The organism is Citrobacter sp. RHB35-C21, from assembly GCF_013816515.1.
Taxonomy (GTDB): Bacteria; Pseudomonadota; Gammaproteobacteria; order Enterobacterales; family Enterobacteriaceae; genus Citrobacter; species Citrobacter braakii.
This window is the reverse complement of record NZ_CP057147.1, coordinates 3159543-3388942: the sequence shown is the minus strand read 5'-3', so window position 1 is coordinate 3388942 and position 229400 is coordinate 3159543. Positions and strand designations below refer to the sequence as shown.

233 protein-coding genes, 2 tRNA genes, 8 pseudogenes and 1 riboswitch (2 of these 244 cut by a window edge) are annotated in these 229400 nt (G+C 50.8%); of the genes and pseudogenes, 146 read left to right on the top strand and 97 right to left on the bottom strand.

The features are described 5' to 3' along the window. The 5 genes in view from HVZ39_RS16590 to HVZ39_RS16570 are tightly spaced (at most 53 nt apart) and all read right to left on the bottom strand, a layout consistent with a single transcriptional unit that may run on beyond the window. Positions 1-116, bottom strand: partial view of a PTS sugar transporter subunit IIA gene (locus HVZ39_RS16590; RefSeq protein WP_047359387.1) — the 5' end (the start) only. Its footprint begins 361 nt before the window's first position; only the first 116 of its 477 coding nucleotides appear in the window; its start codon is at positions 114-116; its stop codon lies off the left edge, out of view. Positions 117-169: 53 nt separating this feature from the next. Beyond that, the gene (locus HVZ39_RS16585; RefSeq protein WP_181628883.1) at positions 170-1081 is read right to left on the bottom strand and encodes a transketolase C-terminal domain-containing protein; all 912 of its coding nucleotides are present in this window, start codon (positions 1079-1081) and stop codon (positions 170-172) included. Continuing rightward, the gene (locus HVZ39_RS16580) at positions 1081-1878 is read right to left on the bottom strand and encodes a transketolase (RefSeq protein ID WP_016156111.1); all 798 of its coding nucleotides are present in this window, start codon (positions 1876-1878) and stop codon (positions 1081-1083) included. The genes HVZ39_RS16585 and HVZ39_RS16580 overlap by 1 nt, the downstream gene beginning before the upstream one ends. Positions 1879-1890: 12 nt before the next feature. Continuing rightward, on the bottom strand, positions 1891-3156 hold the full coding sequence (locus HVZ39_RS16575; protein ID WP_016156112.1) for a PTS ascorbate transporter subunit IIC: 1266 nt from the start codon (positions 3154-3156) through the stop codon (positions 1891-1893). A gap of 16 nt (positions 3157-3172) precedes the next feature. Then, entirely contained in the window at positions 3173-3448 is a 276-nt protein-coding gene (locus HVZ39_RS16570) for a PTS sugar transporter subunit IIB (protein ID WP_016152439.1), read from the bottom strand. A gap of 121 nt (positions 3449-3569) precedes the next feature. Here HVZ39_RS16570 and HVZ39_RS16565 point away from each other — a divergent pair, with 121 nt between their 5' ends. Continuing rightward, positions 3570-4418, top strand: a complete 849-nt coding sequence (locus HVZ39_RS16565; RefSeq protein WP_016156113.1) for a MurR/RpiR family transcriptional regulator — start codon at positions 3570-3572, stop codon at positions 4416-4418. 61 nt (positions 4419-4479) lie between these two features. Here the strand turns inward: HVZ39_RS16565 and pflA are convergent, their stop codons facing one another. From pflA to ycaO, 4 genes are all read right to left on the bottom strand, one after another. Continuing rightward, positions 4480-5220, bottom strand: a complete 741-nt coding sequence (pflA, locus tag HVZ39_RS16560) for a pyruvate formate lyase 1-activating protein (protein ID WP_003035751.1) — start codon at positions 5218-5220, stop codon at positions 4480-4482. 185 nt (positions 5221-5405) lie between these two features. After that, on the bottom strand, positions 5406-7688 hold the full coding sequence (gene pflB, locus HVZ39_RS16555) for a formate C-acetyltransferase (protein ID WP_016152441.1): 2283 nt from the start codon (positions 7686-7688) through the stop codon (positions 5406-5408). 59 nt (positions 7689-7747) lie between these two features. After that, entirely contained in the window at positions 7748-8605 is an 858-nt protein-coding gene (gene focA, locus HVZ39_RS16550) for a formate transporter FocA (RefSeq protein WP_003831909.1), read from the bottom strand. Positions 8606-9009: 404 nt separating this feature from the next. Next, positions 9010-10770 (bottom strand): 30S ribosomal protein S12 methylthiotransferase accessory factor YcaO, encoded by a 1761-nt coding sequence (gene ycaO, locus HVZ39_RS16545; protein WP_047414124.1) that lies wholly within the window; start codon positions 10768-10770, stop codon positions 9010-9012. Between the two features lie 136 nt (positions 10771-10906). Between ycaO and HVZ39_RS16540 the strand changes: the two genes are divergently transcribed. From HVZ39_RS16540 to HVZ39_RS16480, 13 genes are all read left to right on the top strand, one after another. Then, on the top strand, positions 10907-11599 hold the full coding sequence (locus HVZ39_RS16540) for a DUF421 domain-containing protein (RefSeq protein WP_016156114.1): 693 nt from the start codon (positions 10907-10909) through the stop codon (positions 11597-11599). A 212-nt stretch (positions 11600-11811) separates the two neighbouring features. Further along, positions 11812-12900 (top strand): 3-phosphoserine/phosphohydroxythreonine transaminase, encoded by a 1089-nt coding sequence (serC, locus tag HVZ39_RS16535; RefSeq protein WP_181632707.1) that lies wholly within the window; start codon positions 11812-11814, stop codon positions 12898-12900. A gap of 68 nt (positions 12901-12968) precedes the next feature. After that, the gene (gene aroA / locus HVZ39_RS16530; RefSeq protein ID WP_131348218.1) at positions 12969-14252 is read left to right on the top strand and encodes a 3-phosphoshikimate 1-carboxyvinyltransferase; all 1284 of its coding nucleotides are present in this window, start codon (positions 12969-12971) and stop codon (positions 14250-14252) included. Positions 14253-14485: 233 nt separating this feature from the next. Next, positions 14486-15169: a (d)CMP kinase gene (gene cmk, locus HVZ39_RS16525; protein WP_016152447.1), complete on the top strand. Its 684-nt coding sequence runs from the start codon at positions 14486-14488 to the stop codon at positions 15167-15169. 113 nt (positions 15170-15282) lie between these two features. Continuing rightward, entirely contained in the window at positions 15283-16956 is a 1674-nt protein-coding gene (gene rpsA / locus HVZ39_RS16520; protein WP_003035776.1) for a 30S ribosomal protein S1, read from the top strand. 160 nt (positions 16957-17116) lie between these two features. Then, a complete protein-coding gene (gene ihfB, locus HVZ39_RS16515; protein ID WP_003035780.1) occupies positions 17117-17401 on the top strand; it encodes an integration host factor subunit beta in 285 nt (94 codons plus the stop codon). Positions 17402-17607: 206 nt separating this feature from the next. Further along, positions 17608-19872, top strand: coding sequence for a ComEC family protein (locus HVZ39_RS16510; RefSeq protein WP_181632706.1), 2265 nt, complete (start codon positions 17608-17610; stop codon positions 19870-19872). A 36-nt stretch (positions 19873-19908) separates the two neighbouring features. Then, a complete protein-coding gene (gene msbA, locus HVZ39_RS16505; RefSeq protein WP_049042995.1) occupies positions 19909-21657 on the top strand; it encodes a lipid A ABC transporter ATP-binding protein/permease MsbA in 1749 nt (582 codons plus the stop codon). After that, positions 21654-22631 carry a tetraacyldisaccharide 4'-kinase gene (lpxK, locus tag HVZ39_RS16500; RefSeq protein ID WP_016152450.1) on the top strand — a complete coding sequence of 326 codons (978 nt, stop codon included), beginning with the start codon at positions 21654-21656 and terminating at the stop codon, positions 22629-22631. Before msbA ends, lpxK begins: the two co-directional genes overlap by 4 nt. 41 nt (positions 22632-22672) lie before the next feature. Continuing rightward, positions 22673-23902: a winged helix-turn-helix domain-containing protein gene (locus tag HVZ39_RS16495; protein ID WP_181632705.1), complete on the top strand. Its 1230-nt coding sequence runs from the start codon at positions 22673-22675 to the stop codon at positions 23900-23902. A 51-nt stretch (positions 23903-23953) separates the two neighbouring features. Then, positions 23954-24136, top strand: a complete 183-nt coding sequence (ycaR, locus tag HVZ39_RS16490; RefSeq protein WP_003035793.1) for a protein YcaR — start codon at positions 23954-23956, stop codon at positions 24134-24136. Next, positions 24133-24879, top strand: a complete 747-nt coding sequence (kdsB, locus tag HVZ39_RS16485) for a 3-deoxy-manno-octulosonate cytidylyltransferase (protein WP_181632704.1) — start codon at positions 24133-24135, stop codon at positions 24877-24879. Before ycaR ends, kdsB begins: the two co-directional genes overlap by 4 nt. 163 nt (positions 24880-25042) lie before the next feature. Then, complete coding sequence (locus HVZ39_RS16480) at positions 25043-25936, top strand: YcbJ family phosphotransferase (protein ID WP_049042123.1); 894 nt, start codon at positions 25043-25045, stop codon at positions 25934-25936. A 35-nt stretch (positions 25937-25971) separates the two neighbouring features. Here the strand turns inward: HVZ39_RS16480 and elyC are convergent, their stop codons facing one another. After that, on the bottom strand, positions 25972-26736 hold the full coding sequence (gene elyC, locus HVZ39_RS16475; protein ID WP_019076401.1) for an envelope biogenesis factor ElyC: 765 nt from the start codon (positions 26734-26736) through the stop codon (positions 25972-25974). Positions 26737-26871: 135 nt separating this feature from the next. Between elyC and cmoM the strand changes: the two genes are divergently transcribed. From cmoM to HVZ39_RS16440, 7 genes are all read left to right on the top strand, one after another. After that, entirely contained in the window at positions 26872-27675 is an 804-nt protein-coding gene (cmoM, locus tag HVZ39_RS16470; protein WP_049042122.1) for a tRNA uridine 5-oxyacetic acid(34) methyltransferase CmoM, read from the top strand. Next, positions 27668-28990, top strand: coding sequence for a chromosome partition protein MukF (gene mukF / locus HVZ39_RS16465; RefSeq protein ID WP_016156123.1), 1323 nt, complete (start codon positions 27668-27670; stop codon positions 28988-28990). Before cmoM ends, mukF begins: the two co-directional genes overlap by 8 nt. Further along, on the top strand, positions 28971-29675 hold the full coding sequence (mukE, locus tag HVZ39_RS16460; RefSeq protein ID WP_016152457.1) for a chromosome partition protein MukE: 705 nt from the start codon (positions 28971-28973) through the stop codon (positions 29673-29675). Before mukF ends, mukE begins: the two co-directional genes overlap by 20 nt. Continuing rightward, complete coding sequence (gene mukB / locus HVZ39_RS16455) at positions 29675-34135, top strand: chromosome partition protein MukB (RefSeq protein WP_016152458.1); 4461 nt, start codon at positions 29675-29677, stop codon at positions 34133-34135. Before mukE ends, mukB begins: the two co-directional genes overlap by 1 nt. A gap of 256 nt (positions 34136-34391) precedes the next feature. Continuing rightward, positions 34392-36143, top strand: a complete 1752-nt coding sequence (ldtD, locus tag HVZ39_RS16450) for a L,D-transpeptidase (protein WP_016156125.1) — start codon at positions 34392-34394, stop codon at positions 36141-36143. 177 nt (positions 36144-36320) lie between these two features. Continuing rightward, complete coding sequence (locus HVZ39_RS16445; RefSeq protein WP_016152461.1) at positions 36321-36869, top strand: YcbK family protein; 549 nt, start codon at positions 36321-36323, stop codon at positions 36867-36869. 28 nt (positions 36870-36897) lie between these two features. After that, entirely contained in the window at positions 36898-37545 is a 648-nt protein-coding gene (locus HVZ39_RS16440) for an MBL fold metallo-hydrolase (protein ID WP_003035823.1), read from the top strand. A 54-nt stretch (positions 37546-37599) separates the two neighbouring features. Here HVZ39_RS16440 and aspC read toward each other — a convergent pair whose 3' ends face one another. The 4 genes from aspC to pncB form a co-directional block, all read right to left on the bottom strand. After that, the gene (gene aspC / locus HVZ39_RS16435; protein WP_016152462.1) at positions 37600-38790 is read right to left on the bottom strand and encodes an aspartate transaminase; all 1191 of its coding nucleotides are present in this window, start codon (positions 38788-38790) and stop codon (positions 37600-37602) included. Between the two features lie 183 nt (positions 38791-38973). Beyond that, positions 38974-40050 carry a porin OmpF gene (ompF, locus tag HVZ39_RS16430; RefSeq protein ID WP_016156126.1) on the bottom strand — a complete coding sequence of 359 codons (1077 nt, stop codon included), beginning with the start codon at positions 40048-40050 and terminating at the stop codon, positions 38974-38976. 600 nt (positions 40051-40650) lie between these two features. Continuing rightward, positions 40651-42051 carry an asparagine--tRNA ligase gene (gene asnS / locus HVZ39_RS16425; protein WP_016152464.1) on the bottom strand — a complete coding sequence of 467 codons (1401 nt, stop codon included), beginning with the start codon at positions 42049-42051 and terminating at the stop codon, positions 40651-40653. Positions 42052-42216: 165 nt separating this feature from the next. Next, on the bottom strand, positions 42217-43419 hold the full coding sequence (gene pncB / locus HVZ39_RS16420) for a nicotinate phosphoribosyltransferase (RefSeq protein WP_047414144.1): 1203 nt from the start codon (positions 43417-43419) through the stop codon (positions 42217-42219). Between the two features lie 265 nt (positions 43420-43684). On the opposite strand from pncB, the gene pepN reads away from it, so the two are divergent. Then, complete coding sequence (gene pepN / locus HVZ39_RS16415; protein WP_019076406.1) at positions 43685-46297, top strand: aminopeptidase N; 2613 nt, start codon at positions 43685-43687, stop codon at positions 46295-46297. A 103-nt stretch (positions 46298-46400) separates the two neighbouring features. Here the strand turns inward: pepN and ssuB are convergent, their stop codons facing one another. The 5 genes from ssuB to ssuE are packed head-to-tail and all read right to left on the bottom strand — an operon-like array spanning position 46401 to position 50652. Continuing rightward, positions 46401-47168, bottom strand: a complete 768-nt coding sequence (gene ssuB / locus HVZ39_RS16410; RefSeq protein ID WP_016152467.1) for an aliphatic sulfonates ABC transporter ATP-binding protein — start codon at positions 47166-47168, stop codon at positions 46401-46403. Continuing rightward, positions 47165-47956 carry an aliphatic sulfonate ABC transporter permease SsuC gene (gene ssuC / locus HVZ39_RS16405; protein WP_016156130.1) on the bottom strand — a complete coding sequence of 264 codons (792 nt, stop codon included), beginning with the start codon at positions 47954-47956 and terminating at the stop codon, positions 47165-47167. Before ssuC ends, ssuB begins: the two co-directional genes overlap by 4 nt. An 11-nt stretch (positions 47957-47967) precedes the next feature. Then, the gene (gene ssuD, locus HVZ39_RS16400; protein WP_016156131.1) at positions 47968-49113 is read right to left on the bottom strand and encodes an FMNH2-dependent alkanesulfonate monooxygenase; all 1146 of its coding nucleotides are present in this window, start codon (positions 49111-49113) and stop codon (positions 47968-47970) included. Next, positions 49110-50084: a sulfonate ABC transporter substrate-binding protein gene (locus HVZ39_RS16395; protein ID WP_016156132.1), complete on the bottom strand. Its 975-nt coding sequence runs from the start codon at positions 50082-50084 to the stop codon at positions 49110-49112. Before HVZ39_RS16395 ends, ssuD begins: the two co-directional genes overlap by 4 nt. After that, entirely contained in the window at positions 50077-50652 is a 576-nt protein-coding gene (ssuE, locus tag HVZ39_RS16390; RefSeq protein WP_016152471.1) for an NADPH-dependent FMN reductase, read from the bottom strand. Before ssuE ends, HVZ39_RS16395 begins: the two co-directional genes overlap by 8 nt. Positions 50653-50894: 242 nt before the next feature. On the opposite strand from ssuE, the gene pyrD reads away from it, so the two are divergent. Both pyrD and zapC read left to right on the top strand, forming a co-directional pair. Beyond that, positions 50895-51905 carry a quinone-dependent dihydroorotate dehydrogenase gene (gene pyrD / locus HVZ39_RS16385; RefSeq protein WP_181632703.1) on the top strand — a complete coding sequence of 337 codons (1011 nt, stop codon included), beginning with the start codon at positions 50895-50897 and terminating at the stop codon, positions 51903-51905. A gap of 165 nt (positions 51906-52070) precedes the next feature. After that, the gene (zapC, locus tag HVZ39_RS16380; protein WP_016156134.1) at positions 52071-52613 is read left to right on the top strand and encodes a cell division protein ZapC; all 543 of its coding nucleotides are present in this window, start codon (positions 52071-52073) and stop codon (positions 52611-52613) included. On the opposite strand, the gene HVZ39_RS16375 is transcribed toward zapC, so the two are convergent. After that, on the bottom strand, positions 52610-53716 hold the full coding sequence (locus tag HVZ39_RS16375; protein ID WP_181632702.1) for a YcbX family protein: 1107 nt from the start codon (positions 53714-53716) through the stop codon (positions 52610-52612). The genes zapC and HVZ39_RS16375 overlap by 4 nt on opposite strands. Positions 53717-53814: 98 nt before the next feature. Between HVZ39_RS16375 and rlmKL the strand changes: the two genes are divergently transcribed. From rlmKL to rmf, 6 genes are all read left to right on the top strand, one after another. After that, positions 53815-55923: a bifunctional 23S rRNA (guanine(2069)-N(7))-methyltransferase RlmK/23S rRNA (guanine(2445)-N(2))-methyltransferase RlmL gene (rlmKL, locus tag HVZ39_RS16370; RefSeq protein WP_016152475.1), complete on the top strand. Its 2109-nt coding sequence runs from the start codon at positions 53815-53817 to the stop codon at positions 55921-55923. Positions 55924-55935: 12 nt separating this feature from the next. Further along, positions 55936-57843 (top strand): ABC transporter ATP-binding protein, encoded by a 1908-nt coding sequence (locus tag HVZ39_RS16365; protein WP_016152476.1) that lies wholly within the window; start codon positions 55936-55938, stop codon positions 57841-57843. Between the two features lie 15 nt (positions 57844-57858). Further along, the gene (gene pqiA, locus HVZ39_RS16360; RefSeq protein WP_016152477.1) at positions 57859-59106 is read left to right on the top strand and encodes a membrane integrity-associated transporter subunit PqiA; all 1248 of its coding nucleotides are present in this window, start codon (positions 57859-57861) and stop codon (positions 59104-59106) included. A gap of 4 nt (positions 59107-59110) precedes the next feature. Continuing rightward, entirely contained in the window at positions 59111-60751 is a 1641-nt protein-coding gene (pqiB, locus tag HVZ39_RS16355; RefSeq protein ID WP_003836843.1) for an intermembrane transport protein PqiB, read from the top strand. Continuing rightward, on the top strand, positions 60748-61311 hold the full coding sequence (pqiC, locus tag HVZ39_RS16350; protein ID WP_049271477.1) for a membrane integrity-associated transporter subunit PqiC: 564 nt from the start codon (positions 60748-60750) through the stop codon (positions 61309-61311). Before pqiB ends, pqiC begins: the two co-directional genes overlap by 4 nt. Positions 61312-61569: 258 nt before the next feature. Further along, positions 61570-61737 carry a ribosome modulation factor gene (gene rmf / locus HVZ39_RS16345; protein ID WP_003035871.1) on the top strand — a complete coding sequence of 56 codons (168 nt, stop codon included), beginning with the start codon at positions 61570-61572 and terminating at the stop codon, positions 61735-61737. A 107-nt stretch (positions 61738-61844) separates the two neighbouring features. On the opposite strand, the gene fabA is transcribed toward rmf, so the two are convergent. Both fabA and HVZ39_RS16335 read right to left on the bottom strand, forming a co-directional pair. Next, the gene (gene fabA / locus HVZ39_RS16340) at positions 61845-62363 is read right to left on the bottom strand and encodes a bifunctional 3-hydroxydecanoyl-ACP dehydratase/trans-2-decenoyl-ACP isomerase (protein WP_003035875.1); all 519 of its coding nucleotides are present in this window, start codon (positions 62361-62363) and stop codon (positions 61845-61847) included. A 68-nt stretch (positions 62364-62431) separates the two neighbouring features. Continuing rightward, positions 62432-64192 (bottom strand): Lon protease family protein, encoded by a 1761-nt coding sequence (locus tag HVZ39_RS16335; RefSeq protein ID WP_016152479.1) that lies wholly within the window; start codon positions 64190-64192, stop codon positions 62432-62434. Between the two features lie 185 nt (positions 64193-64377). Here HVZ39_RS16335 and matP point away from each other — a divergent pair, with 185 nt between their 5' ends. Beyond that, positions 64378-64830, top strand: coding sequence for a macrodomain Ter protein MatP (matP, locus tag HVZ39_RS16330; RefSeq protein WP_016152480.1), 453 nt, complete (start codon positions 64378-64380; stop codon positions 64828-64830). A gap of 98 nt (positions 64831-64928) precedes the next feature. Here the strand turns inward: matP and ompA are convergent, their stop codons facing one another. Together ompA and sulA are read right to left on the bottom strand one after the other, a co-directional pair. Next, positions 64929-65987, bottom strand: coding sequence for a porin OmpA (ompA, locus tag HVZ39_RS16325; protein ID WP_016156137.1), 1059 nt, complete (start codon positions 65985-65987; stop codon positions 64929-64931). Positions 65988-66344: 357 nt separating this feature from the next. Next, positions 66345-66854 (bottom strand): SOS-induced cell division inhibitor SulA, encoded by a 510-nt coding sequence (gene sulA, locus HVZ39_RS16320; RefSeq protein WP_049271473.1) that lies wholly within the window; start codon positions 66852-66854, stop codon positions 66345-66347. Between the two features lie 216 nt (positions 66855-67070). Between sulA and HVZ39_RS16315 the strand changes: the two genes are divergently transcribed. Next, entirely contained in the window at positions 67071-67685 is a 615-nt protein-coding gene (locus HVZ39_RS16315; RefSeq protein ID WP_016152483.1) for a TfoX/Sxy family DNA transformation protein, read from the top strand. On the opposite strand, the gene yccS is transcribed toward HVZ39_RS16315, so the two are convergent. Beyond that, positions 67663-69816 (bottom strand): YccS family putative transporter, encoded by a 2154-nt coding sequence (gene yccS / locus HVZ39_RS16310; RefSeq protein ID WP_029139472.1) that lies wholly within the window; start codon positions 69814-69816, stop codon positions 67663-67665. The two genes, HVZ39_RS16315 and yccS, sit on opposite strands and share 23 nt — an antisense overlap. Positions 69817-69834: 18 nt before the next feature. Continuing rightward, entirely contained in the window at positions 69835-70281 is a 447-nt protein-coding gene (locus HVZ39_RS16305) for a YccF domain-containing protein (protein WP_016152485.1), read from the bottom strand. A gap of 125 nt (positions 70282-70406) precedes the next feature. Here HVZ39_RS16305 and helD point away from each other — a divergent pair, with 125 nt between their 5' ends. Next, the gene (gene helD, locus HVZ39_RS16300) at positions 70407-72461 is read left to right on the top strand and encodes a DNA helicase IV (RefSeq protein ID WP_019076416.1); all 2055 of its coding nucleotides are present in this window, start codon (positions 70407-70409) and stop codon (positions 72459-72461) included. 32 nt (positions 72462-72493) lie between these two features. Here the strand turns inward: helD and mgsA are convergent, their stop codons facing one another. Both mgsA and HVZ39_RS16290 read right to left on the bottom strand, forming a co-directional pair. After that, positions 72494-72952: a methylglyoxal synthase gene (gene mgsA, locus HVZ39_RS16295; protein WP_016152487.1), complete on the bottom strand. Its 459-nt coding sequence runs from the start codon at positions 72950-72952 to the stop codon at positions 72494-72496. Positions 72953-73045: 93 nt separating this feature from the next. Next, positions 73046-73708, bottom strand: a complete 663-nt coding sequence (locus tag HVZ39_RS16290) for a DUF2057 family protein (protein ID WP_019076417.1) — start codon at positions 73706-73708, stop codon at positions 73046-73048. Positions 73709-73879: 171 nt separating this feature from the next. On the opposite strand from HVZ39_RS16290, the gene HVZ39_RS16285 reads away from it, so the two are divergent. Continuing rightward, positions 73880-74293, top strand: coding sequence for a CoA-binding protein (locus tag HVZ39_RS16285; RefSeq protein WP_016152489.1), 414 nt, complete (start codon positions 73880-73882; stop codon positions 74291-74293). A 67-nt stretch (positions 74294-74360) separates the two neighbouring features. Here the strand turns inward: HVZ39_RS16285 and hspQ are convergent, their stop codons facing one another. Next, entirely contained in the window at positions 74361-74678 is a 318-nt protein-coding gene (gene hspQ / locus HVZ39_RS16280; protein WP_016152490.1) for a heat shock protein HspQ, read from the bottom strand. 57 nt (positions 74679-74735) lie between these two features. Continuing rightward, a complete protein-coding gene (rlmI, locus tag HVZ39_RS16275) occupies positions 74736-75947 on the bottom strand; it encodes a 23S rRNA (cytosine(1962)-C(5))-methyltransferase RlmI (RefSeq protein WP_181632701.1) in 1212 nt (403 codons plus the stop codon). Positions 75948-76060: 113 nt separating this feature from the next. Between rlmI and HVZ39_RS26690 the strand changes: the two are divergent. Both HVZ39_RS26690 and yccX read left to right on the top strand, forming a co-directional pair. Continuing rightward, a pseudogene (locus tag HVZ39_RS26690) lies at positions 76061-76243 on the top strand (hypothetical protein); the annotation flags it as partial. Beyond that, positions 76242-76523, top strand: coding sequence for an acylphosphatase (gene yccX / locus HVZ39_RS16270; protein ID WP_016152492.1), 282 nt, complete (start codon positions 76242-76244; stop codon positions 76521-76523). The pseudogene HVZ39_RS26690 and the gene yccX, both read left to right, overlap by 2 nt. Here yccX and tusE read toward each other — a convergent pair. The 6 genes from tusE to HVZ39_RS16240 form a co-directional block, all read right to left on the bottom strand. Further along, positions 76520-76849, bottom strand: a complete 330-nt coding sequence (gene tusE / locus HVZ39_RS16265) for a sulfurtransferase TusE (protein ID WP_016152493.1) — start codon at positions 76847-76849, stop codon at positions 76520-76522. The two genes, yccX and tusE, sit on opposite strands and share 4 nt — an antisense overlap. Positions 76850-76918: 69 nt before the next feature. Then, on the bottom strand, positions 76919-77470 hold the full coding sequence (locus tag HVZ39_RS16260) for a LuxR C-terminal-related transcriptional regulator (RefSeq protein WP_016152494.1): 552 nt from the start codon (positions 77468-77470) through the stop codon (positions 76919-76921). A 10-nt stretch (positions 77471-77480) separates the two neighbouring features. Further along, positions 77481-78638 (bottom strand): CfaE/CblD family pilus tip adhesin, encoded by a 1158-nt coding sequence (locus HVZ39_RS16255; protein WP_181632700.1) that lies wholly within the window; start codon positions 78636-78638, stop codon positions 77481-77483. A 1-nt stretch (position 78639) separates the two neighbouring features. Further along, positions 78640-81357, bottom strand: a complete 2718-nt coding sequence (locus HVZ39_RS16250) for a TcfC E-set like domain-containing protein (protein ID WP_181632699.1) — start codon at positions 81355-81357, stop codon at positions 78640-78642. 72 nt (positions 81358-81429) lie between these two features. Continuing rightward, positions 81430-81936, bottom strand: a complete 507-nt coding sequence (locus HVZ39_RS16245; RefSeq protein ID WP_016152497.1) for a CS1 type fimbrial major subunit — start codon at positions 81934-81936, stop codon at positions 81430-81432. 74 nt (positions 81937-82010) lie between these two features. After that, positions 82011-82754 (bottom strand): fimbrial protein, encoded by a 744-nt coding sequence (locus HVZ39_RS16240; protein ID WP_047359363.1) that lies wholly within the window; start codon positions 82752-82754, stop codon positions 82011-82013. Positions 82755-83062: 308 nt separating this feature from the next. On the opposite strand from HVZ39_RS16240, the gene HVZ39_RS16235 reads away from it, so the two are divergent. Continuing rightward, positions 83063-83818 carry a winged helix-turn-helix domain-containing protein gene (locus HVZ39_RS16235; RefSeq protein ID WP_181632698.1) on the top strand — a complete coding sequence of 252 codons (756 nt, stop codon included), beginning with the start codon at positions 83063-83065 and terminating at the stop codon, positions 83816-83818. Then, entirely contained in the window at positions 83815-84291 is a 477-nt protein-coding gene (locus HVZ39_RS16230) for a hypothetical protein (RefSeq protein WP_019076424.1), read from the top strand. The genes HVZ39_RS16235 and HVZ39_RS16230 overlap by 4 nt, the downstream gene beginning before the upstream one ends. A 56-nt stretch (positions 84292-84347) precedes the next feature. Here the strand turns inward: HVZ39_RS16230 and yccA are convergent, their stop codons facing one another. Then, on the bottom strand, positions 84348-85007 hold the full coding sequence (yccA, locus tag HVZ39_RS16225) for an FtsH protease modulator YccA (protein ID WP_016152501.1): 660 nt from the start codon (positions 85005-85007) through the stop codon (positions 84348-84350). A gap of 270 nt (positions 85008-85277) precedes the next feature. Between yccA and HVZ39_RS16220 the strand changes: the two genes are divergently transcribed. The 4 genes from HVZ39_RS16220 to HVZ39_RS16205 all read left to right on the top strand — a co-directional run bounded on the left by HVZ39_RS16220 (position 85278) and on the right by HVZ39_RS16205 (position 89632). Continuing rightward, positions 85278-86906: an ABC transporter substrate-binding protein gene (locus HVZ39_RS16220; RefSeq protein ID WP_053389928.1), complete on the top strand. Its 1629-nt coding sequence runs from the start codon at positions 85278-85280 to the stop codon at positions 86904-86906. A 142-nt stretch (positions 86907-87048) separates the two neighbouring features. Then, positions 87049-87136 (top strand) — tRNA-Ser (locus tag HVZ39_RS16215). A gap of 247 nt (positions 87137-87383) precedes the next feature. Continuing rightward, complete coding sequence (locus HVZ39_RS16210) at positions 87384-88406, top strand: nucleoid-associated protein (RefSeq protein ID WP_181632697.1); 1023 nt, start codon at positions 87384-87386, stop codon at positions 88404-88406. Between the two features lie 14 nt (positions 88407-88420). Beyond that, the gene (locus tag HVZ39_RS16205) at positions 88421-89632 is read left to right on the top strand and encodes a hypothetical protein (RefSeq protein ID WP_181632696.1); all 1212 of its coding nucleotides are present in this window, start codon (positions 88421-88423) and stop codon (positions 89630-89632) included. A gap of 27 nt (positions 89633-89659) precedes the next feature. On the opposite strand, the gene HVZ39_RS16200 is transcribed toward HVZ39_RS16205, so the two are convergent. The 7 genes from HVZ39_RS16200 to HVZ39_RS16170 all read right to left on the bottom strand — a co-directional run bounded on the left by HVZ39_RS16200 (position 89660) and on the right by HVZ39_RS16170 (position 95809). Beyond that, positions 89660-90670: a tyrosine-type recombinase/integrase gene (locus HVZ39_RS16200; RefSeq protein ID WP_181632695.1), complete on the bottom strand. Its 1011-nt coding sequence runs from the start codon at positions 90668-90670 to the stop codon at positions 89660-89662. Then, complete coding sequence (locus HVZ39_RS16195; protein ID WP_181632694.1) at positions 90671-90895, bottom strand: DUF4224 domain-containing protein; 225 nt, start codon at positions 90893-90895, stop codon at positions 90671-90673. A 212-nt stretch (positions 90896-91107) separates the two neighbouring features. After that, entirely contained in the window at positions 91108-91290 is a 183-nt protein-coding gene (locus tag HVZ39_RS16190) for a hypothetical protein (RefSeq protein ID WP_016152506.1), read from the bottom strand. Positions 91291-91292: 2 nt separating this feature from the next. Beyond that, positions 91293-91847 carry a siphovirus Gp157 family protein gene (locus HVZ39_RS16185; protein WP_001648803.1) on the bottom strand — a complete coding sequence of 185 codons (555 nt, stop codon included), beginning with the start codon at positions 91845-91847 and terminating at the stop codon, positions 91293-91295. Next, positions 91847-94120, bottom strand: a complete 2274-nt coding sequence (locus HVZ39_RS16180; RefSeq protein WP_181632693.1) for a hypothetical protein — start codon at positions 94118-94120, stop codon at positions 91847-91849. Before HVZ39_RS16180 ends, HVZ39_RS16185 begins: the two co-directional genes overlap by 1 nt. Before the next feature lie 45 nt (positions 94121-94165). Then, entirely contained in the window at positions 94166-94489 is a 324-nt protein-coding gene (locus tag HVZ39_RS16175) for a hypothetical protein (protein ID WP_181632692.1), read from the bottom strand. Positions 94490-95407: 918 nt separating this feature from the next. Then, positions 95408-95809: a helix-turn-helix domain-containing protein gene (locus HVZ39_RS16170; protein WP_149911971.1), complete on the bottom strand. Its 402-nt coding sequence runs from the start codon at positions 95807-95809 to the stop codon at positions 95408-95410. 31 nt (positions 95810-95840) lie between these two features. On the opposite strand from HVZ39_RS16170, the gene HVZ39_RS16165 reads away from it, so the two are divergent. The 18 genes from HVZ39_RS16165 (at position 95841) to HVZ39_RS16085 (ending at position 107976) form a co-directional block, all read left to right on the top strand. Then, entirely contained in the window at positions 95841-96092 is a 252-nt protein-coding gene (locus HVZ39_RS16165) for a Cro/CI family transcriptional regulator (protein WP_217444170.1), read from the top strand. 64 nt (positions 96093-96156) lie between these two features. Then, positions 96157-96603, top strand: coding sequence for a toxin YdaT family protein (locus HVZ39_RS16160; RefSeq protein ID WP_016152513.1), 447 nt, complete (start codon positions 96157-96159; stop codon positions 96601-96603). A gap of 22 nt (positions 96604-96625) precedes the next feature. Further along, a complete protein-coding gene (locus tag HVZ39_RS16155; protein WP_001648809.1) occupies positions 96626-96850 on the top strand; it encodes a hypothetical protein in 225 nt (74 codons plus the stop codon). Between the two features lie 2 nt (positions 96851-96852). Continuing rightward, entirely contained in the window at positions 96853-97836 is a 984-nt protein-coding gene (locus HVZ39_RS16150; RefSeq protein ID WP_137364461.1) for a helix-turn-helix domain-containing protein, read from the top strand. Continuing rightward, on the top strand, positions 97833-99221 hold the full coding sequence (locus HVZ39_RS16145; protein WP_137364460.1) for a replicative DNA helicase: 1389 nt from the start codon (positions 97833-97835) through the stop codon (positions 99219-99221). The genes HVZ39_RS16150 and HVZ39_RS16145 overlap by 4 nt, the downstream gene beginning before the upstream one ends. 38 nt (positions 99222-99259) lie before the next feature. Continuing rightward, positions 99260-99940 carry a hypothetical protein gene (locus HVZ39_RS16140; RefSeq protein ID WP_137364459.1) on the top strand — a complete coding sequence of 227 codons (681 nt, stop codon included), beginning with the start codon at positions 99260-99262 and terminating at the stop codon, positions 99938-99940. Positions 99941-99943: 3 nt separating this feature from the next. After that, positions 99944-100192: a hypothetical protein gene (locus HVZ39_RS26680; protein WP_048241297.1), complete on the top strand. Its 249-nt coding sequence runs from the start codon at positions 99944-99946 to the stop codon at positions 100190-100192. Positions 100193-100217: 25 nt separating this feature from the next. Further along, positions 100218-100469, top strand: coding sequence for a hypothetical protein (locus HVZ39_RS16135; RefSeq protein WP_032947062.1), 252 nt, complete (start codon positions 100218-100220; stop codon positions 100467-100469). Next, positions 100466-101599 (top strand): site-specific DNA-methyltransferase, encoded by a 1134-nt coding sequence (locus tag HVZ39_RS16130; RefSeq protein ID WP_181632691.1) that lies wholly within the window; start codon positions 100466-100468, stop codon positions 101597-101599. Before HVZ39_RS16135 ends, HVZ39_RS16130 begins: the two co-directional genes overlap by 4 nt. Continuing rightward, positions 101596-101868 carry a hypothetical protein gene (locus tag HVZ39_RS16125; RefSeq protein ID WP_181632690.1) on the top strand — a complete coding sequence of 91 codons (273 nt, stop codon included), beginning with the start codon at positions 101596-101598 and terminating at the stop codon, positions 101866-101868. The genes HVZ39_RS16130 and HVZ39_RS16125 overlap by 4 nt, the downstream gene beginning before the upstream one ends. After that, positions 101865-103841: a DNA cytosine methyltransferase gene (locus HVZ39_RS16120; RefSeq protein WP_181632689.1), complete on the top strand. Its 1977-nt coding sequence runs from the start codon at positions 101865-101867 to the stop codon at positions 103839-103841. The genes HVZ39_RS16125 and HVZ39_RS16120 overlap by 4 nt, the downstream gene beginning before the upstream one ends. After that, complete coding sequence (locus tag HVZ39_RS16115) at positions 103841-104179, top strand: hypothetical protein (RefSeq protein ID WP_181626059.1); 339 nt, start codon at positions 103841-103843, stop codon at positions 104177-104179. Before HVZ39_RS16120 ends, HVZ39_RS16115 begins: the two co-directional genes overlap by 1 nt. 447 nt (positions 104180-104626) lie before the next feature. Beyond that, positions 104627-105223 carry a DUF1367 family protein gene (locus tag HVZ39_RS16110; RefSeq protein WP_045441382.1) on the top strand — a complete coding sequence of 199 codons (597 nt, stop codon included), beginning with the start codon at positions 104627-104629 and terminating at the stop codon, positions 105221-105223. Continuing rightward, the gene (locus HVZ39_RS16105) at positions 105220-105513 is read left to right on the top strand and encodes a DUF1364 domain-containing protein (protein ID WP_181632688.1); all 294 of its coding nucleotides are present in this window, start codon (positions 105220-105222) and stop codon (positions 105511-105513) included. Before HVZ39_RS16110 ends, HVZ39_RS16105 begins: the two co-directional genes overlap by 4 nt. Beyond that, positions 105510-106088 (top strand): DUF1133 family protein, encoded by a 579-nt coding sequence (locus HVZ39_RS16100; protein ID WP_181632687.1) that lies wholly within the window; start codon positions 105510-105512, stop codon positions 106086-106088. The genes HVZ39_RS16105 and HVZ39_RS16100 overlap by 4 nt, the downstream gene beginning before the upstream one ends. A gap of 498 nt (positions 106089-106586) precedes the next feature. Next, positions 106587-106901: a hypothetical protein gene (locus HVZ39_RS16095; RefSeq protein ID WP_001189445.1), complete on the top strand. Its 315-nt coding sequence runs from the start codon at positions 106587-106589 to the stop codon at positions 106899-106901. Positions 106902-106903: 2 nt separating this feature from the next. Then, positions 106904-107443 carry a lysozyme gene (locus HVZ39_RS16090; protein WP_181632686.1) on the top strand — a complete coding sequence of 180 codons (540 nt, stop codon included), beginning with the start codon at positions 106904-106906 and terminating at the stop codon, positions 107441-107443. Next, positions 107422-107976 (top strand): DUF2514 domain-containing protein, encoded by a 555-nt coding sequence (locus HVZ39_RS16085; RefSeq protein ID WP_181632685.1) that lies wholly within the window; start codon positions 107422-107424, stop codon positions 107974-107976. The genes HVZ39_RS16090 and HVZ39_RS16085 overlap by 22 nt, the downstream gene beginning before the upstream one ends. Here HVZ39_RS16085 and HVZ39_RS16080 read toward each other — a convergent pair whose 3' ends face one another. Together HVZ39_RS16080 and HVZ39_RS16075 are read right to left on the bottom strand one after the other, a co-directional pair. Continuing rightward, positions 107977-108189 (bottom strand): KTSC domain-containing protein, encoded by a 213-nt coding sequence (locus tag HVZ39_RS16080; protein ID WP_071684699.1) that lies wholly within the window; start codon positions 108187-108189, stop codon positions 107977-107979. A 205-nt stretch (positions 108190-108394) separates the two neighbouring features. Further along, positions 108395-108568, bottom strand: coding sequence for a DUF2158 domain-containing protein (locus HVZ39_RS16075; protein ID WP_181549045.1), 174 nt, complete (start codon positions 108566-108568; stop codon positions 108395-108397). A gap of 126 nt (positions 108569-108694) precedes the next feature. On the opposite strand from HVZ39_RS16075, the gene HVZ39_RS16070 reads away from it, so the two are divergent. The 27 genes from HVZ39_RS16070 (at position 108695) to HVZ39_RS15940 (ending at position 129214) form a co-directional block, all read left to right on the top strand. After that, positions 108695-109345 carry a putative metallopeptidase gene (locus tag HVZ39_RS16070; protein ID WP_181632684.1) on the top strand — a complete coding sequence of 217 codons (651 nt, stop codon included), beginning with the start codon at positions 108695-108697 and terminating at the stop codon, positions 109343-109345. Between the two features lie 30 nt (positions 109346-109375). Further along, positions 109376-109855 (top strand): DUF2280 domain-containing protein, encoded by a 480-nt coding sequence (locus tag HVZ39_RS16065; protein ID WP_069721560.1) that lies wholly within the window; start codon positions 109376-109378, stop codon positions 109853-109855. Then, the gene (gene terL, locus HVZ39_RS16060; RefSeq protein WP_181632683.1) at positions 109821-111239 is read left to right on the top strand and encodes a phage terminase large subunit; all 1419 of its coding nucleotides are present in this window, start codon (positions 109821-109823) and stop codon (positions 111237-111239) included. Before HVZ39_RS16065 ends, terL begins: the two co-directional genes overlap by 35 nt. Then, entirely contained in the window at positions 111239-112528 is a 1290-nt protein-coding gene (locus HVZ39_RS16055) for a DUF1073 domain-containing protein (RefSeq protein ID WP_181632682.1), read from the top strand. The genes terL and HVZ39_RS16055 overlap by 1 nt, the downstream gene beginning before the upstream one ends. Continuing rightward, positions 112519-113370, top strand: coding sequence for a phage minor head protein (locus HVZ39_RS16050; RefSeq protein WP_181632681.1), 852 nt, complete (start codon positions 112519-112521; stop codon positions 113368-113370). Before HVZ39_RS16055 ends, HVZ39_RS16050 begins: the two co-directional genes overlap by 10 nt. A gap of 3 nt (positions 113371-113373) precedes the next feature. After that, positions 113374-114519 carry a DUF2213 domain-containing protein gene (locus HVZ39_RS16045; protein WP_181632680.1) on the top strand — a complete coding sequence of 382 codons (1146 nt, stop codon included), beginning with the start codon at positions 113374-113376 and terminating at the stop codon, positions 114517-114519. 2 nt (positions 114520-114521) lie between these two features. Beyond that, entirely contained in the window at positions 114522-115013 is a 492-nt protein-coding gene (locus HVZ39_RS16040) for a hypothetical protein (protein ID WP_181632679.1), read from the top strand. Positions 115014-115016: 3 nt separating this feature from the next. After that, positions 115017-115985, top strand: a complete 969-nt coding sequence (locus HVZ39_RS16035; RefSeq protein ID WP_181632678.1) for a major capsid family protein — start codon at positions 115017-115019, stop codon at positions 115983-115985. A gap of 14 nt (positions 115986-115999) precedes the next feature. Next, positions 116000-116362 (top strand): DUF4054 domain-containing protein, encoded by a 363-nt coding sequence (locus HVZ39_RS16030; RefSeq protein ID WP_019076905.1) that lies wholly within the window; start codon positions 116000-116002, stop codon positions 116360-116362. Positions 116363-116381: 19 nt separating this feature from the next. After that, a complete protein-coding gene (locus HVZ39_RS16025; protein WP_090050855.1) occupies positions 116382-116954 on the top strand; it encodes a hypothetical protein in 573 nt (190 codons plus the stop codon). 20 nt (positions 116955-116974) lie between these two features. Beyond that, complete coding sequence (locus HVZ39_RS16020) at positions 116975-117307, top strand: hypothetical protein (RefSeq protein ID WP_249419235.1); 333 nt, start codon at positions 116975-116977, stop codon at positions 117305-117307. Next, a complete protein-coding gene (locus HVZ39_RS16015) occupies positions 117304-117792 on the top strand; it encodes a hypothetical protein (protein ID WP_181632677.1) in 489 nt (162 codons plus the stop codon). Before HVZ39_RS16020 ends, HVZ39_RS16015 begins: the two co-directional genes overlap by 4 nt. Next, positions 117793-119295, top strand: coding sequence for a DUF3383 family protein (locus HVZ39_RS16010; RefSeq protein WP_181632676.1), 1503 nt, complete (start codon positions 117793-117795; stop codon positions 119293-119295). Positions 119296-119305: 10 nt separating this feature from the next. Next, complete coding sequence (locus HVZ39_RS16005; protein ID WP_019076901.1) at positions 119306-119737, top strand: hypothetical protein; 432 nt, start codon at positions 119306-119308, stop codon at positions 119735-119737. Between the two features lie 8 nt (positions 119738-119745). After that, the gene (locus HVZ39_RS16000; RefSeq protein ID WP_000032481.1) at positions 119746-120159 is read left to right on the top strand and encodes a hypothetical protein; all 414 of its coding nucleotides are present in this window, start codon (positions 119746-119748) and stop codon (positions 120157-120159) included. A gap of 8 nt (positions 120160-120167) precedes the next feature. Beyond that, positions 120168-120326 (top strand): hypothetical protein, encoded by a 159-nt coding sequence (locus HVZ39_RS15995; protein ID WP_019076900.1) that lies wholly within the window; start codon positions 120168-120170, stop codon positions 120324-120326. Then, positions 120313-122109, top strand: a complete 1797-nt coding sequence (locus HVZ39_RS15990) for a hypothetical protein (RefSeq protein ID WP_181632675.1) — start codon at positions 120313-120315, stop codon at positions 122107-122109. Before HVZ39_RS15995 ends, HVZ39_RS15990 begins: the two co-directional genes overlap by 14 nt. Next, a complete protein-coding gene (locus HVZ39_RS15985) occupies positions 122109-122915 on the top strand; it encodes a phage baseplate protein (RefSeq protein ID WP_181632674.1) in 807 nt (268 codons plus the stop codon). The genes HVZ39_RS15990 and HVZ39_RS15985 overlap by 1 nt, the downstream gene beginning before the upstream one ends. 12 nt (positions 122916-122927) lie before the next feature. Beyond that, complete coding sequence (locus HVZ39_RS15980; RefSeq protein WP_000371268.1) at positions 122928-123263, top strand: hypothetical protein; 336 nt, start codon at positions 122928-122930, stop codon at positions 123261-123263. After that, positions 123263-124213: a hypothetical protein gene (locus tag HVZ39_RS15975; RefSeq protein ID WP_149692084.1), complete on the top strand. Its 951-nt coding sequence runs from the start codon at positions 123263-123265 to the stop codon at positions 124211-124213. The genes HVZ39_RS15980 and HVZ39_RS15975 overlap by 1 nt, the downstream gene beginning before the upstream one ends. A gap of 80 nt (positions 124214-124293) precedes the next feature. Then, positions 124294-124974: a hypothetical protein gene (locus HVZ39_RS15970; protein WP_149691979.1), complete on the top strand. Its 681-nt coding sequence runs from the start codon at positions 124294-124296 to the stop codon at positions 124972-124974. A 113-nt stretch (positions 124975-125087) separates the two neighbouring features. Further along, complete coding sequence (locus HVZ39_RS15965) at positions 125088-125705, top strand: Gp138 family membrane-puncturing spike protein (protein WP_019076894.1); 618 nt, start codon at positions 125088-125090, stop codon at positions 125703-125705. Next, positions 125702-126082 carry a hypothetical protein gene (locus tag HVZ39_RS15960; protein WP_000637185.1) on the top strand — a complete coding sequence of 127 codons (381 nt, stop codon included), beginning with the start codon at positions 125702-125704 and terminating at the stop codon, positions 126080-126082. Before HVZ39_RS15965 ends, HVZ39_RS15960 begins: the two co-directional genes overlap by 4 nt. Then, positions 126066-127247: a baseplate J/gp47 family protein gene (locus HVZ39_RS15955; RefSeq protein ID WP_181632673.1), complete on the top strand. Its 1182-nt coding sequence runs from the start codon at positions 126066-126068 to the stop codon at positions 127245-127247. The genes HVZ39_RS15960 and HVZ39_RS15955 overlap by 17 nt, the downstream gene beginning before the upstream one ends. Continuing rightward, the gene (locus tag HVZ39_RS15950) at positions 127244-127966 is read left to right on the top strand and encodes a DUF2612 domain-containing protein (protein ID WP_181632672.1); all 723 of its coding nucleotides are present in this window, start codon (positions 127244-127246) and stop codon (positions 127964-127966) included. Before HVZ39_RS15955 ends, HVZ39_RS15950 begins: the two co-directional genes overlap by 4 nt. Continuing rightward, positions 127959-128759 (top strand): hypothetical protein, encoded by an 801-nt coding sequence (locus tag HVZ39_RS26675; protein WP_249419234.1) that lies wholly within the window; start codon positions 127959-127961, stop codon positions 128757-128759. The genes HVZ39_RS15950 and HVZ39_RS26675 overlap by 8 nt, the downstream gene beginning before the upstream one ends. A gap of 2 nt (positions 128760-128761) precedes the next feature. After that, positions 128762-129214 carry a tail fiber assembly protein gene (locus HVZ39_RS15940; RefSeq protein ID WP_181632671.1) on the top strand — a complete coding sequence of 151 codons (453 nt, stop codon included), beginning with the start codon at positions 128762-128764 and terminating at the stop codon, positions 129212-129214. On the opposite strand, the gene HVZ39_RS15935 is transcribed toward HVZ39_RS15940, so the two are convergent. Beyond that, positions 129189-129614 carry a tail fiber assembly protein gene (locus HVZ39_RS15935; RefSeq protein WP_181632670.1) on the bottom strand — a complete coding sequence of 142 codons (426 nt, stop codon included), beginning with the start codon at positions 129612-129614 and terminating at the stop codon, positions 129189-129191. The two genes, HVZ39_RS15940 and HVZ39_RS15935, sit on opposite strands and share 26 nt — an antisense overlap. 243 nt (positions 129615-129857) lie before the next feature. After that, positions 129858-129989, bottom strand: a pseudogene (locus tag HVZ39_RS26845) (phage tail protein); the annotation flags it as partial. 113 nt (positions 129990-130102) lie between these two features. On the opposite strand from HVZ39_RS26845, the gene HVZ39_RS15925 reads away from it, so the two are divergent. After that, positions 130103-130669: a recombinase family protein gene (locus HVZ39_RS15925; RefSeq protein ID WP_181632669.1), complete on the top strand. Its 567-nt coding sequence runs from the start codon at positions 130103-130105 to the stop codon at positions 130667-130669. Here HVZ39_RS15925 and HVZ39_RS15920 read toward each other — a convergent pair. The 4 genes and pseudogenes from HVZ39_RS15920 to HVZ39_RS26665 form a co-directional block, all read right to left on the bottom strand. After that, positions 130666-130929: a hypothetical protein gene (locus tag HVZ39_RS15920; RefSeq protein ID WP_181632668.1), complete on the bottom strand. Its 264-nt coding sequence runs from the start codon at positions 130927-130929 to the stop codon at positions 130666-130668. The genes HVZ39_RS15925 and HVZ39_RS15920 overlap by 4 nt on opposite strands. A 373-nt stretch (positions 130930-131302) precedes the next feature. Then, positions 131303-131632 carry a type II toxin-antitoxin system RelE/ParE family toxin gene (locus HVZ39_RS15915; protein WP_049040818.1) on the bottom strand — a complete coding sequence of 110 codons (330 nt, stop codon included), beginning with the start codon at positions 131630-131632 and terminating at the stop codon, positions 131303-131305. A gap of 26 nt (positions 131633-131658) precedes the next feature. After that, positions 131659-131889 (bottom strand): type II toxin-antitoxin system Phd/YefM family antitoxin, encoded by a 231-nt coding sequence (locus HVZ39_RS15910; RefSeq protein ID WP_049040815.1) that lies wholly within the window; start codon positions 131887-131889, stop codon positions 131659-131661. A gap of 50 nt (positions 131890-131939) precedes the next feature. Further along, positions 131940-132225: pseudogene (locus HVZ39_RS26665) on the bottom strand (integrase); the annotation flags it as partial. 252 nt (positions 132226-132477) lie between these two features. On the opposite strand from HVZ39_RS26665, the gene HVZ39_RS15905 reads away from it, so the two are divergent. Both HVZ39_RS15905 and HVZ39_RS15900 read left to right on the top strand, forming a co-directional pair. Further along, the gene (locus HVZ39_RS15905) at positions 132478-132834 is read left to right on the top strand and encodes a hypothetical protein (protein WP_101699898.1); all 357 of its coding nucleotides are present in this window, start codon (positions 132478-132480) and stop codon (positions 132832-132834) included. Between the two features lie 62 nt (positions 132835-132896). Continuing rightward, complete coding sequence (locus HVZ39_RS15900) at positions 132897-133493, top strand: hypothetical protein (protein WP_181632667.1); 597 nt, start codon at positions 132897-132899, stop codon at positions 133491-133493. A gap of 423 nt (positions 133494-133916) precedes the next feature. Here the strand turns inward: HVZ39_RS15900 and HVZ39_RS15895 are convergent, their stop codons facing one another. From HVZ39_RS15895 to HVZ39_RS15860, 8 genes are all read right to left on the bottom strand, one after another. Beyond that, entirely contained in the window at positions 133917-134720 is an 804-nt protein-coding gene (locus tag HVZ39_RS15895) for a cytochrome c1 (protein WP_181633706.1), read from the bottom strand. Positions 134721-134722: 2 nt separating this feature from the next. Then, on the bottom strand, positions 134723-135883 hold the full coding sequence (locus HVZ39_RS15890) for a cytochrome b N-terminal domain-containing protein (protein WP_181632666.1): 1161 nt from the start codon (positions 135881-135883) through the stop codon (positions 134723-134725). A gap of 1 nt (position 135884) precedes the next feature. After that, positions 135885-136436, bottom strand: a complete 552-nt coding sequence (petA, locus tag HVZ39_RS15885) for a ubiquinol-cytochrome c reductase iron-sulfur subunit (protein ID WP_101700007.1) — start codon at positions 136434-136436, stop codon at positions 135885-135887. 27 nt (positions 136437-136463) lie between these two features. Further along, positions 136464-136904 (bottom strand): pseudoazurin, encoded by a 441-nt coding sequence (locus HVZ39_RS15880; RefSeq protein WP_016152560.1) that lies wholly within the window; start codon positions 136902-136904, stop codon positions 136464-136466. Positions 136905-136914: 10 nt separating this feature from the next. After that, positions 136915-137730, bottom strand: a complete 816-nt coding sequence (locus HVZ39_RS15875; RefSeq protein WP_181632665.1) for an ABC transporter ATP-binding protein — start codon at positions 137728-137730, stop codon at positions 136915-136917. Continuing rightward, on the bottom strand, positions 137727-138794 hold the full coding sequence (locus tag HVZ39_RS15870; RefSeq protein WP_016156150.1) for an iron ABC transporter permease: 1068 nt from the start codon (positions 138792-138794) through the stop codon (positions 137727-137729). The genes HVZ39_RS15875 and HVZ39_RS15870 overlap by 4 nt, the downstream gene beginning before the upstream one ends. Positions 138795-138860: 66 nt before the next feature. Beyond that, the gene (locus HVZ39_RS15865) at positions 138861-139916 is read right to left on the bottom strand and encodes an ABC transporter substrate-binding protein (RefSeq protein ID WP_016152563.1); all 1056 of its coding nucleotides are present in this window, start codon (positions 139914-139916) and stop codon (positions 138861-138863) included. 220 nt (positions 139917-140136) lie between these two features. After that, positions 140137-140361, bottom strand: a riboswitch (cobalamin riboswitch). Positions 140362-140587: 226 nt separating this feature from the next. Beyond that, the gene (locus tag HVZ39_RS15860) at positions 140588-141109 is read right to left on the bottom strand and encodes a GNAT family N-acetyltransferase (protein WP_181633705.1); all 522 of its coding nucleotides are present in this window, start codon (positions 141107-141109) and stop codon (positions 140588-140590) included. A 552-nt stretch (positions 141110-141661) separates the two neighbouring features. Between HVZ39_RS15860 and HVZ39_RS15855 the strand changes: the two genes are divergently transcribed. The 5 genes and pseudogenes from HVZ39_RS15855 (at position 141662) to HVZ39_RS15840 (ending at position 145743) form a co-directional block, all read left to right on the top strand. After that, on the top strand, positions 141662-142471 hold the full coding sequence (locus tag HVZ39_RS15855) for a CatB-related O-acetyltransferase (protein ID WP_101699901.1): 810 nt from the start codon (positions 141662-141664) through the stop codon (positions 142469-142471). A 147-nt stretch (positions 142472-142618) separates the two neighbouring features. Next, a pseudogene (locus tag HVZ39_RS26660) lies at positions 142619-142726 on the top strand (hypothetical protein); the annotation flags it as partial. Positions 142727-142910: 184 nt separating this feature from the next. Next, a complete protein-coding gene (gene deoD / locus HVZ39_RS15850; RefSeq protein WP_016152566.1) occupies positions 142911-143618 on the top strand; it encodes a purine-nucleoside phosphorylase in 708 nt (235 codons plus the stop codon). Positions 143619-143656: 38 nt separating this feature from the next. Then, positions 143657-144811 carry an MFS transporter TsgA gene (gene tsgA / locus HVZ39_RS15845; RefSeq protein ID WP_016156155.1) on the top strand — a complete coding sequence of 385 codons (1155 nt, stop codon included), beginning with the start codon at positions 143657-143659 and terminating at the stop codon, positions 144809-144811. A 95-nt stretch (positions 144812-144906) separates the two neighbouring features. Then, complete coding sequence (locus tag HVZ39_RS15840) at positions 144907-145743, top strand: outer membrane protein OmpK (RefSeq protein ID WP_016152568.1); 837 nt, start codon at positions 144907-144909, stop codon at positions 145741-145743. A 47-nt stretch (positions 145744-145790) separates the two neighbouring features. Here the strand turns inward: HVZ39_RS15840 and HVZ39_RS15835 are convergent, their stop codons facing one another. The 4 genes from HVZ39_RS15835 to dsbA form a co-directional block, all read right to left on the bottom strand. After that, entirely contained in the window at positions 145791-146477 is a 687-nt protein-coding gene (locus HVZ39_RS15835) for a Crp/Fnr family transcriptional regulator (protein ID WP_131348276.1), read from the bottom strand. Positions 146478-146598: 121 nt separating this feature from the next. Beyond that, positions 146599-146892, bottom strand: a complete 294-nt coding sequence (cbpM, locus tag HVZ39_RS15830) for a chaperone modulator CbpM (protein ID WP_016152570.1) — start codon at positions 146890-146892, stop codon at positions 146599-146601. Beyond that, complete coding sequence (gene cbpA, locus HVZ39_RS15825; RefSeq protein ID WP_181632664.1) at positions 146892-147812, bottom strand: curved DNA-binding protein; 921 nt, start codon at positions 147810-147812, stop codon at positions 146892-146894. The genes cbpM and cbpA overlap by 1 nt, the downstream gene beginning before the upstream one ends. A gap of 206 nt (positions 147813-148018) precedes the next feature. Then, positions 148019-148642, bottom strand: coding sequence for a thiol:disulfide interchange protein DsbA (gene dsbA, locus HVZ39_RS15820; RefSeq protein ID WP_131348280.1), 624 nt, complete (start codon positions 148640-148642; stop codon positions 148019-148021). A 396-nt stretch (positions 148643-149038) separates the two neighbouring features. On the opposite strand from dsbA, the gene HVZ39_RS15815 reads away from it, so the two are divergent. The 8 genes from HVZ39_RS15815 to agp all read left to right on the top strand — a co-directional run bounded on the left by HVZ39_RS15815 (position 149039) and on the right by agp (position 155916). Next, on the top strand, positions 149039-149443 hold the full coding sequence (locus HVZ39_RS15815) for a VOC family protein (protein ID WP_016156158.1): 405 nt from the start codon (positions 149039-149041) through the stop codon (positions 149441-149443). A gap of 70 nt (positions 149444-149513) precedes the next feature. Next, positions 149514-149876: a hypothetical protein gene (locus tag HVZ39_RS15810; protein ID WP_016152574.1), complete on the top strand. Its 363-nt coding sequence runs from the start codon at positions 149514-149516 to the stop codon at positions 149874-149876. A 48-nt stretch (positions 149877-149924) separates the two neighbouring features. Then, entirely contained in the window at positions 149925-151805 is a 1881-nt protein-coding gene (locus HVZ39_RS15805; RefSeq protein ID WP_131348282.1) for a protein-disulfide reductase DsbD domain-containing protein, read from the top strand. Then, the gene (locus tag HVZ39_RS15800; protein ID WP_181632663.1) at positions 151802-152425 is read left to right on the top strand and encodes a DsbA family protein; all 624 of its coding nucleotides are present in this window, start codon (positions 151802-151804) and stop codon (positions 152423-152425) included. The genes HVZ39_RS15805 and HVZ39_RS15800 overlap by 4 nt, the downstream gene beginning before the upstream one ends. Then, the gene (locus tag HVZ39_RS15795; protein WP_016152577.1) at positions 152415-152921 is read left to right on the top strand and encodes a protein disulfide oxidoreductase; all 507 of its coding nucleotides are present in this window, start codon (positions 152415-152417) and stop codon (positions 152919-152921) included. Before HVZ39_RS15800 ends, HVZ39_RS15795 begins: the two co-directional genes overlap by 11 nt. A gap of 133 nt (positions 152922-153054) precedes the next feature. Beyond that, positions 153055-153810 carry a sulfite exporter TauE/SafE family protein gene (locus tag HVZ39_RS15790; protein ID WP_019076436.1) on the top strand — a complete coding sequence of 252 codons (756 nt, stop codon included), beginning with the start codon at positions 153055-153057 and terminating at the stop codon, positions 153808-153810. Positions 153811-153879: 69 nt separating this feature from the next. Beyond that, the gene (locus HVZ39_RS15785; protein ID WP_016152579.1) at positions 153880-154587 is read left to right on the top strand and encodes a winged helix-turn-helix domain-containing protein; all 708 of its coding nucleotides are present in this window, start codon (positions 153880-153882) and stop codon (positions 154585-154587) included. Positions 154588-154674: 87 nt separating this feature from the next. Then, on the top strand, positions 154675-155916 hold the full coding sequence (agp, locus tag HVZ39_RS15780; RefSeq protein WP_131405788.1) for a bifunctional glucose-1-phosphatase/inositol phosphatase: 1242 nt from the start codon (positions 154675-154677) through the stop codon (positions 155914-155916). A gap of 38 nt (positions 155917-155954) precedes the next feature. On the opposite strand, the gene HVZ39_RS15775 is transcribed toward agp, so the two are convergent. Both HVZ39_RS15775 and wrbA read right to left on the bottom strand, forming a co-directional pair. Then, positions 155955-156182, bottom strand: a complete 228-nt coding sequence (locus HVZ39_RS15775; RefSeq protein WP_016152581.1) for a YccJ family protein — start codon at positions 156180-156182, stop codon at positions 155955-155957. 20 nt (positions 156183-156202) lie between these two features. Further along, the gene (gene wrbA / locus HVZ39_RS15770) at positions 156203-156799 is read right to left on the bottom strand and encodes an NAD(P)H:quinone oxidoreductase (RefSeq protein WP_003832057.1); all 597 of its coding nucleotides are present in this window, start codon (positions 156797-156799) and stop codon (positions 156203-156205) included. Between the two features lie 386 nt (positions 156800-157185). On the opposite strand from wrbA, the gene HVZ39_RS15765 reads away from it, so the two are divergent. The 3 genes from HVZ39_RS15765 to rutR all read left to right on the top strand — a co-directional run bounded on the left by HVZ39_RS15765 (position 157186) and on the right by rutR (position 159135). After that, entirely contained in the window at positions 157186-157359 is a 174-nt protein-coding gene (locus HVZ39_RS15765) for a general stress protein (RefSeq protein ID WP_003036022.1), read from the top strand. A gap of 164 nt (positions 157360-157523) precedes the next feature. Beyond that, on the top strand, positions 157524-158438 hold the full coding sequence (locus tag HVZ39_RS15760; RefSeq protein ID WP_181632662.1) for a DMT family transporter: 915 nt from the start codon (positions 157524-157526) through the stop codon (positions 158436-158438). Positions 158439-158496: 58 nt separating this feature from the next. Further along, positions 158497-159135, top strand: coding sequence for an HTH-type transcriptional regulator RutR (rutR, locus tag HVZ39_RS15755; RefSeq protein ID WP_016152583.1), 639 nt, complete (start codon positions 158497-158499; stop codon positions 159133-159135). On the opposite strand, the gene HVZ39_RS15750 is transcribed toward rutR, so the two are convergent. Together HVZ39_RS15750 and putA are read right to left on the bottom strand one after the other, a co-directional pair. Continuing rightward, complete coding sequence (locus tag HVZ39_RS15750; RefSeq protein ID WP_016152584.1) at positions 159132-159527, bottom strand: lysozyme inhibitor LprI family protein; 396 nt, start codon at positions 159525-159527, stop codon at positions 159132-159134. The genes rutR and HVZ39_RS15750 overlap by 4 nt on opposite strands. 59 nt (positions 159528-159586) lie before the next feature. Beyond that, on the bottom strand, positions 159587-163549 hold the full coding sequence (putA, locus tag HVZ39_RS15745) for a trifunctional transcriptional regulator/proline dehydrogenase/L-glutamate gamma-semialdehyde dehydrogenase (protein ID WP_181632661.1): 3963 nt from the start codon (positions 163547-163549) through the stop codon (positions 159587-159589). Between the two features lie 422 nt (positions 163550-163971). Here putA and putP point away from each other — a divergent pair, with 422 nt between their 5' ends. From putP to phoH, 5 genes are all read left to right on the top strand, one after another. After that, positions 163972-165480: a sodium/proline symporter PutP gene (putP, locus tag HVZ39_RS15740; protein ID WP_016152586.1), complete on the top strand. Its 1509-nt coding sequence runs from the start codon at positions 163972-163974 to the stop codon at positions 165478-165480. Positions 165481-165694: 214 nt separating this feature from the next. Then, entirely contained in the window at positions 165695-166528 is an 834-nt protein-coding gene (efeU, locus tag HVZ39_RS15735; RefSeq protein WP_019076441.1) for an iron uptake transporter permease EfeU, read from the top strand. A 58-nt stretch (positions 166529-166586) separates the two neighbouring features. Beyond that, on the top strand, positions 166587-167714 hold the full coding sequence (gene efeO, locus HVZ39_RS15730; RefSeq protein WP_181632660.1) for an iron uptake system protein EfeO: 1128 nt from the start codon (positions 166587-166589) through the stop codon (positions 167712-167714). A 5-nt stretch (positions 167715-167719) separates the two neighbouring features. Further along, positions 167720-169003 (top strand): iron uptake transporter deferrochelatase/peroxidase subunit, encoded by a 1284-nt coding sequence (gene efeB / locus HVZ39_RS15725; protein ID WP_181632659.1) that lies wholly within the window; start codon positions 167720-167722, stop codon positions 169001-169003. Between the two features lie 521 nt (positions 169004-169524). Next, positions 169525-170313, top strand: coding sequence for a phosphate starvation-inducible protein PhoH (gene phoH / locus HVZ39_RS15720; protein WP_016152592.1), 789 nt, complete (start codon positions 169525-169527; stop codon positions 170311-170313). 57 nt (positions 170314-170370) lie between these two features. On the opposite strand, the gene HVZ39_RS15715 is transcribed toward phoH, so the two are convergent. Then, positions 170371-170739 carry a hypothetical protein gene (locus HVZ39_RS15715; protein WP_181632658.1) on the bottom strand — a complete coding sequence of 123 codons (369 nt, stop codon included), beginning with the start codon at positions 170737-170739 and terminating at the stop codon, positions 170371-170373. A gap of 765 nt (positions 170740-171504) precedes the next feature. On the opposite strand from HVZ39_RS15715, the gene HVZ39_RS15710 reads away from it, so the two are divergent. The 3 genes from HVZ39_RS15710 (at position 171505) to HVZ39_RS15700 (ending at position 175745) form a co-directional block, all read left to right on the top strand. Further along, positions 171505-173028, top strand: a complete 1524-nt coding sequence (locus HVZ39_RS15710; RefSeq protein WP_220137858.1) for an S-type pyocin domain-containing protein — start codon at positions 171505-171507, stop codon at positions 173026-173028. A 4-nt stretch (positions 173029-173032) separates the two neighbouring features. Then, positions 173033-173479, top strand: coding sequence for a hypothetical protein (locus HVZ39_RS15705; RefSeq protein WP_181632657.1), 447 nt, complete (start codon positions 173033-173035; stop codon positions 173477-173479). 676 nt (positions 173480-174155) lie between these two features. Beyond that, positions 174156-175745 carry an S-type pyocin domain-containing protein gene (locus HVZ39_RS15700; protein WP_249419357.1) on the top strand — a complete coding sequence of 530 codons (1590 nt, stop codon included), beginning with the start codon at positions 174156-174158 and terminating at the stop codon, positions 175743-175745. Between the two features lie 530 nt (positions 175746-176275). Here the strand turns inward: HVZ39_RS15700 and HVZ39_RS26655 are convergent. From HVZ39_RS26655 to HVZ39_RS15660, 7 genes and pseudogenes are all read right to left on the bottom strand, one after another. After that, the gene (locus HVZ39_RS26655; protein WP_200084564.1) at positions 176276-176452 is read right to left on the bottom strand and encodes a transposase domain-containing protein; all 177 of its coding nucleotides are present in this window, start codon (positions 176450-176452) and stop codon (positions 176276-176278) included. A gap of 55 nt (positions 176453-176507) precedes the next feature. Further along, positions 176508-177245: pseudogene (locus HVZ39_RS15680) on the bottom strand (IS66 family transposase); the annotation flags it as partial. A 33-nt stretch (positions 177246-177278) separates the two neighbouring features. Further along, positions 177279-177590, bottom strand: a complete 312-nt coding sequence (locus HVZ39_RS15675) for a hypothetical protein (protein WP_181632656.1) — start codon at positions 177588-177590, stop codon at positions 177279-177281. A 359-nt stretch (positions 177591-177949) separates the two neighbouring features. Further along, a complete protein-coding gene (locus HVZ39_RS15670; protein WP_103929129.1) occupies positions 177950-178825 on the bottom strand; it encodes a toll/interleukin-1 receptor domain-containing protein in 876 nt (291 codons plus the stop codon). A 100-nt stretch (positions 178826-178925) separates the two neighbouring features. After that, positions 178926-179201 (bottom strand): annotated as a pseudogene (locus tag HVZ39_RS15665) (recombinase); the annotation flags it as partial. 11 nt (positions 179202-179212) lie between these two features. Continuing rightward, a pseudogene (locus HVZ39_RS26650) lies at positions 179213-179564 on the bottom strand (integrase); the annotation flags it as partial. A 460-nt stretch (positions 179565-180024) separates the two neighbouring features. Further along, positions 180025-180112, bottom strand: a tRNA-Ser gene (locus tag HVZ39_RS15660). Positions 180113-180347: 235 nt separating this feature from the next. Between HVZ39_RS15660 and ghrA the strand changes: the two genes are divergently transcribed. The 4 genes from ghrA (at position 180348) to HVZ39_RS15640 (ending at position 183272) form a co-directional block, all read left to right on the top strand. After that, positions 180348-181286: a glyoxylate/hydroxypyruvate reductase GhrA gene (ghrA, locus tag HVZ39_RS15655; protein ID WP_181632655.1), complete on the top strand. Its 939-nt coding sequence runs from the start codon at positions 180348-180350 to the stop codon at positions 181284-181286. A gap of 86 nt (positions 181287-181372) precedes the next feature. Beyond that, positions 181373-182110, top strand: a complete 738-nt coding sequence (locus HVZ39_RS15650) for a phosphatase (protein ID WP_016156173.1) — start codon at positions 181373-181375, stop codon at positions 182108-182110. 23 nt (positions 182111-182133) lie between these two features. Further along, positions 182134-182688 (top strand): molecular chaperone, encoded by a 555-nt coding sequence (locus tag HVZ39_RS15645; RefSeq protein WP_181632654.1) that lies wholly within the window; start codon positions 182134-182136, stop codon positions 182686-182688. A gap of 101 nt (positions 182689-182789) precedes the next feature. Continuing rightward, positions 182790-183272 carry a DUF1097 domain-containing protein gene (locus HVZ39_RS15640; protein ID WP_141195425.1) on the top strand — a complete coding sequence of 161 codons (483 nt, stop codon included), beginning with the start codon at positions 182790-182792 and terminating at the stop codon, positions 183270-183272. A gap of 48 nt (positions 183273-183320) precedes the next feature. Here HVZ39_RS15640 and csgG read toward each other — a convergent pair whose 3' ends face one another. Genes csgG through csgD form a run of 4 tightly spaced genes read right to left on the bottom strand, consistent with a single transcriptional unit; the run spans position 183321 to position 185666 of the window. After that, complete coding sequence (gene csgG, locus HVZ39_RS15635; RefSeq protein WP_016152598.1) at positions 183321-184154, bottom strand: curli production assembly/transport protein CsgG; 834 nt, start codon at positions 184152-184154, stop codon at positions 183321-183323. A 25-nt stretch (positions 184155-184179) separates the two neighbouring features. After that, a complete protein-coding gene (csgF, locus tag HVZ39_RS15630; RefSeq protein WP_016152599.1) occupies positions 184180-184593 on the bottom strand; it encodes a curli production assembly/transport protein CsgF in 414 nt (137 codons plus the stop codon). Between the two features lie 25 nt (positions 184594-184618). Beyond that, entirely contained in the window at positions 184619-185011 is a 393-nt protein-coding gene (csgE, locus tag HVZ39_RS15625; RefSeq protein WP_016152600.1) for a curli production assembly/transport protein CsgE, read from the bottom strand. A gap of 4 nt (positions 185012-185015) precedes the next feature. Further along, positions 185016-185666 carry a biofilm master transcriptional regulator CsgD gene (csgD, locus tag HVZ39_RS15620; RefSeq protein WP_003036091.1) on the bottom strand — a complete coding sequence of 217 codons (651 nt, stop codon included), beginning with the start codon at positions 185664-185666 and terminating at the stop codon, positions 185016-185018. A 758-nt stretch (positions 185667-186424) separates the two neighbouring features. Between csgD and csgB the strand changes: the two genes are divergently transcribed. The 7 genes from csgB to HVZ39_RS15585 all read left to right on the top strand — a co-directional run bounded on the left by csgB (position 186425) and on the right by HVZ39_RS15585 (position 191079). Next, positions 186425-186880, top strand: coding sequence for a curli minor subunit CsgB (csgB, locus tag HVZ39_RS15615; RefSeq protein WP_181632653.1), 456 nt, complete (start codon positions 186425-186427; stop codon positions 186878-186880). 40 nt (positions 186881-186920) lie between these two features. Next, a complete protein-coding gene (csgA, locus tag HVZ39_RS15610; RefSeq protein WP_016156176.1) occupies positions 186921-187370 on the top strand; it encodes a curli major subunit CsgA in 450 nt (149 codons plus the stop codon). Between the two features lie 61 nt (positions 187371-187431). After that, the gene (gene csgC, locus HVZ39_RS15605) at positions 187432-187764 is read left to right on the top strand and encodes a curli assembly chaperone CsgC (protein WP_016152602.1); all 333 of its coding nucleotides are present in this window, start codon (positions 187432-187434) and stop codon (positions 187762-187764) included. Between the two features lie 151 nt (positions 187765-187915). Then, complete coding sequence (locus HVZ39_RS15600) at positions 187916-188224, top strand: type 1 fimbrial protein (RefSeq protein WP_181632652.1); 309 nt, start codon at positions 187916-187918, stop codon at positions 188222-188224. Positions 188225-188252: 28 nt separating this feature from the next. Beyond that, positions 188253-188950 (top strand): IS1 family transposase gene (locus HVZ39_RS15595; RefSeq protein WP_223335778.1). Its coding sequence is split into 2 segments (ribosomal slippage): positions 188253-188502 and positions 188502-188950, totalling 699 coding nucleotides; the frame shifts between segments, so codons are not numbered across the junction. A gap of 163 nt (positions 188951-189113) precedes the next feature. Then, on the top strand, positions 189114-189656 hold the full coding sequence (ymdB, locus tag HVZ39_RS15590; protein WP_016156177.1) for an O-acetyl-ADP-ribose deacetylase: 543 nt from the start codon (positions 189114-189116) through the stop codon (positions 189654-189656). Further along, complete coding sequence (locus tag HVZ39_RS15585) at positions 189640-191079, top strand: phospholipase D family protein (protein ID WP_275370809.1); 1440 nt, start codon at positions 189640-189642, stop codon at positions 191077-191079. The genes ymdB and HVZ39_RS15585 overlap by 17 nt, the downstream gene beginning before the upstream one ends. Positions 191080-191103: 24 nt before the next feature. Here HVZ39_RS15585 and mdoC read toward each other — a convergent pair whose 3' ends face one another. Then, a complete protein-coding gene (gene mdoC / locus HVZ39_RS15580; RefSeq protein WP_094169054.1) occupies positions 191104-192264 on the bottom strand; it encodes a glucans biosynthesis protein MdoC in 1161 nt (386 codons plus the stop codon). A 271-nt stretch (positions 192265-192535) separates the two neighbouring features. On the opposite strand from mdoC, the gene mdoG reads away from it, so the two are divergent. From mdoG to HVZ39_RS15565, 3 genes are all read left to right on the top strand, one after another. After that, complete coding sequence (gene mdoG, locus HVZ39_RS15575; RefSeq protein ID WP_085951042.1) at positions 192536-194071, top strand: glucans biosynthesis protein MdoG; 1536 nt, start codon at positions 192536-192538, stop codon at positions 194069-194071. Continuing rightward, a complete protein-coding gene (mdoH, locus tag HVZ39_RS15570; protein WP_019076449.1) occupies positions 194064-196592 on the top strand; it encodes a glucans biosynthesis glucosyltransferase MdoH in 2529 nt (842 codons plus the stop codon). Before mdoG ends, mdoH begins: the two co-directional genes overlap by 8 nt. Positions 196593-196667: 75 nt before the next feature. Beyond that, positions 196668-196895, top strand: a complete 228-nt coding sequence (locus tag HVZ39_RS15565) for a YceK/YidQ family lipoprotein (RefSeq protein WP_016152609.1) — start codon at positions 196668-196670, stop codon at positions 196893-196895. Position 196896: 1 nt separating this feature from the next. Here the strand turns inward: HVZ39_RS15565 and HVZ39_RS15560 are convergent, their stop codons facing one another. From HVZ39_RS15560 to HVZ39_RS15550, 3 genes are all read right to left on the bottom strand, one after another. Continuing rightward, positions 196897-197274, bottom strand: a complete 378-nt coding sequence (locus HVZ39_RS15560; protein ID WP_016152610.1) for a MysB family protein — start codon at positions 197272-197274, stop codon at positions 196897-196899. A gap of 81 nt (positions 197275-197355) precedes the next feature. Next, positions 197356-198576: a multidrug efflux MFS transporter MdtG gene (gene mdtG / locus HVZ39_RS15555; protein WP_019076457.1), complete on the bottom strand. Its 1221-nt coding sequence runs from the start codon at positions 198574-198576 to the stop codon at positions 197356-197358. Positions 198577-198731: 155 nt separating this feature from the next. Continuing rightward, complete coding sequence (locus tag HVZ39_RS15550) at positions 198732-199652, bottom strand: Kdo(2)-lipid IV(A) acyltransferase (RefSeq protein WP_049282344.1); 921 nt, start codon at positions 199650-199652, stop codon at positions 198732-198734. A gap of 220 nt (positions 199653-199872) precedes the next feature. Here HVZ39_RS15550 and HVZ39_RS15545 point away from each other — a divergent pair, with 220 nt between their 5' ends. Continuing rightward, positions 199873-200925 carry a rhodanese-related sulfurtransferase gene (locus HVZ39_RS15545; RefSeq protein WP_181632651.1) on the top strand — a complete coding sequence of 351 codons (1053 nt, stop codon included), beginning with the start codon at positions 199873-199875 and terminating at the stop codon, positions 200923-200925. Between the two features lie 46 nt (positions 200926-200971). Here HVZ39_RS15545 and HVZ39_RS15540 read toward each other — a convergent pair whose 3' ends face one another. The 9 genes from HVZ39_RS15540 to mdtH all read right to left on the bottom strand — a co-directional run bounded on the left by HVZ39_RS15540 (position 200972) and on the right by mdtH (position 207717). After that, positions 200972-201547: a YceI family protein gene (locus HVZ39_RS15540; protein ID WP_101699918.1), complete on the bottom strand. Its 576-nt coding sequence runs from the start codon at positions 201545-201547 to the stop codon at positions 200972-200974. 1 nt (position 201548) lies between these two features. Further along, entirely contained in the window at positions 201549-202115 is a 567-nt protein-coding gene (locus HVZ39_RS15535; RefSeq protein WP_181632650.1) for a cytochrome b, read from the bottom strand. Between the two features lie 262 nt (positions 202116-202377). After that, complete coding sequence (locus tag HVZ39_RS15530) at positions 202378-202491, bottom strand: YceO family protein (RefSeq protein ID WP_003036148.1); 114 nt, start codon at positions 202489-202491, stop codon at positions 202378-202380. 52 nt (positions 202492-202543) lie between these two features. Further along, a complete protein-coding gene (gene solA, locus HVZ39_RS15525) occupies positions 202544-203662 on the bottom strand; it encodes an N-methyl-L-tryptophan oxidase (RefSeq protein WP_016156182.1) in 1119 nt (372 codons plus the stop codon). 114 nt (positions 203663-203776) lie between these two features. Continuing rightward, a complete protein-coding gene (bssS, locus tag HVZ39_RS15520; RefSeq protein WP_003036154.1) occupies positions 203777-204031 on the bottom strand; it encodes a biofilm formation regulator BssS in 255 nt (84 codons plus the stop codon). Between the two features lie 339 nt (positions 204032-204370). Then, positions 204371-204616, bottom strand: a complete 246-nt coding sequence (gene dinI, locus HVZ39_RS15515; protein ID WP_003036157.1) for a DNA damage-inducible protein I — start codon at positions 204614-204616, stop codon at positions 204371-204373. 65 nt (positions 204617-204681) lie between these two features. Further along, positions 204682-205728, bottom strand: a complete 1047-nt coding sequence (pyrC, locus tag HVZ39_RS15510; RefSeq protein WP_181632649.1) for a dihydroorotase — start codon at positions 205726-205728, stop codon at positions 204682-204684. A gap of 105 nt (positions 205729-205833) precedes the next feature. Continuing rightward, positions 205834-206394, bottom strand: a complete 561-nt coding sequence (locus tag HVZ39_RS15505) for a lipoprotein (protein WP_016152618.1) — start codon at positions 206392-206394, stop codon at positions 205834-205836. A 114-nt stretch (positions 206395-206508) separates the two neighbouring features. Continuing rightward, on the bottom strand, positions 206509-207717 hold the full coding sequence (gene mdtH / locus HVZ39_RS15500) for a multidrug efflux MFS transporter MdtH (protein WP_016156184.1): 1209 nt from the start codon (positions 207715-207717) through the stop codon (positions 206509-206511). Positions 207718-207976: 259 nt separating this feature from the next. Here mdtH and rimJ point away from each other — a divergent pair. The 4 genes and pseudogenes from rimJ (at position 207977) to murJ (ending at position 211927) form a co-directional block, all read left to right on the top strand. Next, a pseudogene (gene rimJ / locus HVZ39_RS15495) lies at positions 207977-208561 on the top strand (ribosomal protein S5-alanine N-acetyltransferase). A gap of 34 nt (positions 208562-208595) precedes the next feature. After that, positions 208596-209243, top strand: coding sequence for a YceH family protein (locus tag HVZ39_RS15490; RefSeq protein ID WP_049040969.1), 648 nt, complete (start codon positions 208596-208598; stop codon positions 209241-209243). Between the two features lies 1 nt (position 209244). Then, positions 209245-210168 (top strand): Gfo/Idh/MocA family oxidoreductase, encoded by a 924-nt coding sequence (locus HVZ39_RS15485; RefSeq protein ID WP_181632648.1) that lies wholly within the window; start codon positions 209245-209247, stop codon positions 210166-210168. Positions 210169-210391: 223 nt separating this feature from the next. Then, complete coding sequence (murJ, locus tag HVZ39_RS15480; RefSeq protein WP_016152622.1) at positions 210392-211927, top strand: murein biosynthesis integral membrane protein MurJ; 1536 nt, start codon at positions 210392-210394, stop codon at positions 211925-211927. 85 nt (positions 211928-212012) lie between these two features. Here the strand turns inward: murJ and flgN are convergent, their stop codons facing one another. The 3 genes from flgN to flgA form a co-directional block, all read right to left on the bottom strand. Beyond that, the gene (gene flgN / locus HVZ39_RS15475) at positions 212013-212435 is read right to left on the bottom strand and encodes a flagella biosynthesis chaperone FlgN (RefSeq protein ID WP_016152623.1); all 423 of its coding nucleotides are present in this window, start codon (positions 212433-212435) and stop codon (positions 212013-212015) included. Positions 212436-212438: 3 nt separating this feature from the next. Continuing rightward, a complete protein-coding gene (gene flgM, locus HVZ39_RS15470; RefSeq protein WP_016152624.1) occupies positions 212439-212732 on the bottom strand; it encodes a flagellar biosynthesis anti-sigma factor FlgM in 294 nt (97 codons plus the stop codon). A 93-nt stretch (positions 212733-212825) separates the two neighbouring features. Next, positions 212826-213485 (bottom strand): flagellar basal body P-ring formation chaperone FlgA, encoded by a 660-nt coding sequence (gene flgA / locus HVZ39_RS15465; protein WP_016156187.1) that lies wholly within the window; start codon positions 213483-213485, stop codon positions 212826-212828. A gap of 157 nt (positions 213486-213642) precedes the next feature. On the opposite strand from flgA, the gene flgB reads away from it, so the two are divergent. The 11 genes from flgB (at position 213643) to flgL (ending at position 223537) form a co-directional block, all read left to right on the top strand. After that, entirely contained in the window at positions 213643-214059 is a 417-nt protein-coding gene (gene flgB, locus HVZ39_RS15460; protein WP_016152626.1) for a flagellar basal body rod protein FlgB, read from the top strand. A gap of 3 nt (positions 214060-214062) precedes the next feature. After that, positions 214063-214467, top strand: a complete 405-nt coding sequence (gene flgC / locus HVZ39_RS15455) for a flagellar basal body rod protein FlgC (protein WP_006685091.1) — start codon at positions 214063-214065, stop codon at positions 214465-214467. A 12-nt stretch (positions 214468-214479) separates the two neighbouring features. Continuing rightward, entirely contained in the window at positions 214480-215178 is a 699-nt protein-coding gene (gene flgD / locus HVZ39_RS15450; RefSeq protein ID WP_016152627.1) for a flagellar hook assembly protein FlgD, read from the top strand. Between the two features lie 26 nt (positions 215179-215204). After that, entirely contained in the window at positions 215205-216458 is a 1254-nt protein-coding gene (gene flgE, locus HVZ39_RS15445) for a flagellar hook protein FlgE (RefSeq protein WP_016152628.1), read from the top strand. Positions 216459-216478: 20 nt separating this feature from the next. Next, positions 216479-217234: a flagellar basal body rod protein FlgF gene (locus HVZ39_RS15440; RefSeq protein WP_016156188.1), complete on the top strand. Its 756-nt coding sequence runs from the start codon at positions 216479-216481 to the stop codon at positions 217232-217234. A gap of 13 nt (positions 217235-217247) precedes the next feature. Then, the gene (gene flgG, locus HVZ39_RS15435) at positions 217248-218030 is read left to right on the top strand and encodes a flagellar basal-body rod protein FlgG (RefSeq protein ID WP_003036202.1); all 783 of its coding nucleotides are present in this window, start codon (positions 217248-217250) and stop codon (positions 218028-218030) included. A 57-nt stretch (positions 218031-218087) separates the two neighbouring features. After that, positions 218088-218786: a flagellar basal body L-ring protein FlgH gene (locus HVZ39_RS15430; RefSeq protein WP_046274759.1), complete on the top strand. Its 699-nt coding sequence runs from the start codon at positions 218088-218090 to the stop codon at positions 218784-218786. A gap of 33 nt (positions 218787-218819) precedes the next feature. Continuing rightward, the gene (locus HVZ39_RS15425; protein WP_181633703.1) at positions 218820-219896 is read left to right on the top strand and encodes a flagellar basal body P-ring protein FlgI; all 1077 of its coding nucleotides are present in this window, start codon (positions 218820-218822) and stop codon (positions 219894-219896) included. Further along, complete coding sequence (gene flgJ / locus HVZ39_RS15420; protein ID WP_181632647.1) at positions 219896-220846, top strand: flagellar assembly peptidoglycan hydrolase FlgJ; 951 nt, start codon at positions 219896-219898, stop codon at positions 220844-220846. The genes HVZ39_RS15425 and flgJ overlap by 1 nt, the downstream gene beginning before the upstream one ends. 64 nt (positions 220847-220910) lie before the next feature. After that, entirely contained in the window at positions 220911-222569 is a 1659-nt protein-coding gene (flgK, locus tag HVZ39_RS15415; protein ID WP_181632646.1) for a flagellar hook-associated protein FlgK, read from the top strand. Positions 222570-222583: 14 nt separating this feature from the next. Next, positions 222584-223537, top strand: coding sequence for a flagellar hook-associated protein FlgL (gene flgL, locus HVZ39_RS15410; RefSeq protein WP_094761485.1), 954 nt, complete (start codon positions 222584-222586; stop codon positions 223535-223537). Between the two features lie 242 nt (positions 223538-223779). Here flgL and rne read toward each other — a convergent pair whose 3' ends face one another. Beyond that, a complete protein-coding gene (gene rne, locus HVZ39_RS15405; RefSeq protein ID WP_181632645.1) occupies positions 223780-227028 on the bottom strand; it encodes a ribonuclease E in 3249 nt (1082 codons plus the stop codon). 698 nt (positions 227029-227726) lie between these two features. Here rne and rluC point away from each other — a divergent pair. Beyond that, a complete protein-coding gene (gene rluC, locus HVZ39_RS15400; RefSeq protein ID WP_029139484.1) occupies positions 227727-228680 on the top strand; it encodes a 23S rRNA pseudouridine(955/2504/2580) synthase RluC in 954 nt (317 codons plus the stop codon). A gap of 375 nt (positions 228681-229055) precedes the next feature. After that, positions 229056-229400, top strand: the 5' end (the start) of a protein-coding gene (locus tag HVZ39_RS15395) for an SLC13 family permease (protein ID WP_181632644.1). The gene runs 1086 nt beyond the window's last position; 345 of the gene's 1431 nt are visible here — the first part of the coding sequence; its start codon is at positions 229056-229058; its stop codon lies beyond the right edge, outside the window.

Sequence of the window (229400 nt, the reverse complement as noted above, 5' to 3'; positions counted from 1 at the left end):
TAGGCGGACGTAATCGCGCCCAGTTCTTCCAGAGGCTGGCAAGCCAGCGTCACGGCCTCCTGCCAGGAGTAGCATTGTTTACGAAACTGACAGGCAGAAAATAGCGCAGATGTCATTGTGTTCTCCTTATTTCAGAGCAGCAGACCGCATTGCGGTCTGCCAACCCGAACTATCTGAGGGCTTCAAAGAGTGCGGTCGCCGAAATACCGTATTTCTCTTTCAACTGGCGGCTATTGCCTGATTCCGTAAACGTATCTTGTGTCCCCAGTCGGATTAATCTCGTGGTTAATCCTTCCTCCGCCAATACTTCAGCAACCTGTCCGCCAAGCCCACCGGTGATCGTGTGATTTTCAATCGTTGCGATCTGCGGGCAACTGGCAATCAGTTGCAGAAAGCGCTGGCGGTTAAACGGTTTTAGCATGGCGACGTGAATCAGCTTGCCACGTTTTCCCTGGGCGCACAGTTGCACATAACCTGCGCTTGCCTGCTCCAGAACGGTCCCTTCATAGAGAATGGCGAAATCATTGCCTGAGTCCTCCACGGTGGCGATATCGGTCACTCGCGGAACGGCAGATTTATCGCGCACGGGCATCGGTTCTCGGGCTACGCGAATATAGACCGGACCGGGAATGTTTACTGCCTGTTCAAATGCGGCCTCAACTTCTTCAGCGTCGGCAGGCGTCAGAATTGTGAGCCCCGGCAGTACGCGCGTCAGGGCCAGATCTTCCAGCGCATGATGCGATGCGCCGTCAGGTCCATCATCCATTCCTGGGTGGCTACCAACTAATTTAATGTTAGCTTTGGCGTAGCATGCCTGGCGCAGTTGAGTCCAGGCGGTGCCTGTCACAAACATCGCAAAGTTAACGTAGAACGGAATATTTCCTTCCAACGCCTGGCCAGTGGCAAAGCTCATTGCCGATCCTTCCGCAATACCCATTTCAAAGAAAGCGTCTGGATAGACGGCCTGGAACTGGTCAGTGCGGGTGGAGCTGGCTAAATCACTATCAATGGCGACAATGGGATAGCCCTTTTTTTTCAGGGCAATGAGTGCGTTACCAATTTCATCACGTGGGGCTTTCATCACTGCAACTCCTCCATAGCCTGCTGATATTGTTCGGTGGTTGGGGTTTTTGAATGCCAGTCACCGTTATTTTCCATATAGCTAACGCCACTGCCTTTGGTGGTATGCGCAATAATGGCGACAGGTTTTCCTTTCAGATGGCGTGAAAGCATCAGCGTGTCGGCAACCTGATGCATATCGTTACCGTTATGGAGTTCGAGTACGTGCCAGCCGAAAAGACGCACTTTGTCGGCCAGAGGTTCCAGATTCACCACCTGATTAACGGGGTCGTGGGAGGAAAAACCGTTGTAGTCGATAATCGCCACCAGGTTATCCATCTTCATATGGCCTGCCTGTTGTAGCGTTTCCCAGATTTGCCCTTCGTGCATTTCGCCATCGCCAATGATGGCGAAAACGCGCTGTGATTCCCCCCGCTGTTTTTTGGCCGCCGCCATACCAAAGGCAATGGATAATCCCTGGCCCAGCAGGCCGGTTGTTGCATCGACTTCGGGCAGAGATTTGATGCTAGGGTGCCCCTGTAAACGTGAGTTAATTTGTCGAAAAGTATTAAATTCGCTGCGCTCAATTTTGCCTTTTTGATGCAGCATGGCGTACTGAGCAGCAACCGCATGACCTTTGCTCATGACCACGCGAGCGCGAGGGGCGCAGGAGAAGTCCACCTCTTGATCGTAAATCCAGGTCAGAATGTCGATGATGGACAATGCACCGCCAGGATGGCCAATGCCTGATTCATAAATCATGGTGACAATATCCCGGCGAGCAGCTAGCGCATGGGATTTCAATTCATCAATATTCATGTTCATTCCTTATCAGGGCAACATTTTGCCGATGTAATAAACCACTAAGCCGAGGGCGACAAAATCTGTCTCCGGGAAGCTAGTACCGGACAATCCCACCGATTCCATGATGGGATAGATGAGTGCCGGGCCAATACCAATTAATATGCCAGTGACAAAGCTACCGGCGATGGCCCCTTTCCAGCCTCCTGACGCGTTACCGAAGACGGCGGCGGTAGCACCAATGAAGAAGTAGGGGATGGCGACGGGGATAATGACCGTTTGCCCAATTGATGCGAGTACCCCCATAACCACCAATCCACCCACAAAGGAAGAGATGAAACCTAAAACGGTGGCGGTTGGGGCATACGGAAAGACGACTGGGCAATCCAGCGCGGGTTTGGCATTCGGGATAAATTTTTCAGAGATGCCCAGAAATGCCGGGACTATTTCTGACAACAGCAAGCGAACGCCAGTGATGATGATATAAAGCGATGCGGTAAACGTGAGTGACTGGAATAGCGGATAAACCAGCCAATGCATTCCACCGGCGGCGGCCGTTACCGCTTCTTCGCCTGCGGCAAGCGCCGCGATGTAATAGAAAATACTGACAGAGATGGACACGGAGACGATGTAGTCTTTAAAAATCCCCAACCATCCGGGAAGATTTAGCTTTTCTGTTGACTGCTTAGGATCACCCACTTTCGAACCGATCCATCCCGATAGCGCGTAGGCCAGAGTAACGTAATGACCCATCGCGATTTCATCATTACCGGTAATCTTACGCATCCACGGCTGAGCGATAGCTGGATAGACACAGGCCGCAAGCCCCAGCAGTATGGAGCCGACGATAATTGTTGTTACATCGCTGTAGCCAAGCGCCTTAAGCGTAACGGTTAAGAGGGCAGACAGATACAGATTATGTTGGCCCGTCAGGAAGATGTATTTGAACGGCGTTACGCGGGCAAAAAACAAGTTCCAGCCGAAACCAACGACCATGATGAGTGAAACGCACATGGCAAACTTGGTTTGTGCCAGCCCAGTTAACGCTTCGGCTAACGGCATCACACCTTTCAGACCGAATCCATCGCTGAATAAGGTCTGAAAATTACCTAAGGATGTCACCGCAATCCCTGCTCCGCCGGCAAATACCAGAAATCCGACGATGGTTTTAAAGGTACCTGAAAGCACTTTTTCGATGGGTTTACGCTGGATAAGCAAACCAATTAGCGCAATAAAGCCAACTAAAAGTGGGGTTACACCCAAAATGTCGAATACAATGAACTTTAGGAGATCCATATTTCCCCCGGAGAGGTTAGTTGTTTTGAACAACGCTGGTGAGCGCAGATTCCATTTCTTCGCTGTTCATCAGATCGGTGATACCGATTGCTCTGAACCCGGCGGCTTCTACCTCATCGGTCAGGTCGCTCATGGTGATCACGAAGTCGATGTTTTGCCAGGTTCGTAGCCCTGACAGGACATCGTGTTCAAGATCGATATCCCAGCCATGTTTATCGATGACTTTTTGGGCTTTGATTTTCAGCATTAGTGAACTGCCCATACCGGTACGACAGACGATCAGACCTTTCATTAGACGTTCTCCTGTTTGTAAAAATAATTATTTTTAATTATCATTGGTGCGATAAAAATTATTATCGCAAAGCCGGGCAAAGTATGTGACAGCATTTGCATTTTGTGCAAAAAGGCGAAAAATGAGTCAAATAGATACTAATTTATTGATTAACATAAGAAATGGGGCTTCAGAGCTGAGTCCGATCCTGGAAAAGGTAGGGCGTTTTATCACTGAAAATCCTGATTTTGTGATGCGGCATACGATAACCGAGCTGGCCGATTCTATTGATACCAGTGAGGGGAGTATCACTCGTTTTTGCCGTGCCTTTGGTTTTAAGGGGTTTTCTGATTTCAGAACGGCTCTTGCACTGGAGCAAGGAGCTGCACGGCCGAATGATGGAGGAAGTGAGGAGACGGCGGCGGTACTGGCAAGCGTTTGTGACAGCAATGCCATCATTGACAGCAAAGAGTTGCAGGCGGTTGCGACTTGGTTAAATCAGCTCAGTAATATTGCAATTTATGCGGTAGGTACTGCGGTGCCGGTGGCGTTATTCCTGCAAATCAATCTGGTGCAGATGGGGAAAATAGCCAGTTATATCGACCGGTTTTATCCGGCGGCTATCTCTCCGTTGGCGGACAGCCAAAAAACAGGGATTATCGTTATTCATACAGAACAAGTCTCTACCGATATGATGCAGTCGCTGACGCTAGCGAAGGAACAAGGCATAAAAATTCTCTCGTTAACTCGCGGATCGTTTGCGCCATTAAATCGGCTTTCTGACTGGAATTTGCAGGCGGCGGTTGCATTACAGGGGGAAGGTGAGTCTGGTTTTGCTGAAATTGCTGGTGCGATGATGGTGGCAGATCGCATACTCAGTGCTCTGGAAGAGCAGGATGAGCGTTACGTGCAGTGTCGTAAAGCACACCAGAAACGTATTTTCTCTATTGAAAGCGTGACCAATAAACTTTCAGAATATTTTATGTCGTAGGCATCGAACGTTGGCGTCGCGCTACTCAAGCAGAGCGCTGCGACGCCGTGGTCGTCATACCTTAGTACATTACTTTATGACCATACTGCTCAAGAATGCCTTTCACGCGCTCCATGGTCTCTTTCTTCGGTGGCTTAACACCGTCAAGTTTGTACTCTTCACCCATTGCCACCCATTTGTGTTTGCCCAGCTCATGGTATGGCAGCAGTTCGATTTTCTCTACGTTGCCCATATCGCGGGTAAACTCGCCCAGGCGGTGCGCGGAGTCGTCATCGTCAGACCAGCCAGGCACAACGACGTAGCGGATCCACACCTTGATGTCTTTATTGGACAGGTAACGTGCGAACTCAAGCGTACGATGGTTAGATACGCCCACCAGATTCTGATGGATTTCATCGTTCATCTGTTTGAGATCGAGCATCACCAGGTCGGTGACTTCCAGCAATTCATCGATCACCGGATCGTAGCGGCGAACAAAACCGTTGGTATCCAGACAGGTATGAATACCTTCTTTTTTACAGGCACGAAACCAGTCGCGTACAAATTCAGCTTGCAGGATAGCTTCGCCACCGGACGCTGTTACACCGCCACCGGAGGCGTTCATAAAGTGGCGGTAGGTCACGACCTCTTTCATTAACTCGTCGACGGTGACTTCTTTGCCGCCGTGCGTATCCCATGTGTCACGGTTATGACAATACAGGCAGCGCATCAGGCAGCCCTGGAAGAAGGTAATAAAACGGATGCCCGGGCCATCAACAGTGCCACAGGATTCAAAGGAGTGAATGCGACCAATAACTGACATTGCGGTGTTTCTCCAGGTGTGGCCCATCCGGGGCCAGTGTTAGTGCACAGTTATTAACTGTGTCGAGTCTGTTTTGGCTGCTATCCATAAGTATAGATAGCTGACAAAGCAGGCTATTAAAAAGGCCCCACTTACGTGGAGCCTTTATTGTACGCTTTTTAAAGTACGATTTCAGTCAAAACCAATTACATGGTCTGAGTGAAGGTACGAGTAATAACGTCCTGCTGCTGTTCTTTAGTCAGGGAGTTAAAACGTACTGCGTAGCCAGAAACACGGATGGTCAGCTGCGGATATTTTTCCGGATGTTCCATCGCATCCAGCAGCATTTCACGGTTCATGACGTTCACGTTCAGGTGCTGACCACCTTCGATGGACGCTTCGTGGTGGAAGTAACCATCCATCAGACCAGCCAGGTTGGTCTTACGAACTTCGTCATCTTTACCCAGTGCGTTCGGAACGATAGAGAAGGTGTAAGAGATACCATCTTTAGCGTAAGCAAACGGCAGTTTAGCAACGGAGGTCAGAGAGGCAACAGCACCTTTCTGGTCACGACCGTGCATTGGGTTAGCACCCGGTCCGAACGGCGCGCCAGCACGACGACCATCTGGGGTGTTACCGGTTTTCTTACCATAAACCACGTTAGAGGTGATGGTCAGAACAGACTGAGTCGGGATAGCGTTACGATAAGTAGTCAGTTTCTGAATTTTCTTCATGAAACGTTCTACCAGGTCAACCGCCATGTCATCAACGCGAGAGTCGTTGTTACCAAACTGCGGGTATTCGCCTTCGATTTCGAAGTCGACAGCCAGACCGTCTTCGTCACGAATCGGTTTAACTTTCGCATATTTGATTGCAGACAGGGAGTCAGCAGCAACGGACAGACCAGCGATACCACACGCCATGGTGCGGATAACGTCACGGTCGTGCAGCGCCATCAGAGAGGCTTCGTAGCTGTACTTGTCGTGCATGTAGTGGATAACGTTCAGTGCAGTGACGTACTGTTTAGCCAGCCAGTCCATGAAGTGATCCATGCGCTCCATAACTTCGTCGAAGTTCAGAACGTCGCCTTTGATCGGTTCAGATTTAGGACCAACCTGCATTTTCAGTTTTTCATCAACGCCGCCGTTGATTGCGTACAGCATGGTTTTCGCCAGGTTTGCACGCGCACCGAAGAACTGCATTTGTTTACCAACAACCATCGGGCTTACGCAGCAAGCGATAGCGTAGTCGTCGTTGTTGAAGTCCGGACGCATCAGGTCATCGTTCTCGTACTGCAGAGAAGAGGTGTCGATGGACACTTTAGCGGCGAATTTCTTGAAGTTCAGAGGCAGTTTTTCAGACCACAGAACGGTGATGTTCGGCTCCGGAGAAGGACCCATGGTGTACAGGGTATTCAGGAAGCGGAAGCTGTTTTTGGTAACCAGAGTACGGCCATCAACGCCCATACCACCGATAGATTCAGTTGCCCAAATCGGGTCACCGGAGAACAGTTCATCATATTCAGGGGTACGCAGGAAACGAACCATACGCAGTTTCATGACCAGGTGGTCAATCATTTCCTGAGCGTCTTGCTCGGTGATTTTGCCTGCTTTGATATCACGTTCGATGTAGGCATCCAGGAAGGTGGATACGCGACCGAAGGACATTGCTGCGCCGTTCTGAGATTTAACCGCGGCCAGGTAGCCGAAGTAAGTCCACTGGATAGCTTCCTGAGCGTTGGTTGCCGGACCAGAGATATCGCAGCCATATTTAGCAGCCATTTCTTTGATCTGACCCAGTGCGCGGTGCTGTTCAGCAATTTCTTCACGCAGACGGATAGTGGCTTCCAGGTTTACGCCGTTTTCCAGATCGGACTGCAGAGAGACGAACTGAGCGTATTTGTCTTTCATCAGGTAGTCGATACCGTACAGCGCAACGCGACGGTAGTCACCGATGATACGGCCACGGCCATAGGCATCTGGCAGACCAGTCAGAACACCGGATTTACGGCAGTTCAGAATGTCTTTGGTGTAAACATCGAATACGCCCTGGTTGTGGGTTTTGCGGTATTCGGTGAAGATTTTTTTCAGCATCGGGTCCAGTTCGCGATTGTACGCTTTGCAGGAACCTTCAACCATTTTGATGCCGCCAAACGGAATGATCGCACGTTTCAGCGGAGCTTCAGTCTGCAGACCAACAATTTTCTCGAGCGCTTTGTTGATGTAGCCAGCGTCGTGAGAAGTGATGGTAGAAGCAACGGAGGTGTCAAAGTCAACAGGCGCGTGAGTGCGGTTTTCCTGTTTAACGCCTTCCATCACGCTGTCCCACAGTGCAGTGGTCGCATCAGTTGCGCCAGCCAGGAAGGACTCGTCACCCTCATACGGAGTGTAGTTTTTCTGAATGAAGTCACGGACGTTTACTTCATTCTGCCAATCACCTTTGGTAAAACCTTCCCAGGCTGTGGCTAACTTTTCATTAAGCTCGGACATGTAACACCTACCTTCTTAAGTGGATTTTTTATTTACTGCGTGTAATGGGCATCATCAGATTAATGATGATCGTTACCACGCAGATAAATGACCCAGTATGTCAACCCGACCAACAAACCGCCGCCGATAATGTTGCCGATCGTAACCGGAATCAGGTTATCGGTGATGAAATTCATCACGGTCAGGTGAGAAAAATTCTCCGGAGAAGACCCAACAGCGGTCCAGAATTCCGGGGTGGCGAAATCGCGAATTACAATACCCATAGGGATCATAAACATGTTTGCGATACTGTGCTCAAAACCGCTGGCAACAAACATTGCGACCGGTAATACCATGATAAACGCTTTGTCCATCAGGCTGCGACCCGAATAGCTCATCCATACTGCCAGACACACCATCAGGTTCGCCAGGATGCCAAGACTTACCGCCTCAACAAAAGTATGGTGCACTTTGTGGTCGGCTGTTTGCAGGACGTTGAGACCCCACGCGCCGTTAGCGGTCATATACTCGCCAGAAAGCCACATGAGTAACACGAAGATCAGGGCGCCAATCAGGTTGCCGACATAAACGTTAAGCCAGTTTTTAGCCAATTGGCCCCAGGTGATGCGACCACTGGCTTTCGCTACGACAATCAGTACGGTTGAGGTGAAGAGGTCTGCACCGCAGACAACGCAGAGAATCAGCCCCAGGGAAAAGCAGATACCACCTACTAGCTTCGCCATGCCGAAAGGCATTGTGCCGGTACCGGTTGTGGCGGTGATATAGAAAACAAAGGCAATTGAAATGAATACACCGGCAGTAATTGCCAGATAGAACGTCTTAAGCGGATGTTTCGTTGCTTTATAGACGCCTGCTTCTTCGGCAACTTTGGCCATTGCAGCAGGAAGAATAAGATCAAAAGGGTTGTCAGCTTTCACACTAACTCTCTCTTTATTAAGTCGGCGACGAGATACTAACAAAGCATTATAGATGAGAATTTGATATAGATCATATCTCGCCTGGCTTATAGGCCCGTAAGGCGCATGGTTTTTATGCGATTACGGTGTAACTTGTTGATTATCCAAATAAAAATAAATTTTAAAAATTATAAAGTGAGTTGAATTTTTTCTTTCTGTCTCCTCTGGAGCGGTTAATTAAAATGGAGTAATTGAGATAAAAAACCACATTAATAAGCTAATTTTCTTAATATCAACTACTAATATTTAACCTTGTTTTTACATTTATTTTTTGATTTGACCAAAATAAAAAACAGGGCGCATTAAGCGCCCCGTAATATAGCCCAGACAATACCTTTAGCCTACTCAGCGCAGGCTGATTGTCACTATTTTGACCAATGTGCTGCTTTCGCGCGCTGCAGTTTTTCGTAAGCTTTCAGCAGAGACTGATGCGCCGGGAAAGCCTGCAGATCGCTATCAACGGTTTGAAGCCCGTAGAACGGCGCTTCGCCACTTAATGCTGCACTTGCGGCTTCAACCGCCTCGGCACCGTACATGCGAACAAACGCGTTCAGATATTGTAGCGGCTGACGATCTTCTTCCTGAGATAGCAGCAGCAGCGTTTGCAGACAGCGGTAGTAGTTGGCACGTTCAGCGCTAAAGACAGAGGCGTTGAATTCCATCGTCCATTCTGTCCAGACCAGCGCCTGCTCCAGGTCGCCGCCGGCCAGCGCCAGCATCACTTTAAGCTCGCCAATGCGCAGGGTGTACCAACCGTTATCCGCACCGGTTGCCAGACCGAGCAGCTCGCGTACGCGGGTGAAGTCGTCAAAGCCTTCTTCATCCAGTTGTTCGATCAGATTGAGATAGTCTTCTTTATCCCATTCACTTCCCGGGAGCGAGAGAATAGTGTCACGCAGATGGGCGCCCATGGCGTTGTTGGCTAACCACAGATCTTCAGCCGGATAGATGTCAGACATTCCCGGAACAATAATGCGGCACGCATAAACGCTCAGGTGCTCGTAGTCGGCGATATACACTTCTTTATCTTCAGCATTGAAGATGGCCATCAGGGTGGCGAACTCTTCTTCGGTGGTACCGGAGAAATTCCAGTCAACGAACGGATAGTCAGCATCCTGCTTGAACAGATCCCAGGAGATCAGGCCGCTGGAATCGATGAAGTGGGTTTCAAGGTTAGTGTGTTCAGCCACTTCTTCGTCGTCAAAGGTTGGTGGGGTGAAGACATCAAGATCTTTCAGACCACGGCCCTGCAGCAGTTCAGTGACAGTACGCTCCAGCGCAACGCCGAAATCCGGGTGCGCACCGAAGGAGGCAAAGCAGGTACCATTGGCCGGGTTGAACAGGACAACGCAAATCACCGGATACTTGCCGCCCAGCGAGCCATCGTAGGCGAAAATTGGGAAACCTTCCGCTTCCAGTTTGGCGATGGACTCCACCACTGCCGGGTAGCGCGCCATGACTTCGGCCGGGATTTCCGGCAGGCTGATGCTTTCCGCAATAATACGGTTCTTCACATGGCGCTCAAAGACTTCAGACAGGCCCTGAACGCGCGCTTCGTTTCGGGTGTTACCCGCAGACATGCCGTTAGAAACGTACAGGTTGCCAATAATGTTCATGGGAATATAGACGGTCTGGTTATCCGACTGACGGGTAAACGGTAGGCCGCAGACCCCACGTTCTTCATTACCGGATTGCAGATCGATAAGCATGCTGCCAGTCAGTTCGTTGTCTGGATCGTAAAACGCACGCAGACGAGCATCCAGTAGACCTTCTGGTACGTCGTCTTCTTCAGTCAACGGGAACCATTTTTCGTTCGGATAATGCACGAATGGGCCGTTGGCGATGGTTTCACCCAGCCAGAAATCCGCAAAGAAATAGTTAGTCGACAGACGCTCAAAATATTCGCCCAGCGCGGAAGCCAGCGCCGCTTTTTTCGTCGCGCCTTTACCGTTGGTGAAGCACAGCGCGCATTCTTTGTCGCGAATATGTACAGACCAGACGTTAGGGACGGGATTCAACCACGAGGCTTCTTCAATTTGAAAACCAAGGTCGAGCAATTTTTGCTGGAAGCGAGCGATGGAGTCTTCCAGAGCGGCATCTTTGCCGGGGATAAATGTTTGCGTCATGAAAATCACTTTTGTCGTACGGAAAGCGCGCAATGATACGGGTTTTAAATGAATGGCGCTATCGTCGCCGGAGTTCAGACGTAAATAAAAGTATTAGCTATGCTTTCCTACAGCCAACCACGTTTAGAGCATAATAATGAAAGCTTTCGATTTACACCGAATGGTACTGGATAAGGTGCCCATGGATTTTCTGGGAGAAGTTGCTCTGCGCAGCCTCTATACCTTTATATTGGTTTTTCTGTTTTTAAAAATCACCGGACGTCGCGGCGTACGCCAGATGTCGCTTTTTGAAGTGCTGATTATCCTTACGCTGGGGTCCGCGGCGGGAGATGTGGCATTTTATGATGATGTCCCGATGCTGCCGGTGCTGGTGGTCTTTATTACGCTTGCCGTGCTGTATCGGCTGGTTATGTGGCTGATGGCGCATAGCGAGAAAATGGAGGATTTGCTGGAGGGCAAGCCCGTTGTGATCATTGAGGACGGCGAGCTGGCATGGTCGAAGCTCAATAGTGCCAATATGACGGAATTCGAATTCTTTATGGAATTGCGTTTGAACGGTGTGGAGCAATTGGGACAGGTGAGACTGGCCATCCTGGAAACAAATGGGCAAATCAGCGTCTATTTCTTTGCCGATGAAGACGTAAAGCCGGGGCTCAGTATTTTGCCTAAACGCTGTACACAGCGATTTAAAGTGATACCTGAAGCTGGGGACTATGCCTGTATACGGTGTAGTGAAGTGGTGCAAATGAACGCCGGAGATCATCAATTATGTCCACGCTGTGCAAATCCAGAATGGTCGAAGGCCAGTCGGGCAAAACGGGTCACCTGACAGCGAAAATCTCGGTTTTTACCCGTCAATCCGATAGATTCTGTTGTGTGACCAATGACACATTTTTACCCTGGTCAGTTTTACCCATTGCGGCGCGTGTCACTGAATGATAAAACCGATATCCACAGGAATAACTTATACCAATGTCTGTCACCGGATTATCGCCAATGACAGGATGTTGATTGGACAACAACACAACGTGGTGAGGGGAAATGGCTCAGGTCTTCAATTTTAGTTCAGGTCCGGCAATGTTACCGGCAGAAGTACTTAAACTGGCTCAACAGGATCTTCGCGACTGGAACGGTCTTGGCACGTCGGTGATGGAAATTAGCCACCGTGGCAAAGAATTCATCCAGGTCGCAGAGGAAGCGGAGCAGGATTTTCGCGATCTTCTCAGCATCCCCTCCAACTATAAAGTGTTGTTCTGCCATGGCGGTGGGCGCGGGCAGTTTGCGGGTATCCCGTTAAATATTCTGGGTGACAAAACCACGGCGGATTACGTTGATGCCGGTTATTGGGCAGCCAGCGCAATTAAAGAAGCGAAAAAATACTGTACGCCGAACGTTATCGACGCCAAAGTCACCGTTGACGGACTGCGTGCTGTTAAGCCAATGAGCGAATGGCAGCTTTCTGACAACGCGGCGTATTTGCACTATTGCCCGAATGAAACCATTGATGGCATTGCGATCGATGAAACGCCGAATTTTGCCAGCAATGTGGTGGTTACGGCGGATCTGTCCTCTACCATTCTTTCTGCACCGCTTGACGTGAGCCGTTATGGCGTAATTTATGCCGGGGCGCAGAAAAACATCGGCCCGGCCGGGCTGACCATTGTCATCGTACGTGAAGATTTGCTGGGTAAGGCTCATGTGTCATGCCCGTCAATCCTCGACTATACCGTGCTGAATGACAACGACTCCATGTTCAACACGCCGCCAACCTTTGCCTGGTATCTGTCTGGCCTGGTCTTTAAATGGCTGAAAGAGCAGGGCGGTGTTAACGCGATGGATAAAATTAACCAGCAAAAAGCGGAACTGCTGTACGGCGTAATCGATAACAGCGATTTCTACCGTAACGACGTGGCAAAATCGAACCGTTCACGCATGAACGTACCGTTCCAGCTTGCTGACAGCGCACTGGATAAACTCTTCCTGGAAGAGTCTTTCGCTGCGGGTCTGCACGCGTTGAAAGGGCACCGTGTGGTCGGTGGTATGCGCGCGTCCATCTACAATGCAATGCCGCTAGAAGGTGTAAAAGTGCTGACCGATTTCATGGTCGATTTCGAGCGCCGCCGCGGTTAATCTGCTGTATTTTCATCCCCACAGCCAGTCTGTGGGGTTTTTATGTCTGTTTTTGAGAGTCGAGTTTCATGGAATCCCTGACGTTACAACCCATTGCGCGGGTGGATGGCACCATCAATCTGCCTGGATCCAAAAGTGTTTCTAACCGCGCTTTGCTGCTGGCTGCATTAGCAAATGGCACCACTGTCCTGACCAACCTGCTGGACAGCGATGATGTCCGCCATATGCTTAATGCTCTGAATGCGTTAGGAATTAGCTATACCCTTTCTGCCGACCGTACGCGTTGCGAGATTATCGGCAATGGCGGCGCGCTGCATGCCGAAGGCGCAGTGGAACTGTTCCTTGGCAATGCCGGAACCGCAATGCGCCCGCTGGCCGCTGCGCTGTGTCTGGGCAGTAATGACATCGTGTTGACGGGCGAGCCACGCATGAAAGAGCGCCCGATTGGCCATCTGGTTGATGCGTTACGCCAGGGCGGAGCCAACATTGAATACCTGGAGCAAGAAAACTATCCGCCTTTACGTCTGCGCGGTGGCTTTACCGGGGGACAGGTTGAGGTAGACGGCAGCGTATCCAGTCAGTTCCTGACTGCGCTGCTGATGACTGCGCCACTGGCGCCGCAGGATACGACGATCGCCATTAAAGGCGAGCTGGTATCCAAGCCTTACATTGATATCACACTGAACCTGATGAAAACGTTTGGTGTTGAAATTGAGAATCAGAACTACCAGCGCTTTATTGTGCAGGGTCAGCAGCAGTATCAGTCACCGGGTGCATATCTGGTTGAAGGCGATGCTTCTTCCGCTTCCTATTTTCTCGCAGCGGGAGCCATTAAAGGCGGTACGGTAAAAGTCACCGGGATTGGCCGCAACAGTATGCAGGGTGATATCCGCTTCGCTGATGTGCTGGAAAAAATGGGCGCGACCATTACCTGGGGCGATGACTTTATTGCCTGTACTCACGGTGAGTTGAACGCGGTAGACATGGATATGAACCATATTCCCGATGCGGCGATGACCATCGCCACGGCAGCGCTGTTCGCTAAAGGCACCACGGCCTTACGTAACATCTATAACTGGCGCGTCAAAGAGACCGACCGCCTGTTCGCGATGGCGACCGAGTTGCGTAAAGTGGGCGCGATCGTTGAAGAGGGCGAAGACTATATTCGCGTTACACCACCGGCGACGTTACAGTTTGCGGAGATCGCGACCTACAACGATCACCGCATGGCGATGTGTTTCTCGCTGGTGGCGTTGTCTGACACGCCGGTGACCATTCTGGACCCTAAATGTACCGCCAAAACCTTCCCGGATTATTTCGAACAGTTGGCGCGTATTAGTACACCAGCCTGATCCTCACATCTGACGATCGCGCTCAGCATATTCGTGAGCGCATCGCTGCAGATAAACAGTAAATCAGTGTCATCTTCCGGGCTGGTTTCTCGCCAGCCCGCTATAATTGCGCAATTCTTCCTCACATCGTTACAGACTAATCGGGTTTTTACACTCTGTGTTAACGATTATTAGCGTTGGCGCGTATAATGCGCGGCGTTCACGTTAACGTATGCCCGTTTAAGGAGAAAAAGATGACGGCAATTGCCCCGGTTATTACCATTGATGGCCCAAGTGGTGCAGGAAAAGGCACCTTGTGCAAGGCAATGGCGGAAGCATTGCAATGGCATCTGTTAGATTCAGGCGCGATCTACCGCGTACTGGCGCTCGCAGCGTTGCATCACCATGTTGATGTCACATCTGAAGATGCTCTGGTACCGCTTGCCTCACACCTGGATGTGCGTTTTATCTCAACGGACGGCAACCTGGAAGTCATTCTGGAAGGTGAAGATGTCAGCGGCGAAATCCGCACCCAGGAAGTAGCGAATGCCGCATCTCAGGTCGCTGCGTTTCCTCGCGTACGCGAAGCGCTGTTACGCCGCCAACGCGCGTTTCGTGAAGCGCCCGGCCTGATTGCCGACGGACGAGACATGGGGACCGTGGTGTTCCCGGATGCACCAGTGAAAATTTTCCTGGACGCCTCCTCGCAAGAACGTGCGCATAGACGTATGCTACAGTTGCAGGAAAAGGGCTTTAGTGTTAACTTTGAACGCCTTTTGGCCGAGATCGAAGAACGCGATTTCCGCGATCGTAACCGTGCTGTAGCGCCGCTGGTTCCCGCTGCTGATGCTTTAGTTTTGGATTCAACCCGATTAAGCATTGAGCAAGTGATTGAAAAAGCGTTACAATACGCGCGCCAAAAACTGGCACTCGCTTAAGTGCGACCGAATTTGCAGTACCCCCGTTGCAATGGATTGACAGCGGGTATGTTAAACAACCCCATCCGGCATGGAGCCAGGTGGACGTTAAATATGAAACCTGAAGATTAAACATGACTGAATCTTTTGCTCAACTGTTTGAAGAATCCTTAAAAGAAATCGAAACCCGTCCGGGTTCCATCGTTCGTGGTGTTGTTGTTGCTATCGACAAAGACGTAGTACTGGTTGACGCTGGTCTGAAATCTGAGTCCGCCATTCCGGCAGAGCAGTTCAAAAACGCCCAGGGCGAGTTGGAAATCCAGGTTGGTGACGAAGTTGACGTTGCTCTGGATGCAGTAGAAGACGGCTTCGGTGAAACCCTGCTGTCCCGTGAAAAAGCTAAACGTCACGAAGCTTGGATCACGCTGGAAAAAGCTTACGAAGAAGCTGCAACCGTTACTGGTGTTATCAATGGCAAAGTCAAGGGTGGCTTCACTGTTGAGCTGAATGGTATTCGCGCGTTCCTGCCGGGTTCCCTGGTAGACGTTCGTCCGGTCCGCGACACGCTGCACCTGGAAGGCAAAGAGCTTGAATTCAAAGTAATCAAGCTGGATCAGAAGCGTAACAACGTTGTTGTTTCCCGTCGTGCCGTTATCGAATCCGAAAACAGCGCAGAACGCGATCAGCTGCTGGAAAACCTGCAGGAAGGCATGGAAGTTAAAGGTATCGTTAAGAACCTCACTGACTACGGTGCATTCGTTGATCTGGGTGGCGTTGACGGCCTGCTGCACATCACCGACATGGCATGGAAACGCGTTAAGCATCCGAGCGAAATCGTAAACGTTGGCGACGAAATCACTGTTAAAGTGCTGAAGTTCGACCGCGAGCGTACTCGTGTATCTCTGGGCCTGAAACAGCTGGGCGAAGATCCATGGGTAGCTATCGCTAAGCGTTATCCGGAAGGTACCAAACTGACTGGTCGCGTGACCAACCTGACCGACTACGGCTGCTTCGTTGAAATCGAAGAAGGCGTTGAAGGCCTGGTTCACGTTTCCGAAATGGATTGGACCAACAAAAACATCCACCCGTCCAAAGTTGTTAACGTTGGCGATGTAGTGGAAGTTATGGTTCTGGATATCGACGAAGAACGTCGTCGTATCTCCCTGGGTCTGAAGCAGTGCAAAAACAACCCATGGCAGCAGTTCGCGGAAACCCACAACAAGGGCGACCGTGTTGAAGGTAAAATCAAGTCTATCACTGACTTCGGTATCTTCATCGGCCTGGACGGCGGCATCGACGGCCTGGTTCACCTGTCTGACATCTCCTGGAACGTTGCAGGCGAAGAAGCAGTTCGTGAATACAAAAAAGGCGACGAAATCGCAGCTGTTGTTCTGCAGGTTGACGCAGAGCGTGAGCGTATCTCTCTGGGCGTTAAACAGCTCGCAGAAGATCCGTTCAACAACTGGGTTGCACTGAACAAGAAAGGCGCAATCGTAAACGGTAAAGTCACTGCAGTTGATGCTAAAGGCGCAACCGTAGAACTGGCTGACGGCGTTGAAGGTTACCTGCGCGCTTCTGAAGCTTCCCGCGACCGCGTTGAAGATGCAACTCTGGTTCTGAGCGTAGGCGACGACGTTGAAGCTAAATTCACCGGCGTTGATCGTAAGAACCGCGCAATCAGCCTGTCTGTTCGTGCTAAAGACGAAGCTGATGAGAAAGATGCAATCGCAACTGTTAACAAACAGGAAGATGCTAACTTCTCTAACAACGCAATGGCTGAAGCTTTCAAAGCAGCTAAAGGCGAGTAATATCGAGTGCTCCCAAATCCTTTGTGCTGTTAACAGCACAAAGAGTGACGAGTAGCTTGACAGATTACAGGATTCGTCCTGTAATCAATGACAAAGGGCGGCTAAGGCCGCCCTTAATCAATGCAGCAGCTAATTATGCCTTTAAGGAACCGGAGGAATCATGACCAAGTCAGAATTGATTGAAAGACTTGCAACCCAGCAACCTCATATTCCCGCGAAAGCGGTTGAAGATGCAGTTAAAGAGATGCTGGAACATATGGCCTCGACTCTTGCGCAAGGCGAGCGTATTGAAATCCGCGGTTTCGGCAGTTTCTCTTTGCATTACCGCGCACCGCGCACCGGACGTAATCCGAAGACCGGCGATAAAGTGGACCTGGAAGGAAAATACGTTCCGCACTTTAAACCAGGTAAAGAACTGCGCGATCGCGCCAATATTTACGGTTAAGTTTTTAGCGAGACTTAACGCCGAGAAAAGCACCCGCATGGGTGCTTTTTTCATTTCTGCCAACCCATCCTGGAATCTCCATCCCAGTTAATTTGCACGTTACAAGCGCCGCTAAATGTTAGCGGAATGCATACCGTATAACGCTAAATTGGCACCAGACAACCGTCGAACATTACTGCACACTTCCTGCTACAGGGAGGTGACTGATGAAAATAACAACGGTTAGTACGAGTGCCTTATTCGGCATTCTCCCGCTTATGCTATTACCTGCGTTACCTGACATGCTGTGCATCGGCGTTATATTTGGTCTGGCAATTCTGCTCTGTCTTATTTCTCACAGCCCTGTACGTTTCGCCGGATTAACCCTGCTATTTTTTCTTTGGGGAGTTCTGGCTGCGAAAGATGCGCTGTGGGCCGGTAATACGCTGCCTGCAAAAAGCCAGCAGGCCATCGTGCGGATAACCGGAACCGATAATATGACAACGCACTACGGCCAGATCACGCATCTGCAGGGGAAGCGGGTATTTCCTGCTATCGGAATTACTCTGTATGGGCAGTACCTACCCGGCAACGTTTGTGCGGGCCAGACATGGGCGATGACGTTGAAGGTTCGTGCTATACACGGTCAATTGAACGAGGGCGGGTTTGATAGCCAGCGTTACGCATTGGCGCAGCACCAGCTGCTGACGGGAAGATTTTTGCAGGCTTCGGTTATCACACAACAATGCAGTTTGCGTTCGCGGTATCTCTCCTCGTTGAAAAGCGCGCTCGCTGACTATCCCTGGCAGCAGGTTATACTGGGCCTGGGAATGGGGGAGCGCTTGTCCGTGTCACAAGCGGTGAAAACCATTATGCGTGATACCGGTACGGCCCATTTGATGGCTATCTCCGGACTGCATATTGCATTTGCCGCACTTCTGGCAGCAGGATTAATTCGCGCGGGGCAATTTTTTATGCCAACCAGATGGATTTGCTGGCAGGTTCCGTTAGTTGGCGGGATCGTCTGCGCAACATTCTATGCCTGGTTAACGGGGCTACAGCCCCCGGCATTACGTACGGTTGTTGCGCTACTGGTCTGGGGAGGGCTAAAACTCAGCGGCAGGCAGTGGAGTGGATGGTCGGTGTGGATCTGCTGTCTGGCAGCCATTCTGGTGGTGGATCCTGTCGCCATTCTTTCACAAAGTCTGTGGTTGTCTGCTTTTGCCGTTGCGGCGCTGCTGTTCTGGTATCAATGGGTTCCGATGCCGGATTGGCCGCTGTCGCGCGTTGGACGCCAATTTCTGGCGCTTGCTCATTTGCAATTGGGAATTACGCTCCTGCTTCTGCCTGTGCAAATCGCGATGTTTCACGGTTTTAGCCTGACCTCATTTTTGGCGAATTTGTTTGCTGTACCGCTGGTTACGTTTATTTCCGTACCATTGATATTAGCAGGCATGATCGTGCATTTAACCGGGCTGGCGATGGTTGAGTCGAACCTATGGTATTTAGCGGATCGCTCCCTCGCGCTATTATTTTGGGGGCTCAGGAGCCTGCCTGAAGGGTGGATCAATATTGATGCACGTTGGCAATGGCTTGCATTTGTACCCGGACTCCTGCTCATCGCATATCGGCTGAACGCGTGGCGAACTATACCGGTAGTTTGTGTCACTGTGCTCCTTTTACTGAGCGCCCCGTTCTGGCGAACGCCACGTACTGATGTCTGGCAAGTGCATATGCTGGACGTCGGGCAGGGGCTGGCGATGGTCATTGCGCGAAATGGGAAAGCGATTCTTTACGATACCGGTCTGGCATGGCCTGAAGGCGATAGCGCGCAACAGCTGATAATTCCCTGGCTACGTTGGCACAACCTGGAGCCAGAAGGCGTTATTTTAAGCCATGAGCATATGGATCACCGGGGCGGGTTGCGTTCGCTGCAGCAAGCCTGGCCGTCGCTATGGATAAGAAGCCCATTAGGTTGGGAAGGGCATCTCCCGTGTTTACGCGGGGAGCGCTGGCAATGGCAAGGGTTAACCTTTAGTGCGCATTGGCCCGTGCGTGGAAATAAAGATCTGGGGAATAACCACTCCTGCGTGGTTAAGGTCGATGGCGGGCATCAGAGTATTCTGCTGACCGGAGATATAGAGTCTCCCGCTGAACAAAAAATGCTCAGTCACTACTGGCAGCATCTGCAGTCTACGGTGATACAGGTTCCACATCATGGTAGCAATACCTCATCATCGCAGGCGCTGATTCAGCGGGTCGGCGGGCAGGCCGCGTTAGCCTCCGCATCCCGTTACAATGCCTGGCGTCTCCCGTCCAGGAAAGTGAAGCAACGTTATCGGCAACAAAATTATCAATGGCTGGATACACCCCACCAGGGGCAGATTACGCTGGATTTTTATCAAAAAAACTGGCGAATAAACAGCTTGCGGGATCAGATTTTACCTCGTTGGTATCATCAGTGGTTTGGCGTGTCGGAGGATAACGGGTAGAATATGCGGCTATTCTAACAAATGCTGGTTTTTTGAATGCATAACGATAAAGATCTCTCTACGTGGCAGACGTTTCGCCGACTATGGCCAACCATAGCGCCTTTTAAATCGGGTCTGATCGTGGCGGGTATAGCGTTAATCCTGAACGCGGCCAGCGATACCTTCATGCTATCGCTCCTTAAGCCATTACTGGATGATGGTTTTGGTAAAACGGATCGCTCGGTGCTGCAGTGGATGCCGCTGGTGGTCATTGGACTAATGGTTCTTCGCGGATTCACCAGCTATGTCTCCAGCTACTGCATCTCATGGGTATCAGGCAAAGTGGTCATGACCATGCGTCGCCGCCTGTTTGGCCATATGATGGGCATGCCGGTCTCCTATTTTGATAAGCAGTCTACAGGTACGCTGTTGTCACGTATTACCTATGATTCAGAGCAGGTCGCGTCATCGTCCTCCGGTGCGCTGATCACCGTGGTACGTGAAGGGGCTTCAATTATTGGCCTGTTTATCATGATGTTCTATTACAGCTGGCAGCTGTCATTGATCCTGATTGTACTGGCGCCAATTGTGTCAGTGGCGATTCGTATAGTTTCCAAGCGCTTTCGTAGCATCAGTAAAAATATGCAAAACACCATGGGTCAGGTTACGACCAGTGCCGAGCAGATGCTGAAAGGCCACAAAGAAGTTCTGATTTTTGGTGGTCAGGAAGTCGAAACTAAGCGCTTTGATAAAGTCAGCAATAAGATGCGTTTGCAGGGCATGAAGATGGTTTCCGCCTCTTCTATCTCCGATCCTATCATCCAGCTGATTGCGTCTCTGGCTCTGGCCTTCGTGTTGTATGCAGCCAGTTTCCCAAGCGTAATGGAAAACCTGACTGCAGGGACAATTACGGTTGTCTTCTCGTCAATGATCGCGTTGATGCGTCCGTTGAAATCGCTGACCAACGTCAACGCACAGTTCCAGCGCGGTATGGCGGCCTGCCAGACCTTATTTACGATTCTGGATAGCGAGCAGGAAAAAGATGAAGGTACACGCGAAATCGAACGCGCTACCGGCAATCTCGAGTTCCGCAACGTGACATTCACCTATCCGGGACGTGAAGTACCTGCGCTGCGCAACATCAACATGAATATTCCAGCGGGGAAAACCGTTGCCCTGGTTGGCCGTTCGGGTTCAGGGAAATCCACCATCGCCAGCTTGATCACGCGCTTCTATGATATTGATGAAGGGCAGATTCTAATGGACGGACACGATCTACGTGAATATACCCTGGCATCCTTGCGCGATCAGGTCGCGTTGGTTTCGCAGAATGTGCACCTGTTTAACGATACGGTTGCCAACAACATCGCCTACGCGCGTACCGATTTGTACAGCCGTGAGCAGATCGAAAAAGCGGCGAAAATGGCTTACGCCATGGATTTCATCAATAAGATGGACAATGGCCTGGATACGGTGATTGGCGAAAACGGCGTCCTGCTATCTGGTGGTCAGCGCCAGCGTATCGCTATTGCCCGCGCCTTGTTGCGTGACAGTCCGATTCTGATCCTTGATGAAGCAACGTCGGCACTCGATACCGAGTCTGAACGCGCGATTCAGGCTGCTCTGGATGAGCTTCAGAAAAACCGTACCTCCCTGGTGATTGCTCACCGCCTTTCTACCATTGAACAGGCGGATGAAATCATCGTGGTGGAAGACGGTATTATTGTTGAGCGTGGAACCCATAGCGAGCTGATTGAGCAGCGTGGGGTGTATGCACAATTACATAAAATGCAATTCGGTCAATGATCGCTCGAATCTGGTCTGGTGAGTCGCCGCTGTGGCGACTGTTACTCCCGCTCTCCTGGCTGTATGGCCTCGTGAGCGGGGGGATCCGCTTATGTTACAAGCTTGGGATTAAACGCGCGTGGCGTGCACCAGTCCCGGTTGTGGTGGTCGGAAACCTGACCGCGGGCGGCAATGGCAAAACGCCAGTGGTTATTTGGCTGGTTGAACAACTGCGTCAACGTGGGATTCGCGTGGGCGTGGTGTCGCGTGGTTATGGCGGGAAAGCGGCTGCTTACCCGCTGTTACTGACCGCAGATACCACTACGGCAGAAGCGGGTGATGAACCTGTGCTGATCGCCCAACGTACCGGCGTGCCCGTAGCGGTATCCCCGGTAAGATCGGATGCGGTCAAAGCCATTTTGGCCCAACACGATGTGCAGATGATTGTGACGGACGATGGGCTACAGCACTACCGTCTGGCGCGAGATGTTGAAATCGTGGTTATTGACGGAGAACGTCGGTTTGGCAATGGCTGGTGGCTTCCCGCGGGTCCCATGCGGGAACGCGCAGGCCGGCTTAAATCGGTGGATGCGACTATCGTTAACGGTGGCGTTGCGCAGCCAGGGGAAATCCCTATGCGACTTGAACCGGGGCTGGCCGTTAATTTACGTACGGGTGAACGCCGCGATGTGTCGCAGCTGTCCAATATTGTCGCCATGGCGGGCATTGGCCATCCACCGCGTTTTTTTGCCACGCTGGAAGCATGCGGTGCCAGCGTGCAAAAAAGTATTGCGCTGGCAGACCATCAGTCTCTGACCTACAGTGACGTCAGTGCGTTTGCAGACGCCGGGCAAACGCTGGTGATGACGGAAAAAGATGCGGTTAAGTGCCGTGCATTTGCCGATGAAAACTGGTGGTATTTACCTGTTGACGCTCATTTGTCAGGCGATCGGCCTGATATGTTGCTGGATAGCTTAATCTCGCTGACTCGCTAACTGATTCACGCTGCGGCAGCGAATCATTTATGAGGCCATAAATGTCGTTGCCGCGTCTTTCTTTGACGGATGCCCGTCATCTTCACCTTGCCGCTCAAGGGCTGCTGAAAAAAACACGCCGTCGGGCAACCCCAGCAGATATTCTTGCTACCATTTCGCGCATGTCGTTATTGCAAATCGATACCATCAATATTGTGTCGCGCAGCCCCTACCTGGTACTGTTTAGTCGTTTGGGTGATTATTCGCCCCAGTGGCTGGATGACGCGTTGCAGCGGGGCGAACTGATGGAATACTGGGCGCACGAGGCCTGCTTTTTGCCGCGTAGCGACTTTATGCTGATACGTCACCGCATGCTGGCCCCGGAGAAAATGGGCTGGAAATATAAAGCGGAGTGGATGAAAGAACATGCGCATGAGATTGAGCAACTGCTCCAGCACATCCAGCATAACGGACCAGTACGCTCTGCCGATTTTGAGCATCTGCGCAAGGGGGCCAGCGGCTGGTGGGCATGGAAACCGCATAAGCGTCATCTTGAAGGCCTGTTCACCGCCGGGAAAGTGATGGTGGTGGAACGGCGTAATTTCCAGCGAGTGTATGATTTAACCCATCGCGTCATGCCGCACTGGGATGATGAACGCGACCGGCTTTCACAGGAAGAAGCAGAAAGCCTCATGCTGGATAACAGTGCCCGCAGTCTGGGGATTTTTCGCGAACAATGGCTGGCAGACTACTATCGCCTGAAGCGTCCGGCGCTAAAAAACTGGTGCAACGTACGTGCACAGCAGCAACAGATTATTCCTGTCGATGTCGAAGGGTTAGGAACCCTGTGGCTGCATAGCCACCTTCAGCCGCTGCTGGAGCAGGCATTGACGGGTAAATTAACGGCGACGCATAGCGCAGTATTATCACCCTTTGATCCGGTGGTCTGGGATCGTAAACGGGCAGAGCAGCTATTCGATTTTAGTTATCGTCTCGAATGTTACACGCCAGCACCGAAACGTCAGTATGGTTATTTCGTCTTGCCGCTGCTGCATCGCGGACAGTTAGTTGGGCGGATGGATGCCAAAATGCACCGCAAAACGGGCGTACTGGAAGTGATTTCGCTCTGGTTACAGGATGGCGTCAAACCTGGGGTTACTCTGCAAAAAGGATTGTTTCAGGCGATTGATGATTTTGCCCGCTGGCAGCAGGCAACACGTGTGACGCTGGGACGCTATCCTGAAGGTTTATTTGATGCACGCCATGGTTGGGAAATAGACCCAGCAAGGTAAGCGATTATGTTAATATTTACGGATTCACAATCCGGTCCATCTGGAGGAACTATGGATCATCGTCTGCTTGAAATCATTGCCTGCCCGGTATGCAATGGCAAACTCTGGTTTAACCAGGAAAAACAGGAACTGATTTGTAAACTGGATAACCTTGCTTTCCCACTGCGTGATGGCATTCCCGTGTTACTGGAAACCGAAGCTCGCGTTCTGACTGCTGATGAGAGTAAATCATGAGTTTTGTGGTCATTATTCCTGCGCGTTATGCGTCCACACGTTTGCCGGGCAAGCCGCTGCTGGATATCAATGGCAAGCCGATGATTGTGCATGTGCTGGAGCGTGCGCGTGAATCTGGCGCTAAACGTATTATTGTTGCGACCGATCACGAAGATGTCGCTCGCGCGGTAGAAGCGGTGGGTGGTGAAGTATGCATGACCCGCGCCGATCACCAGTCCGGTACGGAGCGTCTGGCGGAAGTCGTCGAGAAATGTGGCTTTAGCGATGATACCGTTATTGTGAACGTACAGGGTGATGAGCCGATGATCCCGGCGGTCATTATTCGCCAGGTCGCTGAGAATCTGGCACAGCGCCAGGTCGGTATGGCGACCCTTGCTGCCCCGATTCACAGTGCGGAAGAGGCATTTAATCCGAATGCGGTGAAAGTCGTTCTGGACGCCGAAGGTTATGCGCTCTATTTTTCACGCGCGACCATTCCGTGGGATCGCGACCGTTTCGCTAAAAGCCTGGAAACGGTGGGTGACACCTTCCTGCGACATCTGGGTATTTACGGCTATCGCGCCGGTTTTATCCGCCGTTATGTTAACTGGCAGCCCAGCCCGCTTGAGCATATTGAAATGCTGGAGCAGCTACGTGTGCTGTGGTACGGCGAAAAAATTCATGTTGCCGTCGCCAAAGAAGTACCCGGTACCGGCGTAGACACTGCCGAAGATCTTGAGCGCGTTCGCGCCGAAATGCGTTAGTTTTTCTCACGACACTCCCCCTGATGACGCGAATTTTTGGGAGGAGTGTCATATCGTTACGCTTTCCCGCCACTTTTCTTTTCATCAATTGATCTCATCCGGGTGACATCTGTCTGCACGACGCTCATTATGAAAGCAGTAGCATTTATGAGGGCAATCCGAAATGGAACAGTTGCGTGCCGAACTCAGTCATCTGTTGGGTGAAAAACTCAGTCGTATAGAATGCGTGAATGAAAAAGTGGATACGGCCCTGTGGTCACTGTACGACAGCCAGGGAAATCCGATGCCACTGATGGCGAGAAGTTTCACCACGCCGGGTATGGCGCAGCAGTTGGCATGGAAAACCTCCATGCTGGCGCGCAGTGGTACGGTGCGTATGCCCGTCATTTATGGGGTCTTAACCCATGAGGAACATCCCGGTCCTGATGTGCTACTGCTTGAGCGTTTACGTGGAGTGCCGGTGGAAGCGCCTGCCCGAACGCCCGAACGTTGGGAACATTTAAAAGATCAGATCGTAGAAGGTCTGCTGTCATGGCATCGGCAGGATAGTGCTGGCTGCGTGGGAATGGTGGATAACACGCAAGAGAATATCTGGCCATCCTGGTATCGTCAGCGGGTTGAGGTGCTGTGGACCACGTTAAATCAGTTCAACAATACCGGGCTAACGATGCAGGACAAGCGGATCCTGTTTCGCACGCGTGAGTGTTTGCCTGCCTTATTTGAAGGATTCAATGATAACTGCGTGCTGATCCACGGTAATTTCAGTTTACGTAGCATGCTCAAAGACGCCCGTAGCGATCAGCTTCTGGCTATGGTGGGACCGGGGTTGATGCTGTGGGCGCCAAGGGAATATGAACTGTTCCGCTTGATGGATAATGCGCTGGCGGAAAGCCTGCTTTGGCAATACCTACAGCGCGCGCCAGTGGCGGAGTCATTCATCTGGCGGCGCTGGTTGTACGTGTTATGGGATGAAGTGGCGCAACTGGTCAACACCGGACGCTTTAATCGTTCCAACTTTGACCTGGCAACGAAATCATTGCTGCCGTGGCTCGCATGATAAACATGTGAACACCTTATCAGGCAACATTCCTGTCAATGTTCCGATCCCTTCAGCCACTGCCAGATGCGTCCCAGGGTTTCGTAACCAACGCGATCGCTGTGCATCAACCAGACGGGTGAAGGTATAGCGCGCTCCCACGGATTAAGCGGTGAATCAATTGCTAACTGATTGGCTGGCGCTGGCAGCGGATGCAAGCCGGCCTGCTGGAAGAAGATCATCGCCCGCGGTAAGTGGGAGGCAGAGGTTACCAGCAGGAACGGCGCATTGCCGATGGCCTTCTTTACCGCTGCGGCTTCTTCTTCGGTATCTTTGGGGTGATCCAGGGTGATGATTTCATTGGCTGGCACCCCCAGCGACTGCGCTACTCGGGCGCCAGCTTCTGCGGTACTGACGTTATTCGTCTTTGCGGCAGCGCCGGTAAAGATGAGCTTCGATCCCGGGTTTGCGCGCCATAGGCGAATACCTTCATTCAGACGTGGAAGGCTGTTGCTGATCAGATTTGAACTCGGCGCCCACTGCGGATTCCAGGTATACCCTCCGCCCAGCACCACAATATATTCCACTTTTTGCGAACCTTGCCACGTTGGATAACTGTCCTCAATCGGTTTCAACAGGCTGTCGGCGACGGGCTGTAAACTAAGGAGTAACAGTGCCAGCCAACTCAGACTAATACACACTTTCCCTGTTTTTTGAAAGCGACTGAACCAGACCAGCGCCAGGCCAATACCCATCATAATTAGCATCAGTGGCAGCGGCAGCATCATACCGCCAATCACTTTCTTCAGCGTAAAAAGCATCCTTTTTGGTTCCTTTTTTAACCATACAGCAGGGGATCTGAAGGGATATTACACCAGGAAGGTTCATTCTCGGCGTGGGTGTGACAAAATAGCGGTTTTACTTAGTCACCCTAAAGCCAGTATGTGGAGAGCCCGATGCGGGACCGCAATTTTGATGACATTGCAGAGAAGTTTTCCCGTAACATTTACGGCACCACCAAAGGTCAATTAAGACAGGCTATCCTTTGGCAGGATCTGGATCGATTACTGGAAACATTCGATGAGCAAAAACTGCACATTCTGGATGCCGGTGGTGGTGAAGGGCAAACGGCCATCAAAATGGCGGAACGAGGACATTTCGTCACATTATGCGATCTGTCTGGCGAGATGATCGCCCGAGCGCAACAGGCGGCAGAGGCAAAAGGTGTGAGCGGGAACATGCATTTTATACAATGCGCCGCTCAGGATGTTGCTTCGCATTTGGAAAGCCCGGTTGATCTGATATTGTTTCATGCTGTGCTGGAGTGGGTGACAGATCCGGTCAGCGTGTTGCAGACTCTGTGGTCAGTATTGCGTTCAGGCGGCGCGCTGTCGTTAATGTTCTACAATGCTAACGGTCTGTTGATGCATAACATGGTCGCAGGGAACTTTGACTATGTGCAGGTGGGGATGCCGAAACGTAAAAAGCGCACGCTTTCACCGGACTACCCGCGCGATCCGGGGCAGGTCTACCAGTGGCTGGACGAGATCGGTTGGCAGATAACCGGTAAAACGGGCGTCCGCGTGTTTCATGATTATCTGCGAGATAAACATAAACAACATGACGACTTTGAAATGTTACTTGAGTTAGAAACGCGCTATTGCCGCCAGGAACCGTATATCAGCCTTGGGCGCTATATTCATGTCACCGCGATTAAAAGTTCGGCCCGAGCCGCAGATGCAAGGATAATTTATGAGTGAATTTTCCCAGACAGTCCCCGAACTGGTTGCCTGGGCCAGAAAAAATGACTTCTCCATCTCTCTGCCGGTAGACAGACTTTCGTTCCTGCTGGCGGTCGCGACCCTGAACGGTGAGCGACTTGACGGCGAGATGAGTGAAGGTGAGCTGGTGGATGCGTTCCGCCATGTGAGTGATGCGTTTGAGCAAACCAGCGAAACCATCGGCGTACGCGCCAACAACGCGATCAACGATATGGTGCGTCAACGTCTGCTGAACCGCTTTACCAGCGAGCAGGCGGAAGGCAACGCTATATATCGTTTAACGCCATTGGGAATTGGCATCACGGATTACTACATTCGTCAGCGCGAATTCTCTACGCTGCGTCTTTCAATGCAGCTGTCGATTGTTGCAGGTGAACTAAAGCGCGCGGCGGATGCGGCAGCGGAAGGTGGCGATGAGTTCCACTGGCATCGTAACGTCTACGCGCCATTGAAATACTCGGTGGCGGAGATTTTCGACAGTATCGATCTGACTCAGCGCATCATGGATGAGCAGCAACAGCAGGTAAAAGACGACATCGCACAGTTGCTTAATAAAGACTGGCGGGCGGCGATCTCCAGCTGTGAACTGCTGCTCTCTGAAACGTCTGGTACGCTGCGTGAACTGCAGGATACGCTGGAAGCGGCGGGGGATAAGCTACAGGCTCACCTGTTACACATCCAGGACGCCACGATGACGCATGACGATTTGCATTTCGTCGATCGGCTGGTGTTTGACTTACAAAGTAAGCTCGACCGCATTATCAGTTGGGGTCAGCAGTCCATTGATTTATGGATCGGCTACGATCGTCACGTGCATAAGTTTATCCGTACCGCGATCGATATGGATAAAAACCGCGTCTTTGCCCAGCGTCTGCGCCAGTCCGTGCAGACATACTTTGACGATCCGTGGGCGCTAACCTATGCCAACGCCGATCGTCTGCTGGATATGCGTGACGAAGAGATGGTGTTGCGTGACGAAGAGGTCACCGGCGAGCTTCCGGAAGATCTGGAATATGAAGAATTTAACGAGATCCGTGAACAGTTGGCGGCGATCATCGAAGAACAGCTGGCTATCTACAAATCCAGACAAACACCACTGGATCTCGGTTTGGTCGTGCGCGAGTATCTGGCGCAATACCCACGTGCGCGTCATTTCGACGTCGCGCGCATAGTTATCGATCAGGCGGTACGCCTTGGCGTAGCGCAAGCAGATTTCACCGGACTGCCAGCCAAATGGCAGCCGATTAATGATTACGGAGCCAAGGTACAGGCGCATGTCATTGACAAATATTGAACAAGTGATGCCGGTAAAGCTGGCGCAGGCGCTGGCGAATCCGTTATTTCCGGCGCTGGACAGCGCCTTACGTTCGGGCCGCCATATCGGTCTGGATGAACTGGATAATCATGCCTTTCTGATGGATTTTCAGGAATATTTTGAAGAGTTTTACAGCCGCTATAACGTGGAATTGATCCGTGCGCCGGAAGGGTTCTTCTACCTTCGCCCGCGTTCAACGACGCTCATTCCCCGTTCGGTCCTGTCTGAACTGGACATGATGGTCGGTAAAATTCTTTGCTATCTCTATCTCAGCCCGGAACGCCTGGCGAACGAAGGGATTTTTACCCAGCAAGAGTTGTACGACGAGCTGCTAACGCTGGCTGATGAAGCGAAGCTGCTGAAACTGGTGAACAACCGTTCAACCGGTTCGGATGTTGATCGCCAGAAGCTACAGGAAAAAGTTCGTTCTTCGCTAAACCGTCTGCGCCGTTTAGGCATGGTGTGGTTTATGGGTCACGACAGCAGCAAATTCCGTATTACGGAATCAGTCTTCCGCTTTGGCGCGGACGTGCGCAGCGGTGACGATCCGCGCGAAGCGCAGCGTCGCTTAATTCGTGATGGCGAAGCGATGCCGGTCGAGAACCGCCTGCAGCTCAACGATGAGCCCGAAGAGAATCAGCCGGACAGTGGAGAAGAAGAATAATGATTGAACGCGGTAAATTTCGCTCACTTACGCTGATTAACTGGAATGGTTTTTTTGCCCGTACGTTCGACCTTGATGAACTGGTTACCACGCTGTCCGGCGGTAACGGTGCGGGTAAGTCCACCACCATGGCGGCATTTGTGACAGCGCTCATCCCGGACTTAACCCTGCTGCATTTCCGTAACACCACCGAAGCCGGTGCAACCAGTGGTTCACGTGATAAGGGCCTGCATGGTAAGTTGAAAGCGGGCGTCTGTTACTCAATGCTCGACGTCCTCAACTCGCGCCATCAGCGCGTGGTCGTGGGGGTGCGTCTGCAACAGGTTGCCGGTCGCGATCGTAAAGTGGATATCAAACCGTTTGCCATTCAGGGGCTGCCGATGTCGGTGCAGCCAACCCAACTGGTGACGGAAACGCTGAATGAACGCCAGGCGCGCGTGCTGTCCCTCTCTGAGCTGAAAGAGAAGCTTGATGAGATGGAAGGTGTGCAGTTTAAACAGTTCAACTCAATCACCGATTATCACTCACTGATGTTCGATCTGGGCATCATCGCCCGTCGTCTGCGTTCCGCGTCTGACCGTAGTAAATTCTATCGTCTGATTGAAGCCTCGCTGTACGGCGGGATCTCCAGTGCCATTACCCGTTCACTGCGTGACTACCTGCTGCCGGAAAACAGCGGCGTACGTAAAGCCTTCCAGGATATGGAAGCTGCGCTGCGTGAAAACCGCATGACGCTGGAAGCGATTCGCGTAACTCAGTCTGACCGCGATCTGTTTAAGCATTTGATCAGCGAAGCGACCAACTATGTGGCCGCGGATTATATGCGTCACGCCAACGAACGTCGTATCCATCTTGATAAAGCGCTGGAATATCGTCGTGAGCTGCATACTTCACGCAAGCAGCTGGCCGCGGAGCAGTATAAGCACGTGGATATGGCGCGCGAACTGGGCGAGCATAACGGCGCGGAAGGCGATCTGGAAGCTGATTACCAGGCCGCGAGCGATCACCTGAATCTGGTGCAAACCGCGCTGCGTCAGCAGGAAAAAATTGAACGCTACGAAGCGGATCTCGAAGAACTGCAGGTCCGTCTCGAAGAACAAAATGAGGTGGTCGCGGAAGCCGTTGACCGCCAGGATGAAAACGAAGCCCGCGCAGAAGCCGCGGAACTGGAAGTGGATGAGCTGAAAAGCCAGCTTGCCGATTATCAGCAAGCGCTGGACGTCCAGCAAACGCGAGCCATCCAATATACCCAGGCGATCCAGGCGCTGAATCGGGCGAAAGAGCTCTGCCACTTACCGGATCTGACCGCCGACAGCGCTGCTGAATGGCTGGAAACTTTCCAGGCTAAAGAGCAGGAAGCCACTGAAAAACTGCTGACGCTGGAACAAAAAATGAGCGTGGCGCAAACTGCGCACAGCCAGTTCGAACAGGCTTATCAGCTGGTGGCGGCTATCAATGGCCCGCTGGCGCGTGGTGAAGCCTGGAGCGTGGCGCGTGAACTGCTGCGGGAAGGCGTTGAACAGCGCCACCTGGCGGAACAGGTTCAGCCGTTGCGTATGCGACTCAGCGAACTGGAGCAGCGTCTGCGCGAACAGCAAGATGCCGAGCGTCTGCTGGCTGAATTCTGCAAGCGTCAGGGTAAACAGTTCGATATCGATGAGCTGGAAGCGCTGCACCAGGAGCTGGAAGCACGCATCGCCGCCTTGTCGGATAGCGTCTCTTCTGCCAGCGAACAGCGTATGACGTTGCGTCAGGAGCAGGAACAGCTGCAGTCTCGTATCCAGCACCTGATGAAACGTGCGCCTGTCTGGCTGGCCGCGCAGAATAGCCTGAATCAGCTTAGCGAGCAGTGTGGCGAAGAGTTTACCTCAAGCCAGGACGTGACCGAGTATCTGCAACAACTGCTGGAGCGCGAGCGTGAAGCCATTGTTGAGCGTGATGAAGTCGGTGCGCGCAAAAATGCAGTTGATGAAGAAATTGAACGTTTAAGTCAGCCGGGCGGGGCGGAAGATCAGCGTCTGAACGCGCTGGCGGAGCGTTTCGGTGGCGTCCTGCTGTCAGAAATCTATGACGACGTTAGCCTTGAAGATGCGCCGTACTTCTCTGCGCTGTACGGTCCTTCGCGTCATGCCATCGTGGTGCCGGATCTGTCGCTGATTACCGAGCAGCTTGAAGGGCTGACGGATTGTCCGGAAGATCTCTATTTCATCGAAGGGGATCCGCAGTCGTTTGATGACAGCGTTTTCAGCGTTGATGAGCTGGAAAAAGCGGTAGTGGTGAAAACCGCCGAGCGTCAGTGGCGTTATTCCCGCTTCCCGACGGTGCCGATTTTTGGCCGTGCAGCGCGCGAAAGCCGTATCGAAACCCTGCATGCTGAGCGTGAAGGGCTGTCTGAACGTTTCGCAACGCTCTCCTTTGACGTCCAGAAAACCCAGCGTCTGCATCAGGCGTTCAGTCGTTTCATTGGCAGTCATTTGTCGGTGGCGTTTGAAGCCGATCCGGAAGCGGAAATTCGCCAACTGAATGGCCGTCGCGTTGAACTGGAACGTGCGCTGAGCAATCATGAAAATGATAATCAGCAAAGCCGTATGCAGTTTGAGCAGGCGAAAGAGGGGGTCTCCGCTCTTAACCGCCTTCTCCCGCGTTTGAATCTGCTGGCGGATGACACGCTGGCCGATCGCGTGGACGAAATTCGTGAGCGCCTGGATGAAGCCCAGGAAGCGGCGCGTTTTGTGCAGCAACATGGCAACCAGTTAGCCAAACTGGAACCGATTGTTTCGGTCCTGCAAAATGACCCTGAGCAGTTTGAACAACTGAAGGAAGACTACGCGTATTCCCAGCAGATGCAGCGCGATGCGCGTCAGCAAGCTTTTGCTCTGACCGAAGTGGTGCAGCGCCGGGCGCACTTTAGCTATTCCGACTCTGCTGAAATGCTTAGCGGCAACAGCGATCTGAACGAAAAACTGCGTGAGCGCCTGGAACAGGCGGAAGCTGAACGTACCCGCGCCCGTGAAGCGCTACGCAGTCACGCTGCACAGTTAAGCCAGTACAACCAGGTCATGGCGTCGCTGAAAAGCTCCTATGACACCAAAAAAGAGCTGCTTAACGATTTACAACGTGAACTGCAGGATATTGGCGTTCGTGCGGACAGCGGTGCCGAAGAGCGCGCGCGTATTCGTCGTGATGAACTGCATGCACAGCTCAGCAATAACCGTGCCCGCCGTAACCAACTGGAAAAAGCGTTGACCTTCTGCGAAGCGGAGATGGAAAACCTGACCCGCAGGCTGCGCAAGCTGGAACGTGATTATTTTGAGATGCGCGAGCAGGTGGTTACCGCGAAAGCCGGATGGTGTGCGGTGATGCGGATGGTGAAAGATAACGGCGTTGAACGCCGCCTGCACCGTCGTGAGCTGGCGTATCTTTCCGGTGATGAACTGCGCTCGATGTCGGATAAGGCGCTTGGTGCGCTGCGCCTGGCGGTTGCGGATAACGAACACCTGCGCGATGTACTGCGCATGTCTGAAGATCCAAAACGCCCAGAGCGTAAAATTCAGTTCTTTGTCGCGGTTTATCAGCATCTGCGTGAACGTATTCGCCAGGATATCATCCGTACCGACGATCCGGTTGAAGCGATCGAACAGATGGAGATTGAGCTGAGCCGTCTGACGGAAGAATTAACGTCCCGCGAACAGAAACTGGCGATCAGCTCTCGCAGCGTGGCGAATATCATTCGTAAGACCATTCAGCGCGAACAGAACCGTATTCGCATGCTGAACCAGGGGCTGCAAAGCGTGTCGTTTGGCCAGGTAAACAGCGTTCGTCTGAACGTCAACGTACGCGAGACGCATGCTACCTTGCTGGACGTACTTTCCGAACAGCATGAGCAGCACCAGGATCTGTTTAACAGCAATCGTCTGACCTTCTCTGAAGCGCTGGCGAAGTTGTATCAGCGTCTGAATCCGCAGATTGATATGGGGCAACGTACGCCGCAAACCATCGGTGAAGAACTGCTGGATTACCGTAACTATCTGGAAATGGAAGTTGAAGTTAACCGTGGCTCTGACGGCTGGCTGCGTGCTGAATCTGGCGCGCTGTCAACCGGTGAAGCGATCGGGACCGGGATGTCTATTCTGGTGATGGTTGTGCAAAGCTGGGAAGACGAAGGGCGTAGACTGCGCGGGAAAGATATTTCTCCTTGCCGTCTGCTGTTCCTGGATGAAGCTGCGCGACTTGATGCACGCTCTATCGCGACTCTGTTTGAACTGTGCGAGCGTCTGCAAATGCAACTGATTATCGCAGCCCCAGAAAACATTAGCCCGGAGAAAGGCACCACCTACAAACTGGTGCGTAAAGTCTTCCAGAACACCGAACACGTTCACGTGGTCGGTCTGCGCGGGTTTGCGCCTCAGTTACCTGAGCCGCTGCCTGGCACCGAAGATGCCTCCTCGCAGGCAAGCTAAATAAAAGGCGGCTAAATGGCCGCCTTCTTTTCTTCCGAAAATTCTCAATAACTGGTGTAATTTCTTTAAACTTCTTTACATTAGGTTAGGCAAAAATTTTTTCATGTTTATATACTAAAGGTAAGCCTAACGCGTCACAGGCTTGCTCGTCATACTTCAGCTTGTATTGGCGTTTTACAGGTTCGGCCCCGCCAAAATAAGGGGAAGACATACGGCCTGGCTACTCAAAGTATGATAAAAAAACAGGGGGCAAGGGATGTTGCTTAATAAAATGTGTGGTCGTCGGCTGTCGGCAATTAGTTTGTGCCTGGCCGTAACATTCGCTCCACTGTTCAATGCGCAGGCCGATGAGCCTGAAATGATCCCTGGCGATAGCTCAGCGACCGTCAGTGAACAGCCAACAGCGTTATCGCAGCCGCAGGCTCAATCTTCCGCGACGGCTATCATGGCAGGTATTCAACCACTGCCCGAGGGCGTGTCAGTTGATAAAGCCCGCGCCGAATTACAATCTCAACTTCCAGCGGGCTTCACACCGGTTTATATGAGCCAACTGGAACTGCTGTATGCCGCACGCGAAATGAAACCGATGTGGGAAAATCGTGATGCGGTAAAAGCCTTTCAGCAACAGTTAGCTGAAGTGGCGATTGCCGGCTTTCAGCCGCAGTTCACCACCTGGGTTGCTCTACTGACTGACCCGGCAGTAACCGGTCAGGCGCGAGATATCGTGCTCTCAGATGCGATGATGGGGTATCTGCACTTTATTGCCAACATCCCCGTCAAAGGTAATCGCTGGCTCTATAGCGATAAGCCCTATGCGCTGACGACGCCGCCGATTTCCGTGATCAACCAATGGCAAGTCGCGCTGGATAACGGTCAACTGACTTCGTTTGTCGCCAGCCTGGCACCGCAACATCCGCAGTACGCAGCCATGCATGAATCGCTGCTCAAGCTGGTGGGCGATACGCGGCCCTGGCCGCAACTGACCAGTACCGCGACGCTGCGTCCGGGGGAGTGGAGTAACGACATCCCTGCGCTGCGTGAAATTTTGCGCCGTACCGGGATGCTGGAGTCTGTTGTCAGTACGGCTGCCAAAGAAGGCCGTAGCGCTTACGATCGTGAACTTGTTGACGCAGTTAAGCGGTTTCAGACGTGGCAGGGGCTTGGGGCCGATGGCGCGATTGGCCCTGCCACGCGTGACTGGCTGAACGTGACGCCCGCTCAACGTGCGGGCGTGCTGGCGTTAAATATTCAGCGCTTGCGCCTGCTGCCGGGTACGCTGTCTACCGGTATTATGGTGAATATTCCTGCCTACTCGCTGGTGTATTATCAGAACGGCAATCAGGTGCTGGCCTCGCGCGTTATCGTCGGACGTCCCGATCGTAAAACGCCGATGATGAGCAGTGCGCTGAATAACGTGGTCGTTAACCCGCCGTGGAACGTGCCGCCGACGCTGGCCCGGAAGGATATTCTGCCTAAGGTTTGGAATGACCCGGGGTATCTTGAGCGTCACGGCTATACCGTAATGCGCGGCTGGAACAGCAAAGAGACGATAGATCCGTGGCAGGTTGACTGGGCCACCATCACCGCCTCCAATCTGCCGTTCCGCTTCCAGCAGGCTCCGGGAGCGCGTAACTCGCTCGGACGCTATAAATTCAATATGCCGAGTTCGGATGCTATTTATCTGCACGATACGCCGAACCACACTCTGTTCCAGAAGGATTCGCGGGCGTTAAGCTCCGGCTGCGTGCGCGTGAACAAGGCATCTGAGCTGGCGAATATGCTGCTACAGGATGCGGGGTGGAATGATACGCGCATCTCGGATGCCCTGAAGCAAGGGGACACAAGGTACGTGAATATTCGCCAGAATATCCCCGTCAACCTCTACTATCTGACCGCATTTGTTGGCCCGGATGGTCGCACGCAATATCGTACAGATATTTACAATTACGATCAGACAGCGCGATCCAGTGCACAAATTGTGTCAAAAGCTGAACAATTAATCAGATAAATGAAGCAGTTCGAGGAAAATAATTGTCGTAAGTTATGCTGGAAACGGGGCGAAATGGCTGCAAGCCCCGTATTTCCTGGGGTTGGGAGCCTTGACGTGGACTACTTAGCCAGATAAGGTTTCCCGCGTGCGCTAGAGCATACATACGATAACATTGACCTTGTAGACCTTAAAACCATGGACAAATTTGACGCTAATCGCCGCAAACTGCTGGCGCTTGGTGGCATTGCCCTCGGCGCTGCCATCCTGCCTACGCCTGCGTTTGCTACACTCTCCACCCCACGTCCGCGCATTTTGACTCTGAATAACCTGCATACCGGTGAGTCAATAAAAGCAGAGTTTTTTGATGGCAGGGGCTATATTCAGGACGAATTAGCTAAACTTAATCACTTTTTCCGTGATTTTCGTGCGAATAAAGTGAAATCCATCGATCCGGGATTGTTCGATCAACTCTTCCGTCTGCAGGGCCTGCTGGGCACGCGTAAACCCGTACAGCTTATTTCTGGTTACCGCTCTATTGATACCAATAATGAATTACGTGCGCACAGCCGCGGTGTGGCAAAGAAAAGCTACCACACGAAAGGGCAGGCCATGGATTTCCATATTGAAGGCATCGCATTAAGTAATATTCGCAAAGCTGCGTTATCTATGCGCGCAGGTGGTGTAGGATACTACCCACGCAGTAACTTTGTGCATATTGACACCGGACCGGCGCGTCATTGGTGATCCATAAGCTTAATGAAACAGGAGCCGTATGAACTATCGTATTATTCCGGTCACTGCATTCGCCCAGAACTGCTCGTTAATCTGGTGTGAGCAAACCCGTCTGGCTGCGCTGGTCGATCCCGGCGGCGATGCTGAGAAAATCAAACAGGAAGTCGATGCCAGTGGCCTGACGCTAATGCAGATCCTGCTCACCCATGGTCATCTTGATCACGTAGGTGCGGCGGCTGAACTGGCACAGCATTATGGTGTACCGGTTATTGGTCCGGAAAAAGAAGATGAGTTCTGGTTACAAGGACTTCCTGCTCAGAGTCGCATGTTTGGCCTGGGCGATTGTGAGCCGCTGACGCCCGATCGCTGGTTGAATGAAGGCGACCGGGTAAGCGTGGGTAACGTGACGTTGCAGGTACTGCATTGCCCGGGTCACACGCCGGGACATGTGGTCTTCTTTGATGAACAATCAAAGCTACTGATTTCTGGTGACGTGATTTTCAAAGGCGGCGTAGGGCGCAGCGATTTTCCTCGCGGAGATCATAGTCAATTGATTGATTCGATTAAACGTAAACTGTTGCCGTTGGGCGATGACGTGACGTTTATTCCGGGTCACGGCCCACTTTCGACGTTGGGCAACGAACGGCTACATAATCCGTTCCTGCAGGATGAAATGCCAGTCTGGTAACACCGCAGATAAATGAAAAAGGCCGCTATTGCGGCCTTTTTAGTACGCGATAGATTACAGTACTGCGACAATCGCTTCGCACAGCGGCGCCATGTTATCTGGCGTCATTCCTGCTACGTTCACACGTCCGGAAGCGACGGCATAGACACCAAACTCTTCACGCAGACGCAGAACCTGCTCTTTGGTCAGGCCGCTGAATGAGAACATGCCGTTCTGTTTGATGATAAAGCTGAAGTCTCGGTTCGCACCTTTCTCCTGCAGCGTATTCACAAACAGCAAACGCATGCGTTGGATGCGTTGACGCATATCAGTCAGTTCCTGCTCCCAGATAGCGCGCAGGGCATCGTTGCTCAGGATGGTTGCCACAACCGACGCACCGTGTGCTGGTGGGTTGGAATAGTTGGCACGAATGACGGATTTCATCTGGCTAAACGCGCGGTCGACGGTTTCAGCATCGGCTGCAACCAGCGTACAGGCGCCTACGCGCTCATTGTACAGACCAAAGTTCTTGGAGTAGGAGCTGGCGACGATCAGCTCTTTGTGCAGCGCAGCGAATGCGCGCAGACCTTCTGCATCTTCTTCCAGACCGCGGGCAAAGCCCTGGTATGCGAAGTCAAACAGCGGCAACCAACCTTTTTCGACAGAAAGCTGAGCCAGCGTTTGCCACTGCTCCAGCGTAGGATCGATACCGGTTGGGTTATGGCAGCAGCCGTGGAATAACACCACGTCGCCAGCCTGCGCTTCGCTGAGGCTTGCCAGCAGCGCATCAAAGTCTAATGAGTGGTTCGCGGCATCGTAATAGTTGTATTCACGAACTTCCAGACCGGCAGAGTTAAAGACGCTCTTATGGTTTGGCCAGCTTGGATTGCTCACCCATACGCGTTTAGCTGAGGTGTTTTTTGCCAGAAAATCAGCGGCCACACGCAGTGCGCCAGTGCCGCCAGGGGTCTGTGCTGTACGCGCACGTTTGTCGTTGATAAGCGAACTTTCTTTACCAAACAGTAATTCCTGAGTGCAGCGACCAAACTCTGGAATACCGTCGATGCCAAGGTAATTTTTGGTGGTTTCATTTTCCAGAATATATTGCTCGGCTTTTTTAACGCTGGTCAGTACCGGCGTTTTGCCTGTCTCATCTTTATATACACCGATCCCAAGGTTTATTTTTCCTGGGCGGTCATCGGCACGAAACAAATCAGCCAGACCCAAAATGGGGTCGGCAGGAGCGGCAGTAATGTTCTCAAACATGACGAGGTTCCATAGTGATTACAGAAGGGAAGTCCGCTATCAGGTTAACGGTAGATTTACAAAATGCCAACCGTTACTGACGAAAAGCCGAGGTGTTTTTTTAAGACGCAAGAATCCGCTAGCAGAGATAAAAAAACAGGACCGAAGTCCTGTTTTTTAGGCATTTAACAAAGAGGTCTGCTATTAGAACTGGTAAACGATACCCACTGCAACGGTGTCGTCAGAGCCTACGCCCAGTTTGTTGTCAGAATCGATCTGGTTGATGATGTAATCAACATAGGTGGACATGTTTTTGTTGAAGTAGTAAGTCGCACCCACTTCAAAGTAGTTCACCAGGTCTACGTCGCCGATTCCTTCGATGTCCTTACCTTTAGATTTGGTATAGGCGAGGGACGGACGCAGGCCGAAGTCGAACTGGTACTGAGCAACCAACAGGACGTCTTCAGTTTTGTTAGCATAACCGTTAGCGATACGGGTTGCGTTACGGGTTTCGCTGTAGTTCGCCGCCAGGTAGATGTTGTTAGCATCGTATTTTAAGCCGGTCGCCCACTGCTCAGCTTTGTCGCCGTGGCCGCGCAGAAGTGGGTTTTGCTGGGCATCGGTACGATCAGCTGCACCATACGCACCTACGATACCAAAACCTTCGAATTCGTAGCTAACAGAGCCGCCAACGCCATCACCGTTAGAGCGACGAACGTCATCACGCTCGTTTTTGCCCAGGTACTGAACAGCGAAGTTCAGGCCTTCAACCAAACCGAAGAAGTTAGAGTTACGGTAAGTTGCGAGACCGCCGTTACGCTGGGAGAAGAACTGGTCGGAAGCAGCAGTGTCACCACCGAATTCTGGCAGCATATCGGTGTAACCCAGTGCATCGTAAACGACGCCGTAGTTACGACCGTAATCGAAGGAGCCTGCATCACCGAATTTCAGACCGGCAAACGCCAGACGGGTTTTGTTGCCATTCTGAGCATCATCACCGCCTTCAGAGTTATTGCCGCTGAACTGGTATTCCCACTGGCCGTAACCGGTCAGTTGGTCGTTAATCTGAGTTTCCCCTTTGAAACCAAGACGGGCGTATGTCTGATCGCCATTAGGTGCGTAGGCATTGTCACCGTTGTGCTTGGAAAAATAGTGCAGACCTACTGCTTTACCGTACAGGTCTACTTTGTTGCCATCTTTGTTATAGATTTCTGCAGCGTTAGCTGCCCCGGCTACCAGCAGAGCAGGGATAACCACTGCCAGAATATTGCGCTTCATCATTATTTATTACCCTCATCGGTTTTTATATGACACCTGCCACTGCCGCCAATAATTTCCGTCAATAAAAATTTACGGAACTATTGATGAGAGTTTGGTGTCTTTATGTGTCTGACAGGCATCTTTCCATTCAAACTATCGTTTCGCTACCGTCAAAGTGCTACAAATATAAAGATTTGGTTTCAAAAAGAAAAAGTGTGTAACAAAATGTTATTTTTGTGCAACTTTGTGAACAACTTCAAATTTCAGATGTCCGTGCGCTAAAAATCACCACTTCTATTTCTATTTATATGATTTTCTTATATTTAATTTAGATAAACTCCTTTTTTCTCTGTTCTGCCATAAAGTTCATGGTTTACAGATGGCTATTTCTGGACGTCTGGAATGCCGTGCAAATGGTCGGAAAATGTACTATTTAATCAGAAAATACTAATCCACAATAAAAGTGCTGATTATTTTTTGTTCAAATATGTTGCAGTGAAATATTACGTAACAGGAAGGGGGAAGGCGAAGGGTTGTGTTAAACGCGGGAGGGGGATCCCAAAACGTGAAGCGGTGACAAAAAAAGCCAGCAATGCTGGCTTTTGTATCAAAAATGCAGGGTTAGAACGTGGCGTTACGCGGGGTACGCGGGAACGGAATAACGTCACGGACGTTCTGCACGCCGGTAACGTAAGCGATCAAACGCTCAAAGCCCAAACCGAAGCCGGAATGTGGAACGGTACCGTAGCGACGCAGGTCGCGATACCACCAGTAATCTTCTTTGTTCAGACCCATTTCCAGCATACGGGCATCCAGGACGTCCAGACGCTCTTCACGCTGAGAACCACCGATGATTTCACCGATTCCTGGAGCCAGGACGTCCATTGCTGCAACGGTTTTACCGTCTTCGTTAAGGCGCATATAAAACGCTTTGATATCTTTCGGGTAGTTTTTAACGACGACCGGCGCTTTAAAGTGCTCTTCAGCAAGGTATCGTTCGTGCTCAGAAGACAGATCCACACCCCAGTAAACCGGGTTTTCGAACTGTTTGCCGCATTTTTCCAGAATGCTTACCGCGTCGGTGTAATCCACCTGCGCGAAGTCAGCCTCAATGAAACGTTCCAGGCGTGAAATCGCGTCTTTGTCGACACGTTCGGCGAAGAATTTCATATCATCCGCACGCTCAGCCAGTACGGCTTTGAACGCGTACTTCAGCATCGCTTCAGCCAGGCCTGCAACATCGTTCAGGTCGGCGAAAGCCACTTCCGGTTCCAGCATCCAGAACTCTGCCAGGTGACGACTGGTATTAGAGTTTTCTGCACGGAACGTCGGGCCAAAGGTATAAATTTTGGACAGAGCACAGGCGTAGGTTTCGCCGTTCAGCTGACCGGAAACGGTCAGGAAGGCTTCTTTACCAAAGAAGTCTTTGTCGAAATCGACTTTGCCCTGATCGTTACGCGGCAGGTTTTCCAGATCCAGCGTAGACACGCGGAACATTTCACCAGCACCCTCGGTGTCGGAGGCAGTGATCAGCGGCGTGGAGACCCAAAAGAAACCCTGCTCGTGGAAGAAACGATGCAGCGCTTGCGCCAGCGTATGACGTACACGCGCGACGGCACCAATCATGTTGGTACGTGGACGCATGTGCGCCACTTCACGCAGATACTCAATGCTGTGACGCTTAGCCGCCATTGGATAGGTATCAGGATCTTCAACCCAGCCGGCTACTTCAACCTCAGTGGCCTGAATTTCAAAGCTCTGTCCTTGTCCAGGAGATGCAACGACTTTACCCGTTACGATAACTGAACAACCCGTCGTCAGGCGCAGTACGTCCTGATTGTAATTGGGCAGAGAATTATTGATGACGGCCTGTACAGGATCAAAGCAGGAACCGTCATAAACGGCGAGGAAGGAGATGCCAGCTTTTGAATCTCGGCGGGTACGCACCCATCCGCGCACGGTGACTTCGCTGTCAACGGCTACGCGGCCCTGGAGTACGTCGGCTACAGGCACAACGCTCATAATATTCTCTCTGTTAATAGTCGGATATATAAACACATGTCCACCCGTAATGGGGGGATACCTATGTTACCTGGCATCTGCAATCAGACAAGCAGAATTCGTAGCTGGAGTGAAAGATTTCGGAAATTAGCGTGAAAAGGGAGCCAAACTGGCTCCCTGGAAGGTTTAACTGGCTTTTTTAATATGCGGCAAATCGAAGGCTTTGCGTAGCGCGCGCACGAACGCTTTATCGTGGCAGATGGTTTTACCCGGGCTATCAGATAACTTCGCCACAGGTTTGCCGTTACATTCCACCAGCTTGATTACAATATTGAGCGGCTTAACCTGGGGAATATCACAGGTTAAACGTGTGCCAATACCAAAACTCAACTGCACACGAGAAGAGAAGTGACGGTAGAGCTCAATCGCTTTTTTCAAATCGAGGTTATCTGAAAACACCAGCGTTTTGCTCAGCGGATCAATGCCCAGTTTTTGATAATGGGCGATGGCTTTTTCACCCCATTCCACTGGGTCGCCTGAGTCATGGCGTAAACCCTGATAGCGGGTCGCAAACTCGACGCCAAAGTCGCGTAAAAACGCATCCATGGTGATGCAATCGGTCAGCGCAATGCCGAGTTGGTCAGGGTATTCATTTAACCAGGCGGCCAGGGCAACGCGCTGGCTGGTGGCAAGCTCAGGGCTGATTTGCTGATGAGCCTGGAACCACTCATGCGCCTGCGTGCCCATTGGGGTTAATGACAGGCGGCGGGCCAGATCGTAGTTACTGGTGCCGACGAACCAGGGCTCTCGCTGCAGGCGTTTAACAATAGCCTGCTGTACTTCACGTGAAAAACGACGACGCGTACCGAAATCCATCAGATGGAAGCGGGACATATCGACATCTTTCGTTAAAGCAGAGAATTCTACTAGTTTGCTTTCCAGCTCATCGAGTGCCTGCGGGACGCCTGATTCGGGCGAACGGTAGCGGTGTACCATCTCGCTGATAACCGCTAGCAGCGGGACTTCCCACATGATCACTTCACGCCACGGCCCGGTTAAGCGGATGTTCAGCTTACCGTTATCATTGGTGACGCAAACCTGTTCCGGGTTATAGCGGAAATCACGTAACCAGGTGAGGTAATCAGCTTTAAAGAAAGGCAGGCCGGAGAGCCACTGGTACTCGTCCTCCTGCAGTCGCAGGTGTTGCATAGCATTCACCTGCTCACGAATAGAATCGGCATAAATACCGAGCAGGTCATCGCCACGGCAACGAAATTCAGCCGCTACTTGTACATCATAGTAGTGGTGAAAAACGGCTTGCTGCATATGCAACTTATAAGCGTCTGTATCCAGCAGCGAGTGCAGAACAGGAGAAGCGAATTGTGTCATAGGTGCGCAGTAGCATCCTCTCACGGGAGCGTTTAGTACAATAAACAACTAAGAAAACCGCTGGAGTATACCTTGTTTAGCGATTTATTGAACCCCGATCACACCATAAGCTGTCTTTCTGGTCGAGGGCAATTCGTGCCGCGTGTTATAAAAATGTAGCAAAAAGGGTGTTTGTGCCTGAAAAGATGAACATTCTGCGTAGCGCGATTTACGCAACAGGAATAGACTGAAGCCGAGACTCTACCAAAGATGCTAAAGGTTTTTTATGACACAACAGCCACAAGCCAAATACCGTCACGACTATCGTGCGCCGGATTACCAGATTACTGATATTGACTTGACCTTTGACCTGGATGCTGAAAAAACCGTGGTCACCGCCGTGAGCCAGGCTGTCCGTCATGGCGCGTCCGATGCGCCCCTGCGCCTGAATGGCGAAGATCTGACCCTGGTGTCGATCCACGTGAACGACGAGCCGTGGGCAGAGTATAAAGAAGAAGAGGGCGCTCTGGTCATCAGTCAACTGCCAGAACGTTTCACGTTGCGTATCGTGAATGAAATTAGCCCGGCGGCCAATACCGCGCTGGAAGGACTGTACAAGTCCGGCGACGCGCTGTGCACCCAGTGTGAAGCGGAAGGGTTTCGCCATATTACCTGGTATCTCGACAGGCCGGATGTCCTGGCGCGTTTTACCACCAAAATTATCGCCGATAAAACCCAATATCCGTTCCTGCTCTCCAACGGTAACCGCGTGGCGCAGGGGGAACTGGAAAATGGTCGTCACTGGGTACAGTGGCAGGATCCGTTCCCGAAACCGTGTTATCTGTTTGCGCTGGTAGCCGGTGATTTCGACGTCCTGCGCGACACCTTTACCACCCGTTCCGGGCGTGAAGTGGCGCTGGAACTGTATGTCGATCGCGGCAACCTGGACCGCGCGCCGTGGGCGATGACCTCGCTGAAAAACTCCATGAAATGGGATGAAGAGCGCTTTGGCCTCGAATATGACCTCGACATTTATATGATTGTCGCGGTCGATTTCTTCAACATGGGGGCGATGGAGAATAAAGGTCTGAACATCTTTAACTCCAAATATGTGCTGGCACGTACCGATACCGCCACCGACAAAGACTACCTCGATATTGAGCGCGTCATCGGTCACGAATATTTCCACAACTGGACCGGCAACCGCGTGACCTGTCGCGACTGGTTCCAGTTGAGCCTGAAAGAGGGGCTAACCGTGTTTCGCGATCAGGAGTTCAGTTCCGATCTCGGCTCACGCGCGGTAAACCGGATCAGCAATGTACGCACCATGCGCGGCCTGCAGTTTGCCGAAGATGCCAGCCCAATGGCGCATCCTATCCGTCCGGATATGGTCATTGAAATGAACAACTTCTATACCCTGACCGTGTACGAAAAGGGCGCTGAAGTTATTCGTATGATCCACACCCTGCTCGGTGAGGCTAACTTCCAGAAAGGGATGCAGTTGTACTTTGAGCGTCATGACGGCAGCGCTGCAACCTGTGATGATTTCGTGCAGGCGATGGAAGATGCGTCCAACGTCGATCTATCGCATTTCCGCCGCTGGTACAGTCAGTCCGGTACGCCGATTCTGACCGTGCGTGATGACTACAATCCATCCACTGAGCAGTACACGCTGACTATCAGCCAGCGCACGCCGGCCACGCCGGATCAGGCCGAAAAACAGCCGCTGCATATTCCTTTCGCCCTCGAGTTGTATGACAACCAAGGGAAAGTGATCCCGCTGCAAAAAGGCGGGCACCCGGTGAATTCCGTACTCAATGTCACCCAGGCTGAGCAGACGTTTGTCTTTGATAATGTCTACTTCCAGCCGGTTCCGGCACTGCTGTGCGAATTTTCCGCACCGGTAAAACTGGAATACAAATGGAGCGATCAGCAACTGACTTTCCTGATGCGTCATGCGCGTAACGATTTCTCTCGTTGGGACGCGGCGCAAAGCTTGCTGGCGACCTATATTAAGCTCAACGTAGCCCGCCATCAGCAGGGGCAGCCGCTGTCGCTGCCGGTACACGTGGCCGATGCATTCAGGGCGATTTTGCTGGATGAGAAAATCGATCCGGCGCTGGCGGCAGAGATTCTGACGCTGCCTTCGGTGAATGAAATTGCTGAACTGTTCGACATCATCGATCCGGTGGCGATAACGGAAGTACGTGAAGCGTTAACTCGCACGCTGGCGGCCGAACTGGCGGATGAATTCCTCGCCATCTATAACGCTAATCATCTTGATGAGTACCGCGTTGAGCATGCCGATATTGGCAAGCGTACGCTACGTAATGCCTGCCTGCGTTTCCTGGCCTTTGGCGAAACCCATCTGGCCGACACGCTGGTCAGCAAGCAGTACCGTGAAGCAAACAATATGACCGATGCGCTGGCGGCGCTGTCCGCGGCAGTCGCGGCGCAACTGCCTTGCCGCGACACGCTAATGCAGGAGTATGACGATAAGTGGCATCATGACGGTCTGGTGATGGACAAATGGTTTATCCTGCAATCCACCAGCCCGGCGAGAAACGTGCTGGAAACGGTACGTGGCTTACTGAAGCACCGTTCCTTCAGTATGAGTAACCCGAACCGAATCCGATCTCTGATTGGCGCCTTTGCGGGCAGCAACCCGGCGGCATTCCATGCGGAAGATGGCAGCGGCTATCAGTTCCTGGTCGACATGCTGACTGAACTCAATAGCCGTAACCCGCAGGTGGCGTCACGTCTGATTGAGCCGCTGATTCGCTTAAAACGGTATGATGCAAAACGTCAGACGCAGATGCGCGCGGCGCTGGAACAGCTGAAAGGTCTGGAGAATCTCTCCGGCGATCTGTTCGAGAAGGTAACCAAAGCGTTAGCCTGAAACGTTGACCTGTCGTTTTGTAAGCCGGATTAGGCGGTAACGCCGCTATCCGGCAAAAGGCCCGGTGGCGCTTGCGCTTACTGGGCCTGATTTTTCTGAATGCTTATCCATGCCGGCGGATCGGCTGTTCCGTTTCGCTACGCTGCATTACCCGGTTTAACACTTCTGCTTCCAGCTCTGCCAGACGCACCGAACCAATCCGGCGTGGTCGCGCAATATCCACCGTTAAATCCAGTCCGATTTTTCCATCTTCAATAAGCAACACGCGATCGGCCATTGCCACCGCTTCACTGACGTCATGGGTGACCAGCAGTACGGTAAAGCCGTGCTCTTGCCATAAAGAGACAATCAGCTCCTGCATTTCAAGGCGGGTTAAGGCATCCAGCGCACCGAGCGGTTCATCCAGCAGCAGCAGACCGGGACGATGAATTAATGCCCGCGCCAGGGCCACGCGCTGTTTTTGTCCACCGGACAGGGCAGCAGGCCATTCCTGAGCACGATTCTCCAGCCCAACTGCGGCCAGCGCGTCCCGGGCCGCATCGCGCCAGTGACCTTTCAGACCCAGACCCACATTATCGATAACCGTCTTCCAGGGTAGCAGACGCGCATCCTGAAACATCATTCGCGTATCCTCCTGAATTTCTGCCAGCGGGGTGGTTCCGGCAAGTAATGCACCTGAGGTGGGAGACTCCAGCCCAGCCAGCAGACGCAGCAACGTGCTTTTACCTCCTCCGCTGCGGCCAACCACGGCAACAAACTGTCCGGCCTGAATATGCAAATCTAACTGATTGAGCACCGTATTGGCGGCGTATTGTTTCGTCACGGCACTCAGTAAAAGCGGCGTGCCTTGGTTCAGGCGAGCGGTATTCATACGGTAGCCTCCTTCACATGGTAAGCCGGGTTCCAGCGCAGCCAGATCCGCTCCAGCCATTGGGCGCTGACGTCGGCAAGTTTGCCGAGCAGGGCGTAGAGAATAATGGCCACCACGACCACATCGGTTTGCAGAAATTCGCGGGCGTTCATTGCCAGGTAACCAATGCCGGCATTGGCTGAAATGGTTTCCGCGACAATAAGCGTCAACCACATCAGCCCGAGAGCAAAACGCACGCCAACCATAATCGAGGGCAGGGCGCCGGGGAGGATCACATGAATAAATAGTGAAAAACCAGACAGCCCATAGCTGCGAGCCATCTCTACCAGACCGCGATCGATATTGCGGATCCCATGCCAGGTGTTGATGTAAATCGGAAAAAGCGTGCCCAGCGCGACGAGAAAGATCTTGGCGGATTCATCAATGCCGAACCACAAAATCACCAGTGGGATCAGCGCCAGATGCGGCACGTTACGCAGCATCTGCACCGAAGTATCCAGCAGGCGTTCTCCCCACCGCGAAAGACCGCTAATCAGTCCCAGCGTCAGGCCAATCGATCCGCCGATGGAGAAGCCTACCAGCGCGCGCCAGGAGCTGATCGCCAGATGCTGCCAAAGCTCGCCGCTGGCGGAAAGCGTCCAGAAGGCTTCGACAACGCCCTCCGGAGAGGGCAGGATGCGGGTGGACAACCAGCCCATTGATGATGCGAGCTGCCAGAGCGCGACCAACCCAACCGGTAAAAACCAGGGTGCGAGGCGCAGTAACCACCTGTTTTTCGGCGTTGCCATCAGCAGGCTCCTTAGCTTTGCGCGATTTTGCGTGGGATAAATTCGTTTGCCACCGCTTCGCCTTGTTGATGCTGGCGCTGCGGCTGCGGAATTTCTGGTATAGCGACATCCAGATGTGGGAACAGCAGCTCGCCAACCTTGTATGCCTCTTCCAGATGTGGATACCCGGACAACACAAAACTGTCGATTCCCAGTGCGGCATACTCGTTGATACGCGCCGCGACCGTCGGACCATCTCCGACCAGCGCGGTACCCGCGCCACCGCGCACCAGTCCTACTCCTGCCCACAGGTTCGGGCTGATTTCCAGTTTGTCGCGTTTACCGTTGTGTAGTGCAGCCATTCGCTGCTGACCAACCGAATCCGTTCTTGAGAAGGCGGCCTGGGCTTTGGCAATGGTGTCGTCATCCAGATGGGCTATCAGACGATCCGCTGCCTGCCACGCCTCTTGCGTTGTCTCCCGGACGATCACATGCAGACGAATACCAAAGCGGATCTTGCGCCCGAGCGCCGCCGCTTTGGCCCGCACCTGTTCAATCTTCTCTTTCACCTGTTCAGGCGGCTCGCCCCAGGTCAGATAGAGATCAACCTGCTCGGCAGCAAGATCTTGGGCGACATCAGACGAACCGCCGAAATAAAGCGGTGGCCGGGGTTGTTGTACAGGAGGGAAAAACAGTTTCGCGCCGCGGACATGAATGTGTTTGCCGTTGAAATCCACGGTTTCACCTTGCAGCAAACGCCGCCAGACCTGAGTGAATTCAGCAGAGGCTTCATAGCGCTCGGTGTGATCAAGGAACACGCCGTCACCCGCCAGCTCTTGTGGATCGCTGCCGGTTACCAGGTTGAACAATGCCCGGCCGTTAGAGAGTCTGTCGAGCGTCGCGGCCTGGCGGGCGGCGACCGTCGGCGAGGTTACGCTTGGACGAAGCGCGACCAGAAACTTTAATCGCTGGGTGACTGGGATCATCGACGCTGCGACCAGCCAGGCATCTTCACAGGAGCGACCGGTTGGGATCAGAACGCCAGTAAATCCCAGACGATCGGCTGTTTGCGCAATTTGTTGCAAATAACCGTGATCGACCGGGCGCGAACCTTCTTCCGTTCCCAGATAATGACCGTCACCGTGGGTGGGTAAAAACCAGAACATGTTCAGACTCATAATTTTTCTCCTGCCTGCTGAGTGGGTTGCCAGATACGCTGGCGAATATCGATTTTTTTCGGCACCAGACGGTTGTCATAAAACAGATCGGCGGTTTGTTGTTGTAGGGCGGCAACAGAGGCGCTGACGGGCGTAATGGTGGTTGGCGGACGGTGATCCAGATAAGACGCAATTACCGGCTCGGGCAGGCCCATGGTTTTAGCCAGCAGAGTAATGCTTTGCTGGCGTTGGCTGAGAGTTAACGCATCCGCCTGGCTAAAGGTATCCAGTACGCCAAGAACAAAAGCGCTATTTTTTTCGGCATAAGGACGTGCAGCGAGATAAAACGAACCGGTCTGCTTGAGGTCTGAGCCGTCTTTCAGCACGCGCACATCACCTTGCAGTAATGCGGCCGAATAGTAGGGATCCCAGATAGCCCACGCATCGACGTTTCCTTGCTGGAAGGCCGCTCGCGCATCGGCGGGGGTCAGATAAGTCGGTTGAATATCGGTAAATTTCAACCCTGCCTGTTGCAGCGCCCGGAGCAGTAAATTGTGGGCGCTGGAACCTTTCTGGAAGGCGACTTTATGCCCTTTGAGCTGCGCAACGCTCTGGATCGGGCTATTTTTCGGCACCAGAATCACTTCGGCTTTCGGTTTGGGCGGTTCGACGCCCACATAAACCAGATCGGCTCCGGCGGCCTGGGCGAAAATTGGCGGAATGTCACCGGTACTGCCGAGATCTATACTGCCGATATTGAGTGCTTCCAACATTTGCGGTCCAGCCGGGAACTCAATCCACGAGATTTTGGTCTGTGGGTAACGTTTCTCCAGTAGCTGATGACTTTTTGCCAGCACCATGCTGACGCTTCCTTTCTGGTAGCCAATGCGCAGGGCATCCGGAGCCGATTCTGCGGCATGCGCCAAGGATGACAGGGACAGCAGCCCGGTTAATGCCAGCCATGGGGTGTGACGCTTGAGCAGATTAAGCATGGGCGGCACCTCGCAGGGCATTCAGTTGCGGGAGTTGGAGATCGCGACGATGCAACGCCAGCCAGAAAGTGTCGAGCGCACTGTCCAGGCGCTGCTGCAGGTTGGGCGTAAACTGCGGTTTATGCTGATAATCGATGACCTGTGAATCATCGGCAAACACGCCGTGCAGGATCTCCTGAGCCTTTAACGCGCTCAGCACCGGTTTCAGCGCGTAATCGACGGCCAGTAAATGCGCCACACTGCCGCCAGTCGCCAGCGGCAAAACCACTTTTCCTTCCAGCGCCCGCTCGGGGAGCAGATCGAGCAGCGTTTTCAGTGCGCCAGAGTAAGCGGCTTTGTAGACCGGCGTTGCGACAATCAGCCCGTCAGCATCCTGCAGTTGTTCGATAAATGTTTTCAGCGCCGGACTGTCAAAACGGGCATAGATCAGGTCTTCCGGGGCAAAGTTGTGCAGGTTCCAGTGAAAGACTTCGACATCCTGGCCGTTCAATTTTTCTCGGGCATATTCCAGCAACGCGCTGGAGCGAGAGGGAAAGCGTGGGCTTCCCGCCAGAGTGATGACGCGCATAATTTTATTCTCCCCTTATAACCAATTGTTTGCTTTTGATTAACATTGATAACAATTTGTGCAGTCTGGCAGAGAGACTTTCTTTATCGAAATGATTTATACGGGATAGAAAAGTTGAAAAATGAATAAAAAGGAGGAAGCAGGAAAACGATTGCTATTTATTGCCGCAGGTCAATTCCCTTTTTGCTCGCGATCGCACATAATACGCCCCCGGTTTGCACACCGGGAATCCAGGAGAGTTCATGTACTACCCCTTCGTTCGTAAAGCCCTTTTCCAGCTCGATCCAGAGCGCGCTCATGAATTGACATTCCAGCAATTACGTCGCATTACCGGCACGCCGCTCGAAGCGCTTGTTCGCCAGAAAGTACCCGCAAAACCGGTTACCTGTATGGGGCTGACGTTTAAAAATCCACTCGGGCTTGCTGCCGGACTGGATAAAGACGGGGAGTGCATTGATGCGCTCGGCGCGATGGGATTTGGTTCCATTGAGATTGGTACCGTGACGCCGCGTCCTCAGCCGGGTAATGATAAACCACGTCTGTTTCGTCTGGTCGATGCTGAAGGTTTGATCAACCGCATGGGGTTTAATAACCTGGGGGTTGATAACCTGGTTGAGAACGTTAAAAAATCGCATTTTGACGGTATTCTGGGGATTAATATTGGTAAGAATAAAGATACTCCGGTAGAGAACGGCAAAGATGACTATCTGATTTGTATGGAAAAAGTCTATGCTTATGCTGGTTATATCGCGATTAATATCTCTTCACCGAATACGCCGGGATTACGTACGTTGCAATATGGTGAGGCGTTGGATGATCTTCTGACGGCAATTAAAAATAAGCAAAATGATCTGCAAGCGATCCACCATAAATATGTTCCAGTGGCGGTTAAGATCGCACCGGATCTTTCTGTGGAAGAACTGATCCAGGTTGCTGACAGTTTAGTTCGTCATAATATTGATGGCGTAATTGCGACTAACACCACTCTCGAGCGTTCTCTCGTTCAGGGAATGAAAAATTGCGATCAAATGGGTGGCCTGAGCGGTCGACCGTTACAATTAAAAAGTACAGAAATTATTCGCCAGTTGTCTCAGGAATTAAAAGGTCAGCTGCCGATTATTGGGGTTGGTGGTATCGACTCAGTAATCGCCGCGCGTGAGAAAATAGCTGCCGGTGCTTCTCTGGTACAGATTTATTCGGGCTTTATTTTTAAAGGCCCACCGTTGATTAAAGAAATCGTCACCAATATCTGAATGCTACCTTAATCACAATCCAGGGCTTTATTTCTGGCCCTGGTTGTTTTATATTCCTTTACTGTTGCTTATTTAAACATTCTGAGCTTTTATTATTAAGGCAATAAACGAAGCGGCAAAAGGATACTGTCGTAATGGTGATGATTAAGGAAAGGAGAGAAACTGATGCGAATTAAACCCGACGATAACTGGCGCTGGTATTATGATGAAGAGCACGATCGTATGATGCTCGATTTAGCCAATGGCATGTTATTCCGTTCGCGTTTTGCTCGTAAAATGCTCACTCCGGATGCATTTTCTCCGTCGGGTTTTTGTGTTGATGACGCCGCGCTTTATTTTTCCTTTGAAGAAAAATGTCGCTACCTGGATTTAGGCAAAGAGCAAAAGGCGGAACTGGTGCTTAATGCGCTGGTGGCGATTCGTTACCTTAAACCGCAAATGCCAAAAAGTTGGCACTTTGTCGCACACGGCATTAACTGGTCGCCAGTCGTGGGGGATGCTGCTTGTGTGGATTTAAGCGATACGGATGAACAGGTAAACCTGTTAGTGGTTGAACCGGGTGAAAATGCCGCGCTTTGTCTGCTTGCACAACCTGGTGTGGTTATTGCCGGGCGCACAATGCAGCTTGGGGACGCGATTAAAATAATGAATGACAGACTGAAACCGCAGGTTATTGCCGACAGTTTCAGCCTTGAACAGGCGGTTTAACTCTCCAGCCTGATTGTCGTTTTGGGAACGCAACTGCAGCACAGAATCGTCCCGTCATCCCCAATCGCTGATTTTTTCAGCGGACTAACTTCGCCTTCCAACAGTCGAATTCGACAGCATCCGCAAATTCCTGCCCGGCATGAATAGGGCACCCTGATACCCTGGTTTTCCAGCTGTTCAAGCAATACCTGCTGATTATTTCCGCGAAAGGTCTGTCCCTGCCAGTCAATAAGTACCGTGGCATCGGGTTGTTGTTCCAGTGCGGTATCATCTGGCTCCGCCGCACCATAAGCTCTGGCGGGACCGGTTGCCAAAATCTCTACCTCATCGCCGACGCGAATAACGCCACTGTTGCGTGCGATAAGATTCTGGCCGAAATCAACGTCGCCGTTATCCACCGCTGTCCGGAAGGTTTGCAGCGTGGCGAGCGGCTCGCCAGACGGATGTTTCTGGCCTTTTTCTGGGCTAACGGTAGTGAAAATGCAGCGGCTACAGGGTTTTGCCACATCAAAAATGACGTCGCCAATGCGAATCACTTTCCAGGTGTCTTCTGCCCAGGCGTCAGCCCCCGAAACCACCAGATTGGGGCGAAACTGTTCTATTTTGACGCTTGCTGGACAGCGCTGTTGCACATCGCGCAGAGATGCTTCGTTGGCCAGCAGGTAGGGATAACCATCGGCGAAGGACAAAGGAACATCAGCGTGGCGCTTCACCCGGCGTGTCAGTTGCGGACCCACCCAGCGCAACTGCACGTCACGGGAGAAAAAGCTGCTCAGCCACAGGTTGATAGCCGCTGGCGCAATACGCGCGGTAAAATGGTTTCCCCACACCTCTGTCGGCGCATCCTGGGTGGCGAAGTCTGCGAATCGCACGAGCGCGCTGCTGCCGTCTGGAGCCGTAAGATGAAGTCCATCGTGGAAAGGGGAAGGGGTAAAGCGGACCATTTGCGGGAACTGTCGGGCGGTAATGAACGTCCCGTCGGGTTCGGTAATCATAAATATACGATCCAGGGCGAGACCGCTCACGTCTGCCAGGGCGTGCGTGAGTCCAATTCCACGCATTGATTTAACCGGATGAATAAAAAGTCGGGTCAACGTTACCACTGCACAGCCCCTTGAACGAAAATAAGCCTTCAACTTTATGACATACAGCCCATATTAGCTATAATGCGCAGCAATTTTCTAGGAGTAAAAGTGACATTATGAATTCTCTGTTTGCCAGTACGGCCCGCGGGCTGGAAGAGCTGTTAAAAACTGAACTGGAAAACCTCGGCGCGCTGGAGTGTCAGGTCGTTCAGGGTGGGGTCCATTTTAAGGGCGACACGCGGCTTGTTTACCAGAGCCTGATGTGGAGCCGCCTGGCCTCGCGCATTATCCTGCCGATGGGAGAGTGCAAGGTCTACAGCGATCTTGATCTGTACCTCGGCGTTCAGGCAATCGACTGGACAGAGATATTTAATCCTGGAGCTACGTTTGCCGTCCATTTTAGCGGCCTGAACGAGACCATTCGTAACAGCCAGTACGGCGCGCTGAAGGTCAAGGATGCGATTGTCGATGCATTTACCCGCAAAAATCTGCCGCGTCCGAATGTGGATCGTGAATCTCCGGATCTGCGTATCAATGTCTGGTTGAACAAAGATACCGCCAGCATTGCACTTGATCTGAGCGGTGACGGTTTGCATCAGCGCGGTTATCGCGATCGCGCGGGTCAGGCGCCGATTAAAGAGACGCTGGCCGCCGCTATTGTTATGCGTTCTGGCTGGCAGCCGGGCACACCGTTACTCGATCCGATGTGCGGCTCCGGCACGCTGCTGATTGAAGCGGCGATGTGGGCAACCGATCGCGCGCCGGGCCTGCATCGCGGGTACTGGGGCTTTAGCGGTTGGGCACAGCACGATGAAGCCGTCTGGCAAGAGGTTAAAGCCGAAGCTCAGGTGCGTGCGCGTAAGGGGCTTGCTGACTATACTTCGCACTTCTATGGCTCCGACAGCGATGCGCGCGTGATTGAAAAAGCGCGTAGTAACGCCCGCCGCGCAGGTATTGCCGATCTGATGACATTTGACGTTAAAGATGTCGCCAAACTGAGTAATCCACTGCCGAAGGGACCGTATGGTACGGTGATCAGTAACCCGCCCTACGGCGAACGTCTGGATAGCGAACCGGCGCTGATTGCCCTGCATAGCTTGCTGGGCCGTACGATGAAAAACCAGTTTGGCGGCTGGAATTTGTCGCTGTTCAGCGCCTCTCCGGATTTGCTCAGCAGCCTGCAATTACGTGCTGACAAGCAGTTCAAAGCGAAAAACGGTCCGCTGGATTGCGTACAGAAAAACTATCACGTTGCAGAGACTACTGCGGACAGCAAGCCAGCCACGGTCGCGGAAGATTATGCCAACCGCCTGCGCAAGAATATCAAGAAGCTGGAAAAATGGGCGCGTCAGGAAGGAATTGAATGCTATCGCCTGTATGATGCTGACTTGCCGGAATACAACGTTGCAGTGGACCGTTACGGTGAGTGGGTCGTGGTTCAGGAATACGCTCCGCCGAAGACGGTCGATGCGCAAAAAGCACGTCAACGTCTGTTCGATATCATTGCCGCAACGTTGTCGGTCCTGGAAATCGCGCCAAATAAACTGGTGCTGAAAACCCGTGAGCGCCAGAAAGGGAAGAACCAGTATCAGAAGATGAATGAGAAGGGTGAATTCATTGAGGTAAGCGAGTACAACGCGCGCCTGTGGGTCAACCTGACAGACTATCTTGATACCGGTTTGTTCCTCGATCACCGTATTGCGCGCCGCATGCTGGGCCAGATGAGTAAAGGTAAGGATTTCCTTAACCTGTTCTCCTACACTGGCAGTGCCAGCGTTCATGCCGGACTGGGCGGTGCGCGTAGCACCACGACGGTTGATATGTCGCGTACCTATCTGGAGTGGGCTGAGCGTAACCTGCGGCTGAACGGCCTGAGTGGTCGCGCTCACCGTTTAATTCAGGCAGATTGCCTGGGCTGGCTGCGCGATGCCAATGAACAGTTTGATCTGATTTTCATCGATCCGCCGACGTTCTCTAACTCAAAACGTATGGAAGACTCGTTTGATGTACAGCGCGATCATCTGGCGCTGATGAAAGATCTGAAACGTCTGCTGCGTAAAGACGGCACGATCATGTTCTCCAACAACAAGCGTGGGTTCCGTATGGATCTCGACGGTCTGGCTGAACTGGGATTAAAAGCACAAGAAATCACCCAAAAAACGCTTTCCCAGGACTTTGCCCGTAACCGTCAGATCCACAATTGCTGGCTGATTACCGCAGCCTGAAAGGATAAATAAATGTCATTGATCAGTATGCATGGTGCATGGCTGTCGTTCAGCGATGCGCCGCTTCTTGATAATGCAGAACTGCATATCGAAGATAACGAACGCGTCTGTCTGGTTGGCCGTAATGGCGCAGGTAAGTCGACGCTGATGAAGATCCTCAACCGTGAACAGGGTCTTGACGACGGGCGTATTATTTATGAGCAGGACCTGGTTGTGGCGCGTCTGCAGCAGGATCCGCCGCGTAATGTTGAGGGCAGCGTCTATGACTTCGTTGCTGAAGGTATTGAGGAACAGGCTGAATATCTGAAGCGTTATCACGATATTTCGCGCCTGGTGATGACCGATCCCAGCGACAGAAACCTGAATGAAATGGCGCGGGTTCAGGAAATGCTCGATCACCATAATCTGTGGCAGCTCGAAAGCCGCATTAATGAAGTGCTGGCGCAACTGGGACTGGATCCTAACGCCGCGCTTTCTTCGCTTTCGGGCGGCTGGCTGCGTAAGGCGGCGCTGGGCCGCGCGTTAGTGAGCAACCCGCGCGTACTGCTGCTGGATGAACCAACTAACCACCTGGATATTGAAACTATCGACTGGCTGGAAGGGTTCCTGAAATCCTTCAATGGGACAATTATTTTCATTTCCCACGACCGTTCATTTATTCGCAATATGGCGACGCGTATTGTCGATCTCGACCGCGGCAAGCTGGTGACCTATCCGGGGAACTACGATCAGTATCTGCTGGATAAAGAAGAAGCGCTGCGGGTGGAAGATCTCCAAAATGCGGAATTTGATCGCAAGCTGGCGCAGGAAGAAGTCTGGATCCGTCAGGGCATCAAAGCGCGTCGTACCCGTAATGAAGGCCGCGTGCGGGCACTGAAAGCCATGCGTCGCGAGCGTGGCGAACGTCGCGAAGTGATGGGCACGGCGAAGATGCAGGTCGAAGAGGCGAGCCGTTCTGGCAAGATTGTCTTCGAAATGGAGAATGTTGATTACCAGGTTGATGGAAAGCAACTGGTAAAAGATTTCTCCGCGCAGGTGCAACGTAGCGACAAGATTGCGCTAATTGGACCTAACGGCTGCGGTAAAACAACGCTGCTGAAGCTGATGTTAGGTCAGCTTCAGGCTGACAGCGGACGCATTCACGTCGGCACGAAGCTGGAAGTGGCGTATTTCGATCAGCACCGCGCCGAACTGGATCCGGATAAAACCGTGATGGACAACCTTGCTGAGGGTAAGCAAGAGGTGCTGGTTAACGGTAAACCTCGCCATGTGCTGGGCTATCTCCAGGATTTCCTGTTCCATCCGAAACGGGCGATGACGCCAGTACGTGCGCTCTCTGGTGGGGAACGCAATCGCCTACTGCTGGCGCGTCTTTTTCTCAAACCCAGTAATCTTTTAATTCTCGATGAACCAACGAACGATCTGGACGTCGAAACGCTGGAACTGCTTGAAGAGCTGATTGATAGCTACCAGGGCACCGTGCTGCTGGTGAGCCACGACCGTCAGTTTGTGGATAATACCGTAACCGAATGCTGGATCTTCGAAGGCGGCGGTAAAATTGGTCGTTATGTCGGCGGTTATCATGATGCCCGCAGCCAGCAATCGCAGTATGTGGCGTTTAAACAGCCAGTTGCGAAAAAAACAGAGGAAACCGTTGCTCCTAAAGCAGAAATTGTCAAACGCAGCACGAGCAAACTAAGCTATAAACTGCAGCGCGAACTGGAGCTGCTCCCCGCGCTGCTTGAAGAACTGGAAGCTAAACTGGAAGCATTACAAGCTCAGGTAGCTGACGCCGCTTTTTTCAGTCAGCCGCATGAGCAAACGCAACAGGTATTAGCTAATCTGAACGAAGCTGAACAAGAACTTGAGCAAGCCTTTGAGCGCTGGGAGTATCTTGAGTCTTTGAAGAACGGCGCATAATTTAAAGGAGCACATATGTGCGAACATCACCATGCCGCGAAGCATATTCTGTGCTCGCAGTGTGACATGCTGGTGGCGTTACCTCGCCTTGAGCATGGTCAGAAAGCGGCATGTCCACGATGTGGCACTACGTTAACGGTTGAGTGGGACGCGCCACGGCAGCGTCCTACCGCCTATGTGTTAGCAGCATTATTTATGCTGCTTTTGTCAAACCTCTTTCCCTTTGTGAATATGAATGTTGCGGGGGTGAGCAGCGAAGTGACGCTGCTGCAAATTCCCAGCGTTCTCTTTTCGGAAGATTACGCCAGCCTCGGTACCTTCTTTATCTTATTCGTTCAGTTGGTTCCCGCTTTTTGCTTGTTGACCATTTTGCTGTTGGTGAATCGGGTTCATATGCCTGAGCGGCTTAAAACATGGCTGGCGCGTATTTTGTTTCAGTTAAAAAGCTGGGGAATGGCAGAAATTTTCCTCGCGGGTGTGCTGGTGAGCTTTGTTAAGCTGATGGCCTACGGCGATATCGGCGTGGGCAGCAGCTTCATCCCGTGGTGCATGTTTTGTATGCTCCAGTTGCGGGCTTTCCAGTGTGTGGATCGCCGTTGGCTGTGGGATGATATTGCCCCTATGCCAGCCATTAAGCAGGAATTAAAGCCTGGTGTGCCCGGCATCCGACAAGGATTGCGTTCCTGTTCCTGCTGCACCGCTATTCTTCCGGCAGACGAGCTGGTATGCCCACGCTGTCAGACGAAAGGTTATGTGCGACGTAAAAACAGTCTGCAATGGACATTGGCATTACTGTTTACGTCGATCATGCTTTATCTTCCTGCCAATATTCTGCCGATCATGATCACCGATCTGCTCGGGTCAAAGCTGCCTTCAACGATACTCGAGGGCGTGGTTTTAATCTGGAGCGAAGGCTCTTACCCGGTGGCTGCGGTTATCTTTATCGCCAGTATTATGGTGCCGACGTTGAAAATGATCGCCATTGCCTGGCTGTGTTGGGATGCCAAAGGGCACGGCAAACGCGACAGTGAACGAATGCATTTAATTTACGAGGTTGTAGAATTTGTCGGTCGCTGGTCAATGATCGACGTTTTTGTAATTGCCGTACTCTCTGCGCTGGTGCGCATGGGAGGGTTAATGAACATTTATCCTGCAATGGGTGCTTTGATGTTTGCTTTAGTCGTCATTATGACAATGTTTTCTGCGATGACATTTGATCCCCGTCTGTCGTGGGACCGTGAACCAGATCATGAGGAGTCCTGACAGCATGGAATCTAAAAGTGGGGAAGCCAAAGTGCAAAAGGTAAAAAACTGGTCGCCCGTGTGGATATTCCCTATAGTCACTGCCCTCATTGGCGCGTGGGTCCTGTTTTATCACTACAGTCATCAGGGGCCACAAGTCACGCTGATTACTACCAATGCCGAAGGTATTGAAGGGGGTAAAACGACGATTAAGAGCCGCAGCGTGGATGTCGGTATCGTCGAGAGCGCAACCCTGACTGATGATTTGACCCATGTGGAAATTAAAGCTCGTCTTAACTCCGGAATGGAAAAGCTGCTGCATAAAGATTCTGTCTTTTGGGTGGTGAAGCCGCAGGTTGGACGTGAAGGTATCAGTGGGCTCGGCACGCTATTGTCCGGGGCTTATATTGAACTGCAGCCTGGCAATAAAGGCAGCAAGCTGGAAAATTACCAACTGCTGGATTCACCGCCGCTGGCGCCGCCAGATGCGAAAGGGATCCGTGTGATTCTGGACAGCAAAAAAGCCGGTCAGTTGAGCCCGGGCGACCCGGTTCTGTTCCGTGGTTATCGTGTAGGTTCGGTTGAAACCAGCACATTTGATGCGCAAAAGCGTACGATTAGCTACCAGCTATTTATCAATGCGCCTAACGATCGTCTGGTGACCAGCAATGTGCGTTTCTGGAAGGACAGTGGGATCGCCGTGGATCTTACTTCGGCAGGTATGCGAGTGGAAATGGGCTCTCTCTCCACGCTGTTTGGCGGTGGCGTAAGTTTTGATGTGCCAGAAGGGCTGGAACAAGGCGAACCGGTCGCACAGCAGTCTGCGTTTAATCTTTATGACGACCAAAAAAGTATTCAGGATTCACTGTATACCGATCATATTGATTACCTGATGTTCTTTAAAGATTCAATTCGTGGCCTGCAGCCCGGCGCGCCACTGGAATTCCGTGGCATCCGTTTGGGTACGGTAAGTAAAGTACCTTTCTTCTCACCGAATATGCGTCAGGTCTTCAACAATGATTACCGCATTCCGGTGCTGGTACGTATCGAACCAGAACGTCTGAAGGCACAGCTGGGAGAAGATACTGATGTTGGCGCTCATCTGGCAGAATTGCTTAAACGCGGCTTACGGGCATCGCTGAAAACCGGGAACCTGGTGACTGGCGCTCTGTATGTCGATCTCGACTTCTACCCGAAAGAACCGCCGATTACCGGTGTGCGCGAATTTAACGGTTATCAAATTATTCCGACCGTGAGCGGTGGTCTGGCGCAGATCCAGCAGCGACTGATGGAAGCGCTGGATAAGATTAACAATCTGCCGTTGAACCCGATGATTGAGCAGGCGACCAATACGTTGTCGGAAAGCCAGCGTACGATGAAGCATCTGCAAACCACGCTGGACAACATGAATAAGATCACGTCCAGTCAGTCGATGCAGGATCTTCCGGCGGATATGCAGAACACGCTGCGCGAACTGAACCGTAGTATGCAGGGCTTCCAGCCGGGTTCCGCCGCCTACAACAAGATGGTGGCGGATATGCAGCGTCTTGATCAGGTGCTGCGAGAACTGCAACCGGTACTGAAAACGTTGAACGATAAGAGCAATGCGCTGGTATTTGAAGCGAAGGACAAAAAAGATCCAGAGCCGAAGAGGGCGAAACAATGAAAAAGTGGCTAGTGGCGATGATGGCGGTCTGGCTGACGTCATGCAGCACCAGCGGAGAAAATAAAAGCTATTACCAGCTTCCTATCGCGCAAGGGGGCGTACAGAGCTCCGCTAACCAGGGTAACCGTCTGCTGTGGGTTGAACAGATTGCGGTCCCGGACTATCTGGCGGGTAATGGGGTGGTTTACCAGACCAGCGATGTGCAATATGTGATAGCGAATAATAATCTCTGGGCCAGCCCCTTAGATCAGCAATTGCGCAATACCCTGGTTACGAACCTCAGTATGCAGTTGCCTGGTTGGGTTGTCGCTTCGCAGCCGCTGGGAAGCACTCAGGACACGTTGAACGTTACCGTGACCGGCTTCCACGGTCGGTACGATGGTAAGGTCATCGTGAGCGGTGAATGGCTGCTGAATCACCAGGGGCAGTTGATCAAGCGTCCATTCCACATCGAAGCTGTACAGACTAAAGACGGCTACGATGAGATGGTGAAGGTTCTGGCCAACGCCTGGAGCCAGGAAGCGACGGCAATGGCTCAGGAGCTGAAACGCATCCCTTAAGCTTAAATAATTGTAAATTATGCCGCCCCTGGTTCAATGCCCGGGGCGGTTTTTTTTATTTTTTTAGCCGTGGAGATAGCTGTTCTGACAGACTATTTTTGTACAAATGATTTTGCGGGTAGCTCACAAATATGACACTGGCGTGAATTTTGCGCATTGACGAGCCTGATGTTTAGGGGTATTCGTTTTAGTGTGATTGCACACTTAGTAATCACTGTTTTCTTTTCCACCAGACCCAAAAGATGAGGGAAACGAGGCATGAAGAGACAAAAACGAGATCGCCTGGAACGGGCACATCAACGTGGATATCAGGCCGGCATTGCCGGACGCTCAAAAGAAATGTGTCCCTATCAGACGCTGAATCAGAGGTCATACTGGCTGGGAGGCTGGCGAGAAGCCATGGGGGATAGGGTTTTAATGGCCTGATTCTGTCTCTTTAGATAAAAGAAACCTCCGCAGAGCGGAGGTTTCGCCTTTTTGCCCACCAGACAAGACGAATAAACGTTAATGTCTGGCGGCTACGCTGACCTGGATTAGAACGCGGAAGTGTCCTGGAACAGACCCACTTTCAGATCGTTTGCGGTATAGATTAGACGACCATCAACCAGCACTTCACCATCAGCCAGGCCCATGATCAGGCGACGATTAACGATGCGTTTGAAGTGAATGCGGTAAGTCACTTTCTTCGCAGTCGGCAGAACCTGGCCGGTGAATTTAACTTCGCCTACGCCCAGCGCGCGGCCTTTACCTTCGCCGCCCAGCCAGCCGAGATAGAATCCAACCAGCTGCCACATGGCATCCAGACCCAAACAGCCCGGCATCACCGGATCGCCGATAAAGTGGCATCCGAAGAACCACAGGTCCGGGTTGATATCCAGTTCAGCTTCAACATAACCTTTGTCAAAGTTGCCGCCGGTTTCGGTCATCTTGATGACACGGTCCATCATCAGCATGCTTGGTGCAGGCAGTTGTGGCCCTTTTGCGCCAAACAGCTCACCGCGACCAGAGGCAAGAAGGTCTTCTTTTGTATAGGATTCGCGTTTATCTACCATGTTCTCTGTAAGCCTTATTTTATTGAAGCACGCAGGATAGCTAACACGTGTACGCTGAACAAGTCCGATCAGTTCGGAATAATCCAGTTCAGCCAACGTAGCGGCCAGGGAAAACGGTGACGACCTTCCTGCTGCGTTGCCGTAGCAATACGCTCCTGGATAGTTTGCATCAGCGTTGTCTGGCCTTCACCATCCCACACCAGATTTAATAACAGTGGCAGCGCATCGGTCACGTCGTCCACCGCCCAGATAGTGAATTTTTCTTCTTCTACGGCCTGTAGCAGAGCGGGCTGCAGGCTCAGGTGTCTGACATTCGCTGAAGGAATGATAACGCCCTGTGTGCCTGTCAGCTCACGCTGCTGACAGATGGCGAAGAAGCCTTCAATTTTCTCGTTCAGACCACCAACAGGTTGTGCCCGACCAAACTGATCGACAGAACCGGTAATGGCGATGCTTTGATTAACAGGAACGTCGGCGAGGGCGCTAATCAATGCGCAAAGTTCTGCCATGGACGCGCTGTCGCCGTCCACTTCGCTGTAGGATTGCTCAAAGGTCAGCGAGGCAGAGAAGGGGATTTGCTGTTCAAGCTGGAGTTCCGACATCAGGAACGCCTGCATAATCATCATACCCTTCGCATGAATATTTCCGCCAAGCTCGGCTTTGCGCTCAATATCCGTAAATTCGCCGTCGCCAATATGAACCACACAGCTGATACGAGAAGGCTCACCAAACGCGCGGGGGTGACCAGGAAATTCAATCACCGACAGGGCGTTGATTTGACCAATACGCTCGCCTTCCGTCTCGATCAGGATCTGTTCCTGCAGGATCTCATCCTGCATTCGTTCGGCGAGGAAACCTTCCCGCCATTCACGCTGGGTCAGCATCAGGCTGAACTGCTCAGCGTTGCAGGTTTCGCCCTCGCATAACGGGGCCACTTCTTTGAACTGTCGGGTGATCCACAGCGGGTTAAGCGGCAATGTATCCTGTTCGCCGGTATAACGAACGGCTTCACGGATCAGCACTTGCCAGGCATCAGGGGCCGGGTAGGGCAAATTGTTGCGCGTAGCGGTATGTGTTACCCACTGACACCACTGCGTCATGGTTTCGGCATCCACTATCTGCAGATTATCTTCAAACTCGCTATAAATAGCCTGCTCAGCCAGCTCCGGCTCCATGTCCTGGAAGTCTGCCAGTGATTCACGTTCACCGACTAATACCACTTTGAGTTTAAGCGGCATAGGTGGAACGGAGACGGGCAGCGGGCGAGACTCATCAAAAGCTACCCAGTCAAAACGCTCGTGGCTGACAATGGCTTTCAGGCGCATCCACAGCAGCGGTTGGGCCAGTAGCGTGCGCAACGAAATAACCAGCACACCACCGTTGGCCTGATGCACAAGGCCTGGCTGTAGGGTAATTTCGCCGTTGAACTGACGCAGACAGCCAAACAGTTGTTCGGCTTCAACCCAGTCAGCGCAGACTACCTGGGTTAATGTCGCAAAATTGTCTTCTGCTGTCTCAGCTGCACGATAGCGGATAGTGTGACCGGAGATATCATAATGACCTCCGGTGAGACTTCCGGCATCCGAGTGCAGAGGCCGCGCGGCCTCTGCAATAAGGTTGATGTACTCAAGCTCTTCCGGCGCTTTTACCAGCATGAACGAAGACGTCGTCCAGTGCTGAAGAAGCTGCTCTAGCGCAAATTGTAAACGTGGCTGAGTATCACTAAGTAAGGTATCGGTGTCGTCAGTGACGTGCGGCTGTGCAAATACTTCCTGATAACTATCGGTGTCAGGAACCAGATCACGCCATGCAAGTTTCGTAATGGTCAAAGTTGATGTTTTTTAGTCTGTTGTAAAAAACGAGATTATACCGTAACCATCATCACTGCACACGTGGAAAGCGCTGTGAAACGAATGCGATGACGCGCGACAGTTCACAGGCTGGATATTCTTTTCTTCAGATGCCGAAAAAGCTGATATTCTGATAAGAGTTACACGGTAACATTGAGATCGCAATGAAATATCAACAACTTGAAAACCTTGAAAGCGGCTGGAAATGGAAGTATCTGGTGAAGAAGCATCGTGAGGGGGAATTAATCACCCGTTACGTAGAGGCCAGCGCTGCCGAAGAAGCCGTTGATTTGTTGCTAACCCTCGAAAATGAACCGGTTCGGGTCAATACCTGGATTGAAGAACACATGAACTCTGCGCTGCTAAATCGTATGAAACAAACCATACGGGCGAGGCGTAAGCGGCACTTTAACGCGGAGCATCAGCATACGCGAAAGAAATCTATCGATCTGGAATTTATGGTCTGGCAGCGCTTAGCGGGGCTTGCGCAGCGGCGCGGCAAAACGCTTTCTGAAACCATTGTGCAACTGATTGAAGACGCAGAGCATAAAGAGAAGTACGCGAATAAAATGTCGACATTGAAGCAGGATTTACAGGCGCTGCTGGGAAAAGAATAACCACAGAATGGCTAAATGTGTTGTGTACAGGCGTGCTTTGATTGATAAAAAGTGAAAAAAAAACCCCGCAAAGCGGGGTTTTTTCATAAGACGATAACTTAAGCCTGAGGCTGAGTTACAACGTCTTTGATACCTTTAACTTCGATCTCAACACGACGATCCGGAGCCAGGCAGTCGATCAGTGCAGCGCGAGCTTTCACGTTGTCACAGGTGTTGCCAGTAACTGGGTTGGATTCGCCCATGCCACGTGCAGAGATTTTGTCAGAAGGAATACCTTTAGAGATCAGGTAATCAACAACGGACTGAGCACGTTTCTCGGACAGACCCTGGTTGTAAGCGTCAGAACCGATGCGGTCAGTGAAGCCCAGAACCACTACGGAACCGTCTTTCGGATCCAGGTTGCTCAGCTGGCTGTACATCTGATCCAGAGCCTGCTGGCCTTCTGGTTTCAGAGTTGCTTTGTTGAAGTTGAACAGAACGTCAGACTTCAGAGTGAAGTGTTTGGTCTGTACTTCCGGAGCCGGAGCCGGTGCAACAACTACTGGAGCTGCTTCTTCCTGCTGACCGAAACGGTAGGAAACACCAACGCTCAACAGACCGTTATCCGGACGACCGCCAACGGTGTTCGCGTCACCGATGTTGTTGGTCCACTGGTATTCCAGACGGGTAGCGATTTCAGGAGTAATTGCATACTCTACGCCACCTGCGAATACTGGGGAAACACCAGTGTCGTGGTCTTTGAAGCCTTCGTTGTTTTTAGCGTCTGCACGCCAAACCATACCACCCAGACGGGTATAAACGTCCAGATCGTCAGTGATTGGGTAACCCAGTTTAGCGGTCAGCTGAACGCCCTGAGCTTTGAAAGCGCCATTATTGTGGGTAGCATCGGTGGCGCCTTTGTACGGCATACGACCTAACCAGTCGTAACCCATTTCGAAACCAACGTACGGGTTAACCTGGTAACCACCGAATGCACCAGCACCCAGTTGGCTTTCGTGGGTAGGACCGGAGTTGTTGATCTGGTTGTTGCCAATATCATGGTACTGAGACCAGCCCAGTTTAGCACCAGTGTACCAGGTGTTATCTTTCGGAGCGGCCTGCGCCACGGTAGCGAAACCAGCCAGTGCCACTGCAATTGCGATAGCTGTCTTTTTCATTTTTTGCGCCTCGTTATCATCCAAAATTCGCCATGAATATCTCCGAAGAGAGATAACACGGTTAAATCCTTCACCCGGGGACCAGTTCAATAGTTACTCTACCGATATCTGCGGCTTATGCCGAGCACCCCTGGCGATGTAAAGTCTACAACGTAGTTGAAAACTTACAAGTGTGAAGTCCGTCAGGCATATGAAAAAAAAAGGCTTGTGTACACAATATTTAACATTTATAGATGAATAAATGTACTGAAGATTTCCTGAAAACCGCTTCAGACAGGCCTTCAGCCGGAAAACGCGTTACAGCTCAATGGCAAATTAAAACATGAAAAAAAATTCCAGGATAAATCCTAATTTTACTCAATGATACAAATTCGAGTGAATTTTTAGCCCGGAATGCTGTCTCCCCGCAAGTGACTGAGCGCGAACAGGACGCATGATAAACCCCATCGCATTACCTTCATCTGCCGCTTTTACCAGTTCGGCATGTTCATCTTCGGTTAATTCTTCCGTCAACCAGCCGATGACGACGCTGTAATTACCTGTGCGCAGCGCACGAACCATCGATTCCAGCGTATTGCAGGGGGAGAGCTGGCTGATTTGCATGACTTTGGTCAATGGAAGCCCGGCCGACTGCACCCACTCACGGCTTAATTTTTGCTGAGGCGTCAGCCACAACTGCCAGCGTGATTGTTGCCCTAACTGTTGCAGCAGGGGAAGCAGCAGGAGCTGCGTCATCATGGGCTGGTCCTCGCGATAGACCACTTCACTGATAAGCCCAGCGGTAGCGTTCTCTGCTGAAACGCGCGCAATGCTGCTCGATGCGGAAGAGAACGACAAAGAACGATTTGCATAACCTGAAGTGTACATAATCAATCCAGCCCTGTGAGTTACTGTATGGATATACAGTAACCCCGCCATCAATAAAGATCAACCTTATTTTCGGAAACAGGTTCGCAATTTTTAGTCATCATCACGGGAAAAATAAAATTCATCTTGCCCCATACGCATAAGTTGCCTATTTTCGTCATTAACGGATCTGCTACTGCAAATTATTTGCTTACGTTATGATTTAAAAGGATTTTTATGAAAGAAAAGTCTTATGCAAGAATCTATAAATCACAAGAATATCTGGCTTCTCTGGGAACAATTCACTACCGCTCACTGTTTGGCGGCTATAGTCTGACGGTTGGTGATACGGTCTTTGCCATGGTTGCCAGCGGTGAGTTATATCTTCGCGCCTGTGAGCAGAGCGCCCAGTACTGTGTAAAAAATTCTCCTGTCTGGCTAACATTTATCAAGCGCGGGCGTCCGGTTGTACTCAATTATTACCAGGTGAACGATACCCTGTGGCAAAACCAGCAGCAGTTAGTATCGCTATCACAATTTTCACTCGATGCAGCCGTTAAGGAAAAACAGAGTCGCTTTGCACAACATCGCCTGCGGGAATTACCGAATATGACGTTTCATCTGGAGACCTTGCTAAATGAAGCAGGAATTAAGGATGAGGGGACATTGCGATCGCTGGGAGCTCAGATGTGCTGGTTGAAACTTCGGCAAAATAACCCTGCCTTAACGGTAAAAATACTCTATGCCCTTGAAGGGGCGGTTGACGGGGTGCATGAAGCCGCGCTCCCGGCGACGCGTCGCCAGGAGCTGGTGGAGTGGGTAAGTTCTCTTACGCCGGAACCGGGGTATTAGATGGCAGCACGGCAATTTGTTGCTGTAATCGCCGAATCTCCGGGAGCAGGGCAATCAGTAACCCAACTTGCTGTACGACCAGCGGCTCTTTACTGTCCGGACGTGGCTCGAGATGCTGAATTCGCTGCTTCAGATCTTCCAGCGCCTGGTATACGCGCTGCTCATCAGCAGGTTGATAGTGAAGCGCATCATCTACATAGCAGACGGCATCATCCAGCAATGCCAGGACGTCAGGATTGGTTAACTGCTCGCGATGTGCGCCGAGGGCGGAAATATAGCTGGTAAACGTATGGTTAAGACACAGCAAGCGGAACGCCGTTTCGCGTGTTTGGGCCGTGACATCCGGTTCACTCGACATGTTCGACACCACCGAAGCAAGTTCCGCATCACGATTGTGCGCGTCACGGCGGGCGATACGGTATGCCAGACGATTATCACGCCCCTGATGATATTGTTCGAGAATAGCATCAAGATAACGACAGTTAGCGTCAGTGGCCCGTTCAATCACTCGCGGCAGATTCCGAAAACGCCAGTCTGGCCAGATAAAGCTGACAGCAGCCCAGGCGATGGCACAGCCGATCAACGTATCGATGACGCGCGGAAGTGCAACTTCAAAACCTTCACCGAGCAGGTTAAAGCACAGCAGCACCAGCAGCGTGATAAACATGGTGGCATGCGCGTACTGGACGTTACGAAAGGCAAAAAACAACACGCCGGTGATCACAAGAAGGATCAATTGCCCTTCGAGAGAAGGTACAAACCACAGGATCGGTAACCCAATGGCGATACCGACTAATGTGCCGATAATCCTTAGTGCCAGACGATGTCGGGTGGCGTTGTAGTTTGGCTGGCAGACAAACAGACTGGTCAACAGGATCCAGTACCCGTGGTTCATTCCGGTTATCTGGATAATGGCATAGCCGACGCAGAGCACCAGCGACATGCGAACAGCATGACGAAACAGGGCGGACTCAGGCGTGAAATTACGGCTCAGACGCAACCAGATATCACTGAACCCATGCGGGCTGTCATCGGCAAGCTGATTTTCAGACTCATTGCGCGAAAGTACCTGAGCCTGTTCGGACTCAATGGTAGCCAACTGGGCATCAATGGCCCGCAGGTTTGACAGCAAAAATCCCAACGTGTTGAGCAGGTCGGCAGGCTCACCACTCGCGCGCATGCGCTCAAGTGCAGCATCAATATGAGTGAAGACGCGCTCAAAGTGCGGATCGTGCTGATAAGGCGTGCGTAATAAAATACAGCGAGACAGTTGCGAACACGCTTGCCCCTGCATCGACATCAGGCGCTGGAAGCGGAACATCACGTCGCTGTGGCGGAAATGGTCGCGAAGCGTTTGGTACTGAATATGCGAGGAGCTTGCGCGTTCGTGAATATCCTGCGCCACAAAATAGTAATGTAGCGTGCGACGTGTTCCTCGCTGTCCGCGGTCGCCGCGCAGGCGGGTCAGCAGTGACACCTTTGTCTGGTTTAGAGTCGCCATCAGTTGCCCATTCGCAAGAGCTAGATCATACAACGGCGCCTGGCTTTCATCTTCTATGTCGGGATCAAAAAGACGCGATTTCAGTTCCAGATAGTGCGCTAACTGTTCATAGCTACGCGCCAGATTGTCCTGCAACGGGCGAATAGGGAACAGAAGATGTCCGGTCAGGGTTAACAGGTTGTACCAAATGGCGCCCGCGAGCAGCAGGATTGGCTGCTGATACCACTGATCGTAAAGCGAGGTGCCGAGCATCGTGTAAATGGCGATCAGCAACGCGCCAAAGGCGATGGTTGCATAGCGCTGCCCTAATCCCCCCAGCAGTATAAAGCCGCTGGTGGAAAGCGTTAACCCAAGGGCAAACAGCCATGGCCATGGGAAGAGCAGTTCGACCGAGGCCGAGGCAATGAAAAAGCACACGAGCGTGATGATCAAATTGCGCAGGCGACCTGCAAGACGATCGTCCAGGTCAGTAAGCGCGGCTGCGACCATACCCAGCGTGAGCGGGATGGTCAGCTTAACGTCACCCAGCCACCAGGGCAGCGCTGTTGTGCCGCAAAGCGCGATAAAAATCCGCACGTAGTACAGCCAGGTGCTGTTCCAGGTATAGCGTTTGAGCAGAGGACTTAACATAAAGGCCATCGGTCCTGATTATTCGAAGCGACGACGCGCGTTGGCTTCACGCGCTGCGCGAGCAACTTCAACTGACACTACCCGGCGACCCACCGGCCACAGTGCAATCGCCGCGATTTTGAAATTCGCAATGCCAACCGGGATACCAATAATCGTAATGCACTGGGCAATACCGGAGACAATGTGCATCAGGCACAACCACCAGCCGAAGAAAATCAGCCAGAAAATATTGAGCACGGTGCCTCCGGTATTCAACAGGACGTTTTTGCCCGCTGGATTAAGCTCATCGACATGAATCGCTTCGTTACCGTAGGGAAACAGCGAGAGTCGGGTTATTTCCCAGCATGAGCGGGTCAGGGGGAGAGTAAAAATCAGCACAATACTGACCAGCGTAGCCAGTAACCAGGCTAAGGTGGTGGCGAATCCCCCGAGCACAAAATTTAAAATATTCAGAACAGTACGCATAAACCCTCGGTTAACTCTGGTTTTCTGTGAATTCGGCAATTGTAACGTTTTTTTGGGCTGGAGCACGTTTTCTCTGGCGGTTACACTGATAAGCAAACCTCTTCGTGTGGATCCGCTTGAGTCTTATGGAACTGAAAGCAACTTCTCTTGGAAAACGTCTGGCACAACACCCTTACGATCGGGCCGTTATTCTCAATGCCGGGATTAAGGTTTCCGGCGATCGTCACGAGTATCTTATTCCCTTCAATCAGTTACTGGCTATTCATTGTAAACGCGGCCTGGTATGGGGAGAGCTGGAGTTTGTGCTCCCGGATGATAAGGTGGTTCGTCTTCACGGTACTGAATGGGCTGAAACCCAGCGCTTCCATCACCATTTGAATTCGCTCTGGCAGCAGTGGAGTCAGGAAATGAGCGACGTCGCTGCGGGAGTTTTACAGCAGCAGTTGGAGGCGATCGCCACCCGCACCAGTGAGAATAAATGGCTGACGCGCGAACAGACGTCAGGACTACAGCAGCAGATCCGCCGCGCCTTTGCCGCATTGCCGCTCCCGATCAACCGGCTGGAAGAATTTGAAAATTGCCGTGAGGCGTTACGTCAATGCCAGGCATGGTTGAAGGACATTGAAGCTTGTCGCTTGCAGCACAACCAGGCGTATACCGATGCCATGCTGGAAGAACATGCCGATTTTTTCCAGCAAATTGAGTCCTCGCCGCTGAATCCGGCCCAGGCGCGGGCGGTGGTGAACGGCGAACAATCATTACTGGTTCTTGCGGGGGCCGGAAGCGGCAAAACATCCGTATTGGTCGCCCGTGCGGGCTGGCTACTTGCGCGAGGGGAAGCGGCGGCCGAACAAATCCTGCTGCTGGCGTTTGGACGCAAAGCGGCCCAGGAGATGGACGATCGCATCCGTGAACGTCTGCATACGGAAGAGATCACCGCGAGGACGTTTCATTCACTGGCGTTGCACATTATTTCTCAGGGGAGCAAAAAAGTCCCGACGGTTAGCAAGCTGGAAAATGATGTTGCCGCGCGCAGCAAACTTTTTATCACGACCTGGCGTCAGCAGTGCAGTGAGAAAAAAGCACAGGCCAAAGGCTGGCGGCAATGGTTAGAAGAAGAGATGCAGTGGTCTGTACCCGAAGGTAACTTCTGGGATGACGAAAAATTACAGCGCCGGCTGGCTTCCCGGCTGGATCGTTGGGTTAGCCTGATGCGTATGCATGGCGGAGCGCAGGCGGAGATGATCGCCAATGCTCCGGAGGAGATTCGCGATCTTTTCAGTAAACGCATTAAGCTGATGTCTCCCCTGCTCAAAGCCTGGAAGGGCGCCCTGAAGGATGAGAATGCCGTCGATTTTTCCGGGTTGATTCATCAGGCCATTGTCATTCTGGAAAAAGGGCGGTTTATCAGTCCGTGGAAACACATTCTGGTCGACGAATTTCAGGACATTTCTCCTCAGCGAGCCGCCCTGTTAGCCGCACTGCGCAAGCAAAACTCACACACTACGCTGTTCGCCGTAGGGGATGACTGGCAGGCAATTTACCGGTTCAGCGGAGCACAGCTTTCGTTGACCACCGCATTCCAGCAAAACTTCGGCGAGGGCGACCGTTGTAATCTGGATACGACTTACCGTTTTAATAGCCGCATTGGTGAAGTCGCAAACCAGTTTATCCAGCAAAACCCTCATCAGCTTACGAAACCGCTCAACAGTTTGATGGCAGGCGATAAAAAAGCCGTCACGTTGCTCGATGAAAGCCAGCTGGATCTGCTACTGGATAAGCTGTCGGGATTTGTGAAGGCAGAAGAGAGAATTCTGGTGCTGGCGCGATACCATCACCTGAAACCTGCCAGTCTGGAGAAAGCTGCCACCCGTTGGCCTAAGCTACAGCTGGATTTCATGACTATCCATGCCAGTAAGGGACAGCAGGCAGATTACGTTATTGTTGTGGGGCTTCATGATGGGAATGACGGTTTTCCCGCCCCGGCCCGCGAGTCGATTATGGAAGAGGCGTTGCTTCCGGCGGTGGAGGATTTCCCGGATGCTGAAGAGAGACGCTTGCTGTATGTGGCGCTAACGCGGGCACGGCATCGGGTATGGCTGCTGTTTAATAAAGAAACACCGTCGTGCTTTGTTGATGAGCTTAAACAACTGGATGTTCCGGTAGCAAGAAAACCCTGAATAGCAGGCGGCAATTGCCGCCTGCCCGGCGTTTATTTGAGGCGCTCTGCCAGATAGCGGGCGTAATCTGGGATCAAAATGTCCGTTGCATCGTTGAAGTTTGGCGACTGGATAATAAAATCGGCGGTCGACACGTTGGTGGCAACCGGAATGTTCCATACCGTCGCCAGACGCAGTAGCGCTTTGACATCAGGATCGTGAGGTACGGCGTTCAGCGGGTCCCAGAAGAAAATCAGCACATCAATTTTCCCTTCTGAAATCAGCGCGCCCACCTGCTGGTCGCCCCCCATCGGACCGCTCAGCATGGCGTTGACGTCCATTCCCGTTGCGCGTTGGATTAAGTTTCCCGTCGTTCCTGTGGCGTACAGAACGTGCTTTTCCAGCAACGGCTGGTGGCGTTCCACCCAGCTCATCAACATCTTTTTACAGTGATCGTGTGCAACCAGCGCAATATGCTTACGCGCTGGCAATGTGCGAGTTGTTAATTCCATAGTACAGCTCCCAAGTTAACCTGGTTACAGAGTACTGGAAGCTCTTGACGCTGCAAGAGAAAGACAAAAAAAATGCGTATGCGAACATAAATGTCATGAAGGAGGCTGTTTCTGAGCCCATTGCAAAAAGTTACTTCGCGTTTGTGCGTCTGCCTGTTGGTACCAATATTTTAAGCGCTGTTCGGTTAGCGTTTGCGACTGAGGCGGCACGCGATCCAGTTCAGATACCCCGGAAAGCAGCGAGCTGTCATCGGCCATCATCGTAGCAAACTGCGGTAATGACGCATGTTTAGCCGCTTTGTTATAGCGTTCAGTTTCCATTTCATAATTCACTATTTTCGCTGTGGATGTGATTGACAGAATATCCAGCTTGACGGGGATAGGCATGGAGTCCCCATCCAGCAATTCCACACGTGGAACGTCATCAAAATGCGCTGTATCCCGCTCATTGTTCAGACGCGGGAGGTGGAAATTAACCTGGCTGACGAGTTGCGTATCAAAGCTGATGACCAGCGGAGGCGAAATATACAGACGTTCTTCGTGGCTGGACAAGCGAATGGTTTTTTCTACGCGAAATACGAGCTGGTGGCGACCATTTTCCAGCTCGATACTGTCGGCGCCACGCAGTAATGAGCTGGAGACTTTTTTTCCGTCCAGCACCAAAAGGTCAATATCATTAGACAGGCGTAATGAGGTAGCAAAAACGGTTACCGGCAAACACAGGGCAATTAAGGCTGTCACAATGCCGGCTTTCATAGGTTTCTCCTGTCCAGAAAATAGCTGCAAACATGTATCTAAATTTTTCGATAATCACGTTTACTAACATATAGACATATTTTTGAGTTTAGCTCTCATACGCCAGTATGGGATGAATGGTTGCGGGGGCAGGTTTGTCGTACACTTTGTTAAACAGCCTGGAGGAAAACGATGAAAGAGACCGATATTGCTGGCATTTTGACATCTACCCGCACGATTGCACTGGTTGGCGCAAGCGATAAACCCGATCGCCCAAGCTATCGCGTGATGAAGTATTTACTCGACCAGGGCTATCACGTTATTCCCGTTTCACCGAAGGTTGCCGGGAAAATGCTGCTGGGGCAGCAGGGCTATGCAACGCTGGCGGATGTGCCAGAGAAAGTGGATATGGTCGATGTCTTCCGTAATTCTGAAGCGGCGTGGGGCGTCGCTCAGGAGGCTATCGCCATTGGCGCGAAGACGCTATGGATGCAGCTTGGCGTAATTAACGAGCAGGCGGCCGTGCTGGCGCGTGATGCGGGGCTGACGGTGGTGATGGATCGTTGCCCGGCGATTGAGATCCCGCGACTGGGACTGGCGAAGTAAAGTTTGACTGTCGCCGGATGAAACGCACAGGCCCGATAAGCGAAGCGCCATCGGGCCTGTGTTAGTATCAATTACGCAGGCGCGGAGCCTGAAGCTGTTTACGGATTGTGCGCGCCAGTTCATCCATTGACGGTTGCTCCGGATGTTCTTCCTGTAGCTCGCTACTCAGTTGCGCTTCGGCCAGATACGTATGCACTGGCAGACCATTATCGTCTTCCATCACCACGTGATACCAGGGAGCGGCGCGAAGTTCGCTGTTAACCGCCAACTCATCGGCTGACGGCTCATCAAGCGAATATTCCGGGTCGATATCCACGACCACTCCGAGGTAACCTAACAGGGAATGGCGGACCTGCTGGCCGATACCGAATTTGCTGGCAATCATAGTCACCTCCCGGGAAATAGATACCCTCTATGTAAGGGTAATATTCCACTTTTCAAGTTACATGATGCGACAGGCAAACCCTTTCAGATACAGCCCTTCCGGGTAGGTAGCGATCACCGGATGATCGGCGGCCTGACGGAACTGCTCTATAAATTGTACATCACGACCAGCATCTATTGCGGCATCAGCGATGATTTTCTGAAATAAATCGGTCGTCATCAGCCCGGAGCAGGAAAATGTCAGCAGTACGCCGCCTGGGTTCAGCAACTGAATAGCCAGCATATTGATGTCCTTATAACCGCGGCAGGCGCCCATCAACTGGCTTTTATTTTCGACAAATTTCGGCGGATCCATCACGATGACATCAAATTTCTCACCGCGATCGCGATAGGCGCGCAGCAGTTTGAACACATCATCTCGCACGAACTCGGCTTTACTCAGATCCAGCTTGTTCAGTTCCACGTTCTGGCGGGCAATATCGAGTGCTTCCTGAGAGGTGTCGACGCTGACCACCTGACGGCATCCGCCCATTAATGCTGAGACCGCAAAGCCGCCGGTATAGGAGAAACAGTTCAGGACACGCTGGTTTTCCACATAACGACGCGTCGCCAGGCGGCTATCGCGTTGATCGAGGTAATAGCCGGTTTTGTGACCGTGCTGAATATCAACCAGCAGCTTCATACCGTGCTCTTCGATAGGCAGCAGAGCAGGCGGCAATTCGCCCGTGACGGGCCCTTGGGTCAGCGCCATACCTTCTTTTTTACGCACGGCTACATCGCTACGGTCATAAATAGCGCAGTCCGGGAAAACAATTTGCAGAGCATTAATCAGCGCGGCGCGTTGGTATTCAGCCCCCGCGCTGAGCAACTGCAATACGAGGAAGTTGCCGAAGCGGTCAATAGTGACACCTGGCAGGCCGTCGGATTCTCCGGCGATCAGACGGTAGCTGTCCAGACCGTCCTTTTTCGCCAGCCAGTCACGCCATGTCTGCGCCTTCTGCAGACGACGGGTAAAGAAATCAATGTCGATGGATTCAGACTTATCGAAGCTCCAGACGCGCGCACGGATCTGCGACGCCGGAGAGAACGCACCGCGCGCTATCCATTTCCCCTGGTGGTCAACGATATCAACGGTTTCACCGAGGTTGGCTTTACCTTCCATACGTGCGACAGCACCGGAAAATACCCACGGATGGCGGCGAAGTAATGATTTTTCGCGCCCCTTGGCTAACACTAAACGAGGATAATGTGGAATTGTAGATTCAGTCATGCGGAGCAACCTCTCACAAACAGTGACGCGGGTTGGATGAAAGTACCAACCTGAAACCATTAAAATAAAATGGCGCGTAGAGTAGCACAGATGATGAGGTCAATCATCAGCGTCTGGCGCTACTGCATGATGGTATGGCGGGGCCTCTGCTTATCGAGCGACGGTTTAATCTCACTGAACAGGTGCGACAACTTATTCTGTTATCCCCTGCTAATCTATGGACAGATCAGGAGATTGCCGGTCATCTGTCCATCGGTACCTGTTCTTTCATTTATGTTGATAAGGAGAACCGCAATGTCGAAAGTCTGCATCATCGCCTGGGTCTATGGCCGGGTTCAGGGGGTAGGATTTCGCTACACCACCCAGCATGAAGCGCAACGGCTGGGGTTGACCGGCTATGCGAAGAATATGGATGACGGCAGCGTAGAAGTTGTCGCCTGTGGTGAAAGCGAGCGGGTGGAACAACTGATGAAGTGGTTGAAAGCCGGGGGACCACGCAGCGCCAGGGTTGATCGGGTTCTCAGCGAACCGCACCGCCCTGGCGACGAGCTAAAGGGATTTAGTATCCGCTATTAAATACATTTCACCGGTTTCGGCAGGCCGGCAATTTTAGTTGCCTGCTTAGCTGGGCCTTTCGGAAACAGGCGATAGAGATAACGGCTGTTGCCTTTTTCTTCGCCAAACTTGTTGGCCATCGCTTTTACCAGCATGCGGATAGCGGGGGAGGTATTAAACTCCAGATAAAACTCGCGAACGAAACGCACCACTTCCCAGTGTTCGGGGGAGAGAACGATACCTTCGTTTTCGGCGATTTTCTCCGCCAGCGGCTCGCTCCATTGCGTGGTGTCTTTCAGATAGCCTTCGCTATCGGTCTCAATTTCATGGCCTGCAAAAATGAACATAGTGCTCTGTCGATAAAGTAAAAACCGCCCTTAGTTTAGCAAATAAGGGGCGGCGTGAGAAACCTCGACCTACAGAAGAAGCTGTAGCAGATTGTTGGCATTAAGCTTCTTCAGCGCGTTGCATTTATACGTCGAAACCTGTTTTTCGCTAATCTGCGTCATATGCGCAACATGTTTTACCGATTGACCGTTAACCAGCCTGTCGAGAACATTGAACTCCATGCCAGTCAGGCAGCAATTCAGACTGCGTACCCGACGGGGCTCTTTAGCAAGCAGATACGCCGCATCCACGACGGCAATTCTGTCATCAATGATATGTAAGGTCAGCGTGGCAAAACGCTTTCGTAAATGCGTGGCCAGTGCCCAGCCTTTTTCATTGCACACCAGATAAACCGTTCCCTCCCAGCGCCTGGCCTCCAGTTGAAGCAGAATGTCGACCAGCGCCAGATGCGTCCTCGCGACGGAAAAGCGGCAACGCACAACGAGGGTGTCGCAGGCCAACAGCGAACGGTGCCACTGTAACGCGCCGCTCTCAACTTGAGTGTGAGCGTTACGGCGCAGAAGGGCGTAGCGCAACCCTTCGGCATAAAAACGATTATTATCAAGAATGACGTAATTCACGGCGGCCTCTTTATAACGTACTGGGTGTGTAGATGATGCGTAGCGTGCCGGTGTAATCCCCGGCGTTTTTACTGCTGGCTGCAAACGCAGGGGTTTTCAAAACAATAGGGGCTGGTACGCACAGTACGCTCTCACGTCCGCCGGGCAGGACGACCTGACGCAGATGCTGCGGATCGTTGGTGCCTTGCCAGACTAGGGTTTTACCGTTGGCGACGGTTTCGGTTGCGCCCGTGACGGGATTAGTGACGAAAACCTGATAGTCGAGACGATCCCGCGCATCGGTCTGACTTCCGCCGCGTCGCCGGATTGAAAATGCCTCTTCCGCACGGTCCGTTGAGGGGAGACCGTCGTCCTCAAACCGAAGATAAGTGCGGGTGCTGGTACTGTTTTTGCCGTCGTACAGGCACATATCCAGCGTGTTTTCACCCTGGATTTCACTGCCACCCGGCCGCCCCGGGAAGTTGGTCAGGTTGAGGTTAACGATAGGCGTTGAGTGCGGAAATGCCGGCAGATAAATCTGCTGATTACCCGGATCGACAACCTCAATGCGCATTGTGGCCTGCCAGCTAGCAATGGCGCGATAGCCTGGACATCCGGTATTGGGGTCAGCGAAGTTCCCGCCGCAGTTGCCACTATCCCATTGACGCAGGTTCTGCCTCAGCGTTGCGGTCCAGATACCCGGCAGAGCGAGCTTTTCCAGTTCGCTTTTCACGATATAGAAATCGAAGTAGGGTTCTCTGGACCAGTTTGCAACAATCTCTGTCCCTCCCGTGATAAAACTGGGATAGGTAAAGACTTTATTATTGAAAAACATGTAGTGATCGCCATAGACCTTAAGATCTACCGTTTTGCTGGTAAGGGCATGCGTAAAACGTAAATTGATGGCATAAGGTGTCCCCGGGTTCGCTGTGAACCAGGCCGGGGCGGTCATGCAGGCGCCAACTGCGGAGTCGGTACGGGACAGACACGTCAGAGTATTACGTCCCCACTTTTGCGGATCGGCGACATCATAGCCGCTCGGTTCATGAACCCAGATATCAAAGCGCGCGGGGGCGGCCATGCGATCGAAGCTGATACCGACGCTGGTGTTTCTTCCGGCAGGGGCCGCTGCCTGGGTTTGGCCCGCCCACAGGCTTAAAAAAAGTAAAATAATTAAGTGCTTGTTCACATCATTTCCCTTTTGTGACGTTGTCTGCATTCATGGCAGTTGGACCCGTTGGTACCGATCGTCCGGCGAGCATCAGCTGTGCCTGTTGCTGGACAGTATCCGGCAGGGCAGAGAAGGTTAATTCCCGGCAAGGGATCGACCCGACGTAACGCACGACGTCGCGCATACTCTTTACGTTCAGCTCGCACTGATAAAACTGCTGCTGACGCACCAGGTAGAGGTTATGCAGCAGAGCGTCGCTTTGAGCGCTAAACCCGCCGTTGCCAAGGTCGCTCCAGCCGTTAACGTTCAGTGGCACGCCGCCGATAAACGGCGAATGTTGCTCGTCAGTTAACTGGCCGAGCCAGGTGTAGCTTGCCGTGGTTTGCACGTCCCGGCGGAGCAGTTTGCCTGGCACCATAAACAACGTTCTGCTGCCTGAACCTTGTGTGATTTCACTGCTGGCACCCCGCGAGACATCCAGCGATTCGTTAATCGTCAACGTAGTCTGCTGATAGCCCGGCACGGCGAAGAGGGCGCGGCTATTGCCTGGAATGTCTGCACTGCCGCCGTTATCCAGCGACACGGCAATGCTCGGATCCTGGGAATCTTCCGGTGTGGCAACGTTAACCGCGATGGCTGAAGCAGGACGTCCGTCGCTCCAGCGGCCCAGCCACAGACCAGAGCGCGACAGCGCAAGCGTGGAGTTGTAATTGCCGCTGCTGCTCAGGGTATGGCGCCGATCCTGACGATCCCAGGCATCGCTGACTGTCAGGCTCCCGTTGCCATATCGTCCGCCCTGGCGCGTGTAGGCAGAGGTATTGAGTGAATCGCTGTTAATACCTGATGCGCTCAGTCCATACTCATTTTCACCACGTGCGTCGGCATACCAGTTGTGCGCCACGTTATAGCTCAGCTGGTTTTTATCATGCTGCTGGTGCTGCCATGTCGCGCCCAGAGAGGTATAGCTTGTCGCATTGCCCTGACGGTTATGCGCCATTGACAGGCTCACGCTCAGGTAGCCGCCTTTATCCCTGCCTTCGCGCGAGTCATCGTTACGCATGAAAAGGTTAATGCTGCTGTTGATGTTCAGACCGCGTGTGCTGAAAGCCGTACTCAAGCCACCCTGCCAGGCCCGCGTGCGTGAGCGGGTCATATAAACCGACTCCCAGGGCAAGCCTGCATCGTGGCGATCGTCACTGTCCGGGAGTTCCCGACGAGAAACGTACCGTCCTTCGTTGCGGTTATCCGAATATCCCAGGCTGGCGTACCAGGTGCCGACAGGGACGGAGAACATCACCGACAGGCTTCGGTAACAGCCATTTACGGCGTCATATCCCGCGCTTCGGGTATTGCAGTTTTCCGCTGATAACGCGTTGCGATAGAAGCTCAGTGAAAAGCCGTCGTTATAGCTGATTTGCTGAATATTGCCGCGTTGTCCTTCGCTGCCGTAAAGGTAGCTAAACCGGGTCGAGAGTACGCCATCGATCGGACCCGCATTGAAACCACGACTCCAGTCGAGTGCATTTTCCAGAAAACGTTGGTTTTTCTTTATCGCTGCGCCACTGGTGAGTGCCAGCGTTGGAGTGACAGGCAGGCGGACACCCGCCTGAGCGACCGCGCTACGTTCATCGTTTTGATTGTTATTGTCTGTTTCGCCCGCCTGCAGGAACCACTCGACGCGGTCAAACGGCGTAATACCGGTACGGGTAAACGGTATCTGCTCGGTACGTGTCAGCCGGTTATTTTCATAGACGGACAGCGTCACGGTATAGCTCCCGTCTGGGAACGATCGCGTGTCCAGGGTCTGAGCCCCGGCATTGAGATAAAAACTGGCCAGCAGTTGATTGCCCCGGCGGGCGTCAATACGCGCATCATGGGAAAGCAGCACGGTGATGGGGGTACCCTTTGACTGCTGAACCGGATTGATCCATGCCCTTGTCGAGCCTGTGCGCAGGCCGCGAATTTTGCCCAGCGGCAGTTGGCTGAGGTTGATATTCCCACCAGCATTACTGAACAGATCGCGGGTATCCATCTCGCCTAACTGAATATAGTACTGACGCCAGATATCCTGGCGAAACCAGGCATTGTTGACGGTTATTTCTTGTTGCTGCTGGTGCCTTGAACGCTGCCCCAGCCAGGTCCAGTCGAGATTAAAGTAGCCGTCCTGCGTCATGGCCAGCGCGCCATTGCCCTGAACGGTGGCTGACTGGTAATCCCTGTCGGCAACAAAATTGATATTCTGTTGATGGATCAACGCATTCTCAGTGCCCTGCGTAGGCTGATACCACTGGTTTTCTGTGGTCTGTTTAGGCAGAAATTTCTTGTTCAAAAACAGGCTAATGCGCGCGTTATTCTCATCATAGATAATGGCCGCGCGATGGGTATCAATGTAATCACATCCCGTTGCGGAGCCATTGCTGCTGCACGCCAGGTTGCCGTTACGGGCAAGTGGAACGGCGAGAGCTGCAGACACGGTGGCAACGAGGGCAGGAGCGTCATTAAACTGACGTTTGATAGCCGCGACCACGGTTTCGGGTGCGACAAAACTGACCGATTCAAGTGTGATATCCGTTTCAAAAAGGCCAAGCGATTCGCCATAGAGGTTAACCTCTATCCACAGGCGCTGCGTTTTCGCCAGATCTTCGAAACCTGCCGGGACGGCCATCTCGGCGCAGGCGAGTTGGATGGATGCGGGTAATAAAGCAACTAAGAGGAGAGTATTTCTGTGAAACGCCATGACCAAGCCTCGACATCATCCTGACGTCAGAGGGTGGGCACCCTCTGACGTTATCCCTTATGTACTGTGGTGTTACGCACCGCCTTCCGTGGTCGTCGCCTGCGTCAGCATCAGGCTGACAACGCCGCTGTACTGACCGGTTTTCAGAATGCCTTTGGTGGTCTGAGAAATGGTCAGTGGCAGTACCGCTGAACCGTTTTCAATGCTGCCTGGGAACAGTTCAGTTCCGGTAAATTCGGCATCGGTGGTAGACAGTGTTTTATCACCCAGAATCACCGTCATCGGTACAGTCTCGTCGCCATCCATATTGGTGAGCTTAGCTGCGCTAACGAGGCGCACTTTGACATTGCTGGTGGCGGAGTTAGACCACACCTTGGTGTTCAGGCGGTAGCTTTCCAGCCCACGACCTGGCAGGTACTGCATGTCGATGCTGGCCGGCAGTGGCGTGTTATCGGCCTGAGTCATATCCAACTGTGAGTCAACGCTGGCGTTGACGGTAATATCTTTTTGAATCGCCAGCGCGCTAAAGGACGAGGCCATCGCGGCAACAATCATCAGAGGTTTAATATAGTTACGCATTGATATCTCCATATTTACAAATGAGCACCTTGGCTCTTTAAACAAACTACGTGGGTTTTTACTGTGCCGTCGTGTTATTGCACGACGGGTAAATCAGCTTCTTCAGCGGTTTTATTCACCCAGTTGAAGTAGCGGAACTTATATTTCTGACCCTGTTTCATAGTGAGCGTTTTTAATTTCCGTTCAGTGTCCGGATAAATCGTCGCGTCTTCTTTTATCCATTTACACGATGAAACAGCATCACAAATACCAATCTCTCTGAGCGGCACACGCAATGTGCCGTTGTTTTTTAACGTTCCCCGGCGAGGGTCAATCGACAGTGAAATTACGTTTTCTTCTGGAGCAATGTGGACCAGTGCGCCCCAGATCACATTGACACCTAATGTCGCCATTGCTGCAGGGGTTTCTGCCTTGCCCGGAATAATGCTGTCAGGTTGTTTTACCCCTTCAAAATAGACACGCCAGGTGGTCTCTTTTTTCGGCGGTATAAGCGATACCAGACGAACAACGCGCATCGCGCCTGCAGCTAGAGCAAATTTCTCGGGCGTAACCACCACGCCACCTTCTTTCCACGAAGCGACGTCAATTTCTTTTTCCTGGGCCGTTCCGGGATTAAGAATTTTCTTTTGCCTCACCCGAATGAACTGAATATCATCCGTTTTTGAAGCCACCTTTATTTGCGCCGCACCGGATCTGTCTACATTCAGCTCCATGGGATACACGCTCATATTGGCCATTGTCATTTCTGAGAAAAATGGCAATGACAGCGCGGCGACATAAAAGGCGGTTGTCATGCTCACTCTTTTTTTCTGTTTCACAATCAGTCTGCCTGCTCTGAGTTTAAAGGCGGCGCGTTAACACCAGGACACCTTCTGCTTTCGTATCGCTTCAGGGCAGGGAAACTTTAACCAGAACAGCGGTTTGTGAAAATTTGTATTAGTTAACTCGTTATATACAGTTTTTTATCCTGCTTTTCTGGCTTTAAGGTTGTATAGTTAAGCGAAAATACCGCGGCCAAGGATGGGAGGAAAATTCCTTCTGATGAAAAAATAAGCAGGTCAGGGGGCGGTTTTCATATCGACGTACCAGGGAATAAAAAGCATGCGGTAACAGCCGAGAATAAAAGATGTTTTTTATATGCAATAATTCGTTGTTATTTGATCCTGAAGCACATGCAATAAGTCTTGTTGGACAACCCGAGTCTGTATTAACACTTTCGGCGCCAGCCGTTCGTCTTTTACAGGAATTCATTAAACACCGAGGACGCGACTTAAGCCGGGAGGAATTGATCGCTCGCGTGTGGGAAGAATTTGGCTTTACGCCATCAGGAAATAATCTCAATAAAGCGGTAAGCGAACTGCGTAAAAGCTTCCAGTCTCTGGGAGAGGGGCACGAATTGATCGTCACTGTCCCGCGCTATGGTTTCCGTTTTGATGCTGATGTGATTTTTCAGCCTGGAGAGAAAATTCAAGCCGTTGATCCCCAACCCCCCTCAGCGCAACAAGATGTACAGCCCCGGCGAGTATCCCTGAAAAAGTGGTTCAGAATAGGGGCATTGATTGCCGTGCCGTTGGGAGCGATCTTTTACGTTAGCCGCCCGCAGGAGATAACTGTTCCGGCGAAATTAAAGCCGGTCCAGGAAAAAATCGCGCGTTGTAGTATCTGGGTTATCGAAGATCATGGACGGCCGTTAGTGCTATCAAAATTAGCTGAGCGACTGGAGGCCAATGACGTGGCTTGCGAGCGCGAGGAGTATGCTATTTATTTTTTCAGCGCCCGTTTTTCGCTTGCAACTGCTGATGAACTGTTTATCGGGGCCTGCCCGGTCAATAAAACACGTCTGTGCAAGACCATTCGCTATAAAAACGGGGCTGGAAAATGAAAATAAGGCTTCTTTTTGGACTGGGCGGAGCCCTGGTCGGCGGCGCGCTGGCGCTGTTTTACTATTGCGGCGCGACGGGAAAAAGCGATGTGCTGGCCTGCAGCACTGAATTTAACTTTACGCGCAATGAGGGGAAAGCAAGTGAAGTGAAGGTAAATGCCCTTGCTCAGTTCTATTTTCATCGGGACGGTACAGGGTTGACCACTTATAAAGGTGCGGCAAGAGCTGGCGGGCAAAATTTTATCGTTGACAGGGATGTAGACTTTACGTGGGAGCAGCGGGACGATGACAACGTCATTGTATTGACCTACACCAAAACCTGGCTTCGCCACAATGACAATACGCCGAATGCCCAATGGGGGAGCTTCGCCTATCCGACTTCACGCTACTACCTGACGATCTCTGAACTTTCACCTGCTGTGTGGCTTATTCAGGACCGGCGCTATCCTACCTATATCTGCCGGGGTCAATAAGGTATAAAAAAAGAGAATGCCATTGGCATTCTCTTTTTTCGTATCAGTGATGCTGATTAATCGCGGCTGGCGAAGCCCAAAATGCTCAGCAGGCTGACGAAGATGTTGTACAGCGAAACGTACAGGCTGACGGTGGCACGGATGTAGTTGGTCTCACCGCCACGGATGATATTACTGGTTTCAAACAGGATTGCCCCTGAAGAAATCAGAATAAACACCGCGCTGATCGCCAGATGTAAAGCCGGCAACTGCAGGAAGATATTCGCAACCATACCAATCAGCACCACCACGATCCCTGCCATCAGCATACCGCCGAGGAAGGACATGTCTTTCCGCGTGGTCAGCACGTAGGCTGAGCAACTGAAGAAGACCAGCGCCGTACCGCCCAAAGCCATGGCGATAACATCACCCATGCCCGCAGACAGGTATGTGTTCAGGATCGGTCCCAGAATGTAGCCCAGGAAGCCGGTGAAAGCGAAAGCTGACAGAATACCAACCGGTTTATCCGCCGTTTTATAGGTCAAGAACATCAGACCATACATACCCACCAGCGTCAGAATAAGCCCCGGAGAAGGCAGCATCAGTACGGTACTGGCAGTCGCAGTGAGCGCCGAAAACGCCAGCGTCAGGCTGAGCAGGAAATAGGTATTGCGCAGCACCTTATGCGTGCTGAGTAGCGATGTACGATCGCGTGAAGAACTAATAATACGATCCATGAGTCACTCTCTTATGACAGATGTAATTAATGATGGAGGATAATGAAATCAAGGGGAATGACACAGCGGTTTTACCCATCTTTACGCATTTTAACCCGCCAGGCTTAAGCATATTATTTCAACAAAAGCTCCCGAATCAGATGTTAGCACTATATGTGTAAAAATGCCTGTTAGATATCTGCCAGGTAACTGAAAAATATTGCGTTATTCCTGTTTCTCTCTGACAGTGGCAGCGGTGTCTACATAAAACAGAGCAATAAGGTAAAGGGAATGATTCAACATAAATCGAAGATATTGACGTTTACGCTGTTGACTGTCTGTTTGATGTCTATCAACGGCGCGGCGATGGCGGCAAATGTTCCCGCAGGAACAATTCTTGCAGAAAAACAGGAACTGGTCAGAAACAATGGCAGTGAGCCAGCGTCGCTGGATCCGCATAAAGTCGAAAGCAACGTTGAGTTTAATTTAATCAGCGATATGTTCGACGGACTGGTGGCGGTTAAGTCGGATGGGTCTATCGAACCCCGGCTGGCCGCGTCCTGGGAGAACAAAGACAACACCGTCTGGACCTTTCATTTACGTCCGGGCATAACCTGGTCAGATGGGTCTGCCATTACCGCACAGGATGTCGTCTGGAGCTGGCAGCGTCTGGTCTCACCGCAAACAGCTTCACCTTATTCCTCGTATCTGGGCAATATGCACGTAGCAAACGCCCTCGATATTGCCCAAGGGAAAAAAGATCCTGCCGATATCGGGGTCAAAGCCCTGGATGATAGCACGCTGGAAATTACCCTGACGCAGCCAACGGCGGCGTTTCTGGCGATGCTGGCGCACCCGTCACTGGTTCCGCTGGATAAAGTGCTGATCGGCCGCTTTGGTGATAAGTGGACCCGGCCAGAACATTTTGTCTGCAGCGGGGCGTACAAGTTATCGCAGTGGGTAGTCAATGAGCGCATCGTTGCCGTGCGTAACCCGCATTATTGGGACGATCGGCACACCGTCATTGATAAGGTCACTTATTTGCCCATCAGTTCAGAGTCCGCAGACGTTAACCGCTATAAGGCCGGCGAAATCGACATTGTGTATAGCGTCCCGGTCAATCAGTTCGCGCAGTTGAAAAAGACGATGGGCGATGAACTCCATGTCTCACCTCAGCTTTCAACCTATTACTATCAGTTCAATACGACTCGAGCGCCGTTTAATGACCCGCGCGTGCGCCGGGCGCTGAATATGGCGTTAGATAAAGACATCATCGCACAAAAGGTGATGGGGCAGGGACAACGCGCGGCGTGGGTTATCAGCCAGCCGGAAATAGGGGGAGTGCAACTGCATGCGCCGGAATATGCGGCGTGGCCGCTCGAAAAACGCATTACCGAGGCTAAGAAACTGCTGGCTGAAGCCGGTTATGGCCCTGAGCATCCGCTTAGCCTAAATCTGCTCTATAACACCTTCGAAACGCACCAGCGTATTGCCATTGCCGCATCGTCAATGTGGAAGAAAAACCTCGGCGTAGAGGCGAAGCTGCAAAATCAGGAATGGAAAACCATGCTGGATACCATGCACACCGGTAATTTTGACGTCGTGCGCTACGCATGGATCGCCGATTATGATGATGCCTCAAGTTTCCTCAATATTTTCCGTACCGGCGATAGCGAGAATACCACCAGGTACAGCAATCCCGCTTTTGATGACGCGATGCGCAATGCGGCGAAAGCAACTTCGCTGGAGGAGCGAGGCAAATACTACCAGCAGGCTGAAGACCTTTTAGGAGAGGATGTGCCAGCGATTCCGGTTTACCACTATGTCCGCACGCATCTTGTGAAGCCGTGGGTGGGAGGATTTGCGCCAGATAACCGGGGAAATTACTACACCAAAGATATGTTCATCAAAAAACATTAAGCGCTGTAGCCAGTATTTGTGCTGAATAAACGGTCAATCTGTTGTTATTTCAGTCGATTAACAATATTTTGGCTGTTTTTCAGGCAAACGAACGCATTGGTGCTTTACAGGTCCGTTCGGGATGTTTATAGTGCGCCTCATTGGAAGCGTGGCCGAGCGGTTGAAGGCACCGGTCTTGAAAACCGGCGACCCGAAAGGGTTCTAGAGTTCGAATCTCTACGCTTCCGCCAAATTTAACAAGGGGTTAGCTAAACGCTAACCCCTTTGTTTTTTGAGCAGAAGAATAAAGAAAGAATATTCGGAAAGAATATAATAATACTGAAATGCATAACTATGCATAAAAATACATATTTATGTTTTTTTTGATGACGAATTTTGATCTGACATCAATATAATAACCTTGTTTTTCATATTTTCTTGATTTTTCAGCAAAAATGTGGATAGTTGACCCTGAATTAGTCATGAAGAGGGAACATCGTGTCTGCAACTATCCATAATTTTATTGTTCATCAAATTAAGCGTGACAGCTCTAGAGCAGCAATGTTAATAGAGCGCTTTCAAGAGAATGATATAGATGAGCTCACTACTGATGTTGTTAGTAGTCTTTTAAGCTTATTTAATAAGACCGGATTACAGACAGGAACTTTTAGCCAAGTTAGCGGAAAACCTAGATTTGAACAGGTTTTAGAAAGATATTCTTCCATCAATGATGATGTTTTTTCTTTCCCTGACTTCACTCAAATGTCAATTGATTTGGCTAGAATTCTTGAGGGTGAAATGAATAAAGGCGCTGGTAAAATAGCGAAGCCAACATATATTGTGTTTTTTCATCACTCATTCGGTTCTAAACACTATTTATCGGTTATTACTCTTCTCGAAACAAAAGGTTTTACTCTAGAGGAACTATCGTTCAAGCTTATTGATAGACTTGATCTTGATAAATTGCATCTTGCAGCAAGAATAAGACTTAATGATTGGAACGATGAAATAGATGAAAGATATATATCTTTTAGAGTAGGGCGTGCAAGCGAAATTCGTGATTACTTTAAAGATTTCATAGGTTGCGAAGAATTCACTCAGGCTAAAATTGAAACTAAAGGATTAGTTGATGCTATCAAACATTGCCTGCAATTAGTTCATGAAAGTGAACCACAAATAATAAATGAAAAGCTAGAATTGGCAGAGGATTTTTGTAAAAAGCATAAGGATGATGATGGGAAAATCAGTCTCGAAGTTTTAGGCAGACATTTGTTTCCTGAACATGAGCATCTTCTACTTAATGTGGCACAAAATGAACCGTACAATTTAAGTGAACGTGTTAGCATTGATAACACCGGTTTGAAAGCGTTAGTTCGTTATCGCGGCAGTGATAAAAGGATGAGCATAAGTTTTGATGCTGATTTATTGACATCTAAAACGGTTGAATTTGACTCAACAACTGGAAAATTAACATTCAATCAGATACCAACGGTTTTACGAAAAGCATTAGAAAAGGGATAATGTAGGGGGCTGAAATGGCTAGATTTGAAAGTATAAAACAATTACTCGCGTTGTCCAGTGAGGATATTGTTTATGCTGATGATATTGTCCATGTTCATCTGCCAATGGTTCAGATAGTATATGATTTTGCATCAATATGTGCTGAACAAAATTTAATATCACAGACGTTTTCATTTGTTTTTAAAGGGCAGTCTCGTGATAGAGTATTCAGTCTATGGGATGAACTCCCATCATCTATTACTAATGGAAATATCACTACCTTTGAGGTTTCACTAAATCTCAAATCTTTGCGCATGAGTGGTATTCATATTTATTACGATGAAAATGAGTTAATCGAAATATGCCCTTTGTCGCCAGAGCGATTTCTAATAATAAAGTTAGGGATAAATAATGGTGATTGTACTATCTGTCCTGACGAATATTCAAAAAACGAAATAGCTAGGTATCGACAAGTTAAAAAAATATGGGATCTGCTTTCATCTTGCTCTGATCACCAAGATGGACATGAATTAATATTTTTATATAAGCAAAAGATCAGTGTTACATTAAATTATAACATTAAAGATCTTGAGCATGAATTTGATGGATTTGCAAAGCTTGATAAAATTTTTTCTGATGAATTACATATGGATGCCAAATGTAATATCATGCGTAGTACTTTGCACTCTTTTCTTTGGCGTGAAAAACGCTCTGATTCATTCAGAAAGTTACTAGCAGAATTCACTCTCTTTTGTCTTGTTTTTGAAGAAAACTATCGAACTTTTTCAGTTGGATTTAGTTTTGATAAAATACGTAAAGAGTATTCAGAACGATTTAGAGATTATTTATCAAAACTAAATGGAATAATGTACGATACTTTGACAAGAGCATTGTCAATTCCTATTTCTAGCTTAATAAGTTTCGTAGCAATGAAAGGAGATTTTTCTGGTAGCTCTGCAATTATTAACGTTGGGGCGTTATTACTTGTTCTCTTTGCATCAATAAATATATGGTATTTGGTTAAGTTTCAGTCGTCTATGATCAGGATTTCACAGTCTGAATATAAAGATTTGTTTGATAATATTAGAACAGAATTAAAGGATCTTGAATTAATTGAGCTGAGTCAGAAGGAACAGGAACTCAATGATCAATCACAAAAAGTAATATCAACATTGAATTTTGTGCAATCAATTTCTATCTGTAACCTTATTCTTAATGCGGCATTATTTATCATAACTGTTTTTTAAAGGCTGTTGAATCACAGCCTTGGTCAATTATATGGGAGGGAGATCTAGAGTCGGGCTGATTTGTACTTTTCTGTCATAAATAAGTACCTGACTTTCCGTCTTGTGACCGCTGAATATCTGCTTATCCCTACTACTCCCTTCAAAATCTGAAATAGCTTTTGCCTTAATGTCGTGAAACGTGTAATCCAGTTGTCGATTAAGTTCACTCTGTGCTGCCCGCACGGCCTTTAGCCAGCGATTATTGAATGTCTTGCGGATGAACTGGCCGCGATCGCTGTTATAGAGAACCAATGCGTCAGGTGAAAGCTTCGGACATGCTACCTGTGCCGTTTCCAGCGCTTCCTGCAGGCGAGGTGTCCAGACCTTTATCTGTTTTTTACCGGTTTTACCCTGTTGGATAAAAATCCCTTTATCAGATATTTGCATCCAACGTAGTTCGAGTACGTCAGCTTGTCGCGCGGCGCATAAGTAAGATATTTCCATTGCGGCTCTGACTACGTGATCCGCATGTTTATAAATTGCCAGGTAATCTTCGTCAGTGATGTATTGTTCACGAGCCTTGAGAGAAAATTTGCTGACGCCGGAACAGGGGTTTCCCTTCACATATCCGCGCTCATATCCCCAGCGGTAAACGCGAGACATGCTGCTCATTTCCTGGTTGGCCTGGTTCTTACTTTGCAGACCACGACGATCCATAAACTGGCGCACGTCTTCTGGTTTGATTATGTCAGCTTTAACCTTGCCGAATACAGCTAGTAGTTTTTTCTGATGTTGCAGATAGTCACGCTGGGTTCGTATTGCCAGCTCTGTGTAGTAGGCGCTTTTGAGAAACATTCCCCAGAGCTTTTCGAACGTCATTACATCTGAGTAATTCCGTCGTTCTTCCTCATACCGTTTCCATAACGCTGACATAGTGAGAGTGATTGGCCCCAGTGTCACGGTCTCCCGTGACGTGGGTTTGTAGTAGTAACGCGTTTTTGTTTTGGATACGCGCGGCGGCAGTTTGTTATCTCCAGGATCCTTTCTTCTGCGCCCCATTTAAATAGCTCCGAAATCGGGTTTTTCTTCTGCGCTGGTCTGATCGGTGATCTGTCCGTTCAATACAGCGTTAATGTGTGTCCAGGTAACCATCGGGCGACCTTCCCGGTCGGGTATGTACGAGACGCCGCCGCGGTCGAGGATTTCCCTTTGTTTTGATGCTTTCTGATAACCGGTAAACTCAATCAGTTCTGCGTCTGTTAGCAGGTCGTTTTCTCTGGCCATGTTGGTCTTTCCTCATCATCCGGTACACGGCATCATCAGCATCACTGCATGCGCGTTCGATGTCTGACTGGGTCAGAGTCTTCTTTCGTACGCTTGCCGATAACCGGCCAATCTTTATATCGAAATCTGTGAGCAGAGTAGCTCCGGGTTGCCATCGCAGCATTGCAGCCTCCTGTGTTGGGTGAGGCCACAATGCTAGCGATAGTGTGGTTTTATTTCTGATTACGCTTAATCAGGTTTTCGGGTAGGAATGCTCCTTTCTCACGAGTTACTTTAACGCTTTTCGGCAGGTGCATTCCCAACTCGCAACGGCTACGAGCTTCAATAATGCCGTTACTGCCATCTGAAAATACTACGTGTACCGCATCGCCACGTTTGAGGGATAGTTTCAGCATAGTTATCGTACCTGTAGTGAGCGTTCGCCGATCTCAAGGTGGGCACCCGGTACCGGATTTAACAGTTCTGCTGGCACTTCACCACCATCGGCAGTGATTTGTGCTGCGGCAGCTTCCGCAGCCTCGATCGCTTCTTTGATGGCTTTTTTGTCCGGAGCGACAATCGTCTGAACAGTAACCAACTCATCCGGTAATAGCTTTTCGTTGTCGATAACAACGCTGACGCTACCTTTACGGGCAGTAAAGCTATTCTTAGGGGTCTTGAGCTTGTCCAGATTAGCAGCAAGCAGGCAAGACAGAATATATTTACGAAGCGTTTTATCTTTATTTTCGAAAGACTTTTTACGCTCAGCTAGGCGCTTTATTTCTTCATCGCATGTTTTCGCATGGCCGAGGTTATTACGCGCGATGACCATGATGGCATCCAGCTTATCCGCCAGTTCACCTTCAATTCCTTCCAGTGTATCGGTGATCATTTCCGGAGTTAGTTCATCAGAGCTTTCCAGCAATTGCAGAAGATTGGTGTAGTCAGCAGCTAACGCGATTGCAGTAGTCATTATGCATTCTCCTGGGATTTATTCAGTTCAGCGATACGTTCATCTTTGATGGATGTCAGGCGACGCAGACGCCCACTTAAATAGCGCGCATGTTGCGTGTCACCCTTCGCTTCTGCGTCCTTGCGATGCACCTCTGCTTCACGGGCAATCGAAGAATAAACCTTATTGATCTCGTTCTCAGACACAGCTGATGCAAGAGTATTTGCTACTCGGGTCAGTTTATCGTCCAGTTCCTGACGTACGCGGGCTGCATCCTCTGCGTTTTCGCTGGCGTTTTTGAGTGCAAATTCAGCTTTATTTCTCTGGCGATATTCCGGGTTATCGTACAGGCCCATGAAAATATCCGCGCAGAAACCGAGTGCAGACAATGCTTTCTTGGTTGCGTCAGTCAGTGATTTTTTTGTCGCTTCACCATCGCAAATTGGGCCGTATTTGCTGCCGTAAATATACGGGGTACACCCGAATGAAATCTCTTCACCGCGCGCACCATTCCGGATGTACCAAAGACTGATTTTGATAACGTGGTGTTTTTCTGTAAGGACGCCACCGATACCGTCCGGGATGAGTTCCCATGTGTTATTACCGTCAACCCCTTTGACTGTGCGAGTAATTGGCGCGCCATCGTCAAAGCGTTCTTCAAGAATATCCACACCCCAGCCGATACCTTTCGGACCAAATTCGCGGGTAGCGATCATGGTCATGTAGGTGCCATTGATTGAGGTTCCGCCGCCATTCACAGAGAATGCGGAGGTAAAGCGCTCATCTGTTTTGAAAACTTCTTTCCACAACTCCAGGTTGTCGTTTTCGCCAGCCTGCATTTCATTAATACTCTTAACCAGTTCAGACGCCTGAGGAAGCGATTCTTCACGCTTAACACGCTCGACGAGCTGATCCACATCCTGAACGAGAGCTTTCACTTTATCGCCCAGATTTTCATTCGGTTGGTCAGCAGTCTCCTGGCTGGTCGCATATACTCCGTAACCCATATTGTTTAGCGTTTCACGATCTTGTTCCGCTTGGTCTTCTGTAACTTTTTCCTGTTCTGTCACTTCCGGTTTTTCACCTTCATTTGAGGCTGTTTCAGGCATAGTTCCATCACGCGAAAGTGTTCCGTCATCGTGGGTTGAATCCTGTGGTTGGGTATCGGTTTTAACCCATTTAGGATCATTAGGGTCGCTGATACCTTCCACATATTCGCCGCGTTCTGCCGCAAGCTGCTTGCTGGTTCTTTCTGCATCCGTTTCGGCACATTCGAGTTGACCATGTTCAGCGAGCCATGAATCAATATGGCGTCGCAGTGACTCAGGGAAATGGTATGTATCTTTAGATGGGACATTCTGAATAACCCCAAAGATACTTGGACGGTCATATTTGAGAATCTGCTCGGTAGTACGCAATGCCGCTGACCAACGTTTGAAATCCTCACGGTCATCAGAAATCATTTTTTCCGCATCACGGAGATTTCCTGATAACACAGGCGCATCAGGAGCGATGGGAAGTAGGGCAACGGCAATTTCCTGATCCAGTGTTGCGTAGGTGTGTTTATAACCACGTTGTGGTGCCACAACGACATTGTCATTTTTAACGCAGGTACTAAGTGATGATGTTTTGTTTGGCACCATCTCATCACGCTTACTTGGGTTTTCCAGCCAGCGTTTAATAAATTGTGAAATCGCAGCCTTACCCGGTGTTTGATCTTCAAAGTTTGCGTAAATGGCCTGAATGAGATTATTCAGCCCTTCAACATGCATATGTTGCACGGGTTCGTTATTGTGCAGCGCGTGGAGAATATTGAGATTAACCCGATCATCCTCATCAAAGGATTCATCGTTATTTTCAAGATTATCGAGATAATCCAGCACCTGAGAGTAAAGAACTCCATCGATGGGAGAATCGCTGAACATAAGGACGGCCGCGAAGCGTTCCCGGGATGGTAGCTTTGCCAGATCGATAATCTCGTTACTGGCTGGCAGGTTTGAAACGTTGGTCTCCTGTTCGTTGATGACCCATTTTTCCCCGTCGAATGTGTGTGCCAGGGCAAATTGTTCATCGAACTTACCAACAGCCGGCAACGGCAGACCTTCAGCATGTTCCCATAACTTGGGTTTGAAATAGTTGTCACCGTTGGCTGGGTAGGCTTCCCAGAGTTTGCCGGTCATAATGCTTTCTGCCACTTTTTTGTTTGGCGCATCAATTGCGATCGCCATCTGAACGGCCCCGCAATCTTTAACCGCTGATTTTTTTGGCTCAAATAAGCCGTTGTAGATGGTCATTGGTCTTTCCTCTTTGGTTACTGGCGCTGGTCTGGCGCCGGCTGATCAAAATGGGATATCGCTTTCCTGAACAGGGGTGTGATCAATGCAAAGCAGTTGCTGAATTTTGTCGTCGACACAGTCAATTTGACGTTGTGCTTCCGCCGCAATCGTCTCTTTCTGGCCGCGCAGCTGGTCGACCTGCAGAGCAATGATGTCGAATGGCTCAGGCTGGTTTATATCAAGGGTAATTTCACGGGTTTCCAACAAAACGTAGGTGTCCGGAAAGTTGCGTGACATGTCACAGGTGGCGACGATGTATTTATCCGAAGAAAACGTTTGGGTATGGTAGTGAATGTACAGCTTTACTGGTATGGCAAGCGCTTCCATAGCGGCTCCTTAGTGATGTATACTCAGAGCCGATCAGTGTTGGCTCTGTCCTGCATTGGTCTTTCCTCGCTACAGGGTTGGTCCCCTGTGGCACCTTCCTGGCGGATTGGTCTCCGCTGGGGTAAATCAGCCCACTCAGGTGGGCTTTTTTACGTCTAAAGTTTGCCGGTCTTTCCCGGCAGTCAGGGCTGGTCATGCCCATTGGTCTTTCCTCCCGGTCTTTCCCGGGGTCAGAGCAGGTCAGGCTCTTTGGTCTTTCCTCGCCGCTTCCCTCTCTTCGAGGGCTTCGGTTTTCACCGAAGGGTCACAAAATAGTTACTGTGTAAAAAAGGAGCCCATCGTAGGGACTGGGCAAAGACTACACACAGCAATGGCTATATATGAATGTGGCGCCAGATGCTTATCTTCTGGTTGCCGTCGAAGCGGCTGCAATTCACCACAATCAAAAAGAGCGAGCCGCGCCCAGTTACACGTCGGGATTGGGATTCCCTAAATACAGACGTTGGCCACTATGGTTTTTAAAGCCCGCGCTCTTTGATTGTGGTGCTCCGTTAACGGGGAGCAGGCGGCTCTTTAAGCCTCACGGGGCGTTCTATGCGCGGGATACTGAGCGAAACCGCGTTCACTGCCGTGACAGGGGGCTTGTGTGGTGTTACGCGCCCATTGCTCTCTACTTCCACCACTGCAACGAATCGAATTCTGTGCGGTCTTTCCCGCATGTCAGCGTACTGGCGGCGCCCCGCAGAATTCTTTGCCTGTCTTTCCAGACTGTCAGAACGTTTTTCTGAACAACTGCCGCGTGGTTAGTGCGTCGTTGATGAGATAAAGCTTAATTAAAGGTAAGTTGTTGGTCAATAGTTTTTACTTAAAAAAAGTTAAGTTTCTATGTGGTTTCTTATAACCTACTGAAAGTTTTATTTATTTTTTTTGTGATTTTTTTCTGGCGGCTAATAGTTCTTCGAAGAGAGCGTTGAAGTCATCAACCTTTTGCTCTAATTCGGTCAAATGCCGGTCTTTTTCTGACTCAGGAAGGGAATCGAAAAGCTCAAGCAGCTTTTGCTGGCGCTCATCTAACTCTGTGGGAATTTCAGAAGGGGGTAATGGAGTTTGATCATCATCTCCATAAAGTAGCCACGTAGGGGAACACTTCAGGACTTTACTTAATGCGAATAGATTCTTGCCACGGGGCTGCGTTTCACCACTTTCCCATTTAAAGATAGTGACGTGCGAAACCTTCACAGCATCTGCGAGTTTTTGCTGTGACATATCTAATTGTGTTCTTCTGCTGCGGATACGGTCGTTCAGTTCGATGTTCTTCATAGGGTTAATGTAAATTAATTTGACTTACCTTATGTTAAGTTGTAGTTTCCAAACAAACGTTAATACCTTGGAGGTGTATGTGCTTACTAAAGATGCAATAAATTATTTTGGCAGTAAGGCCAAATTGGCAAAGGCATTGGGCGTATCTCAACCCGCAGTTTCTCGCTGGGGAGTACACATCCCCGAAAAGAGGGCTGCTCGTCTAGCCCTTATGACCTCTGGTGAGCTCGTCTACGATCCATGCGAGTACCAAGACATTTCAAAGACTGATAACGCAGCTTAACAAAGGGCGTATTTGAAATCTGATTACGCTTAATCAGGTTTTCAGCGACAGGAGACGCGACGAAGTGGAAAACCTCGACGAACTGAAAAGAGAAATCTTCAACTGGGCTGCTGAGCGTGGGCAGGAACATGTTGCTATTGAGATCACTCGCATGTGGTTTCGAATGGGCGGCAATACCAGCTGCGTAAAACTGCACCCGATGGAGGATTCAAAAGGTAATGCTGACTGGCGGGCAATCAACAACAACCGGCAGCAGATTTTTCGCTGGCTACGTGGTGAGACGAAAGCGGCAAGAATCAAAACTAAAGCGCTGGCCATGGCGATGGAGGCTGCATTGCCTGCGGAACGATATGCACAGCTGGGGATGACCACTCAGCAGTTAATTTGCATCGCGATTCGTGATTTTGCCGCGGCGATTATTGCCTTGCTGCTTGATGCCAGAGATCGACCACAGCGGATAGCACAGGCACTACAAGCCATACAGGAAACACAGCGCCTGACCAGCGTTTAACTTGTATCGAGGAAAGACCAATATGCAGACATCAACTGACCGCATCACCTGGCGGAACGGCTGGCGTTTAAATGGCGAGCCATCCTGTGCGCATGACGTACGGGGAATATTTGAAGAACGCCTGTCCGCTAAAAAATGGGAAATTTATGAGAAACGCAAAGCTGAGATGATCGAGACGTGCGTTTTTCTCACACCAAAAGACTACGAAATAGCCTGTCGTGAACTGGCTGAACTGCTGGGGATCTGACTATGAGCATGACCCTAATGGCCCGGGCTATGGCAATAAAAACCGGAAACCCAATCCGTAAACTGGTGCTGATTAAACTTGCTGATAACGCCAATGATAATGGTGAATGCTGGCCATCTTATCAGCACATTGCTGATCATTGCGAATGCAGCAGGAGTGCTGTTCGTACGCATATTGACGCGCTTATTGGCATGGGCGTTTTAACAAAAGAAAATCGTATGGGTATTAACAATGGTAAGGGAAATACATCGAATGTGTATTACCTGAATCTTGATAACCCTGTGCCACCAAAAAGCACAGCCCCTGTGCCATCAAAAATCACAGGTATGCCGTTAGAAAACACACCCCCTATGCCATGTGGTGGCACCAGAACCAGTCACTCTTTTGAACCAGTCAATGAACCTAATGATCCCCCTAACCCCCAGAAGGGGGAGGGCGACGAATGGATCCTTGCTGACGCTAAAAAAGCCCTGGAATTCTATAACGAACAAACCGGTACCCGTTGCCGTGATGTTAAGCCGTTCGTTCTCATGCTTACGCCGACACAAACGCGGGAAGCATACACACTGGCTGAGCTGCAATTAGTTATTCGTTGGGTTCTGGCGACATGGCGTCGCCGTGGTTCTGGCTTACCTAAACCAGCCAATATCTGCCGTGTAAATCGCTTTGATGGTTATCTCGCAGATGCCGAAGCATGGGCCACTACGGAGGCTGATATTGATCCGGATGCTGTCATGAACGGCTACAACGAGATATTCGCTGACACACTGCCTGCTGCTGAACTGGATACAGATCGCCGCAGGATGATTATTCGCCTGGCGGCCCATATGAAAAATAAAACTACGGGAGCATTCCTGGGTTACTTCGAAAAATTCCGCGCTGATGCCCCTGATTTTTATTTCGGATCTAACGGTGGATGGCGCGCCAGCTTTGATTATTTGATGAAACCAGAAACTTTACGTAATACCCGGGAAGGTTCGCTATGACCCCGCAGGAACTGGAAGCGTGTGTGCTGGCAGGGTTGTTGAATGGCGGCGCTACACCTGACGCATTTGACGTGATCGCATCCACGCCAGAGGAATCATTCAGCATTGGTTTTTATCGCCGCGCATTCAGCGAAATAAAAAAACAGGCACTGACTAACGGCATGATCGACATGCTTTTCATCAGTGAGGCGTTGGGCGGTTCAAGCCTGGCTGATTTGTCGGAAATTTCCCGCATACCAGCAACGATTCCGAATCTCAAAGGGTATGCAGGGAAGATGGTTAAAGCATGGCGTAGCCGTGCGCTGGCGAAACTTTTGCAGGATGGCGCCGACGGCATCCGCAATGCTGCCAACCAGGAACAACGTGATCAGGTTGTGGAAAAGGCTGTGGCGCAGCTGCTGGATATGACTGCTGAAAGCGGCGACGTCCAACCGGTACACATTAACGAGCTGTTGCCCGCCTACATGGACACCGTACAGAAACGCATGGAAGGCGATGAATCCACGCGTAACCTTCTGACCGGGATTGTAGATCTCGATAATGCTACAGGAGGTATTAACCCGCAGGATCTGATTGTCGTTGCTGGTCGACCAGGTATGGGTAAAACCGAATTTGCTCTTACTGTTGTGGAAGGCGTAACCGCTAAAGGCGGAGGCGCGCTAATTTTCAGCATGGAAATGGCCGCTGCTCAGATTGTTGAACGCTCACTGGCTGGTGCCGGGAATCTGTCTGTTTCCCGTCTGCGTAATCCACAGGATATGTACGATGAGGACTGGGCACGATTAACCGCTGCGATAGGTGAGCTTACGGATCGCGATATCTGGATCGTGGATGCAACCGACCTTACGGTTGAACAAATTCGCGCCATTGCCGAAACACACAAACGGCGTCATCCGCATCTGGCGATGATTATGGTCGACTATCTCGGACTGATTAAAAAACCAAAAGCAGAGCGTAACGATCTCGCTGTAGCGCATATTTCCCGAAATCTTAAAACCATGGCTATGCGCCTGCACACGCCAACCTTTGCACTGAGTCAGCTCTCCCGCGCCGTCGATGCGCGCCCGGCGGCGCAGCGCCGTCCGGTAATGTCAGACCTGCGTGATTCAGGCTCTATTGAGCAGGATGCTGACAGTATTCTGTTTCTGTACAGAGATGAAGTTTATAACCCTGAAAGCCCGGCTGCTGGTGTGGCTGAGGTCATCCTCGGCAAATGCCGCTTTGCAGCTGCTGGTACCGTAGTTTACCAGGAGTTTAAAAACGGTCACTTTCTGCCGATCGACCAGCACATTGGCAAAGAAAAAACACGGATTCAACTGGAGGCAGCAAAACCCAGAAAAACGCACCGTAAGTATGCAGAGAAGTACAACACCGACGCATTTTAAAACGCCTGACCAGCGTGAAATACAATGAGGAAAGACCAATGACCGATTTAATTTATCCTAAAGTAGCGACAGTTGACGATGCCTGTGACTGGACGAACGTAATCATCTGGCGGATGAACGCAGGTGCCAGGGCTCGCAGCCGTTCGGTTTATGTACCTTGCCCGCGTCCGGTTCCTGTTCCGGGATTAACTGCTCGCGCGGCCCCAAAAAATAAAAAATCAAAACCTGTTGAAACCAACCCACGGTGTTTCAGTAAGACGCATACCGGAACCGTTATTTATTCAGGTGGAGAGAAGACCGTAAAACTCCGCGAAACGGCAACTGTATGGACTTCCGGAAGCAAAGAGAATTACGACAAAAAAACGGGCTATAGGGTAGGTATTACCAGCCGCTGTCGTTTGCTGCTGGATACCATAAAACCCATTGAGAATCCTACTGAATCCCAATTACCCCAAAAATCCAGCGAACTGCCGGCGGAATACCTCGTGGCGATTATGAAGGGTAAAACGCTCTCATATCAGGGGATTATGTCATCGATTAAAAAATATTACCCGGACATCAAAATTACCCTGGATCAGCTCCAGAAACGCGTCTTTGCGCTTTGCATGTCGAACTTTGTTGGCATCGAACGGCATGACGATATGCCCGTTACACACTTCACGCTGAAAAGCGTTGATCCACGTTTCTACGTTCACTCAGAGAAAAACATGAGGGCTTAAGGCATGGCCGGGCAATCGGATTACCTCCCGCCCGGTCTCCCGCTCAATCGTGCGAAGTGGCCACAAGAGTGCCAACTCAAAGAGCATTACGACATGCGCGCCGCTGCGCTCGTTCGTCAGCTCTATGAGCGTAAAGTTACTCGCCAGACTGTTATTCAGCACATTGACGCGACGCCGGAGAGTTATCGGGAGTTTTTCAGACAACGTTTAAATTATTGGCGGCAGCAGCACGAAGGGGGATCAGGTGGATAAACAACTGGAAGATGCGGGGGATCTCATGACTGAGTTCACCAAAAAATATACAAATAAAGCCATTGTAATTATTGCTGATTACATCCAGCGAGCCAGCAAAAATGAGCAATTGCAGGAAGCAAAAACACGCCTCGATAAAAAAATAATCCTATTCGTTGATGATGAAAACTGTGACCAGTCAAGGCTAATGAGCGCGTTTGTACCGGCAATGACTAGCCATACCCGGGAAAGATTTTTTGAAGAAATTGCAGTGACGCTTGAGGGGGCGAGACCATGACGTACCAGTTGCATGTGGGGCGTTGTGAGGTGGTGCTTAAGTCAATACCTGACAATTCAGTCGATTCGATTGTTACTGATCCACCTTATGGGCTCTCATTTCAAAATCATAAATGGGATTACGACGTTCCATCCGTAGAGCAGTGGCAGGAATGTTTGCGTGTATTGAAGCCCGGCGGTCATCTTCTGGCGTTTGGTGGGTCTCGAACCTATCACCGCCTGGTTGTAAATGCCGAGGATGCTGGTTTCGAAATTCGTGACCAAATTCTTTGGATTTACGGTAGTGGTTTCCCTAAGTCACATAATCTAGATGGCCAATGGGACGGCTGGGGGACTGCACTTAAACCAGCACATGAACCAATCTTAATGGCTCGCAAGCCATTTAAAACGACGGTTGCAGAAAACATGGTAGCGCATGGTACCGGCGCACTTAATATCAACGCCTGCCGCATTCCAACCGGAGAGCAATTATCTGGTGGTTCTGGTTGTTTGCTTTCTCATCAACGCGACGGAACAGATCCAGCCGCAGACTATGAACAATCTGCGGGAGGCCGTTGGCCAGCGAACATTATCCATGATGGCAGTGATGATGTGATTGCCTGTTTCCCTGCTAATGCTGGTGCTGCTGCGCCGGTAACAGGTAATGAACCCTCTGCGGCCTCTACGGGGCAAGTTCTTGGTATGCGTCAGCGTGTCGCTACTGTTCACCACGGCGACAAAGGGAGTGCCGCCAGATTCTTTTACTGTGCCAAAGTAAAACCGAGCGAACGTGATGAGGGGCTTGAGCGTTTTATAGCGACATCTGCCAGTGATATGACCGGAGGGCGTAAAGAGGGAAGCGCGGGTATTAATGATCCGCGCGCCGGTGCTGGCCGTACGAAGGGCGCGAAAAATAATCACCCGACAGTTAAACCAATAGCTCTGATGAAATATCTCTGCAGGCTCATCACTCAGCCTGGCGGTACTGTGTTGGATCCGTGGATGGGTAGCGGAAGCACCGGACGTGCTGCGATTGAAGAGGGGTTCAATTTTGTAGGCATCGACCTTGATCCCGACTATGTAACCATTGCATCTGCGAGGTTGGCTTTCTCGTTAAAAAAATATGCAAATGAAAAAGCGGAGGCACTATGAACGCTGAGCTACAGGGCGCTTTATTGGGTTATGCATATCGTCGGATTGTTGAGTTGGAAACCTTACTTCTTCCTAATATTTCTGAAACGGTTTGGCCAGTGGAAGTGAAAATGGTTTTTTCTCAGGTTAAAAACGCCGGGGATCTCCCGGCACATCACCAGCGCCGACTGAAACATCACATCAACCGTATGTGGCTGGAGAAAATGCCGGTTCCGGCCATCATCATCGCAGCATGTTCGCTGGCTACCGCTATGGAGAAATACGCGTGAGAGAAATCATCGTTGATAATTTTGCCGGTGGTGGCGGTGCGTCAACCGGTATTGAAATGGCGATCGGTCGCAGCGTTGATATTGCTATTAACCACGACGAGAACGCCGTGGCGATGCATACAACGAACCACCCTGATACGTTGCACTACTGCGAGTCTGTGTATGAGGTTCGACCAAAGGTAGCTACCGCAGGACGTCCGGTGGCGCTGGCGTGGTTTTCTCCAGATTGCCGCCACTTTTCTAAAGCTAAAGGCGCTAAACCCGTTGAGAAAGCGATCCGCGGACTGGCCTGGGTAGTATTACGCTGGGGGCTGGATGTTGAGCCGCGGGTAATGAAACTGGAGAACGTCGAAGAGTTTAAAACGTGGGGGCCGTTACTGGCTGGAGAAATGCGACCTGACCCAGCCCGCGCGGGCGAAACTTTTGAAGCGTTTATTGGCATGCTGACAACCGGCATCCCGGCGAACCATCCGGCGCTGGAGGAATGCTGCGAGTTTTTGAATATTTCGCTTGATAGCGAAGACGCCGCGCGGCTGGTAAAAGGCCTGGGCTATGTAGTCGAGTATCGCGAACTGCGCGCCTGTGACTACGGCGCACCGACAATCAGAAAGCGTTTCTTCATGGTTATGCGCCGTGATGGGAAGCCTATTGTATGGCCGGAACCAACGCATGGGGATCCTAAATCTGCGGCGGTTCAGTCGGGCAGACTGGCGCCGTGGCGCACGGCTGCTGAGTGTATAGACTGGACAATTCCGGCGCCGTCGATATTCGACCGCAAAAAACAGCTGGCAGAAAATACCCTGAAGCGGATCGCGCGCGGCATACAGCGCTTTGTTATCGACAGTGCGTCGCCGTTCATCGTGAAATGCAATCACACCAGCACCAAAACGAGCTACGACTGTTTCCGTGGTCAGGCGTTGGGCGAGCCTTTGCAAACCATTACCAAAACCCACGGCTACGCGTTAGCCGTTCCTCACCTGACAAAGTTTCGCACTGGTGCAACCGGCCAGCCCGTTACCGAACCGGTACCGACGGTAACCGCTGGCACGTCAAAACACCCAGGCGGGAATGGGCATGCGCTCGGGATTGTTGAGGCCGCGCTGACACCATTTCTGGCGGGTAATGGTGGTAGTGAATACCAGGCTAAACCACGCCCGCTGGATAAACCTGCACACACAATTCTGAAACAATCCCGCGCATGTCTTGTTGCGCCAGTGATAGCCCGCCAGTTCGGGGCCAGCGTCGGCCACCGGGCCGACGAGCCAAGCGCGACTATCACCGCGGGCGGTGGCGGCAAATCGCAACTGGTAACGCCGACGTTGATTCAGATGGGATATGGCGAACGCCCCGGGCAGGAACCGCGCGTGCTGCAATTGGACAATCCGCTGGGTACCGTTACTGCTGGCGGCAATAAGTTCGCGACGGTGAGCGCATTCCTGGCGAAGCATTACGGCGGGAATTACTCCGGGCCGGGCGTCGGGTTGGACGAACCAGCACACTCGGTCACCACCGTTGATCACCATGCAGTTGTTGCCTCACACCTGGTGAAGTTGCGCGGTACATGCCGGGACGGGCAGCGCACAGACGAACCCATGCCAACGATCACCGCTGGTGGTCAGCACGTAGGGGAGGTAAAAACCACATTGGCAGCTGACGGGTATGACGAGTACCGCGCACAGCAGACGCTGGCATTCCTGCAGGAATACTGTGGCGAGGATTGCGACGGACTGGTGACAGTTGATGGCATAACTTACCGCATCGTTGATATTGGCATGCGCATGCTGCAACCGCATGAACTTTACCGCGCGCAGGGCTTCCCTGAGTGGTACATCATCGACCAGGACTATCGGGGTAAGAAGTACGCGAAGGACAAGCAGGTAGCTCGTTGTGGCAACGCTGTTCCGCCACCGTTTGCAGAGGCACTGGTGAGGGCTAATTTGCCTGAATTATGTGTAAGCAGGGAGGCCGCGTAATGGCAAAATCAGCAGCAGAGCGTAAAGCAGCACAGCGTGCCAGACAGTCTGCCGCTGGTGAGCGGAAACTTGAACTGGTGCTGGATGCGCAGGAAATGGAAATGCTTGTCCGAAACTGCGCAGATCGTCGACCGGGCCGCGCACCCTATGAAATGGGTGAATACATCGCGCTTCTCATTCGCCAGGATGATGCGCGTGTAAAGTGGCATATCAAATCAATCAGCGCGAACCGCTGCGGTAAATGCGGGGATGCGCTCCCGGTTAAATCATGCCCGTGCGCAGGTGATTCTCAGTGCTGGGTTACACACGGATGGCATGCGGTGAAACTGACAATGTGACATGTCACGAGAACCAAAAGCCAGAAAGAGAACCGCCAGATAATGGCGGTTTTTCTTTATTAAACAGATGGGTACAAATTAACCAGCCTTGATTTTTTAACGTTTTGTGCCTTTAAACGTTTGCACTTACTGCCACTTGGGAGTATATATACTGTATGTTTATACAGTATACTTGTGAGGGAGGGAACGTGTTCAAAAAGACGGAGGTAGGGGAACATCTCCCCGATAACGGTCGCGTTCTCATAACCTGCAAGAATGGTAAGGTGACAGCACTCAGAAACATCTACGATGATGAGCATGTAGCATCGCTTAAGTCTTTGTTAGAACTGGCAGAACAAGCAGGTTGTGTCGTTGTTCAAAGAGGCAAAACTAAGATATAATTATGGTACCGGACTGAACACCCGGCACCAGTATTTCTGAGCAATTGCTGCGCTAAAGGGGAAACCAATGGCGCAGTATTCATTTGTAAAATCAGCAGGCGGGGTATTAATACCGGCGACGCCTGACGCACGGGAATTTATCGAGAAAAAATTCCGTCTTGGTGCTGTTTTATATGCTGACTTTAAACAGGCACGTAATGCGGCATTTCACCGAAAATTTTTTGCACTCCTGAATCTGGGATTCGATTACTGGCAACCGTCGGGTGGTGCAATATCCCCGGCAGATAAAAAACTGGTTCGTGGGTATGTGCAGCTGGTGGCCCATTATGCTGGTCATGAAGAAACACTCCAGGAGCTGGCTGATCAGTATCTGCGTGAAGAGGCAGAAAAACGCGCCGGTAATATCAGCGCTGTAAAATCCTTTGAAGCCTTTCGCGCCTGGGTAACTATTGAGGCGGGTTTTTATACTCAATACGAAATGCCTGACGGTACGACCCGCAACGAACCCAAATCCATATCGTTTGCCAAAATGGACGATCTCGAGTTTTCCCAACTCTATAAATCCGTACTTGATGTGCTATGGAATTATATTTTGTTCCGCACATTTCCCACCCAGCAGGCTGCAGAAAACGCCGCCTCACAATTATTCAGTTACGCCGCATGAAGAAAGTCGATCTTACCAAACAGGCGCGCGGTCGCATGTGTACTGTGCGCATTCCAGGTATCTGCAATTTTAATCCAGAAACCAGCGTTCTTGCCCATTATCGCATGAGTGACACCTGCGGGATGGGAATCAAACCACATGACATGCAAGGCGCAATTGCCTGCAACTGTTGCCATGACGTAATTGATGGCCGTGTGAAAACCGATATTGATCAGGACACTCTGAGGCTATATCACGCCGAAGGTGTTTTCCGTACCCAACAAATCTGGAGAGAGGAGGCGTTTATATGATTAACCCATCAACGACAGGAAAGGGTGGTGAAATGCTGCGATTAAACACCCTCGAGTCAGTCTGGATTCAGGGAAAACTTCGTATGTGGGGCCGATGGTCATATATTGGATCCTGGTCTGGCGGACATATGTTTAATAACCTTCTCGCGTCAAAAAAAGTCAGTAAAACTGCTATTCAACAGGTATTGAAGCATCTCAAATCATCGGGTCTGGATCACAGTGAACTGATGTCATATTTTCTGGACATGCTTTCCGGAAAAGAAAAAAGCAACCTGGCATTCTGTACAGATGAAGAAGGCCTGTTAATGGATGCTGTGATCGGTGAAATATTGGTCCGGACAGGTCATCAGCGTCTTTTTAAATTGGTAGTCGATCGGTACAAGGATCGTATGAGTAAGAAGGCCATGGCAAGAGAACTGAATACCCGTCACCCGGAATGGTGCCTACGTACCTGCGAAAGCCGAATTGATGTCTGGTTGCAGATGGCAGAAGCAATGCTGTACTTACCAATGTGTGATGTATTCGATAAAAAAGCTGATCGATTCCGGTTGCAAAGTTGCGCGGGGATTGCTTGAATTCAGCTATGCTCGCGAAGCTACACCCGCAGCGATAGATAAAAATTAATAACCCGCCATCAAGCGGGTTTTGTCGTTTCTGGAGGATGGAAAAATGAAATAGCTAAACGGAAAGACCGCATTGGATGCCATATTTTGGCAACGTGACGACAGCGTTAATCTGGTCGGGCTCCCATGGCGACGTAGTGAGGGAGAGGAAGCTTAAAGCATCACTTAGTTACGGCTGGCGCCCGGTTTAACGCATCAGTAGCCCGACAAAGAGACAGTGCGCCGCGACACTCACCGCGGCAACGATTAACGAGCCTCGGTATTTACCGGGGCTTCATCATATTTAGGGCTCGCTGACGGACGGCTTATAACCCAATCCGACAGGCGCTTGCGCAGAGCCCGCCTCTATATCAGGCTCCGGGTTCCATCTTCGACATTGCCCCGTAGCATATACAGCCCGATAGCCTGATCCCTTACAACACACAGCGCCCCGATTACGGAGGTGCGGATATGCAACGTATGAACCCAACCGATGGACATAACATGCCGTACTGGTGGTCAGGGCTGCTTGGTTTTTTTTCTGTTCTGAGTTTGCAAGATTATGTATTTATCCTTGGCGCTCTGATCTCGGCTTATTTCACCATTAAGACCTACTACGCGAAGCGGAAAGAAGAACGTGAACGGCTTGATGAAGAGAAAAAAAGAACGCAGTTATTAGCTAAGTACCTTGCTGATGTGGCCGTTAAACCAGGTCGAGATCGCCCTGCGGCGGCTGAGGTCGTTACAGAGGCAATGAAACGCATCTCTGGTGAGGTAGCAAAATAACTATGGCCTCGACAAAAACAAAATTAAGCGCTGCCGTTCTTGGGCTAGTGCTTGCCGGCGCGCCTGCGTCAGTAATTCTCGACCAGTTTCTTGATGAAAAAGAGGGTAACAGCCTGACGGCGTATCGTGACGGTGGCGGAGTGTGGACCATTTGCCGTGGCGCCACGATGGTTGATGGTAAGCCGGTAGTACAGGGCATGAAGCTGTCAGCTGAGAAATGCGCCCAGGTAAACGCCATTGAACGCGATAAAGCGCTGGCGTGGGTTGACCGAAATATCAAGGTACCACTGACCGAACCACAGAAAGCGGGTATCGCGTCTTTCTGCCCATATAACATCGGCCCCGGAAAATGTTTCCCGTCTACGTTCTATAAGCGCATCAATGCTGGCGACCGTAAAGGAGCCTGTGAAGCTATTCGCTGGTGGATTAAAGACGGCGGCCGCGACTGTCGTCTGACCAAAGGCCAGAAAAATGGCTGCTATGGACAGGTAGAAAGGCGAGACCAGGAAAGCGCGCTGGCGTGCTGGGGGATAGACCAGTGAGCCTGCGCTATCAGTTTATTGCCATTTTGCTGCTGGTGGCCGTCGCATTCATCGGCGGAAATGCCTGGAGTAACCGCGGCTGGGAAAAGAAGTGGGCGGAACGTGACAGCGCTGAATCATCGCAGACTGCGAACGCACAGACCGCTGCCCGCATGATTGAACAAGGGCGCATTATTGCCCGTGATGAGGCTGTAAAAGATGCACAAGCACAAGCCGCTAAATCTGCTGCCACTGCTGCTGGTCTGTCTGCCACTGTTAGCCAGTTGCAGCAGCAAGCCAAAAAACTTGCCACCCGTCTGGACGCCGCAAAGCACACCGCAGATCTTGCCGCTACCGTCAGAAGCAAAACAACCGACGCCGACGCCAGAATGCTCGCCAACATGCTCGGAGATATTGCAGCAGAAGCTCAGCGATATGCTGGAATCGCTGACGAACGCTACCGCGCCGGGATGACGTGTGAGCGGATTTACGACTCGGTGAGAGAGTCAAATTACTTAAGCTGGCAAAAAGCGGGGACGAATCCCCGCAGATGATTAGCCTACCTTGCGATAGCCGTAAACATTTTTGATGTGTTGATGAAAGTAAACGCCTTTTGACCCTGCTGAAAGCAGGCCCAGGTGGACTGTCGATGGAACACCTGAGTACTGATAAATGCCGCCACCATGAAAGGCAATTTCAAGAACGTTTGTAGCGGGATCATATCCTACTGACTGGAGATTAGAAGATGAAACAGGTTGACGAATCAAAGCAGTTTCCTCGTTTGAATGGGAAAAGTCCCGAGGAAATCGTAGAGCTATTCAAAGGGTATAACTTTGTCGACGATCATGGTCATCGACTGGATATGTGCCAGGACTTCAAAGATTTGGTTGAGCTTGCAAGTGAGACCTGATGGCATTACAGAAGCCATTCCGAGGAGTGGCTTCGATAATGTGACGTTAATATTGCTGATTCTCAGTGGTCCGACTTAGCGAGAGAGGTCCCGCTGAAAAATCCTGATTTCCGTTCATCTTTAACGAACCATTCGCAATAGTACTGATCACGTTCGTCATCAAAGTAGCTTACGGTCATCAGGGGGCCACCGGACTTCAATTGGACAACGGTTCCATCTTCCAATTTTTCAGACATTTAATCCTCCATATCAAAAAAGAAATTGATCGCCTTAACTTGTAGATAGGGATGCCATGACGCTAGCGCCCCATTGATTTGCATAACCAATATGTACTGACAACTTTATAAAAGCTAGAGATCTTTATGGCAAAACCGTCCTCGAGTGAGCTTCCGCAACGCCCACTTCCACCAGTTAATTTCATTGGCCCCGATAACTGGCAGCCCTACACCAGATTGATCCCCGCCAATGAAGTGCATGAGTGGATAAGCCGACAAATCCTCAGCGATAGCGGAAGCATCCATAATCCTGACCACGCCCATTTAATTGAAGCTGATTTGTGCTTTATGTGGGCTTCAGAATCGTTCGCGAAAAAAGGGCGATATGTTCTCGGTCAGGCCGAACAGGTAATGCTTCGTGCCGGTGGGTGGCAGAAAGCCAGAATGGAACAGCAAATGTATGAATGGTTCGGGCGCATCCCGAAATTCATCATCACGCTTGCAGCCGACTACTGCTCACAATGCAGCGACCTCGAATTCTGCGCACTGGTAGAGCATGAGCTTTACCACATCGCCCAGGCCACCGATGACTATGGCGCGCCAAAGTTCAATAAAGAGACCGGGCAGCCAGTGCTTACACTGCGTGGCCACGATGTCGAAGAGTTCGTTGGTGTTGTGCGTAGATACGGAGCGAGCACCGATGTGCAAGAACTGGTGGACGCAGCCAATCAACCTGCAGAGGTGGCAAAACTTAACATCGCCAGAGCGTGCGGGACGTGCATGTTGAAACTGGCATAAATTTGGAATGCTTTGGAAGGATGGTGATTTATGGCTGCGCTAAAACCAGAGGTGAAGGCCGCCATTGTTCAAATGCTTGCGTGCTATGACACCCTGTCGATTGTTGTTGACGCTATCCAAAAAGATTTCGGGATAAAAGTAACCCCACAGCAAGTCGAATCGCACGATCCGACGAAGGTGAGTGGAAAAGGGTTAGCAAAAAAATGGGTTGATCTGTTCAACGCAACTCGCGAACGCTTCCAGAATGAAATTTCCGATATCCCGATCGCCAATAAAGCCTACCGGCTGCGTGTCCTGCAAAGGATGTCGATGACCGCTGAGAATATGAAAAATATCGGTATGACGGCCCAACTCCTCGAACAGGCCGCGAAAGAAGTTGGCGAGGCATATAGCAACAAGCAGAAGCTTGAGCATTCAGGCCCGAATGGTGAGCCCATACAGCATAATCACACAGTAAGCGCGGAGGATCTGACTGATGAGCAGCTCGCCGCAATTATCGCTGGTAAGTAAGCAGGAAGCAGCGGCTGAGTTACTCAAACGACGTAATGCGCGGGCAAGTCTCCACGACTTCATTCAGTACATTAACCCCGAATACATCACCAGCAAGTTCTCTCAGACGGTTTGCGACGCTCTGGATCAGTTCCTGCTGGATATGATGAATGGAGTGCGCCCGATACTGATTCTCGGTGCGCCGCCGCAGCATGGTAAATCGGATATCGTTTCGCGTTACCTGCCAGCGTATTTCTTCGGAAAATATCCTGAAATGCGCGTAGGTGCGCTGTCCTACTCTGCTGACCTTGCCGGGGATATGAACGCCGACGTTCAGCGCATTATGTCCACGCCGGAATACCGCAACATTTTTCCGGACGTCTGGTTGGGCAATAAGCCGGCTGATGGTGTGGCCGTAAAGCGTAACACTGATGAATTCGGCATAGCCAACCATAAGGGGACGTATGTTTGTGCGGGTGTAGGCGGCCCGTTAACGGGGAAGAAAATCGATCTCGGTATCATCGATGACCCGATAAAAAACGCCAAAGAAGCACTTAGCCCGACAACTAAGAAATCTATCTGGAACTGGTACGTTTCCACGTTTAAAACGCGTCTGTCGAAAAACAGCGGCGAAATCATCATGGCGACCCGCTGGGCGACAGATGATTTATCCGGGCGTGTGGTGGAAATCACGCCGCGCGCTAAGGTGCTGGCGTTCCCTGCAATCAACGAACAGGGCGAAGCGCTGGTTCCAGAGTTGCACCCAAAAGAGAAACTGCTCGAAACCAAAACCATTCTCGGGGATTACTTCTGGTCTGCGATGTATCAGCAGTCACCAAAACAGGCTGGTGGCTCCATCTTCAAAGACGAATGGATCAATTATTACCTCCCGAAAGACTTGCCGACCAACTTCGACATAGTCATCCACAGCTGGGATATGACGTTTAAAGACAGCGAAGGCACTGACTACGTTGTCGGTCAGGTGTGGGGTAAAAAGGGCGCCAATGCTTATCTGCTTCATCAGGTTCGAGCCCGCATGAGTTTCACCGCAACGCTTAAAGCCGTTAAACGCATGGCCGACGAATACCCCAAAGGCCTGCGCAAGCTGGTGGAGGACAAAGCCAACGGACCGGCGGTTATTGATTCGCTGAAAAGCACCGTTGCGGGGCTTGTTCCTGTTGAACCGGACGGCAGCAAAGTTGCGAGGGCGCATGCGATCACCGCTGTATGGGAAGCGGGAAACGTTTTCCTTCCCCATAAAGACATCGCTCCGTGGATCACCGAGACAGTTGAGGAAATTACCACGTTCCCTGTCGGCGCGAACGATGACGTTGTCGATGCAATGACGCAGGGATTACGCGATTTGTATCAGAGAAAAACACTCAGCCCACTGGACATCATGTAATGACGAGAAAAAATATCGTTGGTCGTCTGAATGATGGCCTGGTTAGCTTAATGACCTCGCTCGGCGAGAAGATTGGCGCAGTACGGTATAGCAGCCGTAAGCCTGACGTACCTGATAAAGAGCTGCTCGCGATGTATAAAAAATCGTGGGTGGTGAAAAAGTACATCAACAAAACCGCCGACGACATGCTGAAGTTGCCCCGTAAATTTTCTGGCGATGTCGATAGCTCCATAACCAAGCGCATCGCTGATGCTGAAAAAGAACTGAAATTAAATGCAGTCTTTCACAGCGCGCTGGGATGGGCCTCTCTGCTGGGTGACTCGCTAATCGTGGCTATCACGGATTGTGCTGATGACCAGATCGCCTTGCCGCTCAATTTGCAACGCGAAGATATCGTTAAATTCCTGGTGTTCCGTAAAGGTGAGTACACGCCGGACAGTAATGTCATCACCGATATCCGCTCAGATTGCTTTGGTGAACCGCTAACGTATCAACTTGACGTCGGGACGAAGCAACTCAGGTTTCATCATTCCCGCTGCTGCCGGACAAAGCTGGGCAATCACAGCATTAAGGATCGCGCAAAGTTTGGTACGTCAGACCTTCAGGCGCCCTATGAGCACATCAAAACCTTCGACACAGCAATCCTCAGCACCGGAGACACCATACAGGAGGCAAACGTCGATGTGCTGTTTATCCCCGGCATGAATAACCAGATCGCAGCGGGTCAGGAAGGGCAGGTTCGCGAGTATGCCAGGGTGATGAAGGACACCAAATCTTCAACCGGGATGTTATTGATTGATGCTGGTGATACACAGGCACAGGGGCGCTATGAGCAGAAAAACGCGCAATTTACCGGGCTGTCGGATGTGATTAGCAAAATGGCGATTGTGCTGGCCGGGGCGCTGGACAGGCCCATAACGGTTCTGTTTGGTGAGTCTGCCAGCGGGTTCAGCAGCGGCGAGGAAGACAATAAATCCTATTACGAGACGATTAACGGACTGCAGGAGTCCCGGCTTCGTCCAATGCAAGATTTCGCCGACCAGTTCACGCTGGATAAACTCGCCATAACGGAAAGCCTTACCTACGAATATCCGACAATCGACAGCATTAACGAGGCTGACGAAGCTAACCGGTTTAGCCAGTATGCCACCGGATTTAATACGCTGGTAACGGGTTCAATCCTGACGGAAGAAGTCGCTATCAGGGAAATGATAAACCGGGGCGTACTGAAGACGGTCACCGAAGCAGAAATTAAGGCGATTGTCGCAGGGAGTGGCACATGGACCTGAAACAGCTGCTGGAGCGCAAACAGGGGCGTCTTAAACCACGACGTCGACGGATGCGGCCACCAACCGCCAGCAAGCGCGCAGAGGTCTGGTATCGAGACAGGCTGACGGATTTTATCGACAGCATGGTCCAGACGTTTGTTGACGAGCTGGGCAAACCTGCGCTCACCGATGCTCCCGATAGCACACCTCTCTCAATTACGACGCGTCTTGCTGCTGTCATGCAGCGTCTGGCGAGCATTTCAATTCAGGAGGTCGCCGCCCGACTCTCTGCCGGATTCGTTGCGCGGGCAAACCTGCAGAACAAAGAGCAGACGCAGCGTACTTTCTCTCAGGCTTTTGGGATTGATCTGACCGGAATGCTCGGCGATGGCGCGATAAAGCCAGAAATGGAAAAGGCGGTTAATGACAACGTTGACCTGATCACCTCCATCCATACCGACTTTATCCACGATATCGGCGCGGCGGTTTTCGAGAACATGAAAGACGGTGGCCGACATGAAAACCTCATTGACCTGATTAAGGAGCGTGGGGAGGTCACCCGCAATCGTGCAAGGTTCATCGCTCGTGACCAGACCTCAAAACTGAACGCAGACCTGACTGAAGCGCGAAATGTTGCTCTTGGTCTTGACCTGTATGAGTGGGGAGGTACTGGCGACGAACGGGAGCGTGACAGTCATTCCGCGTTAAACGGCATGCTCTGTAAATACTCCGATCCGACGGTCTACTCAGACGACGGCGGCAAAACGTGGAAGAAACGCTCAACCATCGGGGCATTCATCGGTAAACCCGGCGAGGATTACCAATGCCGATGCCTGGCCCTCCCTTACGTCTCATGGGATTAATCAATGAAGTGGAAACGAACACCGCAGGGGTACGTGATTACCACTGCGACGATCACCCGCGCCGGGCCGATTGAGTATTACGGCCACGAGCTGGGACTCACTGGCAGCGATGCCAACAAAAAAATCACCGTAGTTCGCACCCTCGACGAACTATCAAAACCCGAAACTCTCGCTTCATTCAATGGCCTCCCGTTCACCATAACGCACCCCGACGACGGGGAGGTCACCGCAGCAGACCACAAAGACAAAGCATCCGGACACATCGCCAACACTCGCATTGAGGGCGGTGAAGTGGTCTGTGACGTTTTTCTGACGGATGCCGCGGGAATCGAGACGCTGGAAGAGACGGGGATCCGAGAAGTGTCCGTTGGGTATGAGCCTGCCGAACTCGAGGAAAGGGACGGGAAGTTTTACCACATCAACATCCGCGGCAACCACGTCGCGGGCGTGGCAGCGGGGCGCTACGGGCCTCAGTGCAAGTTAAACGACAAAAAAGGTAAGCCAATGTTTGAAAAATTAGCTGATGCCCTGGCGTTTCTGAAGGGCAAAAAACTGAAGGATGCGGAAGGCGTAGCGCTGACGGCCGACGAACTGGTCGGCATGATCGCCGCGCTGGAAAAGGCGCTGGAAGAACTCCAGGGGCAAGGGACTGACGAGGCGACGGCAAAGGCTCAGGAAGTGCTGGCGCAACTCACTGACCTTAAAACTCAACTGGAAGGCATGACGGGGGCACCATCGCCGAACGATGAAGATCCTGCCGCTGGTGGTGACGACAAGGACGCGAAAATCACTGCGCTGGAAACCGAAAACGCCGATCTGAAAGCGAAGGTTAAAGCACTGGAAGAAGAACTGGAGCAGTTGAAATCCGGCAATGAAACCAGCACCACACTGGCAGACGCGAAATCCCGTTTCCCTAAAGTCAGCTTCAATGATGCCAAATCAGCGCGTGACGTGCGCGCCGCCGTACTGGTGAGCACTAAAGCATTTAACGATGCTGAGGTCAAAGCAATGACTGACAGCGAAGTCCGTGCGGCTTATGCAGCCATTCAGGCCACCTCGAAACCACGCAGTGAAATCGGTGCTCATCTGTTTAACGACTCCGCCAATAAAAGCACTAAAACCGCAACTCAACGCCTTGGGGGTAAATAACTATGGCTTTCGGATTCACTGACTGGGATGGTGCCGACGGCACTATTAAACCAGGTTCAATCAAACGCGCCTCCAGCTCTAACGATAAAGTCTGGGGGGAAGAGAACCTGACCGAAACGAAGTTGCCCTATGGCACGTTCGTAGCTGTCAACCCGGACGGCGGCGTGATGCCTCTCGCAGCTGGCAAACGCATTCACGGGATTGTGGTGCGTGACATTTACGGTGATGGTGCACCGCACACCAAGCAGGTCAACGTAGGGCATTTCTCTCACGGCGACTGCGTCGGCGCGCTGACAGTCGATGACGCTGATTTTACTCGTGGCGCGGCGGCATACATCGTGGCGACGGGGGCCGATGCCGGGAAGGTCACGACCGAAGCAACCGGCAATATTGATTTGGGCTACTGGGTGGAAGATGTGAGCGCGGGCAACAACTGCGTGGCTATCACCCTGGGTTACGTACAGCAGGCAGCACAGCCAGCGGAAGGAGCATAACAAATGCCTATGGTATCAGCAGATTTTGAAGAAGTATTGCAGGAAGCGCTGACCGAACGTGACATGGAGTTACAGGAAAAAGAGCTGCCGGAGATTAATATCGGCGAGGCTCTCCCGGTCAAAGAAGGCCTCGATTTCTCCCTGGAATATGTGGATTTCGGCGTGTCCGAAGTGGTCGGCTCGGTGAAAGACGGCATCATTGGTAACAAAACCAACAGCCTGAAAACCATTGATAGTGATATCGAATGGCTGAAAGCGCCTGTTGGCCAGTGGGCTAAAGCCGCAACCTGGACTCAGCAGGAACTGGAGAAGATCGCACGTCTGAACATCAACCTGCAGACCAAAAAGCAGGATGATTTGTATGCCAACGCCCTCGCAACAATCCAGTACGCGGGATACGTAGGCCATCGCGGAGTTAAAGGGCAGGAAGGGTTGCTGACAGGCGCGAAGGTTCAGGTTGTCATCGATGCTTCAGGAAAAACCATCGCCGAAATGACCTCTGATGAATTCGTGAAGCTGGTGCTGGATGCTTACAACGTGGCCTGGCGTAAATCCAGCTATCGCATCCAGCCAACACATATTGCGATGGACGCCAGCGACTTTATGCTCGCCATGCAGAAATTCGACCCGAACCCGATCGTTGTGGGTACTGACCTGCTTCCGATTGCGGCGATGGATCGCATTATGGCGGCGCTGCGTAAGGCTTCTGGTAATGAGTCCTTCAACATTACTTTCGTGAAAGTCCCGAGCAATTACGCGGTAGGTATCAAATCGGGTAAAACCCGCCTGGCCATATACACCTACGAAGCCGATTACGTCGAAATGGAAGTGCATATGCCGGAGCTTCTGGCGGTACGACAGCGTGATCTGCTGACCTATGAGTGTGGCTATCGTTCTGCCTTCGGTGGCGCGATGTGGAAACAGCCGCAGTCCGCGGTGTATGTGGATTACAAATCCTCTCCGGCAGAGTAATCACAGGGGGTAGCATGGAATTCACCGTTCGTTACCCCGAGTTCGCCAGTGTTGCCCCTGCACGCATAGAGGGGGCGCTACAGGATGCAGCTAACCAGATGAGCCGCAAGGTGTGGAACAAGCTCTACGAGCAAGGGCTTCATGCTTTAGCGGCGCATCTGCTGTATGCGGCTGGCGCGCTCACTCCCTCCGGAAGTAGTAACGGGAAACCCCTACAGACAATCACCAGCCGATCCGTTGCAGGCGTGTCTCTGGGATACTCTGCGCCCGATGCCGGGTTTGGGGCCAGCCATGATGGATACGGCTCAAGCTCATTCGGTCAGGAGTACCTGAGGCTTCGTAAGCTGGTAGGTGTGCATGTGCTGGCGATACGGTAGTTAACAGGGAGTGTTTTTTATGACTCCGGAAGAAACGCTAAAGCTTACCACCGAATACCTGAATAACCTGCAGGCGATGAAAACGCATTACGTTGCAGTAGGTTTGCCAGCGGGCAAGGTGGGAAATAAAACCCACGATGACGGAACATCGATAATTGAGATCGGGGCGGTTCACGAGTTCGGTGCTGAAATCGATCACCCTGGCGGGACGGGGTATATGGCAACCGGTGGAAAAGCTACTTTTACCCGCAAGACCTTCATGGGACCGGTTAGCGGCTTTACGGCGGCCCACAAGATAACCATTCCCGAACGCTCCTTTCTTCGCGCTCCTTTCACCCTCAAAAAGTCGGAAATTAACCGGGCAATCGAAAAGGCCTGTGAAGCCGTAGGTTCCGGGCGTATGGATGCTGACACCGCTTTAAATTTGATAGGCGCGACAGCACGAAATATCAGCGTGAAAGCCTTTGAGACTGCCGGGTATGGCACGTGGCCGGATATCACTGCTGCAACTAAAAAGGCTAAAGGATCGTCTGCGCCGTTAATTGATACAGGCGCCCTGCGTGGTGCCATAACGTGGGAGGTTCGTAAGTGAGCGACTTATCAGACCTTGATATGAGCGACGCATTAATCGGCTGGGAACAGCCTGTAAAACTCAAAACCCGCACTGAAACCACTATCGATTTTGAACCGTCCGTGACTGTTAGCTGCCAGGACATTCTGGCGGTGGTGCAAAGCGCGAACAAAGAGAATCTGACGCTGGATAGTCTGGACTGGTCGAAAGAGTATCTGCTGATTCATGCTCGGCTGAAAATTGAAACCGGTCAGTTTATCGAGAAGGGAGGCAAGGACTACAAAGTCGTGTCCCCGGCCGATTTTATGGATTACGGATTCTGCGCTGTCATCGCCGAGGAAACCCGGCTCCCGCTACTGGTGCCAACGCCATGACACAACCCCACCTGAAAGCGGTCGCGCGTTTCGTGCGTGACCTTCTGGACTACGACGAGCAGCTGATCAAGTTCGACCGTCGGAACGTGCAGGCGTCCGACTTTTCCACCAGTTATATCGTGGTAAACGGCTCACTACCGCAATCAGTGCTGGCCCGGGGACAGCGCTTTAATGGTGACGCTGAAGTGATGACTTATAGCGCCTCAGTGAGCCACGCGATTGTCCTGGAGTTTTACGGGGATAAGGCTTACGTCAACGCTGAAAACTTCCTGATGCTGAGTGAAAGCCAGCACGCGAACGAACTGCGCCGAATACATTCACTCACCATCATGGCCGTCTCAAACATCATCGATGTGGGGCAACTCCTGGGGCAGTCCCACGGCAACCGTGTTCACCTGAGTTTCAATGTTCAGTATGCCCCTGCGCGGAACGTGCAGACACTGCGCATCGATACGCCGCAGTTTCAATTTTTAGAGGACAAATAAATGTCGGCATCAATTAATAACGTCATTAATGTGACGCTTCTCGAAGAGGGGCGGGCGGCGGCGCGCGATAACATGAACGTCTGCGCGATTCTGACCAGCCAGCCGGGGGTATTGAGCACCGCTGAACGCTGGCGTTCATACAAAAGCGCACCTGCTGTCGAACAGGACTGGGGGGCTTCTTCGGTCACCGCAGCTTTTGCGAATGTGTTTTTCGGGACCAGCCCTAACCCGGTATCCGCGGGTGGCACGCTGATCGTCGGTTACTGGAACGCTGCCGGGGAAACGCTGCCTGCGACCAGCGGTTTACTGCGTGGTGGTGAGATTTCTCAGGCAGTCGTACTGCCAGCGTTACGCGAGAAGTCTGACTGGTCATTCAGTATTGAGATTGACGGCACGAAGCACGATGTGACCGAAATTAATGGCATGACGGCGACGACACTGGCAGATGTTATCGCCCAAATCCAGGCGAAAATTACGCCAGATGTTGCATCGGTTGTTTTTGATGGCAGCCGTATAGCGATTACCAGCAAATCGACAGGGACTAACTCTGTTGTTGGTTATCCGACAGTGCTGGATGGTGGCTCTTTTATTGGCGATCTGCTGGCGGTTGCGGAGGGTTCCGGCGCTTCGCTGGTAAACGGTAGCGCATCAACTGAGATTTCACCGGAAACACAACTGGAATCTCTCAGCAAACTCAAAGCGCAGGTCAACGTAAAAGGCGCGGCCTTCATCGACAAAATTCTGGATGCGCAGGTGCCGTTGATCGCTTCATGGGCTAAAGCGAACGCGGTAATCGTGTATGAGACATTTACCGGTTCGGCAGCTCTGGAAGTTGATCCGACTAACCCGGCATGGGAGGTAACACTCGCCAGCCAGAGTAATTTCCGCATGCTCTACAGCAAAGCAGGCAACCGGAAATTTGGTGTCAGCTATATGGCGCGCACGCATACCGTTAATTTCAACGGAGAACGTACCGCAATCACTTTGCACCTCAAAACGATGAACGTGCCGGCCGAAAGTTATGAGCAGACGGAGATCGACAAAGCGAAGCGCGTAGGTCTCGACATCTACACCACGATTAAAGACGTTCCCTGCGTGCTGTCGAGCGGTGCTAATGATTTTGTCGACAACGTCTATAACCTGATGGCCTACGTTGACGCAGTGCAGACGGATTCCTTCAACCTCCTTAAAACCACGCCGACTAAAGTCCCACAAACCTATTATGGCGTTGATCAGTTAGAGGACTGTGTAGAGAAAACCACGCATGGGTTTGTGAAGGCCGGGGTGTTCAATCCGGGTACCTGGACGCTGCCTGACTTCTTCGGGGATCGGGATATGTTTCTGCGAAATATCGAGCAAAACGGGTATTACGTGCTGGCCGGTGACCTGAAAGACCAGTCAACCGCAGACAGGCAGGAACGCAAATCCCCGGTTGTTCAGGTAGCAGTGAAGAATGCTGGTGCTGTTCACAGTGCCGATATCATCATCAATTTCAATAAATAAGGAGCGGTAAATGTCTCAGATTGTTATCAGTGCAGATACCGCGACCATCGTTCTTAATGGGCGAATCATCACGGATATCGCAGCGGGGGACTACGTCACGCTGACGCCATCCAATCCGCTTACAAGCCGCGCCAATAGTGCGAATAACGGCGTCACAATCTCCGGGCGTGTTGATGCCGGGGTACATGTGATGGTGATACGCGTCCAGAAGTTTTCTAACGATGATATCTGGCTCAACCAGCAGCGTAACGCTGCGATCCCCGTTGTCTTTAATGGCTCAGTTAAAGAGTCGTTCGTGCGCGACGGCGCGGCACTGAAGGAAACCTACGATCTACAGGCCGGTTCTATCACCACACAACCGACGCAAACCAAAAACAACCAGGACGTTAACGCACTGATGGAATACACCATTGAGTACCGCAATGTCGTGCGTAACGTATAAGGCGAGATATGTCTAAAGAACAGCAGAAAAAAGCACTCGAGATGATCAAGGCGGTCTACGATGACGGTTTTGCTGAGATTAACGGCAACCGCTACGACTTTGCAGCGATGACACACAAAAAACGCCGCAAGGTTTTTGCTTTCTTCACAGGCATTGCCTCTGAGTTATCGCGGCAGTCCCTGGAGTTTCTGGACTCAGAGCGATTCGAGGAAATTGAACGCCTGATGTTCGATTACGTTCTGTTTGACGGTGTGCAACTGTCCAAGCAGCCGGAACACTTCGAATCCTACCCTGGTGATTACGTCATGCTAATCACAACAGCGCTTCAGGTTATCAGCCTGCCTTTTATGGGCGGGAGCAATATGAACTCACGTTCAGAAGCTCCAGACGTTCAGAAATTTACGTTAAATCCTCGAACATAAGCGACGACATGAGCATGTATCTGGCGCTGTCAAAGGCCGGATACGGCCCCTATCACGAACTTGTTAAATTAGACACACCAGAGCTGTTTGACATGCTTGAGTTCGAGAATATCAGCGCAGACATTCAACACTACGAGATGGAGAAGGCGCGGAATGGCGATAGTTAACGAGCTTATTACCAAATTCGGCTTTATCGGTGATCTGGCGCCGCAGGAAACCTTCAATGCGAATCTGAAAGCGTCTATTGGTCTGCTTGCCGGTCTTGGGGCTGCTATCGCCGGTTCGGCTGCAGGAGTTGCTGGCTGGGTGACGTCTGTCAGTCAGTCTATTGATCCGCTGGTCCAGTTCTCCCGGGAAACGGGCGTGGCGATCGAGACCGTTCAGACACTGGGTTACGCGGCGTCCGTAAATGGTTCAAGTGTTGATGCGTTGCAGGCTTCGCTCGGTGAGATGACAAAAAGAGTGGGGGAGTTCGTTTCCACCGGAGAGGGGGAAGCAAAAGACGTTGCTGAAAGGCTGGGCCTTCAGTTCAAGGATATGAACGGGCAGGTAAAAAACTCCGATGTGATTTTTCGTGAACTGGCCGACAAACTGCACGGCATGAGCCAGGCAGAGAAGTTTTCTGTTCTGGATAAGATGGGTATAGACCGTTCCATGGTGCAGTTGCTATCCATGACGGGCGAAGAAATATCATCGTTGCAGAACAAGGCTGAGGCGCTTGGTGTTGTGACGCAAGACCAGGCCGATCAGTTTGCGGCCTACAACGATTCTCTGACTACGCTGGGGAAAGGTTTTGATGGTATCAAATTTCAGGTTGCCGTCGGATTTGTGCCAGTGCTGAAAGACCTGGTGGATGGGTTTACGGACTTTCTCATTGCTAATAAAGACATCATCAAAAACGGGCTGGCCCATCTTGGTGAAATTATTTTCTCCGTCATGGGTATGATCCGCCGATTCCTGCCGATTATTGGTCTTATTACTACCGGATTTGTAGCCTGGAAAATTGCAGCTATAGGACTTAGAACGGTGCTGGCAACCATATTCTCTCCTGTCGTACTGATCACTGCCGCCATTATCGCTGTCGTTCTTGTTATCGATGATTTGCTGACGGCTATGGAAGGTGGCCAAAGCGTTATTGCTGATTTCTTCAAAGATAACTGGGGAATAGATATTGTTCCCGCACTGAAAGAGGCGAAAGCGTCGCTCATGGCCTTCATAAACTACGCCATTGGCGTGTTTAAACCGCTTGCGGATGCGATTGCCTCCATGTTCAGGATGGTGTGGCATCTCATCACAGGTGCGTTTACGGGTGATTTTCAGGATGCGATGAAGGATGCGCAGAATGTCTTTGATTCTCTTATAGCGTTTATCACTGGTGCATTTGGTGTCGTTGGTGATGCGATTAAATACGTGTTTGGCGATGCCGGCGCGTTTGTCGTTGATGTATTCACTACTGCCATCGAAAACACGAAGCTGATGTTCTCAGCACTATGGAAGTTAGTCACGGGCGATTTTGAAGGTGCATGGGGGGATGTGGTTAAAATCTTCGATAACGGCGTTGAACTGATGAAAAAACCGTTCACGGCCTTTATTGACTGGGCGAAAAACATCTTTGCTGGGCTGGGGGAATACATCAGCAATATTATCAGCAACGCTGCTTCAAATGCCTGGAATGCGACAAAGTCATTCTTCGGGTTCGGTGAGGATGAACAGCAGCAGGGAGTAACCGGTGGCGGTAACGGCGGCATGAGTCCAGATGGCATCCCCTATGGCATGAATGCTGCGGTGGGGATCGCTGGTGGTGGCGTGACAAGCAATTCAAGCGTCAGCCAGCAGAACACGATTCACATCAACACATCCGATCCGGTTGTCGCCGGGAATACTGCGGCAGATAGCCTGCAACAAAACATGAAGGATGCCAACCGGTTGAGTGGCAGAGGAGGTCGTTAATGGGGATTATAGACGGCCTCATGCAGGCGCAATCTTCTGGCAAAGATACTGTTAAAAAGGTAGGGATCGGCGGGTTCTCAATGTTTGCCCGAGTGAGCGACGCTACTGAATACCCATCTCAGGTTCCGGTAGACATGCTGGAGGACGGTAGTAACGCGTCTGACGATATTATCAACGGCCCTCTGACGATAAAAATCAGCGGTGTTGTTGCCGATATCTATGTCGATGCGAAACCAAACTCTTCTTTTAGCCTGATGCCAGATTATTCGAAGTATGGCGAGGTGCTGGAGTACATCCCCACAAAGACGCAGCAGCAGTTGCAAAAAATGAATGAGATTGCCGACCGCGCAGAGCAGGCCATCTTAAAGGCAAAACGCCTGGCTGATAAAGGTGCCGACCTGTTTGGGCTGGTGGGCAACCCGTCAACTGGTGGCGCAAAAGGTATACGTGAGCAATTTCTCGACTTCCTTGAGGGGGTCTACTACGGCAAGCAGCTTATTTCCGTGGAGGTAGATTATCGCACTCATGAAAATATGGCATTAAGCGGCCTGCTCATCAGCACTGACAATCAGACGATGGAAACTAAGTTTGAGGCCAGTTTTACAAAAATTACCTTCACGCAACTGACTACTGCACCGATAGAGCAGCACTTCAAATCCCCCTCGGTAGCTGCTAAATCAAAAACAGCAGGCGTTGCTAATAAGGGCGCGCAGACGCCCGCTGGTAATTCTAAAAAAAGTAACGGGGCTAGCCAGTCAAAATCAGTCATGACCTCGTTAAAAGGTGCGGCGAAATCTTTATTCTAATGAGAGCAACGTATGGACCCGATAACCAACATCACTGACGAACCTATCCAGCGGCATGTTCTGATTTTTGACCGTGGTGAGGCTGTGGTCACTATTCGTTATCTGCCTACGGTTGAAATGTGGAAAATGCGCGTGGAGTACAACGGTGATTACATCGATGGCGTGAAGCTGTCCCTCGGGACGCTACATTTTCGGCACAAGAACTGGCCTTTCGACGTTGTGTTACTTTGCGCTGACAATTCCGGCATTGACCCGTATCGGGCTGATGACTTCGCCAGTGGGCGCATCGAAATGTATTTGGTCACGCCGGAAGAGATGATTGATATTCGCGGGGGAGACGTGCCGTGATGGATACTTTTTACCGTGACTATCGGCTGACGGTAGGGCTCGGCAATCAAGCAGTGATTATCGAGCCACCGATCACCATGTCATTCAAGGCGCTGGAAACCGTGGACAAGAAGTCACTCGGCAAGTTGAGTGTGTCCATCAACGGTTTAAAGCCCTCCACGCGCCTGCAATTGCTCAAGTCCGAAGATGAAGAGAAGTATATCCCCGTTCGCCTCGAGGTGGGTTACGACGGCAAGCTGCGCCAGGTATTTCAGGGTTCGGTTAAAAGCGGGGCGGTAAAACGTGAAGGTGCGATCCACATCGTCAGCCTTGAATGCGAAGACGGCGGTCACGACTATATCAATTCCTTCACATCGCGCACGGTGCGCGGTAAGGATCAGGTCGTCGATTCCGTTTTGCAGGACATGCCAAACACGAAAAAAGGCTCTGTGACGAAGCAACAGGCGCTTATCAGGCCGAAGGTTCTGGTAGGTAGCTCCAGTAAAATTCTTACCGATACCCTTGCGCCTGACGAGTCATTTTTCATCAAAGATGAGCGCGTCCACATCCTAAAGGCTAATGAGGTTACATCGGGTAACATTCCAGTCGTGAATGCGCGTAGCGGTCTGCTAAATACGCCTCAGGCAACGAAGATTAGCGCACAAGATGCCGGCGGTCAGAAGGGGCAAAAGCCCACTAACGACCCGGAAACCGATCCAGGGGGCGGTAGCAAAGATAAGGTTGACTCAAGCACGCTACCCCCTCAATCAAAAGGGCAAATAGTATTCGACACGAAACTGAATCCTACGCTGGTGATCGGTGGGCTTTGCGCTGTTGAAAGTGTAACGAACCCCGCGCTAAACGGGGTTTATAAGATATACCAGATTGAAACCAGTGGGCAGAACAACGGGGCCGCATGGTATCAGAAGATCGTGTGCCAGCCTGCGGGGAATTATCGCGTTGTTAGATAAAGGAATTCATTACCCAAACAATTGGAATTATTTATTTAGGCAGTGCTAACATCATAGTCCCTTTGCAAAGGAGTGGTGATATGAGAAAGGTAGTGATGTTGGGGGCGGTAGTGGTCTCGGCGCTGGCACTGAATGGCTGCAAAATTGACATGGGGGCATCGATACCCCTGTCAGGATTGTTGGGCAGCGAACTAAAAACAGGTTCTGCAGATTTATATGTTGAAGTCCCCGCTTGCAATAGTTACGAGGATTCCCGCCAACCATCGAAAGGATTAGTTGATGCTAAGAATGAAATAGCAAAAATAATTCCTGAAAGTGAGTTTAAAGAATGTTTTCAGAAGAAATTTAATAGTTTTGCATCATTTTCAGTCCCTATTGCATATGGCCCAGCCAACAAGGTGGCAGACTCGACAAGTCAAATTAGGGTATTGCGTGACACTGAGAAAAATTTTGCTTATGTCGCATTCGGTCAAAAGCTAAAGCAAAGTCTTGATCAGGCGAGAAAGAAACCAAGCATTGCGGGAGGTTTCTCTCCTTCAGATGTATCTTTATCTCTTAATTTGACGAATGACACCGATAAAACAATTACAGCGAATTTTGTTGGGGTATATATAGGGAAAGACCCTGTGATTGTGGAAAACGATATAGAAATTGGCGCGGGGAAAGTGGTTCCTTTGACACTATCTAATGTCACAACATCAATGCTTTTTTCCGACATTAAAAATCGATCTGCATGGTTTATGGATGGCATGAAGCAATAATAGACGAAGCCCACTCAGGTTGGCTTTTTATCATTCATGGATATCTACTTGGCGTCATAGATAACTAGTTTCTCAAACCCGCATAATCGCGGGTTTTTTTATGGGCGAAATTTATGGTTGAAGAACTTCACGACACTATCAGCCTGGGTGTTGAATTCGCTCTGGCCGATGTTCACACCATTGTTGTCGCAAAAATAACGTCTGTAAATGACAAAACAATCAGTTGCGTCCCCGTTATCAATCGGGTTGTGAAAGGAAGCAGCAAGCAACTCCCAGAGTTCATTGAAGTCCCCCCGGTAATTTTGCAAGGCGGTGATAGTTATATCGCTGAACCAATTGCGGCTGGTGACTATTGCCTCGTCCTTATCTCTGAGCGTTGTTATGACGCCTGGTATGCGGGTAGCGACTTTGTTTCACCACTTGAAATGCGTATGCACGATTATTCAGATGGCTTCGCTCTGTGTGGGGTTAACCCACAGGCTACCGCGATCACTATCCCTAAGAAGAACAGGATGATGAAAGGGGATACTGACCATGAGGGTGATTTAAACCTCACAGGGAATATTACCCAGAAAGAGGGTAAGACGACTCTGGAAGAATGCGATGTTCTAAATGTACTCCAATATTCACAGGTAAAGACAGGCGGTAAGTCTGGGGTGTCTGGTTCATTTCGAAGCGATGACGGGAAAACAATCACAGTTACCAACGGTATTGTCACGGAGATCTCATGATTGTTTCAGCACTTGATAAGAATGACGACTGGGGATTTGGGCGCGGGAAGGCAAACTATATAACCGGCGGCGCTGCTATCGCGCAGAAAGCCAAATGCCGGATCCGCTCGTTCAAAAACGATAATCCTCTCAACATGGATGACAACATCGACTGGCTTTACCTGTTATCAGAGAAAAACACCGAGCAGGAGATTTTGCGGGAGATAGAGCGCGTGACGCTGGCGACGGATGGGGTTATGCGCATTACCGCTCTGGCGATGGAGGTCAATAAGGCCACCCGGTCACAAAAAATCGAACTCAGCATTGAGACCGTCTATGACCAGCAGACGATCACCTTCCCGGTCAACGGAGCGTTGAAGAATGGCACTACAGTTTAGCGACAACGGCCTTGAGACAAACACTCTCCGGGAGTTATTTCAGGAACTGAGCGACGGATATAAGGGAATTTATGGTCAGGATATCGATTTAGACCAGGAATCTCCCGACGGTCAACGCGTGGCAATCGAAGCTCAGGCTCGGGCAGATATTGAAGCTGCGCTGCAATGGCTTTATTCCCAAATGGACCCCGATTTTAATACTGGTGATATGCAGCAGATTATCGCCAAACTTCACGGGCTTTTCCTTCGCCCTGGCTCCCGGTCTCAGCGTGACCTTAAAGTCACAACAGACAGGCCGGTGCTTCTCTATAGCGGGTACAAGATACGGGATCAGGCAAATCAGGTCTGGGCTATCCGACAGGACGTGACCGTTCCGGCGGGCGTCACAACAGCCACCTTTTTTGCTCAAAACTTTGGGAAAGTTACTGGGCTTGTGAACGACACCTTCATTCAACTCACACCAGAACCAGGGATTGTGAGCATTATCTCTGATTCCGCGGTTGTGGTCGGTAGGGATGAGGAAACGCCTGAAGAATTCAGGCAACGCCGGAACCGGTCGCTTGAGAACCCGGCAACAGGTAGCACTGGTGCGGTTTTCGCCAAAGTTGCTCAACTGACAGGTGTAATTGATCTGAATATCGGCGAGAACGACACAAAAATTGATAATCCAACGACGGGGATCCCGGCCAATTCAATATGGCTGGTCGTTGAGGGGGGAGCAATTTCAGAAATTGTAGAGGTGATGGTTAAACAGAAAGGCGGTGGAACGGGAACGAAAGGCAGCATAACCGGGCGCTACACCGAAACCCTGATTCGGCCTGACGGCACCTCATTTCTTATAGCCCATGAACTTCAGTTTGATCGACCCATCTATAAGCCGCTTCATATCAGGCTTAATGCCCGTCGGAAGATCCAAAGCGAACCGATAGATATCGATGCTCTCAAAAAATCTCTAGCATCACGCACCATGCATATTGGTGAGTCTGTGGATGCCAATGAATTTTATGAGAATGGGTATGGGGTAGGACGGGTAAATTTTGTACTGACCAATCTGCAAATTAGTAGTAATGGGGCAGATTACACCGATGCTGAGTTATCGCCAGGATTTCAGGGAAAGTTCACGTTGAGTGTGGAAAATATAGACGTTAACGAGGTGGTCCAGTGAATGACGACATCATTAACCGCTACACGCTAATGCTCATCAAGCAATATTGGGAAAAGAAAAATGCAAGGTCAGAGATACAGGCCATGCTCAGGCACTGGCAAATCATCGCCGATTTTATTCGTAACCCAGATAACTTTGATCTCGACCGGGTTACCGGATACCGGCTTGATGTTATTGGCCGGATAGTCGGCCTTCCCCGCAGTGTGCCGGCTGTTATTGCCCGTGTATTTTTCGGGTTTGACGGACATCTGAATACCGCAGGCTTCGACAGTAAATCTAATGCCGCGTATGTCGGAGCACCTTTCTACAGCAAGTTTTCCCCGGCATATGGTGATTACCAACTGGCTGACAATGAGTATCGCAGGTTCCTCCGGGTCAAAATTGCGCGAAACGCCGCTGGTGCAACGATAGCGTCAGACGATCGAGTCAGCCTGCAGGATGTAATACAGACGGCATTCAACGGTGAAGCTTACGTGACCGACAGAAAAGACATGACGCTTGCGCTGAACGTTTCGCCGCAGGTATCAGTTGAAGAGTTACGCCTGATTGTGAAGCTTGGCCTGCTGCCGAAACCTGCGGGCGTTCGATACGATTATTTTTATCAGGTGACTCCTGGTCTGACATTCGGTTTCTCGCGAAACCCTTCGGCCAGAGGATTCGCCAGCAAGTTTAATACCGCCTACCAGGGCGGTTTTTTATCGAGGAAAATCCATGTCTAAGATTGCACGATATCAGGGAAATGTTCGGGCTTTTGCCTCTGATGCACAGGGAATGGAAAGAACTGTGTTTGGGGGAACAAATCAGGCAGACGACCTGACCTCGCAAATTACGGCATCATTCCTTCGCGGATGGGGCATTGTTGGCGCTTCCGAACACCCCTCGCTTGAGGACTTCAATGCGGCAATGTATGCAATGAGTCAGTTCATTGCGTATCAGCACCAAATGGGGGTTCCAGAGTGGCATGCAGAACAGGAATATCATCTCGGTTCGAACTGCACACATAACGGTGAATCTTATCAGTCCTTACAAAATGCAAATGTTGGTAGCCAGCCACCATCAGCAAAATGGACTCCTGTATTAACGTCAAAAAACGGTCTCGCAAACCTTGGTTTGGGAAGTCTGGCAAAACAGAACGCGAATAATGTCAATATTACCGGAGGAAGCATTACCGCCTCTTCTGGTCTGTATGACGGCCCCAGCCGTGTTTACAGTGCGGGGAATCCCGGTGCGACGTTTTCATCAGACGGTTTTGGGATGTGGTTTAATGTATTACCAGCAATGCTACAAATTCGTGTCGGGGACTGGTCTATAGGGGCGGCGGCTGGCGCAAGCGTAACAGTGACATTTGTCCAGGCATTTTCAAGAAAATGCCTGATGGTAATCCCTGTTCCTGAAATTTCAGCTAATGACCAGATTGGTGTACTGGGGCTTAGTCCTGCTCAGGCAACGATAAATAAGGGTAATGCTGATGTTTCTCCGCGTCAGGGTAAATATATTGCATTCGGATACTAATCATGGCTGAGAAATATTTTTATAGTGCAAACAATAAAGGCTTTTATTTGGAATCAGGCCGGGATTTATTTGAGGGTTCACCACTGGGCTGGCCTGAAGATGCAGTTGAAATAACAGCTTCTGAGTATAGTGATTTATTTATTGGTCAGGCTAACGGGAAAATTATTGTTCCCGATGAAAATGGCTACCCGGTACTGACAAATCCACCATCGCTGCCGCCTCCGTCGCAGGAGCAACGGGTTGCCATCGCAGAACAACAACGACAGGCTTTAAGATCTGAAGCAGATGCGGAAATAGCCTGGCGACAGGACGCGGTTGAAGCAGGCATCGCAACTGCTGATGAAGCCAGTGAACTTACAGACTGGAAAAAATATCGGGTGCTCCTGATGCGAATCGATACAACAAAAGCCCCCAATATTGACTGGCCTCCTAAGCCAGGCGCTCAGGCCAACTGACATCTGGCGCGGTGGAGGTATCTGCGGCCTCCACCTCATTGATGTAATCAAGTGCTTGGTTCAGCCTGAGGGTTTCTTCACCCGTTAGTTTACGACCTGCGTGTAGTTTCAACTGAATCACGGCGATTGATTGCATGGCATCATCAATCAGGCGTGTCCTTTGCTGCTCAGCAATTTCAATCAGTTCATCATAATTTGGCTCAGGAAGGTCAACCCATGCTGGGCGACCATTAACAGCGCCCAACGTTTTTCCATTTGGTGGGTTTTGCTTCCAGAACTCTAAAGCCTCACTATCTGAGAGCAAAACCGCATCGTCAGGCCATTCTTTATCTGAATATGTACCGTCAGATTTCCAGCTTTCAGGAATAAAGCCCAGATTGCCGGGAATAAAATAAACCATCTCGTTTTCTCCTTAGTTCCCAACTGCAATCCACCACAAAGAAGCACTTTGTGCCGGTGTATTAGTGTCAGCAAACGTAGCAAATAGCTGGAGTTCTGTTGCTGTCAGGCTTGCAACCTGCGCAATCAGGCTTTTTCTGTTTGGTGAAAAATAGATAGCTTGCGCGTTTTGATATGCTCCAGGGAAAGTTGTTGGCAGATTAATTTTAATCAGACCTGCTGCATCAGCACCTCCACTTTTCCCCCACTGAACAATCAGCCCACCAGGAACATCAGGAATGCGGATAAAATCGTTTTGTCCAAACGAGCGCTTGCTGAACAGCCCCATAACGGCAGCTACGGTTGGCAGTAAATTTGTTGCCGTCCCAACCTGCATCTGCTGAATTGTTGCCACGCCCTGTTTAGCCGCATCTCCCAAACCAACGTTTGCGAAAATGAATATTTCAGGTACAGATGGCATGATCCCAGCTTTTAGCGAAGGGATTTATCATGCTTATTGGCTATGTACGCGTGTCAACAAATGACCAGAACACTGCACTACAACGAAATGCGCTCGAGTGTGCAGGATGTGAGCTGATTTTCGAAGACAAGATCAGCGGTAAGGTGTCCGACAGACCCGGATTAAAAAAGGTGCTCAGGACGCTATCAGAAGGGGATACGCTGGTGGTGTGGAAACTGGATCGCCTCGGCCGCAGCATGCGACATCTTGTTGTATTAGTGGAGGAACTGCGGGAGAAAGGGGTTAACTTCCGGAGCCTGACGGATAGCATCGATACGAGTACGCCTATGGGGAGATTCTTCTTTCATGTAATGGGCGCGCTGGCTGAAATGGAAAGAGAGCTTATTGTCGAACGCACCCGGGCCGGTTTAGCAGCCGCACGCGCAGAAGGACGTATTGGTGGAAGGCGCCCAAAATTTAGTAGTGAAGAATGGGCGCAAATGGGACGTTTGATAAAAAATGGAATGGATCGAAAGCAGGTTTCAATTATTTACGATGTTGGAGTATCTACACTGTACAAAAAATTCCCTGTGTCTATATGTGAGGTCGGAAACTAGTTGAACTTACCATGGGGGTTATCAATGCCTGCATCCATGTAGTGTATTGCTTTCTGTAACTCCTTTATCAATTCTTCTGCACGAGTACGTGAGATACACATAAACTGGTCTGGGAACTCCTTTACTGGCCAATGTGGGATGCAGGCCATGTTATCGATGAATGATGCGGACAGATAGATTTCATTTGTGAGCAAGGAATAGCCGATGTCAAAATTGGCTAATTCTTGTAGGCTGCTGACATTGGACTCTCTGTTTTTCATGATAGCCTCATCACTGTGTTTTTATACAGTCACTATCATCAATAGCAGATAATCAGTCAAGACATAGTGCATAATTTCGAAGAATATCGCTGTTTGCGTTGTGCCTAATGTATTGTTTTTGATGTGCTTTGTACATTGATGTTATTCTTTTTTATTGTGTTATAGGTTTGATTTTTAAGTATTATTTTTCGGTCTTGAAAACCGGCGACCCGAAAGGGTTCTAGAGTTCGAATCTCTACGCTTCCGCCAAATTAAACAAGGGGTTACCGAAAGGTAGCCCCTTGTTATTTTCGGCTATTGGAATATCTTGTTGGAATATTTTCCTCATCTGTCAGAACTTAGACGAAAAAAATCCCGCCGAAGCGGGAGATTTTTAGGCTTGGATTAGTCGTTTAAACAGCAACTGTTTGACGTCTTGGCGGTGTGATAAAATTGCATGTGCCGTAATCGTTGAACCATCTACCGAATACAAAACTCTATAACCACCTGCAGTGTTACACTCACGATACTTTGCAACCCCAATCTTGATCAACTCCGGGCAAACTTGGCAACCGAGGGGAAACTGGCTGACCTGTTTCTCAAACTGCTCAAGAATGTCGGTAATCACGGGCTTCACTTCCACGTCAACGTGATGCAGATAGTTGGCAATGTCATCAATGCAGGTTTTGACTGTATGCGTGTATTCGATTTTGACGCTTTCCATTACAGGATCCTTATATCAGTATTCTCTCATATAAGCCCATCCAGTAACTGCTCCTTCGAAAGTACCTTACCGTCAGATTTATCTTTCTCAGACAGTGTGAGAAGCTTCAGAAGAGCAATAGCATTTTCCCGCTCCTGCACTTGTTCATAAGACTCGATAACGTACGCGGGAGTGCCATTTTGTGTTACTAGGATCGGCTCAGATAAATTGAGAGAAGCTGCATTTTTCTTAACGAAGCTAATAGTCTCAATTCGCATCGCACTTTCCTTTATCAGTTATGGGAGTCTTAATTTAGTCTAAATTTGATCTAAATACAACGGTGTTGTTTTTCAATGAATGGAGCGTCCAACGTCGGCGTCACCTTCGCTTTGCGGTCGTAAACCAGCACATGATTTCCGTTTTATGACCAGAAAATAGTTGCTTGTCTCGGCTGGAACCTGCGTAGTCCGAAATCTCCTTTGCTCTAATGTCGTGGAAATTGCGATCGAACGGAACGCTGGCTTTCTGCTCTGCAGTTCGTTTCGCATCGTCCAACAGTTATTTAACTTTTTCGGGATCACACGACTGCCTTTGTTTGTCGTCACAACAAACTCACCGCCGGTACCGAATGTATTCCGCGCCAACAGCACTTTTAAACGAAGAGACTAATAGATTAGTATCCGTAAATAACTCATCGTGATAAAAATCACTGTTATTAAGATCATCTATTGCAGTGAATGTTTACTTCTAATGAATAATTTCAGTTAATTTTTATAAATTCCTAAAGTTGTTAAAATCACGGATTCGCTCTGGCACTGTTCGCGCGTAGTGATACGGTGCGATTTTTCCAGGCATGGAGTTGTAAAATGAAACGAGTGGCGATGTGTATTTTGGGAGTGTTATTTTTATCGGGGTGCAGTCAGCGCGTTGCTGATCTAACGGTGGCAAGCACTAAAAATTACAATATGAACGGAGGACAATTTGTCACCGGTAATCGTGTTACCGGGGAGGATAGTTCCGCGATAGTTATTTTCCCTCTCGGTATGCCAAATGTTAAGGAAGCAGCGGACAAGGCTATTGAGAAAGATCGTTGCGCTGTGGGATTAACTAATGTTGTTGTCGAACACTATATGTACGCATTTTTATTTGGTGTTCAGGGGTTTACGGTTGAAGGCAACCTGATACTGGATAAAACCCTGCCAGGGTGTTTTAACGCTAAATAGATAATAATTTTAAATAACTAAAACCTCGCTCCGGCGGGGTTTTTTATTGCCCGGAGGAAATCATGTCAGAAGACCTGGGAGGCATTTATTACACAGTAAATGCCCAGACAGCCCCTTTATTGATCGCACAAAAAGAGGTTGATAGCGCGAACAAAAAAATGCAGTCGGGTTTTGACAAAACTGATAATTCCGTAAAAAAAGTCAGTGCCTCATTTGGCAAATTAAGCGCCGTTGCATCAGCGGTAGCGACCGCATTATCAGCAAACGTTGTTGTTGAATACGAAAACGCATGGACTGAATTAAGCAACAAACTGGTTAATGCCGTCAAAGCAAATGAAACGCTGGATGAAGTAACCAACCGTGTTTTTAAGGCCTCACAGGATATGGGGCGAAAAGCCATGCAGTCTCAGAAAAACGATCATTTTGTGCAGAGTATCCGAACTGAAGTCGACAGGTACATTCAGGAGCGCCAACCAGAGGCGCCGCAACCCATGCAGGCAATTATTGCCGTTCTTGAAGAATCTCTGCCCGGCGATGATTTAAAATTTGTGGCTGAAAATATTACTGTGCAGCCGGATTTATTACGCAGTCAGGATGGAAAAGATTTACTGGGAATGCTGGTGAGGGGATTAAGAAAAAGGGGGGGGCAGTGGCACTAATACATCCCCGGCCGCCAATGCCGGGAACACCACCTGATGATGGTGATTATGATGAACCGGAATTGATAGCCATGGAAGGCAGATTTCTTTGAAAGTGTTGGTATACTATCTTCAAGGTTGTGCCTAACATGTTGTTTTTTCTGGGTGCAAAGTTCGTACAATTTACCAAGAAAAATATCATGTCATTGATTTTATTGAAATTGTCATCGGTCTTGAAAACCGGCGACCCGAAAGGGTTCTAGAGTTCGAATCTCTACGCTTCCGCCAAACATAAACCCCAAGCTATTTAATAGCTTGGGGTTTTTTCGTTTTGTGCAGTTTATGTCATGCCATCTTTCACCAGCCCTAGTCGCGCAAGGGCAACTCAGCGCTGCTGCCCGGCGGAAAGCTGACGAACTGAATTATCTTCATATCTGGCAATGCCTACATGAGCGAACGTCTTTTCATTCGTCGTAATATCCATAGCAGCCCCAGCATAAAGGTCAGGTAGCCCATAACGTAATATCCCTGCTGTCTTCGTTCTGCGAGCGTTGGGTCGGCCGCCCATGCCAGAAAGGCGGTAACATCCCTGGCATATTGCTCCTCCGTTTCAGCTTGTAGCGACGCCGGGCGCCATTGAATCTCTCCGCTGGTTAGCGGTTTCGGCATGTTAATCAAGCCACCGGGAAAATAGCGATTAGCCTTCAGTTCGGGATCGGCAGGTTGATAGCCGGTTAGCAGCGCGTAGACGTAATCTGCTCCCTGGTCCGTGTAGGGCAGAAAAGCATCCAACAGAAATTGCGGGAATCCGCGATCGTATGAACGGGCACGCACGATATAGCTCAGGTCAACGGGAGAAGCGCCATTGTTAAGGTATCGTGCTTCCTGCTCGTTTAGATACGGCGAGATGAAGCTGTCATTTAGCGTCCCGTCTCGCTCGCCAATCTGGCCGTCATCCTGAATCTCAGGAAACTGATAGCCGCTGGCGATACTTCTTGCTTCTTCAGCCGTGAGTTCCGGACCGCCGGGCCTGGTCAACGACCGAAAGCTAAGGTGCTTTATGCCGTGACAAGCGCGACACTTCTCTTCATAAACCTGCAGGCCACGCCGAAGCTGCGCTTTATCATACTGGCCATTGATGCCGCTGAAGCTCCATTCCTGCCGTTCAGGCGTGGCTTCCTGCGCATAGGAGGAACCCAGTCCCAACAGAGAAAAGGACAGAATGCTGATTTTCAATAGTTGTTTCATCATCAATCCTGCTTTTCCAGAAAACGACGGCAAGGTAATACGATTAAAAACCAGGCAAACCAAATCAGAGTCGAAAGCTGCGATGCGGCACGGATCCAACCCTCTTCGTTACGGAAACCGTCAATAAGATCGGGGCCAACCAGCGCTTTCGACCCTAACCAGCCTAAAAAGCAGGCATTAATGACCCACAGCCAGAATCCGCATTTAACCAGTTTGCTGTAATGGCGAAAACGAGCCCGGGAAGTATCAAGCCAGGGAAGGAAATAGAAAATCAGTACCGAGCTGCACATTGCGGCTAAGCCAACGAATTCATTTGGGAAGCAACGCAAGATGGAGAAGAAGGGGAGAAAATACCATTCCGGCGCAACAATCGCGGGTGTAACTGTTGGATCCGCAGGAATAAAGTTATCGGCGCTGCTCAGATAGTGCGGCGCGAAGAATAAGAACCAGGCGAAGATCATCAAAAAAAGGATGATTTTGATGGCATCAAGATCGGTAATTTTGTAATCGAACAGCAGGCTCCTGGACTCTTTCTCGCTAAACCTCTTTTTCATCGCCTGCGCAAACGCCGACTGTACGGTGCGAATATGAAAAACCGTTGCGCCGACAATCACAAAGGGAAGAATAAAGTGGAGAACAAAAAAGCGGCCAAGCATCGGCGTTCCTGGAGTATGGCTGCCGACTAAATATGCGTAAAGGGTATCACCCACCAGCGGAATGGCCTGGGCAAAGCGGGTAATTACCGTGGCCGCCCAGTAGCTTTTTTGCCCCCAGATAAGGCTATAACCAAGAAATGCGGTCATCATCAACAGGACATACAGCGTCACGCTAATCATCCACATTGTCGTCCAGGGCTTGCGGTAAACGCTGTAGTACATGCCACGAAAAATATGCAGATAACAGGCAAAGAAAAAGAGCGACGCGCCAATAGCATGCATGTTGCGTAACAGTTCTCCATGGCGAACCGCACGCATAATATGAATAATGGAGTCAAATGCCAGCTCGGCCGTCGGCACGTAAAACATCGCCAGCACGATACCCGTGAGGATCTGCACACCGAGTATAACCAGCAGGATGGCGCCGATTGCGAATACCCAGAGTCCGGCAATCGAGCGAGGAAACGGGATACGCCAGCGAAGCGAATAGACGCGCTCACTCCTCATTTCAGGCTTCCTTCGTGCCGATACGCACGGCCTGACCATCCGAATGAATAACGTAGTCCGGGATTGCCAGGTTGGTCGTCGCGGGGCCGCGCGTTACGCGCCCGGAGGTATCAAACTCTGAGCCGTGGCACGGACAGATCCAACCCACGCCTCCAGGTCGGGCGTTGGGTACGCACCCGGCATGTGGGCAATACCCTTGAACCACCAGCCATTGAGGATGAGCAGCTGAGACCCTCTCGCTGTCCGGTTGTGGGTCGATAAGCGTATGCCAGTCGGCACTTCTGGCAGTAATAATCTCATCCTGGGTGCGATGGTGAATAAGAATCAGCTTTCCCTGCCATACGCGTCTGACGGTTTGTCCAGCAGCAACCCCCGCAAGAGAGACATCAATCGGTTCATTTTCCGCAAGAGTCTTCTCATCCGGGCCCAGGGCCGAAACCAGCGGCCAGACGGCAGCAGCGACGCCTGCCGCACCGACGAATTTTGTCAGTTTACACAGGCATTCCCGGCGCTGTTCCTGGATTTCGCCATCTGCAAGTTTGTTCTCTGTCACCTCGTATTTCTCCCTGAGCATCGCGGATTAACGTTTGTCGATACGCGCGTAAATTTCCTGAAAGCGCTTATCAGCAATACCCGGCGCTTTGAATGCCCGATAGCTTGCTGGTAACTGGGCATCTCCTACCTTAATCAGCATCACCATGCCCTGAGCGTAATGTGGTGTACATTTGATGCCGTAAAATCCGGCATTGTCATAAGTTACTTCGATCTCTTCATCTATTTTTCCCATAAAACCGGGATAGTTAGCCGGAGACAATTCAGCGATTGAAGCCGCGTTGTGACTCTTATGTTTACGGATAAACTTCACCGTATCCCCGGGCTGGATCTCCAGATAATCCGGCTCATAGACCATTGGTCCCGCAGACCCACGATTTTTCATCAAAACGTCGTGAGTTTGTGCGAAGGTTGAAGAGGCGAGGGCGAGTAAACATAAAACTTTCAGACTCTGTTTGAGATATTTCATCGATTCTTCCTTAAAATTCATCAGGTCTTTGATAACGGATAAAACAGTTTTCAGCGCCTGTTTCATGTTCAACAATGGCGTCGATACCAAACCAGGCATGGAGGTTTTCACGGGTAAACACGGCGCAAGGAGTCCCCTGCATCGCCATTTGCCCGGATGTCATGACGATGATGCGATCGCAGAACATCGCGGCATGATTGAGGTCGTGCAGAGCGGCAATGACCGTGAGCTTTTCACGTTTAACCAGACTAAGCAGGCCAATCTGATGTTGAATGTCGAGATGGTTGGTGGGTTCATCCATCAGTAACAACTGCGGCTGCTGCGCCAGCGCCCGGGCGATATGCAGGCGCTGTTTTTCTCCCCCGGAAAAGGTATGCCAGCATCGGTGCTGTAATTCACGGAGATCGACCTTCTCCAGCATAGTTTGCACGATATCGTCATCTTTGGCGGACCAGGGCGAGAGCAGGCTAAGCCAGGGCGTGCGCCCCAGAGAAACGGCTTGTAAAGCGGTAAGACGCTCGCTGGTTTCTGCCTGTTGTTCGACCAACGCCACCCGCTGCGCAAGGTGACGCCGCGAATAATGCTGGAGCGCCTTTTGCTGCAGGGCGATACGCCCGGAAGTTGGCTTCAGCAAACCGGCCAGCAGTGAAATCAGTGACGTTTTGCCCGAGCCGTTGGGACCGATGATGCCGACAAACTCGCCGGGCGTTACGCTGAGTGAAATATCTTCAACAATCGTCTTACCTTTTACCTTCCAGTACAAATTACAGGCTTCAATAACGGCTTGCGCAGAGGTAACGAGTGGCTGTACGAGATTCACCGTCATTTGTTCTGGTTTCCTCTAATCAGAATGATTGAAAACGCAGGAGCGCCAACCAGAGCCGTGATCACGCCTATTGGGAGTACCTGACCGGGTAGTAACGTGCGGGAAATAACATCAGCGATAATGAGGAAAATAGCTCCGGTAAGCGCACTAACCGGCAGCAGTCGATGATGCTGGTTGCCGACCAGCAGACGAGCAGCATGAGGGATCACCAGACCGACAAAACCGATCGCACCCACAATGGAGACCATAATCGCCGTCATGCCGGTGACGGCGGCAATCAGCACTGCACGGGTACGTTTTACCGGAATGCCCAGCGATGCCGCAGACTCCGCGCCAAAGGAGAAAGCATCAAGATGGCGGGCATAACAGAAGCACAGCGCGATACCGACCAGAGCGGTAGGAATGGCTAAGACTACATCGGGCCAGCGTACACCGCTCAAATTGCCCAACAGCCAGAACATAATACCGCGTGCTTGCTCGGCGTTTGCTGAGCGGGTGATGATAAGCGATGTAATCGCATTGAAAAGCTGGGAGCTGGCGATCCCGGCAAGGATGATTTGGGTTGTCACACCCCCACCTTGTCTACCGCCAGCGGCCATCGCCAATAGCGCAACGAACAGAAATGCCGTCAGCGCACCAATGAAAGCGCCCAATGACATACTGATGATGCCAGCCCCAAGTCCAGTGAGAGCAATCAGCACCGCTCCGGTGGACGCTCCGGCAGAAATCCCCAGTAGATAGGGTTCGGCGAGCGCATTGCGTAGCAGCGACTGTAACACTACGCCGGAAACAGCCAGGCACGCGCCGCAACTGGCCGAGACCAGCGCTCGGGTCAGGCGGTAGTTCCAGACGATCCCTGCATCCAGCGCATCGACAGGATAGTGTGTATCAAAAAGATGATTTGCCAGCGTGCTGAGAACATGCTGCCAGGGGATAAGCGTTTCGCCGATGGAAATCCCCGCCAGCAGTACGCCACACATTAGCGCACTGACCCAAACGGCATGTCCACTGACTCTCACCGCAAGCTGACCAACAGCGCGACGCATCCTGCGTGAATCACTCATGATTATCTGCGTTCCTGAGTAACGGAGATGCGCTATACCGTGTGAGGATATAGCGCAAAACGTAGATTAATGAGCAGCCTGCGGATGTGCTAAGCCATATTCAACAAGGGCATCAGCCAGTTTTTCCACACCATCAATAGTTCTGATCCCGGCATTCATGGTCTGTACGTCAATGACCGGAAGATGGTTTTCCTTGACGGCAGGAACCAGTTTGGCGACAGGATCGGACTTGAGGTATTCCATCTTGACCTTCCAGTCATCCGCCGGGAAGCGGCGACGGCTCATCTCACCGAGCACAATGAGTGAAGGATTCGCTTTGGCGATGGTTTCCCAACCCACCGTTGGCCACTCTTCAGCAGAATCAATCACATTCTTCACTCCCAGCGTTTGGGCGATCCATGCCGCCGGACCAAACTTCCCGGCAACGTAAGGGTCAAGCTGGAGATCGGCGCTTGAGAACCAGAACACGGCGGAAACATTCTCATCCATTCCGGTAATTTTGTTTTTCGCTGCGGCTTCACGTGCTTTAAGGCTGGCAATCAGCGCCTCGCCTTTATCCTGAACATCGAAGATTTTCGCCAGATCGGCGACTTCCTGATACACCATGGCAATATCAAACATGCCCTTACGGACACCGTCACCACCATCTTCGTTATCTTTCGCACAGTCAGCTGGCGCGGTGTAAACGGGAATTTTCAGTTCACTAAACTGTTCGTAAGAGGCAACCGTGCCAGCAGGGCCGATTTGCCACTCAAACTGACTGGCGATCAGATCCGGTTTTTTCGCCACGATCCCTTCAAAACTTGGAATATTTTGCGCGATAACGGCGACTTTTTCATTTGCTGTTTTATAAGCCTCCAGTACCGGGCCAAACCACAGCGAAGTACCCACGACGCGATCGGCCAGCCCCAGTGAATAGAGAATCTCGGTACTGTTCTGACCCACCGTCGCCACGCGCGTTGGTGCCTGATTGAAGGTAATATCGCGGCCACAGTTTTTAATCGTCAGAGGATATTCGGTTTTTGCTGCCTCGGAAAAACCGGAAGTAAGCAGGAGAGCAGTCGTGCCAAAAATAGCCAGAAGCGTTTTTTTAGAGAAGTAAAAGGTAGAATTAGCGTGCATTATCATCGTCCCGTTGATGCCAGAAACTTAAGGTCTGGTCATGGCTTATTTCATTCCATATATCGGGAGGAGACATGAAGATAGATGACATTGAATCGTGAAATTTAAGAATGAAGATATGCAAAAAATGCAAATAAGCTTTACTCAGCCAAAATCTTATTCATAAATACACTACCGCTTGCGTCAAATAATTCATCCCATGGACCATCCCGTCCACTCAATGGCATACACCTTTGACAGCAGGTCTCCTGACTCACGGTAATCAGAATATCGGCCTTCCCATAAAGATGAACTTTACAGTGACCTGTGGTTTATGAGCCACACAGGGATATTCTGCATCCGCCTACAGTTGCGGGGGCAGTTATGGAATTGAATTGAATAATTCTCACCATATTCCTATTCATATACAAAAATGTAATGAAATGCTGTCGAAAGCGACTCTAGCGGCAATTGTTAACAAGGTCAACCATAGAGGGCAAGAGATAAAAGGTAGTAGTGTGGAAAAAATACATATTTAATACAGTGAGTTATGATTTTATTGGTTACTGCGATGTTGTAAATGAAAATAGCAACAGGAAGCTAAATGAGAATTGGTTGATATTGATCAAATTACACGCATGCTGAAATTTCTGTGTATGAAACATATTGATCACCATCAAAAGTTCCGCATATCAGCGCTTGACACTTTTTTGTGTACTCTCCATATGTACCAATTGCCACTCATCCTGCATATCCATAATCACGTTAAAATTGTTACGCAACCAGAAATAATACCCTCCGGGTAAAAAATGATGTGTGTGAAGATACAAAGTCTTATATTGATGTTGCTGACAGAATACCTCAGCTAAAGCAAACAACTGACTTCCGATCCCCTGTCTGCGGTAGCGCTCATCTACGTAGCAACGACAAATTTCCGCCGTTTCAGACAAGTTATAGCGACCACGTAGTTCAGTAATACGATCATCATATTGACATACCGCCAGTGTAGCGATTAATTCCTGGTTTTCACTCCACGCGCAAAGCAATGAATTCCTTTCCTGCAAGATATACTGTTGTGCGAGATCAAAGAGATCTTCTTCGGCAGAAGGCATGGCTCTACCGGCATTGAAGTATAAATTAAGATGCTCAACAAGAAACGACTGAACAGCAGGAATATCGGCGGGAGTCATCTCACTAAACCTAAATGGGATCATGGCAGCATAACTCAAATTTAGAACGGAAAATGATAATAACAATAAGACCACTTTAAAAACAATATTGAGCAGTAAGAGACAGACTCGCAATTGCATACGGAGCTATTCTCATTACGGGTTATAAATGGGTGTTTGGGCGGCCACCACAGAGTGCAATCAGGCAGAAACACTTAACAAAATTCTTCGCGCAGAAGGTCAGGCTGTCGCGAGAACTAAGGTTTTCAGCGTCTTCTTGGGACAGAAAAAAGAATTGCATCCTATTGGGTTGCCAGGCATTTGCAACTGAGGCTGCATTTTTTTCTTCATTACCTGGATTGCCCTAATAGAAAAGCATCTGACATTTTGTTTTTGAAAACGACGTCTCAAAACATATCTGTATTCATTCTCTAAGCAGAATATTATAGAAACTAAATTATGAGTGGTAAGAGTAAATGTCACAACAAGGTGATTTACAATATGGATTATTTCATGCTGTAATAGTTGATTAAGGTTAGGGTTTAGAGTATCTTTAATCTAATCGTACATTTTCAAATAAAAGTAGACAATAACAGTATGAAAACCAGACTCTATAATTTTTCAGAAGACACAAATGAAATTTTTGTTTTTAGATGGACTCGGAAACACTATGAATTTTGCATGGATAACGATATCTTTTTGAATCATAGAGGTAAGAAAGTTTATAAAGAAAGAAATTTGTTACTGTTCGCGAAAGGTGACAAAATTAGAATTGAAGCTGATGTTATTGCTGAACAATATTCCACAATGCCAGTAAAAAGTTTTTCTAGCGTTGGTGCGTTTTCATTTCCAACCTGTTATTTTCCGGGTAATGTAAATATCGGAAGATTTTGTAGTATTGCATCAAACGTAAAAATCATGGGAGGAAACCATCCTATGAATCGTTTTACAACTCATATGCTTACTTATAATGGCGAGTTTGATAAATATGCTGCCAACGAGTTCGGACAAAACTGGGTATTGAAACCATTTATTACAAAGCCTAAAAATACAACGATTGGCAATGATGTCTGGATTGGCAATGATGTCGTTTTAAAAGGTGGTATTTCAATTGGTGATGGTGCTGTTGTTGCAGCAAATTCCGTTGTTACTAAAGATGTGCCTCCATATGCTATTGTCGCAGGGGTTCCTGCGAAAATTATCAAATACAGATTTGAGTCAGATATTATTGAACAGTTGTTAAAAATAAAATGGTGGAACTATAATTACACCGATTTACCCGATAACAGCAAGTGTGATGATATTATAAATTTTGTCACTGAAATGAGCACGTTGATATCGAATGGCACTATAAAAGAAAAAGCATATAAAAAATTTAATCTTACCGAAATATTTACAACTCTTTAGTTTAATAGGTCATTGTTGGGACTGTTATCCGGCGAAAGCAAAATGAGATAAGGACAACACGATGACAAAAGTTAGCATCTTGCTAGCGATGAGCGTTTTGCCATTGTCAGCATACGCAGCAACGACCGGACTAACCAGACTGGCACCGAGCGTCTGTGTAGAAACGATCGCTATTTCGGGCCAGATGGTAAGCGTAGCGGGAAAGTGAATACTCGTTACACCGCTCTATTGTTCAGACAGAACGATAAATCCTGATAGTCCTGCGCGCTTTCCCTGCCTGCGCGGCGGGGACGCCGTTTTCTGCTTTTCCATCTGCCCGCAACACTAACTCTCAGAAATGAGAGGCCGATCCTCTGAGCAGGACTTTTGTCCTCAATCCTCTGCAATCCTCTGGTTACAATCCCTGCATATCTTCAATACCCATAATTCAGGAATTGTTATGACTGCACATATTAATGCCAAAGCGGGTGATTTTGCGCCAACCGTTATTATGCCGGGCGATCCGCTTCGCGCTAAGTTTATTGCCGAAAATTATCTAATGGATTACCGCGAAGTCACCAATGTACGCAATATGCTGGGCTATACCGGTCTTTATTTTGGGCAACCTGTTTCGGTGATGGGACATGGCATGGGTATTCCGTCAATGACGCTTTATGCTCATGAACTGGTACATGACTTCGGTGTACAGAGAATTATTCGTGTTGGCAGTCTTGGGGCAACACAACATCATGTCAAAATGCGAGATATTATTCTTGCCGTCGCCGCCGGAACGGATTCCGTCACAAATTTAAAACGTAGCGCGGGCTACACGATGGCGACATCTGCCCATTTCCCATTATTGCAGCAGGCGTGGGCATTGGCGCAGAAGGCCGGTATTGACGTTAAAGTCGGCAATGTCTTCAGTGGCGATCTTTATTACGATCCTGACGAAAATTTAATACCTGCACTGGAAAAATTTGGTGTGCTGGGTGTGGATATGGAAGTGGCAGGGTTATACGCTTTAGCGCATCAGTTTAATATTGAAGCGTTGGCTATATTAACCGTATCCGATCATTGCCTGACAGGAGAAGAAACAACGGCGGAAGAACGGCAGTTAACCTTTAAAAATATGATAGAGCTGGCGCTAAATACAGCTGTTACGGCTTAGCATCAGCATTTAAATGAACCAATCAGAGATGGCATTATATGAAGAATAAAATAGCACTTACGCTGATTAGTTTTCTGGCAAATTTTATTATGGCAGGATTTGCCAGTCAGTTTGGTATGCTGATTGAACCGATTGCAGTACGCTACAGTGCCGATGTGAATACCGTCGCCTCGATATTTTCGTTGCTTAACGGTGGGGCGTTAGCCGGGACCATCGCCGCCTTTTTCCTGATTGAGAAAATCGGCGTTAAGCGTATGACGCTCATTATCTATTCGATAGTGTTCCTCTGCGCTCTGGCAATGCACTTAAGCCCTGGCTTATGGCCGGTGATGGTCGCCATGACCCTGGTGGGTTTCTGCGGCGGCATTGGTCTGTGCGTGGCGGGAACGATCGTGGTTTCGGTTTGGCAGGATCGCATTCAAAGTACGATGCTGGTGGTGCAGGACGCCACCTTTAACGTCGCGGGCGTAGTTTTCCCGCTGATTACCACCTTCGCCCTGACGCACAATATGTCGTGGAGTTACAGCTATCTGAGTGTAGGCATAGTGGCCTTACTCACGCTGGGCGTTGTGGCTCTCACCCGCTTTACCGCCTGTGAAACGGCTCCTGCAGCGGATAGCGCAGACCCGGTGAAATCCGAGTGGAATCCAGGGATTATCAGCGGAGGCATTGGCCTGTTCTTAGGTATGTTGGCGCTGTATACCTTCCTGACTTGGGCACCATTATTTGTGAAGAACAAATTTGGTATTCCCTTCGAAGAAGCAGGTAATATTATTACGCAATACTGGGGTGCTGCGCTGGTCGGCGCGTTAGTCTCAACCGTTATTGTTTCCCGCGTAAAGATACATTATTTTCTGCTTAGCATTATTTTGTTAGCTTGCGTTATTACTACCATCATTGTCACGAAGGAAAATATCTCCGGGCTTGATTATCTGGCCTATAGTTACGGGTTTGTCTGCGCAGCGCTGTATAACTCCTTTATTGCCTACGGGGTTTCTTTCGTGAAGCGCGCGAGTAGCCAGAACGTTTCTTATATTTTAATTAGCGGTAGTGCTGGCGCCATGTTTAGTCCGGCGATCAGTGCGCTAATGGAAAAAACTATGGGATTGCAGAAAATTATGTACGCAATACCGGTGTTGTATTTAATTATCTTTATTATGTTGATGGGTACATTAAAACTCAAACGTAATTAAACACAGTAATAACGCTTACCTCTTTAATTAGATAGCCCGCCGTCACGCCATTTATCTGGTGGGGCGACACTCAACCTTGCTCAAAGGAATTGAAAATGCTGAAGAAAAATAAATCAATGATGAAAAAAACAGTTCTGGGTGCGGTAATTGCGATGTGCTGTACGCAAGCGCTTGCGGCTGATTATGCCGATGGCAACATCCGCAAAAATGATTTTAACTGGATGCAGATGAACTTAATGCAAAGTGTGGATGCGAAAGTGCCTTATGGTATTCGTAATGACACCTATCTTGAGCTGGAGTTTGGCGCACGATCCGGGATTATCGATCTGTATGGTTATGTGGATTTCTTTGATATTTTGGATCGCGAGCAGGACGATCGTCACGGGGGTGATAACTTCTTTGCCAAGATATCTCCACGTTTTTCCCTGGACGCCATTTTTAATAAAGATTTATCCGTTGGGCCATTTAACGAATTCTATATCGCAACGGTAAATAACATTGGTGACCGGGAATTATTTGAGCATTACGTTGGTCTCGGCACGGATGTTAAAGTGCCGTGGTTTGGTCTGGTGGGAATGAACATTTATGCGCACTATGTACGTGAAAATTACGGTGCAGATAACGAAGGTAAGTGGGATGGTTACATGTTCTCGACCAACTGGTCGACGCCGTTCTATACGTTCGCCAACGGCAGTTATTTGAACTATCAGGGTTACTTTGACTACCAGTTCGCCGCGAACAAGATTGCTAACCAGCCGTTATATAGCAATAACGCGATTGAATGGTATAACGGCATCTACTGGCATTCAGAGCATTATGCAGTAGGTTATGGCTTAAAATATTTCCGCAACATGGCATTGATGGAAAACCACGGTGGAGCAGGGCGTACCACCGGGCTGGGTCACTATTTCAACCTCACCTATAAGTTCTGATTGCGCTGAAATGACACACCAATGCTCCGTTTGCCAGGGTTGGTGTGTCAGTCAATGATGTCATTGCCGAGAAATTTACGCAGCCCATCCAGATCCTTAATCTCCAGTCCTTGCTTCGTGCGCGTTACCAGCCCGGCATCCGTCAGCGCTTTCACCGCCCGCCGATAGACCCGGTCGGTGGTGCCAAATCGCTCAGCTTCCTGGTATTTTTTATGAAAACCATCCATTGGCTGCTTGTCCTGATGCTGGCGATACAGGTCATACGCCACGTTATGTACGATAGGGTAGAGCATCCGGTGCAGGAAGATTTCCAGCATATCCTGATAATCAACGGCCATTGCGCTGGCGAAAAATATCGCCAGTCTGGGATGCCGGTTCAGCGCTTCCTCCAGACGGTCACAGTTGCATACCGCCACGGTCAGCGGTTCTTCGGCTACGATATCAAGCTGGCAACGATACCCGGTAAAAAACTCCATTTCGCCAAACAGTTGCTCATCACATTCCATTGCACCCAGTTGAAAACGGCGACCATTCTCCGCGCTATAACGCAGAGAAATTCTCCCTGACTGCACCATGATTAGTCGATCGACTACCTGTCCCTGGCGGTAAAGATAGTCATCTTCCTGGATAATCTGTGTTTCAGAGAGCAACTCCTGGAATATCTTCTCAATTAAGGCATCATCCTGCTGCCAGATATTGTGAAAACGACCTTTTGTGAGGGGCTTAAGCTGCATGGCTCAACGTCTTATTGTTTGAGATAATTCTTATCGCTGACTGTATGCCATCTGCTGCGCAATGTCATTAAGAGCGGGTTGCGGATAATAAAAGGGCCAGCACCATGCTGGCCTTGACACACTAAGGATGGCTGATAAAGCGAGACAATCGCTGGCGCAGCAGGCGGTTTTCCTGCCGCAGTTGAGCGTTCTCTTCCAGCAATGTCAGCGCAACGGCAATTCCCGGCCAGTCAAGTTCCAGCTCCTGACGCAGGCGTATCGCGCGACGCATGACGGTCAGCGCATGATCGTCAAAAGTCTCGTCTTCATGAGGTTCTATCACCCCTAAGCCGACAATCTCATGTAGCTCTTCTTCTGACACACCGGTGTACAGACAAAACTCGGTAATGGTAAAGGTGACGGTGACGTTAGCCATTATGCTTTCCCCCACTCTTTGCGCGGATCAAAGGTCTTTTGTGCATCCGCCAGCTGCTGCCACAGGGCGGCGCTGGCGTCGTCAGGTTTCGGCGGCATGACGATTTTGATCACCGCATACAAATCGCCGGTATGTTTTTTACTTACCAGACCTTTGCCCTTAATGCGTAACCGCTGCCCGGCCTGGCTGCCCGCAGGAATGGTCAGTAGGATGCTCTCTTTTAACGTCGGAACGGTTACTTTCGCGCCCAGCGCGGCTTCCCACGGCGCCAGGGGAACGACCACTTCCAGATCCTGATTAACGATATCGAACAGCGGATGTGGCGCGATATGAATCACCAGCCACAAATCACCGTTTGGTCCGCCGTTTTCACCGGGGGTGCCCTGGCCTTTCAGACGAATACGCTGACCGTTACCGACGCCAGCCGGAATTTTCACATTCAACGTTTTAGGAATTTCACGTTCGACCATGCCGAACGCATTGTAAACAGGCAGGGTGTAACTGATCGTGCGGCTATGCTCAGTAAGCGTTTCTTCGAGGAATACGGCGACTTCAATTTCAATATCGTGCCCGCGGCTGGCATGACGCTGGCGAGACTGTTGCGCATGCTGACCAAAGATGGAGGAGAAGATATCGTCGAAATCTTCGGCGTTATAGCGTTGATTCTCTCCTTGTTGGAATTGACGGTTGAACTGTGGGTCGTTGCGGTGCTGCCACAACTGGTCGTACTCGGCGCGTCGCGGTTCATCACTCAGGATTTCCCAGGCTTCAGCAACCTCTTTAAACCGGGCCTCCGCGTCACTCTCTTTGCTGACATCAGGATGATATTTACGGGCGAGTCGACGATAGGCGGTCTTGATTGTCTTGAGATCGTCTGTCGGTTTCACGCCCATAATGGCGTAATAATCCTTTAATTCCATAGCGTTCTCTCGTGTAAATCAACACTTGCAGAAGGTGAACCCTGACAACAGGTATCACCGCTAAGTTTAGGGTAATCCTGATAACGGAGAATGCCAACCGGGAAGGGAGGATATTGCTATAAACGATGCGGGCGTTGCACCACCAACAGCGCTTTTTAACGTTATGGCGTCTGTTGTGTGGTGCGAATAGTGAGATTAGCTAAACATCAGGATTTAGTGATCAGGAAGCGGACCGTATCAGCATAGTTTTGTACGAACGCGTTAAGGTCATCAGATTTCAGTCCTTTCGGATTGATCATATATTTACCGTTGATAAAAATGGCGGGCACCCCGGTTAAATCTACGGCTTTAGCCATTTCTTGCTGTTTGGCGGTTAGTGATTTTACGGCAAAACTATTCCATGCGGCATCATAATCACTGGCACTGACGCCCGCGCTGATAAATACGTTACGAATATCGTCCGCCGATTTAATGGTTTGTTTTTTCTGCACGGCATCAAAAAGCAACGGTTTAACTTTATCTTGCACGTTCAACAGCATAGCGACGGACCAGGCGTGCGTCATGTCTTGCCCCAGAGGGCCTAAAAAGTCGACGTGGTATTCGGTGAGTTTGACGTCAGCAGGCAAAACTTTTTTCACGTTATCAGTGATTTCAAAAACTTCATCGTACTGATAGCAGGAAGGACAATAGAATGAGAAAAACTTCAGCGCTGCCGGGGCTGAAGCGACGGGTTTTTCCAGTGAGATAAACTCTTTGCCGTCGGTAAATGGTGCTGCCTGAGCGCAAAAGGTAAAAAGTAACCCAATCAGGGGTAATAAATATTTTTTCATTTCCATATACTCTAAATAACATTCAATAAACAAATTTTCTGCGAATGAATACGCTCTTCATTGCGTCGGGCTATAATACGATAATCACCTAAAAATGCGCTGACCCTTACTTTCATTTACGCATCAATACGTAGCGGACAGTATTTATGTACTGTTATGGGAATATCCTTTGGTACTCTTCGTAAATAGTGAATGATCACTTCCGTGATATTTTCGTAATTACTTTGGCAATGTTATATTGTAATAAATAAAAACGGAAATATGATTAATTATCATTTGATTTATAAAACGTGAGCAGCAGCGCGTTGCGCTATGTTCTGTCAACGCAGCCGTAAGATTTTCTTTTTCTTGTAGCGTTTGAATGAATAGGGTAAGTGTCAGTGATGAGCAACCAAAATGGATATCGCTATGATTGACCACCTGGATCATCTGGTATTGACCTCCAATAATGAAGAGGCATGCGTTCGTTTTTATGTCGAACTTTTAGGGATGAGGCTGGAAACCTTCGCGCAAGGGAGGAAAGCCTTCGTCTTTGGCAATCAGAAAATTAACCTCCACATTCGGGGAAAAGAGTTTGAACCCAAAGCTTACGCGCCAACGCCGGGGGCGCTGGATTTGTGTTTTATCACCACACGTGCGCTGGAAGAGGTGATAGCCACGTTTCAAACGCACGGGGTCGATATTGTTGAGGGACCGGTTGCACGAACCGGTGCGATGGGACCGATTCGCTCGGTTTATGTCAGAGATCCCGATCTCAATCTGATTGAAATCGCGGTATATCCTGCTGATGACAGGACATAACTTTACAGCGCAAAGGTTGCCAAAACCTGGTGAGTGGTTAAGATAACTCGCATCAATCAGTGAGGGTATAATGGCGAAACGTCAACGGATGGGATGGTGGTTCCTCTGTCTGGCATGTGTTGTGGTGATGGTTTGTACCGCACAACGCATGGCGGGCCTGCACGCGTTGCAGATGGACACCGTTGCCACAAGCGTGGTCGTAAGCGCACAAGCGCAGACCGATGAGGCCTCGTCCGTTACCCCTTGTGAACTGAGCGCGAAGTCATTACTGGCGGCGCCCCCGGTACTGTTCGAAGGCGCTATTCTGGTGCTGTGTCTGCTGCTGTCGCTGCTGGCGCCAGTGCGGGCGTTTCGTCTGCCTTTTTTCCCACCGCGAGCCATCTCGCCGCCCACGCTAAGGGTACATCTGCGATTTTGCGTCTTCCGTGAATGACAGAACAGCCGTTGCTGACTGTTAGATAATTATTCACGGAGAAAATATATGATGACTGTTTTCAGGCAGGCGCTGCTCTGTCTGTTATTGCTATGGCTGCCCGTATCCTGGGCGGCTGAACCCGGCTGGCTGCGTTCACCCGATAACGATCACGCCAGCGTACGGTTACGCGCTGATACGTCCTCAGGCGGCGAAACTCGTCTGTTGCTGGATGTTAAACTGGAGGACGGCTGGAAAACCTACTGGCGTTCGCCGGGCGAGGGAGGCGTCGCGCCATCTATCGCCTGGCAAGGGGAAATGCCTGCGGTCGACTGGTTCTGGCCAACCCCTGCACGCTTTGAGGTCGCTAATATCACGACCCAGGGCTATCACGATAATGTGACATTCCCGATGGTTGTGCGCGGCAGATCGCCCGCCACGCTTAGCGGTGTTTTGACGCTATCCACCTGTAGCAACGTTTGCTTGTTGACGGATTTTCCTTTTTCCGTGACCTCCACGACCCAGGACCCGACTTTTGCGCATGACTATGCTCAGGCAATGGGGCAGATCCCGCTTGCCAGCGGCCTGACCGATACTCTACGCGCTGGCGCACGGGCCGGCGAGCTGGTCGTCGAGGCTCACCGCGCGGGAGGCTGGACTGCGCCTGGGCTGTATCTGGACGCCGTTGATGATGCTGATTTTGGCATGCCGCAAATTCACGTCGCAGGTGAGACGTTACGCGCCACGGTACCCGTTCATGACGGTTGGGGGGAAGGCGCGCCGGATTTACGCGGTAAGTCGGTCACGCTGGTGCTGGCAGATAACGGTGTTGCCCAGGAAAGTCGTCTTGCGATTGGCGAAGCCCCGGTTATTGAGAACGCCTCACTCCCATTGTGGCAGGTGGTGCTAATGGCGCTGCTGGGCGGTTTGATCCTCAACCTGATGCCCTGTGTATTACCGGTTCTCGGCATGAAACTGGGCTCTATTTTGCTGGTTGAGGAAAAAAGCCGTCGCCAGATCCGCCGTCAGTTCCTCGCATCGGTAGCTGGGATCCTGGTCTCCTTTATGGCCCTGGCGTTATTGATGACAGTGCTACGTTTAACCAATCAGGCGCTTGGCTGGGGGATCCAGTTTCAGAACCCGTGGTTCATTGGCGTCATGGTCGTGGTGATGCTGACGTTCAGCGCCAGCCTGTTCGGGTGGTTTGAATTCCGCCTGCCTTCGGCGATGACCACCACGCTGGCGACTCGCGGTGGCAACGGCTTGTCGGGACATTTCTGGCAAGGCGCATTTGCGACCCTGCTCGCCACGCCGTGCAGCGCCCCGTTTCTGGGAACAGCGGTAGCGGTGGCATTGACCGCTTCGCTGCCAACGTTGTGGGGACTGTTTATCGCACTTGGCCTGGGGATGAGCTTGCCGTGGCTGCTGGTGGCTCTGCGTCCCGGTCTGGCGCTGCGTTTGCCGCGTCCGGGACGCTGGATGAATATTTTGCGGCGTCTTCTCGGTGTAATGATGCTGGGTTCGGCTATCTGGCTTGCGACGTTGCTGCTCCCGCATTTAGGGCTGGCTGGACACGCTAGCGCTAAAGAAAGCGTGAACTGGCAACCGCTTAGCGAGCAGGCGATTGAGGATGCGCTGGCGCAACATAAGCGTGTGTTTATTGACGTCACTGCCGACTGGTGCATCACTTGTAAGGTAAACAAATACAACGTGTTGCATAAAGATGACGTACAGGCCGCTTTGCAACAGCCGGATGTAGTGGCGCTGCGCGGCGACTGGACGCTCCCTTCTGAAGCCATCACCGAATTTCTGAAAAAACGCGGCCAGGTTGCTGTGCCGTATAACCAAATTTATGGCCCCGGTCTGCCGGAAGGCCAGGCGTTACCAACGTTGTTAACCCGCGATGCGGTATTGCAAACGTTGACCGATGCCAAAGGAGTAACCCCATGAAAATAATGATTGTTCTGCTGTTAACCCTGTTTTCTGCCGTCAGCGTAGCGAAAGAGCCTGCACCGTTTACACAGGAACAGGAAAAGCAAATTGAAGCATTAATCCAGGAGGCCCTGTTTAACGATCCCAACAGCCCGCGGATTGGCGCTAAGCAGGCGAAACTGACCCTGATAAACTTCACCGATTACAACTGCCCGTACTGCAAGCAACTGGATCCCATGCTGGAAAAAATTGTGCAGAAATATCCTGACGTGGCGGTAGTGATTAAACCGCTGCCGTTTAAAGGGGAAAGTTCGGAACTGGCGGCGCGGACCGTGCTGACTACCTGGCTTGAGCATCCGCAGCAGTTTCTGGCGCTACATGAAAAACTGATGCAGAAAAAGGGTTACCATACCGACGTCAGTATCAAACAGGCGCAGGAAAAATCGGGAGCCAGTCCGGTGACGTTGAATGCCCAAAGTGCTGAAACGCTAAGCACTAACCTGCAACTGGCGCGACTGGTGGGCGTGCAGGGCACCCCCGCAACGATTATTGGTGATGAGCTTATTCCCGGTGCGGTGCCGTGGGAAACCCTTGAGGAAGTGGTCAAAGAAAAGCTGGCGGCGGCCAATGCTCAGTAAACTGCGCCGCTGGCTGCGCGAAGGGCTGATCTTACTGGCGCTGTTGGCAGGGGCGATGCTGCTGATGGATGTCTGGCGCGCGCCGCAGCTCCCTGGCTCTTTTGACAGCACGCCTTTGCAAACGCTGGATGGTGAAACCGTCACGCTGGCGGCGCTCAGCAAAGACGAGCCGGTGCTGCTTTATTTCTGGGCGAGCTGGTGCGGCGTTTGCCGCTTCACAACGCCGGAAGTCGCCAGGCTGCGTTCGGAAGGGGAAAACGTGATGACCATTGCGTTACGCTCCGGCAGTGAAGCTGAGGTGTCTCGTTGGCTGTCGCGTAAAGGCGTGGACTTTCCGGTCATCAATGATGCGAACGGGGCAATCTCCCGCAGTTGGGCGATTAGCGTCACGCCCACGCTGGTGGTAGTGTCACAAGGTCGGGTGGTGTCAACAACCAGCGGCTGGACCAGCTACTGGGGCATGAAGCTTCGGCTGTGGTGGGCCAAAACGTTCTGATAATGTGCCGGGGAAACCCGGCATTTTTATATTATGACCCGTAAGCGGGAAGACATATTTCGTTGCCTGGCGAAGCGAGCATTGCGATTAACGTCCAGAATGGGTCATCTTCTCTTTTTCAGGAAAGTGCAGCATGACGAGTTCGTTAGCGTTTGGGCCCGCTCTGGTGATGATGATTGCCGCCACGTTTGTCCTCGCCGGGATGGTAAAAGGCGTCACTGGTATGGGATTGCCCACCGTGGCTATGGGGATCCTCGGATCGCTTATTTCGCCGGTTGCGGCGGCGGCCATGCTGTTGTTGCCTTCGCTGATTAGCAATCTGTTTCAGTTTGGCGGTGGCGGAAATACGCGTCAATTAGTCAAACGACTGTGGCCAATGTTATTGACGGTGGTGGTGGCGACACTGCTTGCCAGCGCCTGGATTACCGGCGGCGATACCACCCGTACCCAGTTTGCGCTCGGCGTGGCGCTGGTGGCTTACGCTATCTGGACGCTGGCCGGAAAGAAAATTGCAGTGGCTCCGCAGCATGAAAAACCGTACTCCCTCATCATAGGATTTGTTACTGGCTTATTGACTGGCGGAACCGGTGTATTTGTGATGCCCGCCGTGCCCTGGATCCAGTCATTGGGTTTTGAGAAAGATGAACTGGTTCAGGCGCTCGGGATCTCTTTTACGTTTTCGACATTGGCTTTGGCGCTTGGTCTGTGGTGGCACAACGCGCTGCCCGTACAGTCGTTGAGCTTATCGGCTTTGGCCATTGTTCCTGCGCTGATTGGTCAGTGGTTAGGAACCCGTGTACGACGGGTTATTTCTCCGCTCGTGTTTAAACGCTGTTTTCTGTTTTGTTTGGTCGGGTTGGGTATCGAGATGATGCTGCGTGCGGTATGACCTGTGCGGTGACTTTAGAACGCATTCATGGCATCGTTAATTCAGACATTCAGGGTCAAAGAGGTCGCTATGGCATCAGTGATGTTAAGTGAGGAAGAGGGCGCTCTGGAGTCGCGAATGGCGCTCACCGCGGCGGCGATGGCCGATAAATCGCGCTCGCGAATGTTGTGCGCCCTGATGGATGGCCGCGCCTGGACCGCGACCGAACTCAGCGCAGTGGCGGATGTGTCAGCGTCGACCGCCAGTGCGCATCTGGCGCGTCTGTGCGAACAACGTTTTGTTGTGGCGCTCGCGCAGGGCAGGCATCGTTATTTTCGCCTTGCAGGCTCCGATATCGCTGAACTGCTGGAGCGCCTGATGGGCGTGGCGTGGGCTACATCTACGCCACGAAAAATCACGACGCCGCCAGGCTTACGACATGCCCGAACCTGCTACGATCATCTCGCTGGCGAGGTGGCGGTGAGGCTGTTCGATACGCTGGTTTCCCGTCAGTGGTTAACGCCGGATGGTGAAACGCTGACCTCTCTTGGGCAGGAAAAACTGGCACAAATGGGGATTGTCCTGGCTGCGAGCGCATCGCGGCGGAAATTAACCTGCGGTTGTCTGGACTGGAGTGAACGACGTTACCATCCCGGCGGCGTGCTTGGCGCATCGCTGCTACGCTGGCTGATTGAAAAACGATGGATAAAAACGGAGCTGAGTGGTCGCCGCGTCACCTTCACCCCGCTTGGCATTCGCAAATTAGAAACCGAGTTCGGTATTAAAACGACACCGTAGATGGTTCGTTTTGCGAAAGCGTTCCGGGAAATATGTCATATTTCTGTCACACTCTGTTGTGATTGATAACAACAAGAGGTCGTAGGGATGAATAAATCGTTAATCGCCGCAGCCGTGGCAGGGGCTGTATTAATGTCAACCGCCGCGCAGGCGCAGACCGCGCCGGAAGGCTATCAGCTTCAGCAAGTATTGATGATGAGTCGGCATAACTTACGCGCACCTTTAGCCAATAATGGCAGTGTTCTTGAGCAGTCCACCCCCAAACAATGGCCAGAATGGGATGTCCCTGGCGGACAACTCACCACCAAAGGCGGCGTGCTGGAAATCTATATGGGCCACTATATGCGAGAGTGGCTGGCAGAGCAGGGGATGGTGAAATCGGGCGAATGTCCGGCGCCGGGTACGGTCTATACCTATGCTAACAGCCTGCAGCGTACGGTCGCGACGGCGCAGTTCTTTGTCACCGGTGCTTTCCCGGGTTGCGACGTCCCGGTCCATCATCAGGAAAAAATGGGCACCATGGATCCCACCTTTAACCCGGTGATCACCGATGATTCCGCCGCCTTCAGCCAGCAGGCGGTTCAGGCAATGGAGAAAGAGCGTAGCCAAATGCAGCTCAACGACAGCTATCAGTTGCTTGAGCAAATGACCGACTACAAAGACTCTCCGTCCTGCAAAGAAAAACAGCAGTGTTCCCTGACCGATGCCAAAGATACGTTTAGCGCGAAATACCAGCAGGAGCCTGGGGTTTCGGGGCCGCTGAAGGTCGGAAATTCGCTGGTTGATGCCTTCACGCTGCAATATTACGAAGGCTTCCCGATGGATAAGGTCGCCTGGGGCGAGATTAAATCCGATCAACAGTGGAAGGTTCTGTCGAAGCTGAAAAATGGCTATCAGGACAGCCTGTTCACCTCCCCGGAAGTGGCGCAGAATGTCGCCAAACCGCTGGTGAAGTATATTGATAATGCGCTGGTTATTGAACGCGTAAAAGCGCCAAAAATAACCGTGCTGGTGGGGCATGACTCAAACATCGCATCGCTGCTCACCGCGCTGGATTTCAAACCGTACCAGCTTCACGATCAGAACGAGCGTACGCCGATTGGCGGGAAGATTGTCTTCCAGCGCTGGCATGACAGCAACGCGAATCGTGATCTGATGAAAATCGAGTACGTGTATCAGAGCTCGCAGCAGTTGCGTAATGCAGACGTTCTGACTCTGAAATCCCCGGCGCAGCGTGTAACGCTGGAGCTGAAAGGGTGTCCGATAGATGCGGATGGCTTTTGCCCGATAGATAAGTTCGACAGCGTGTTGAATGAGGCGGCTAAGTAAAAGAAAAACTCCCCCGTGTTCGCGGGGGAGTCTGAGCGCTAGACGTTTTTGCGTTCGATAGTCTGTTCACCCCAAAAGAGCGAATCTTTGTCTGTTTTCTTAAAGGCTTTGATGAGCACCTCGTCGCTACCTTCTTCCCAAATTTTTTCCGCCAGTTTCTCGTCATAATGCGCGACTTCAAAAATGGCTTCGGCTATTTCCGGCGATGTATTGCGCAGACTTGCCCATTCGCCGACGCGATGGGCTTTCGCTTCTTGAGTTGGCATTCGAATCCTCCTGTTGAAGATTAGCCGTTGAGTTTTACTGCCAGACCTGCGACATATTCACCCTGATAGCGGGCGATAGATAATTCTTCCTGACTTGGCTGGCGTGAGCCGTCGCCTCCGGCGATGGTGGTTGCGCCGTAAGGGGTACCGCCGCGAACTTGAGAAACATCAAACAGCTCTTGCGCCGCGTAACCGATAGGCACAATCACCATCCCATGGTGAGCAAGCGTAGTCCAGGTTGATGTAATGGTTTGTTCCTGACCGCCGCCGGTTCCTGTCGAGCTGAATACGCTGGCGAGTTTGCCGTACAGGCCGCCTGAAGCCCACAGCCCGCCAGTCTGGTCTAGGAAGGTGCGCATCTGACCGGACATATTGCCAAAGCGTGTGGGGGTACCAAAAATAATGGCATCGTAATCTGCCAGTTCTTGCGGGGTTGCGACTGGTGCGTTTTGTGTTTTGCCGCCAGCTTTGAGGAAAATCTCCGGCTGCATGGTCTCTGGTACGCGCTTAATAATCACTTCCGCGCCATCTACCTTATTTGCGCCTTCTGCGACTGCATGGGCCATAGTTTCAATGTGTCCGTACATGGAATAATAAAGCACCAGAACTTTTGCCATTTTACACTACTCCTCGAGTTAACCGTGTCCGTAGCGACTCGCTACCTACCTTTAAAGATATGACGTACTGTCAGGAGTGCAAATTTCACAATCACTTCTTTGATTTATAACAATTTTTATAACAACTTCTCTTGTTGCAAAATGATACATATTTAACCGGGTGGAATTTGGTAGTCATAAGAAAGACTTATTGATTTCTCGCTGTGATTATTTCTCTATCACCGCCAATCCTGTTGCAGGATATTACAGTTAGCGGCTGCTCAGGCCACGCTTCACTATGCTTAATCCCACGCAGTTATTTTCAGGGTATCGCCCGTAACGCTGCGTGAGGTATCACTCCTCAGTACCTATGCAATATGATGTCTAATCAATGACGGAGGTCAGTAATGGCAAACCATCGAGGCGGTTCCGGCAACTTTGCGGAAGATCGCGAAAGAGCATCAGAAGCAGGTCGAAAAGGTGGCCAGCACAGCGGGGGCAACTTTAAGAATGACCCGCAACGCGCTTCAGAGGCAGGCAAAAAAGGGGGCAAAAATAGCCACGGCAACAACAAATCGTAATTGCCGGGCTAGCTGTCAGATATGCCGTGACGGCTGAGGATCAGAGTCAGACGTTACGTAGCCACCCACCGCCGCCGGTTTCTTCCGGCGGTTTTTTTGTCTGCAAGGTTGAACTGTAACAAAACGCAACGCAGACTAACGACATTCAGTTAATCGGGTGTCTCATGTCATTACTTTCTCGTTATTCCTTCTCTGTTAAACCTCAGGAAGCGATCCTCATTGTGATCACTATGTTCTGGGGTGGCACGTTTTTGGCAGTGCAATATGCCGTTACCCTGAGTGGACCTTTTTTCTTTGTCGGCGTGCGTTTTGCCACCGCTGCGCTGGCGGTCGCGCTTTTGTCACTACGCACATTGCATAAACTGACGTGGCTGGAAGTCAAAGCAGGCGTTGCGATCGGTATCGCAATTGCGTTGGGCTATAGTCTGCAAACCTGGGGGCTACAGTTTATTCCCAGCAGTAAATCGGCGTTTATTACCGCGATGTATGTGCCGTTGGTCCCGCTTTTACAATGGCTGTGTCTGGGGCGTATGCCCGGCCTGATGCCGTGTGTCGGCATTGTGTTGGCCTTTATCGGGTTGATTTTTCTCGCCGGACCAGGAGGCAATTTGCTGGCTTTAGGTGAAGGAGAGTGGATCACACTCGCCGGCGCGGTGGCGATTGCGGCAGAAATTATCCTGATTAGCGCGTGGGCGGGAAAAGTGGATGTGCGGCGGGTAACGGTGGTACAACTGGCAACCGCTTCGATAGTGGCATTTATTGCCATGGCCCCAGCAGGAGAGTCCGTGCCGCCGATGTCTACGGGATTGCTGGCGGTGGCGCTGGGGTTGGGGATTTTCAGTGCGATTATTCAGGTCACCATGAACTGGGCACAGCGCAGCGTTTCGCCGACGCGCGCGACGGTCATTTATACCGGTGAGCCGGTGTGGGCGGGGATCTTTGGTCGCCTGGCGGGGGAACGCTTACCGCTACTGGCTTTGCTCGGCGCAGCATTCATTATTGTTGGCGTGCTGGTCAGCGAACTGAAGTTCAAAAAGAAAAAAGGGGTAGTGCAAGAGGCACCGCCGGAGTCGCTTTAATTTAACCATTCACCGCGTGATTTGGTATGCTGACGCCCTCACAAGAAGGAGAGGGCGCATGGTCCAACGCGCAGAGAAAAAAACAGGTAAGCGCTCGCAGGCCGTCAGTGCAAAACGCCAGGCCATATTAACCGCGGCATTAAATATCTTCTCCCAATATGGGATCCACGGCACGCGTCTCGAACAGGTCGCTGAGCAGGCGGGTGTGTCAAAAACGAATCTGCTTTATTACTACCCGTCAAAAGAGGTGCTCTATATTGCCGTTTTGCGGCAAATCCTCGACGTCTGGCTGGCTCCGTTGAAGGCTTTTCGCGAAGACTTTGCGCCGCTGGTGGCCATTAAAGAATACATTCGCCTTAAGCTGGAAGTGTCGCGCGATTACCCTCAGGCTTCACGACTGTTTTGTATGGAGATGCTGGCAGGTGCGCCTTTATTGATGGCTGAATTAACGGGCGATCTCAAAACGCTAATTGATGAGAAATCGGCGCTGATTGCCGGTTGGATCAAAAGTGGGAAACTGGCTCCGGTCGATCCGCATCATCTGATTTTTATGATTTGGGCTTCAACCCAGCACTACGCCGACTTTGCCCCACAGGTAGAGGCGGTAACGGGCGCAACGCTGCGTGATGAAGCCTTTTTTAACCAAACGGTGGAGAGCGTGCAGCGGATGATTATTGAAGGGATCCGCGTGCGTTAACTGGCAGGCGGTAACGGACAGCTTAAATCGCCCTCTTCGCACTGTAAGAGTGAGGCGAGAAACGCTTCACGCTCGTTGGTTTTATCCGTCAGGCACTGGCTGGAAATCATCGCCTGGACGCTACCGCCTTCGGTGCCGGAACTGATTAACGCGCAGTCCGCATCGCGCAGGGTTATCCACGAGATTTGCGCTTTTTTCAGTAAATCGCGCTGGGTCGGGGCGGCGCGCTTAAGCGCATTCTGATAAGTGTCATTAAGTTTGGTGTCGGCCGCCTTAAACTGCTCTGCCGCACAGGTGTTCATCTCAATCTGAGTGTTCGCGTTGGCGCAGTCATCCGCCAGCGCCTGGCCGCTCAACAGCAGCGCTGCACATGTCAGTACGATTCGTTTCATGCTTCCCTCTGGCTCCATAAAAAAAGGCCCCGTTACCGGAGCCTTAATTAACCACAACCTTAGCCGATTGTCATCAGGCTGGCGTTCCCCCCGGCAGCGGCGGTATTGACGCTCAGGGAGCGTTCAATGTACAGCCTCTCCAGCAGAATATTGCTTTCGCCACGGGCAAAACCCTGGACTGATACAATCACCCCTTCGCGGGCAGCTACCGCTTCGCACAGTGAACGCAGTTGGTCGGAATCGCCGTGGAAAATAACGGCATCAAACGGCTGCGTAGTGATGTTGTCCGCTTTGGCAAACTGAATGCGCCCGGAGACGGCGGCTGGCAGACGTTTTGCCAGCTCACGATGGAACGCATCATCTGGCCACAGGATTAAGCTACCAACGGAAGCCACAGCGGCAACCTGTACCAGCGCGTCCTGTTCATCATCGGCGATACACAGTACGCGTTCACGCGGCAACAGCGTCCAGGTATTGCGCTCGCCAGTGGGTCCTGGCAGCAGACGCTGAGTACCGGCCTGCGCCAGTTCGCCAAACTGCTGGCAGAGCGCCTGCAGCGAGGGTCGATCGGTTGCCCATTCGCTGAGCGCTTCCAGCGGCTGAACGAGTGCAGCTTTAAGCTGCGCATCGACCGGGTAGTCGGCATCCTGACGGGCCAGCGTAATGCCTAATGCATTTTCTGGGCGGTTAGCCAGCAGGCGATACAGATACAGCGGTCCACCTGCTTTTGGCCCGGTACCAGACAAGCCTTCGCCACCGAATGGCTGCACGCCGACGACGGCGCCGACCATATTGCGGTTAACGTACAGGTTCCCCACGTGTGCCGATCCTGTGACCTGGGCGATGGTTTCATCGATACGGGTGTGTACGCCCAGCGTCAGGCCGTAGCCGGAGGCATTAATTTGCTCAATCAGGTTGCCCAGATTGTTACGGGTGTAGCGCACGACGTGCAGTACCGGACCAAACACTTCTTTTTGTAATTCGTCGAAGCTTTCCAGCTCGATCAGCGTCGGAGCAATAAAGGTACCGGTTTGCCATTCACGCGCATCGTCGCTGTTTTCGCGCACGGCCTGAAACACCGGACGTCCTTTGGCGCGCATGGCCTGAATATGGCGTTCAATATTGGTTTTGGCTTCTTCATCAATTACCGGCCCAATATCGGTGGTCAGGCGACCTGGATTACCCATGCGACATTCCGCCATCGCGCCGCGCAGCATTTTCAGCGTATGGTCGGCTACATCATCCTGCAGACACAGGACGCGCAGCGCGGAGCAGCGCTGTCCGGCGCTGTCAAACGCTGAAGCCAGAACGTCGACCACGACCTGTTCCGTCAACGCGGAGGAGTCGACAATCATTGCGTTCATCCCACCGGTTTCGGCGATAAGCGGGATTGGACGCCCCTGAGCATCAAGGCGGGTGGCAATATTGCGTTGCAACAGCGTGGCGACTTCCGTTGAGCCGGTAAACATGACGCCGCGTACGCGCTCATCGGAAGTGAGCTGCGCCCCGACGGTTTCACCCTGACCAGGCAACAGTTGCACCACGCCCGGCGGTACACCCGCTTCGAGCAAAATAGCGATGCCCTGGGCGGCAATTAACGGGGTTTGTTCCGCCGGTTTCGCCAGCACGCTGTTACCCGCCGCCAGCGCGGCGGCAATCTGCCCGGTGAAAATGGCCAGCGGGAAGTTCCATGGGCTGATACAAACCACGGGTCCTAACGGTCGATGGGTTTCATTATCGAAATCATCGCGAACCTGACCGGCATAATAATGCAGGAAGTCTACCGCTTCGCGCACTTCCGCAATGGCGTTGCTGAAGGTTTTACCCGCTTCGCGTACCAGGATGCCAATCAGCTGCTGCATCTGACCTTCCATCAGAACGGCGGCACGATGCAAAATGGCGGCGCGCTCTTGTGGCGGTGTGGCGAACCAGATCGGCGCGTTATTCGCTGCGTTCTGTAACGCCTGTTCTACTTCAGCGTGAGTCGCCTCACGCACGTAACCGACAATGTCTTTCGGCTCGGCCGGGTTAACGACTGGCGTCATTTCGCCGTCAGCAACCGGGTGCTCCAGAATGGGTTTAGCGTGCCATTTTTGTAGCGCGCTGTTGAGCAGGGCAGAGGACAGCGAGGCCAGACGATGTTCGTTAGCTAAATCCAGCCCGCCTGAGTTTTCGCGGCCTTTACCGTACAGGTCACGCGGCAGGGCAATCTTCGGATGCGGCAGACCGGCCTGACCTTCTTGCTGCGCCAGTTTTTCAACAGCCTCGACCGGATCGGCAACCAGTTCATCCAGCGGCAGTGTCGTGTCGGCAATGCGGTTGACGAACGAGGTGTTGGCGCCGTTTTCCAGCAGACGACGCACCAGGTACGCCAGCAGCGTTTCGTGCGTGCCGACCGGTGCATAAATGCGGCATGGACGATTCAGTTTGCCATCCGCAACTTTGCCGGTGACCTGCTCATACAGCGGTTCGCCCATGCCGTGAAGGCACTGGAACTCGTACTGACCCGGATAGTAGTTTTGACCGGCTAACTGATAAATCGCCGCCAGCGTATGGGCGTTGTGGGTGGCGAACTGCGGGTAGATCAGATTCGGTACGGCAAGCAGTTTTTTCGCACAGGCCAGGTAAGACACGTCGGTGTACACCTTACGGGTGTAGACCGGATAACCTTCCAGACCGTCCATCTGGGCACGTTTAATTTCGCTATCCCAGTAGGCGCCCTTAACCAGACGGATCATCAGGCGGCGGCGGCTGCGCGTGGCGAGGTCAATCAGGTAGTCGATAACATACGGGCAGCGCTTCTGGTAGGCCTGGATAACAAAACCGATCCCGTTCCAGCCTGCCAGTTCGGGTTCAAAGCACAGTTTTTCCAGCAGATCGAGGGAGATCTCCAGTCGGTCAGCCTCTTCGGCGTCGATATTAATGCCGATGTCGTACTGACGTGCCAGCAGAGTAAGCGATTTCAGACGAGGATAGAGTTCATCCATCACGCGATCGTACTGCGCACGGCTGTAACGCGGATGCAGTGCCGACAGCTTGATAGAAATGCCTGGCCCTTCGTAGATACCGCGCCCGTTAGAGGCTTTACCAATGGCGTGGATCGCCTGCTGGTATGAAACCATATAAGCCTGTGCATCGGCGGCGGTCAGGGCCGCTTCGCCCAGCATGTCATAGGAGTAACGGAAGCCTTTTTCTTCCAGTTTACGCGCGTTAGCCAGCGCTTCAGCGATGGTCTCCCCGGTGACAAACTGCTCGCCCATCAAGCGCATGGCCATGTCGACGCCTTTACGCACTAGCGGCTCACCGCTCTTGCCGATAATACGGTTGAGTGAGCGTGAGAGGCTGGCTTCGTTATGCGTAGAAACCAGACGACCGGTAAACAACAGCCCCCAGGTCGCCGCGTTGACGAACAGGGATGGGCTGCGGCCAATGTGCGACTGCCAGTTACCGTTGCTGATCTTGTCGCGGATTAACGCATCGCGGGTCGCTTTATCTGGAATACGCAGCAAGGCTTCGGCCAGACACATCAGCGCGACGCCTTCCTGCGAAGAAAGGGAGAATTCCTGCAATAAACCTTGTACCATCCCGGCGCGACCGCTGGCGGTCTTCTGGTTACGTAGTTTGTCTGCCAGATCGTATGCCAGCTTATGCGCCTGCTCGGCGATAGGCTGCGGCAGACGAGCCTGCTCCATTAGCATCGGTACGGCGTCGGTTTCGGCGCGGCGGTAAGCGGCGGTGATTGCCGCGCGGGAAACTGACTGCGGCAGGATCTGTTCAGCAAATTCCAGGAAAGGCTGATGCGCTTCATTTTGCAACGTGGTCGACTCATCGCCCTCATTCGCAGCACCCGCCAGCAGGGCCGGTAGTTCAGGAAGCGCGTCGTCATTTTCCAGTCTTTCGAGATAATTAAAAATGGCTTGTTTGATCAGCCAATGTGGCGTGCGATCGATTCGTGATGCTGCTGTTTTAATACGCTCGCGAGTGGCGTCATCCAGCTTAACCCCCATCGTGGTGGTTCCCATGCCGTTTACTCCTGTTGTACTGAAATACGGGTCTGATAGTTACCGAGAAATATCCACTATGTTGCAACTTTGTGCAACCGTGTTAAATGTGACTTGGTTTGCAAGCTTGGAAATGAATGAAATGTTAATAAACGTGAGTGTTTTGACGGGGACTATAAAAGTTGCCGAATCTTTTTCTCTGCGGTAGTTAACACTTTTAAAAGGTGCAACCGAAAAAAGTGTGAGAGAGTGCAACCTACAGAAAAATGCTGTCTACTCTGGATCAAATTTGATGTAAATGGTGTGTTAAATCGATTGTGAATGACCATCGCTTCCGGCAGGATACGGTCGCCATGGTAAACATAGATATCTTTGCCACGTTCCGGCAGGGTAATAAAACGGCAAGCCACGGCATTGCTGATACATAATTTTGGAGAGTTTTGATGGCTATTAGCACACCGATGTTAGTGACATTCTGTGTCTATATTTTCGGCATGATATTGATAGGGTTTATTGCATGGCGTTCAACCAAAAACTTTGACGATTACATTCTGGGTGGACGCAGTCTGGGTCCATTTGTGACCGCGTTATCCGCCGGGGCATCTGACATGAGCGGCTGGTTGCTGATGGGTCTGCCTGGCGCGATTTTCCTGTCGGGGATTTCAGAAAGCTGGATCGCTATTGGCCTTATTTTGGGCGCGTGGATCAACTGGAAACTGGTGGCCGGACGTTTACGCGTGCATACCGAATACAATAACAATGCGCTGACGTTACCGGATTATTTTACCGGTCGCTTTGAAGATAAAAGCCGAATTCTGCGTATTATCTCCGCGCTGGTTATTCTGCTGTTTTTCACCATCTATTGTGCTTCCGGTATTGTGGCAGGGGCGCGTCTGTTTGAAAGCACCTTTGGCATGAGTTACGAAACAGCGCTGTGGGCAGGGGCGGCCGCGACGATTATTTATACCTTTATCGGTGGTTTCCTGGCGGTAAGCTGGACCGATACCGTCCAGGCCAGCCTGATGATCTTCGCCCTGATCCTGACGCCGGTAATGGTAGTCATTGGCGTGGGTGGGTTTGACGATTCGCTGGAAGTGATTAAACAAAAGAGCATTGAGAACGTGGACATGTTCAAAGGGCTGAATTTTGTTGCCATTATTTCCCTGATGGGCTGGGGTCTGGGCTACTTCGGGCAGCCGCATATTCTGGCGCGCTTTATGGCGGCTGATTCTCACCATAGCATTGTTCATGCTCGCCGCATCAGTATGACCTGGATGATCCTGTGTCTGGCAGGTGCAGTTGCCGTTGGCTTCTTTGGTATCGCTTACTTTAACAACAACCCACAGCTTGCCGGTGCCGTTAACCAGAACGCCGAACGCGTGTTTATTGAACTGGCGCAAATCCTGTTCAACCCGTGGATTGCCGGTATTCTGCTGTCTGCGATCCTCGCTGCGGTGATGTCGACTCTGAGCTGCCAACTGCTGGTGTGCTCCAGCGCAATCACCGAAGACTTGTATAAAGCGTTCCTGCGTAAAAATGCCAGCCAGAAAGAGCTGGTATGGATTGGTCGCATCATGGTGCTGGTTGTGGCGCTGGTGTCTATCGCGCTGGCGGCGAACCCGGAGAACCGTGTGCTTGGTCTGGTAAGCTACGCCTGGGCCGGCTTTGGCGCGGCGTTTGGTCCGGTGGTCCTGTTCTCCGTAATGTGGTCGCGTATGACGCGTAACGGCGCGCTGGCGGGGATGCTCATCGGTGCGGTGACGGTAATCGTCTGGAAGCAGTTTGCCTGGTTGGGTCTGTATGAAATCATCCCGGGCTTTATTTTCGGCAGCATCGGTATTGTGGTCTTCAGCCTGTTGGGTAAAGCGCCTTCAGCCGCTATGCAGCAACGTTTTGCCGAGGCTGATGCGCATTATCACACAGCTCCGCCATCGCGTTTACAGGCAGAGTAATCCGCCTAGCTCCTTAAGCCCGCCGCGTGCGGGCTTTTTTATTTGTCCACGCTGCAAAACCGCCCTAATCGTTACCCGCCTAACTGTTTACATTAAGTCATCATTCTCAAAACATTCTGCTTGAGTTTTTCTTTACTGTAATGATAATCACTATCACTGTAATTTACTTTTCTTTTCATCAATTGACTGAGAATAACGTTTAAGGGTTCTTCGCATGTTTGTTCCATTTCTTATTATGTTGCGCGAAGGGTTAGAGGCCGCGCTGATAGTCAGCCTGATTGCCAGCTACCTGAAACGGACTCAGCGTGGTCGATGGATTGGTGTGATGTGGATTGGTGTTCTGCTGGCGGCGGCGTTATGTCTGGCGTTAGGCGTTTTCATCAATGAAACCACCGGTGAATTTCCGCAAAAGGAACAGGAGCTGTTTGAAGGCATCGTGGCGGTCATTGCCGTGGTGATCCTCACCTGGATGGTGTTCTGGATGCGTAAAGTTTCGCGCAACGTCAAAGTCCAGCTTGAACAGGCTGTCGATAACGCGTTGCAACGCGGCAATCATCACGGCTGGGCGCTGGTAATGATGGTCTTTTTTGCCGTTGCCCGTGAAGGGCTGGAATCGGTGTTCTTCCTGCTGGCGGCATTCCAGCAGGATGTAGGCATTTGGCCACCGTTAGGTGCGATGCTGGGGCTGGCCACCGCAGTAGTACTGGGTTACCTGATTTACCTCGGCGGCATTCGCCTCAACCTCGGGGCATTCTTCAAATGGACCAGCCTGTTCATTTTGCTGGTGGCCGCTGGTCTTGCCGCTGGGGCCATCCGCGCGTTCCACGAAGCCGGGTTATGGAATCATTTTCAGGATGTGGCGTTTGACATGAGCAGCGTGCTTTCAACGCATTCGCTGTTTGGCACATTGATGGAAGGTATTTTCGGCTATCAGGAAGCGCCGAGCGTCAGTGAAGTCGCCATTTGGTTTATCTACCTGATTCCGGCATTGATTATGTTTGCACTGCCGCCGCGTTCAGGCACTACGGCATCGCGTACCGCACCCTGATAAAAACGCGATGCAGAATACTCATTAGTTACAACATACTTATTTATAGGGATAGGTTATGACGTTTAATTTTCGCCGTAGTGCGCTGCAGTTGGGTATTGCCGCGCTGTTTGCCTCCGCTTTTTCTGCACAAGCCGCCGATATTCCGCAGGTGAAAGTCACGGTTAACGACAAACAGTGTGAGCCGATGACGATCACGGTTAACGCTGGGAAAACGCAGTTCATCATCCAGAACCACAGCCAGAAAGCGCTGGAGTGGGAGATCCTTAAAGGGGTTATGGTGGTTGAAGAACGTGAAAACATTGCGCCGGGCTTTAGCCAGAAAATGACAGCTAACCTGCAGCCTGGTGAATATGATATGACCTGCGGTCTGTTGACCAACCCGAAAGGTAAACTCATTGTAAAAGGTAGCGCAACGGCGGATGCCGCGCAGGGCGATGCTCTGCTGAGCCTAAGTGGCGCGATTACTGAATACAAAGCTTATGTGACAGCCGAAACTGCACAACTGGTTGCGGGCGCCAAAGCATTCACCGATGCGATTAAAGCTGGCGATCTGGAAAAAGCGAAATCGCTGTATGCGCCAACCCGTCAGCATTATGAGCGTATTGAACCGATTGCTGAACTGTTCTCCGATCTCGACGGTAGCATCGATGCGCGTGAAGATGATTATGAGCAAAAAGCCGCCGATCCTAAATTCACCGGCTTCCACCGCCTGGAGAAAGCGTTGTTCGGCGACAACACCACCAAAGGCATGGACAAGTATGCCGACCAATTAAACAGCGATGTTCTTGACCTGCAAACGCGTATTAGCGAACTGGCCTTCCCACCGTCAAAAGTGGTTGGCGGGGCAGCAGGACTGATTGAAGAAGTCGCTGCCAGCAAAATTAGCGGAGAAGAGGATCGCTACAGCCATACCGATCTGTGGGATTTCCAGGCCAATATCGATGGCGCGCAGAAAATCGTCGATCTCCTGCGCCCTCAGTTACAAAAATCCAATGCTGAGCTGTTGGCGAAGGTGGATGCGAACTTCAAAAAAGTCGATACCATTCTGAGCAAGTACCGTACCAAAGACGGTTTTGAAACCTATGACAAACTGACCGACGCCGATCGCAATGCGCTGAAAGGGCCAATCACGACGCTGGCGGAAGACTTGTCGCAATTACGCGGTGTTCTGGGTCTGGATTAAGCAAAATGCAGCAAGATAATGAAAACGGCGTGAGCGAACCTTCACGCCGACGTTTACTGAAAGGGATGGGCGCCCTGGGTGGGGCGCTGGCGCTGGCGGGTGGATGTCCGGTTGCCCACGCGCAAAAACCACAAAGCGCGCCGGGAACGCTGTCCCCTGATGCGCGTAGTGAAGTGCAGCCGTTTTATGGTCAGCATCAGGCAGGGATCCTGACGCCACAGCAGGCATCGATGATGCTGGTGGCGTTCGATGTTCTCGCCAGCGATAAGGCTGATCTGGAACGCTTGTTCCGCTTGCTGACCACCCGATTTGCGTTTCTGACCACGGGCGGGCCGGCGCCGGATACGCCGAACCCGCGTTTACCCCCTATGGATTCCGGTATCCTCGGCGCATACATTGCGCCAGACAACCTGACGATGACGTTGTCAGTCGGCGCCTCGCTATTTGATGAACGTTATGGCCTGATATCGCAGATGCCGAAAAAGCTGCAAAAAATGACCCGCTTCCCGAATGATTCGCTGGATGCGGCGCTGTGCCATGGTGATTTGCTGCTGCAGATTTGTGCCAACACGCAGGACACCGTTATCCATGCGCTGCGCGATATCATTAAACATACGCCCGATCTCCTTAGCGTGCGCTGGAAACGTGAAGGGTTTATTTCCGACCATGCCGCGCGCAGCAAAGGCAAAGAGACCCCGGTCAACTTGCTTGGCTTTAAGGACGGCACCGCGAATCCGGACGCGACGGATACGAAGTTGATGCAGGATGTGGTGTGGGTTACGGACGGACAGGGCGAACCTGTCTGGGCGCAAGGTGGTAGCTATCAGGCCGTCAGGCTCATTCAGTTTCGCGTCGAGTTCTGGGATCGTACGCCGCTGAAAGAGCAACAAACGATATTTGGTCGAGATAAACACACCGGCGCGCCGCTGGGTATGCAGCACGAGCACGATGTGCCTGACTATGCCAGCGATCCCGAAGGTGAGGTGATTGCGCTTGACAGTCATATCCGCCTGGCGAATCCGCGCACGAAAGAGACCGAGTCCAGCCTGATGATGCGCCGTGGCTACAGCTATTCGCTCGGTGTGACCCCATCCGGTCAACTGGATATGGGACTGTTGTTTGTCTGCTATCAACACGATCTGGAAAAAGGCTTTTTGGCTGTGCAGAAACGCCTCAACGGTGAAGCGCTGGAAGAGTATGTCAAACCAATTGGTGGGGGCTACTTCTTTGCTTTGCCGGGTGTCAAAACCGCAGATCAATATCTGGGACAGTCTCTCCTCGAAGCCTGATGATTACGCCCCGTTGTACAGCGGGGCTTTTCCTGACATCTGTATGAATGAACAAATTATTTTTTATGATCGGTACGAGACTGAAATAATTCTGTCATCTCTCTGCAAGAGACTGTCTCTGGTGATTAGACAGAATTTAAGTTAACAGTAAGTAAAAATATTGTTGCATTAACGAAGGATTATGATGTAATTATAAGAAACAGCGGTAGTTCCCGGCGGTGATAGTCGTTCACTATGGAGATCGCGATGGAAAAGTCCTGTATTGGACACATTTTTCACAGTAGCTGCCGTACGTTACGCGGACGTTTATCTTCCGGTAGCCACCTCGTCACCGCTAAATCTCTCTCCCTTTCACTTCTTATCTTCGTAACTGACACCTTGTACGGTGCGCGTAGCCGTGTGTGGCGTCTTATCCGAAAGCAAGCAATGGCTTACAAGGAAGCCAACCCTCAGATGTTCGTGCGCATAATCGTGCCGCCAACGGCGCGTGTGATGTATACCTACAACTCAAGGTGCTATCCATGGGAAGACAAAAAGCAGTGATCAAAGCTCGTCGTGAAGCAAAACGTGTGCTGAGGCGGGATTCGCGTAGCCATAAACAACGTGAAGATGAATCGGTCACCTCGCTTGTGCAGATGGGCGGCGTAGAAGCGATTGGTATGGCGCGTGATAGTCGCGACGCCACGCCAATCACGGCGCGGAATGAAGCTCAGGCCCAGTACCTGAATGCTATCGAGAGTAAACAGCTGATCTTCGCTACCGGTGAAGCCGGGTGTGGTAAAACCTGGATCAGCGCGGCAAAAGCAGCAGAGGCCCTGATCCACAAAGACGTGGACAGGATCATTGTAACCCGTCCAGTTCTGCAAGCTGATGAAGACCTCGGCTTCTTACCTGGAGATGTTTCCGAGAAGTTTGCGCCTTATTTTCGTCCAGTGTATGACGTGCTGGTGAAACGTCTGGGCGCCTCCTTCATGCAATATTGCCTGCGGCCTGAGATTGGTAAGGTGGAAATCGCGCCATTCGCCTATATGCGTGGACGCACATTTGAAAATGCAGTGGTCATTCTTGACGAGGCTCAGAATGTTACTGCAGCACAGATGAAGATGTTTTTGACTCGCCTCGGAGAGAATGTGACGGTGATTGTGAACGGGGATGTGACCCAGTGCGATCTACCCGCCCACGTTCGCTCAGGGCTAAGCGATGCGCTGGCCCGTTTCGAAGAAGATGATATGGTTGGGATTGTTCGTTTCAATAAAGACGATTGCGTCCGTTCGGCACTCTGTCAGCGGACGCTCAATGCTTACAACTGATAAGTACTCCGTCTTCAAGGCCCGGGAAACCGGGCTTTGTTATTTGACGTCAGCAGATTACTTTCTTTTGCTGCTCCAGTAGTTGGCGCAGGCCTGGTCAAACAACTGGTTATTTTCGTTTATTTTCTTTAGCGCTTGTGCCAGAAAGGTCAGTAGGTCATCCTTATAAATCCCACCTAACGTAGTTTCTTTTCGTAAGATCCCATTGCTGGTGTAGGTTTTTTTAATGGTGACGTTATGCCTGACGTTACAAATAACCGTTCGCTGATACTCTTCGTAGAATCGGCTGTCAGGATCGAAAAACGTATTTATTTCATTCGGTGTACGTTTGAGGATTTTTCGCGAGAAAACCTTCAACGGAATAAATCCTGCTTCGTCTGCCTGCGACATGAGCTCATCCAGCAAAGTTCCTTCTATGTTTAACATGCCGTTATTTTCCTGATTGCTTGAGAAAGCGGTTGTTACAGCATAAGAGTGGATTGGATAATGTGCAACGGGGCGGGGGATGATGCTTGATAGCGCGATGCTTATCAGACCTACAGGTTAACGCTATTCAGGACGGGTCACATGCGAAAAAGAGCCCGTACTTGCGTACGAGCTCTTTCTCGAATATGGCAGTGAGGGAGGCTGCCATGTTTACTTTCATTATCATTCGCGTTAATCATTATTATTTATATACAATGTGTTGTCATTATTATTTGTTCGTTGGCGTATTGCTATCTTTTCGTAAATCCATCATTTTATGCAGTACAGGATGCATTACAGAATAGTGGGGATTATGCCAAAGAAAGCCAGAGAACTGTCCGCCTTATAATGGAAAGCATAAAAATAATAAGTGTCTTTAAAATAAACGAAAAAGTACCTTTTATGACATGTATTGCAACCGATATGGAAGAAAGTGAAGGCGGAATAAATCTTATTCTGGAAAGTGGTGAAAGCATCTGCATTAAAGATTACAGTTATTACCTCCTTTCATTAATGCCCTTATCTGAATTCCTGTTTTGTTGTTTCGTCTTTAATTTTCTTACCTCATGATAAACATCACTTTTAAGTCAAATCATAGTTCGGTTAGTATTGCATCAACTAAACAGTATAAATGACAAGGAAAAGGGAATGGATCGTCAATACAACAATGAACTGACCCCCGGATATTTCGTCAGGTAACGTCTTTAAGGACAGGAGTACAGACTAATGGGAGCTATGGGGTTTTACCTGCGGGTAGGTGATCCGACTACCTGCGGGGGAAAGATACTGACCGGGGATGAAACGTTAAGCTGGTATGGTGTGGCAGGAGCACGGGAAGGTGACGCCGTGTCGTGTGGCAAGCATCCGGGAACGTATAGAATTCTGGGTGGAACATCTGATACATGGGACGAAGGCAGAAGGCTGGCAGGAACGCTGGACAGTGTCAGTTCCTGTCCGTGCCGGGCAAGGTTCATCCAGTCAATCCCGGATTGCTATATCAAGGATGATACGCCCGAAGAGCAGGCAGAAAAGGCGCGATTGCTCGCTCTTGTCACTCTGCGGGAAGAGCAGGAGCAGCAGAAAGCAGAGGAAAAACGACTGGCGGAAGAACGTGATCGTAATCGTGTCTTTGCTAAATCCTGCCTTCGTGGTGAAGGCTGTAATGATGCCGGGGAAGAGCAGGAACCTCATACTAATTTTGCTTCATTGGCATTTTATCAGTCTCTTCCTTCTGCCGATCCAGCATCCGATACTGATGTTCCCCAACATGCTCAGACCGCCAAGAAAAAGAAACCTGTAGATGATATACCGAAACCGAAAAAGCGAAGTGTCCTGTATAAATGGCTGAACGGTGATCACGAAGAAATCGAATATCAGCGGGCAACGGCTGCAGCGACAAGTGCTGCTAATGCTCAAATGGCTGTTGAAGGTGCCAGTATCCTTGGTCTGGTAGGTGGAAGTGCCATTACGTCAGGAACGTGGGCTGTTCGGGGGGCAACCCTTGGAGAAATAGCCGCTGCAGGTCCCGGTGCTTTCATCGCAGCTATTGTAGTGGGAATGATGCCCGGCAGGCTCAATGAGGGTGAACAGGACTTTATTGACCGGATGCGTCTGGAACAGATGCGTGAAGCGCCAAGCCGTGTGCGTTATACATGGGAACCGGATGATAAAGGAAATCCTGTCCCGCATGGCTGGCATACACCACCCGGTAAAGATATGGTGCGTGTGCGCAAAATGGCGTGGGACAGTAGCCGAAAAGCATATACATTTACTACAGAGGAAGATCCGCGTATAACAATCATTTGGACGCCAGATAGTTCAGGTGTCAGTGCCCCTTCAAATACAGGCAACCAGAACCCGGTAAGGATACCAAATCCGGTTGTTGTTGATCCGCTGCCGGAAGATACCCGTATTGAGGCTACAACCAGCCCTGCACCGGAAGAAAAGAATTTTGCAGATTATATTCTAATCCTGCCAATATCGGATATTCCACCGATCTATATTTACCTTAGTTCGACTCTTAAAGGTAAAGATGCAGAGCAAGCAGCTAAGAAGCTTGGTTATGATCGACGAGTTGCTCCGAATAAAGCTCCATTCAATTCTCATGGACAGCCTGCGTTTTTTAATGGAAAAGATTATATAACACCGGATGTCGATGGACATAATGTATCCGATGGATGGAAGAAGTTTAGTAAAAAGGGTGTCCGCTTAGGAACGTATGATAAAGACTTAAATAGAATAAAAGGATAACAAAATGTTTGGTATTTTTATAGAAGATAAAGCTATTAAGTCTGAGTTTAACGAAACAGTATTGCCAGCCTCAATTATTATCGGTGATTTTAAAGAAGGGATGCAGATTCCTGTCGGTTATTGGAGCGCTAAACAATATTATACTAGTTGGCTTTATTCTTTGAAGAAAGGTGTTAGTGAGAATAATAACACAACTTTGGTTGTCTCAATGTATTCACCAAAAGATGTAAGTTTTTTATTTTCATGGGTGCTGTATTTCAGAAAAGGAAAAGTTATTATTCAGAATAAAATGATATTTCTGGATGAAGTAAATGATTTTTCTACAGATAAATTGAATGAGTATGCCGCTGAGTATGAAGAATATTCAGATGGCGAAAAAGTATCTGAATGGTATACCACTATTGATGAGGTAAATGAATTTATTAATTATCTCGAAGGTAAAGTTTTATAATGTCAGCAGAGAACTGCTAAATACAAACAGCACAACAGATTTGTTGTGCTGTTTCATTTCTGGCTTCGCAAACGTTCCTCAAGTATGCAAGCAGTGGAAGGCCGTAGATCTTCTAAGTTGTCATTTAATTACATATTTTGGGATTTAACTTTTATAGCTTTCCATTTTATATATTTTATCTTCAAACAACATTTTCACCTTCCTTTTAGTGCTCCTTTTTGTAATGGTTTGGCGACTATCAAAACAGGATGTTTATTTTTATATTTATGCACATTAATAAATCAATAAAAAATTTAAAATTTTTATCAAATGACTAAAAGCCATATCAGATATTATGTTTTTATTTGGTGTTTTTATCTGAAAGAAAAACTGTTTTTTATAATCTACAGGTGTCCAGTGTTTTTGGTAATATAAATAATATAAGGTGTCTATATAGATTAATAAGAGGAGTAAAAATAGCAACGAAAAAATATGAAATAAAGACTATGACATTTTTTTGAAATCACATACAGATAAAGTGCTTTTAAGTCAAATTGCAGATCGATTAGTATTGCATCAACTAAACCATAGGAATGACAAGGAAAAGGGAATGGATCGTCAATACAACAATGAACTGACCCCCGGATATTTCGTCAGGTAACGTCTTTAAGGACAGGAGAACAGACTAATGGGAGCTATGGGGTTTTACCTGCGGGTAGGTGATCCGACTACCCGCGGGGGAAAGATACTGACCGGGGATGAAACGCTAAGCTGGTATGGTGTGGCGGGTGCGCGGGAAGGTGACGTCGTGTCGTGCGGCAAGCATCCGGGAATGTATAAAATTCTGGGTGGAACATCTGATACATGGGACGAAGGCAGAAGGCTGGCAGGAACGCTGGACAGTGTCAGTTCCTGTCCGTGCCGGGCAAGGTTCATCCAGTCAATCCCGGATTGCTATATCAAGGATGATACGCCCGAAGAGCAGGCAGAAAAGGCGCGATTGCTCGCTCTTGTCACTCTGCGGGAAGAGCAGGAGCAGCAGAAAGCAGAGGAAAAACGACTGGCGGAAGAACGTGATCGTAATCGTGTCTTTGCTAAATCCTGCCTTCGTGGTGAGGGCTGTAATGATGCCGGGGAAGAGCAGGAACCTCATACTAATTTTGCTTCATTGGCATTTTATCAGTCTCTTCCTTCTGCCGATCCAGCATCCGATACTGATGTTCCCCAACATGCTCAGACTGCCAAGAAAAAGAATCCTGTCGAAGATATACCAAAACCGAAGAAGCGGAGCGCCCTGTATAAATGGCTGAACGGTAATCACGAAGAAATTGAATACCAGCGAGCTACAGCAGCAGCCACAAGTGCTGCTAATGCTCAAATGGCTGTTGAAGGAGCCAGCGTCCTCGGTCTGATTGGTGGAAGTGCCATTACGTCAGGAACGTGGGCGGTAAAACTTGGTGAGATGGCAACCGGACTTGGAAGGATTGCAGCCAGCGGTCCCGGTGCTCCCATAGCCGCAGTCGTGATGGGAATGATGCCCGGAAGACTCAATGACGGCGAACAGGACTTTATTGACCGGATGCGTCTGGAACAGATGCGTGAAGCGCCAAGCCGTGTGCGTTATACATGGGAGCAGGACGATAAAGGTAATCTGATTCCTCATGGCTGGCATACACCACCCGGTAAAGATATGGTGCGTGTGCGCAAAATGGAGTGGGACAGCAGCCGAAAAGCGTATACGTTCACCACAGAGGAAGATCCGCATATTACCATCATCTGGACGCCCGACAGTTCAGGTGTCAATGTTCCTTCAAATACAGGCAACCAGAACCCGGTAAGGATACCTAATCCAGTTGTTGTTGATCCGCTGCCGAAAAATACCAGTATTGAGGCTACAACCACTCCGGCACCGGAAGAGAAGAATTTTGCGGATTATATTCTTGTTCTACCAATATCAGATATTCTACCTATTTATGTTTATTTGAGCCAAAGAAAAGGAATGCCAGATAAAGGCCATTCTTATCATCCAGCTCCAGAAACAGAAGAAATAACGGGTATTGCTGATCTGATTGAAGTTAAGGGTCGCACACCTAAACAAGGTGGAGGAGGAACACGAGAACGTTGGATGGACAAGAAGAAACGACGGGTTTATGAATGGGATTCGCAACATGGTGAATTGGAAGAATACCGAGCGAGTGATGGAGAGCACCTTGGCTCTTTGGATCATTTAACTGGCTCTAGATTAAAACCTGCCGTTAAGGGTAGGAATATTAAACGTTATTTGTGAGGTTGGCATGTCTTATAAAATACGATTACAGTGGTTCAACAAACAAACATCTGAGGGTGAAGGAAAGGAATTTTCAGGTGTTTTAGATAATAATGTTTATTTTTTGGATAAGATTGGTCTATCTAACGAACCTCAGATCTATGATGGTGTATATGACGTGGTAGTCGAATGGTTGCCATATATACAACCGTATTTTCAGCATCAAATAAATTTGCAGCGATATGATTATCAGCTAGCTTTTCGTCCAATTTGATTGAATTATTGCTCTATCGCTGTGGTAGAGCATATTTTTAACTTTAAATAATCTCCCATATAATATATTTCTTCGTTCCTTTATCTTCTGATTTTTGTTCACGAATAATCGTATAAGACTTCAGGTATTCGCATATCTGCCTCATAAATTAATTGGTTGTAAAGATCGATAGTTGTATTGTTGATAGTTTTTATCGATCGATGTCGATGAATTGATCGTAACGTTCCGGTGAACTCACATTGACAGCACTGATCGGTTCTGCATTTCACAGCCCGGCTCAGTTATTCAGGGGATTTTTCGCGAAGGGTAATAGTTCGTGCTGTCGCTCTTCCGGTAATGAAGGCAGACGTTTCAGCGCCGATTTCAGCCAGCCATACGGCTCCACGCCGTTCAGCCGCGCCGTCAGCCAGGCCCACAGCGCATCCAGTTGCGGTTTCGCATACCGTTGTCGCATAACCATCCGTGACCAGTATTCCGCTCCAGCTCGCCAGCCACGCTTCGGGATAACGCGCTGCCCGTCCGGGCTGACAGTCGAAGCAGACCACGCCGTCGCCCGTGGTTTCGCCGCTGACATACGCCCACAGGTAGCCGTTCTGCGCCTTCCCGTCCTTTTACGTGTTCAGGATTTGCAGCGGCGTTTCATCCGCATGAATCACCGGGCGGTTTAACAGTTCCGTGCGCAGCAGTTCCGCCAGCGGCATCAGCCAGACGCAGGCCGCGCCCACCCATCCGGCCAGCGTGCTGACCGACAGTTCCCCTCCGGCCCTGGCGAACACCTGCTGCTGGTGATACAGTGGCTGGCGGTCGCAGAACTTGCTGACTAGGACCTGCGCCACCAGACCCGCTTCAGGAATGCCTTTCGGGATAATCTGCGCGGGCAGACTGCCTGACACCACGCGCTGGCAGCCGTCGCAGCCGTACTGCGGACGAACGTAACGCGTCACCACGAACCGCGCCGGGATGTAGTCCAGCCGCTCGCTGATTTCATCGCGGATATGCCGCAGCAGCTGGCCGCAGTCCGGGCAGGCGCAGGCGTGAGGTCTGATAACGGTTTCTTTGCGCGGAAGGTGTGCAGGCAGCGGTTGACGGATGGGACATGTTTTCTTCTCTTCCGGCTCCGGCAGCAGGCGTGCAAGCTGCGCTTGTGCAGAAGCGATATCCGCGTCGGCATCCTCTTCGAACAGGGAACGCTGTAAGCCGCTGAAGGATTCGGCCTGACGGCCAACGCGCTGCTGACGGGCCAGCATCAGGGCTTCTTTCAGCAGGTGTATCATATGCGGTTAGATATTTTCTTCCAATCGTTCGAAAATAATATCTGCCTTATTTTGAGGACTCCTTTCTAAAATATATCGATAATCGCTTGCATGAGGTTCTGGGATTCTATCTATATCAATGTTTCCCTCCCTCAGATCATCTAATGTATTTTTCTCTATCCATTGAAATGATGTTATTAATATGCATTTAATATAAATAAATATTGATTTTTCATCTGACTCAGCTAATCTTAATATGTTCCGAAGACATATTCCAACTATGACCTTTTTGCCTTCTTCCTCATTTAGTTCTTTTGATGGTTTATTAATATCTATCAAGTCTTCATATTCTTCAATAGTTGGATTTTGAACTTTTATTATATAATCATCTGTATCGAAAAATTTAGCTCCAAACGTCTCCGCTATTTTTTACCTGCTGTTGTCTTTCCAGATCAAGTATGTCCTTCTATACAAATGGTAGTATGTTCAGATAATATATCTAATAAACATGTCGCGTCTTCAGCTCTAATCGTAACACTCATTTAATATACCTCATCGTTAATGCGTTGAATAAATTATATTCAACAATACATTGTATGCAGTATCTAATCTATAGGCCACAAGGCATAAGAATTTGAAAGCTTGTGTATAAATATAATGGCATCCAATTACAAAATTGAATGCCTACATGTAAAATATTACATCCCGTAATACTTAGAGCTAAACGATACGGTTATTGGTGCTTCATCGTATAAGCAACTTACAGTTATTTTTAATTTCCGTCGATGATCATAATATGTGTGGCTATGCGTTTTTTTACCAACTAACTCAAGTTCTGATAAGCCTATACTTAATGCTCCGAGGAAAATTTCAGAATCGAATTCTTGATTTCTGTAATGTGGAATTGTTTTTTTAAAATCAACTTCTACAAAGCTAATATAATTACCTTCAGCACAAAGATGCATCCGGCAATCATCATCTTCTACAAAGATGCTGCCAACTTCATTGCCTTTACACTCAAAGATTTTTTCTGCTTGTGGAATTTGCATTCCCATGTATTGAAACGGTCTGTGAAATGGTTTACACATTATAGGGGTATTGGCATGAGATGCTTTATCTAAAGCGGTGCCAAGATTATCAAATATTTTCTCGTCGCTCATGACGTTTTTATTAAAAACCATCCCTATGCTTTGAATTAATCTTTTAAAGGCTTCAACATAGTTATCTTCATTTCTAAAATCTGCATACAGTTTCCCAATGAGAAAACCCGGAGGCTCACATTCTTTCAGCATAATAGGTAATACTTTTATTTTTTTACCGCTTATTTGATAATTCATTGCCACATCAAGTTCATTGACTACCCAAGGCGCATTTATTGAATCAGGCGATAGAACAACAGCAAAGTAATCAACACTATCAATACCCTCCCTGATTTTTTGAATCAGAGAGTCGCCAATTTTCATTTCTGCTTCATCAAGCCAATAACGGACACCGTGATTTTCAAGGTCTCTCGCTAACTTTCTGACAAATGGCTTATCATTGTGATTATGACTTAAAAAAACACTAATACTCATAGATCCCTCAACAAGAAGTTATGTAATAACTTACAGCTTCGTAGGATACCATCAAGGCACATCCTTGTGTCTTGAGTTAATGAAGCTTTGACTGAGCAAACTAAAACGGCCTGACCATCCCATCATGATTAGTCTCAACAAAATCAGCCTACCACTGTAGCATCAATCTTCGCTGCTCAAGATGCTTAGCCTTATGGGGATAGGCAGCACGAACACTGTTGCTTTCCTTGTGGCTCATCTGGCGTTCTACCGCACCTTCAGGCCATTGCCCTGATTCAATAAGAGCACTACATGCCAGCGTGCGGAAACCATGACCGCAGATGTCCTGTGTGGTGTCATAGCCCATCTTACGCAGCGCCTTGTTGATTGTGTTTTCAATCAGAACAGCTAAACCTTGGCAAGGCAATACCCCGACCACTCATCCATCAACGCCACCCGCTTAGACCATAACGTCCCACGTTGATACGCAGCCCTTGACTTATCTGCTAACTGGTGAGCTATCGCATGTTCAATAACCTCACGCGGGTAGATAGTCGTTTCACCAGCCCAATCACGAAATATCGATCTAAACCCATGCTGTGTTAAGTTGGTGCATCCCGTTCGCTTTAGGAATGCCAGCAAAGCCGTGTCGGAAAACTGCCCTTTACGAATGGCAGGGGACACAAAGTTATTGCTCTTAAAATAGGGTAAATCTTTTAATAGGTAACAGCAGCTTGGAAGGAAGAACCCTGTGTTCTTTCCCTGTCGTGAGATAATTTTCTGGAGTGTTCAGGTGGGGCGTTTTCACACAACCTATAGCAAGTTTGTTGTAGTAATCAAAGGTCCAAAAAAAACTTCCATTAGGAAAATCACAGCAAAAACAATAAGTTCAGATACAAAAAGCCCGTTTACACGAGCTTCTTTATGCAGGACAAAACCAATATTACGTTGTAACTGATTGATTCTGTATCAAATATGGCGGTGAGGGGGGGATTGACTCGCTTCGGGCAGCCTGTTCTCTGCGCTCTCAGTCTGTCCAACTGGCTGCGCTGCTACTCGGCCCATCCCTGGGCCTCGCCCCTACGGGGCCAGCGCATGCGCTGTTCAAAATTGCTCCCGGCAATTTTGTGTCGACCCCCGGTCGGGGCTTCTCATCCCCCCGCAGGCGTGCAACATGCGAAAAAAAAGCCCGTACTTGCGTACGAGCTCTTTCTCGAATATGGCGGTGAGGGGGGGATTCGAACCCCCGATACGTTGCCGTATACACACTTTCCAGGCGTGCTCCTTCAGCCACTCGGACACCTCACCATATTGTTGTTCCTGTGCTACCGGAACGGGCGCTAATTTAGGGAAATACCGCTCCGACGTCAATCAACTTTTTGAAAAAAACGTGCATTTACACAAACTTCAATCAATATGCAGCTTAAATAAGCGGGAATTGTTTTTTTTGCCAGCACCCTAAAATTTGCTACTCTGATGTTCCCTCGAAAAATGATGATTATAAGTGCGAGTACGTTCCGCATAACAATGTTCAGGAGACGTTATGGATATAATTTTCTATCACCCAACATTCGATACAACCTGGTGGCTTAATGCGCTGACAAAGGCCATACCTGGCGCGCGGGTCCGTGAGTGGAAGGCTGGTGATAATGCGCATGCTGACTACGCGCTGGTCTGGCATCCTCCGGTTGAAATGCTCGCCGGACGAAAATTAAAAGCCGTATTTGCGCTGGGTGCGGGCGTCGATTCTATTCTCAGTAAACTAAACGCTCATCCGGAAATGTTGGATGCGTCGATCCCGCTTTTCCGTCTGGAAGATACGGGGATGGGCCTGCAAATGCAGGAATATGCGGTTAGTCAGGTATTGCACTGGTTTCGTCGCTTTGATGACTACCAGGCATTAAAAAACCAGGAGAAATGGCAACCGTTGCCAGAATATACCCGCGATGAGTTTAGCGTCGGGATCATGGGCGCTGGTGTTTTAGGTGCCAAAGTTGCAGAAAGTCTGCAAGCATGGGGGTTCCCGCTACGCTGCTGGAGTCGTACGCGTAAATCCTGGTCTGGTGTGGAAAGCTTCGCCGGTACCGAGGAACTGAGCGCGTTTTTGAGTCAAACTCGCGTGCTGATCAACCTCCTGCCTAATACGGCAGAAACCGTAGGCATTATTAACGCTGATTTACTCAGTCAATTGCAGGATGGCGCTTACGTGCTGAACCTGGCGCGCGGCGTTCATCTCAATGAAGACGATCTTCTGGCATCGCTGGACAGCGGCAAAGTGAAAGGTGCCATGCTGGATGTCTATAGCCGTGAACCGCTGCCGGAAACCAGCCCGCTATGGAAACATCCGCGTGTGGCAATGACGCCGCATATCGCCGCGGTAACACGCCCGGCAGAGGCGGTGGACTACATCTCCCGTACGATTTTGGACCTGGAAAGTGGGAAATCCGTAACGGGTCAGGTCGATCGCGTTCGGGGATATTGATGGTAACCCGGCAAGTGCCGGGTTTCAGCTAATAAATGGCGACGATACCTGCTATCCTTGACGGAAAATGACTACAGGAGAGAGTTATGTATCCCGTTGACCTGCATATGCATACCGTCGCCAGTACCCACGCCTACAGCACCTTAAGTGATTACATCGCTGAAGCCCATCGCAAAGGCATCAAGCTGTTTGCCATAACCGATCATGGACCGGACATGGCGGATGCGCCTCATCACTGGCACTTTATTAATATGCGCATTTGGCCTCGTATCGTTGATGGCGTAGGGATCCTGCGCGGTATCGAGGCGAATATTAAGAATATTGAAGGCGAAATCGACTGTTCCGGTCCGATGTTTACTTCCCTGGATCTCATCATTGCGGGCTTCCATGAGCCGGTTTTTGCACCTCACGATAAAGACACCAATACCCAGGCAATGATAGCCACGATGGCCAGTGGTCACGTGCACATCATCAGCCATCCGGGGAATCCCAAATATCCCGTTGATATCACAGCGATTGCGCAGGCGGCGGCAAAATACCAGGTCGCGCTGGAAATCAATAACTCCTCGTTTTTGCATTCGCGTAAGGGGAGTGAGGACAATTGTCGCGCGGTCGCTGCGGCAGTGCGTGATGCCGGAGGCTGGGTGGCGTTAGGATCGGATTCACATACCGCTTTCACACTGGGTGAATTTGGTGAATGCCGTAAAATTCTGGATGATGTAAATTTCCCGGAAGACAGAATTTTAAACGTCACCCCTAAACGCCTGCTGGCGTTTCTGGAATCGCGAGGCATGGAGCCGATCGCGGAATTTGCTGAACTGTAATTGTTACTAACTGGAATATATCAATGAACGAGTTTTCTATCCTGTGTCGTGTACTGGGCTCGCTGTTTTACCGCCAACCGCAGGACCCTTTACTGGTTCCTCTGTTTACCCTGATTAGTGAAGGTAAACTGTCCGCCAACTGGCCGCTGGAACAGGACGAACTGCTCACTCGTCTGCAGAAAAGCTGCGATATGCCTCAGCTGGCTGCGGATTACAACGCGCTGTTTGTCGGCGACGAGTGTGCGGTGCCGCCTTATCGTAGCGCCTGGGTAGAAGGGGCGAAAGAATCCGATGTTCGTGCTTTTCTTTCTGCTCGCGGAATGCCGCTGGCAGATACGCCTGCAGATCATATTGGCATGCTGTTGCTGGCGGCTTCATGGCTTGAAGACCAGTCTGCGGAAGATGAAAGTGAAGCACTCGAAACCTTGTTTGTGGAATACCTGTTGCCCTGGTGTGGCACGTTCCTTGGCAAAGTTGAAGCGCACGCAAACACACAGTTCTGGCGTACCATGGCACCGTTAACGCGTGATGCCATTGGCGCGATGTGGGACGAATTGCAGGAAGATACTGAAGAATAAATGTGATTTAGATCTCATTAAACTGCAACTCAAATTACATCATTGCATGAATTGTGTGCACGATCTCATTCCCATGCCGTTTTTCTGCTAAGATACGCGGCATGAACATACTTCTCTCAATTGCAATCACAACGGGCATTCTCTCTGGGATTTGGGGATGGGTGGCCGTAGCTCTTGGTTTACTCAGTTGGGCTGGCTTTCTGGGCTGCACGGCCTATTTTGCCTGTCCACAGGGTGGGCTGAAAGGGCTGTGGATCTCGGCGTGTACGCTGCTAAGCGGTGTGGTGTGGGCGTTGGTGATTATTAACGGTAGCGCGCTTGCCCCGCATATGGACATTATTGGTTATGTCATGACGGGAATTGTCGCGTTTCTAATGTGTATTCAGGCAAAGCAATGGTTGCTTTCATTTGTGCCGGGCACCTTTATTGGCGCATGCGCAACGTTTGCAGGGCAGGGTGACTGGCAGTTGGTCGTGCCTTCTCTGGCGCTGGGGCTGGTATTCGGCTATGCGATGAAAAACAGCGGATTGTGGCTGGCATCTCGTCGTGAGAATCGGCTATCGTCGACGCTGACCAGTAAATAAAAAAAGCGTGAGGGTTTTCCTCACGCTTTTTATGCTGTATCAGACCACTCAGGATTCCGGAGGTACCGACAAATGGCGGTATTTAACCAGGATGTCATTATCAACTTGTTTCTTATCCTGCAAATCCCACAATCCGCGATCAATCCCGTCATTAATCAGGAAGATAACACCGGTTTCAATTGCTGACATCAGACAAAGCATAACCGGTTCGTTAGAGGTGTAGCCAATTTCACCTTCCAACAGTCGCTGGTAGTCAATGAAGCGGAATACCCCAGCCTGCACTTCATAAGACAAGATAGTTTTGCTGGTATTCACCGATGAGAGGATTTCACCGGTACTAACGTTAACCACACGCAGGTTGACCGCTATCTGGTCGAGCTGGTACTGCGTATCGGCGCCAATACCGAAATAGCGCGCACCAACGCCACCCGATTTAACGTTGCTTTCATAACCAATAATTGACCCTTCTACCATGATGTTTGCCGCGGTCAGAGACTGCAGAGGGATGCGGTTATTAATGGCAACTGTGCCGTTTTCCTGAGCTGCACGAATGATTTTTCGTTCGTTAAGCAAGTTCTGCAACCCCTGACGTTCCAGCGGGACGAACCAACGAGAATCCTTCAATGCGGTGACAAGCATCGCCGTGGCGCTTTGCGGGACGGCGGTTGAGAAGTTACTTGCCGGATAAGGTTTAAACTGGCCAGTCTCATCCTGAATATTGTATACCGAGACAAAAATCTTACCTGTAGGCATGGGCAGGTGCGTCAAGTCTTTATAGCTTTGGGCTCGGGGCATTAATGTCGGCTTAGCGGCTTCTTGCGGCGGGGCTGTTAAACATCCGCTGAGTAAAATTACTGCCACCATGATAAGTAAGCGCTGCATGATTTTTTCCTTTCGTGGCTATAATTTAGAAATCGGTCGACTGATTTTGTAAACCCGACACTTCAATAGTCGACGTTCTCCCCGTTTTCCTGTCCGTGACATTCAGTTGCAGTTGTCCATCCCGGTTGGCGATATCAACGATAAAATCGCTGGTTACCATCCTTCCCGGCTTACCGGTATTGATATTGGTAAGTAAGCCACCGAGTATTTGTGACTGGATCGCCTGGGTAAAGTTATCCAGCGCTGTTGGGGTTTCAATCCCGTAGTCGCCGGCACTCGGATCTTTATACGAGTTTTGCGCCTGGGCGCTGTTCAGTAAAAAAGAGCCGTTATTTGGGTTACCACCAAAGTTAGGGTTGCGGAACTGGAACGTCATATTTCCGGCCCAACTTAATGGTGAAATTAGCATGAGCAAAACCACTGCATGTTTGACACGCATGAAAGCCTCCGGACAAAATCATGTTTTAGAATTCATCGCGCGCTAAATCGCTCGTGCTTAATAGTGTTTGATCTATTTGCCGACGATTTAATGCTTCCTCAGTTTCTGCCAATGCAAAGACCACAATTTTGTCGAAGTCTCTTTTCGTCGGGAATAAAAAAGTCTGGAAGATAACGTCCTGATTGACCGTTATGGTGATCCAACTTCCCCAACGTGCACTGGGTCTTTCATTAATGGTTAAGTTTCCTGTGTACTTACTTTCCCACTTGTCACTAAAGGCCCGGTAAAAATCATGGCCAATGGAAGAGACAGTGTGGTCGGTTAACAGTCCGGGAACCTCCACCTCTACAGCCGCGTGTAGATTCCCGGCAGCAAGGAACAAATTTGCTGCCACAATCCAGGTCAAATAGCGTTTCATGGCTTTATCGCCTGAGGTTATCATTGGCCCACGAGACCGCCTGCGTACGATTTTTGACAGCTATCTTTTTGAAAAGATTATAAAGATGTGTTTTCACCGTATTTTCACTAATAAATAGTGAACGCGCGATTTCAATATTTGAGGCGCCGATACGCAGTTTATTAAGGATCTCTTTTTCACGGTGCGTAAGTAATGCCGACTCCGTGCTGTTATAGCGGTAGTTCCCGGAATGCGTGATCAGGTAGCTGGCGAGCTTTTGCGAAAAGTAACATTCGCCCCGCAACACACCCTGCAAACCGCTGACAACACGCTGCTCATCTTCAGTTGCGTAAAATACGCCATTGATATGCGGCCAGTTTTCAATATCCCGGTAAGGATAATCATCTGGAGTATTCAACAATAAAGTTTTTATATTGTTGTTTTTTCTGCTCAAATTATCTTGCCAGTAATGGATCAGTTTTTTATCTGCCTCCATCATATCCAGTAAAACAATGCAGCTGGAGGATATATCATCCAGAGAACGTTGAATATTATGTAGTTTTCCGGTTAACGCCAGCGATTGCTTTAAATGCTGTAATAACGCAGTTGCCTGCAGGGATGGTTTAGTGATCAACAATAATGTATGACCATGAATACTATGGACTTCATTAAACATGATGAAACTCCACTTTTTTAGTCGCACACCTGACAGTTGCCTCTACTAAAATAGAGGCACCAGAAGTACTGACAGATGTTGCACTGCTGTGTAGAAATAAAACTTCGACCCAACGGGGTGAAAATATTAAAACAAATGGACTTCAACTGATTTCAATCTAGCTATTACAAATCTTAAAGCAAGTGTTAAACATGTTACATAATGTAAATTTATATATTAAAATGTGATTTTTGCGTTTTTGTGGAGTTTAGATTTGATAGTAAAGTTGTACATTTTAGCGTTACTGCATAGATTTAAAAAATCATACAAATTATAATATCTTATTGAATTTTAAGAAATAAAATTATAATTAGATGGTTTTAGATTTCTAATGAATTTTGATTTTTTTGTCTCACTTTAAGTTGAACAATTTTAGATAGAAAAAATGACACTTGTCACGACTTGTACCGAGGACAATCCCACTACCGTCTGCAAGGCCCAGAAAACGCGGGAAACGCGTTTTTTTGTTACTGCATAGAAATTCACTCATCGGGTTACAAAAGAAATAAAATCCAGAGCTATAACGGTGTTAATTGCTGTTAATTAGTACTTTGGGGTGAATCTGGATATAAAAATACAACTGGTGGGTGAGTTATTTAAAATGTTTCAACGGACATACTCTTCATCGTAACGTGGCGTTAACAAATGTAAGTCACGTTAACAATAATTTGAGTGGTAAATAATTTAACCTTATGTACGACCAGGTCCAGGGTGACAACATGAAAAACAAGTTGTTATTTATGATGTTTACAATGCTGGGTGTGCCTGGGATTGCATCCGCTACAAGTTATGATTTAGCTAACTCAGAATATAACTTTGCGGTAAATGAATTAAGTAAGTCTTCATTTAATCAGGCAGCCATTATTGGTCAGGTTGGCACTGCGAACAGTGCAAATACTCGACAGGGGGGCTCGAAGTTATTGTCGGTTATTTCGCAAGAAGGTTCTGGTAACCGAGCGAAAACAGACCAGACGGGGTCATATAACTTTGCATATATTGATCAAACGGGTAGTTCCAATGACGCGAATATTAAACAAGGTTCATACGGTAATACGGCGGTAATTATCCAGAAAGGTTCTGGTAATAAAGCCAATATTACTCAGTACGGTACACAAAAAACAGCAGTTGTGGTGCAGAGACAGTCGCAAATGGCAATTCGCGTTACTCAACGCTAATCCATTAACGACGATTAAATCAATCCGATGGGGGTTTACCATGAAACTTTTAAAAGTGGCAGCATTCGCAGCAATCGTAGTTTCTGGCAGTGCTCTGGCTGGTGTTGTTCCGCAATGGGGCGGCAATCATCATGGTGGCGGTAGTAATTATGGCCCAGACTCTTCACTGAGTATCTACCAATATGGGTCAAACAACGCTGCGAATGCTCTGCAAAGTGATGCGCGTAAATCAGATGTCACTATCACACAACAGGGGCGCGGTAACGGGGCTGTAGTTGGTCAGGGCGCTGATGACAGTACCATTAGCCTGAAACAGACTGGCTTCCAGAACAATGCCACTATCGATCAGTGGAATGCTAAAAATGCTGATATTAGTGTAACCCAGTTCGGTGGCCGTAACGGTGCGTTGGTTAATCAGACCGCTTCTGACTCCAATGTGCTGATTCAGCAAGTTGGCTTTGGCAACAACGCTACAGCTAACCAACACTAATTCAGTTTTCTGACTGATAATAAACAGGGCGTGAGCCCTGTTTTTTTTTCGGGAGAATATGATGCATACGCTATTACTCATTGCCGCGCTGGCAAATCAAATAACATTCAATACAACTCAGCAAGGTGATATGTACACCATTATTCCTCAGGTGACGTTAACCCAACCGTGCGTATGTGAGGTACAAGTCCTTGCCATACGTAAAGGGCAGGGGGGACAAAGCCAGTCGCAGCAGAAAATAAGCCTTTCGGTCCCTGCTAATCGACCGATTGAATTAACCAAACTGAGCTTTAATATTTCATCTGAGGATTCGGTCAAAATTATCGTTACCGTTTCAGATGGGCAGTCTCTGCATCTGTCGCAACAATGGCCTGACTCAAACAGTCACCCATAATTTTTTGCTGTATTTGCATTAAGGGTGTGGCTGGGAATGCGCTGCTGTTCTATGAATATAGAAGCGTGTGAGCGTTTGTATTTGATCGTTAATCGTAGCGGTGAAGGATCATTTCGATCCCTCAAAGATGGCTAATCATTGAGGAACCCTTATGTGTACATTATTAAAGCGTATTTTAAGTACCAGTTTATGTGCTTTTTCTCTTTTAACCCTCCCTGCAATTGCGCAGCAAATCACAACCGGCGGGGTTATTCATTTTCGCGGAGCGATAGTTGAATCACCTTGCGACGTTAACAGACAGCAGCAGCAAATTGAATTGTCATGTATCCGCAACGGCACCAACCAGAATAGTCTTTACAACCCGCAACAGCTCGCGACAGCCCCTCAGAATGTGCAGGAAATTGCCACAGTCAAAATGCACTACCTCAATGAAGGTGATGCTGCCAACTTACTGATTTAGTGTATGATGGTGTTTTTGAGGTGCTCCAGTGGCTTCTGTTTCTATCAGCTGTCCCTCCTGTTCAGCTACTGACGGGGTGGTGCGTAACGGCAAAAGCACCGCCGGACATCAGCGCTATCTCTGCTCTCACTGCCGTAAAACATGGCAACTGCAGTTCACTTACACCGCTTCTCAACCCGGTACGCACCAGAAAATCATTGATATGGCCATGAATGGCGTTGGATGCCGGGCAACCGCCCGCATTATGGGCGTTGGCCTCAACACGATTTTCCGCCATTTAAAAAACTCAGGCCGCAGTCGGTAACCTCGCGCATACAGCCGGGCAGTGACGTCATCGTCTGCGCGGAAATGGACGAACAGTGGGGATACGTCGGGGCTAAATCGCGCCAGCGCTGGCTGTTTTACGCGTATGACAGGCTCCGGAAGACGGTTGTGGCGCACGTATTCGGTGAACGCACTCTGGCCACACTGGAGCGTCTTCTGAGCCTGCTGTCGGCCTTTGAGGTCGTGGTATGGATGACGGATGGCTGGCCGCTGTATGAATCCCGCCTGAAGGGAAAGCTGCACGTTATCAGCAAGCGTTACACTCAGCGCATTGAGCGACATAACCTGAATCTGAGACAACATCTGGCAAGGCTGGGACGGAAGTCACTGTCGTTCTCAAAATCGGTGGAGCTGCATGACAAGGTCATCGGGCATTATCTGAACATAAAACACTATCATTAAGTTGGAGTCATTACCCTCAATGAACAGAAAAACATGGCGATTCTTAATATTGAATATAAATGACTCGCTGTGGCGTAGATATGCACACTTACGGTTAAAAAGAGAGATTTAAGGGAAAACCCTGCTGTACACTTAACGAATGGTGTTTTGTCAGGGGGAACTTATGCAATCACGTGTTCATGTGTTACATGGCGATATTACGACTGTCGCTGTTGATGTGATTGTCAATGCGGCGAATTCATCGCTGCTGGGGGGAGGTGGCGTCGATGGCGCAATCCATCGCGCTGCCGGACCTGCATTACTGGAGGCCTGCAAACAGGTTATCCAGCAACAAGGAGAATGCCCGACAGGGCATGCGGTGATCACTCTGGCGGGGGCGCTTGCGGCAAAAGCGGTCATTCATACCGTAGGACCCGTCTGGCAAGGGGGAGGTCATCATGAGGCCGAACGCCTCGAAGAAGCTTACTTAAACACCCTGCAACTGGCCCTGGCCAATGGTTATCACTCCATTGCTTTTCCGGCGATTAGCACCGGGGCTTATGGCTATCCACGCGCCGCAGCGGCAGAAATAGCGGTGAAAACGGTGCTGAAATTTATTACCCGCCGCGCACTTCCTGATCAGATATACTTCGTGTGCTTTGATGACGAAAACGCTCAACTTTATAAGAGATTGCTAACACAACAAGGCGATGATCACACGGACTGATATGACGCGACTTGAGCGTGCCATCACGCCCCTTTGCGAAGACCACCCGGGAGAATGCGGCATTCTTGCGTTGGATGACAGCCTGGATGCGTTTGCTGCTCGCTATCGGTTAACGGAAATGGCGGAACGTACCCTGGATGTGCAGTATTACATCTGGGAAAACGACATGTCCGGGTTATTGCTATTTTCCGTACTGCTGGCCGCTGCGAAGCGAGGCGTACGGGTGCGTTTGCTGCTGGATGATAACAACACGCCGGGTCTGGACGACACGCTGCGTCTGCTGGATAAGCACCCCAATATAGAAGTTCGCCTCTTCAATCCGTTTTCCTTTCGCATCCTGCGCGCGCTGGGCTATTTAACCGATTTTGCCCGGCTTAATCGGCGCATGCACAATAAAAGTTATACCGCTGACGGCGTGGTGACTCTCGTTGGTGGGCGTAATATTGGCGATGCCTATTTTGGCGCGGGTGAGCAACCGCTATTTTCCGACCTGGACGTCATGGCTATCGGGCCGGTTGTCAAAGATGTGGCGGATGATTTTGAGCGTTACTGGCACTGCCGCTCGGTTTCAACGTTACAAAATGTGCTTGAGATGTCCGAGCCAGATTCTGCGCAGCGTATTGAGCTACCCGAATCCTGGTATAACGATGATATTACCCGCCGCTATCTGCATAAGCTGGAAACCAGCCAGTTTATGTCCAGTCTCGATCAAAGATCGCTGCCGCTGATTTGGGCCAAAACGCGTTTGCTGAGCGATGATCCTGCAAAAGGAGAAGGGAAAGCGCCGCGCCACTCGCTATTACCGCAGCGTTTGTTTGACGTAATGGGCTCGCCGACCGAACGTATTGATATTATTTCTGCCTACTTTGTGCCGACGCGTGCCGGTGTGGCGCAGCTCCTGAGACTGGTAAGAAAAGGCGTCAAGATTGCCATTTTAACCAATTCACTGGCGGCGAATGATGTGGCGATCGTCCATGCGGGCTATGCGCGCTGGCGAAAAAAACTGCTGCGCTACGGTGTAGAATTATACGAACTTAAACCGACCCGCGATCGCGTCTCGGTCGTTCACGATCGTGGATTAACCGGGAATTCAGGGTCCAGCCTGCATGCGAAAACGTTCAGTATTGATGATCGCAAAGTGTTTATCGGCTCGCTTAATTTTGATCCTCGTTCGACGCTGCTCAATACAGAAATGGGATTTGTGATTGAGAGTGAAGTGCTGGCCGAATTGATTCATAAACGGTTTATGCAAAGCCAGCGTGATATGGCCTGGCAGCTACGCCTTGACCGTTGGGGGAGAATTAATTGGGTCGACCGACTTTCTGGCAGTGAACAGGTCCTGAAAAAAGAACCCGCCACAGGATTCTGGAAGCGGGTTCTGGTAAAGCTGGCGTCCGTGTTACCCATTGAATGGCTGCTTTGAACCACACAATGATTGAGGGAAAAACTAGCCGGCTATGGCCTTGTTTTTATCCTGCTTAACGGGCGGTTTACCCGAAAAGAGAAACTTCAGCACCGGAATGCGTAAATGGATTTCGTACAGTATTACCGCAATCCCAACCACAAACAGCAGACCGCAGAGAAAACCCAGCAGATTCGACGTGATATGCGGTGTGATGTAAGCGCCAAAAAACAGCGTTAACGGGTGATGCACCAGATAGATAAACAGCGACGCGTTGACAAAATAGGTCACGCGGGCAGACTGGAAATTAAGCAAACGGTGACCCAACGAAAAGACGACGTTCACCATCCACAGTCCCATGACCATGGTAATGACATATTCGGTTTCATACATCCAGGCATCGCCGTTGCCATAACGCTGATTGAGCAGGTATGCCACAAATGCGAATGCAGCACCGAGCGTGCAACCGCGTGACGGTGTGGTAAACAGCGCTTTCAGATTCGGGTTGATAAACGCCAGTGCGCCGAGGATAAAGAACGGCGCATAGAACAGCGTTTGCATAACGATAAAATTGAACATGCCATCGCTGAGAATCGAAGGGTAGAGGATGAAAATTGTCCTTCTGACGGCAGCGTAACCGACACCTAACAAGATGAAGATCAGCGATAATTTAGTCATCGACACCGCCGGGGCGCTGGCGGCGTCACTACGCGTCAGTCTGTTTTTCATCTGGGTGAACACCCACATGCTCACGGTCGTTAATACGACCAGAACCAGTAAAAACCACAGATGGGAAATCAGCTCCCAGGCCAGTGCATTGTATTTATCGTAGCCGCTGAGAGTATGCCAACTGTCTGCTTTTCCCTTTACGTATTGCAGCATGATAAATTGCGGCAGCGTAAGTAATGGAATCGCGGTCAGCATCGGGATCCCCACGCGTTCTACACGCACCTTCCACCAGCGCTTTAGTGGATAGCGCAAAAATAGCATGTAGGAAAAATAACCCGAAATGACAAAGAAGACTTGCATGCGAAAAGCATGGATAAAGTCGTTAAACAGGGTCAACCACCACGACGGTTCCGCGCTATTCACGTGCCAGGTGTGGGTCGAGTAAATCAATGAAATATGGAATGGGATCCCTAACAACATTAGCCAGGCACGGATGGAGTCAAGAAAATATTCGCGTGGTGGTGATACAGAGCTCATAGACAGTTATGTATTCTCAGACTTTTCGTCTTATCCCTAAGACGAATAATGGTTACATTCGAGGGCAACCCTACACGAAGTCCAACAACCTGTCTCCAGGATAAGCACGCAAAGTGAAAACAGGTAGTTGAACCTGATTAAACCATGAGCCAGCGCGCGAACAATACAGGGATTCAGTTGTCGGAATACCCGATTATCCATTAAAATGGATCGGATCAATATAAGCACACAAAGGGGGAAGTGCTTACTAATTATGAAACATAAACTACAAATGATGAAAATGCGTTGGTTGGGTGCAGCAGTTATGTTAACGCTGTACACATCATCGAGCTGGGCGTTCAGCATCGATGATGTTGCAAAACAAGCTCAATCCTTAGCCGGTAAAGGCTATGAGGCGCCAAAAAGTAACTTGCCCTCCGTTTTCCGCGACATGAAATATGCTGATTATCAGCAGATCCAGTTTAACCGCGATAAAGCCTACTGGAGCAATCTCAAGACCCCATTTAAGCTCGAGTTCTACCACCAGGGTATGTACTTCGACACGCCGGTCAAAATCAACGAAGTTACCGCTACAGCGGTGAAAAGAATCAAATACAGCCCGGATTATTTTAATTTTGGCGATGTTCAGCATGATAAAGACACGGTAAAAGATCTCGGTTTCGCCGGGTTCAAAGTGCTGTATCCGATCAACAGCAAAGATAAAAACGACGAAATCGTCAGCATGCTCGGTGCCAGCTATTTCCGTGTTCTGGGGGCAGGGCAGGTCTACGGTCTGTCTGCGCGCGGTCTCGCGATTGATACCGCTCTGCCTTCTGGCGAAGAATTTCCCCGCTTCCGTGAGTTTTGGATCGAGCGTCCGAAACCGACTGACAAACGTTTGACCATTTATGCCTTGCTGGATTCTCCGCGCGCAACCGGAGCGTATCGCTTTGTCATCATTCCGGGTCGTGACACGGTAGTCGATGTTCAGTCCAAAGTTTATCTGCGCGACAAAGTGGGCAAGCTGGGCGTGGCACCGTTAACCAGTATGTTCCTGTACGGACCAAACCAGCCTTCTCCGGCGACCAACTATCGTCCGGAACTGCATGACTCTAACGGTTTGTCGATCCACGCTGGCAACGGCGAGTGGATTTGGCGTCCGCTGAATAACCCGAAACATCTGGCGGTGAGCAGCTTTGCGATGGAAAACCCGCAAGGTTTCGGCCTGCTGCAGCGTGGCCGTCAGTTCTCGCGTTTTGAAGATATCGACGATCGTTACGATCTGCGCCCAAGCGCCTGGATCACGCCAAAAGGTGATTGGGGTAAAGGTAAGATTGAGTTAGTTGAAATCCCAACTAACGATGAAACGAACGATAACATCGTTGCGTACTGGACGCCGGATCAACTGCCTGAAGCCGGCAAAGAGATGAACTTCAAGTACACCCTGACGTTCACGCGTGACGAAGACAAGCTTCATGCCCCTGATAGCGCCTGGGTCCAGCAGACTCGTCGTTCTACCGGTGATGTAAAACAATCTAACCTCATTCGTCAGCCTGATGGCACTATCGCGTTTGTGGTGGACTTTACCGGCACGGATATGAAAAAGCTGCCGCAGGATACCCCGGTTACCGCACAAACCAGTATTGGCGACAACGGCGAGATCGTTGAAAGTACTGTGCGCTACAACCCGGTAACTAAAGGTTGGCGTTTGGTATTGCGCGTGAAAGTGAAAGACGTGAAGAAAACCACTGAAATGCGTGCTGCCTTGGTCAATGCCGATCAGACGCTGAGTGAAACCTGGAGCTACCAGTTACCTGCCAATGAATAAGACAACTGAGTATATTGACGCAATGCCGCTTTCGGATATCGAAAAAGCGGCACTGCCGAAAACTGACATCCGCGCCGTTCATCAGGCGCTGGATGCCGAGCATCGTACGTACTCGCGTGAAGATGATTCACCGCAGGGTTCGGTGAAAGCTCGCCTGGAGCAGGCGTGGCCTGATTCTCTGGCCAAAGAGCAGTTGGTTAAGGACGATGAGGGGCGCGATCAGCTGCAGGCGATGCCAAAAGCAACGCGTACCTCTATGTTCCCCGATCCCTGGCGTACCAACCCGGTTGGCCGCTTTTGGGATCGCCTGCGCGGGCGCGATGTGACTCCGCGTTATCTTTCGCGTTTGACGAAAGAAGAACAGGAGAGCGAGCAAAAATGGCGTACGGTTGGCACCATCCGCCGCTATACGTTGTTGATCTTAACGCTGGCGCAAACGGTCGTCGCAACCTGGTATATGAAGACGATCCTTCCGTATCAGGGTTGGGCATTCATTAATCCTGTTGACATGATGGGGCAGGATTTATGGGTCTCCTTTATGCAACTGCTGCCCTACATGCTCCAGACCGGCATTCTCATTTTGTTTGCCGTGCTTTTCTGTTGGGTTTCAGCAGGATTCTGGACCGCGCTGATGGGCTTCCTGCAACTGTTGATTGGGCGAGATAAGTACAGTATCTCCGCCTCAACGGTTGGGGACGAACCGTTAAATCCCGAACACCGGACCGCGTTGATTATGCCGATCTGTAACGAGGACGTTGACCGCGTATTCGCGGGACTTCGCGCCACGTGGGAGTCGGTCAAAGCGACGGGCAACGCCGAGCATTTTGATGTTTACATCCTGAGCGACAGCTACAACCCTGATATCTGCGTAGCAGAACAAAAAGCGTGGATGGAGCTGATTGCCGAAGTGCAAGGCGAAGGGCAGATTTTCTACCGCCGTCGTCGTCGTCGCGTGAAGCGTAAAAGCGGTAACATTGATGACTTCTGCCGTCGCTGGGGAAATCAGTACAGCTACATGGTGGTGCTGGACGCTGACTCCGTGATGAGCGGTGACTGTCTGAGCGGGCTGGTGCGCCTGATGGAAGCGAATCCAAATGCCGGGATTATCCAGTCTTCACCGAAGGCTTCCGGTATGGATACGCTGTATGCACGCTGTCAGCAGTTTGCGACCCGTGTTTATGGTCCGTTGTTTACCGCTGGACTTCACTTCTGGCAATTGGGGGAATCGCACTACTGGGGCCATAACGCGATTATTCGCGTGAAGCCGTTTATCGAACACTGTGCGCTTGCGCCGTTACCGGGCGAAGGCTCGTTTGCGGGTTCGATCCTCTCCCATGACTTCGTCGAAGCGGCGTTGATGCGTCGTGCCGGCTGGGGCGTGTGGATTGCTTACGATCTGCCGGGCTCTTATGAAGAGCTACCGCCGAACCTGCTGGATGAACTCAAGCGTGACCGTCGCTGGTGTCATGGCAACCTGATGAACTTCCGTCTGTTCCTGGTGAAAGGGATGCACCCGGTTCACCGTGCAGTGTTCCTGACCGGCGTTATGTCCTATCTGTCCGCGCCGCTGTGGTTTATGTTCCTCGCGTTATCGACCGCATTGCAGGTGGTGCATGCGCTGACGGAACCACAGTACTTCCTGCAACCGCGCCAGCTGTTCCCGGTATGGCCGCAGTGGCGACCTGAACTGGCGATCGCGCTGTTTGCTTCTACGATGGTGCTGCTGTTCCTACCGAAGCTGCTGAGTATTTTGCTCATCTGGTGTAAAGGGACGAAAGAATACGGCGGGTTTATCCGCGTCACGCTGTCGCTGCTGCTGGAGGTTCTGTTCTCCGTGCTGCTGGCGCCGGTGCGTATGCTGTTCCATACCGTCTTCGTCGTGAGCGCCTTCCTCGGTTGGGAAGTGGTGTGGAATTCGCCGCAGCGTGATGACGATTCCACCCCGTGGGGTGAAGCATTTATGCGTCACGGTTCTCAGTTACTGCTGGGGCTGGTGTGGGCGGTAGGTATGGCCTGGCTGGATCTGCGTTTCCTGTTCTGGCTGGCGCCGATTGTCTTCTCGCTGATCCTGTCGCCGTTTGTTTCCGTGATTTCCAGCCGTTCCACGGTTGGGTTACGTACCAAGCGCTGGAAGCTGTTCCTGATCCCGGAAGAGTATTCTCCGCCGCAGGTGCTGGTGGATACGGATACCTACCTGGTGATGAACCGCAATCGTACACTGGACGACGGCTTTATGCATGCGGTGTTTAACCCGTCATTTAACGCACTGGCAACGGCAATGGCGACTGCACGTCACCGCGCGAGTAACGTGCTTGAGATTGCCCGTGACCGCCATGTGGAGCAGGCGCTGAACGAAACGCCGGAGAAACTAAACCGTGACCGCCGTCTGGTGCTGTTGAGCGATCCGGTGACGATGGCGCGTTTGCACTATCGCGTCTGGAATTCACCTGATAAGTATTCTTCGTGGGTGAATTACTACCAGGGACTGACCCTGAATCCGCTGGCGCTCAGGAAAAAGTAAGCGTTATGTAACGTGAAAATACCGGCCTGGTGCCGGTATTTTTTTATACTAAATAAAAGAGCTGTGAGGTATCAGGTGCGAATATTGGCAGTGGCAATCATGGTGTGCTTGCTGAGCGGATGCGGCAGTATTATTAGCCGAACTATCCCAGGGCAAGGGCACGGAAACCAATACTATCCTGGCGTGCAATGGGATGTCCGTGACTCCGCGTGGCGCTACGTCACCATCCTCGACCTGCCATTTTCGCTGGTGTTTGATACTTTGCTGCTCCCGCTCGACATTCACCACGGACCTTACGAGTAAGCTATCGCTCATCCCATTCATCGGCCGCGGTCTGACCCTCTTCGGTATCCAGGGGAGGTTCCAGCTGGAATTCACCTTCATCCCATTCGTGAAGCGTGTTTTCTTCCTGCCACTCCTGACGGATTTCAATTTCATCATAGTCGCCATCAAAAACGCTTTGGGCCGCTTCACCACTCAGCATTGGCAGGCATTCACCCTCGCCCTCATCCTCGTCAGCAAAGAATTCCGCCTGCCACATAATGTCACCATCCTGTAGCACGTATTTTTGTACGCTTAGCTGTTGAACGCTGGCTTCGTCGGGCTCAAGGTCAGGGTTATCAGCCAGAAATTCTTCACGAGCGGCATCAATGGCTTCTTCCAGCGTGGCATACATGGTCATCAGAGTCTCCCTTTGATTTAATGAAGTATTCAGGGAAATAATAGTTGATTCTCCGATATTGCAAGTATGAATGCACAAAAATCATCCCGTAGCCTCAGTGCTCCGGCGACGGCGCAGGCTATTCCACGAGTAGAAAGCGTTAAACAGTACGACGCCCGCGGTCACGCAGAAGACGGCGCGAAAACCGTAGTTGGCGGAAATTGCCGCCCCCATTAACGGCCCCGTTACGTTACCGATATCGCGAAATGACTGGTTATAACTGAAAATACGCCCGGCTATCTGATTGGTTGAGTTATAGACCAGCAGCGTTTGTACTGCCGGGAGCAGAGCCCCGTCAGCGGCCCCCAATAAAAAGCGCAGAACGGCAAGTTGCCAGGGCGATTGTACAAACGACATTGGAATAAGCAGCAGCACGGAGATGACCAGAGCAACAATCAGGATCTTCTCCGGGCCAATTCGGTCACCTAATTTGCCGAGCCGCGGGGCGCTAATTAACGCAGCCACGCCCGGTACGGAAGCAATCATCCCGCTAATAAAGGCGATGTTACTGACGTTGCCAGCCAACTCTCGAACGTACAGCGTCAGAATTGGCGCGATGGACCCGGTTGCCACCTGGATTATCAGCGTTGTGACAAACAGGCTCAGCACCAGTTTGGGATTTTTTAACGAGGCCACGACTTCGCGAATGTGCAGCATCTCTTTCTTGCTCACCGGTTGGAAACGTTCGCGAATAAAAAATAGCGTCAGGATAAAACAGAGCAGCAGTACGCTGGCGGTGATGAAAAATACCGGGCGTAGTCCGTACTGATCCGCGAGCAGCCCGCCTGCCAACGGTCCGAGCAGTGCGCCGCTGACGCCGCCGGTGGAAAGCGTTCCCAGCGCCCAGCCGCTTTTATTGCGCGGAACCTGGGTGGCGATCAGCGCATTGGCGTTGGGAATGAAACCGCCGAGCAGACCCAACAGGGCGCGCAGGACCAGGAACTGCCAGATATTTTGCGCCAGCCCCATCAACAGCATCACAATAGCCATACCCAATGCGGAACGCAGCAGCATGATTTTTCGCCCTTTGCGATCGGCAAGGCCACCCCAGAAAGGAGAGGCGATGGCGGAAAAGAGAAAAGTGATGCTGAAGACCAGACCTGACCACATATTCAGGGCGCTATGACCCGTAACGCCGAGGCTCTCGACATAGAGGGGCAAAAAGGGCATAACCAGGCTAAATGCTGCACCGGTTAAAAAACAACCCAACCAGGCAACGGTGAGGTTGCGTTTCCAGTTTATGGGAGCATCTGAGGGTGACATAGCGTTCCGCAGTGTGGCGCGCTGTTTGCGCTATCGATTGAATATAAGGAAGCAGGCTAATTATGCGCCTGGTTGATAGTTGCTGCAATGCGGATAGCAGTTAAACCTAAAGCGGGCAGGGAAGGTGTTGCAGTCCACAGGACTGCAACCGTGCTTTAGTACAGGGAAGGTGAACCTTCAGGACGCGTCTTGAAACGACGGTGTAGCCACATATACTGCTCTGGGGCCATCATGATGCATTGCTCAACAATCTTATTCATCCACGCTGCCGTAGTCTCCGCGTTGTCTAACGGCGGTGAACACTCCGGAGGCAGCATAATCAATTGATAACCTTTACCGTCAGGTTTGCGGCGGGGAACAAACGGTACCAGGCAGGCATTCGACATGCGTGAAAGCATCCAGGTCCCGGAGGTTGTTGCGGCCTGTTCAACAGCAAAAAGCGGGACAAATACGCTGGCGCGGGGACCGTAGTCATGATCCGGCGCATACCAGACCACTTCGCCTTTTTTCAACGCTTTAATCATTCCTTTCAGGTCTTTACGATCGAGCATTGATTTATTAGAGCGCATACGGCCCCAGGTTTGTAGCCAGTCGAGCAGTGGGTTGTCGTTAGGGCGATATACGCCTATCCCCGGCTCCTGCAAACCAAACTGACGCGCCCCCAGTTCAAGGGTCAGAAAGTGCAGACCCACTAACAAAATTCCCCGCTTTTGCGCCTGAACGTCGCGGATATGTTCCATCCCGATAACTTCCGTCCAGCGTGAAATGCGCTTGTCAGACCAAAACCAGGCCATTCCGGTTTCCATCACGCCCATGCCCACGGACTCGAAGTTCTTGATGATCATCTGCTGGCGTTCCTGCTCGCTCATTTGCGGGAAGCACAGTTCCAGATTACGGGAAACAATTTTTGCCCGACGTTTCATCAAACGTAATGCCAGACGACCTAATGCGCAGCCCAACTTGTAAAGAATCGGGTAGGGTAACTGCACGATTAACCAAAGGATGCCAATGCCCAGCCAGGTTAACCAATAACGTGGATGCAGTAACGCAGCCGAAAACTTGGGTAAATTCGTCATGTCTATCCTGTCTTCAAACGACCAATTGCCTGTATTGTCGCATTTTTTCGCGCATATCAAAAATTTGTGACGGGAGAACGGTGATTAAACCAGCAATTGTTGTTGCACTTTTATATTGGAGTAAGAAATGTAGCGTAAAATGTGTGGATGTAAATTGGCAGTGTTTGCTTTATTATGCCGCCGATTTTCATTTTCTCCCTATTTGCAGGATACGTACACCATGCCAGTGTTACACAACCGCATTTCGAACGATGCGCTCAAAGCCAAAATGTTGGCTGAGACCGAGCCGCGCACGACGATCTCATTCTATAAATATTTCACCATCGCCAATCCTCAGTACACACGTGATGCGCTGTACCAGATGTTCACTGCATTGAACGTCTTCGGGCGCGTTTATCTTGCCCATGAAGGAATCAACGCGCAAATCAGCGTACCGCAAAGCAACGTCGAGGCATTCCGCCAGCAGCTTTATGCGTTTGATCCCGCATTCGCCGGGTTACGTCTGAATATCGCGCTGGATGATGATGGGAAATCGTTCTGGGTGCTGCGCATGAAAGTGCGTGAACGCATCGTGGCGGATGGCATTGACGATCCGCAATTTGACGCCAGCAACGTAGGTGATTACCTGAAGGCGGCGGAAGTAAACGCCATGCTGGACGATCCTGACGCGGTATTCATTGATATGCGCAACCACTATGAATATGAAGTGGGCCATTTTGAGAATGCGCTGGAAATCCCGGCAGACACGTTCCGCGACCAGTTACCGAAAGCCGTTGAAATGATGCAGGCGCATAAAGATAAAAAAATCGTTATGTATTGCACAGGCGGGATCCGTTGTGAGAAAGCCAGCGCCTGGATGAAACACAACGGATTTAGCAAAGTCTGGCACATTGAGGGCGGTATTATTGAATATGCCCGCAAGGCGCGTGAACAGGGGCTTCCTGTGCGTTTTGTCGGTAAAAACTTCGTTTTTGATGAGCGTATGGGCGAAAGGATTTCTGAAGATGTTATTGCGCATTGTCATCAGTGCGGAACGGCGTGCGACAGCCATACTAATTGCAAAAATGATGGCTGCCATCTGTTGTTTATCCAGTGTCCGGCCTGCGCGCAGAAGTATAACGGCTGCTGTAGCGAGTTGTGTAGCGAAGAGAGTAAGTTGCCGGAAGAAGAGCAACGTCGTCTTCGCGCCGGACGTGAAAATGGCAACAAAATTTTTAATAAGTCACGCGGTCGCCTGAATACCAAACTGGGTATTCCTGACCCTGCGCAATAGTCATCATGCCGGATGGCGGTTTTAGCCCCATCCGGCAACTCATACGTTACTTCTGTTGGACGCCTTCCACTGAGATGATCAGATCGACTTCCTGAGACGCCGGGCCGAGATCGGTGGTGATGTTGAAGTCCTTCAGCTTAATTTTACCTTCTGCTTCAAAACCTGCACGCGTGCCACCCCACGGATCGCCGCCCTGACCGATCAGCTTCGCATCCAGCGTAACCGGTTTAGTGACGCCGTTCAGGGTGAGATTACCGGTGATATCCAGGTCGTTCCCCTCTTTCTTCACGCTGGTAGAGCTAAAGGTCGCCTGCGGGAATTTGGCCACGTTAAGGAAATCTGCGCTGCGCAGGTGCTTGTCGCGTTCGGCGTGATTGGTGTCAACGCTGTTGGTGTTGATGGTGACGTTAACCTTATCGGCTGAGGGATTTTTCTCATCAAAGGTAAAAGTCCCGTCGAAATCTTTAAATGTGCCGTACAGCCAACTGTAACCCAGGTGCTGAATACGGAAATTAACAAAGGCATGCTGTCCTTCTTTGTCAATTTTGTAATCTGCCGCCACGGCTGACCCGGTGGTGAATAACAGAGAGGCGAGTGTAAGTCCCAGCAGGTTTTTTTTCATTTTAAGCTCCATAGTCAGATGACGATTTTCCCAACATGCGATTCAGGGTATCGTCGTTATCGATAAAGTGATGTTTCAGGGCCATCAGTCCGTGCAGAAGCGATAAAACCACCACGGTCCACGCAAGCCACAGGTGCAGACTACCGGCGAGGTCGGCCTGAGCGCCCGCATTGGCAAGGGTGGCAGGAATGTCGAACCAACCAAATACGCTTATCGCTTTGCCATCAGCGGTGGAAATCAAATACCCGCTGATGACAATAGAAAAGAGCAATGTGTATAGCGCGAGGTGACCCAGTGCCGCCGCGATGCGGGTTAAACGGGAATAACTTGCCAGCGCAGGAGGAGGTGGGGAGATCAACCGCCAGACGACGCGGATAACCAGCCCCATCATAAGCACAACGCCGATGCTTTTATGCAGTTCAGGGGCCTGGTGATACCAGCCGTCGTAATAGCTGAGTGTGACCATCCACAATCCCAGCGCAAACATGCCATATACAGCAATCGCAATCAGCCAGTGTAAAGCGGCAGACACCACGCCATAGCGTTGTGGAGTATTATTGAATTGCATAAGTGCACCGTTAGATATTTCAGAAGTGAATGAAAATGGCGCGTAAAAGACATTAATGCAACTAATAAATAACAATAATGGTGATATTTGTTTTTGATTCAATAAAATTGATTGAATTATGAAGTAATCATCAAGGAATTAGTAGGGGTGGATGACATTAAGGCTTGGTTTCTGGGTGTTTAAGGTATTTTTCTTGTTCAGTTAATTGCAATGAAAATTAAGTTAATATCAGTTTATGTCAATTAGTGTCAGCGTTGCGGGTTCAGAAAAACATAATATATATCACATCCATAATTGCCAGCAGCGACCATAAAATAATGTAGAGCATAAGATGCTCGCGAATATTATTAACCAGATAGTGAAAGATGCGGCGCATCAACGTTATTCCTGTCATTAAAAATGGCCTCACCAACGAGGCCATTCATTTATTATCGCTTAAAACGATTTAGCCTGAAGGGAGTCAGGTCAAAGTCAGACGGTTTGTCCTGGGCGAAGTCTGCCGCAATCTCTCCGAGGACGGCGGCAAACTTAAAGCCATGTCCGCTCAGCCCGGTGATGATCAGCGTGTTGTCATGCTCCGGTAGAGTATCAATAATAAAGTCTTCATCTGGTGAGTTATCATAGGTGCAGGACGCACCGTGCAGACAGCAGCCAACGCCTGGCAGTATTGTACGCAGGAATGGGAAGGCTTCAGAACCATCGCTGGCTACAGCGGCAAACGGCTTGCGCTCTTCTGCCGAATGAATTACCTGTCCACCATTGTGCTTACCAATTTTTAGCTCGTCGTTTTCTGCCGGGAAACCGTAGAATTGATCGCCATTTGGTAGCTCTCCGGTGAAGGCAGGGAAGTTATTCTTAACGCTGTAACGCCCATCGGCTTGATACCAGGCGAACACTTTGCGTACCGGTTGTATCGGTAGTTCAGGGACTAATGCCTGTACCCAGGTTCCGGCGCTGATCACCGCTTTTTGCGCGTGATAGTCACCATCGGCGGTTTCTACCGTGACGCCATCATCACTATGACGAATTGCGCTGACCGGGCATTTAAATAGCTGCGCACAGCCTGCTTCTTCCGCCAGACGGATCCAGGTTTTAATCGCTAACTCACTACGTAAAAAACCAGACTCCGCTTCAAACAGACCGATATAGTTTTCAGGTACGCGAATCTCTGGCCAGCGCGCCATAATGGCTGCTGCATCCAGTTGTTCAACATTGAGTTGCCACTGTTTTGCACTTTGCGCCGCGGTCGCTAAGAAGGTTGAATCTGCCGGACCAAGGTTGATGACACCAGAGCGCACAAAAATCGGCTCTTCATTTTGGGTGGATAATTCATCCCATAATGTTTGCGCACGCAGCACCAGCGGAACATATTTTTCACCTTCGCCATAGGCATGACGAATTAATCGAGTGTCGCCGTGGTGGCTGCCCTGCTGATGCGGTGGCATATGCGCATCGATCATCAGAACCTTCAGACCGGCGCGAGTGGCATAGTATCCGGCTGCGGCGCCCACGGAACCGCTGCCAATTATGATTAAGTCGTATTTCATCCGCTTCTCTCTGCAATCGCGATAGTAGCAGGGTAAATAAGTGACCCGGAATATTCAACCTGGAAATAAGAAAGGCACCGGAAAGGTGCCTTTTGATGGTTGGATGTATCAGATTTAATGTCGCTGATACTCATTTACCTGGTAATCGCCGGATTCAATTTTAGCGATTCCTGCTTCTAATATCGAAATAAATTGCCTGGCAACATCAGTGGTTAACCAGAGCGTTTGACCAACTTCAGTCCCATCCGGGTCAGGACGATTCGGGGTCTGGTAGTGCAAACGCAGCATCAGCGCATCGTAGCTATCAACAGTGCTGATGTCCCATCCTACTAACGGATGAGTCTGAATGACTTCATTATTCTTTTCCATCATGCCCCCTAATTCGTGTTACTAGACAACGGTTTTCGAGGTTCAATGCGTTTTTTCTGAAGCAACTTCAGTATATCAATAAATAAGGGTATTCATTGAAAATTTAAAGAGGTAAGCACATAAAATTTTCGTTTTCAGCGTTATCTGACTAACAAACCGACATGTTATTCATTTTTTTTAAGCATGTTGCACAATTATTTTGGTGTTGTGGTTAAAAGATAGCCAGGAATTTATTATTAAAATATCAGTTTGCCAGAAGGAATGAACTATTGATTAAAAGATGGTGTGTATAAAAAAGCCGGGGCGACCCGGCAAACAAACATCACTGCATATCATTATTTATTCATTGATGAACCAGTCATCCGCGCTTTCCCAGGTCTCCTGGAGGATCTCGCTGATGCGTTCTTTATCCTCTTTGGTGGCACCAATAACCGACAGATTGTTTGCGCCGGCATAACGGACGGTAACGTTACCTTCGTTATCCGGAAAATGGTGCTGAATACGGCGGGAGAGTTCACCTGCCAGCGCGTCAATTGCACCAGCAGGTAAAGGTGAAGTTTTGGCAATAGTGACTTCAATACGCATAGTAGCCCCCTGTGGAATATACTGTTTATTTATACAGTTATTCTCACCAGTTGGCTACACTTTTTTTAGCTTTTCACGGACCAGTGTACCGTTTCGCCACCCAGGAAAGGCACCAGCGTATCATCTTGCAGCGCAATGCTCTCCGGGACCTGGTGCTCCACGCGTTCCAGCTCAATAAAGGTTTCATTCACCGGCAAACCGTAGAACTGTGGGCCATTGAGTGAGCAGAAGGCTTCAAAATGGTCCAGTGCATTCATCTCTTCAAACACGGTGGCATAACTGCCCAGTGCGGTCGGCGCATTAAAGCAGCCCGCACAGCCACAGCTTGACTCTTTGCGATGACGCGCATGCGGCGCTGAGTCGGTACCGAGGAAGGCGCGGTTAAACCCGCTGGCGACCAGCTCACGCAGCGCCTGTTGATGGACGTTACGTTTGAGGATCGGCAGGCAGTACAGATGAGGGCGAATCCCGCCGACCAGCATGTGGTTGCGGTTAAACATCAGGTGCTGCGGCGTAATGGTCGCCGCCAGGAGGTCATTGCCGTCGCGCACGTATTCGGCAGCATCTTTAGTCGTGATATGTTCGAACACCACTTTCAGCGCAGTTAAGCGCTGACGCAGTGGTTCCATCACCGTTTCAATAAAGCGCGCCTCGCGATCGAAAATATCGATATCCGCATGCGTCACTTCGCCGTGCACCAGCAGAGGCATACCCAATTTTTCCATCCGTTCCAGCACTGGCATGATGGCATCAATAGAGGTTACGCCATGCGTCGAGTTGGTGGTGGCATTGGCCGGATAGAGTTTTGCGGCGGTGAACACGCCTTCGTTGAATCCACGTTCCAGCTCATTGGGATCCAGCGTATCCGTTAAGTAGAAGGTCATTAATGGCGTGAAGTCGTGTCCGGCAGGTACCGCGTCAAGAATTCGCTGGCGGTAAGCGATAGCCGCGTCCACCGTGGTGACGGGCGGAGCCAGGTTCGGCATGACAATGGCGCGGCCATAAACTTCGCTGGTATAGGGCACGACAGTTTTTAACATGTCGCCATCGCGAAAGTGAAGATGCCAGTCGTCTGGGCGGCGGATCTTTAAAACCTGGGATGGTGCAGTCATCAATATGCTCCGGCTGAGGATAGTCTTTTTTGCCGGAAACAAAGGATAAGCGGAAACGTTTTCGTTTGCACGAAAAAAAAGGGCGCATCGGCGCCCTCTGTCATATTAGTCGGTGAACGGGATAATGATTTCTCCCGGTTTCACCTCAATGCCTTTCGCCAGTTTTTTCGCCAGCGCTTCCCCCTGGCTGCTGTCATCCCGCAGAATGTATGCCGGCTGCTGGTTGAAATAGTTGCGCAGCGACTGATTTAAATAAGGCATCAGCGTTTGCAGTACCGACTGCATTTTTTCCGGCGTGACGGTAGCGTCCACGACTTCCATTTCTTGCAGATAAATCGCGCCTTTTTCTTTATTGAAAACCGGTAAGGCTTTTAGCTTCAACTTCATGGTCGCTTTCTGACTGCCAAACAGGGAGTTCATGTCCAGGTTGGCGTCTCCGGTCAGCGTCACTTTATTGGGTTCTTCACGGCCTATCTGGCTGGCGAGGTTGTTCAGTACGATATGTGCTTCAGCGACGCCAGGCAAACCGATATCTTTAGAAAAGTTATTATTCTTCGCCAGGGCCTGATTAATCTCTTGCTCGCTAACCGTGTATTGCGTGAGTTGATTACAACCAACCAACAGGCCGCTGACAATTAGTGCAGCGGCAAAAAAAAACTTTTTCATGGGGTTCCTCAACATGATGCTTGTGGTGTAATCGTGACACAAAGCATCATCGAGCACCAGCGCTGCGGGTAACAGCAGAAAAAACTGAAAAATGCGCGTACGCCAGATTGGCTATCAGGCGTCAGGCTCCAGCATACCACGCGTTGGGCGTTTGAGACTGAATTGCCAGCCCAGCGCCAGGAAAGTGATGAAGCCGATAATACCGAGCATCATCCAGGGCAGCTCAGGTTGTGCCAGGGCTTTACCCATGTCAAACAGCCAGCCGCCGCCGATATAACCAATGGCGCCGCCGATGGCGAGTCCCAGTCGACTGAAACCCATATAGCTTCCCCGGGCACGTGCATTCGCCAGCGAGGCGCTCAGGGTTTCACGCGCCGGTTCGGCGATGATTGAGCCAATATAGAACGTGCAAATCAGGGTGAACAACTGCTGCAAATTCCCGACCAGGCCGATGGGCATCATGCTTAAAGACATCACCAGCAGACCGGCCATCAGGCGATGCTCAAGGCGAAAGCGTTTTTCACTCCAGCGGGCAATCGGGTAGAGCAACGTTAAAGAGAGGCACGCCTCGATGGCATACATCCATTTCACAGCGGCCGGTGAGCCAGCGATGTCGTTTACCATTATTGGCAGCATCAGCATCACTTGCACCGCCAGCATGTAATAGCCCGCCAGCGTCAGCACATAAGTGACAAACCGCTTGTCATGCATCACATGGCTCATTCCTTCGCGCACCGGAATTTTCACCGTTGACAGCTTCCATGCCGGAAGTAGCCAGGCGTTAAACGCCGCGCACAGAACGAACAAAATTGCGCCAGTGGCACACACCAGACGGAAATCGTATTGCAATAACCAACTGCCGAGCAACGCGCCAACCACGGCCCCGGCGCTATCCTGCATCATCAGAATAGAGAAAAAACGCCCGCGCTTTTCCGGACGGATCAGTTTGACCACCAGCGCCGAGCGGGGAGGGTCGAACAACGTGCCGCCCAGCCCGGAAAGAAAGCAGGAAAACCATAGCAGCCACGGTTCATGGGCAATGCCCATGGTGGCGAATCCGGCAGCGCGCATCAGCATGCCGGTGACGATCATCGGTTTTGCCCCGAAACGGTCAGCAATAGCACCGCCGAAGATACCTAAACCTTGCTGGATAAATTGACGTAATCCAAGCGCGATACCGACCATCACGGCAGCCCAGCCCATTTGATCGACAAAACGAATTGAGATCAGCGGGAAAACGACGAAGAAACCCAGCACGACCAGCATGTTATCGATAAGAAGGAAGTATTTACCCAGGTTCCTTGCCTGCGAGACTTGCGACATTTCCCCTCCAGGGAAAAACTCGTCACTCTGCATAGAGTTTAAAAGATAAGCACCTCCTATTCTGCGGTGTCGTCATCGCTTTTCCCACCCTTCGCGGGACAATATTTTTTTATCAAAAGTCCGTCTTGATAGAGAGTTTTCATCAAAATGTGTGAATAATTCAAAAAATGGCATTTTGCTCTTTTCACAGGGCGTATTTGCGCAGGTATAGTAATGCGAATAGCGTATTGAAGACGTTACGGGAAGGAGTAGGTATAGAATGTTTGGCTATCGCAGTAACGTGCCAAAAGTGCGCTTAACCACGGACCGCCTGGTCGTGCGTTTAGTGCATGAGCGTGATGCCTGGCGTCTGGCAGATTATTACGCAGAAAATCGTCATTTCTTAAAACCCTGGGAGCCTATTCGCGATGAAAGCCACTGTTATCCGTCAGGCTGGCAGGCGCGTCTGAGCATGATCTCTGAGTTTCATAAACAGGGCACCGCTTATTACTTTGCGCTGCTCGATCCGGAAGAAAAAGAGATTATTGGCGTCGCGAACTTCTCGAACGTCGTGCGGGGATCTTTCCACGCCTGTTATCTCGGTTACTCCATTGCGTAGAAGTGGCAGGGGCAGGGGCTGATGTATGAAGCCTTAACCTCGGCCATCCGCTATATGCAGCGCACGCAGCATATTCACCGCATTATGGCTAACTACATGCCACATAATAAACGCAGCGGTGACCTGCTGGCGCGACTGGGTTTTGAAAAAGAAGGGTATGCCAAAGACTACCTGCTGATTGACGGGCAGTGGCGCGATCACGTGCTGACGGCGTTGACCACATCAGAATGGACCCCCGGCCGCTAAGTTTCAGATGCAGCCATGATTAATGGAGAAGACGATGAAATACGAATTAACCGCCACTGAAGCACGGGTGATTGGCTGTTTATTAGAAAAACAAGTGACTACACCTGAACAGTATCCGCTCTCCGTTAACGGAGTCGTAACCGCCTGCAATCAAAAAACGAATCGTGAACCCGTGATGAACCTGTCGGAATCCGACGTGCAGGATCAGCTTGATAACCTGGTGAAACGGCATTTCTTGCGTACGGTGAGTGGCTTTGGTAATCGCGTCACGAAATATGAGCAGCGTTTCTGCAACTCTGAGTTTGGTAATCTTAAGCTCAGCGCGGGGGAAGTCGCGCTCATTACCACGCTGTTGCTGCGCGGCGCTCAAACACCTGGTGAACTGCGTAGCCGCGCCTCCCGGATGTACGAATTCAGCGACATGGCCGAAGTAGAGTCGACACTGGAGAAACTGGCAACCCGGGAAGATGGTCCTTATGTCGTTCGCCTGGCGCGTGAGCCGGGCAAACGTGAAAGCCGTTATATGCACCTGTTTTGCGGTGACGTTGATGAAGCGATGACAACGGTAGATGAACTTCCGGCAGCTTCGGGCGATCTACAGGCGCGCGTTGAAGCGCTGGAAACAGACGTCGCGGAGCTTAAGCAGCGGCTTGATTCCTTGCTGGCGCACCTGGGAGACTGATGTGAATAAATTACGTATCGGCGTTGTCGGGCTCGGCGGGATTGCGCAAAAGGCCTGGCTGCCCGTGCTGGGCGCTAGTGCAGACTGGACGCTGAAAGGGGCATTTTCACCTTCGCGGGAAAAAGCGCAGCGTATCTGTGATACCTGGCGGATACCCTACGTTGATTCACTGGTTAATCTGGCGCAAACCTGCGATGCGGTTTTCGTCCATTCCAGTACCGCAACGCACTATGCGGTGGTCAGCGAACTGCTGAATGCCGGGGTTCACGTGTGCGTGGATAAACCGCTGGCGGAAAACCTGCGCGAGGCTGAACAATTGGTGGAGCTGGCCGAGCGGAAAAAGCTGACGCTGATGGTGGGGTTTAACCGTCGATTTGCGCCGCTGTATCAGGATCTCAAATCCCAGTTGGGCAATGCGGCGTCCGTACGCATGGATAAGCACCGGACGGACAGCGTCGGGCCGCACGATCTGCGCTTCACTTTGCTGGACGACTATCTGCACGTTGTCGATACCGCATTGTGGCTGGCGGGAGAGAAAGCGCAGTTAAATAACGGTATGCTGTTAACCAATGACTCCGGCGCGATGCTCTATGCGGAGCACCATTTTTCTGCCGGGCAAATGCAGGTAACGACCAGTATGCATCGCCGCGCCGGTAGCCAGCGCGAGAGCGTGCAGGCGGTGACGGATGGTGGCCTGATTGACGTTACGGATATGCGGGAATGGCGGGAAGAGCGCGGGCAAGGTGTGGTGCACAAGCCGGTAGCAGGCTGGCAAACTACCCTGGAGCAGCGTGGTTTTGCCGGATGCGCACGTCATTTCATTGAGTGCGTGCAAAATCAGACGGTTCCCCAGACGGCAGGTGAGCAGGCGCTCCTGGCCCAGCGCGTTGTCGAAAAGCTGTGGCGGGAGGCGATGGCTGAATAATCCCCTGTAACATCTGGCGGTAGTAATTCATTGTAATCCAGGTACTATATGCCAACTCAAAAATAACACCTCTTTTCAACCATAGGCTGGTTTGTCGGCCTGATAAGACGCTACGGCGTCGCCATCAGGCACAGCAAAAGTGCCGGATGGCGGCGATCATGCCTTATCCGACCTACGGGCAGGTTTGTCGGGGTTTTGCCTCAGAGTCTGGAATACAACATAGATGAATTTATTAAAGTCGCTGGCAGCCGTCAGCTCGATGACGATGTTTTCACGTGTGCTGGGTTTTGCGCGTGATGCGATTGTCGCCAGAATCTTTGGCGCAGGGATGGCGACTGATGCCTTTTTTGTGGCATTCAAACTTCCTAACCTGCTGCGCCGAATCTTTGCTGAGGGCGCTTTTTCGCAGGCGTTTGTGCCTATTCTTGCCGAATATAAAAGTAAGCAGGGGGAGGATGCGACCCGCGTCTTTGTCTCTTACGTTTCCGGGCTGTTGACTCTGGCGCTGGCCGTGGTGACGGTCGCCGGAATGCTGGCTGCCCCGTGGGTGATTTTAGTCACCGCGCCTGGGTTTGCCGACACCGCGGACAAATTTGCGCTGACCACTCAACTGCTACGGATCACCTTTCCGTATATTCTGCTGATCTCACTGGCTTCGCTGGTGGGTGCGATCCTGAATACCTGGAATCGCTTTTCCATTCCGGCGTTTGCGCCGACCTTTCTGAATATCAGCATGATCGGTTTCGCGCTGTTTGCTGCTCCTTATTTTCACCCTCCGGTGCTGGCGCTGGCGTGGGCCGTTACCGTTGGCGGCGTGCTGCAGCTGATTTACCAGCTTCCGCACCTGAAGAAAATTGGCATGCTGGTGCTGCCGCGCGTGAACTTCCGTGATGCGGGGGCGATGCGCGTCGTCAAGCAAATGGGCCCGGCGATCCTTGGGGTATCTGTCAGCCAGATTTCACTGATCATCAATACGATTTTCGCTTCGTTTCTGGCCTCTGGCTCAGTGTCATGGATGTATTATGCTGACCGTCTGATGGAGTTTCCGTCTGGCGTACTTGGTGTCGCGTTGGGGACTATCCTGCTGCCCTCGCTGTCCAAAAGTTTTTCCAGCGGTAATCATGATGAGTATTGCCGTCTGATGGACTGGGGGCTGCGTTTGTGTTTTCTGTTGGCATTACCGAGCGCCGTGGCGTTGGGGATTCTGGCCAAACCGCTGACGGTTTCTCTGTTCCAGTACGGTAAATTTACCGCCTTTGACGCCGCGATGACGCAGCGCGCGCTGGTGGCATACTCGGTAGGTTTGATTGGCTTGATCGTGGTGAAAGTGTTGGCCCCAGGTTTTTATTCGCGCCAGGATATTAAAACGCCAGTCAAGATTGCCATTGTCACGCTGATTATGACCCAGGTAATGAACCTGGCATTTATTGGGCCGCTGAAACATGCCGGGCTGTCGCTGTCGATTGGTCTGGCGGCGTGTCTGAACGCTTCACTGCTGTACTGGCAACTGCGGAAACAGAAAATTTTTACCCCACAACCGGGTTGGGCCTGGTTCCTGGCGCGACTGGTGATTTCTGTGCTGGTGATGTCGGCGGCGCTGGTTGGGATGCTATACATCATGCCGGACTGGTCGCAGGGAACGATGTTATGGCGTCTGCTGCGTCTGATGGCCGTTGTGGTGGCAGGTATTGCTGCTTACTTCGCTGCGCTCGCGGTGCTGGGCTTTAAAGTGAAAGAGTTTGTGCGCCGGACGGCGTAACAGATTAATGCCGGATGGCGGCATGACGCCGTATCCGGCCTACAAAACGCGTAGGCCTGATAAGCAAAACGTTATCAGGCTAGCATCAGATAGAGAATTTTTTCCCGCCGCGGTGCGCAGCAGAGGTTTGACCGTTTGCGCCATACAGCGCCGGTTCCTGGTGCGGTTTCAGCACTTGAATCGCTTGTTGATTGCGCTCGATCTGCCCTTCCAGCAGCCAACCGTTGTGCTGGTTGAGTTCGCGTAGGTCCTGTGTTTTCCGGGTAATGGTCTGCCAACGCTCGGCAATTTCATCATTGGCGCTGCGCGTGGCGTCATGCTCCAGACGGCGCTGCTGCTCCAGGTAATCAAGGGTTGCCAGCAAAGAGCTTTTTTCTTCTGTAATACGCTGTAGCTGGCTGCCGTTAATATATCCTGCGGAAAGCTGCTGCTGTTCAGCATCCATTACCGTTTTCAGGTCATTGAGGACGGTCGTCATCTGGTCAAGTATTTCTGACAAACGAGTCATACTTTATTTACTCTGTAAGTAGCTCTGCGCCTCGCGGATCAGCGAGTCGGCAATTTTTCCGGTGTCCATTTTCAGCTCGCCATTACGGATTGCGGTTTTGAGTGCTTCCACGCGTTCCATATTGATGTCATTGGTGCCGGGCTGCATCAGTTTGGCCTGGGCGTCGCTCAGCATGACGCTGGTGCTGGTGGTGGCGGTGGTTTTTTCCTTCCGCGTTTTTTGTACCGGCGCATCGCTGGTTTCACGTGGCTGAACGGTACTAACTGGCTTCAATGGTGAGGTACGATCAATGCTCATTTTGTTTATCCTCATCGAGGGGTTACGCTATAGCGGCCCGCTGTAATCATTGGTTGTTTATCTATCGGCACACGCTAAAAAATCTTTAACCTATTATAGGTTAATAAGAATATTCCCATCAGAATCGACGACACCGCTCACCACCTGGCCTGAAATCATCCGTACTCGGGCATTCTGGGCGACGGCGGCATTGTTCAGCGCTTTACCTTCGGCATTCACCCGAAAGCCATCTCCGTTGGCGATAACCAGGACGCGCTGACCGGCCTTGATTCGCCATGCCTGGCGCAACATGGAAAGCTGTATCGGCTGACCTGGCACCAGATCGCGCAGGCTTACGGCATCCTGCACCTGATTCATATCCAGCACGGCGCGCGGAGGGAGTTGGTCCAGTCGACCTCGTTTTAGCGTTACGCTGGCCGAAGTCAGGGCGCTACCCCGAGCGACGGGCGCGGCGGCAACAACGTAGTTTCCCGTGGCCTGCACGTTCACCTGCAGATAACGTTTCTCGTTGGCGCAGCGCGCCAGCACGTTCACATTACCCCACAATTTTGCACTCCCGGACACGCTTAATGCTGGTTGTTCGCAGCTCGGCAATAAGTTTGGCGACGTTCGGATAGTAACGACGACCTCATCGCTAAATCCGGCCAGTCGCTGTGAAAACCATGCCGTCAGCTGTGAATTCAGGTCTTGCGCCAGCGTCATAGGACTGAACAGCAGTGCTGCCACGACGACTCCACGTTTAAACGTTTGCATCAAAACCTCGCGCTTTTTCAGGTAGTGACAGGATTCTACCTGTGTGACGCAGTCATCAACGCAACAAATAGCGACGCATTTTGCGTTTATTCCGGCGATAACGCGCGCGTAATGGGATTTAAGCTGTCGGCTGAATTTTGTCATTTGCGGAGGAGATATGCTCGATAAGCTCGACGCCGCCTTACGTTTTCAACAGGAAGCGCTGAATTTGCGCGCCCAACGCCAGGAAGTATTGGCGGCCAACATAGCCAATGCCGACACGCCGGGGTATCAGGCGCGCGACCTGGATTTCGCCAGTGAATTAAAAAAAGTCATGGTGCGAGGACGGGAAGAAACCGGCGGTGTCTCGTTGACGCTGACCTCTGCACAACACATTCCGGCCCAGACCGTTTCCGCTCCTTCTACGGAACTGCTCTACCGCATTCCTGATCAGCCGTCTCTCGATGGCAACACGGTAGATATGGACCGGGAGCGTACGCAATTTGCAGACAACAGCCTCAAGTATCAAATGGGGCTGACCGCGTTGGGTGGACAAATCAAAGGCATGATGAACGTGCTGCAAGGAGGGAACTAATTCGTGGCGCTGTTAAATATTTTTGATATCGCAGGCTCTGCGCTGACGGCTCAGTCTAAGCGCCTGAACGTGGCGGCCAGCAACATGGCGAATGCGGATAGCGTCACCGGACCTGACGGTCAGCCCTATCGCGCGAAGCAGGTTGTTTTTCAGGTTGATGCCGCGCCAGGTGCGGCAACCGGTGGCGTAAAAGTCGCTGACGTCATTGAAAGCCAGGCGCCGGATAAGCTGGTTTATGAACCCGGTAATCCGCTGGCTGATGCGAACGGTTACGTAAAAATGCCGAATGTGGACGTCGTCGGCGAAATGGTCAACACCATGTCAGCTTCGCGTAGCTACCAGGCAAACGTTGAAGTGCTCAATACGGTGAAAAGCTTGATGCTCAAAACGCTGACGCTAGGCCAGTAAAAGGAGGCGCACATGTCTATTGCTGTAAAAATGAATGACCCGAGCACGACGGGTGTGAATGACGCAACGGGGAAGAGTTCGCTGACGGGCAGCAACGCCGCGGACCTGCAAAGCAGCTTCCTTACGCTGCTGGTTGCACAGCTGAAAAACCAGGATCCAACCAACCCGCTGCAAAACAACGAACTGACCACCCAGTTGGCGCAAATCAGTACCGTGAGCGGAATTGAGAAACTGAACACCACGCTGGGATCGATCTCCGGGCAGATCGACAACAGTCAGTCGCTGCAGGCCAGTACGCTGATTGGCCACGGTGTCATGATCCCAGGTACCACCATCCTGACCGGTAAAGGTACGGAAGAGGGCGCAAAAACCACCACTACGCCGTTTGGCGTTGAACTGCAGCAACCGGCAGATAAGGTTACCGCAACCATTACCGATAAAGACGGCAAGGTGGTACGCACCATTGATATTGGTGGGTTGAAAGCGGGCGTTCATACCTTTACCTGGGACGGCACCATGACCGATGGCACGGATGCGCCAAGCGGTTCTTACAACGTGTCAATTGCTGCCAGTAATGGCGGAACACAACTGGTGGCTCAGCCGCTTCAGTTTGCGCTGGTGCAGGGCGTTATTCGCAGTAACGGCGGTAATACGCTGGATCTGGGCACCTATGGAACCACCACCCTCGACGAAGTACGGCAGATCATTTAAGCCTTCACACTTATCAGGAGTAAGTCATGGCCTTTTCACAAGCGGTCAGCGGTCTGAACGCTGCAGCGACCAACCTCGATGTCATTGGTAACAACATCGCCAACTCCGCCACCTATGGTTTTAAATCCGGTACGGCCTCTTTTGCCGATATGTTCGCCGGTTCTAAAGTGGGTCTGGGCGTTAAAGTTGCGGGCATTACCCAGGACTTTACCGACGGTACCACGACCAACACCGGTCGCGGGCTGGATGTCGCTATCAGCCAGAACGGTTTTTTCCGCATGGTAGACAGCAACGGTTCCGTTTTCTACAGCCGTAACGGTCAGTTCAAGCTCGATGAAAACCGCAATATCGTCAACATGCAGGGGCTACAGCTGACGGGCTATCCGGCTACCGGTACACCGCCAACGATACAGCAAGGTGCTAACCCGGCGCCGATCACTATCCCGAATACGCTGATGGCGGCTAAAACCACCACGACTGCGTCAATGCAGATCAACCTGAACTCCACTGACAAGGTGCCAACGAAGACCCCGTTTAATCCAAGCGATGCGGATTCCTACAACAAAAAAGGCACCGTTACCGTTTTCGATAGCCAGGGTAACGCCCATGACATGAATATTTTTTATGTCAAAAATGCGCAGAGCAACACCTGGGAAGTTCACACACAGGATGCTTCAACCGGAGCCGCTGCAAAATCAGCAGGGTTTATGCGCTTTAATGAAAATGGTGTGTTCTTAGGGATTAGCGCCACAGCCGCCGAGGCGGTACCAACGCCTCCTACCGTCTGGCCAAAGGAAATCAACATCACAACCGGGCAGATTAACGGTGCTGATGCGGCAAATTTCTCTCTGAGCTTCCTCAATTCCATGCAGCAGAACACTGGCGCCAACAACATCGTTGCCACGAATCAGAATGGCTATAAGCCGGGCGACCTGGTGAGCTACCAGATTAACAATGACGGTACTGTGGTCGGTAACTACTCCAACGAACAGCAACAGGTTCTGGGGCAGATCGTGCTGGCAAACTTTGCCAACAACGAAGGTCTGGCTTCTCAGGGTGACAACGTCTGGGCAGCCACGCAGTCTTCCGGCGTGGCGCTGCTGGGTACCGCAGGCGAGGGTAACTTCGGCAAGCTGACCAACGGCGCGCTGGAAGCATCAAATGTGGATTTGAGTAAAGAACTGGTGAATATGATCGTCGCCCAGCGTAACTATCAGTCGAACGCGCAGACCATCAAAACCCAGGACCAGATCCTCAACACGCTGGTCAACCTGCGCTAAGCGCCTGACGGGATGGCTTAATGGATCACGCAATTTATACCGCCATGGGCGCGGCCAGTCAGACGCTGAATCAACAAGCGGTGACGGCCAGCAACCTGGCAAACGCCTCAACGCCGGGTTTTCGTGCGCAACTCAATGCGCTGCGCGCGGTTCCCGTTGAAGGATTGTCTTTACCGACGCGTACGCTGGTGGTGGCCTCCACGCCGGGGGCCGATATGACGCCGGGTCAGATGGACTATACCTCACGTCCGCTGGACGTGGCGCTGCAACAGGATGGCTGGTTGGCTGTGCAGACCGCGGACGGTAGCGAAGGATATACCCGAAATGGCGCCATTCAGGTAAGCCCTACGGGGGAACTGACCATTCAGGGACACCCGGTGATTGGCGAAGCCGGACCAATAGCCGTACCGGAAGGTTCAGAAGTCACCATTGCGGCAGACGGCACGATCTCGGCGCTCAACCCTGGCGATCCGGCTAACACCGTTGCGCCAGTTGGGCGACTGAAACTGGTGAAGGCCACGGGGAGTGAAGTGCAACGTGGCGATGACGGTATGTTCCGTCTGACCCAGGCCGCGCAGGCTACCCGTGGCGCTACGTTACAGGCCGACCCCAGCATTCGCGTTATGTCGGGCGTGCTGGAAGGTAGTAACGTTAAGCCGGTAGCCGCGATGAGTGACATGATCGCCAACGCCCGTCGTTTCGAAATGCAAATGAAGATTATCAGTAGCGTGGATGATAACGCGGGTCGCGCCAACCAACTGCTGTCGATGAGTTAATACAGGACATTTTATGATCAGTTCATTATGGATCGCCAAAACCGGCCTGGATGCGCAGCAAACCAACATGGATGTGATTGCCAACAACCTGGCAAACGTCAGCACCAACGGATTTAAGCGTCAACGTGCCGTGTTTGAAGATCTGTTGTACCAGACGATTCGCCAGCCTGGCGCACAGTCTTCTGAACAAACCACACTGCCGTCTGGTTTGCAGATTGGTACCGGTGTGCGCCCGGTCGCGACCGAGCGTTTACACAGCCAGGGGAACCTGTCGCAGACCAACAACAGTAAAGATGTGGCGATTAAAGGGCAGGGCTTTTTCCAGGTCATGCTGCCTGATGGCACGTCCGCCTACACCCGTGACGGTTCTTTCCAGGTGGATCAGAACGGCCAACTGGTGACTGCGGGTGGTTTTCAGGTTCAGCCGGCTATCACCATCCCGGCTAACTCGCTCAGTATCACCATTGGACGCGACGGTATCGTCAGCGTAACCCAGCAGGGCCAGGCAGCACCGGTTCAGGTTGGGCAGCTTAACCTGACTACTTTTATGAACGATACCGGTCTGGAAAGCATTGGTGAGAATCTGTACACCGAAACGCAGTCATCCGGTGCGCCGAATGAGAGCACTCCGGGGCTGAACGGCGCGGGTCTGCTGTACCAGGGTTATGTTGAAACCTCTAACGTCAACGTGGCGGAAGAGCTGGTAAACATGATCCAGGTTCAGCGCGCTTACGAAATCAACAGTAAAGCGGTATCGACCACCGATCAGATGCTGCAAAAACTGACGCAACTCTAAAGTGTGGCCCGGTGGGGTGAAAGCCTCACCGGCACACTGATTTTGAAGATGACCGCAATGCGAAAATACGCGCTTCACCCATACCCAATTTTAGCCCTGTTGGTGGTTTCACTGACAGGATGCGCCTGGATCCCGGCCACGCCCCTCGTGCAGGGCGCAACGTCTGCGCAGCCTGTTCCTGGCCCGACTCCGGTGGCGAATGGATCAATCTTCCAGTCGGCCCAACCGATTAACTACGGTTATCAGCCGCTATTCGAAGACCGCCGTCCGCGCAATATTGGCGATACGTTGACCATCGTATTGCAGGAAAACGTCAGCGCGAGCAAAAGTTCTTCGGCTAATGCCAGCCGTGACGGCAAGACCAACTTTGGTTTTGATACCGTACCGCGTTATTTGCAAGGACTGTTTGGCAACGAGCGTGCTGACGTAGAAGCTTCAGGCGGTAACTCCTTTAACGGTAAAGGCGGCGCGAACGCCAGAAATACCTTCAGCGGTACGCTGACCGTAACGGTCGACCAGGTACTGGTGAATGGCAACTTACATGTTGTGGGTGAAAAACAGATCGCCATTAATCAGGGCACTGAATTCATTCGCTTCTCCGGGGTCGTTAACCCGCGCACCATCAGTGGCAGCAACTCCGTACCGTCAACTCAGGTTGCGGACGCACGTATTGAGTATGTCGGCAACGGCTACATCAATGAAGCGCAGAATATGGGCTGGTTGCAGCGTTTCTTCCTTAACTTGTCGCCGATGTAAGCGAGGTAGCCAGTGTTTAAATCTTTAGTTGGAATGGTACTGGTGCTGATAACCACCTTTGCGCATGCCGACCGTATTCGTGACCTGACCAGCGTTCAGGGCGTGCGGGAAAACTCGTTGATTGGTTATGGGCTGGTGGTCGGTTTGGATGGCACGGGTGACCAGACTACCCAGACGCCGTTTACTACGCAAACGCTCAACAACATGCTTTCGCAGTTGGGAATTACCGTGCCAACCGGCACCAATATGCAACTGAAAAACGTGGCGGCGGTGATGGTGACCGCGCAATTCCCGGCCTTTGGTCGTCAGGGGCAAACCATTGACGTGGTGGTCTCTTCCATGGGGAACGCCAAAAGCCTACGCGGCGGTACGCTGCTGATGACCCCGCTGAAAGGGGTCGATAGCCAGGTATACGCGCTGGCACAGGGGAATATTCTGGTAGGCGGTGCAGGCGCGGCTGCGGGTGGCAGCAGCGTGCAGGTAAACCAGCTCAATGGCGGACGTATTACCAACGGCGCGACCATCGAACGTGAATTACCCAGCCAGTTCGGCGGCGGTAACACCATTAATCTGCAGCTCAATAATGAAGATTTCACAATGGCGCAGCAGATAACCGACACCATTAACCGTTCGCGCGGCTTTGGTAGCGCCACTGCGCTGGACGGCCGGACGATTCAGGTACGCGTGCCAAGCGGCAACAGCTCGCAGGTGCGTTTCCTGGCTGACATCCAGAATATGGAGGTGAATGTCACGCCGCAGGATGCGAAAGTGATTATCAACTCGCGCACTGGATCCGTCGTTATGAACCGTGAAGTCACGCTGGATAGCTGTGCCGTCGCGCAAGGCAACTTGTCGATTACGGTAAACCGCCAGGCGAACGTCAGCCAGCCGGATACACCGTTTGGCGGTGGACAGACCGTGGTGACACCTCAAACCCAGATCGATCTGCGCCAGAGCGGCGGTTCGCTGCAAAGCGTGCGTTCCAGCGCCAACCTGAACAATGTTGTGCGTGCGCTTAATGCGCTAGGGGCAACGCCGATGGATCTGATGTCCATTCTGCAATCGATGCAGAGCGCGGGATGCTTACGCGCCAAACTGGAAATCATCTAATGATTGGTGACAGCAAACTGCTGACCAGTGCCGCCTGGGATGCGCAATCACTGAACGAACTGAAAGCGAAAGCGGGTCAGGACCCGGCGGCGAATATCCGCCCGGTTGCCCGTCAGGTTGAAGGGATGTTCGTACAAATGATGCTGAAAAGCATGCGTGAAGCGCTGCCGAAAGATGGCGTTTTTAGCAGTGATTCGACACGTTTGTATACCAGCATGTATGACCAACAAATTGCGCAGCAGATGACCGCAGGTAAAGGTCTGGGACTGGCTGAAATGATGGTTAAGCAGATGACTGAAGGGCAGGCGCAACCCGCAGAAGATGCGCCGCAGGTGCCAATGAAGTTCTCTCTGGAAACGGTGACCAGCTATCAAAACCAGGCGCTGACGCAACTGGTCCGTAAAGCCATTCCCCGCGCGACGGAAAGCAATGATGAGCCGCTGTCAGGTGACAGCAAAGACTTCCTCGCCCAGCTATCGCTGCCGGCTAAGCTGGCAAGTCAGCAAAGCGGGGTTCCGCATCATCTGATTCTGGCGCAGGCGGCGCTGGAGTCTGGATGGGGGCAGCGACAAATCCGCCGTGAGAACGGTGAACCGAGCTTTAACATTTTTGGCGTGAAGGCTTCGGGAAGCTGGAAAGGCCCAACCACCGAAATCACCACCACCGAATATGAAAACGGCGAGGCGAAAAAGGTGAAAGCCCGATTCCGCGTCTATAGCTCTTACCTTGAGGCACTGTCGGATTATGTCGGTCTGATATCGCGTAACCCGCGCTATGCGGCGGTAACCGCCGCTGCTACCGCCGAGCAGGGGGCACAGGCTTTGCAGAATGCCGGTTACGCGACTGACCCTAACTATGCGCGTAAATTAACCAGCATGATCCAGCAGTTGAAATCGATGAGCGAAAAAGTGAGCAAAACCTACAGTACGAATATCGATAATCTCTTTTAAATAGCTCAAGTCTACCAACCTGCTGCCGATAATAACGAGTATTGAAGGATTACAAGGAACCTCCATGTCCAGCTTGATTAATAACGCGATGAGTGGACTCGCCGCAGCGCAGGCCGCGTTGAATTCTGCCAGTAATAACATCTCCAGCTATAACGTTGCCGGATACACCCGTCAAACGACAATTATGGCGCAAGCGAACAGCACGCTGGGTGCGGGGGGCTGGGTTGGCAATGGCGTCTATGTTTCTGGCGTACAGCGCGAGTATGACTCCTTTATCACGAATCAGTTACGTGCCGCGCAGAACCAAAGCAGCGGCCTGACAACGCGCTATGAACAAATGTCGAAAATCGACAATCTGCTCTCCAGCAAAACCAGTTCCATTTCGACCTCAATGCAGGACTTTTTTACCAGCCTGCAAACCCTTGTCAGTAACGCGGAAGACCCGGCGGCGCGCCAGGCGCTGATCGGTAAAGCTGATGGTTTAGTCAACCAGTTCAGAACAACCGACCAGTATCTGCGCGATCAAGACAAGCAGGTTAATACTGCGATCAAGGCTAGCGTTGACCAGATCAACAACTATTCAAAACAGATTGCCAGCCTCAACGATCAGATTTCCCGTCTGACCGGCGTCGGCGCGGGCGCATCGCCTAACGATTTACTCGACCAGCGCGACCAACTGGTCAGTGAACTGAACCAGATTGTCGGTGTTGAAGTCAGCGTTCAGGACGGCGGGACTTACAACATAACCATGGCGAACGGCTATTCACTGGTGCAGGGCAGCAATGCACGCCAGCTGGCGGCTGTGCCCTCCAGTGACGATCCCAATCGTATCACAGTGGCCTACGTCGACGGGGTTGCTGGCGAGGTTGAAATTCCCGAAAAACTGTTGAATACCGGTTCACTGGGCGGGCTGTTGACCTTCCGTTCTCAAGAGCTTGATCAGACGCGTAACACACTGGGCCAACTGGCGTTGGCGTTTGCCGATGCGTTTAACACCCAGCATAAAGAGGGTTTTGACGCGAACGGCGATCAGGGTAAGGATTTCTTTGCTTTCGGTAGCCCGGCAGTATTCAACAACGCTAAAAATACAGGAACAGGATCGTTAAGCGCGAAGATTACCGACAGCTCTGCTGTACAGGCGACCGATTATAAAATCGTTTATGACGGGACGGACTGGCAGGTTACTCGCCTGGCGGATAATACCAGCTTCAAAGCTACCGTTACCGGTGGGAAGATGTCCTTTGACGGGATGGAAATCACCGTAAATGCTGGCGCAAAAGCAAATGACAGCTTCACAGTGAAACCTGTCAGTAACGCCGTTGTTGATATGAAAGTCATGGTGACCGATGAGTCGAAAATCGCCATGGCCCAGGTCTCAAAAAATGATCCGGACCCGGATATTGATAAGGGAAAAAGCGATAACCGTAACGGTCAGAAACTGCTGGATCTGCAGACCAAAGCTACCGTGGGTAATAAGACCTTCAACGATGCTTATGCCACGCTGGTAAGCGATGTCGGGAACAAAACCGCGACGCTGAAAACCAGCGCCATTACCCAGAACAACGTGGTAACGCAGCTTTATAAGCAGCAGCAGTCTATTTCCGGCGTCAACCTCGACGAAGAATACGGTAACTTACAGCGCTATCAACAGTATTACCTGGCTAACGCGCAAGTGCTGCAAACCGCAAATGCGCTGTTTGATGCACTGATTAATATTCGCTAAGGGAGAGGGAAACAATGCGTATCAGCACCCAGATGATGTACCAGCAGAATATGCGTGGCATCACTAACTCTCAGGCTGAATGGATGAAGTTCGGCGAGCAGATGTCAACGGGCAAACGTGTGATTAACCCATCTGACGACCCGATCGCCGCCTCGCAGGCCGTGGTGCTTTCTCAAGCACAGGCGCAGAACAGCCAATATACGCTGGCGCGTTCATTTGCGACGCAAAAAGTGTCGCTGGAAGAGAACGTACTGAGTCAGGTAACGACGGCAATTCAGACCGCGCAGGAAAAAATTGTCTATGCCGCGAACGGCACGTTAAGCGATGACGACCGTGCATCGCTGGCCACCGACCTGCAGGGGATCCGCGATCAACTGATGAACCTGGCGAACAGCACCGACGGTAATGGGCGCTATATTTTTGGCGGATATAAAACAGAATCTGCACCATTTGCTCAGGCAGATGGCGCTTACAGCGGCGGTACAACAAATGTGACCCAGCAGGTCGATGCCTCCCGTACTATGGTTATTGGTCATACTGGCGATAAAGTATTTGTTAATCTGACCAGTAATGCCGTACCGGAACCAGGCGGCGGTACTCAGGAAAAGAACCTGTTCAAAATGCTGGATACCGCTATTGATGCGCTCAAAACCCCGATTGAGGGCAATGACGCGGCAAAAGCTACCGCCGCTGCAGCCATTGATAAAACCAGTCGTGGCCTGAAAAATTCACTGAATAACGTGCTTTCTGTTCGTGCAGAGTTAGGGACTCAGCTCAGCGAGTTAAGTTCACTGGATTCACTGGGCGCCGATCGCGCATTGGGCCAGACTCAGCAGATGAGCAATCTGGTGGATGTTGACTGGAACGCAGCGATTTCGTCCTACGTGATGCAGCAGGCCGCACTGCAGGCATCGTACAAAACATTTACCGATATGCAGGGAATGTCGCTATTTCAGCTGAACCGGTAACACACTTTTGAACATATCTTGAAACTGGATATGTTTGTCTGCCCGCTCCTTTAACACCCCGGAGCGGGCATTTTTTTAGGCCACTGTTATTTTCTCAGCGACAGATTCCCCGTTAATCTTATTTCCCACGCAATCGCACCGCTAAAGATTGCCAGCGTAACCACGCCTTCTCAGTTTGCCAGTGCGTAGAGCAGAGATAAAAAAAAGCCGACCCGAAGGTCGGCTTTGATGTTGATTATGACTTACTCAATGGGCTGCGGGCGCGTTGCTGGCGCAGTCGCCTGGTGCGTGGCGCTGTGTCCACCTGCGGCACCTTTACCTTCAAAGGCGAATTCCGGGCGTTGCCAGTCACTATGACGCGGCGCTTCAGGCACATACTCTGGTGCCGGAGCACGGGTCATCGGGGCGGCCGCGTGGCTGTGAAGATGTTCTGCGTCAATGCGGGTTGCGACAACTTCAGCCTTAGCGACTGTGTCTTCGACGACAGGTGCGGCAACAACCTCTTGCGGCGCGGCAACTTCTTCAGCCACTGGCGCTGTTTCCACAACCTCGGCAATCTCTTCAGCCACTTCAGGCTGAGAAATAACAACCTCCGCAGATTCTTCGACAACCGGCGCAGCCACAATTTCAGCGACAGGTTCGGCTTTCGCCGCGGTATCCTCAGCAACAGGCGCGTCAGATTCAGCGATAATTTGCGGTTGTTCCTCGACCGGAGTAGCGATGACTTCCGGATGCGTGGTTTCAACGACGGTAGCCTGAGGTTCAGCAATGACCACCTCTGGCTGTACGGTTTCAACCGACGCAGGGGCGTTCACAATATGCTCAACGGCAGCTGCAGCAACCTGAGGCTCTACGGCGACAGGTGCAGTTTGCCCCTGAACCGTTTCCTGCTCGCGCTGCTCTGCAACCTGCTGATCCTGAGGACGAGCAACAGGGTAGCGGATCCAGACTTTACCGGACGCTAATTCTGGAGATGCGCAGGCAACCGTTAACGGCATCGGCGACTGAACCGGGTAACGCTCGTCACGATAGCGACGACGGCGTTGTCCACTGACGCGCAGATGGCGAGGTGAGCGACGGGAACGACGCGGCATACCATTAGAGTCACGCGCTTCGCTGTTGTCTTCCTGCTCAGTCGCAACGACGGCAGGCAGATCAACTTTCGCCAGTTCAGTACGCTGTGCCGGTACGGGCTGTTCAGTTGGCTGAGCGACAGCCGTTTCAGCGACCACCTCGACAGTAGCGACTTCGGCTTCAACAGCCGGGCTGTCTGTGTAACGAACTTTCTGAGTCAGCTGACGCTGTTTACGGCGAGTCTGAGGCTGACGAACGCGCTCTTCCTGCTCGGTATCCTGCGCAGGTTGTTCTGCAAGGTTCAGCTCTTTAACTTCCTGCTGCGCCTGACGCTTATCATCGTTGCGACGGCGGTTGCGCTCGCGACGCGGAGCCTGCTGGTCATCACCGGATTTCGCTTTGTCGGCGACCTCAGTAGACTGCTGGCGGTTATCGCGCGTTTCCGCATTTTGCTGCTGCGACTGACGGCGGTTACGGCGGTTATCTTCACGGTTTTCGCCGCTTTCTGAACGCTCGTTACGGTTATCACGCTCGCCACGGTTGTCGCGATTATCACGACGATCGTTACGGTCGCGACGATTGTTCTGACGCGGTTTACGACGATCCTGCTGGCGGTCGGTTTTCTCTTCAGCTTTCGGCGCAGGTTGTTCAACCGGTTTCACTTCTTCGCTACCGCTGAAGATGGACTTCAGTGCGCTGAAGAAACGGCTAATCAAACCTGGCTGTGCGGCGACGGCCGCGGTCGCTGCTGCGGCTTTAGGCGCGGCGGCCTTCGCAGTAGGTTCCTGCAAAGCAGGGGCTGGCGGCACCTCTGGCATTGCAAAGGTGGCTAATGCCGGCTGCTCTGGCTGTTTACGCTCGACGAACTCTTCTTCCGTCGGCAATGCCATCGCTTCTTCATGCAGTTTCGGCAGCAGGTAGCTCAGGGTTGGTGTTTCTTCCCCTTTGCGTACGCGCAGCACGGAGTAATGCGGGGTTTCCATCTGATCGTTTGGCACAATCACACAGCGCACGCCATTCTGACGCGTCTCGATGGCATTTACCGCGGTACGTTTTTCGTTGAGCAGGTAGGATGCGATCGGCACAGGAACAATAGCGTGAACTTCCTGCGTATTTTCTTTCAGCGCTTCTTCTTCGATCAGACGCAGAATAGACAGCGACAGTGATTCGTTATCACGTACGGTACCCGTGCCGGAGCAGCGTGGGCATACGTGATGGCTGGATTCACCCAGCGACGGGCTCAGACGCTGGCGGGACATCTCCAGCAGGCCGAAGCGAGAAATATGGCTGATTTGAATACGCGCTCTGTCCTGACGCACGGCTTCACGCAGACGGTTTTCAACCGCACGCTGGTGACGAACCGGCGTCATATCAATGAAGTCGATTACAATCAGGCCGCCGAGGTCGCGCAGACGCAGCTGACGAGCAATTTCATCGGCTGCTTCAAGGTTGGTGTTGAACGCAGTTTCTTCGATGTCGCCGCCGCGGGTCGCGCGTGCGGAGTTGATATCGATAGCGGTCAGCGCTTCTGTGCTGTCGATAACGATTGAGCCGCCGGACGGCAGACGCACTTCGCGCTGGAACGCGGACTCAATTTGAGATTCGATTTGATAGTGGCTGAACAGCGGGATTTCACCGGTGTACAGTTTGATTTTGCTGCTGAAATCCGGACGACCCAGCGCGGCGATGTGCTGACGCGCCATCTCCATAACTTTCGGGTTGTCGATGAGGATTTCGCCGATGTCCTGACGTAAATAGTCACGGAATGCGCGAACGATAACGTTGCTTTCCTGATGGATCAGGAACGGAGCAGGGCGGCTGTCAGCGGCTTTTTGAATCGCTTCCCAGTGCTTCAGGCGGAAACTCAGATCCCACTGCAACGCTTCGGCAGATTTGCCGACACCTGCGGTACGCACGATAAGCCCCATGCCGTCAGGCAGTTCCAGGCTTGCCAGCGCTTCTTTTAATTCGGTACGGTCGTCGCCTTCAATGCGACGGGAGATACCGCCCGCGCGCGGGTTGTTCGGCATCAGAACCAGATAACTACCTGCCAGGCTGATAAAGGTGGTCAGCGCAGCGCCTTTATTGCCGCGTTCTTCTTTATCGATCTGAACAATGACTTCCTGACCTTCGCGCAACACGTCTTTAATGTTGGGACGACCATGGGAGTTGTAGCTAGCGGGGAAGTATTCGCGGGCAATTTCTTTTAACGGGAGGAAACCGTGACGTTCAGCGCCGTAATCAACAAAAGCAGCTTCCAGACTCGGTTCAATACGGGTAATTTTGCCTTTATAGATGTTGGCTTTTTTCTGTTCGTGTCCAGGACTTTCGATATCCAGATCGTACAGACGCTGCCCATCTACAAGGGCGACACGCAACTCTTCCTGCTGAGTCGCGTTAATTAACATTCTTTTCATCGTAACTTACTCATTATTCTTACATTGACGACTAAGCTGCGGGCAGAGTAATGCCTTTCCGGGTGTGAACCGATGGCCTCGTGTCTATTCGCGTCGCCAACCTCACGGTTATCGTCAGCTCAAAGAGGCGCAGAGTGTCGGTTGCCTGTATTTCATACGGAAACACAGCGCAATTATCAGGGGAACAGTCTGGGTGTTACTCTCCAGAGAAGCTTCCATCGTGCTTATCGTCTTTCACGCTGTGGGTGCGTTGGCTTCATCTTCTTACCCCAACCACTTACAGGAGTAAGCACCTGGGGTTCCCAGACTTGCCGCCTTCCTACAACGCGAAATCTATAGAGCACTTACCGGTAAGGACTGCAACCCGCAGCCCGCTAACTGCCTGAAAGATCAATACGTCTTACGCCATTGCTGCGTTGATGATCGGTCGGGCAAAATTGGGTCATTCCGGAAAAGTTCTTGTTTTAACAAGATTCAACACGGAAACAACCTCATTATTCCACTGCTAACCTTGTTATAGCAAGATGACTTTTGCCATTTATCACCCGGTTACTCACAGTTTTTTCACTTCCGCGTAGTGATTGCTTTAATAACCACCAAATCGGCGATGTCAAACTTAAGTAATAAGGTATAGCAGTTAATATAAGCATAGAAAAATGTGTGGCGCGAATCTTGATGGCTATTTAAAATCGGCCCCCATGAAAACAGAGACTCCAGCCGTAAAAACAGTTGCCATTACTGCCGACGAAGCAGGGCAACGCATCGACAACTTTTTGCGCACCCAACTCAAGGGCGTGCCGAAAAGTATGATTTATCGCATTTTGCGTAAAGGCGAAGTGCGGGTGAACAAAAAACGCATTAAACCCGAGTACAAACTCGAAGACGGGGACATTGTGCGTATTCCACCTGTACGTGTCGCTGAACGTGAAGAAGAGGCCATTTCACCGAATTTGCAGAAGGTCGCGGCGCTGACCGATGTCATTTTATATGAAGATGACCACATTCTGGTGCTTAACAAGCCTTCAGGTACGGCCGTGCATGGTGGAAGCGGGTTAAGCTTTGGCGTCATTGAAGGCTTACGTGCGTTGCGCCCCGAAGCGCGTTTCCTTGAGCTGGTGCATCGCCTCGACCGGGATACCTCCGGCGTGCTGCTGGTGGCCAAAAAACGATCTGCCTTGCGTTCGTTGCATGAACAACTGCGTGAAAAAGGTATGCAGAAAGATTACCTCGCGTTGGTACGCGGCCAGTGGCAGTCGCATGTCAAAACCGTGCAGGCCCCGCTGTTAAAGAACATTCTGCAAAGCGGCGAGCGTATCGTGCGGGTGAATCAGGAAGGCAAACCATCGGAAACACGCTTTAAAGTGGAAGAGCGTTATGCGTTCGCTACGCTTGTGCGCTGCAGTCCCGTGACTGGACGAACGCACCAGATTCGCGTGCATACGCAATATGCCGGACATCCGATTGCCTTTGACGACCGCTATGGCGATCGTGAGTTCGATAAGCAACTGGCGGATACCGGGCTGAGCAGGCTCTTTTTGCACGCCGCAGCGTTGAAATTTACTCATCCGGGGACGGGTGAAGTAATGCGTATTGAAGCGCCAATGGATAAGCAGTTGAAGCGCTGCCTCGAGGTTCTGCGTTACACAAAATAAGACTTCCGGCGGATTGTCTATCCGCCGTCTTCGCGACTATTCTCCTCTCCATGCCTATTATCCACGACGTTTTGTGGGTGGCCTTCAACATGCTTAGGTGACCTCGCGCATAGTTTTCATCAAATAGGGAATATTCCCTATGAGAAATAGTAAGAACGCCTGCTGTCATCCATGATGTTGTTTTGTTATGGTTCTGAAATGTAAGGTTTTATTTGTTATTTTTGCGTATTGGCAATATGCCAAACGGCAACGACAGGTAGAGATCACAGAGGCTAAAGCAAGCAATATCAAGGGATAAACATTGCTCATAGAGCATTTTTTTTACCTGAACTGCTGAATCGTTTTGGCTGTGAGTGGATGAACAGAGAGTAGGTTATGAATAACTCACGGCGTTACGTTGTCATTCTTACAGGTCCAGCAATTTTTGCAGCCTCTGCGCTACAGTTTTCACAGACCCTGACTGCACCAGGAGCCCAGTCGATTGGCCTCCTGCTGTGGATGATTTTCTGGTGGGTAACCCGCCCGGTTCATGTCGCCGTGACCAGCCTGCTCCCGATTGTTATCAATGCGCTCTTTAATATTGTTCCGATGAATGGCATTACGATGCAGTACTTCTCGGATAGCATCATCCTTATTCTGGGGGCGGGGCTGTTGTGCTTACCTTGGGCAAGCGTGGGTCTTGACCGTCGGGTGGCTTTAAAGGTGCTTTCTTTGATTGGC

Coding starts and splice junctions, on each gene's coding strand:
- HVZ39_RS16585 (WP_181628883.1), bottom strand. CDS start 1,081: ATGAAAGCCCCACGTGATGAAATTGGTAACGCACTCATTGCCCTGAAA.
- HVZ39_RS16580 (WP_016156111.1), bottom strand. CDS start 1,878: ATGAATATTGATGAATTGAAATCCCATGCGCTAGCTGCTCGCCGGGAT.
- HVZ39_RS16575 (WP_016156112.1), bottom strand. CDS start 3,156: ATGGATCTCCTAAAGTTCATTGTATTCGACATTTTGGGTGTAACCCCA.
- HVZ39_RS16570 (WP_016152439.1), bottom strand. CDS start 3,448: ATGAAAGGTCTGATCGTCTGTCGTACCGGTATGGGCAGTTCACTAATG.
- HVZ39_RS16565 (WP_016156113.1), top strand. CDS start 3,570: ATGAGTCAAATAGATACTAATTTATTGATTAACATAAGAAATGGGGCT.
- pflA (WP_003035751.1), bottom strand. CDS start 5,220: ATGTCAGTTATTGGTCGCATTCACTCCTTTGAATCCTGTGGCACTGTT.
- pflB (WP_016152441.1), bottom strand. CDS start 7,688: ATGTCCGAGCTTAATGAAAAGTTAGCCACAGCCTGGGAAGGTTTTACC.
- ycaO (WP_047414124.1), bottom strand. CDS start 10,770: ATGACGCAAACATTTATCCCCGGCAAAGATGCCGCTCTGGAAGACTCC.
- HVZ39_RS16540 (WP_016156114.1), top strand. CDS start 10,907: ATGAAAGCTTTCGATTTACACCGAATGGTACTGGATAAGGTGCCCATG.
- serC (WP_181632707.1), top strand. CDS start 11,812: ATGGCTCAGGTCTTCAATTTTAGTTCAGGTCCGGCAATGTTACCGGCA.
- aroA (WP_131348218.1), top strand. CDS start 12,969: ATGGAATCCCTGACGTTACAACCCATTGCGCGGGTGGATGGCACCATC.
- cmk (WP_016152447.1), top strand. CDS start 14,486: ATGACGGCAATTGCCCCGGTTATTACCATTGATGGCCCAAGTGGTGCA.
- rpsA (WP_003035776.1), top strand. CDS start 15,283: ATGACTGAATCTTTTGCTCAACTGTTTGAAGAATCCTTAAAAGAAATC.
- ihfB (WP_003035780.1), top strand. CDS start 17,117: ATGACCAAGTCAGAATTGATTGAAAGACTTGCAACCCAGCAACCTCAT.
- HVZ39_RS16510 (WP_181632706.1), top strand. CDS start 17,608: ATGAAAATAACAACGGTTAGTACGAGTGCCTTATTCGGCATTCTCCCG.
- msbA (WP_049042995.1), top strand. CDS start 19,909: ATGCATAACGATAAAGATCTCTCTACGTGGCAGACGTTTCGCCGACTA.
- lpxK (WP_016152450.1), top strand. CDS start 21,654: ATGATCGCTCGAATCTGGTCTGGTGAGTCGCCGCTGTGGCGACTGTTA.
- HVZ39_RS16495 (WP_181632705.1), top strand. CDS start 22,673: ATGTCGTTGCCGCGTCTTTCTTTGACGGATGCCCGTCATCTTCACCTT.
- ycaR (WP_003035793.1), top strand. CDS start 23,954: ATGGATCATCGTCTGCTTGAAATCATTGCCTGCCCGGTATGCAATGGC.
- kdsB (WP_181632704.1), top strand. CDS start 24,133: ATGAGTTTTGTGGTCATTATTCCTGCGCGTTATGCGTCCACACGTTTG.
- HVZ39_RS16480 (WP_049042123.1), top strand. CDS start 25,043: ATGGAACAGTTGCGTGCCGAACTCAGTCATCTGTTGGGTGAAAAACTC.
- elyC (WP_019076401.1), bottom strand. CDS start 26,736: ATGCTTTTTACGCTGAAGAAAGTGATTGGCGGTATGATGCTGCCGCTG.
- cmoM (WP_049042122.1), top strand. CDS start 26,872: ATGCGGGACCGCAATTTTGATGACATTGCAGAGAAGTTTTCCCGTAAC.
- mukF (WP_016156123.1), top strand. CDS start 27,668: ATGAGTGAATTTTCCCAGACAGTCCCCGAACTGGTTGCCTGGGCCAGA.
- mukE (WP_016152457.1), top strand. CDS start 28,971: ATGTCATTGACAAATATTGAACAAGTGATGCCGGTAAAGCTGGCGCAG.
- mukB (WP_016152458.1), top strand. CDS start 29,675: ATGATTGAACGCGGTAAATTTCGCTCACTTACGCTGATTAACTGGAAT.
- ldtD (WP_016156125.1), top strand. CDS start 34,392: ATGTTGCTTAATAAAATGTGTGGTCGTCGGCTGTCGGCAATTAGTTTG.
- HVZ39_RS16445 (WP_016152461.1), top strand. CDS start 36,321: ATGGACAAATTTGACGCTAATCGCCGCAAACTGCTGGCGCTTGGTGGC.
- HVZ39_RS16440 (WP_003035823.1), top strand. CDS start 36,898: ATGAACTATCGTATTATTCCGGTCACTGCATTCGCCCAGAACTGCTCG.
- aspC (WP_016152462.1), bottom strand. CDS start 38,790: ATGTTTGAGAACATTACTGCCGCTCCTGCCGACCCCATTTTGGGTCTG.
- ompF (WP_016156126.1), bottom strand. CDS start 40,050: ATGATGAAGCGCAATATTCTGGCAGTGGTTATCCCTGCTCTGCTGGTA.
- asnS (WP_016152464.1), bottom strand. CDS start 42,051: ATGAGCGTTGTGCCTGTAGCCGACGTACTCCAGGGCCGCGTAGCCGTT.
- pncB (WP_047414144.1), bottom strand. CDS start 43,419: ATGACACAATTCGCTTCTCCTGTTCTGCACTCGCTGCTGGATACAGAC.
- pepN (WP_019076406.1), top strand. CDS start 43,685: ATGACACAACAGCCACAAGCCAAATACCGTCACGACTATCGTGCGCCG.
- ssuB (WP_016152467.1), bottom strand. CDS start 47,168: ATGAATACCGCTCGCCTGAACCAAGGCACGCCGCTTTTACTGAGTGCC.
- ssuC (WP_016156130.1), bottom strand. CDS start 47,956: ATGGCAACGCCGAAAAACAGGTGGTTACTGCGCCTCGCACCCTGGTTT.
- ssuD (WP_016156131.1), bottom strand. CDS start 49,113: ATGAGTCTGAACATGTTCTGGTTTTTACCCACCCACGGTGACGGTCAT.
- HVZ39_RS16395 (WP_016156132.1), bottom strand. CDS start 50,084: ATGCTTAATCTGCTCAAGCGTCACACCCCATGGCTGGCATTAACCGGG.
- ssuE (WP_016152471.1), bottom strand. CDS start 50,652: ATGCGCGTCATCACTCTGGCGGGAAGCCCACGCTTTCCCTCTCGCTCC.
- pyrD (WP_181632703.1), top strand. CDS start 50,895: ATGTACTACCCCTTCGTTCGTAAAGCCCTTTTCCAGCTCGATCCAGAG.
- zapC (WP_016156134.1), top strand. CDS start 52,071: ATGCGAATTAAACCCGACGATAACTGGCGCTGGTATTATGATGAAGAG.
- rlmKL (WP_016152475.1), top strand. CDS start 53,815: ATGAATTCTCTGTTTGCCAGTACGGCCCGCGGGCTGGAAGAGCTGTTA.
- HVZ39_RS16365 (WP_016152476.1), top strand. CDS start 55,936: ATGTCATTGATCAGTATGCATGGTGCATGGCTGTCGTTCAGCGATGCG.
- pqiA (WP_016152477.1), top strand. CDS start 57,859: ATGTGCGAACATCACCATGCCGCGAAGCATATTCTGTGCTCGCAGTGT.
- pqiB (WP_003836843.1), top strand. CDS start 59,111: ATGGAATCTAAAAGTGGGGAAGCCAAAGTGCAAAAGGTAAAAAACTGG.
- pqiC (WP_049271477.1), top strand. CDS start 60,748: ATGAAAAAGTGGCTAGTGGCGATGATGGCGGTCTGGCTGACGTCATGC.
- rmf (WP_003035871.1), top strand. CDS start 61,570: ATGAAGAGACAAAAACGAGATCGCCTGGAACGGGCACATCAACGTGGA.
- fabA (WP_003035875.1), bottom strand. CDS start 62,363: ATGGTAGATAAACGCGAATCCTATACAAAAGAAGACCTTCTTGCCTCT.
- matP (WP_016152480.1), top strand. CDS start 64,378: ATGAAATATCAACAACTTGAAAACCTTGAAAGCGGCTGGAAATGGAAG.
- ompA (WP_016156137.1), bottom strand. CDS start 65,987: ATGAAAAAGACAGCTATCGCAATTGCAGTGGCACTGGCTGGTTTCGCT.
- sulA (WP_049271473.1), bottom strand. CDS start 66,854: ATGTACACTTCAGGTTATGCAAATCGTTCTTTGTCGTTCTCTTCCGCA.
- HVZ39_RS16315 (WP_016152483.1), top strand. CDS start 67,071: ATGAAAGAAAAGTCTTATGCAAGAATCTATAAATCACAAGAATATCTG.
- yccS (WP_029139472.1), bottom strand. CDS start 69,816: ATGTTAAGTCCTCTGCTCAAACGCTATACCTGGAACAGCACCTGGCTG.
- HVZ39_RS16305 (WP_016152485.1), bottom strand. CDS start 70,281: ATGCGTACTGTTCTGAATATTTTAAATTTTGTGCTCGGGGGATTCGCC.
- helD (WP_019076416.1), top strand. CDS start 70,407: ATGGAACTGAAAGCAACTTCTCTTGGAAAACGTCTGGCACAACACCCT.
- mgsA (WP_016152487.1), bottom strand. CDS start 72,952: ATGGAATTAACAACTCGCACATTGCCAGCGCGTAAGCATATTGCGCTG.
- HVZ39_RS16290 (WP_019076417.1), bottom strand. CDS start 73,708: ATGAAAGCCGGCATTGTGACAGCCTTAATTGCCCTGTGTTTGCCGGTA.
- HVZ39_RS16285 (WP_016152489.1), top strand. CDS start 73,880: ATGAAAGAGACCGATATTGCTGGCATTTTGACATCTACCCGCACGATT.
- hspQ (WP_016152490.1), bottom strand. CDS start 74,678: ATGATTGCCAGCAAATTCGGTATCGGCCAGCAGGTCCGCCATTCCCTG.
- rlmI (WP_181632701.1), bottom strand. CDS start 75,947: ATGACTGAATCTACAATTCCACATTATCCTCGTTTAGTGTTAGCCAAG.
- yccX (WP_016152492.1), top strand. CDS start 76,242: ATGTCGAAAGTCTGCATCATCGCCTGGGTCTATGGCCGGGTTCAGGGG.
- tusE (WP_016152493.1), bottom strand. CDS start 76,849: ATGTTCATTTTTGCAGGCCATGAAATTGAGACCGATAGCGAAGGCTAT.
- HVZ39_RS16250 (WP_181632699.1), bottom strand. CDS start 81,357: ATGGCGTTTCACAGAAATACTCTCCTCTTAGTTGCTTTATTACCCGCA.
- HVZ39_RS16245 (WP_016152497.1), bottom strand. CDS start 81,936: ATGCGTAACTATATTAAACCTCTGATGATTGTTGCCGCGATGGCCTCG.
- HVZ39_RS16235 (WP_181632698.1), top strand. CDS start 83,063: ATGTTTTTTATATGCAATAATTCGTTGTTATTTGATCCTGAAGCACAT.
- HVZ39_RS16230 (WP_019076424.1), top strand. CDS start 83,815: ATGAAAATAAGGCTTCTTTTTGGACTGGGCGGAGCCCTGGTCGGCGGC.
- yccA (WP_016152501.1), bottom strand. CDS start 85,007: ATGGATCGTATTATTAGTTCTTCACGCGATCGTACATCGCTACTCAGC.
- HVZ39_RS16220 (WP_053389928.1), top strand. CDS start 85,278: ATGATTCAACATAAATCGAAGATATTGACGTTTACGCTGTTGACTGTC.
- HVZ39_RS16205 (WP_181632696.1), top strand. CDS start 88,421: ATGGCTAGATTTGAAAGTATAAAACAATTACTCGCGTTGTCCAGTGAG.
- HVZ39_RS16200 (WP_181632695.1), bottom strand. CDS start 90,670: ATGGGGCGCAGAAGAAAGGATCCTGGAGATAACAAACTGCCGCCGCGC.
- HVZ39_RS16195 (WP_181632694.1), bottom strand. CDS start 90,895: ATGGCCAGAGAAAACGACCTGCTAACAGACGCAGAACTGATTGAGTTT.
- HVZ39_RS16190 (WP_016152506.1), bottom strand. CDS start 91,290: ATGCTGAAACTATCCCTCAAACGTGGCGATGCGGTACACGTAGTATTT.
- HVZ39_RS16185 (WP_001648803.1), bottom strand. CDS start 91,847: ATGACTACTGCAATCGCGTTAGCTGCTGACTACACCAATCTTCTGCAA.
- HVZ39_RS16180 (WP_181632693.1), bottom strand. CDS start 94,120: ATGACCATCTACAACGGCTTATTTGAGCCAAAAAAATCAGCGGTTAAA.
- HVZ39_RS16175 (WP_181632692.1), bottom strand. CDS start 94,489: ATGGAAGCGCTTGCCATACCAGTAAAGCTGTACATTCACTACCATACC.
- HVZ39_RS16170 (WP_149911971.1), bottom strand. CDS start 95,809: ATGAAGAACATCGAACTGAACGACCGTATCCGCAGCAGAAGAACACAA.
- HVZ39_RS16165 (WP_217444170.1), top strand. CDS start 95,841: ATGTTAAGTTGTAGTTTCCAAACAAACGTTAATACCTTGGAGGTGTAT.
- HVZ39_RS16155 (WP_001648809.1), top strand. CDS start 96,626: ATGCAGACATCAACTGACCGCATCACCTGGCGGAACGGCTGGCGTTTA.
- HVZ39_RS16150 (WP_137364461.1), top strand. CDS start 96,853: ATGAGCATGACCCTAATGGCCCGGGCTATGGCAATAAAAACCGGAAAC.
- HVZ39_RS16145 (WP_137364460.1), top strand. CDS start 97,833: ATGACCCCGCAGGAACTGGAAGCGTGTGTGCTGGCAGGGTTGTTGAAT.
- HVZ39_RS16140 (WP_137364459.1), top strand. CDS start 99,260: ATGACCGATTTAATTTATCCTAAAGTAGCGACAGTTGACGATGCCTGT.
- HVZ39_RS26680 (WP_048241297.1), top strand. CDS start 99,944: ATGGCCGGGCAATCGGATTACCTCCCGCCCGGTCTCCCGCTCAATCGT.
- HVZ39_RS16135 (WP_032947062.1), top strand. CDS start 100,218: ATGACTGAGTTCACCAAAAAATATACAAATAAAGCCATTGTAATTATT.
- HVZ39_RS16130 (WP_181632691.1), top strand. CDS start 100,466: ATGACGTACCAGTTGCATGTGGGGCGTTGTGAGGTGGTGCTTAAGTCA.
- HVZ39_RS16125 (WP_181632690.1), top strand. CDS start 101,596: ATGAACGCTGAGCTACAGGGCGCTTTATTGGGTTATGCATATCGTCGG.
- HVZ39_RS16115 (WP_181626059.1), top strand. CDS start 103,841: ATGGCAAAATCAGCAGCAGAGCGTAAAGCAGCACAGCGTGCCAGACAG.
- HVZ39_RS16110 (WP_045441382.1), top strand. CDS start 104,627: ATGGCGCAGTATTCATTTGTAAAATCAGCAGGCGGGGTATTAATACCG.
- HVZ39_RS16105 (WP_181632688.1), top strand. CDS start 105,220: ATGAAGAAAGTCGATCTTACCAAACAGGCGCGCGGTCGCATGTGTACT.
- HVZ39_RS16100 (WP_181632687.1), top strand. CDS start 105,510: ATGATTAACCCATCAACGACAGGAAAGGGTGGTGAAATGCTGCGATTA.
- HVZ39_RS16095 (WP_001189445.1), top strand. CDS start 106,587: ATGCAACGTATGAACCCAACCGATGGACATAACATGCCGTACTGGTGG.
- HVZ39_RS16090 (WP_181632686.1), top strand. CDS start 106,904: ATGGCCTCGACAAAAACAAAATTAAGCGCTGCCGTTCTTGGGCTAGTG.
- HVZ39_RS16075 (WP_181549045.1), bottom strand. CDS start 108,568: ATGTCTGAAAAATTGGAAGATGGAACCGTTGTCCAATTGAAGTCCGGT.
- HVZ39_RS16070 (WP_181632684.1), top strand. CDS start 108,695: ATGGCAAAACCGTCCTCGAGTGAGCTTCCGCAACGCCCACTTCCACCA.
- HVZ39_RS16065 (WP_069721560.1), top strand. CDS start 109,376: ATGGCTGCGCTAAAACCAGAGGTGAAGGCCGCCATTGTTCAAATGCTT.
- terL (WP_181632683.1), top strand. CDS start 109,821: ATGAGCAGCTCGCCGCAATTATCGCTGGTAAGTAAGCAGGAAGCAGCG.
- HVZ39_RS16055 (WP_181632682.1), top strand. CDS start 111,239: ATGACGAGAAAAAATATCGTTGGTCGTCTGAATGATGGCCTGGTTAGC.
- HVZ39_RS16050 (WP_181632681.1), top strand. CDS start 112,519: ATGGACCTGAAACAGCTGCTGGAGCGCAAACAGGGGCGTCTTAAACCA.
- HVZ39_RS16045 (WP_181632680.1), top strand. CDS start 113,374: ATGAAGTGGAAACGAACACCGCAGGGGTACGTGATTACCACTGCGACG.
- HVZ39_RS16040 (WP_181632679.1), top strand. CDS start 114,522: ATGGCTTTCGGATTCACTGACTGGGATGGTGCCGACGGCACTATTAAA.
- HVZ39_RS16035 (WP_181632678.1), top strand. CDS start 115,017: ATGCCTATGGTATCAGCAGATTTTGAAGAAGTATTGCAGGAAGCGCTG.
- HVZ39_RS16030 (WP_019076905.1), top strand. CDS start 116,000: ATGGAATTCACCGTTCGTTACCCCGAGTTCGCCAGTGTTGCCCCTGCA.
- HVZ39_RS16025 (WP_090050855.1), top strand. CDS start 116,382: ATGACTCCGGAAGAAACGCTAAAGCTTACCACCGAATACCTGAATAAC.
- HVZ39_RS16020 (WP_249419235.1), top strand. CDS start 116,975: ATGAGCGACGCATTAATCGGCTGGGAACAGCCTGTAAAACTCAAAACC.
- HVZ39_RS16015 (WP_181632677.1), top strand. CDS start 117,304: ATGACACAACCCCACCTGAAAGCGGTCGCGCGTTTCGTGCGTGACCTT.
- HVZ39_RS16010 (WP_181632676.1), top strand. CDS start 117,793: ATGTCGGCATCAATTAATAACGTCATTAATGTGACGCTTCTCGAAGAG.
- HVZ39_RS16005 (WP_019076901.1), top strand. CDS start 119,306: ATGTCTCAGATTGTTATCAGTGCAGATACCGCGACCATCGTTCTTAAT.
- HVZ39_RS16000 (WP_000032481.1), top strand. CDS start 119,746: ATGTCTAAAGAACAGCAGAAAAAAGCACTCGAGATGATCAAGGCGGTC.
- HVZ39_RS15995 (WP_019076900.1), top strand. CDS start 120,168: ATGAGCATGTATCTGGCGCTGTCAAAGGCCGGATACGGCCCCTATCAC.
- HVZ39_RS15990 (WP_181632675.1), top strand. CDS start 120,313: ATGGCGATAGTTAACGAGCTTATTACCAAATTCGGCTTTATCGGTGAT.
- HVZ39_RS15985 (WP_181632674.1), top strand. CDS start 122,109: ATGGGGATTATAGACGGCCTCATGCAGGCGCAATCTTCTGGCAAAGAT.
- HVZ39_RS15980 (WP_000371268.1), top strand. CDS start 122,928: ATGGACCCGATAACCAACATCACTGACGAACCTATCCAGCGGCATGTT.
- HVZ39_RS15975 (WP_149692084.1), top strand. CDS start 123,263: ATGGATACTTTTTACCGTGACTATCGGCTGACGGTAGGGCTCGGCAAT.
- HVZ39_RS15970 (WP_149691979.1), top strand. CDS start 124,294: ATGAGAAAGGTAGTGATGTTGGGGGCGGTAGTGGTCTCGGCGCTGGCA.
- HVZ39_RS15965 (WP_019076894.1), top strand. CDS start 125,088: ATGGTTGAAGAACTTCACGACACTATCAGCCTGGGTGTTGAATTCGCT.
- HVZ39_RS15960 (WP_000637185.1), top strand. CDS start 125,702: ATGATTGTTTCAGCACTTGATAAGAATGACGACTGGGGATTTGGGCGC.
- HVZ39_RS15955 (WP_181632673.1), top strand. CDS start 126,066: ATGGCACTACAGTTTAGCGACAACGGCCTTGAGACAAACACTCTCCGG.
- HVZ39_RS26675 (WP_249419234.1), top strand. CDS start 127,959: ATGTCTAAGATTGCACGATATCAGGGAAATGTTCGGGCTTTTGCCTCT.
- HVZ39_RS15940 (WP_181632671.1), top strand. CDS start 128,762: ATGGCTGAGAAATATTTTTATAGTGCAAACAATAAAGGCTTTTATTTG.
- HVZ39_RS15935 (WP_181632670.1), bottom strand. CDS start 129,614: ATGGTTTATTTTATTCCCGGCAATCTGGGCTTTATTCCTGAAAGCTGG.
- HVZ39_RS15925 (WP_181632669.1), top strand. CDS start 130,103: ATGCTTATTGGCTATGTACGCGTGTCAACAAATGACCAGAACACTGCA.
- HVZ39_RS15920 (WP_181632668.1), bottom strand. CDS start 130,929: ATGAAAAACAGAGAGTCCAATGTCAGCAGCCTACAAGAATTAGCCAAT.
- HVZ39_RS15915 (WP_049040818.1), bottom strand. CDS start 131,632: ATGGAAAGCGTCAAAATCGAATACACGCATACAGTCAAAACCTGCATT.
- HVZ39_RS15910 (WP_049040815.1), bottom strand. CDS start 131,889: ATGCGAATTGAGACTATTAGCTTCGTTAAGAAAAATGCAGCTTCTCTC.
- HVZ39_RS15905 (WP_101699898.1), top strand. CDS start 132,478: ATGAAACGAGTGGCGATGTGTATTTTGGGAGTGTTATTTTTATCGGGG.
- HVZ39_RS15900 (WP_181632667.1), top strand. CDS start 132,897: ATGTCAGAAGACCTGGGAGGCATTTATTACACAGTAAATGCCCAGACA.
- HVZ39_RS15895 (WP_181633706.1), bottom strand. CDS start 134,720: ATGAAACAACTATTGAAAATCAGCATTCTGTCCTTTTCTCTGTTGGGA.
- HVZ39_RS15890 (WP_181632666.1), bottom strand. CDS start 135,883: ATGAGGAGTGAGCGCGTCTATTCGCTTCGCTGGCGTATCCCGTTTCCT.
- HVZ39_RS15880 (WP_016152560.1), bottom strand. CDS start 136,904: ATGAAATATCTCAAACAGAGTCTGAAAGTTTTATGTTTACTCGCCCTC.
- HVZ39_RS15875 (WP_181632665.1), bottom strand. CDS start 137,730: ATGACGGTGAATCTCGTACAGCCACTCGTTACCTCTGCGCAAGCCGTT.
- HVZ39_RS15870 (WP_016156150.1), bottom strand. CDS start 138,794: ATGAGTGATTCACGCAGGATGCGTCGCGCTGTTGGTCAGCTTGCGGTG.
- HVZ39_RS15865 (WP_016152563.1), bottom strand. CDS start 139,916: ATGCACGCTAATTCTACCTTTTACTTCTCTAAAAAAACGCTTCTGGCT.
- HVZ39_RS15860 (WP_181633705.1), bottom strand. CDS start 141,109: ATGATCCCATTTAGGTTTAGTGAGATGACTCCCGCCGATATTCCTGCT.
- HVZ39_RS15855 (WP_101699901.1), top strand. CDS start 141,662: ATGAAAACCAGACTCTATAATTTTTCAGAAGACACAAATGAAATTTTT.
- deoD (WP_016152566.1), top strand. CDS start 142,911: ATGACTGCACATATTAATGCCAAAGCGGGTGATTTTGCGCCAACCGTT.
- tsgA (WP_016156155.1), top strand. CDS start 143,657: ATGAAGAATAAAATAGCACTTACGCTGATTAGTTTTCTGGCAAATTTT.
- HVZ39_RS15840 (WP_016152568.1), top strand. CDS start 144,907: ATGCTGAAGAAAAATAAATCAATGATGAAAAAAACAGTTCTGGGTGCG.
- HVZ39_RS15835 (WP_131348276.1), bottom strand. CDS start 146,477: ATGCAGCTTAAGCCCCTCACAAAAGGTCGTTTTCACAATATCTGGCAG.
- cbpM (WP_016152570.1), bottom strand. CDS start 146,892: ATGGCTAACGTCACCGTCACCTTTACCATTACCGAGTTTTGTCTGTAC.
- cbpA (WP_181632664.1), bottom strand. CDS start 147,812: ATGGAATTAAAGGATTATTACGCCATTATGGGCGTGAAACCGACAGAC.
- dsbA (WP_131348280.1), bottom strand. CDS start 148,642: ATGAAAAAATATTTATTACCCCTGATTGGGTTACTTTTTACCTTTTGC.
- HVZ39_RS15815 (WP_016156158.1), top strand. CDS start 149,039: ATGGATATCGCTATGATTGACCACCTGGATCATCTGGTATTGACCTCC.
- HVZ39_RS15810 (WP_016152574.1), top strand. CDS start 149,514: ATGGCGAAACGTCAACGGATGGGATGGTGGTTCCTCTGTCTGGCATGT.
- HVZ39_RS15805 (WP_131348282.1), top strand. CDS start 149,925: ATGATGACTGTTTTCAGGCAGGCGCTGCTCTGTCTGTTATTGCTATGG.
- HVZ39_RS15800 (WP_181632663.1), top strand. CDS start 151,802: ATGAAAATAATGATTGTTCTGCTGTTAACCCTGTTTTCTGCCGTCAGC.
- HVZ39_RS15795 (WP_016152577.1), top strand. CDS start 152,415: ATGCTCAGTAAACTGCGCCGCTGGCTGCGCGAAGGGCTGATCTTACTG.
- HVZ39_RS15790 (WP_019076436.1), top strand. CDS start 153,055: ATGACGAGTTCGTTAGCGTTTGGGCCCGCTCTGGTGATGATGATTGCC.
- HVZ39_RS15785 (WP_016152579.1), top strand. CDS start 153,880: ATGGCATCAGTGATGTTAAGTGAGGAAGAGGGCGCTCTGGAGTCGCGA.
- agp (WP_131405788.1), top strand. CDS start 154,675: ATGAATAAATCGTTAATCGCCGCAGCCGTGGCAGGGGCTGTATTAATG.
- HVZ39_RS15775 (WP_016152581.1), bottom strand. CDS start 156,182: ATGCCAACTCAAGAAGCGAAAGCCCATCGCGTCGGCGAATGGGCAAGT.
- wrbA (WP_003832057.1), bottom strand. CDS start 156,799: ATGGCAAAAGTTCTGGTGCTTTATTATTCCATGTACGGACACATTGAA.
- HVZ39_RS15765 (WP_003036022.1), top strand. CDS start 157,186: ATGGCAAACCATCGAGGCGGTTCCGGCAACTTTGCGGAAGATCGCGAA.
- HVZ39_RS15760 (WP_181632662.1), top strand. CDS start 157,524: ATGTCATTACTTTCTCGTTATTCCTTCTCTGTTAAACCTCAGGAAGCG.
- rutR (WP_016152583.1), top strand. CDS start 158,497: ATGGTCCAACGCGCAGAGAAAAAAACAGGTAAGCGCTCGCAGGCCGTC.
- HVZ39_RS15750 (WP_016152584.1), bottom strand. CDS start 159,527: ATGAAACGAATCGTACTGACATGTGCAGCGCTGCTGTTGAGCGGCCAG.
- putA (WP_181632661.1), bottom strand. CDS start 163,549: ATGGGAACCACCACGATGGGGGTTAAGCTGGATGACGCCACTCGCGAG.
- putP (WP_016152586.1), top strand. CDS start 163,972: ATGGCTATTAGCACACCGATGTTAGTGACATTCTGTGTCTATATTTTC.
- efeU (WP_019076441.1), top strand. CDS start 165,695: ATGTTTGTTCCATTTCTTATTATGTTGCGCGAAGGGTTAGAGGCCGCG.
- efeO (WP_181632660.1), top strand. CDS start 166,587: ATGACGTTTAATTTTCGCCGTAGTGCGCTGCAGTTGGGTATTGCCGCG.
- efeB (WP_181632659.1), top strand. CDS start 167,720: ATGCAGCAAGATAATGAAAACGGCGTGAGCGAACCTTCACGCCGACGT.
- phoH (WP_016152592.1), top strand. CDS start 169,525: ATGGGAAGACAAAAAGCAGTGATCAAAGCTCGTCGTGAAGCAAAACGT.
- HVZ39_RS15715 (WP_181632658.1), bottom strand. CDS start 170,739: ATGTTAAACATAGAAGGAACTTTGCTGGATGAGCTCATGTCGCAGGCA.
- HVZ39_RS15710 (WP_220137858.1), top strand. CDS start 171,505: ATGGGAGCTATGGGGTTTTACCTGCGGGTAGGTGATCCGACTACCTGC.
- HVZ39_RS15705 (WP_181632657.1), top strand. CDS start 173,033: ATGTTTGGTATTTTTATAGAAGATAAAGCTATTAAGTCTGAGTTTAAC.
- HVZ39_RS15700 (WP_249419357.1), top strand. CDS start 174,156: ATGGGGTTTTACCTGCGGGTAGGTGATCCGACTACCCGCGGGGGAAAG.
- HVZ39_RS26655 (WP_200084564.1), bottom strand. CDS start 176,452: ATGCGACAACGGTATGCGAAACCGCAACTGGATGCGCTGTGGGCCTGG.
- HVZ39_RS15670 (WP_103929129.1), bottom strand. CDS start 178,825: ATGAGTATTAGTGTTTTTTTAAGTCATAATCACAATGATAAGCCATTT.
- ghrA (WP_181632655.1), top strand. CDS start 180,348: ATGGATATAATTTTCTATCACCCAACATTCGATACAACCTGGTGGCTT.
- HVZ39_RS15650 (WP_016156173.1), top strand. CDS start 181,373: ATGTATCCCGTTGACCTGCATATGCATACCGTCGCCAGTACCCACGCC.
- HVZ39_RS15645 (WP_181632654.1), top strand. CDS start 182,134: ATGAACGAGTTTTCTATCCTGTGTCGTGTACTGGGCTCGCTGTTTTAC.
- HVZ39_RS15640 (WP_141195425.1), top strand. CDS start 182,790: ATGAACATACTTCTCTCAATTGCAATCACAACGGGCATTCTCTCTGGG.
- csgG (WP_016152598.1), bottom strand. CDS start 184,154: ATGCAGCGCTTACTTATCATGGTGGCAGTAATTTTACTCAGCGGATGT.
- csgF (WP_016152599.1), bottom strand. CDS start 184,593: ATGCGTGTCAAACATGCAGTGGTTTTGCTCATGCTAATTTCACCATTA.
- csgE (WP_016152600.1), bottom strand. CDS start 185,011: ATGAAACGCTATTTGACCTGGATTGTGGCAGCAAATTTGTTCCTTGCT.
- csgD (WP_003036091.1), bottom strand. CDS start 185,666: ATGTTTAATGAAGTCCATAGTATTCATGGTCATACATTATTGTTGATC.
- csgB (WP_181632653.1), top strand. CDS start 186,425: ATGAAAAACAAGTTGTTATTTATGATGTTTACAATGCTGGGTGTGCCT.
- csgA (WP_016156176.1), top strand. CDS start 186,921: ATGAAACTTTTAAAAGTGGCAGCATTCGCAGCAATCGTAGTTTCTGGC.
- csgC (WP_016152602.1), top strand. CDS start 187,432: ATGCATACGCTATTACTCATTGCCGCGCTGGCAAATCAAATAACATTC.
- HVZ39_RS15600 (WP_181632652.1), top strand. CDS start 187,916: ATGTGTACATTATTAAAGCGTATTTTAAGTACCAGTTTATGTGCTTTT.
- ymdB (WP_016156177.1), top strand. CDS start 189,114: ATGCAATCACGTGTTCATGTGTTACATGGCGATATTACGACTGTCGCT.
- HVZ39_RS15585 (WP_275370809.1), top strand. CDS start 189,640: ATGATCACACGGACTGATATGACGCGACTTGAGCGTGCCATCACGCCC.
- mdoC (WP_094169054.1), bottom strand. CDS start 192,264: ATGAGCTCTGTATCACCACCACGCGAATATTTTCTTGACTCCATCCGT.
- mdoG (WP_085951042.1), top strand. CDS start 192,536: ATGATGAAAATGCGTTGGTTGGGTGCAGCAGTTATGTTAACGCTGTAC.
- mdoH (WP_019076449.1), top strand. CDS start 194,064: ATGAATAAGACAACTGAGTATATTGACGCAATGCCGCTTTCGGATATC.
- HVZ39_RS15560 (WP_016152610.1), bottom strand. CDS start 197,274: ATGACCATGTATGCCACGCTGGAAGAAGCCATTGATGCCGCTCGTGAA.
- mdtG (WP_019076457.1), bottom strand. CDS start 198,576: ATGTCACCCTCAGATGCTCCCATAAACTGGAAACGCAACCTCACCGTT.
- HVZ39_RS15550 (WP_049282344.1), bottom strand. CDS start 199,652: ATGACGAATTTACCCAAGTTTTCGGCTGCGTTACTGCATCCACGTTAT.
- HVZ39_RS15545 (WP_181632651.1), top strand. CDS start 199,873: ATGCCAGTGTTACACAACCGCATTTCGAACGATGCGCTCAAAGCCAAA.
- HVZ39_RS15540 (WP_101699918.1), bottom strand. CDS start 201,547: ATGAAAAAAAACCTGCTGGGACTTACACTCGCCTCTCTGTTATTCACC.
- HVZ39_RS15535 (WP_181632650.1), bottom strand. CDS start 202,115: ATGCAATTCAATAATACTCCACAACGCTATGGCGTGGTGTCTGCCGCT.
- HVZ39_RS15530 (WP_003036148.1), bottom strand. CDS start 202,491: ATGCGCCGCATCTTTCACTATCTGGTTAATAATATTCGCGAGCATCTT.
- solA (WP_016156182.1), bottom strand. CDS start 203,662: ATGAAATACGACTTAATCATAATTGGCAGCGGTTCCGTGGGCGCCGCA.
- bssS (WP_003036154.1), bottom strand. CDS start 204,031: ATGGAAAAGAATAATGAAGTCATTCAGACTCATCCGTTAGTAGGATGG.
- dinI (WP_003036157.1), bottom strand. CDS start 204,616: ATGCGTATTGAAGTCACTATTGCCAAAACTTCACCTTTACCTGCTGGT.
- pyrC (WP_181632649.1), bottom strand. CDS start 205,728: ATGACTGCACCATCCCAGGTTTTAAAGATCCGCCGCCCAGACGACTGG.
- HVZ39_RS15505 (WP_016152618.1), bottom strand. CDS start 206,394: ATGAAAAAGTTTTTTTTTGCCGCTGCACTAATTGTCAGCGGCCTGTTG.
- mdtH (WP_016156184.1), bottom strand. CDS start 207,717: ATGTCGCAAGTCTCGCAGGCAAGGAACCTGGGTAAATACTTCCTTCTT.
- HVZ39_RS15490 (WP_049040969.1), top strand. CDS start 208,596: ATGAAATACGAATTAACCGCCACTGAAGCACGGGTGATTGGCTGTTTA.
- murJ (WP_016152622.1), top strand. CDS start 210,392: ATGAATTTATTAAAGTCGCTGGCAGCCGTCAGCTCGATGACGATGTTT.
- flgN (WP_016152623.1), bottom strand. CDS start 212,435: ATGACTCGTTTGTCAGAAATACTTGACCAGATGACGACCGTCCTCAAT.
- flgM (WP_016152624.1), bottom strand. CDS start 212,732: ATGAGCATTGATCGTACCTCACCATTGAAGCCAGTTAGTACCGTTCAG.
- flgA (WP_016156187.1), bottom strand. CDS start 213,485: ATGCAAACGTTTAAACGTGGAGTCGTCGTGGCAGCACTGCTGTTCAGT.
- flgB (WP_016152626.1), top strand. CDS start 213,643: ATGCTCGATAAGCTCGACGCCGCCTTACGTTTTCAACAGGAAGCGCTG.
- flgD (WP_016152627.1), top strand. CDS start 214,480: ATGTCTATTGCTGTAAAAATGAATGACCCGAGCACGACGGGTGTGAAT.
- flgE (WP_016152628.1), top strand. CDS start 215,205: ATGGCCTTTTCACAAGCGGTCAGCGGTCTGAACGCTGCAGCGACCAAC.
- HVZ39_RS15440 (WP_016156188.1), top strand. CDS start 216,479: ATGGATCACGCAATTTATACCGCCATGGGCGCGGCCAGTCAGACGCTG.
- flgG (WP_003036202.1), top strand. CDS start 217,248: ATGATCAGTTCATTATGGATCGCCAAAACCGGCCTGGATGCGCAGCAA.
- HVZ39_RS15430 (WP_046274759.1), top strand. CDS start 218,088: ATGCGAAAATACGCGCTTCACCCATACCCAATTTTAGCCCTGTTGGTG.
- HVZ39_RS15425 (WP_181633703.1), top strand. CDS start 218,820: ATGGTACTGGTGCTGATAACCACCTTTGCGCATGCCGACCGTATTCGT.
- flgJ (WP_181632647.1), top strand. CDS start 219,896: ATGATTGGTGACAGCAAACTGCTGACCAGTGCCGCCTGGGATGCGCAA.
- flgK (WP_181632646.1), top strand. CDS start 220,911: ATGTCCAGCTTGATTAATAACGCGATGAGTGGACTCGCCGCAGCGCAG.
- flgL (WP_094761485.1), top strand. CDS start 222,584: ATGCGTATCAGCACCCAGATGATGTACCAGCAGAATATGCGTGGCATC.
- rne (WP_181632645.1), bottom strand. CDS start 227,028: ATGAAAAGAATGTTAATTAACGCGACTCAGCAGGAAGAGTTGCGTGTC.
- rluC (WP_029139484.1), top strand. CDS start 227,727: ATGAAAACAGAGACTCCAGCCGTAAAAACAGTTGCCATTACTGCCGAC.